Consider the following 197155-nt stretch of genomic DNA (forward strand, 5'->3'; position numbering starts at 1 on the left):
CTGCGCACCCAGTCGCCCGTGGCTCCGTAGCCTCAGCCCGCGGCGGAGAACCGCCGTACGTAACGCTTCTGCCAGGGAGTCTCGACCGCGCGGGGGTGGTAGCCGGCGCGGACGAACTCCACCGCCCGGTCGGCCGGGACGCCGTCGAGCACGGCGAGGCAGGCGAGCGCCGTGCCGGTCCTGCCGATGCCGCCTCCGCACGCCACTTCCACGCGCTCCCGGCCGGCCCGGGACAGGGCATCGGTGAGCGCCTCCCGGGCGTCCGCGGGATCGGCCGGAAGCCGGAAGTCCGGCCAGCGCAGCCACCGTGACGCCCAGTCGGTCTCCGGCGGGCGCCCGCCGAGCAGGTACACGCCGAAGTCGGGCGTGGGCCCGGGTGGCAGCGGGTGCCGCAGGCCACGGCCCCGCACCACGCGTCCGGAGGGAAGTCGCAGCACTCCGGGGGCGGTCGGACTCCACAGGTCGGTCATGTGTCCACCGTAGGCGGCTCCGCGCGAAGCCGTGCCCGAACTCATTGACACCCGTACGTCCCACCCCGACACTCGTGCCACCTGTCAGTGAAGCAATCTTCACCAGGCGAACGAGCCGCTCGCGATTCAGGGACACACATTGACCTCACCCTCCTCCCCGCCCCGCGCCCCCCACACCTTCCGCACCGTCTTCCCGGTGCTGGCGCTCTGCTGGCTGGCCGTGTTCTTCGACGGCATGGACGTGAACATCTACGGCGCCGTGATGCCGCACATGCTCGACGACGACGGTCTCGGGCTGACCCAGTCCACCGCCGGCACCATCGGCAGCTGGACCACCTTCGGGATGCTCGTCGGCGCGCTCGCCGCCGGCAACGTCACCGACTGGCTGGGGCGTCGGCCCATGCTCGTGGCCAGCGTCGTGCTCTTCTCCGTCGGCTCCGCCCTCTGCGCGCTGGCCGGCGACGTCTTCCTCTTCGGGGCCGGCCGCTTCGTCGCGGGCCTCGGGCTCGGCGGACTGATGCCGCTCTGTCTCGCGATGGTCCTCGAATTCGCCCCGCCCCGCCGGGCCGCCCTCATGACCGGACTCCTGATGACCTCGTACCACGCCGGCGGCATGGCGGCGACGGGCCTCGGGCTCACCCTCGCCCCCGCCGCGGGCTGGCGCTGGGTCTTCTGGGCGGGCGTCCTGCCGGCCGTCATCGCCGTCCCGCTGCTCCTGAGGCTGCTGCCCGAGTCGCCCGGAGTCCTGCTGGCCCGCGGCCGACAGGAGCGCGCCGACGCGGTGGCCGACCGCTACGGACTCGCCCGCCCGGTCGCCGTCGAGGCCCCGGCCGCCGGCGCGAGGGGCCGGATCGAGGCGATACGGGCGCTGTTCCGCCCCGAGTCGCGCTGGGCCACGCCCCTGCTCTGGCTGGCGTCGTTCTGCGGGCTGCTCCTCGTCTACGGCGTCTCGACCTGGCTGCCGCAGATGATGCGGGCGTCCGGCTACGGACTGACGTCCTCGGTCAGCTTCCTGATGGTCATCAACGCGGGCGGCATCGTGGGGATGCTGATCGCCGGGCGCACCGCCGACCGGTTCGGCGCGGTCCGCGTCTCCGCGATCTGGTTCGTCCTCACCGCGGCGGGCGCCCTGCTGCTCAAGGCCCAGTTGCCGCTCGCCGTCACCTACGCCGTCGTCGCCGTCACCGGCGTCTGGCTCTTCAGTGCCCAGGTCATGGTCTACGCGGCCACCAGCACCGTCTACCGCGACAGCGAGCGTGCCGCGGGCCTCGGGATGGTCACCGGGGTGGGCCGCACGGGCGCCGTCGTGGGCCCCTGGCTGGTCGGGGTGCTCGCCTCGAACGGCAATCAGGGCTGGGGCTTCACCGCCTTCGCGCTGGCCGGGCTGGTGGGGGCGACCGCCATCGCCCTCGTCCCGATCGCCCGCCGGATCGGGCGCGGTGGCGCCGCGAAGGCCCCGCTGCCCTCCGTCGGCCTGGCTGCCCGGGACTGACTCCGGAACGCGAGGGCCGGCCCGCCGGGGGAGTCCGACGGGCCGGCCCTCGCGGGCGTTCGTCCGGTCAGAGGGGCAGGCCGGCGTAGTTCTGCGCCAGTTCGGCCGCGGCATGCGGCGAGGTCGCGATCCGGTCCAGCTGCGAGAGCTGGAGCCGGGTGTCGAAGGGCGACTGACCCGGATCGGTGTGCAGCGTCGTGGTCATGAAGTACGAGAAGTGCTCGGCCCGCCACACCCGGCGCAGACAGGTGTCGGAGTACGCGTCGAGCAGCCGGGTGGAGCCCGTCGCGTACCGGTCCGCCAGAGCGCGGGCCAGGACGATCACGTCGGCCGCGGCGAGGTTGAGTCCCTTGGCGCCGGTCGGCGGCACGATGTGCGCGGCGTCCCCGGCGAGCAGCAGCCGCCCGTACCGCATCGGCTCGGTCACCGAACTGCGCATCGGCAGCACCGACTTCTGTATGACCGGACCGCGCTCCAGGCGCCATCCCGGCTCCTCGCCGAGCGCGAACCTGGCGTCCAGCTCGTCCCAGACGCGCCGGTCGGACCAGTCGGCCGGATCGGTGCCGTTCGGCACCTGGAGGTAGAGCCGGCTGACGGCGGGCGACCTCATGCTGGCCAGCGCGAAGCCACGCTCGGAGTGGGCGTAGATCAGCTCGTCGTACACGGGCGGGGCTTCGGCGAGGATGCCGAGCCAGGAGTACGGGTAGGTCCGCTCGTAGGTCGTGCGCTCCGACTCGGGCACCGCCGTGCGCGCGACCCCGTGGAAGCCGTCGCAGCCGACGACGTAGTCGCACGTCAGGGTCTGTTCGCTGCCCTCGTGGGTGTAGCGGATCGACGGGCGGTCCGTATCGACGCCCTCCACGGCCCGCACCTCGGCGCCGAACAGCAGCGGTCCGCCCTCGGAGAGCTGAAGGGCGATCAGGTCCTTGACGACCTCCGTCTGCGCGTAGACCCAGACCCTGCGCCCGTCGGTGAGCGAGGGGAAGTCGACCCGGTGGGCGCGTCCGTCGAAACGCAGCTCGATGCCCTCGTGGGCCAGGCCCTCGGCGTCGAGCCGCGCTCCGGCGCCGGCGGCGCGCAGGGCGTCGACCGTGGCCTGTTCGAGGATTCCGGCGCGCTGGCGCCGTTCGACATAGGCGCGGTCGCGGGATTCCAGGACCACGCAGTCGACACCGGCGTTGTGCAGCAGACGGGCGAGCAGCAGCCCGGAGGGGCCGCCGCCGATGATCCCGACGGTGGTGTGCATCAGCTCTCCGTGTTCGTATAGTGAAATAAACTTCACTCAAGTGGGCCGAGTCTGCGCCCGTCGCGGTCGACTGTCAACGCCCGGCGTGGACACGCCGGCCCCTCTCCGTCGTCATTCACTACGGTGTCCCCGAGATCCGTCAGGGAGAGTCCATGCCATCGACCGAAACCGCTCCGGAGCCGGACGCGTCGCACGAGCCGGAAGTGCCGCGGGAGGCCGTCGCCCCGCTCATGCGCGGCCTGGCCGTGCTGCGCCGCCTCACCGACGCCGACGGGGCGCTCAGCCTCAGCGAGCTGGAGCGCACCACCGGTCTGGCCCGCTCCACCGTGGACCGGGTGACCGGCACGCTCGCGCGCATGGGATACGTGCGCCTCGACGGCCGTGACGTCTTTCTCGCCCCCCGCCTCATGGACCTGGGCAACGCCTATCTGGCCGCGCTCGGCCTGCCCGGTCTGCTCGGCCGCCACGCCGACGCGCTCGCCGACGAGCTCGACGAATCGGTCTCCCTCGCGGTCGCCGACGGCGACGGCATCCGCTTCGTCCATCAGGCCACCCGTCGGCGCGCCATGTCCCTCAGCTTCCGCATCGGCGACCTCTTGCCCGCCGAACGTACCGCCCCGGGGGCGCTGTTCGCGGCCGACTGGGACGGGGAGGCGTGGGAGCGCTGGCGCATGCGGCGGGCCGCCGACCCGAGGTGCACCGGCTTCCCCGCCGTACCGCCCGGAAGCGGCCCGGACGAGGCGGAGTTCGCGGCCTGCGCGACGCGGGCGGCGCGGTGCGGCTGGTCCGTGGACGACCAGCTCATCGAGCCCGGCCTGATCGCCCTCGCCCTGCCCGTAAGGGACGCGGAGGGCGCCGTCGTCTGCGTGGCGAGCGTCGTCAGCCACACCAGCCGGCACACCGCCGACTCGCTGCGCGAGGCGATGCTGCCCCGGCTGCGGGACGCGGTCGCGGCGTGGGAGGCGCTGCTGCGCGAGGACGGACCCGCCCGGCGGGCGCCCGACGGCGCGGCGGCGCGGGGCCCCGCGGCCCCGGGCCCCGGCGCGGATCGGGATCCCGCCACGAGCGCGCCCTCCCGGCCCGGTCTCGCCGACTGGACCCATGCCTCGAAGCAGGAGCTCGGCCGTGGGTTCATCGAGTCCCTCGCCCGCGGCCTCACCGTGCTCACCGCCTTCGGCGAAGGCCGTTCCGCACTGCCCCTGACCGCCGTGGCCGAGGCCACCGGGCTCGCCAGGGCCACCGCCCGGCGCGCCCTCATCACCCTGGAGCACCTGGGGTACGTGCGTTCCGAGGGGCGGCTGTTCCGGCTCACGCCCCGGGTGCTGGGGCTCGGCTTTCCGTACCTCTCGCGGATGCCGCTTCCGCAGATCGCGGCGCCGCATCTGGCCGAACTGTCCCGGCGCGTCCGCGACTCGGCCTCGCTCGCGGTGCTGGCGGGCGCCGACGTCCGCTACACGGCGCGGGTCGCCACCCGCCGCGTGATGAGCGTGCACATCACGGTGGGCACCCGCTTCCCCGCGCACACCACCTCGCTCGGCCGGGTGATCCTCGCCGACCTGCCGGCCGAACGGCGCGCCGCGTGGCTGGAGTCCGTCGAGCCGCAGGCCCTGACCCCGTACACGGTCACCTCCCGCGCGGAGCTCTCCGCGGTCCTGGAACGGGTGCGGGAGCAGGGGTACGCCCTCGTCGACGAGGAGCTCGAACAGGGGCTCCGGTCCATCGCCGTGCCGGTGCGCGACCGCGCGGGCGTGGTCGTGGCGGCGGTCAACGTGGCCATGCACAGCAGCCGGCGCGGTGTGGCGGAGTGCGTCGAGGAGGTCCTGCCCGAGCTGCGCGCCGCGGTCGCCCGTCTGGAGGAGGACCTGAGGACGGCGGGGCGCTTCGCCCACGTGTCGGAGACCTGAGCGCGCGGCGGGGGACCGCCCGCGATCAGGAGGGCGTCATCAGGGTCCTCGCACGCGAGGCGAGCAGGGGCATCAAGCTCTCCCGCCATGTGTCGAGCGAGACCATGCCGCTGGACATGCCGCCGTGTGCGAACGGCTTCCGGTACACCGAGGACGCCGGGTCGCCGACGAGGTCGACCCCCACGAGGTCGTCGAACGTCACCCGCAGGATGTCGACCGTCTCGTCGAGCGACGCCGGCATCTCCGTACCGGACAGCCGGTCGCGAAGGGCCCACCAGACGTGGGGGTCCCCGCGCAGGCCCCACCTCTCCGGATCCGGATCGAAGAGAGAGCCCATCGTCACCGCTGTCGCGTCATCGTGTGCCATGCCGGAAGTCTCCCAGAGCCCTGCCCGCGACCGGGCGGGGGTCACCGCACGGGGCCGCCCCGTTCAGGGCGCGACCGGCTCGGCCGGGTCGCGCAGGCGCTCCGCGGCGTCCGACACCCGCAGGAGCAGGCTCATGAACTGTGTCTGCTCCTCGGTGGACAGCGGGGCGAGGAAGACCTGGTTCATCCGTGCCGTCCGCACCGTCAGCCTGCGGTGCGTCCGCTGCCCCTCCTCGGTCAGCCGGAGGAGGAAGCGGCGGCCGTCCTCCGGGTCGCGCACCTTGTCGAGCAGGCCGCGCCGGGTGAGCCGGCTGACGACCTCGGCGATGGTGGAGCGGTCGAGCCCCACGCGCTCGCCCACGGTCCGCTGATCGAGGCCGGGCTCGGCGGTCAGGGCGTTGAGCACGCCGAACTGCGGGGAGGTGATCTCCTCCGAGACCATCGTGTTCCAGAGCAGATGGTGTGCCTGCTGGAGCCGGCGGGCCAGGTGCCCGGGATGGGTGGTCAGATCCACCGCGGCCATCGTCTGCCTCCGGTTGATTCGTCGGTGCACTGAACGATACGCGCCTTCGTCTGTTCACTCTCCCCGCTGTTGACGGTCGTCGGGTCCGGTGCCAGCATGGCGGCATTGCATCAGATGCTCAGTGCACTGACTAATTCTTGAGGGAGTCGGAGGCTTCTCGAATGGACAAGGTGATGGCCACCGCCGCCGAGGCGGTGGCCGACATCGGGGACGGAGCGTCCCTCGCCGTGGGCGGCTTCGGTCTCGGCGGAGTGCCGAACGTGCTGATCGGCGCGGTGCACGGGCGTGGTGTCGGCGGCCTGCGCGTCGTGTCGAACAACTGCGGCGCGATGGACTCCGGTCTCGCCGTGCTGCTCTCCGCGGGACGGATCGCCCGGGTGACGGGCTCGTACATCGGCTCGAACAAGGAGTTCGCGCGCCAGTACCTCGCCGGAGAGCTGGAGGTCGAACTGATCCCGCAGGGCACGCTCGCGGAGCGGCTGCGGGCCGGCGGCTGCGGCATCCCCGCCTTCTACACCCCCGCCGGTGTCGGCACCCAGGTCGCCGAGGGCGGCCTGCCGTGGCGCTACGACGGCTCCGGCGGGGTCGCGCTGGCCTCGCCGCCCAAGGAGGTGCGCGCGTTCGACGGCGTCGAGCACGTGCTGGAGCACGGCATCCGCACGGACTTCGCGCTCGTCCGCGCGGCCCGCGGCGACCGGCACGGAAACCTGGTCTTCAACAAGTCGGCCCGGAACTTCAACCCGCTCGCCGCGATGGCCGGGAAGGTGACGATCGCCGAGGTCGAGGAGCTGGTCGAACCCGGCGCGATCGACCCCGACCACGTCCATCTCCCCGGGGTCTTCGTCCAGCGGGTGGTGGCCCTCACCCCCGAACAGGCCCGGGACAAGGGCATAGAGAAGAGGACCACACGATGAGCTGGACCCGAGAGCAGATGGCCGCCCGCGCGGCCCGCGAACTCAAGGACGGCCAGTACGTCAACCTGGGCATCGGCCTGCCGACCCTCATCCCCAACCACCTCCCCGAGGGCGTGGAGGTGGTCCTCGAATCGGAGAACGGCATCCTCGGCACCGGGCCCTTCCCGGCCGAGGACGAGGTCGACCCCGATCTCATCAACGCCGGAAAGGAGACCGTCACCGTCCTGCCCGGGGCCTCCTACTTCGACTCCGCGCTCTCCTTCGGCATGATCCGGGGCGGCCACATCGACGTCGCCGTCCTCGGCGCCATGCAGGTCTCGGCCCGCGGCGACCTCGCCAACTGGGCCGTTCCCGGCAAGCTCGTCACCGGCATCGGCGGGGCGATGGACCTCGTGCACGGCGCGCGGACCGTCATCGCCGTGATGACCCACACCGCCAAGGACGGAACGCCGAAGATCGTCGAGGAGTGCAGCCTCCCGCTGACCGGCCGGGGATGCGTCGACCGGATCGTCACGGACCTCGGAGTCCTCGACGTCACCGACGACGGCCTCCTCCTCGTCGAGACCGCACCCGGCGTCGACCCCGCCGACGTCCTCGCCAGGACGGCCGCGAAGGTCCGCAGCGCCGTCGACACCCCCGCCCGCCGACCCTGACCCCGGGAACCCCCATGGCCCTCACCCAGTCGGACATCGACACCGAGATCGACGAGCTCCAGAACGCCTACGACAAGGAGCTGGCCGCCGGCGCCGCGCCCCGCAGCCACCCGGCCCGCGACTACGCCCCGTACCGCAGCTCCCTCCTCCGCCACCCCCACCAGCCGCTCGTCGCCGTCGGCGGCGGCGACCCCGAGACGGTGGAGCTGTCCGGCCCCGTCTTCGGGCCGACCGACGTCACCGAGACCGACAACGACCTCACCCGCGGGCACGCGGGCGAGCCCCTCGGCGAACGCATCACCGTCTCCGGACGGCTCCTCGACCGGGCCGGACGTCCCGTGCGCGGTCAGCTCATCGAGCTGTGGCAGGCCAACGCCTCCGGACGCTACGCCCATCTGCGCGACCAGCACCCGGCCCCGCTCGACCCCCACTTCACCGGCGTCGGCCGCACCCTCACCGACGACGACGGCCGCTACACCTTCACCACCGTCAGACCCGGCGCGTACCCCTGGCGCAACCACACCAACGCCTGGCGCCCCGCCCACATCCACTTCTCGGTGTTCGGCACGGCGTTCACCCAGCGGCTCGTCACGCAGATGTATTTCCCCGGCGACCCGCTCTTCGCCCACGACCCGATCCTGCGCTCGGTCACCGACCGCGCCGCCCGCGAGCGGCTCGTCGCCACCTACGACCACGCGCTGTCGCGGCCCGAGTTCTCCCTCGGCTACGCCTGGGACATCGTGCTCGACGGTCCCTCCGCCACCTGGATCGAAGAAGGGCGCTGACCGGCCATGACCCTCCCCCCGACCCCGTCCCACACCGTCGGCCCCTTCTACGGCTACGCCCTTCCCTTTCCCGACGGGGAGCGGATAGCACCGCACGGCCATCCCGACCGGATCGTCCTGCACGGACACGTGTACGACGGCGAGGGCGCTCCCGTCCCCGACGCGCTCCTGGAGTTCTGGCAGGCGGCCCCCGACGGCTCCCTGACCGGCGCCCCCGGTTCCCTGCGCCGCGATCCCGTGACCGGCGGGCACCTCGGCCGCAACGGGACCGACTTCACCGGCTTCGGCCGCGTCGCCACGGACGCCGACGGGCACTACGCCCTGCACACCCTGCCGCCCGGCAACGCCGGACTGCCGTACATCGGCGTCTGCGTCTTCGCCCGCGGACTGCTGCACCACCTCTTCACCCGCGCGTACCTGCGGGACGGCGCCGATCCGCTGCTCGACTCGCTGCCCGCGGCCCGCCGGGCGACGCTGGTGGCCGGGCCCGACGAGAACGGCGCGCCCCGCACCCACCTCTTCGACATCCGGCTGCAGGGCGAGGGCGAGACGGTCTTCCTGGAGTTCACGTGACACCCGATCCCCACGGCACGGAACCACTCGACACCGGCCTGCTGGCCCCGGGGCGGGCCGGCTCGCCGGCCGAGGCCGCGACCGGCGACACGGCCTTCCTCCGGGCGATGCTCGACGCGGAGGCGGCCCTCACCCGCGCCCAGGCCGCCGTCGGGCAGGCGCCGGCCGAGGCCGCCGACGCGGTCACGGCCGCCGCCGACGCCTCCCGCTTCGACGCCCGCGACCTCGCCCTGCGCGCCCGCACGGGCGGCAACCCCGTCATCCCCCTGGTCGCCGACCTCACCGCCGCCGTTCCCGAGGAATGGCGGGCGTACGTCCACCGGGGCGCGACCAGCCAGGACATCATGGACACGGCGACGATGCTGGTCGCGCGCCGGACCCTGGACCCGATCCTCGACGACCTCGGCCGCGCGCAACGGGCTCTGGGCGCCCTCGCCGCGGCCCACCGGGACACGGTCATGCCCGGCCGGACCCTCACCCAGCACGCCGTGCCCACCACCTTCGGACTCAAGGCGGCCGGCTGGCGCTCGCTGATCCTCGACGCCCGGGACCGCCTCCATGCCGTACGGGACTCCCTGCCCGCCCAACTCGGCGGCGCCGCAGGCACCTTGGCGGCCTTCACGGGCTACGCCCGCGGGGCGGACGCGGACGCCGAACGGCTGGTCACCGCCTACGCCCATGAGACCGGCCTCGCCGTGCCCCTCCTGCCCTGGCACACCCTGCGGACCCCGGTCGCCGACCTCGCGGGCGCCCTCGCCTTCACCGCGGGGGCGCTCGGCAGGACCGCGGCCGATGTCCTCACCCTCTCCCGAACCGAGATCGCGGAGCTGTCGGAGGCGGCGGGCGGCGGCTCCTCCGCCATGCCGCACAAGGCCAACCCGGTACGGGCCACGCTCATCGCCTCGGCCGCGCGCCGCGCCCCGCACCTCGCCGCCGTCCTCCACGCCTCGATGGCCGCCGAGGACGAGCGGCCGGCAGGCGCCTGGCACGCCGAGTGGGAGCCGCTGCGCGACCTGCTCCGGCTCGTCGGCGGGGCGGCCCGGGACACCGCGGAACTGGCCGAGGGCCTGCGCGTCCGCGCGGACGTCATGCGGGAGCACCTGGGCCTCACCGGAGGTCTGCTCCTCTCCGAGCGGCTGTCCGTCGCCCTCGCCGAGGCCCTCGGCCGGGCCCGGGCGAAGGAGCTCGTCGCCGAACTCGCCGCGCGGAGCCGGTCGGAGGGCCGCGCGCTCGCCGACCTCCTCGGCGAGGTGCCGGAGCTGAAGGACCTCGCCCTCGACGACCTCACCGATCCCGCCCGGTCGACCGGTTCCGCCGGAGCCCTGACCGACCGCGCCCTGGAGCGACCGTGACCACCGACACCCCCCAGCCGCCCCACCACCGCATCGAGGGGCCGTCCACCGCCCCGGTCCTGATCCTCGGCCCCTCCCTGGGCACCTCCACCGCCCTGTGGGACGCCGTCGCCCCCGAACTGTCGGTGACCCATCGCGTCGTCCGCTGGGACCTCCCCGGCCACGGCGGATCCCCGGCCTCGCTCATCGGCCCGGGAGTGACCGTCGCCGACCTGGCCGGGCTGGTCCTCGCCCTCGCCGACACGCTGGGCGCCGAACGGTTCTCGTACGCGGGCGTCTCGCTCGGCGGAGCCGTCGGCCTGCACCTCGCCGTGCACCACCCCGAGCGGGTGGAGCGGCTCGCCGTGCTGTGCTCCTCGGCCCACTTCGGCGGCTCCACGATGTGGGAGGAGCGTGCCGCGGCCGTCCGTCGCGAGGGTCTGGCCGCGCTCGCCGACAGCGCCGACGCGCGCTGGTTCACGCCCGGATTCACCGTGCCCGCCCTGGTCGACGCCCATCGCGAGGCCGACCCGGACGCGTACGCCGCCTGCTGCGACGCGCTCGCCGCCTTCGACCTCAGGGACCGGCTGCCGTCGATCCTCGCCCCCACGCTCCTCGTCGCCGGCCGCGAGGACCCGGCGACACCGCCGGCGCATCTGCGCGAGATCGCCGACGCCGTGCCCGGCGCCACCCTCACCGAGATCCCCGGCGCCTCCCACCTGGCCCCCGCCGAACAGCCCGAGGCCGTCCTCGCCGCGCTGCGCGGCCACCTCACGGCCGGCTCGGGGCGGCGGGGCATGGAGGTCCGCCGCGAGGTGCTGGGCGACGCGCACGTGGACCGTGCCCAGGCGCGGCAGACGGAGTTCACGGCCCGTTTCCAGGACTTCATCTCCCGCTACGCCTGGGGCGAGATCTGGACCGACCCCACCCTGTCGCGGCGCGAGCGGAGCCTCGTCACCCTCACGGCGCTGGTCGCCCACGGCCATACGGAGGAACTGGCCATGCATGTCCGCGCGGCCCGGCGCAACGGTCTGCGGCCCGACGAGATCGGGGCCGTACTCCTCCAGACCGCGGTCTACTGCGGGGTCCCGGCCGCCAACGCGGCCTTCGCCGTGGCACAGCGCGTCCTCGCGGAGGAGGACGCGCCGGGGGAGTGAGCCGCCCGGCCTTCATGAAAACCATTCTCATCGACCCTCCCTCGCCGGGCCTCCGGCGTGCAGTACACCGGCCGAGGGCGGAGCATGAACGTGAGGAGGGTGGGGAGCGGCGGACCAGGAGGCTGCCATGCCCGACGATCTCGTCGTACTGAGGAACGTCGACAAGCACTTCGGCGCGCTCCACGTGCTGCAGGCCATCGACCTGACCGTCGGCCGCGGCGAGGTCGTCGTGGTCATCGGACCCTCCGGCGGCGGGAAGTCGACCCTCTGCCGGGCCATCAACCGGCTGGAGACCATCGACTCCGGCGAGATCCTCATCGACGGCAAACCGCTGCCCGCCGAGGGGCGGGAGCTGGCCGCGCTCCGGGCCGACGTCGGCATGGTCTTCCAGTCCTTCAACCTCTTCGCGCACAAGACCGTGCTGGAGAACGTCACCCTCGGCCAGATCAAGGTCCGCAAGAAGGAGAAGAAGGCCGCCGAGCAGCGGGCCCGCGAGCTCCTCGACCGCGTCGGGGTCGCGAACCAGGCCGACAAGTACCCCGCCCAGCTCTCCGGCGGCCAGCAACAGCGCGTCGCGATCGCCAGGGCCCTGGCCATGGAACCGAAGGTGATGCTCTTCGACGAGCCGACGTCCGCGCTCGACCCCGAGATGATCAACGAAGTCCTCGAGGTCATGCAGCAACTCGCCCGTGACGGGATGACCATGGTCGTCGTCACCCACGAGATGGGCTTCGCGCGCTCCGCCGCCAACCGCGTGGTGTTCATGGCGGACGGCCGGATCGTCGAGGAGACCACACCCGACCAGTTCTTCAGCAACCCGCGCAGCGACCGTGCCAAGGACTTCCTGTCGAAGATCCTGCACCACTGAACGACGGCACCGCCACGCGCACAGCATCCCCCAGGGGTGATCACATGAACGCTCGCAAGCTCACCAAGGCCGGGGTGGCCGCGGCCGCCGCGCTCGCCCTCGCCTTCTCCGTGGCCGCATGCGGCGACGACGACAGCGGCGGCGCGGCCTCCGACAACGAGAAGATCACCGTCGGCATCAAGTACGACCAGCCCGGCGTCGGGCTCAAGACCCCCGACGGCACGTACACCGGCTTCGACGTCGACGTGGCCACGTACATCGCCCAGCAGCTCGGCCGCGATCCCGGTGACATCGAGTGGAAGGAGGCCAAGAGCGCCGACCGGGAGACGATGCTGCAGCGCGGCGACGTCGACTTCATCGCGGCCTCGTACTCGATCAACGACCAGCGCGAGGAGAAGGTCGACTTCGCCGGTCCGTACCTCCTGGCCCACCAGGACGTGCTGATCCGCGCGGACGACAACTCCATCACCAAGCCCGAGGACCTGAACAACAAGAAGCTCTGCTCGGTCACCGGATCCACGTCCGCGCAGAACGTCAAGGAGAAGATCGCCCCCGACGCGCAGCTGCAGGAGTACGGCGGCTACTCGGAGTGCCTCACCGGTCTGGAGAACGGTGTGATCGACGCGCTGACCACCGACGACGCCATTCTCGCCGGGTACGCCTCGCAACCCGAGTTCGAGGGCAAGTTCAAGCTCGGCGGCTTCAAGCTGAGCAACGAGAACTACGGAATCGGTGTCCAGGAGGGCAGCGAACTCAAGGAGCAGATCAACGACGCCCTGGAGAAGATGGTCGCGGACGGCTCCTGGGACGCGGCCGTGAAGAAGAACTTCGGACCCGCCGAGTACCAGAACGAGCCCGCGCCGGAGATCGGCGTCGTCGTCAAGTAAGTGGGCCGCCGTGTTCGACTTCCTCGAAGGCTACGACCTGCTGGGAGCGTTCTGGGTGACGGTGCAGCTCACCGTCTACTCCGCGATCGGCTCCCTGATCTGGGGGACGCTGCTGGCCGCCATGCGCGTCAGCCCCGTCCCCCTGATGCGGGGCTTCGGCACCGCCTACGTCAACATCGTCCGGAACATCCCCCTCACCGTGATCATCGTCTTCACCTCGCTCGGCCTGTTCCAGACCCTCGGCGTCAACATGGGCGCCGAGGACTTCACCACCATCAACTTCCGGCTCGCCGTCCTCGGACTGATCGCCTACACCTCCGCGTTCGTCTGTGAGGCGCTGCGCTCCGGCATCAACACCGTTCCCCTCGGCCAGGTCGAGGCCGCGCGCGCCATCGGACTCAACTTCCCCCAGGTGCTGCGCCTGATCGTGCTGCCGCAGGCGTTCCGCTCCGTGGTCGGTCCGCTGGCCAACGTCCTGATCGCCCTCACCAAGAACACCACCGTGGCCGCCGCCATCGGCGTCGCCGAAGCCGCCCTGCTGATGCGCGAGATGATCGAGAACGAGGCCCAGCTGATCCTCATCTCGCTGATCTTCGCGGTCGGCTTCATCTGCCTCACGCTCCCCATGGGGCTCTTCCTCGGCTGGGTGAGCAAGAAGGTGGCGGTGAAGCGATGAAGGACAAGCCCACCGTCCTCTACGACGTCCCCGGCCCCCGCGCGAAGCGCCGCAACATCCTCTACACCCTGCTGTTCCTGCTCGCCGTCGCCGGCCTCATCTGGTGGGTCCTGGCGACCCTCGCCGATCAGGGCCAGCTCGAATGGGCCAAGTGGTCGCCGTTCTTCACGGACGCCCGCACCTGGACGACGTTCCTCCTGCCCGCCCTGAAGAACACCCTCATCGCCGCCGCCCTCGCCGTGGTCATCGCCCTGCCGGTGGGCGCCCTCCTCGGCATCGGGCGGCTCTCCGACCACGCCTGGATCCGCGGCGCCGCCGGCACGATCGTGGAGTTCTTCCGCGCCATCCCCGTGCTGATCCTGATGCTCTTCGCCAACGCCGCCTACTCCGAGTTCACCGACATCAGCCCGGAGAACCGCCCCCTCTACGCGGTCGTGACCGGCCTGGTCCTCTACAACGCCTCGGTCCTCGCCGAGGTCGTCCGGGCCGGCATCCTCTCCCTGCCGCGCGGCCAGACCGACGCCGCCAAGGCGATCGGGATGCGCAAGGGACAGACCATGACCAACGTCCTGCTGCCCCAGTCGGTGACCGCGATGCTGCCGGCACTCGTCAGCCAGCTGGTCGTCATCGTCAAGGACACCGCGCTCGGCGGCGCGATGCTCGGCTTCTCCGAACTCCTCGCCTCCGTGCGCCCGATGAGCGCCAACTACGGAGCGAACACCATCGCCAGCTTCACGGTCGTCGCCGTCATCTTCGTCATCCTGAACTTCGCCCTCACCACCTTCGCCGGCCGGCTCGAACGCAGGCTGCGGCGAGCCAAGAAGTCCACCGGCGCGGTCGTCGGCGCCGGCGCCGTCGAAGAGCTCGCGACCCCGGGCGAACACATGGGCCCGGCCGACGGGACCAAGTGAACGACGGACCGGCCGGTGGGGCGGCCGGTTCCGTCGTAGGCGCTGCCGGGGCCGGACACCGCGCCCGAGCGGTCGGCCGTCCGGGTGAAACACCCCCAGTCCGCGGCGGATCGGTGCCGATTGAAAGGCATGACCCTCTCAGCGCCCCCACGCGAGCCCACCCGCACCGACCGCCTGCTCGGCGCGCTCGGCGGACTCGTCGCCGGGTACGTCTCCCTCGCCGTCGCCGAAGTCGTCGCCTCCTGGGTCCGCCCCGAGGCGGGCCCCGTCACCGCCGTCGGCGGAGCGGTCATCGACCTCACCCCGGCCGCGGTGAAGGAATGGGCGATCCGGACCTTCGGCGCGAGCGACAAGGCCGTCCTCCTGGCCGGCATTCTCACGCTCCTCGCGCTCCTGGCCGCCGCCATCGGCCTGCTGGCGCTGCGGAGCAGGCCGGCGGGGGTCGTGGGCGTGCTCGCCCTCGGAGTCGTCGGCGCCCTCGCCGCGGCGGGCCGACCGGACTCCGACTCCGCGGCCGATGTCCTCCCCTCGCTGCTCGGGGCGGCGGCCGGCGCGGCCCTGCTGTACGTGCTGACCGGCCGGCTGCTCGCCCGGCCGGTCACGGCCGCGCCGGAGCGGGCCGCCCGGGCGAGCCGCCGGAGCTTCCTCGTGACCGCGGCCGTCACGGTCCTCGCGGCGACGGGCGCGGCCGCGCTCGCCCGAGCACTCGGCGGTGCCCGCCACGAGGACGCCGTGGCCTCCCGTACCGCGTTCCGGCTGCCCCGGCCGGCGTCCGCCGCACCGGCCGTCCCGCCCGGGGCGCAGCTCGACGTCCCCGGCATCGGCCCCTTCATCACCCCGAACGAGGACTTCTACCGGGTCGACACCGCGCTCGTCGTCCCCAAGGTGGACGCCGACGACTGGCGGCTGCGGATCACCGGCCTCGGCGTCGTGGAGGAGCGCTCCCTCACCCTGCGGGACCTGCTCCGGCGCACCGTGGTCGAGCGCGACATCACGCTCGCCTGCGTCTCCAACGAGGTCGGCGGATCTCTCGTCGGAAACGCCCGCTGGACGGGCGTGCGGCTCGCCGACCTGCTCCGTGAGGCGGGGGTGCGGCCGCCGTCCGAGGGCGGCCCGGCCGACCAGATCGTCGCCCGCTCCTCCGACGGCATGACGATCGGCACCCCGGTCGAGGACGTGATGGACGGCCGCGACGCGCTCCTCGCCTTCGGGATGAACGGCGAGCCCCTGCCCTTCGAGCACGGCTTCCCGGTCCGGATGCTCGTACCCGGCCTGTACGGATATGTCTCCGCCTGCAAGTGGATCGTGGAGATCGAGCTCACCACCTTCGCCGCCTATGACGCCTACTGGGTGCGCGGAGGCTGGGCGGCCGAGGCACCGGTCAAGACCCAGTCGAGGATCGACACCCCGCGCTCCCTCGCCCGCCTGCGCGAGGGCACGGTGATGATCGCCGGGGTGGCCTGGGCCCAGCACCGCGGCATCGAGCGCGTCCAGGTGCGCGTCGACGAGGGCCCCTGGCGGGACGCGCGCCTCGCCACCGAGGACAGCCGGGACACCTGGCGCCAGTGGGTGTTCCCGTGGCAGGCCACCCCTGGCCGTCACGACCTCGCCGTCCGGGCGACGGACGGCGCCGGCGTCACCCAGACCGAGCGCCGCACCGAACCGATGCCCGACGGCGCGAGCGGGTGGCACACCATCGCCGTCACGGTCGAGTCGGTCGAATGACCCCGCCGTGTCCCCCGGAAGTGGATCACTGCTGCCCGGTGGGGTGACCGGGCGGCGTGCCGCGTACGCCCGAGTGGGCCGCAGGGCCGTTGATGGGGTACGTGAGTACCGCGAGCACCGCACCGATACTGACCGAGACGCCCCGGCCCCCTGCGCGTGAGCAGGGAGCGGACACCGCGCCGGGCGGCATAGTCGTCCACTCCTGCGCCCATGTCGGCCCCGCGACCCTGCTGGTCCGGCTGACCGGGGAGATCGACCACTACAGCGCCGCGCCGCTACGGGCGATACTCGCCTCCGCCGCCGCGGACGGCTGCACCGAGCTGATCCTGGACGCCTCGCGGGTCACCTTCTGCGACTCCGGCCTCCTCGCGGTCCTGGACCAGTGGTCCCGGCTCGGCCGCCGCTACCGCATCGACGCGCCCCCGGCCGTCGTCCTCAGGCTGCTGCGGGTCTCGGCGGGCACCCTGGTCTCCCCCCGGCCCGGCACGGGGCCCGCCGAGCCGCGATGACGGAGCGGGCCGCGGCGCCGGTGCGCCGCGGCCCTTCCGCACCTCGGTCCCGCCCGGGCTACTTCAGATACGGCCCCGGGGTGCCTATCCGACCGGGGCCGTCAAGGACGTACACCCGCAGGTTGCCCTTGCCCGGCGCCGCGACGGTCAGGGTGCCGTCGGCGACGACCCGCTGGTCGCCGGTGACGGCGTCCGTGTAGGTGCCGTTCGGGATGCCCGTGAAGGTGGCCCCGCCGGTGACCGTGACCAGCGCGAAGCTGTCGGTGGTGCCGCTGGTGTACCGGCGCTTGTACGCCATCGAGCCGCTGATGCCCTCGGTGGAGTACTGGCCCTTCTGCAGGGCCGGGACGGAGCGGCGGATCTGGTTGAGTCGCTGGACGTGCCGGGCCAGCGGCTGGGTCAGGGTCTGGGCGACCGCGCCGCTCGCCGACTCGACGGTGGAGAAGCCGGAGGCCCGCACGTCCCCGGCGAGATGGTCGCCGAAGTAGGCGCGGCCGGTGGTCGCCAGCGGGCAGGTGGGCCCGCAGTCGATCTTCCTGCCCTTCTGGAACTCGATCTCCGAGCCGTAGGAGAGCGTCGGGATGCCGCGGAAGGTCCACATCAGCGACATGTTCTCCGCCCAGGCGTCGGTGCCTCCGGTGTAGCGCTCGCCGCTCTTGTTGGGGCCGTAGTCGTGGCTGTCGACGTAGACGACGTTGTAGGTGGCGTCGTTGTAGCTGTCGTCGGAGTCCTTGCCGTTGCCGAAGGCGTTCTGCGCGTCACCGAAGTTCATGTGCATCCGCATGTCGATGACGTTCATCCCGGAGAACCGGCTGTGGTCCGGCGCGTGGTAGCTGTTGCCGTTCAGGAAGGCGTTGTCGGAGGTGGGTTGGTTCGCCGGGCCCTGCTGCTGCTCGTAGTCGTACATCTCCAGGGCGGCGGCCGCGTCGTCGAGTGCGTACTCCTTGCGCTCCTTCCAGGTGTAGAACTGGGCGGAGTGGTTGACCGAGCCGCGGTTCCACTTGTCGTTGACGAAGGCGGCGACCTCGCCGAAGACGAAGAAGTTCTTGGCGGCCTCCGCGCCGAACCTCTGGGTGACGCGCTCCTGGATGGCGGGCAGGAAGCGGCGGTTCCAGGTGGTGCGCGGGATGTGCACGGCGGTGTCGACGCGGAAGCCGTCGACCCCCATGTCGATGTACTTGTCGTACGCGCCGATCAGGTAGTTCTGCACGGCCGCGGATTCGGTGTTCAGGTCGGCGAGGTCGTCGTGCAGCCAGCAGGAACGGGAGTCCTCGCCCTCCCAGTTGCCGATCCAGCAGTCGTGGTAGAGCGACGTCGGGAACATGCCCGATGTGGGGTTCGGCCACTGGCAGTTGTAGATCCGGTAGCCCTCGGGGGAGGTGTACGGGGTCGGCTTGCCCCAGTCGACGCAGGTGTTTCCGGTGGGCTCGGCGGTCGACCACAGATCGCCGGTGTAGTACGACTTCCCGGACTTCGGCTCGACGGTCAGTCCGTCGTACTCGAAGGAGGAGTCGGGGTCGTCGTAGTACCAGCTCCACTGGCTGTCGCGGACGCCGTACACCTTCGGGGTGAACAGGCCCTTGGCACCCCAGCGCGACGAGTGGTTGTACACGACGTCCTGGTAGATCTTCATGCCCTTGGCGTGGGCGGCGTCGATGAGGTCCTGGTACGAGGCGCCGGCCGATTCGAGCCGGGCGTCCACCCGGTAGAAGTCGTAGCCGTGGTAGCCGTGGTAGTCGTAGTCGGACCGGTTGAGCACCACGGGGGTGATCCACACGGCGGAGAAGCCGAGCCCCTTGATGTAGTCGAGCTTGTCCACCAGGCCCTTGAAGTCCCCCCGGAACATGGGGTCGTCGTTGGCCGCGTTCCCGGACTTCGTGTGCTGGCTGCCGCCGCGGTTGTTGGAGGGGTCGCCGTCGTTGAAGCGTGCGGTGAGGACGAAGTAGACCGGGTCCTCGCGCGGGTCGGTGCCGCGCGGACGGCCCGGGGCGGGGGCCGGGGGCGCCGTGCCGGTGGTCGCCCGTGCGGGCGTCGACGAGGCGGAGGTGTTGCCCGCCGCGTCGCGGGCCCGCACCGTGTAGGTGTAGGCGGTGTTCGCCTCCAGGTCCGTGTCGGTGAGGACGGTGGAGACCACGTCGGTGACCACCGTGCCGCGGGTGCCGCCGGTACGGGTCACCTGATAGCCCGTCACCCCCCTGTCGTCGGTGGCGTGCTCCCAGGTGAGGACGACGGAGGTGCCGTCGGCGCGCGCCTCGATCCCGGTGGGCGCACCGGGTGCCTGGGTGTCGGGGACCTCGGTGGCGCAGGGGTCGGCGGCGTCGCCCGTGACGACCCGGTCCCTGACGGTCGTCGCGCCGGCGGACAGCGTGTAGTTCGCGCCGTTGTTGTTGTCCCAGACGCCGTTGCCGTTGTTGAAGACGGCGCTGAGGGCGGTGGCGGTGCCGAGGTCGACGGTCCGTTTCCACCAGCCGGTGCAGGCGGCCTCCATGCCGATGCCGGGGACGGTCGTCCAAGCTCCGCCGGCCGGGGCGTAGTGCAGGTTGACGGTGGTCCAGCCGAGGGCGGCGGTGGAGTAGTAGACGGTGGCCTGGTTGCCGGGCCCGGGCTCGCCCGGGTCGTCGGCGCAGGGGTCGGAGTGGGCGACCACGCCGTCCCTGACGGTGATCGTGCCGGTGCCGAGGTCGTAGTCGCGGCCGTTGTTGTTGTCCCAGGTGCCGGTGCCGTTGTTGAAGGTGGCCCGCAGTCCCTCCGCCGAGCCGAGGGGGACGGTCGTCTTCACCCAGTCCGTGCAGGCGGCCTCCATCGTCACGCCGGGGACGGTCGTCCAGGAGCCGCCGTCGGGCGCGTAGTGGAGGAGGTGCGCCGACCAGTTCTTGGTCTTCGTGTAGTAGAAGACCGTGGCGGTGTTCTCCGCGGCCGCGGCGGGCACCGGGACCGCGGCGGCCGGGTCGGCCGCGGGAGCGGCGGAGAGCAGTCCGAGCAGGCAGGCGGCGGCCACGGCCGTCACCGGGGCAGGTCCGAACCGCCGGAAGGGAGTGCGTCGCATACGTCACTACTCCGGAGCAGGGCCGCGACGGGGAGGTCGCGGCGGTCGATGGGGCCCGCTCACTCCGAAGCGCCTCGGACCGGAACGGGAGAGCCGACCCCTGACTGAAAGAGCCGTCGGCAACTTGCAGCAAGCACTTGCGAAAGCGGAAATTACCCGTGCATGACAGGGGCGTAAAGGGTCCGCGGCGAGATCTGTGGCGAACGGCGTCGCGGTCGCGCCCGAGGCGGGTGGTCGCCCGGAGCTTGAACGTGTTCAATAATGCGGTCATGAACGTCCCGCGCCCTCGCACCTGGGCCCTGTCCGCCGCCGCGCTCTACCTGGGCACGGTGGCCGTCGCCGGTGTTCTCCACGACGGAGCGACCGCGCCTGCCTTCCCCGGATCCGTCGTCCTCGTCGTGCTGCTGTACGCGACCGCGTCGGCCCTCCACACTGGGGAACCACCGCCCGCGGACCCGGCGCCCGAGCTCGGCCGGCTGGTGCCCCTCGTGGGCGGAGCGCTGCTCAATGTGCTGCTGGTGTGGGCCGCGGTGAGCTTCGCGCGCGTGTTCGTCCGCGACTGCCGGGCGGCCCGCGGGGCGCGTCGTACCCGAGGCGACGAGCGCCGGGCCGACGGGGCGGCGGCCCGGCGGGGCGGGCCCGGGCACCGGGTGCCCGCCGGGCCGCATAGAGTCGACCCCGGCTCGTGAACCGTCGCCCGACCGGCGTGCCGGATCCGCTGCCGGCCCCCGTACCGTCACACCACCCCGAGGAGCACTCCGTGACCGACGCGGCGTCCACCGCCACCCAGCAGCAGATCGCCCGGGAACTCGAGGTCTCCCCGAGCTTCGACCCGCTCGCCGAGATCGAGCGCCGGGTGGCCTTCCTCGCCGAGCGCCTCACCTCCACAGGGCTGCGCGCCCTGGTGCTCGGCATCAGCGGCGGCGTCGACTCGACGACCGCGGGCCGGCTCTGCCAGCTGGCCGTCGAGCGGGCTCGCGCCGCCGGACACGACGCCACCTTCTACGCCATGCGCCTGCCGTACGGCGTCCAGGCCGACGAGAAGGACGCCCAGCTCGCGCTGGGATTCATCGCCGCCGACCGGGTCCTGACCGTGGACGTCAAGCCGTCGAGCGACGCCGCCCTCGATGCCGCCCTGGCCGGGGGTGTCGTCTTCCGGGACGCCCACCACCAGGACTTCGTCCAGGGCAACATCAAGGCCCGCCAGCGGATGATCGCCCAGTACGCCGTCGCGGGCGCCCACGACGGTCTCGTCGTCGGCACCGACCACGCCGCCGAGGCCGTCTCCGGCTTCTTCACCAAGTACGGCGACGGCGCGGCCGACGTCGTCCCGCTGACCGGTCTGACCAAGCGCCGGGTGCGCGCCGTCGCCGAGGCGCTCGGGGCCCCTTCCGAGCTGGTGTGGAAGACGCCCACGGCCGACCTGGAGACCCTCGACCCGGGCAAGCCCGACGAGGACGCGCTCGGGGTCACGTACGACGACATCGACGACTTCCTCGAGGGCAAGCCGGTGGCGGAGCCCGCCTTCGCCTCGATCGTCCGCCGCTACGAGCTCACCGACCACAAGCGCCGGCTCCCGATCGCTCCCTGAGAGTGATGTGCGGCCACCATCCGGACGCGAGCCCGCGTGGCGGGCGTCCGGTAGGTGGTCGCCTTGGTGTGCCCTCGGAATCCCAGGGTCCACACGAAGGAGACAACGGCATGTTCGGACAGACGAAGGCGTTCAGCGGCTTCTCGGTCGACGATCTCGGCAAGGCCCGTCAGTTCTACGGCGAGACCCTCGGCCTCCCGGTCGAGGAGAGCGGGCAGGGCGACATGCGGATGCTGACCATCAAGCTGGGAGGCGGCGCGAACGTCTTCGTCTACCCGAAGGACAACCACACGCCCGCGTCCTTCACGATCCTGAACTTCCCCGTCGACGACATCGACGTCGCCGTCGACGAGCTGACGAGGCGGGGCGTGAGCCTGGAGCGGTACACGGAGTTCGAGCACGACGCCAAGGGCGTCGTCCGGGGCCCCGGCTCCGAGGGACCGGCCGCGATCGCCTGGTTCACGGACCCGGCGGGCAACGTCCTCTCCGTCCTCCAGGAGTAGACCTCCCCGCGCAGACGGCCCGGCCACGAACGAGGGGGCCGGGCCGTCGTTCGGGACAGCACGGATGCCGGCGTTAGTCGCCGACCACTGTGATCGGGCAGCTCTGCCACTGCCTCCAGCACGGCTGCACCTGCGACGAGGCCGTTGCCCTCCCGTCACCACATGCCCTGGTGGTGGCTGCCCAGCCGCCCTATGGGCGCCGGCGGCCGCACCCACGACGCGAACCGCCGGCCAGGAGCCGCGTCGTCGCGCCGGTACCGCAGAACGGATTCCTGCACGACCGCGACCCGTTCCGCTGCGATGAGGCAGGTGACGGGCTCCAGCCCACCCGCGTCCGCCTGCCGGGATCCGTTCCCAGGTGCCGTCCACTGCCCACCTGATCAGCCGTTTGTGATCCCCCTCCTCGAAGCCGCTCGCGGCGTCAGACGTTCGGGAGGGGGAAGCGGACGCCGGTCAGTCGCTCCGACACGTCCCACAGGCGCCGGCCGGTCTCGACGTCGGCGGCTGAGGGGGCGAGCCGTACCGTCTCGGGAGCGCCGCGGAGTTCGCCCATGCCGCCAGGGCCGATGAACCGGCCGCTGTGGGCGTCGGCGTCGGTCGCGGCGAACAGCTGGGGGAGCGCGCCCTGGTCCGGGGCTTGGGCGAGCGGGGTCAGGACGCGGCCGAAGAGCAGCTTCACCATCCCGACCGGCGAACTCGTCTGCAGGTTGGTGGCCGTGTAGCCGGGGTGGGCGAGCAGGCTGCGGACGGGGCTCTCGGTGGCCGCCAGGCGCCGGTGGAGTTCCTGGCCGAAGACGGCGTTGGCGAACTTCGACTGGTTGTAGAAGCCCATCGGTGAATACCGGCGCTCGCCGGAGAGGTCGTCGAAGAAGATGCGCCCCCGCCGATGGTTGATCGAGCTCACCGTGACCACGCGGGGGTCCTTCCCCGCTGCCACCAGGTCGAGCAGCAGTCCGGTGAGCGCGAAGTGGCCGAGGTGGTTGGCGGCGAACTGGATCTCGTGCCCCTGCGCGCTGAGCGTCCGCGGTGGCGCCATCACCCCCGCGTTGTTGATGAGGACATCCGGGCGGACGCCTTCGGAGCGCAGTCGGTCGGCGAAGGCGTGGACCGAGTCGAGATCGGCCAGGTCGAGGCGGCGCACCTCCAGGTCGGCGTGCGGCTGATCGGCGGTGATCTCCGTGGCCGCCCGTCGGCCCCTGGCCTCGTCGCGTACGGCGAGGATCACCCGTCCGCCCTTGCGGGCGACCGCACGGGTGGTGGCCAGTCCGAGTCCGCTGTTCGCCCCGGTGACCACGAACACCCGGCCCGTCTGGTCCGGAATGCGTTCGGCTGTCCAAGCATGCTGCTGCGTCATGTGTCACACGTTGCCCTGCGTGTCACCGAGTGTCAATCCTGTCTTTTCATGCCGCAGACGGCGTGGCGTGTAATATGACGGGGTGAGCAACCGTCCTGAAGCGAGCCTGGCCCAGCGCAAGCGTCAGCTCGTCTCCGACGAGCTGAGCGAGGCCGCACTCATCCTGATGGCGCGGAAGGGCTTCGACGGCGTCACGGTCGACGAGATCGCGGCCGCCGCGGGCGTGTCGAAGCGGACGTTCTTCCGCTACTTCGCGTCCAAGGAAGACGTGGTCGTCCAGTTCCTGACGGAGATGGGCGCGGGCATGCGCGCCGAACTCGCGGGGCGACCGGCCGCGGAGCGCCCCTCCGTCGCGTTGCGGCACACCATCTGGGCCTCCATCGACGCCTGCGCCGGTCACGCCGACCGGGCGCTGCTGGTGGTCCAGCTGATCCTGCGCACGCCGGCGCTGCTCGCCCGCTTCCTGGAGCGCCAGGCGCACTGGCGTGACGACCTGGCCGCGGAGCTGGCCGACCGGGTGGGTCTGGATTCGGCGACCGCCCTGTATCCCCGACTCGCCGCCGCAACGGCCCTGAACGCCTTCGAGGTCGTCCTCCACCTGTGGAGCGAAAGCGACGGTGCGGAGGATCCGGCCGCGCTGACCGACCACGCCTTCGCCCTCGTCGCCCCTTCGCTGGACGCCACCCCACGGTAGGGATCGCCCGGACGCCCCGCGGAGACCCTCGGCGAGCGGACGGACCATCCGGCCGGCCGCGTCGATCGGCCGTGACGCTCCGGCCGCACCCCGCGGCACGCCCCGCGCGGCCCGGACGGGACGAAACAGGGCCCGCGTCTCCGTTGAACCTCCGCTTATCGGGTGTTGATGTCCGCGTCCTACGCTCTCCCCGCCGGCCACGCCGAACGGGGGACGTCATGCTCCGCATTCATTTCAGCGATACGGACCTGGCGAGAACGAGGATCGCCGCCGCGCCCGATCCCCTCTGGGAAGTCGCCGCCAGTCTGCACCGATTGCAGTCGCGCCGAGGGCGGTGGGCCTACGCCGGCTGGTACCGCATGGCACGGCAGCGGACGCGGGACAGGGGGCTGGAGCGTGTCCTGCGGAGCGTCCTCCTCCCCCTGTATCCCAGGGCCGCCTACTTTCCCGACTTCCTGACGCCCGCGGACGCGGTAGGGGATCTGGACGCCGGACTGGAATCGCTGCTGGCCACGCCTCCGCGACGGGTCCTGCGGGAAGTGACCATCCTCGACCGCACCGTCGGAGCCCCCGCGTGGGCCGGGCAGCTGGCCCGGCGGGACGTGCGCGCGGAGTTCGCGGGGATGCTGCGGGCGTACCACGACGCGGTGATCACCCCGTACCAGGAAGAGGCACAGGCCCGGATCGAGGCGGAGCGCGCGGCCCGTGCCCGTGGGCTGCTCGACGGCGGAGTCGAGGGCATGCTCGCGGGGCTCGGTCCGATGCTGCGCTGGCGCCCTCCCGTCCTGGAGGCCGTCTATCCCCGACAGGTCGAGGACCGGGACCTGTATCTGAACGGACGTGGGCTCACGCTCGTCCCCTCGTACTTCAACTGGGGCGAGCCGGTCGCCTTCGCGGACCCGGACATGCCACCCGTGCTCTGGTACTCGCTCCTTCACGAGCCGAGCCCACGGGAACTCCCGTACGGCGCCGACGTTCCCGAGAGGTCCCTGGTCGCCCTGCTCGGGCGGGCACGCGCGGTCGCCCTGCGCGCGGCGTCCACCGGTGCCACGACCGGCGAGATCGCCCGGGCCGCGGGAGTCTCGGCGTCCTCCGCCAGCAGACACGCCACCGTGCTGCGGGACGCGGGCCTCGTCACCACCGTCCGCAACGGCCCGACCGTGCTGCACACCCTCACCCCGGCGGGCGCGTCCCTGCTGCGGGCCGCGGGCCGCCCGCAGTGACCGGCACGCCCGTGTCGCCGTCGGCACCAGCCGGGGGCGGGCCCGCCGGTCGTCCACCGGCGGACCCGCCCCGTGCGTACCCTCGCGGTCAGGCGGCGTACGTGCCCGACGCGGAGCCGGTGGTCTGGAAGAAGAACACGAACTCCTGAGAGTCGCGGACGTTGGTGGCGATCACCTTCCACGAGCCCGCGGCGGCCCACTTGTAGTCGCTCTGGCAGTCGAAGGAGCCGCTGCTGAGCTTGAAGCACACCTTCACGTACCGGCCGCTGGAGCCCATCTTGAGGTTGATGTCGTTGCACCTGGCCGACGTCCTGAAGACGCTGGTCGTGGACCGGCCGGACGCCTTCGAGAAGGACGAGGCTCCGTCGTAGCAGCTGACCAGGGCGCTCACGTCGCCCTGCGGAGCGGCGACGGCCACCGTCGATCCGCCGAGTGCCAGAGCGAGGCCACCGGCGGCCGCGGCGAGCGTCTTGAGGTTGTTCCGCATGTCTTCCCCCTAGGACAGGTGTGCATGGCGAGGTCCACTCTGCCGAGCGGTGCGGGGGCCGGCCACGCTGTTGCGGCGGGCCGCAAAAGCCGAGCTCACCGGGGGAGCACGAGATGCCGGGCGTCCGCTTCACCGACGGTGCGCGGCCCTTCCGCCACGCCGGTCCCGTCCGCGCGGAGCGGTCCGCAGCACCAGGCTGCGGAGCGCTCCGCAGCACCAGGCCCGCCCGGGGCCGTTCCGGCCGCGGCGGCGATGGCCCGAACGGCCCGGTCCGCGTGCACCGGGCCACGCCGCCCCCTGGAATGGGGGGATGACCGCGCCCCCGGACGACTGCCTCGCACGCAACGAGTGGATCTGTGGCGCCTACCTGTCCTCCCGGAGCGAGATCCTCGGCGACGCGGTGGTCCAGCATGTGGAGATCACCGCGATCTCCGTCTCCCTCGCGCTGCTGCTCGCCGTACCCCTGGCCGTCCTGGCCAGGCGCTGGCGCTGGGCGGCCGGACCGGTCCTCGGCGTCACCACGATCCTGTACACGATCCCGTCCCTCGCGATGTTCTCGCTGCTCCTGCCGGTCTACGGCCTCAGCGCCTCGCTCGTCGTCGCGGGACTCGTGCTCTACTCCCTCACCCTGCTCGTACGGAACATCCTGGCCGGTCTCCGTGCCGTCCCCGAGGAGACGCGGCAGGCCGCACGCGGCATGGGGTACGGGCCCGTGCGCCTGCTGCTCGCCGTGGAGCTGCCGCTCGCGCTCCCCGCCGCGATGGCGGGGCTGCGCATCGCCACGGTCTCCGCCGTCTCCCTCGTCACCATCGGCGCGATCGTCGGACACGGCGGCCTCGGCAACCTCATCTACTCCGGTATGAACACCTACTTCAAGGCGCAGGTCCTCACGGCCTCCGCCCTCTGCGTGCTCATCGCCGTCGTGGCCGACCTGCTGCTGCTCGGTGCGCAACGGCTGCTCACGCCGTGGACGGCGCGGTCCCGCGGGCAGGCCGCGTGAACACCCTCTCCGCCACCTGGGAGTGGCTCACCAGCGGTGCCAACTGGTCCGGCGACAACGGCGTCCGGAACCGGCTCGTCGAGCACCTCGTCCTCACCGTCGTCTGTCTCGCGCTCAGCTGCGTGATCGCCCTCCCGGTCGCGCTGGTCCTCGGCCACCTCGGCAAGGGCGGAGCCCTCGCCGTGAACCTGTCCAACGTCGGCCGTGCCGTACCCACCTTCGCCGTCCTCGTCCTGCTGCTGCTCAGCCCGGTCGGTGCGTACGGGGACTGGCCGACGATCATCGCGCTCGTCCTGTTCGCCGTACCGCCCCTGCTCACCAACGCGTACGTGGGGATGCGGGGTGTCGACGCCGATGTCGTACGGGCCGCGCGGGGGATGGGGATGACCGGCCCGCAGACGATGTTCCGGGTCGAGGTGCCGCTCGCGCTGCCGTTGATCCTCACCGGCGTCCGCATCGCCGCCGTGCAGCTCGTGGCCACCGCGACCGTCGCCGCACTCGCCGGCGGGGGCGGCCTCGGCCGGATCATCACCGCGGGATTCAACCTCGCCTCCACCCCGCAGGTCGTCGCGGGCGCCGTCCTCGTCGCCCTGTTCGCGCTCGTGGTCGAACTCGTCTTCGTGGGGGCGCAGCGGCTCGCCCCGGCCTGGGCCCGCGGGAGCGGGACATGAGGGGGCGGAGCGCCGCGGCGGCGGCGGCGCTGTGCGCGGCGCTCGCCGGCTGCGCCGCCGGACCGTCGCTGGAGAACCAGGGAGAGGTCACCGGCTCGCCCGGCGACAGCCGTCATCTGACCATCGGCAGCGCCGGATTCACCGAGAGCGACGTGCTCGCCCAGATGTACGCGCTCCTGCTGGAACAGGCCGGATACCGTACGAGGATCATCGCCGTCACGAACCGGGAGATCTACGAACCGGCCCTGGAGAGCGGCCAGATCGACGTCGTCCCGGAGTACGCGGCGACGTTCGCCGACTGGCTGAACGCCAAGGTCAACGGCCCCGAGGCGCCGACCGTCGGTTCGCCCGACCTCGCCACGACGATGACCGCGCTGCGCGGCCTGGCCGGCCCGCGCGGGCTGACCGTCCTCGACGCCGGGGAGGCCGTCGACCAGAACGCCTTCGCCGTCACCGCCGCGTACGCCGCCGAGCACCGGCTCAGGACGCTCAGCGACCTGGGCGCCGCGAAGCTGCCCGTGCGGCTCGCGGCGGGCGACGAATGCGTCCAGCGGCCGTACTGCGCGCCCGGCCTGAAGGAGACGTACGGCATCGACATCACCGCCGTCGACCCGAAGGGGGTCGGCACCACGCAGGCCAAGCAGGCCGTGCAGAGCGGCCAGGACCAGATGGTCCTGACGACGACCACCGACGCCACGCTCGACGCATTCGGTCTGGTCCTCCTCGCCGATGACAAGAACCTGCAGAACGCGGATCACATCGTCCCTGTCGTCAACCGCTCCCGGGCGGGCGGTGAGCGGGTGACGAGCGCCCTGGACCGTCTCAACACCGTCCTGACCACGGCCGATCTCGCGAACATGAACGAACAGGTGGACAACTGGCGCCGCCTGCCGGAGGACGTCGCGCGGACGTACCTCCAGGACAGGAGGCTCGTTCCGGCGCGCTAGACGGGGCTCCTCGGTCGTCGGACGGGGCTCCTCGGTGTCGGTTGCGGGGTCGGACGCGCGCGTCGATAGTGGGAAGGCGGCCGTTCTTCTCCCCTTCATCTCCCACCTTGCGATCGAGCCTTTCGCACCACGCAAGAGGAGCACTCCATGAGGAAGAACACCCAGGCGCGTCGTCTGCTGTCGGTCGCGACCGTTTCCGTGCTCGGGGGCATCCTGCTGATGCCGGTCCCCGCGGGCGCGCAGCCGACCGCGCGGACCAGTGCGGAGGCCCGGATCTCGGGAACGCTCTCGTTCCACCTCGTCAACGGGCAGACGGGCAAGTGCGCGACGGTCGCCGGTGGGCGCTCGACCGAGAACAACGTCCAACTGGTCCAGTTCGACTGCGACAGCGACCCCTCGCGCCGATGGCGGATCGCCAACTGGAACGGCTCGTCCCACCAGATCGTCAACGTGCAGACGGGCAAGTGCGCGACCGTCGCGGGCGGGCGCTCGACCGAGAACAACGTCGAGCTGGTCCAGTTCAGTTGTGACAACGACCCCTCGCGACGCTGGAGGGTGACCAACTGGAGCGGCAGGACCTACCAGATCGTCAATGTCCAGACGGGCAAGTGCATGACGGTCGCCGGTGGGCGCTCGACCGACAACAACGTCCCGCTCGTCCAGTTCACCTGCGACTCGGACTCCTCACGCCGCTGGACCGCGCGGCTGGCGGGCTGACCGCCGCGCGGGACGGCATCCGCCTCAGGCGTCCGCCACCGAGTCGAACGCGACCTCCCCCCGCCCGACTCCCCGGGCCTCGGCGTCCACCGAACGTCGCAGCGCCTCGTGGAGCTTGGCGGGGGTGAGGACGCCGAGGAAGCGCGGGCCGTCGAGGACGGCCACCCAGCCCGCGTCGTGCTGGAGCATCTCGCTGAACGCCTGCTTCAGCGGGGCGCCCACCGACACCCAGGCGTCCATGCGGACGGCCAGGTCGCCCACCGTGCCCTGCCGGCCCGCGAGGTCGAGGGTCTCGGCGGCCACCCAGCCGTGCAGATCGCCGTCGCCGCCGAGGACCACCGCCCAGCGGGCCCCGTCGGCGCGCAGCCGGGCCGCCGCGTCCGCGGCCGGCTCGTCCAGGCGGGCGACGGGAGGCTGGTCCAGGTCGTCCGCCTCGATCGCGGTGACGGAGAGCCGTTTCAGGCCCCGGTCCGCCCCGACGAACCGGGCGACGTACGGCGTGGCGGGGGTGCCGAGCACCGCCGCCGGTGTGTCGAACTGCTCGACGCGTCCCTGTCCGTAGACGGCGATCCGGTCGCCCATCCGGACCGCCTCCTCGATGTCGTGGGTGACCAGGAGGACGGTCTTGCGCACGGTGGCCTGGAGCTTCAGGAACTCGTTCTGGAGGTGCTCGCGGACGACGGGGTCGACCGCGCCGAAGGGCTCGTCCATCAGGAGCACCGGGGGATCGGCGGCCAGCGCGCGGGCGACGCCGACGCGCTGACGCTGTCCGCCGGAGAGCTGGGCCGGGTAGCGGCCGCCGTAGACCTTCGGGTCGAGGCCGACCAGGTCGAGGAGTTCGGCGGCGCGGGCGCGGGCGCGCGCCTTCTTCCAGCCGATCAGGGAGGGCACGGTCGCGGTGTTGTCGAGGATGGTCCGGTGCGGGAAGAGCCCGACCTGCTGGATCACGTAGCCGATGTTCCTGCGCAGCTTCACGGGATCGACCTTCGCGATGTCCGCGCCGTCGACCAGGATCCGGCCGGAGGTCGGCTCGATGAGCCGGTTGACCATCATCATCGTCGTCGTCTTGCCGCAACCGGACGGGCCGACCAGGGTGACCAGTTCGCCTTCGGCGACATCGAGGGACAGGCCGTCGACGGCGGTGGTGCCGTCCGCGTACACCTTGCTGACCTGCTCGAACCGGATCATGGATCCACGCTAGGAGCGGCGGGGGCGCCGCGCACGGGGGCCGGGCCCGTCCGGGGACCGACAGTCCGCTGAACTCCGTCTCTTGTCATGACCCTTGCGAGTCCCTCCGCCGGACTGCTATCCATTCGTTAGGAAACTTTCCTTCCAATCCATCGTTCCGGGAGACCCCCATGACATCGGCACGATCGGCACGTCTCCATCTGCGCTCCCTGGGTGCCGCCGGCACCGCGGTGGCCGCGCTGCTCCTGGGCCTCGCCGCCGCACCGTCCACGGCGGTGGCGGCCCCCGTCACCCACGAGGCGGAGACCGCCACGGTCTCCCGCGGCGCGGTCGAGTCCAACCACGGCGGCTTCACGGGCTCGGGTTTCGTCAACTACGACAACGCCAGTGGCGGTTACGTCCAGTGGAACGTCAACGCCGCCCAGGCCGGCACGGCGACCCTCACCCTGCGCTACGCCAACGGCAGCACCACCAACCGCCCCATGGACATCTCGGTCAACGGCGCGGTCGCCGCCGCCGGCAAGGCGTTCGGCGGCACCGGCGCCTGGACCAGCTGGACCACCGCCACGATCACCGCGAACCTCAAGGCCGGCGCCAACACCATCCGCGCCACCGCCACCACCACGAACGGCGGCCCCAACGTCGACCACCTCACGGTCGACACCGCCGCGCCCGTCGTCGACACCCCGGCCGCCGTCAACGGCCGGCTACGGGTCTGCGGCACCAAGCTCTGCAACCAGTACGGCAAGCCCGTCCAGCTGCGCGGCATGTCCAGCCACGGCACACAGTGGTACAGCCAGTGTCTGACCGGCGGCTCGCTCGACGCGCTCGCCAAGGACTGGAAGGCCGACGTCCTGCGCGTCTCCACCTACGTCCAGGAGGACGGGTGGGAGACCGACCCGGTGAGGTTCACCAACCTCGCCCACAGTCTGATCGACCAGGCCTCCGCACGCGGCATGTACGTGATCGTCGACTGGCACATGCTCACACCGGGCGACCCGCACGCCAACCTGGCCAACGCCAGGAAGTTCTTCACGGACATCGCGACCCGGCACAAGGACAGGAACAACATCCTCTACGAGGTCGCCAACGAGCCCAACGGCGACAGCGTGACCTGGTCCAGGATCAAGAGCTACCACGAGCAGATCATCCCGGTCATCCGGAACATCGACGGCGACGCCCCGATCCTGCTCGGTACCCGCGCCTGGTCCTCCCTCGGCGTCTCGAACGGCGGCGACGAGACCGAGGTGGTGAACAACCCGGTCAACGCCACCAACGTCATGTACACGTTCCACTTCTACGCGAAGTCGCACCGCGACGCGTACCTGGCCACCCTCTCCCGGGCGGCCGACCGGATCCCCGTCTTCGTCACCGAGTTCGGCACCCAGGACTACGCGGGTGAAGGCGCCGACGACTTCGCCATGTCCCAGAGGTACATCGACCTGATGGCCGCCAAGAAGATCAGCTGGGTCAACTGGAACTTCTCCGACGACCACCGCTCGGGCGCCGTCTTCAAGACCGGAACCTGCGACGGAAACGGCCCCTGGACGGGCACCGCGCCCCTGAAGGAGGCCGGGGTCTGGATCCGCGACCGGATCAGGACCGCCGACGACTTCCCCACCTCCTGACCCCTCCCGGCGCACCACCTGACCCACCTCGACGCGCCCCCGTCCCCTGCCCTGTGATCCACTGGACGGGCGGGGGCGTATCGAACAGGAGCAGCATTGACCAGCTACCGCCAGCCCGGCCTCGTCCTCACCGACCGCCGTTTCACCGTGCCGCTCGACCACGCGGACCCCGAGGGCGAACAGATCGAGGTCTTCGGCCGCGAGGCCGTCGCGAGCGACAGGTCCGGGGACGACCTGCCGTGGCTGGTCTACCTGGAGGGCGGGCCGGGTTTCGGGGCCCGCCGCTTCGTCGGCCGACAGGCATGGCTGGGCCGGGCCGTCCAGGAGTTCCGCGTCCTCCTCCTCGACCAGCGCGGCACCGGCAACTCCACCCCCGCCAACCGCCAGACCCTGCCGCTGCGCGGCGCCCCCGATCGGCAGGCCGACTACCTCGCGCACTTCCGGGCCGACGCGATCGTCCGGGACTGCGAACTCATCCGGAAGCGGCTCACCGGCGGGGCCCGCTGGACCGTCCTCGGCCAGAGTTTCGGCGGCTTCTGCGCCACCCACTACCTGTCCACCGCCCCCGAGGGACTGCGGACCGTGCTGATCACCGGCGGACTGCCCTCCCTGCATGCCACCGCCGACGAGGTCTACCGGGCCGCCTACCCGCGCATCCGCCGCAAGGTCGAGGCCCACTACGCCCGCTACCCCCAGGACGTCGAACGCGCCCGCCGCATCGCCGCCCACCTGCGGGAGCACGAGGTGGCCCTGCCGTCCGGCGGACGGCTCACGCCGGCCGCCCTCCAGTCCCTCGGCATCCTCCTCGGCAGCGGCGAGGGCACCCACCAACTGCATTTCCTCCTGGAGGACGCCTTCGTCGGGACACCCGAGGGAACCGCGCTCTCGGACGCCTTCCTGGAGAACGTCCAGGCCGTCCTCTCGTACGCGGGCCACCCGCTCTACGCCCTGCTCCACGAGGCGATCTACGCCCAGGGGAAGGGGCCCACCGCCTGGGCCGCCGAACGCGTCCGCGCCGAGTTCCCGGAGTTCGACGCGGAGAAGACCCTGGCCGGCGACGCACCGCTCCTCTTCACCGGCGAGACCGTCCACCCCTGGCACTTCGACACCGACCCGGCGCTGAGCCCGCTGCGCGAGACCGCCCGGCTGCTCGCCGAACGCGAGGACTGGGCGCCCCTCTACGACCCCGCCCGCCTCGCCGCCAACGAGGTGCCCGTCGCCGCCGCCGTCTACCACGACGACCTGTACGTGGACACCGCCCACTCCCTGGAGACCGCCCGCGCGATCAGGGGCCTGCGGACCTGGGTCACGGACGAGTTCGAACACGACGGCGTGCGGGCCGGCGGCCCCCGCGTCCTGGACCGGCTCCTCGCACTCGCCAGGGGTGAGATCTGACTCCGGCGACAGGACCCACCGCGCGGCGGCACGCGCAAAAGTCCAAGAAGTGATCCCTGATTGCTCATTGTCCGCTCGTGACGCGCCGGATAGAAGTCGGTCCGGACCACCCATGAGGAGAGGACCGGACATGACCACCCACGTCAGTGCCGAGATCACCAGCCAGCCCGACTGCTGGCGGCGCGCCGCGGACACGGCCGCGGACCACGCCGATCTGCTGCCGCGGCGCGGTGAGCGGATCGCGGTCGTGGGCTGCGGCACCTCGTACTTCATCGCCCGGGCCTACGCGGCCCTGCGGGAGTCCCTGGGGGAGGGCGAGACCGACGCCTTTCCGGCGTCCGACGAGACCCCGCTCGGGCGGGGCTACGACCGGATCGTGGCCCTCACCCGTTCCGGCTCGACGACCGAGGTCGCGACGCTCCTCGCCCGGGCCTCCGGCCGCATCCCGACCCTGGTCCTGACCGGCGTCCCGGACAGCCGCGCCGCGCACCACGCGGACCGGGTGATCGGCCTCGACTACGCCGACGAACGCTCCGTGGCCCAGACCCGGTTCGCCACCACGGCCTTCCAACTCCTGCGTGCCGGACTCGGCGTGGACCTGACCCCGTCGATCGGCGACGCCGAACTGGCCCTGTACGAACCGCTGCCCACGGCCTGGGAGCAGCGACGCCAGTTCACCTTCCTCGGCACCGGCTGGACGGTCGGACTCGCCGACGAGGCCGCGCACAAGCTCCGCGGACTGGCCCGCGCCTGGACGGAGTCGTACGCGGCGATGGAGTACCGCCACGGTCCGATCGTCATCAGCGACCGGTCCAGCCTCGTCTGCTGCCTCGGCCCGGCTCCGGCCGGGCTGCGCGACGAAGTGGAGTCCACCGGGGCGCTGTTCGCCGCCGACGCGATCGATCCGGTGGCCGCCCTGGTGCGCGCCCAGCGGCTGGCCGTCTCGCTCGCGGTGCGGCGGGGACTCAACCCGGACCGCCCCCGCCACGCGTCCCGCTCGGTGATCCTCTCGGGAGCGATCCGGGCCTGAGCCCGTATCCTGCGCGCATGATCGACACGAGCACCACCCCACTCGACGACATGCCGGGCGACTGGCAGCGGGCGCTCGCCGTGGTCGCCCACCCGGACGACCTCGAGTACGGCTGCGCCGCGGCCGTCGCGGGCTGGACGGACCAGGGCAAGGAGGTCGTCTACGTCCTCGCCACTCGTGGCGAGGCGGGCATCGACTCGCTCGATCCGGCCGCCTGCGGCCCGCTGCGCGAGCAGGAGCAGCGGGCGAGCGCCGCGGTCGTCGGGGTGCCGACGGTGGAGTTCATGGACCACAGGGACGGCGTGATCGAGTACGGACTCGGCCTGCGCCGCGACATCGCGGCGGCGATCCGCAGGCACCGGCCCGAACTGGTCGTCACCCTGAACCACCGCGACACCTGGGGCAGCGGGGTCGGCGGCTTCTGGAACACCCCCGACCACGTGGCGGTCGGGCGCGCGACGCTGGACGCGGCCGGCGACGCGGGCAACCGCTGGATCTTCCCCGAACTGACCGAGCAGGGCCTGGAGCCGTGGAACGGCGTCCGCTGGGTGGCGGTCGCCGGCTCCCACACCCCGACCCACGCGGTCGACGCCACCCCCGGCGAGGAGCGCGCCGTCCAGTCCCTGCTCGCCCACCGCGGCTACATCGAGGCCCTGACGGACGACGACCCGGAGACCTACGTCCGCACCTTCCTCCACGGCAACAACCAGCGCTTCGCCTCCCGTTACGGCGGCCGGCCGACCGTCGCCTTCGAGCTCTTCTCCCGCTGAGGTCTTCCGCCGGGGCGGACGGCCTTCCAACGGCCGTGTCGAACACCTAACCTGACGAGCCGTCAGTAATTGGGGGTGCGCGGTGATCGACACGCTCGACAGGGAGATCCCGGAGGGCGAGGAGCGGATGACGCTGGTCGTCGAGGACGGCGTCGGCGTCCTCACGCTGTGCCGGCCGGAGAAGCTCAACGGCTGGAGCTGGGAGGCGAGTCGGCAGCTCGGGCTGATGGCCGACCGGATTCGCTTCGACGCCGGCGTGCGGGTCGTGCTGCTGCGGGCCGAGGGGCGGGCCTTCTGCGCCGGGATCGACGTCACCGCGCCCGGTGGAGGGATCACCGGGCGCACGGTCGCCGAGCGGATCCAGCGGTACGACGAGGGCATCCGCTGGGTCCACGAGCGCTTCGCCGTCTTCGCCCGGCTGCCCCAGCCGGTCGTGGCCGCGGTCCAGGGGTACTGTCTCGGCTTCGGGTTCGAGCTCGCGCTCATGGCGGACGTCCGCGTCGCCGCCGACGACGCCGTCTTCGCCCTGCCCGAGGCGGGCCTCGGCGTCGCCGTCGACGCGGGCGGTGACCTGAGGATCGCCCGCGAGGCGGGTGCCGGCTGGGCCAAGTACCTCGCGCTCACCGGCCGCCGCATCGACGCGGCCACCGCCGAGCGGCTCGGGCTGGTCCAGCTCGTCACCGCGTGCGACGAGCTGGACCGCACCGCACGGGAGACCGCGGCCGCCATCGCGGCGAACGCGCCGCTCGCCGTCCGCGCCGTCAAGCGGAACATCGACGCCTACGCCGACCACGCCATGGCCGCGGCCCTCGACCGCACCGCCCTCGCAGCGGCCCTCACCCTCTCGTCGGAGGACGCCCGAGAGGGCTACGCGGCGAAGGCCGCCCGCAGACCACCGCGGTTCGAGGGCGGATGAATCCTCGTTGAGGTGCCGGCTTCAGACGGCCGAGTCGCCCCGAGGCGTCCGGTCGAGGGCGGCCGAGTCACCCGGAGGCGTCGGGTCGAGGGCGGCCGAGTCACCCTGGGGTGCCGGGCTCAGGACGGCCGAGTCACCCCTGCGGGGCCGGCTTGAGGACGGCGAAGGGGGCTCCGAAGGGGTCGGCGAGCCAGGCGATCCGTCCCACGTCGGGGATGTCCGCCGCCGGCATCAGGACCGAGCCGCCGTTCCCCTGCGTCCGCACCGCGAGGTCGTCCACGTCCGCCACCGCGAAGTACGGGATCCAGCGGGCGTGGTCCGCGCCCTCCTGGAGCTCGGCGATCCCGCCGAAGGAGGCGTCCTGCTGGTCGCCCTCGGCCGTGGAGAGCACCCGGTACGTCATCCCCGGCGCGTCCATGTCCTGCGAGCGCCAGCCGAACAGCCTGCCGTAGAACTCCAGGGCGACCCGCGGGTCGCGCACGTGCAGCTCCGCCCAGCACAGCGTGTTGTTCTCGGACGTCATCTCCAGGCCCTTCACGGAACCCGGCTGCCACACCGCGAAGTCGGCCCCGCCCGGGTCGGTCAGCTGTGCCATCCGACCGGCGTCCATCACGTCGAAGGGCTGCGCCCGCACCCTTCCTCCGGCGCTCTCCGCGGTCTTCGCGGTGGCGTCGGCGTCCGGCGTCTGGAAGTACACCGTCCAGGCGGACCGCGCGCCCTCCTCGGTCAGCGGCCCGAGCGCGGCGACCGTGCGCCCCTCCTGCTGGAAGAAGCCGTAGCCGCCGGCGTCCGGACCTGCCGAGGCGAACTCCCAGCCGAAGACGGCGGTGTAGAAGCCGGCGGCGACCGCCGTGTCGGGACTGCCCAGGTCGATCCAGCTGGGGGAGCCCTTGGTGAAGTCCGTACCGAGCATGTCGTGCCCTGCCTTTCCACGTCTGGAGGTCGTCCGGCCACCCTCGCCGATCCTCCACGCTCGGCCCCGCCCGCGCAGCCGCAGGCGCCCGTGTTCATCCGCGTGGACCAGTGCGACCCGGGGGAGCGGGTTCACTCCCCGAAGCGTCCCCGCCCCAGCTGCTCGCGCACCGGCACCACGGGATCGTTGACCAGGGCACGGCGCTGCCAGTTGGCGCCGTCGACGACCAGCGTGTGCCCGGAGACGAACCGGGCGTACGGGGAGGCCAGGAAGGTCGCCGCCCAGCCCAGCTCGCGCGGGTACCCCACGCGGAGCGCGGGCTGTCGGGCGTCCTGCCGGGACGCCCGGTCGAGGGCGCCCCGGATGTCGGTCGTCATGTCCTCGTGCGGCATCAGCCCCGGCACCAGACCGTTGACCTGGATCCCGTACGGTCCCCACTCCACGGCCAGCGTCTCCACCAGGTTCTTGACGCCGGCCTTCGCCGCCGCCGAGTGGGCGAAGCCGGGGCCTCCGGTCCAGGCGTACGAGGCCCCCACGTTGACGACCGACCCGGGAGTCCCGGCCGCGAGATGGCGGCGGGCGAACTCCCGGGTCGTGAACCAGGTGCCCGTGAGCGTGATGTCGACGACCGCGCGCCAGCCGTTCGGCGACAACTCCTCGGCCGGTACGGGGAAGTTGGCCGCCGCGTTGTTGACCAGGACGTCCGGACGCGCCCCGAGCCTCTCCTCGCAGGAGGAGAAGGCCCGGGCGACGGCCTCGGCGTCCCGGATGTCGCAGACGGCGGTCGCCACCCGGGTCCCGCCGATCCCGGCCAGCTCGTCCCGCGCCGCCTCGAGCCGGGCGGCCGTGCGCCCGACGATCAGCAGCTCCGCCCCGAGCCGGGCGAACTCCGCCGCGATCGCCTTCCCCAGCCCCGAACCACCTCCGGTGACCAGGACCAGGCGCCCCTCGTACGTCCCCGGTGGCAGCGCGCGGGCGCCGAGCGGGGGAGGGGCGGGGAGTCCCGGCAGGTCCGGCGTCTCGTCGGTCATGCCGCATCGATAGCGCGCGCAGCCTGAGAACTGAAGACCCGTCAACGTCCGGAGGTCGCGGCCGCCCTCGCGCGGTCCAGATCCTCCATGATCAGCTCCATGTTGATCGCCACGCCGGCCCGGTAGCCTCCGCTCGCCGCGTTGATCACCTGCTCCTGCGCGCCGATCGCGTTGCCCGCGGCCCATACGCCGGGGACGCTGGTCCGGCCGGTCTCGTCGACCGCCACGAAGTCCCCGAGCGGGGTCTCCCGGGTCTCGGCCCCCAGTGCGGTGAGCAGCCCGTCCCGGGGCGTCATGCGCGGCCCGACGAAGAGCACGTCGCGCGCGACCACGCGCCCGTCCGTCATGCGGACTCCGGTGACGCGGTCGTCCTCGACGACCAGGCCGGCCACCTCGCCCGTCACGACCTCGACCCCGGCCGCCGCCACCCGGGCCCGGTCCTCAGCGGAGGGCTCGTCGGCGGTGTGCAGGAAGAGCGTGACGTCGTCGGACCAGTGCTGGACCACCAGGGCCTGATGGACGCCCATCGCCGGATGCGCGATCACCCCGAAGGCACGGTCGCGGACCTCCCAGCCGTGGCAGTACGGGCAGTGCAGCACGTCGCGGCCCCACCGCTCGGCGACGCCGTCGATCTTCGGGAGCTCGTCCACCAGACCGGTGGTGACGACGAGCCGACGCGCCTCGACCCGGCGGCCGTCGTCCGCGCTCACCACGAAGCCGCCGGCGCCGTCGGGCACCGCGGACGTGACGCGTCCTTCCGACCACTCCACCCCGTAGGCGGCGATCTCCCGGCGTCCGACCGCAAGGAAGTCCGCCGGGCTCATCCCGTCCCGGGAGAGGAAGCCCTGCATGTGCGCGGCGGGGGCGTTGCGCGGCTCGCCTGCGTCGATCACCAGGGTCCTGCGCCGCGACCGGCCGAGGATCAGGGCGGCGCTGAGCCCCGCCGCGCCGCCGCCCACCACCACCACGTCGTACCGCTCGTTCGTCTCCATGCCCCGACCTTCGCTCGGGCTCGCTCGCTTGACAAACGCTGTTGCCGTTTCCGCAAATGGAATCCATGACCGAAGACGAGCGCATCGACGACGTACTGAACGAGGTGGGCCCGCGGTTGCGCCGCATCCGGCGCGAACGCGGCGCCACGCTGGGGGACCTGTCCGCCTCCACCGGGATCTCGGTGAGTACGCTCTCCCGGCTGGAGTCCGGGCAGCGCAAGCCGAGCCTGGAGCTGCTGCTGCCGATCGCGCGGGCCCATCAGGTGCCGCTCGACGAGCTGGTCGGCGCCCCGCCGGTCGGTGATCCCCGGGTGCGCGCGAAGCCGATCGTGCGCCACGGCCGGACCATGTACCCGCTGACCCGCCAGCCGGGCGGCCTCCAGGCGTACAAGATCGTGCAGGAGAAGGCCGAGACCGTGGTGGAGCAGCGGGTCCACGAGGGGTACGAATGGCTCTACGTGCTGTCCGGGAAGCTGCGCCTCGTGCTCGGCGAGCACGACGTGGTCATCGGCGCGGGGGAGGCGGCCGAGTTCGACACGCGGGTGCCCCACTGGTTCGGGCCGACGGACGACGGCCCGGTGGAGTTCCTGAGCCTGTTCGGGCCGCAGGGCGAGCGGATGCACGTCCGGGCGCGGCCCAGGGCGTCCGGGGCCTGAAGTGCTGCAGGCCGGCCCGGCCGCGGGTCCGCACGACCTGACGGACGGCCGCGGACGGTCGGGCCCGGGCCGCGGTGCCTTCCACGGACGGTGCCGGCGGCGTGGCGGCGCCGGGGCCGGGGCGCGACGTTGGCCGACGGGGGAGCTGGTTGTCGGGGGGCGTCGGGGAGAGCGACGGTCAGGGCAGGAGGACGGCCTTGCCCCGGACGCGGTGGGCCTCCAGGTCGGCATGCGCCCGGGCGGCTTCGGCCAGGGGGTAGGTGCGCGGGACCGGGACGGTGAGCCGGCCGTCGGCGGCCCGCCGTACGAGCTCCGCCAGGGCCTTGCCGCCCCGGTCGGCGGTGCCGGGGCTGAACCGCACGCCGTACTGCCGGGCGGACAGGTCGGCGATCGTGATGACCCTGGCCGCGTCGCCGGCCAGGGCGACGGAGTCGGCGAGCACTCCGGCGCCGGAGGCGTCGAAGACGAGATCCACGCCCTCCGGGGCTGCCGCCCTCACCCGCTCCGCCCAGCCGTCGCCGTAGCGGACGGCGGTGGCTCCGCGTGCGGTGACGCGCTCGATGTCTCGCTCGCCGACGGTACCGATGACGGTGGCGCCACGGGCGACGGCCAGCTGCACGGCGATGAAGCCGACGCTTCCGGCCGCGCCGTGGACGAGCAGGGTGTGGCCCGCCTCGACGCCCAGCTGGTCGAGGACGCGGTGTGCGGCTCGGCCGACGGTGACCAGGGAGGCGGCGACCTCCCACGACAGGGCCGCGGGCTTGGCCACCGGCTGCTCCAGCAGGGCGTACTCGCTGTAGCCGCCGCCGACGGTGGCGCCGAGGACCTCGTCCCCCACGGCGGCGTCGGCTCCCTGGCCGACCGCGTCGACGACACCGGCGGCGTCGAGGCCCGGGATCATCGGAAAGTCGACGGGGGCGGCCTTCGCCATCAGGCCGGATCGGATCTTCAGGTCGAGCGGGTTCACGGACGCGGCCTCGACCTTGATCCTGACCTGGCCCGGGCCCGGCTGGGGCCGCGGGACCTCGGTCGGTCGCAGCACCTCGGGCGCGCCGTACTCGGAGAAGGTGAGCGCGGTGGACATGAGAACTCCCGGGTGGGGGTGGGTGGAGGGGGCGGACCACATGCCCGGTGACGTCCTGCGCGGTCGGGCAGGCGGTCCGCGTCGGGTGGGCTCGCCGCTCAGGCGGTGAGGGTCGGGTAGTCGGTGTAGCCGCGGTGGTCGCCGCCGTAGAAGGTGGACGGGTCCGGCGTGTTGAACGGGCCGCCGGCGGCGAGGCGGGCGGGCAGGTCGGGGTTGGCCAGGAACAGCGCCCCGTAGGCGACCATGTCCGCGGCCCCGTCCTCGACCAGCTTCAACGCGTCGGGTCCGGTGACCTCGGGGTGGGTGAACGGGTTGAGGACGAACGTGCCGGACCAGACCTTGCGCAGCTGTGGCGTCAGGTCACGGTCCGGGCCCTCCATCAGGTGCAGATAGGCCAGGTCCAGGCCGGCGAGCTCGGCCAGCAGGGCCTCGTACACCTCGCCCGGCTGGTCCTCGACGATGTCGTTGTACCGGTTTCCGGGCGAGATCCGCAGGCCCACGCGGTGACCCCCGATCGCTTCGGCCACGGCGGTGACGACCTCGACGGCGAAGCGGATGCGGCCCTCGACCGTGCCGCCCCAGGCGTCGCTGCGCAGGTTGGTCTCAGGGGCGAGGAACTGGTGGACGAGGTAGCCGTTCGCGCCGTGGATCTCCACGCCGTCGAACCCGGCCTCGACGGCGCCGCGGGCCGCGTCGGCGAAGTCGGCGATCGTCCGGCGGATCTCCGCCTCGCTCAGCTCCCTCGGCGTCACGAAGTCCTTCGGCCCCTCGTGCGTGTAGACCCGGCCCTTGGCGGCCACCGCCGACGGGGCGACCGGCACCAGGCCCTCGGGCAGCAGGCTGGGGTGGCCGATCCGGCCGGTGTGCATCAGCTGCGCGAAGATCACCCCGCCCTCCCGGTGGACCGCGTCGGTCACCGTCCGCCACGCCGCCACCTGCCCGGCCGTGTGCAGGCCCGGCGTGTCGGGATAGCCCTGGCCGACCGGCGAGGGCTGGATGCCCTCGGTGACGATCAGCCCGGCGCCGGCGCGCTGCGCGTAGTACTCCGCCATCAGCTCCGTGGGCTCCGCACCCGGTCCGTACGCGCGGCTGCGGGTCATCGGAGCCATGGCGATACGGCTGGTCAGCGGCTTGCCGCCCAGAACGATCGGATCGAAAGCAGTGGTCATGATCTCTTCCTTCGGTAGGGGACGGGGGGTGGCCCCGACCCATCCAACGTAACAGATACCTGTTCGGACAAGTAAATACCTGAGAGGCGTCTCTCGGTCGACGTGCGCGGCACTTACCGCCGTTTCATCAGGGAATATCCCTGAATTCAGGCAGATGGAGGCGCTGGCGCTCACGTCGCGCGATAGCATTAGGTGACCGAGCAGGGAAGTGAGGAAGAGATGACCGAATCCACTCCGCGGGCCGGGAGCGACCTCGTCGGATCGGGGGCGGAGGTCAGCGTCCCGGTACCGGGCGCGGCCGGAGGCGGTCCCCTCAGCCACGCGATCTTCCGCCTCGCCCGCCTGCACCGCATGTTCGCCGGGCAACTGCTGCGCCGCATCGGCCTGCACCCGGGTCAGGAGCTGGTCATGATGCACCTGTGGGAACTCGGCCCCCAGCGCCAGGCCGACCTGGTGCGCCTCCTGGACTCCGACGCGGCCACGATGACCCGCACCATCCAGCGCCTGGAGCAGGCCGGCTTCGTCCGCCGCCGCCCCTCGCCCACGGACAAGCGGGCATCCCTCATCGAACCCACCACGGCCAGCCATGCCCTGCGACGCGAGGTCGAGCAGAGCTGGAGTCAGCTGGAAGACCTCGTGGCCGCGGGCCTGACCTCCGGCGAACGCGCCGCGGCCCTGAGCACCTTGGAACGACTGGAGCAGAACCTCGTCCGGGCCGCCGCCGAACCCACGGGCGCGGACGTCGAGCGGTAGTGGTTTTCGTGGGCCGCCTCCGTGACGGTCGGGCGGCCCGGGGCGGCCTGGGCCGCGCTCGCGCGGATGGACGTGGGCGCCGAACCCGAGCCACGGTCCGTCCGTTGTCGCCATCGACCGTCCCGATGCTCCTCGCAGGCGAAGAAGTACGCGGCGAGCGGTTCCACGGGTGCAAGCGACCGCTTAGTATGCGACCGACCGCGCAGTACGGACGACGGCTGGTGGAGGACCGCGATGCAGGCATGGCGAGTGCACGAGAACGGCGAGCCGGGCGAGGTGATGCAGCTCGACGAGGTGGACACGCCGACACCCGGTGAGGGGCAGCTGCTCCTCAAGGTGCGCGCGGCCAACATCAACTTCCCCGACGCCCTGCTCTGCCGGGGCCAGTACCAGGTGCGACCCCCGCTGCCCTTCACCCCGGGCGTCGAGATCTGCGGCGAGACCGAGGACGGCCGCCGGGTCATCGCCACCCCCGCCCTCCCGCACGGCGGACTCGCCGACTACGCGGTGGCGGACGCGGCGGCCCTGCTCCCCGCGCCCGAGGCCCTCGACGACGCCGAGGCCGCCGCCCTCCACATCGGCTACCAGACCGGCTGGTTCGGTCTGCACCGGCGCGCCGCGCTGCGGGAGGGCGAGACCCTCCTCGTGCACGCCGCCGCGGGCGGGGTCGGCAGCGCCGCCGTCCAGCTCGGCAAGGCGGCCGGCGCCACCGTCATCGGCGTCGTCGGCGGAGCGGAGAAGGCCGAGGTCGCCCGGGCGACGGGCTGTGACGTCGTCGTCGGCCGCCACTCCGAGGACGTCATCGCCGCCGTCAAGGAGGCCACCGGCGGCCGGGGCGCCGACGTCGTCTACGACCCGGTCGGCGGCGCGGCCTACGCGCAGTCCGCCAAGGTGGTCGCCTTCGAGGGCCGGATCGTGATCGTCGGCTTCGCGAGCGGCTCGATCCCCTCGCCCGCCCTCAACCACGCCCTCGTCAAGAACTACTCGATCGTCGGCCTCCACTGGGGCCTCTACAACCTGAAGGACCCGGCCGCGATCCTGCGCTGCCACGAGACCCTCACCGAGTACGCCGCCAAGGGCCTCATCAAGCCGCTGGTCAGCGAGCGGGTGCCGTTCGCCGCCGCGGCCGACGCCGTGCAGCGGGTCTCCGAGGGCGTCACCACCGGCCGTCTGGTCGTCCTCCCGGAAGGGGCCGCCCGATGACCGCCCCGATCGACGCCGAGGAGCTCCGCGCCAGGACCGGGCGGCTGCTCGCCGAACACCCGCCCGCGACCACCGACCGCACGGACTTCCTCCGGGCCCGCTTCGACGCGGGACTCGCCTGGGTGCACTACCCCGTGGGGCTCGGCGGCCTCGACGCCCCGCGCTCCCTGCAGGCCGTCGTCGACGCCGAACTGGCCGCCGCCGGCGCCCCCGACAACGACCCCCGCCGGATCGGCATCGGCCTCGGCATGGCCGCGCCGACCGTTCTCGCCTACGGCTCCGAGGAGGTCAAGCGACGCTTCCTCAAGCCGCTCTGGGTCGGCGAGGAGGTGTGGTGCCAGCTCTTCAGCGAACCCGGCGCGGGATCCGACCTCGCCGCGCTCGGAACGCGCGCGGTCCGGGACGGCGACACCTGGGTGGTCAACGGCCAGAAGGTCTGGACGTCCAGCGCACACGTCGCCCGCTGGGCCATCCTCATCGCCCGTACCGACCCGGATCTGCCCAAGCACCGGGGCATCACCTACTTCATCTGCGACATGACCGACCCGGGCGTCGAGGTCCGGCCGCTGCGCCAGATCACCGGCGAGGCCGAGTTCAACGAGGTCTTCCTGACCGACGTCCGCATCCCCGACGCCCACCGGCTCGGCGAGACCGGCGACGGCTGGCGCGTCGCGCAGACCACGCTCATGAACGAGCGGGTCTCCATCGGCGGCGCCCGCATCCCGCGTGAGGGCGGGATGATCGGGCCGGTCTCCACGACCTGGCGCGAGCGCCCCGACCTGCGCACCCACGACCTGCACCGGCGGCTGCTCGACCTCTGGGTCGACTCCGAGGTGGCCCGCCTCACCGGCGAGCGGCTGCGTCAGCAGCTCGTCGCGGGACAGCCCGGCCCCGAGGGCAGCGCCATGAAGCTGGGCTTCGCCCGGCTCAACCAGGCCATCAGCGGGCTGGAGGTCGAACTCCTCGGCGAAGAAGGACTGTTGTACGGGGACTGGACCATGCGCCGCCCCGAACTGGTCGACTTCACCGGCCGGGACGCCGGCTACCGGTACCTGCGGTCCAAGGGCAACTCGATCGAGGGCGGTACGACCGAGGTCCTGCTCAACATCGTCGCCGAACGCGTCCTCGGCCTGCCCGCCGAGCCCCGCAACGACAAGGACGTCGCCTGGAAGGACCTCGCGCGATGACTGATCTGCTCTACTCCGAGACCGAGGACGACCTGCGGGCCGCGGTCCGCTCCCTGCTCGGCGACCGGGCGGATCCGAGCGTGGTGCTCGGCCGGATCGAAAGCGGTGATCCGTACGTTCCCGGTCTCTGGAAGTCCCTCGCGGGCGAGATGGGCGCGGCCGGACTCCTCGTACCCGAGAAGCTCGGCGGACAGGGTGCGAGCCACCGCGAGGCGGCCGTGGTCCTGGAGGAGCTCGGACGCGCGGTGACACCGGCGCCCTACCTCACCGGTGCCGTGGTGGCGACGGAGACCCTGCTCGCGCTGGACACGGAGAGCGCCCCGGTCGCGGAGCTGCTCTCCGGTCTCGCGGGCGGCCGTACGGTGGCGGTGCTCGTCGTGCCGTTCTCGGCGGACCCCGACGCGGTGCCGCCGGCCACCGGCCGGGTGACGGGCGTCGCGGACGCGGCCGCGGCGGACGTCCTGCTCGTGCTCCGCGCCGACGGCCTGTACGCGGTCCCGGCGGCGGAGGCCACCGTCGAACCGCAGACCCCGCTCGACCTGACCCGGCCGCTCGCGGCGGTCGGCACGGACGGGACGAACGGCACCCGGCTCGCCGACCCGGACACCGCGCGGGCGGCGATCCGTCGCGGTCTGCTCGCGGGCGCCGGCCTCCTCGCCTCCGAGCAGCTCGGGCTCGCCGAGTGGTGCCTGGAGGAGACGGTCCGCCACACCCGTGAGCGCTACCAGTTCAACCGGCCCGTCGGCTCCTTCCAGGCGCTCAAGCACCGGATGGCGCAGCTCTGGCTGGAGGTCGTGAACGCCAGGGCGGTGGCCCGCGCCGCCGCCGACGCGCTGGCCACCGGAAGCCCCGATGCCCCGCTGACGGTGGCGGTGGCCCAGGCGTACTGCTCGAAGGTCGCCGTCCACGCGGCCGAGGAGTGTGTCCAACTGCACGGAGGCATCGGCATGACCTGGGAGCACCCCGCCCACCTGGCGCTGAAGCGGGCCAAGTCCGACCAGATCGCGCTCGGTTCGGCCGGGCGGCACCAGGACACCGTCGCCGCGCTGGTCGGCCTCCCGGCTCCCGTCTAGGCGGGAGTAAGGGGCCCTCGTGCCCACACCCCTTTACATACTGTTTAATTGCGTGTTGTTCGCAACAACAGTTGATCTTCAAGAGGGGTGTGGGCACGATGACCGCCCGATCCATACGCGGCGCGGCCGCCGCGACGATGGCCGGAGCCCTGGCCGTCACCGCGGCAGCCTGTTCGAACCCTGGCGGAACCGCTGCGGGAGCCGGCGGACCGAAGGATTCCGCGGTCGTCGGCATCGCCTACGAGCCCGAGACCCTCAGCCCCCTCCTCGGCTACGGCAAGGACGGCAACTCCAAGATCTTCGACGGGCTCCTGGCCTTCGACGGGGAGATGAGGCTGAAGCCGGCGCTGGCCCTCGCCCTGCCGCGCATCAGCGACGGCGGCCTCACCTACACGTACACCCTCCGCGAGGGCGTGACCTTCAGCGACGGCGTCCCCTTCACCGCCAAGGACGTCGTCTTCACGTACCGGACGATCCTCGACCCGAAGACGAACAACCCCTCCCGCACCGAACTCGACGCCCTCAAGAGCGTCGAGGCGGTCGGCGACGACACCGTCGTCTTCCGGCTCAAGTACCCCTACGCGCCCTTCGCCGAGCGCACCGTCCACGCCATCGCCCCCGAGCACGTCGCCGCGAAGCAGGACGTCAACACCGGCGCCTTCACCACCAAGCCGATCGGCACCGGACCGTACGTCCTCAGCGACTGGTCCAAGGGCGAGAAGCTCAGCTTCAAGGCCAACCCCACCTACTGGAACGGCGCGCCCCGGGTGAAGAAGTTCACCATGGCGATCATCAAGGACGACGACGTCCGGGCCACAAGGCTCCGCGCAGGCGACCTGGACGCCGCCATCCTGCCGCCCAACCTCGCCGCGGGCTTCGAGAAGGACAAGGCGAAGAAGACCTACGCGGCGAAGACCTACGACTACCGGACGGTCACGCTCCCGACCCACCACACGGTCACCGGGGACACCGCCGTCCGCCGCGCCCTCGACATCGCCGTCGACCGGCAGACCATGGTCGACAAGATCCTCGAAGGCGCGGGCAAGCCCGCCTACGGACCCGTCCCCACCGACAGCGAGTGGTTCGCCAAGGGCACCGAGCGCCGCCACGACCTCGCGGGCGCCCGGAAGATCCTCGACGAGGCCGGCTGGAAGCCCGGCCCCGACGGCATCCGCGTGAAGAACGGTGTCCGGGCCACCTTCCCCCTCTGGTACCTCTCCGGGGACAAGCTCCGCCAGGACCACGCCCTCGCCTACGCCTCGGACGCCAAGAAGGCCGGCATCGAGATCAAGACCCAGGGCGGCACCTGGGAGGTCATCGAGCCCCGGATGAAGACGGACGCCGTCCTCGCCGGCGGCGGCTCGCCCGGCGACCCCGACTTCGACCAGTACCTGCTCCTGAACTCCGCCCTCGCCGGCGACGGCTTCAACAACATGGCCTGGTACGACAACAAGGCCGTCGACAAGGCCCTGGAGGACGGCCGCCGTACGAACGACGCCGTCAAGCGGCACGCCGCCTACTCCACCGTCCAGCGCGAGCTGGTGAAGAACCCCGGCTACACCTTCCTCACCCACATCGACCACCTCTACGTGGTGAACGACAACTGGGACGGACTCTCCACCCAGATCGAGCCCCACGACCACGGCCTGGCCTCCGGCCCCTGGTGGAACGTCGAGGCGTGGAGCCCCAAGGGCGCGACGAAGTGAGCCGACGCCTCCCCTGGGGGGCCATGGCACGGATGACGGGACGGCGGGCCCTGTTCGCCGTCCCCGTCCTCCTCACCGTCACCTTCGCGGTCTTCGCCGTCGCCGACGCCTCCCCCTTCGACCCGGTCAAGGCCTACGCCGGCACCGCCGGACTCACGGCCTCGCAGGAGAACCTCGACCAACTGCGCGCCAATCTCGGCGTCGACCGGCCCCTCGTCACCCGCTGGTGGGAGTGGCTGACCGCCGCCCTGCGCGGAGACCTCGGCGACTCCAGCGTCATGCGCCAGCCCGTCGCCGACGTCATCGCCGAGCGCATCGGCTGGTCCGTGCTCCTCGCCGCCACGGCCTTCCTCGTCGCCATCCTCCTCGGCACCGCCCTGGGCGTCCTCGCCGGCCGCCGCCGCGGCGGCCCGCTCGACCGGACCGTCAGCTCCGCCGCGTACACCCTGGAAGCCGCCCCCGCCTTCTGGCTCGGGCTGCTCGCCATCTGGTTCTTCGCGCTGAGGCTCGGCGCCCTGCCGGCCGGTGGTCTCACCGACACCGCCAGCGACACCGTCACCGCCGATCAGGTGATCAGCCACCTCGTGCTGCCCGCCCTCGTCCTCGGCGTCTCCCAGCTGCCGTGGTTCTACCTGTACGTCAGACAGGGCGTCGGCGACGCCCTGGAGGAGGACCCCGTACGCGGCGCACGCGCGCGCGGCCTGCGCGAGCGGACCGTCCTGCTCGGCCACGCCCTGCGCTCCGGCATGCTGCCCATGCTCACGCTGGTCGGCTCCCGTGTACCCGAACTCATCACCGGAGCACTCCTCGTGGAGACCGTCTTCAGCTGGCCCGGCATCGCCGCGGCGACCGTCCAGGCCGCCACCTCGGTGGACTTCCCGCTGCTCGCCGCGCTCACCGTGCTCGCCACGGCCGCCGTCCTCCTCGGCAACCTCCTCTCCGACCTGCTGTACGGGCTCGCCGACCCGCGGGTGGGCTTCGATGGCTGACCAGCCGGCCCGCCGCGTACGGCTGTGGAGCTCGGCGCTGATCGTCGGCGCCGTCCTGCTCGCCGTCCTCCTCGTCCCGCCGCTCGTCCCACTCGACGAGCAGGCCGTCGACCTCTCGCTCAAGCTGCTGCCGCCGTCCTGGCAGCACCCCTTCGGCACCGACGACGTCGGCCGAGACCTGCTGCTGCGCTGCGTCTACGGACTGCGGATCTCACTCCTCGTCGGCCTGGTCGCCGCGCTCGTCGCCACCGTCATCGGCACCGCCGTCGGCGCGGCCGCCGCCTCGCTCGGCGGCTGGACCGACCGGGTCGTGATGCGGATCGTCGACGCCTTCTCCTCCGTGCCGCACCTGCTGCTCGGCATCTTCATCGTGGCCATGTTCCGCCCCGGCGTGTGGCCGGTCATCGTCTCCGTCGCCCTCACGCACTGGCTCTCGACCGCCCGGATCGTCCGCTCCGAGGTGCTCTCGCTCCGCTCGCGCCCCTACATCGACGCGGCGATCTCCGGCGGCGCGTCCCGATGGCGCGTGACCGCCCGCCATCTGCTGCCGGCCGTCCTGCCGCAGGCCGGACTCGCCGCCGTCCTGATGGTGCCGCACGCCATGTGGCACGAGTCCGCGCTCTCCTTCCTCGGCCTCGGTCTCCCCAGCCACCAGGCGAGCCTCGGCAATCTCGTGCAGTCCGCGCGCTCCTCGCTGCTCGCCGGGGACTGGTGGCCGACGCTCTTCCCCGGCCTGCTCCTGATCGTGCCGACACTCGCCATCGCCGGACTCGCCGGAGTGTGGCGCGACCGGCTCAACCCGCGCCGCCGATCGGAGCTGATGCTGTGAACGAGCGCCTGGTACGCGCCCTGGAGGCCGTCACCGCCGAGCGGGCCGACGAGGCCGTCCTCAGCGTGCGGGGTCTCTCCGTCCGCTTCCGGATGCGCGGCGGACGGCACGTCGCCGCCGTCACCGACGCGGACTTCGACCTGGCGGCGGGGGAGTGCCTCGCCCTCGTCGGGGAGAGCGGCTGCGGCAAGTCCGTCCTCGCCTCCGCGCTCCTCGGACTCCTCCCCGGCAACGCCGAGACCTCCGGCACGGCGCGGCTCGACGGCGTCGACCTGCTGGCCGCCGACGAGCGGACGCTGGCCCGTACGGTACGAGGACGGCGCGTCGGACTCGTACCGCAGAGCCCGGCCGCCCACCTCACCCCCGTGCGGACCGTGCGCGCCCAGCTGGAGGAGACCGTCCGCGAACTGGCCGCGACCCCGCGCCGGGAGAGGCGTGCCGCGGCCGAGGCGGCGGCCGAGCGGGCCGCGTTCCCCGCCGACCACCTCGACCGCTACCCGCACGAACTCTCCGGCGGCCTCGCCCAGCGCGCCGCGACCGCCCTCGCGCTCATCGCGGACGCTCCGCTTCTGCTCGCGGACGAGCCGACCACCGGCCTCGACCGCGACCTCGTCGAGCGGACCGTCGACGAACTGCGCCGTCACGCCGACGAGGGCCGGGCGCTGCTGCTGATCACCCACGACCTGGCCGCCGCCGAACGCATCGCCGACCGGGTCGCGGTGATGTACGCGGGCCGGATCGTCGAGACGACGGCCGCGCACCGCTTCTTCGGCGAACCGGGCCCGCGCCACCCGTACGCGCGAGGTCTGCTGAACGCGCTGCCCGAACGCGCGTTCACCCCCATTCCGGGCATGCCGCCCGAGCTGACCGCTCTGCCGCCCGGCTGCGCGTTCGCCCCGCGCTGTCCGTCGGCGACGGAGGTCTGCGCCACGCAGCCGGCACCGCTCGCCGGGGTGGCCTGCCACCACGCCGTGGGACAGGACCCCGATGCCTAGGGCGTGTTGCGAACGTCCCGCCCGCCCCGCGACGCCTGGCACGCGCGCGCGGGGTGGCGCGGAGGGCGCTCACACCGTGCCGGTCGCCTCCGGCCGCGCGGCGTGCGTCGACGCGGGGCCGCGGTCCCCCTTCGTCCGCCCGCCCGTGGTCGCCGACGGCCACCCGCCCGTGGTCGCCGACGGCCACCCGATCGCTCCCGTCGCACCAGGAGTGCCCCGTGCTTGAACTCGATGCCATCACCGCCGGCTACGACCGCCGCGCACCGGTCTTCCGCGGCGCCTCGCTGACGCTCGAACCCGGCGAGTCGGTCGGCCTGCTCGGGCCCAGCGGGTGCGGCAAGTCCACGCTCGCCCGGGTCGCCGCCCTGCTCCACCGGCCGGACGCCGGACGCGTCACGATCGACGGGCAGGAGGCACGGGGCTGGCGCCACCGCGCCCCGCGCGCCCTGCGGACCTCCGTCGGCGTGGTGTTCCAGCAGCCCCGGATGTCCGCCGACCCCCGGCTGCGGCTGCGGGACCTCATCGCCGAACCCCTGCGGGCCGGCGGCCTGCGCGCGGAGATCCCCGAACGGCTCGCCGCGCTCGCCCTCTCGGTCGGCCTCACCGACGATCTGCTGGCGCGACGCCCGCACGAGGTCAGCGACGGACAGCTGCAACGCGCCTGCCTGGCACGGGCGTTGGTGCTGCGCCCGCGCTGGCTGGTCTGCGACGAGATGACGGCCATGCTCGACGCCTCGACGACGGCCGCGCTCGTCGCCGCGGTGGAGTCGTACCGCGCGGAATCGGGCGCCGGGCTGCTCGCCGTCGGACACGACCGGGTCCTGCTCGACCGCTGGTGCGACCGCACGGTCGAGTGGGCCGACTGTCTGGCGGCCTGACCTCGAATTCTGTTGCAAGTGGATCGTGCTGACGGCAACTACCGTGCCATGATGGTGAGTTATGACGCCAGGGGAGGGTGTGACCAAGCACGAGATCCGCATCAGGCCGGTCCAGGAGACATCGCGCAGCGATGTCGACGCCCTGCTGACCTGGCTCACGCGCGAGCGGCTCGTGAAGGAGAGGCTGGAGAAGGGGGAGTTACGGGTCGAGCAGCGGGCCACACCGGACGAGCACGGAACCCCGATGGGCCTGGGGACCGAGATCGTCCTCGTCGTCCTCCAAGGGGTGACCGGCGTCGTCCTCGCCGAGCTCCTGGACCAGGCGAAGTCCGCCGTGCGGGAGTGGCAGGAGAACCGTCGGTCGGTCGGTGAGGACGATCCCCCCGACTTCGATGTCACCTCGGACGGCGATCCGAGGTAGCCCGGTGGCGCGATTCGACCCGCGCGGAAGGGTGAACCACGCTCTGCTCGTCACGGTGCCCGAGTACACCTCCGACCTGCCGCCGGATCCATCCGGCGTGCTGGGCGACATCGCCGCCGTCCGGCACAACGGCACGGAGCTGGCGAGGGCGCTGCGCGGGGGCGGGGTGTTCCGTGAGGAGGACGTCACCACCAGCAGCCCGGCCGGTTCCGACCTGTTCTTCCGGGACCTCATGCGCGCCCGGGAGCGCGCGGACGGCCTGCTCCTGCTGTACTTCGCCGGCCACGGCCTGGTGTCCAGCTACAACGAGCCGGACGAACTGTGGCTCGCCATGCCCCGCACCACGATCGTGCCGGGCGATCCGCCGGCGTTCCTGCAGGCCGTCCGGTGGAGCGAGGTGCTCCCCGCCCTGTGCCAGGCCCGGGCCGAGCAGGTGGTGGTCGTCCTCGACTGCTGCCACGCCGGCAACGCCTCCGCGGCCTGGAACCGGCTGCCCGCGGACCAGCGCGAGCGGATCTCGCTGCTCGCCTGCGTCCAGGCGAACGACCGGATCGACGCGGGCGACGGCGACACGCCCACCCCCTTCACCGGACAGCTGGTACGCCTGCTCGAACAGGGCGTCGACGGCGCCGGCGGCGAGATGGGCTTCGGCGCGCTCTGCGACGCGCTCAGGACCCACATGTCCACGCACCACACCACGCTGCGCAAGAAGCCGACCCCGTGGGTGCCGCAGAGCTGCCCGGCCGACGGCGCCGACGTGCTCCTCGCCGCCCTCGGCGTCGAGCCGCCGGCTCCTCCTGCGCCCCCGTCGCCCGACCCGCCGAGGGAGGGCGGGCGAAGGCGCCGCGTCCCCGTCCTGGCCTGGGCTGCCCTGGCCCTGTCGCTGGCCGTCGCGGCGGGGTTCGCCGTCTACCGCGCGCTGCCCGCGAGCCCCTGCGCGTCCCCCAGGGAACTGAGGCTGCTCACCGACCCGGACTCCGCACCGACCGTGCGCAAGGCGGTCAACGTCTATCTGGAATCCTCCGCCAACCGGGAGGGCGACTGCCGGCGCAGCGGCATCACCGTCTACGCCGCCAAGGCCGCCGACACCGTCGCCGCGTTCCGGGACTCCTCCCGCTTCTGGCAGGACCCCGACACCGACACCAACCCGCAGCGGGACATCGGCCCCCAGCCGGACATCTGGATCCCCGGCTCGGCGGCCGCCGTCGAGCGGGCCCGCTCCTACAGCGGCGGCGGATCGTCGGTGGAGCTGACGGCACACGAGCCGTTCGTCCACTCCCCGATGGTGCTCGCCGTCCCCGCGCAGCTGGCCGAGGGATCGGAGAAGGACCGGTTCGGCCGCCCCCTCGTCCAGTTCGTCGAGGCGATGACCCTCCGCGCCGAGGGCGCCGTCGTGGCGCGCAGCGACCCGGAGCACACCGACGCCGGACTGCTGGCTACCGTGGGCCTGTACGGGAACCGTCCCGGCGCCGCGGCCGGGGTGGAGCGGGGCCTGGCCCCCGGACGGCCACTGCCCGACGGCCGCGCGCTGCTGTGCGAGCTGCCCAAGGTGCCCGCCGTCGACACGAGGACCGCGGCCCTCGTGCCGGAGCACCTGCTGAGGACGGGGGTCAGCTGCGGACGCCAGACCCGGACCCCCCGCGTCGCCGAGTACCCGGCCGACGTGCCCCGGCTCACGCTGCCCTTCGTGCACGTCCGCTGGGACGGCGGCGACCGTGACAAGGAGGCCAGGGAGGATGCCGTCGAGCGCTTCCGTGCCTGGCTGACCGACCCGGACGGTGCCGGAATCGCGGCGTTCACGGCCGACGGCTACCGCGCCGGTGCGGGCGAGACGCACACCCCGGTCTCCCCGCCCGCCTCGCCCCCGGCCGCCGGCGCGCTCGCCGATCCCGGGCGGCTTCCGGACGCGGGAGACGCCGCGACGATGAACGCCGCTCTGGAGGGCTACCGCAAGGCCAACGGACCCGGCCGGGTGCTCTTCCTGCTCGACAACTCCGGTTCGATGAGGGGCTCCTGGGACGGTCCCGGCGGCGGCCCGGGAATCATCCAGCAGTCCCTCGGCGGGCTGGGAGGCCAGGACGAGTACGGCCTGTGGACGGTCTCCTCGAAGCCCGGAGCCGCCGACCCGTACACGCCCGTACTGGCCCTCGGCACCCACAGGAACCACGACGAGGCGAAGCGGATCGTCGGCGGGGCCCGGATCGAGGACAACGAGGCCGATCCGTACCGGGCGTTGAGCCAGGCGGTGACGGCGATGAAGGCGGAAGACGACGACAGCCGGCCCCGACTGATCGTCTTCGTCACGGACGACGAGGACAACACCCGCCTCACCGCCGGTGACCGTCTCGAGAGCCTGGTCACCACCCTCGGCCAGGCGGGGGTCCCGGTCGTCATGGTCTCCCTGGACGTCGGCGGCTGCGCCAAGGGCCGGCCCGACGAGCGGATCGCGGTCGCGAGCGGTGGACGGTGCCTGGACGCCTCGGGCGACCTCATCGCCGGACTGCGGGACGAGGTCGCCAGAACCGGTACGGGGGAGGGGACATGACGGCACGTACCTCGGGCCGCACCACCGCCTTCCTCCTCGCGGCCCTGCTCGCGCTCGGCGCATGCACGGGCGGGGGAGGCGCCCCGGCCGAGAACGCCACGGACTCCGGTGCCCCGCTCGTGATCGCCAGTGGGCGGGACGTCACCGGCAAGGGCGGCATCCGCGAGAAGCTGATCAAGGAGTGGAACGCCAGGCCGGGCAACACCCACCAGGCACGCCTGGTGGAACTGCCGGGCTCCGCCGACCAGCAGCGCGGTCAACTGCTCGGCGCGCTGCAGTCCGGCAGCGCCCGGTACGACGTGGTCAACCTGGACGTCACCTGGGTGCCCGAGTTCGCGGAGGCGGGGCTCGTCCAGGAGCTGGACGCGAGCCTCGTCGACGACGACGTCATCGACTCCGTCGCCCGGACCGCCCGTTGGGACGACAAGACCTACTCCGTCCCCTTCAACACCGACGTCGGACTGCTCTACTACCGCCGCGACCACCTGGAGCGGGCCGGCGTGCAGAGCAAGAACACCCGCCTCGACGAGAACACCACCTGGAGCGAGGTGCGTGACCTCATCAGGACCGTCGAACAGGCCGACCTGCCGGGCGTCGAGGCGGGCTGGACCACCCAACTCGCCCCGTACGAGGGGCTGACGGTCAACGGCGTCGAGGCGTTCTCCTCCGTCCTCGCGCAGGGGCTCACCGACGACCACGGGCGCTACACGGCCACCGTGAGCGGTCTGGAGGACGGCATCGAGGAGCTGCGCGACCGTACCGAGAGCTCCTACCTCCTTCCCGACGCCACCGGCTCCGACGAAGCGGCGTCGCTCACGGCCTTCATCAACGGCAGGACCACCTTCCTGCGCCACTGGCCCTATGCCTACGGCACGTTGCACCAGTCGCTCACCCCCGACCGGCTCGGGGTGGCCCCGCTCCCCGGCAAGGCGGTGCTCGGCGGTCAGAACCTCGCCGTCACGACGTCCGCCACCGGCGCGCGCGCCGAGGCCGCCCGGGATCTGATCAGCTTCCTCACCGACCCGCAGAGCGAACGCTGCCTGCTCGACGCGGGCTTCGCCGCCACGCGCGAGTCCGCGTACACCGACGACAAGGTCTCCTGCCGGCTCCCCGCCGCCTCGGGGCCCTCGCCGTCGGCGGAGAGCGCGGACCGCATGCCGCGGCAGGACGGGCGACCGCAGTACGCGCGCACCACCCTGCTCACCGCCCTGCGGGACGAGGCGGTCGCCCGCCCCCGCACCCCGCACTACGGAGCGTTCACCCAGACCTTCACCACGCATCTGAGCCGGCTCTTCGGCGACACTCCCCCCACCCCCAAGGAGCTCGCGAGGCAGCTGGACGAGGCGCTCCGGCACGCCCTGCCCGACCCCTCCCCCTGAGTGCCGCCGGGGCGGCCGAACCGCCGGGACGGCAATGTCACCCGTTCGGCAGACACGCCGTACGGCCGTACGGCGCTCCCGCTGCGCCACACTGGCCGCCGAACGCCGCGATTCCGGCGCGGCGCAAGGAGGGTGTGCGCGATGGCCGTGTCCGTCTCTGTCGTACTGCTGCTGCTCGTCCTGGCGGTGATCTTCCTCCGCAACGGCGGCCTCAAGTTCTCGCACGCGCTGGTCTGCGCCCTGCTCGGCTTCTTCCTGGCCGGCACGAGCATGGCGCCGACCATCCAGAACGGGGTCGCCGCCACCGCCAACGTGGTCAGCAGCCTGAAGCCCTGACGTTGTTCGGCGGAACGTTTCACGATCATGAACTGCCCATGAAAACAAGGGCAGTTGCATGTACATCTCACCGACTCGGGCCTAACGTCGGCCGCCGGCGCGACCGACGTACGCACCCGAGGAGCCGCATTGACCACCCTCCGCAGACGAGCCCGTGTGCTCGCCCTGATCGCCGCGGTGAGCGCGACCGCCCTCGCGTTCACCGCCCCCGCCGCCTTCGCCGACGAGATACCCCTGGCCCCCGGCCACCGGCTGGTCGACCACTACGACGGCGCACCCGCCACCGCACTGCCCGTACCGGGCGAGCCGCCCGCCCAGCATCCCCACCTCGCTCCCAACGGGCGCAGCGGGATGCACGCGGACGGAGCGGGCAGCGGCACCCACCCCTTCCCCGGGCCCCTCGGGCGGGACCCGAAGGTCTCCAGCGAGAAGATCGCCGCGCTCGGCGGTGAGTGCGCCACCGTCACCTTCGACGCCGGCGGCCGCATCCTCACCGTGTGCGGCACCTTCTCGGGATTCCTGCTCAAGCTGCTCGACCCCCGCACGCTGGACACCCTGGCCGAGTACAAGCTGCCGCAGCGCTCCTCGACCGTCGAGGCCATCACCCGCCTCGACTTCGAGAAGATCTTCAAGGACACCTCGGGCGGCGCCTACTTCTACCTCGACAACCGGGACCGGGTCGTCCTCGCCGACTCACGGCAGCACATCCTCCGCATCGCGCATGGCCAGAAGCCCGACGGGAGCTGGCGGTTCACGGTCGAGGACGACTGGGACCTCACCTCGCTCGTCCCGCACGACTGCGTCAGCTGGACCAACCTGTTCCCGAGCGGGGTGTGCGACCCCGTCACCTCGGTGATGCCCGACTGGGACGGCCGCGTCTGGTGGGTGACCCGGCTCGGCCGGGTCGGCACGGTCGATCCCGCCACCGGGGCGCTCCGCTCGGTCCGGCTGGCGGGCGAGGAGATCCAGAACTCGTTCTCCGTCGCCGAGGACGGCGTCTCCATCGTCTCCGACCACGCCCTCTACAGCTTCCGCGCCGACGCCGACGGCACCCCGCGGATCCAGTGGCGCCAGACGTACGACCGGGGGACCGGCACCAAGCCCGGTTCGGTGAACCAGGGGTCGGGCACCACACCCGACCTCTTCGGCGCCGGTGACGCCTACGTCGCGATCACCGACAACGCCGACGACCGGATGAACGTGCTCGTCTACCGCCGGGGTACGGACGTGCCCGAAGCGGATCGGCTGGTGTGCGAGGTCCCGGTCTTCGGCTCCGGCGCGTCGACCACGGACAACTCCCTGATCAGCTGGGGCAACAGCCTCGTCGTCGAGAACAACTACGGCTACGAGAACCCGACGACGCTGACCTTCGGCCGCAGCGTCGTCGGAGGGGCGACGCGGATCGACGTCCGCCCCGACGGCAGCGGCTGCGACACCGTCTGGGAGAGCGACGTCCGCTCGCCCTCCACCGTGCCCAAGCTGTCCACCGCCAACGGGCTGCTGTACTTCTACGAGAAGCAGCCGAACGCCTTCGGCATCGACGCCTGGTATCTGACGGCGGTCGACTTCCGGACCGGGAAGCGCGTCTGGAAGCGGTTCACCGGCACGGGGTCGGCCTACGACAACAACTGGGCTCCGATCACCATCGGCCCCGACGGGACGGCGTATGTCGGCGTCTTCAACGGGATCGTCGCCGTGCGCGACGGCGCCTGAGACACGACGGTGCCCGGGACCGCACGGTCCCGGGCACCTGCCGCGCTCAGACCATGTCGGGCATCTCGCCCACGGTGGTCTTGACGTCGATCACCGCGAAGGGCGCGCCCTGCGGGTCCACGATCGCCGCGAACCGGCCGAAGGGGCTGTCCATCGGCCCGAAGACCTTCTGGCCGCCGAGCTTCACCGCCCTGTCGACCGCCTGGTCGCAGTTGTCGACGGCGAAGTAGACCTGGATGTACGAGGGGACCTCGGCCGGGAAGTCCTCGGCCGTCATCGTCATCCGGCCCAGGACCGGCATGTCGCCGCCCAGGTCGAAGACCTTGTAGTCCATGGTCTCGTCGACCATCTTCTTGGCGTTGTAGCCGAATACCGAGGTGAGGAAGTCGTCCGACTTCGCGGGCTCCCGGGTGAAGACCTCGGCCCACACGTAGGAGCCCGGCTCGCCCTCCAGTTCGAAGCCCGTGTGGGAGCCGGGCTGCCAGACGCCGAACATGACGCCGGCCGGGTCCTGGGCGAGGCACATGGACCCGAAGTCACCGACGGCCATCGGCTCCATGACGACCGTGCCGCCGCTGCTCCTGATCTTCTCGGCCGTGGCGGCGACGTCGGGCGAGGCGTAGTAGAGACACCAGGCCGACTGCGGCGAGCCGTCCTGGCCCGGCATGGGCGGCACGACCGCCGCGACCGCCTTGCCGTTCTTGAACGCCTGGGTGTAGTTGCCGTACTCCGAGGATGCTTCGCCGAAGGTCCAGCCCAGCACTTCGCCGTAGAAGGTCTTGGCGCCCTCGACGTCGTTGAACATCGCGTCGGTCCAGCAGGGTGTGCCTTCAGGTCGTGCGGCCATGACGGTGACTCTCTTCCGATCGATGAGGTTCTCGATGGGTTGCCGTGACCCACGCTAGCCAGGAGGCCCGCGCCTCGCTCGGTGACGGAGCGTGTCCATCGGCGGTCATTCGTTCGACTCCGGGCGTGGCCCCGGCCGACCGGGCGCGTTCTTCGGGGCGCGTACAACCATCCCTCGTGATCAAGAGTCTGACCTGCGCAACGTATGGTGCCCCCGGTCTTTCTGAGGAGAACTCGCCTTGTCCTACGCCCGTTCACGGCTGGCCGCAGCTGTCGTCACCGTGCTCGCCGTCACCGTCGGAACGACCGCGCTGACCGCGCCGGCGATCGCCGTTCCGGTCTCCGAGGGTGAGAGGGGAGCCGCGGCCGTCGCGGCGACGGTCGCGTCGTTCCCGAAGAACAGCACCGTTCTCGGCGCGGGCGCCACGGGATATCTGGCGCTTACCAGGACCGCGCCCACGGGTGAGGAGCCCTCCTCCGAGAAGCGGTACTGGGTTCCGGCGGACGGCTCCGCCGCGACGGAGATCGACGGGGTGGCCGAGGTCGAGAGCACGGGCTCCGGGGACCTCGTCGCCGCCCGCCGGGCTACGGGCGCCGACCTCGTCGACATGGCGACCGGGCAGAAGCTGCACTCGGTCACCCTGGACAGCGCGACCACGTTCGCGGGAGCGGCGGGCAGGGCCCTGTTCACCACGTCCGTCGACGTGAACGGGGACAGGCTCCTCCACATGCACACCGCGACCGGCGGTCCCGGCAGGATGACCGCCGGCGTTCCGGGAGACGCCACGAGCATCGGCGTCAAGGCGGGCACGGCCGATCACGCCTTGGTGACCTACACCCTCGGCACGGGGACGGCGGCCGAGACGTACGCGGCCCTGCTCGACCTCGCCACGAACGCGGTGACCGAGACGTACGAACTCCCGGCCGACGCGGCGCAGGGCGACCTCGCCGTCTCGGCGACGCACCTCGCCTGGAGCGAGTACGACGAGGAGTGGGGCGTCGTCACCGTGGTGGCCGTGGACCGCGTCACGAAGGAGACCCAGCGGTTCGAGTACGCGGGCGACCCCTGGACGCGCGACATCGAGGTCGGCCTCGTCGGTGACTGGGTCACGTACGGCACGCGCAGCGGCCTCACCGACCAGTCCCCCGATCCCCTGCATGCTCTGACCGCGCGCAGCCTGAAGGGTGAGGCCACCCACAAGCTCCTCGACCACACGCTCTCGGCCGCCGTCGCGCCCGACGGCGCCCTGGTCGTGCGTGGCGGCACGGTCGAGCAGGGCGAGGGTCTCTACCGCGTCGCCCCCGGCATCGACGGGACCCCGACCGCCACGCTCGTCGCGAGCACCGGGGAGTCGACCAAGGTCGCCCTGCTGGGTGTCCAGGTCCCCGCTGTGATCGACCTGGACAAGGGCACTGCGCCGCTCGCATGGACGCTGTCCCGGTCCAACGTCCAAGCCGAGGTGACTCTCCGCCACATACGGACCGGCAAGATCGCCACGTTCCGGCCCGAGCCGCGCGACGGTGTCGTGTCGCTGGACTGGAGGGGCCTGCTGAGCGACGGATCCGGAACGGCCGAGAGTGCCTACAACGGCGACTACACGTGGGAGATCAGCGCCCGGCCCACCAACGACATCGGCCCCACGCTGACCTCCTCCGGCACGTTCAGGGTCGCCCGCGAACCCGCCCCGCACGACTACAACGACAACGGCTCCCCGGACATCCTCCTCCGCGACGGCTCGGGCCGGCTCTGGCGCGCCGACTCGCTGTACGGCACCGGGGAGAACCAGCTCTCCTCCGGAGAGCAGAAGCTCCTCGGCGCCGGTTGGGGCGGCTACAACCAGATCGAGGCCGCCGGGAACATCGGCGGAGCCCCCCACGCGGACATCCTCGTCCGCGACACCGCCGGCGTCCTGTGGCACTACCTCGGCAACGGAGACGGCACCTTCGCCACCCGGTACAAGATCGGCTCGGGCCTCGGCGGCTACACGAAGCTCGCCGCCGGCAGCGACCTCACCGACGACGGCAGGCCCGACCTCGTCGCCACCGACGCCGCGGGGGCCATGTGGCTCTACAAGGGCACCGGTGACTGGCGCGCGCCCTACACGACCCGCGTGAAGATCGGCACGGGCTGGCACGGTTACAACCAGATCACCGCCACCGGCAACCTCGGCGGTGCGCCGACCGGCGACCTCGTCGCCCGCGACCCGTCCGGCGTCCTGTGGCTCTACCTCGGCAAGGGCGACGGCACCTTCGCCCCGCGCGTGAGGATCGGCGAAGGCTGGGGCGGGTACAGCCACATCATCGGTGTCGGGGACGCCGACCTCGACGGCCGTCCCGACCTGTTCGCGACGAACGCCGGCGACACCGGCACGTACCTGTACAAGGGCACGGGCAGCTGGAGTTACCCCTTCGTCATGCGAGAGGACACCGGGCTGCCCAACAACGGGCCCACCTCCGTCGCCTGATCCCCTGCCCCACACGCGCCGGCCCGAAGCGTGAGCCGAGGCCGGCGCCGTGTGGGCCCTAGGAGCCGAGCACGCGGGAGCGGATGAGGAAGCGGACGCCCTCCGGTGCCTCCAGGGAGAACCCGCTGCCCCGTCCGGGTACGACGTCCACGATCAGCCGGGTGTGGCTCCACAGTTCGTACTGCGCCTTCGACATCCAGAACGGGACCGGCTCCGTGACGCCGGGGACCTCCAGCGAGGCGAGCAGGACGTCGGAGGCGCCGGTGCGGAACTCCCCGTCCGGGTAGCACATCGGCGCACTGCCGTCGCAGCAGCCGCCCGACTGGTGGAACATCAGCGGCCCGTGCGAGTCCCGCAGCCGTCGCACCAGGTCCGCCGCCGCGAGTGTCAGCTCCACACGTGCTCCGGGTCCGTCCATCGCCCGCCCCTTCCCGGTGGGTCCGTCGGACCTCCAGGGAACACCGGCCGGGGTTGCGAGAGGGTTGCGTCGGTCGAAATCGTCCACACCCCTAGGAACTGACGATCCGTCAGGTTACTCTTCCCCGCATGATTCCGACCGTTGTCTGGGGCGCCGGAAACGTCGGCCGCGCGGCCCTGCGGGCCGTCGACGCCCACCCGGCGCTCGCACTCGCCGCCGTCCTCGTCCACGACCCGGCCAAGGTCGGCCGCGACGCGGGCGACCTCGCCGGTCTCGACCGCGCCCTGGGGGTCGCGGCGACCGACGACATCGACGCCGTGCTCGCGGCCCGCCCGCGAGCCGTGGTGTACGCGGCCTCGGGCGACATCCGGCCCGACGAGGCCCTCGCCGACGTCGTCAGGGCCGTTCGCGCGGGAGCCGTGGTGGTGACCCCCGCGCTCTACCCGCTCTACGACCCCCGCAGCGCCCCGCCGGAGTTCCGGGACCCGGTGCTCGCCGCCGTCGAGCAGGGCGGCGGCTCGCTCTTCGTCTCCGGTGTCGACCCCGGCTGGGGCAACGACGTGCTCCCCCTGCTGATCAGCGGCCTCGGCACCACGGTGGACGCGATCCGCTGCCAGGAGATCTTCGACTACTCCACGTACGAGCAGGAGGACTCGGTCCGCCACCTCATCGGCATGGGGCACCCGATGGAGTACGAGCCCCTGATGCTCGCCCCCTCCATACCGACGATGGTGTGGGGCGGTCAGCTCCGGCTCATGGCCCGCGCCCTCGGTGTGGAGCTCGACGAGATCCGCGAGACCCTGGAGCGACGCGCCCTCGACACCACGGTCACCACCCGGACGATGGGGGTCTTCGAGGCCGGCACGCAGGGAGCCGTGCGCTTCGAGGTGCAGGGCATCGTCGACGGCGCGCCCCGCATCGTCGTCGAGCACATCACCCGCATCCACCCCTCGTGCGCCCCCGACTGGCCGTCGCCGCCCGACGGCACGGGCGCGCACCGGGTGGTCGTCGAGGGACGCCCGCGCATCGAGGTCACGGTGGAGGCGAGCGACGAGGGTGAGAACCGGTCCGCGGGCGGGAACGCCACCGCCGTCGGCCGGCTGGTCAACGCCGTCGACTGGCTCGTGGACGCGAAGCCCGGCCTCTACGACGCGCTCGACGTCCCGCTGCGGCCCGCAGTGGGCCGACTGGGAAGGAAACGGCCATGAGAATCGACGTACCCGACGGCAGGCACCCGATCGAATACGTGTGGGGCGAGATCGTCCCCGAGATCGGGACGGCCGCCGCCAACTTCTCCCTCTCCGTCTACGCCCACACGACGCTGGGGCTGCGCGAGTTCGAGGCGGCGCGGCTGCGGGTCGCGCAGATCAACGGCTGTCTGTTCTGCCTCGACTGGCGGACCGACCGCGACGGCGAGAAGGTCGAGGAGTCGTTCGCGGACGCGGTGACCCAGTGGCGCACCACCGATGCCTTCGACGACCGCACGCGGCTGGCCGCGGAGTACGCCGAGCGGTACGCCCTGGATCATCACGGTCTCGACGAGGACTTCTGGTCCCGCATGACCGCTCACTACAGTCAGCCCGAGATCGTGGAACTGACGATGAGCATCGGCTCCTGGCTGTCGTTCGGGCGGCTCAACCGGGTGCTGGGCCTCGACGCGGTGTGCGTGCTGCCCACCCAGTGATCTCAGAGATCGGTGGCGATGATCTTCTCGATGTTGCGCTCGGCGAGCGCCGTGATGGTGACGAACGGGTTGACGCTGGCGTTGCCGGGGATCAGCGCGCCGTCGATCACATAGAGGCCGGGATGTCCGTGGAGGCGACCGTAGTTGTCGGTGGCGCGGCCCAGCACCGCGCCGCCGAGCGGGTGGTACGTCAGGTGGTCGCCCCAGATCTTGTACGCGCCGAAGAGGTCGGTGCGGTAGATCGTGCCCTCCTTGGCGTTGATCTTGTCGAAGATGGTCTTCGCGGCGTCGATGGACGGCTGCTTCCAGGCGGTCTGCCAGTTCAGGTCGACGCGTCCGGCGGCGGGGTTCCAGGAGAAGGCGGCGCGGTGCGGGTTCTTGGTGATCGACAGATAGAACGAGGCGTACGTCTCGATGCCTGTCGGTAGCGGCGCCACCTCGGCGAAGGCCCCGCCGGCGGCCCAGTTGTCGATGCCCGCGGTGGGCATGGACGACTGGAGCTTCCCGGTCGGGTCCCACATGTGGTTCGCGCGGCCGCACATGACGTTGCCGTTGTCGCCCCAGCCCTGGCCGATCTCGCCGTTGAGGAGCGGCAGCTCGCCGGTGGCCCTCAGCTTGGTGAGCAGCTTGCTGGTGCCGACGCTGCCGGCCGCGAAGAACACCCGGTCGGCGACGACCGAGGTGGTGGCCGTGACGGTCCCCGCGCTGTCGAGCACGTCCATCACGACCGTGTAGCCGCCGCCCGAGGCCGGGATCACCGACGTCACCCGGTGCAGGGGCGTGATGGTGACCCGACCGGTCGCCCGGGCCTGGGCGAGATAGGTCTTCTGCAGGGTCTTCTTGCCGTGGTTGTTGCCGTAGAGCACCTCCCCGGCCAGGGCCGACTTCGGCACGGCGCCGGCCTGCTCCTGCTTCATGTACTCCCAGTCGTAGACGTTGGGCACGAAGACGAACGGGAAGCCGGAGCGCTGCGCGTGTTTGCGGCCGACCCGGGCGTACTGGTAGCAGGCGGCGCTCTCCCACCACGCGGGGTCGACCTGGTTCACGCCGAGCCCGGCGTTGGCGCGGGGGTAGTAGACGCCGTACATCTCGTCGGCGTTCACGGAGGGCAGGATCGCCCCGAAGTTCTCCCGGCGCGGCGTCACCGCCATGCCGCCGTTCACGAGTGAACCCCCGCCGACGCCCCGGCCCTGGTAGACGGTGATGCCGCCGAACTCCTCGGCGTCCAGGATGCCGGTGTGCCGGGGGACGTCCTTGTCGAGCGGGAAGCCGAGGAACTGGCTCAGCGGTTGCTTGGTCCGGGTGCGGAGCCAGAACGATCGGTAGTCGGGTGTGGTCGTGTTGGCGAAGATCTTGCCGTCGGGGCCGGGGGTGTCCCAGGCCATGCCCATCTCGACCATGCGTACGTCGACGCCCGCCTGGGCGAGGCGCAACGCGGCCACGGAGCCGCCGTACCCGGTGCCGATCACCAGGGCGGGGACGCGGGACTGTGTGGTCGATCCGTAGGCGGTGGAGGGGAGCGCCAACGCTCCGAGAATAGAACCTGTTCCCGTGATGAATCCACGGCGCGATACAGCCATGTCGTTCCTCACTGTCGGGTGGAATGGGAACGAGTTCTACTGCCGCCCGGATGGGAAGTCACGGCATACCGATTGGTAACTTTTGGGTGGATCGCTCAAGAATGATCCGGGCAAAGCCGACATTCTGATGAGTTGGAGAACCACAGCCTTCGGAGCGCCCATGTCCCTGCCGACCCTCGCACCCGAGACCGTCGACCGCGCCGCCGCGCGGCTCCACGACACCGCCGCCTGGCAGGAGATCGTCCGGCACTGGGGCAGCGCCCCCACCGAGGCGCCGCCCGCCCCCATGGAGGAGCCACTCGTCCCCTCGGAAGCCCCGGCGGAGGAGTGGCGCCGGCTGCTGAGCGTCCCGGTCGACCAGCTGGTCGCCGCCGCCCTCGCCGGTGTCGCCGCACCCCCGCCCGCGGAACGGCGCCTCCCGGGACGCCTCGGCGCGGTCCTGCCCGACCGGCTGCACACCTGGCGCCGCGTCGGGCAGAGCGACCTGCCCCCGTCCGTCCACCTCGCCCACGCCCGCCACGTCCTCGTCGAGTGGGGCTGGCAGAACCGCCCGTACCGGCTCCGTGACGCCCGGGGCGCCCGCTGCGTCTGCGGCGCGCTGCTCGCCGCCCACCGCCTCGGCTACGGCAGCGCCGACACCATGAACCGTGCCGCGGCCTGGATCGTCACCGAACTGCGCGCCCAGGGCTGGACCGGCCTGATCGGACCCTGGAACCGCGCCCCGGGACGGACCGCGGACCAGGCCCTGGCCCTCCTCGACGCGACGATCCGCCGGGCCGCGCTCGCGGGCGAGTGACGCCCCGCGTGCGCGGCCCGATGGTCACTCCACGCTGTCGGAGACCGTGAACAGCCCGCCGTCCGGATCACGCAGCGTGATGCGCCGGCCGTTCCCCGAGGGGAGGACGGCCGAAGCGGTCGTGCCACCCGCCTTGAGGGCCGCCTCCGCCGCGGCGTCGACGTCGGGCACCCGGAAGTGCACGTGCCAGCGTGGCCTGACCTGCGGATCGGGGGCCGCCTCCACCGCACCGCCGAACAGCCGCGCGACGGTGACGCCCGCGTGGCTCAGCACGACCTGGTCGTCCTCGTAGGCGACCTGACAGCAGCCGGGCCGCTCGCCGGCCCAGTCCAGCACCTCGGCGTAGAAGATGGCCGCGTCGAAGGCGTTCCTCGTCCGCAGCTCCAGCCAGGCCGGGGCGCCGCCCTTGCCGACGCTCCAGTCCGGGATCACCTCGCCCTCCCAGATGCCGAAGACGGCGCCCTCGCGGTCGGAGGCGAGCGCCGCCCGCCCCGTGCCGAACCGCAGGGGCCCGACGGCCACGGTGGCGCTGCGCTCCCGGATGCGGGCCGCGGTCACATCGGCGTCGTCCACGGCGAAGTACGGCGTCCAGGCGACCGCCACGGCCAGGCGGGGCGCCAGGGCGCCGATCCCGGCGACGGGCGCCCCCTCGCTCATGGCGACGGAGAACTCCTCACCCAACCGGGTGGGCCGGAAGTGCCAGCCGAAGACGGCACCGTAGAAGGACTCGGCGGCTCGGAGGTCCCGGGCCATGAGACTGACCCAACAAGGGGCGCCGGACACCGCATGGCTCGAGGTCGACACAACCTTCATCCATCCGTCGTGGACGCGTGATCGTTCTCCATCCCACCGTACCCCCGGCGAGATCGCCATTCCGGCGGGCCGTCCCGGTACGGAGTGCGAAGCGGGCCGGGGTGCGAAAGCCTGAAAGGGTGACGGACGTGCGCGCCGCGCTACGACAACCGGTGGCCGACCTGCTTGCGCGGCGCAGGGACCCGGTCGTCGTCCAGACCCTGCGGTCGACCGCCGCGGCCACGATCTCCTATGTGGTCGCCCTCCAGCTGAGCAGCGAGGCGGCCCCGCTGACCGCGCCGCTCACCGCCCTGCTCGTCGTCCAGGTGACGCTCTACTCCACGCTCAAGACCGGCATCCGCCGCGTCAACGCCGTGGTCGTGGGCGTGATCATCGCGATCGCGTTCAGCTCCCTGGTCGGGCTGACCTGGTGGAGTCTCGGGCTGATCATCCTGGCCTCGCTGGTGGTCGGACGGTTCGTACGCGTCGACGAGTTCGTCCCCGAGGTCGCCATCAGCGCCATGCTCGTCCTCGGCGTCACCCAGGTCACCACCACCGCGTGGGACCGGGTCCTCGAAACCCTCATCGGGGCCGTGGTGGGCCTGCTGTTCAACACGCTGCTCGTGCCACCCGTCTGGGTCGGATCGGCGGGGGAGTCCATCGAGGACCTGGCACGGAGGATGCGGCAGCTGCTGCTGCGCATGGGGGAGGGGGTCGCGGCGCAGGCGCCGGTCGCCCATGCCGCCGCCCGGCGACACGAGGCGCGGCTGCACGAGGCGCGCAGGCTCGACAACGACGTGGCCGACGTCGACGCGGCGCTGCGCCAGGCGGAGGACAGCCTCCGCTTCAATCCGCGGGTCAAGGAGGGACTCCTGCACCGGGTCGTCCTGCGCACCGGGCTCGACACCCTCGAGATCTGCGCCGTCGTCCTGCGCGTCCTGGCCCGGACGCTCTCCGACCTCGCCAAGGAACGCAGGGAGGAGGAGCTCCTCCCGCGAGACGTGGCGATCGCCCTGGAAGACCTCCTGGCGCGCATCGCGGACGCCCTCGTGAGCTACGCCGTCCTCGTCACCGCGCGGGTCACCACGAACGCCGACGCCGCGGAGGAACGGCTCGCCGGGGAGCTCGTCGCGACCCGCGCGGTCCGTGACCACGTGGCCGACCTGCTGTTCCGGAGTGTCCTGCGCGACCCCCGGCAGTGGCAGCTCCACGGCGCGCTGCTCGCGGAGATCGACCGGATCCTCGACGAGCTGGATCCCGGCCATCGCGGGCGCCGCCTCATGGAGGAGCTCGACCGCCACTCGCGCGAACGCGCCGCGAAGCGCACACCGCTGTCGGCCCTGCGGGACCGGCTGGAGGTCTAGGACCTCCTCCGGATCGGACCGGGCGGGTCCGCCCCGGGGGTCGGGGCCGGGCGCGGGTCCGCCGCCGGCCCCGCTCTCTCAGCTCCGGTCGTTCATCAGCTCCTGGAACGAGCTCATGCAGGGGGTGCAGTGGCGGTCGGTCCTCTCACGCTCCTCCAGGGGCTCCTCGTGGAGGGACTGCCCGCACAGGGCCGTCGCGGTGCCGGTGGCGGCCACGTGCCAGACGAAGATCCCGTCGCGGGGCGCTATGCCGACGTGCATTTCGTACATGGTCGTCTCCATGCTCGGCGGACGTGTTGCCTCTCCAGTGCACCGGACGGAGGGGTGGTTGCACGCCTGGAAGACGGCTGTTCGGGTGATGCCGCCCGGACCGCCTGCCAGGCTGCCCCGGTGCCGGATGGCTACCCTGGTTCTGGGGGCGTGGACGGCGACCGGTCGGAGGCGACCCCATGAGACGACGCCACCATTTCCACATCGACCACGCGGGGCACTCGGTCAGCGTCACGATCCAGACCGGTCACACCGCCGTCGTGGAGGTCCTCGTGGACGGCAAGGAGACGGGGCACGCCACGAGCGGTCACGGTCACCCGGTGACGGTGCACATCGAGCTGCCCACCGAACCGCCGACCCCGGCGACGGTCCGGGCGGCGCCCGGACCCGGCATCCCCCGCTGCGTCCTCGAAGTGCCCGGCGTCGAACCCCAGGTCATGTCCCCGCGCCTGTACTGACGGCCGGGACCGGCGGGACGCCGCCCCTCACCCGCGACGCCGGTCGACCCGCCCGTCGACCCGCCCGTGGACCTCGCCGGTCGACTTCGCGGGTCGAGTTCGGGGTCGACCCTGCCCATAGCCCCTGCCCATCGACCTCGGCGGTCGACCCTGCCCGTCGCCACGATGCGCCCCGCCCGCGCGCGCCGTGGCGGTCTCGCCGATGACGCCGTGCGCCCGGCCCGGGGACCAGGTACGTACCAGCCGGAACGAAGCGCCGCATCGAGGGGGAAAACCACCCCGACCGGCGCCGCGTCAGGTCAACACTGTGTAACGCCACCAGGCTTGTCGAGCTGAATCCTTCCTTCCGCACGCCGACGTCTGGGATCTTGCGTCCACCCCACACCACACACGGCCAGGTCGGCGCCACCAGCGCCCCCCGGCCATCGGAGGACGCATTGTTTTCCCACATATCGAGCCGGCTGAGACTCTCCGTCGCGGCCGCCGCCGCTCTCGGCGCGGCCGTCGCTCTCGCCGCACCCGCCCAGGCACGGGAATCGACCACCCCCGAGCCTTCCGGCGCATCGGTCTCCAGGACGGCGAACGCGGCGGCACCGGCCGCCGCCTGGGCCGCCGGCACCCGCGCCTACCTCGTGATCACCGCTCCCGGTGACACCACGGCCGTGCGCAACGCCGTGGCGAGCAACGGCGGTTCGGTCTTCGCCTCGTACGACGCCATCGGCGTCGTGGTCGCCCACTCGACGTCCACGGGCTTCGCCTCGGCGATGCGTACGGTCTCCGGCGTCCAGCAGGTCGGCGCCACCCGTACCTCCGACGTCCCCGCCGACGCCTACAACCCGGCGCTCCCCGCGAACCCGTCGCAGTCGGCGACGACGCTCACCGAGTCCAACCGCTGGGACATGACGCAGATCAAGGCCGACCAGGCCTGGGCCGTCACCACCGGCTCCGCCTCCGTGAAGGTCGGCATCCTCGACACCGGCGTCGACGACCAGCACCAGGACATCGCGCCCAACTTCAACGCGGCCGACTCGGTCTCCTGCGCCTACGGCAAGGCGGACACCCGCGCCGGCGCCTGGCGGGACGTCGGCACCCACGGCACGCACGTCGCCGGCACCGTCGCCGCCGCCAAGAACGGCAAGGGCGTCATCGGCGTCGCGCCGGGCGTGAAGATCTCCTCGGTCCGCATCGCCGAGCCGACCAGCAGCCTGTTCTTCGCCGAGAACACCATCTGTGGCTTCATGTGGGCCGGCGACCACGGCTTCAAGGTCACCAACAACAGCTACTACACCGACCCGTGGCAGTTCAACTGCCCCGACAACGTGGACCAGGCCGCCATCATCGAGGGCGTCAAGCGCGCCCAGGCGTACGCCGAGGGCAAGGGCTCCCTCCAGGTCGCCGCGGCCGGCAACTCCAACTACGACCTGGCCAACAAGACGACCGACAGCGAGAGCCCCAACGACTCCACGCCGGTCACCCGCACCATCACCAACGCCTGCATCGACATCCCGACCGAGCTCCCGGGCGTCGTGACGGTCGCGGCGCAGGGCAACGGCGGCGCGAAGGCCTCGTACTCGAACTTCGGCAACGGCGTGATCGACATCGCCGCCCCCGGCGGCGACGGCGCCTCCGGTGTCTACTCGACGCTCCCGGGCGGCAAGTACGGCAACATGAACGGCACCTCGATGGCCTCCCCGCACGTCGCTGGCGTCGCGGCGCTGATCGCGAGCGTGAACCCGGCGTTCACCCCGGCGCAGATCCGGGACCAGCTGGGCGCGCAGGCCACGGACCGGGCGTGCCCCTCGGACACCCGCTGCAAGGGCACCGCGACCAAGAACGGCTTCTTCGGCGAGGGCGCGGTCGACGCGCTGAAGGCCGTCGGCGGCTCCACCCCGCCGCCCGGCGCGTACTTCGAGAACCTCGGCGACGTCACGATCGCCGACAACGCGACCGTGGAGAGCCCGATCACGGTCAGCGGCGTCACCGGCAACGCCCCGGCGACCCTCAAGGTCGGCGTGGACGTCAAGCACACCTACATCGGTGACCTGAAGGTCGACCTGGTCGCCCCCGACGGCACGGTGTACACCCTGCACAACCGGACCGGCAGCGGCACGGACAACATCGTCCAGACCTTCACCGTCAACGCCTCCTCGGAGGTCGCGAACGGCGTCTGGAAGCTCCGTGTGAACGACAACGCGGCCCAGGACACCGGCAAGATCGACGCCTGGAACCTCACCTTCTAGGCGGCGCGCGCCCGACCCGGCACCGCCGGGTCGGGCGTTCCGCCGTGCGCCCCTACGCGTCCTCGCGGAGCAGATCGGCGCACTTCTCACCGATCATCATGGTCGTGATGCACGGGTTCACGGTGACGAGATCCGGCATCACCGAACCGTCGGCGACGCGCAGTCCCTCCACTCCCTTGACCCGCAGCCGGGCGTCGAGCGGCGCCATCGGGTCGTCGTCCGCGCCCATCTTCACCGTGCACGCCGGGTGGTAGACGGTGTTGTGCGTCTTGTGGATGTAGTCGAGCAGCTCGTCGTCGGTGACCACGTCGGGGCCGGGCGCGAGTTCGGCCCCCGCCCAGCCGGAGAGCGCCGGCTGACCCGCGATGCGACGGGCGAGCTTGAGGCCGTACGTCATCACCCGTGCGTCGTGCTCGTGCGTGAAGTACCGAGGATCGACCTTCGGCTTGTCGCGGTAGTCACGGGTCCGCAGCCGCACCGTGCCCCGGGACTTGGCGCGGGTGACGTTCGGGGTCAGACAGAAGGCGTTCTCGGACGTCGGGTAGCCGTGCCGGCTGGTGTTCATGTCGAACGGCACGGAGCCGTAGTGGAACATCAGGTCCGGCCGGTCCAGTCCCGGCTCGGTGTCGTAGAAGATGCCCGCCTCCCACCACTGGCTCGACGTGGTGGTCATCGGCTGCGCCGCCTCCCACATGATGACGCCCTCGGGGTGGTCCTGGAGGTTCTCGCCGACTCCCGCGGAGTCCACGACCACCTCGACGCCCGTCTCCCGCAGATGCTCCGCGGGACCGATGCCGGACAGCATCAGCAGCTTCGGCGTGTCGATGGAACCGCACGAGACGATCACCTCGCGGCGGGCGCGGACCGTCCGGGTGTGGATCAGGTCCGGGTCCAGGTACTCGGCGCCGACACAGCGCCGCCCGTCCAGGACCAGCTTCTTCGCCCGTACGCCCGTGCGCACCTCCAGGTTGGGGCGCTTGCCCAGGATCGGATGGAGGTAGGCGACCGACGAGGACTGCCGGATGTTGTTCTCGTCCGAGTTGATCTGGAACCAGTTCGCGCCCCGCACGACCGTCGAGCCGCTGTTGAAGGGGGTCGTGGGGATGCCGGCCTGCGCGCAGGCCCTGAGGAGCGCCTCGCCGCAAGGGTCCCCGCCCTTGAGGGTACGGAGCTTGACGGGTCCGGTCCTGCCGTGGTGGTCACCGGGGGCGTCGTTGTTCTCCAGACGGCGGTACAGCGGGAAGAGGTCCGCCGCGCTCCAGCCCGTACACCCGGCGCGCGCCCAGTCGTCCAGGTCCTCGGCCGGTGCCCAGAAGGCGATGCAGGAGTTGTGCGAGGAACAGCCGCCGAGCACCTTGGCGCGGGCGTGCCGCATGAAGCTGTTGCCGCTCCGCTGGGGTTCGACCGGGTAGTCCCAGTCGTAGCCGGACTCCAGGAGCCCCATCCACCGCTCCAGCTTGAGCACGTCGTCGTCGCCGACGTCGCTCGGCCCCGCCTCCAGCACGCAGACCGTCACGGACGGGTCCTCGCTGAGCCGCGCCGCGACGACGTTTCCCGCGGTTCCCCCGCCGACGACGACGTAGTCGAACTCTGCGCTGTCGGACGTCTCGGTCATGAGGAGGTGACCTCTTTCTTCTGCGCGGTGGTCTCGGGGGACGTGGCGGCGGCGTGCTCCGCCAGGACGCCCGTACGGTGCCGCTGGACGAACCAGTAGTAGGCGAAGCCGCCGAGCGCGATCGCGCCGACGAACAGGACGGCGCCCCACCGCAGGTACCAGTGGTAGGGGGCGGCGGCGTTGTACACGGCCGCCCGCGGCCAGATGAGGTTGAGCGTCATCGCCCCGCCCCACAGCACGGCGAGGATGTTGACGGGCAGCCCCCAGCGGCCGAGCGAGAACTTCCCCTCGGCGGGCTGCCAGCGGCCGCGGAGCCTGGCGATCAGCATCGGACCGGTCACCAGCAGATAGGCCACGTAGATCATCACGATGCCGATGCTGGTCACCACGGTGAAGATCTGCGGCTGGCGGATGTTCACCAGCAGGATCGCCAGCGCCAGGACACCGATGATCACGGTCGGCAGGATCGGGGTGCCGAACCGGGAACTGACCTTCGCGAGCCGGCCGGACGCGGGGAGGTTGTTGTCCCGGGCCATGGCGAAGGCGAGCCGCACCGCCGCGGTGTGCACCGCGAGGGCGCAGACGGTGACGGCGATCAGCACGCACCAGAGCATCGCCTTGCCGGCCGTCGGGCCGAGGACGTCCAGGACGACGTACTGCAGCCCGTCCGTGGACAGATTCTCGCCCCGCAGGCTGGAGACGCTCATCAGCGCCAGGATGAGGATCAGTCCGCCGAGGACGAAGGAGGCGACGATCGCCCGGATGATCGCGCGCGGCGCGTTGCGGGACGGGTCCAGGGACTCCTCGCCCAGTGAGGCCGCCGTGTCGAAGCCGTACATCACGTAGGCCGAGGCGAGCGAGGCGATCAGGAAGGCCCCGAGGTAGCCGAAGCTCTGCCCGTCGCCGGTGCCGGCGGTCTCCGTGACGACCTGCGGGCCCCGGACCACGTTGATCGCGAGGAGCACGATCAGCACGACGGTGGCGATGAGTTCGAGGAAGACACCGGCGGTGTTGATCCGCGCCATCAGCTTCACGCCGAAGGCGTTGACGGCCGTGGTGAAGAGGATCAGGACGGCGGCCAGCAGCACCGCGTTCGTCGCCACGTCGTACGTCCCCGAGCCGTCCCCGACGAACTGGAAGAAGGACGAGATCTGGGGAAGCGTCAGCTGGTAGGCGAGGGCGACGGCCGCGATCGACACGACCGAGGCGATGAGCATCATCCACCCGGCCAGCCAGCCGACGTGCGGATTCCCCACCTTCTTGGACCAGTTGTAGATGGAGCCCGCGACCGGGTAGCGGGCCGCCAGCTCCGCGAAGCAGAGGGCGACCATGAACTGCCCGGCGAAGACCATCGGCCACGACCACCAGTAGGCGGGGCCGCCGCTGGCGTAGCCGAAGTAGAAGAGCTGGAAGGTGCCGGTGAGGATCGATATGTACGAGATGCCGGCGGCGAACGTGTGGAAGTTGCCGAGCGTCCGCTTCAGTTCGGGGCGGTACCCGAACTCGGCGAGCTCGGCGTCGTCGGCCGCCTGGGACGGTGGAGCGATTGCCATGGTGTGACTCCTGGACGGTAGAGGTCGCGTCAGGCGAACCAGCCCTGCGGCTCCGGTGAGGTGTTGCGCCAGATGTGCTTCGTCTCGCGGTACTCGGCGAGCCCGCTCGGTCCGAGCTCGCGGCCCGTACCGGACTGCTTGAACCCTCCCCACTCGGCCTGCGGCAGATAGGGGTGGTAGTCGTTGATCCACACCGTGCCGAGGCGCAGCCGTGCCGCCATCCGGCGGGCCCGGGCCTCGTCGCTCGTCCAGACCGCGCCCGCGAGCCCGTAGATCGTGTCGTTGGCGAGCCGTACCGCCTCGTCCTCGTCGCCGTCGCGGAAGCGCTCCACGGTCAGGACGGGCCCGAAGGACTCCTCCCGTACCACCGACATCCCGGCGTGGCAGTCGTCCAGGACGGTCGGCAGGTAGTAGAACCCCTGGTCGTACGCGGGTCCTTCGGGACGGGCGCCGCCGCAGCGCAGCACCGCGCCCTCGGCGAGACCCCGCTCCACGTACGCCTCGACCTTGGCGCGATGGGCTGCCGAGATCAGCGGACCGGTCCGGGCCCGCTCGTCGAAGGGCCCGCCGAGCCGGATCTCCCGTGCCCGGCGCACGACCTCGTCGACGAACCGGTCGTGCAGCGAGTCCTCGACGAGGAGCCGCGCGCCGGCCGAGCAGACCTGCCCCGAGTGCAGGAACACGGCCGTCAGGGCCATGTCCACGGCGGCCTCGAAATCGGCGTCCGCGAAGACGATGTTCGGGTTCTTGCCGCCGAGTTCGAGCGCGACCTTCTTCACCGTCCCGGCGGCCGCGGCCATCAGCCGGCGGCCGGTCTGCACCCCGCCGGTGAACGACAGCAGGTCGACGTCGGGATGGTCGGCCAGCGGCGCGCCTGCCTCCGGTCCCGCGCCGAGCACCAGGTTGGCCACGCCGTCCGGCAGCCCGGCCTCCGTCAGCAGCCGCATCAGGTGGATCGCGGTGTGCGGGGTCAGCTCGCTCGGCTTCAGCACGAAGGTGTTGCCCGCGGCGAGCGCCGGGGCGACCTTCCAGGCCGTCTGGAGCAGCGGATAGTTCCAGGGCGTGATCAGCCCGCAGACCCCCACCGGCTCGTACACGACCCGGCTGTCGGCGCCCGCGTCGCCGGTGTCGATCACCCGGCCCGTCTCGGCCGCCGCGAGCCGCCCGAAGTAGCGGAAGCAGTTCGCGATGTCGTCCATGTCGTACGCGCTCTCCACCAGCCGCTTGCCGGTGTCGAGGGACTCCGCGCGGGCCAGCGCGTCCTTGTCGCGGACCAGCAGGTCGGCGACGCGCAGCAGCAGGTCGCCCCGGTCCGCGGCCGGGGTCGACGGCCAGGGGCCCTCGTCGAAGGCACGGCGTGCGGCGGCGATCGCCTCGACGGTGTCCTTGCCGCCGGCCTCGTCGACCACCGCGACCAGGCTGCCGTCGGCCGGGCAGCGGATCTCACGGGTCCGCTCGTCGAGCGCGGTCCGCCACGCACCGCCGATGAAGAGTTCGGGCATGTCTCTCGTTCCTCCTGGTCAGCGCCGATGCGACGGCGCCCTGGCAGCTTGGTGTCTCACCGGACGGCGCAGATGTATGCGAAATGTGACCGTGATCACGCCAGGTCGGAGGGGTGCGGCCGCAGCATGTCGAGCAGCCACGCGTGGAAGATCTCGATGTGGTGCTCGGTGGGAACGAGCACCCCGCCGGCCCGGTAGGCGCGGGAGGCCATCGCCGGCTGCGTCCGCTCGCAGGCGTCGAAGTCCTGGACGTTCACCCGGTGGAACAGCTCCACCGACATGGAGACGTCGGCACCCGACTCCACGACCTCGGGCGCGTACAGCCAGTCGCACTCCACGACCGTGCGGTCCTCCGCGAGCGGGAACATCCGGTGCAGGATCACATGGTCGGGGACGAGATTGATGAACACGGTCGGCTTGACCGTGATCGCGTAGTAGCGCCGGTCCTGCGCCTCGGCCACATCCGGCAGCCGGGCGAAACCCTCGCTGCCGTCCACGGTGAACCCCTTGGCCTCGTCGGCGAAGGCGGCGCCGTGCCCCACGTAGGACTGCGCCGCGTACCCCTCCGCGAACTCCGGCAGCACGTCGGTGAGTTCGGGGTGGATGGTGGCGCAGTGGTAACACTCCATGAAGTTCTCGACGATCAGCTTCCAGTTGGCCTTCACGTCGTAGGTGACGCGCTTGCCGAGGGCCAGCCGATCGGCGCCGTACCGCTCGATGGAGGCGGCGTCGCCGAGCCGTTCCACGGCAGCGCCGATCACGGTCTCCTCGAACGACGGCGGTTCGTCCGCCAGGCACACCCAGGCGTAGCCCAGCCACTCGCGCAGGTGCACCGTCACCAGGCCGTAGGCGGTGCGGTCGACGTCGGCCATCCGCACCAGGTTCGGCGCCGCGATCAGCCGGCCGTCGAGGTCGTACGTCCAGGCGTGGTACGGGCATTGGAGCGTGCGCCGCACCTCGCCGGACTCCTCGGTGCACAGCCGAGCGCCGCGATGCCGGCAGACGTTGAGGAAGGCGCGCAGCTCGCCACCCCTGTTGCGGGTGACGATCACGCTCTCGCGGCCGATCCGCACCGTGCGGAACGCGCCGGGTCCGGCGAGGTCGGAGCCGCGCACGGCGCAGAACCACATCGACTCGAAGAGCCGCTCCTGCTCCTGCCGGAAGATCTCCGGGTCGGTGTAGAAGCGGCCGGGGAGCGTGGCGATCAGGCTCGGGGGCAGCGGCGTCGTCGTCATGGCGGGCTCCTCAGGCGGGCGCGGCGGACAGCCGCCGCGGATCGAACAGCTCGATGGGGTGCGCGGTGGTGCCCGTCAGCGCCAGGTCGGCGAGGATCTCACCGACGACGGGCACGAACTTGAAGCCGTGGCCGGAGAACCCGCAGGCGACGGTGACCGAGCCGGGGTGCTCCGGGTGGCGTGCGATGACGAAGTGCTCGTCGGGGGTGTTGGAGTACATGCAGGTGGCGGCCTTGAGGAAGCGGCCGGGCAGTGAGGGGATGTGGCGGGACAGCCGGTCGGCCATGGCGGCGACCTCGTCGTCGCGCACGGTCCGGTCGATGGTCTCCGGGGTGCAGACGGTGCCCCTGCGGAAGAAGGCCACCTTGGCGCCGAGGCCGGGGCCGTCGATCGCGGGGAAGCCGTAGATCTGGACGTCGTCCGCGTCCTCCCAGATGTAGATCGGGTGGTTCTCCGGGAGGAAGGGACGGACGCCTCCCTCGGGCTGGAACCAGTGCATGACCTGCCGCTCGATCGTGAACGGCACGCCGAGGTCGTCGAGGAGCCGGGGCGCCCAGGCGCCCGGGCACATCACCAGCTGCCCGGCGGTGTAGGTGTCCTCGGCGGTGTGGACGCGAACCCCGTCGCGGTACGGCTCCCAGCGCACCATCGGCTCCTCGAAATGCAGGTCCGCGCCGGCCCGCGTGGCGAGCTGGAGGTGGGCCGCCACCGTGTTCTCCGGGCGCAGCAGCCCCGCCCGTGCCTCGTACAGCGCCACCTCGTCCTCGGTGGGTGTGAGGGTGGGGAAGCGGCGCCGGATCTCCTTCGCGTCGAGCATCTCGTGCGGCAGGTCCCACTGCCGCGCGGAGCGCAGCGAACCGGCCACCGCGCGGGACTCGGGCCGGCCGACCATCACGCCGCCGCACAGCGTCGCGATGTCCCGGCCGGTGTCGCGCTCCAGCGCCTCGTACAGCTCGTAGGCGCGCAGCAGCAGCGGCACATAGGCGGGGTCCTCGAAGTAGGACTGCCGGGTGATCCGCGAACCGCCGTGGCTGGAGCCGCGGTTGTGCACCGGACCGAACTTCTCCAGGCCCAGCACACGGGCGCCGCGCGCGGACAGATGGTGGGCGGCGGCGCCGCCCATCCCGCCCAGGCCGACGACGATCACGTCAAAGGTGGGTGACATCCCAGAACCTTCCTAGCGGCGGATGCGGCTCATGTCGGGGTCGAACAGCGGCTCTTCGGCCACGGTGGCGGGGACCTTCTCGCCGATGTACTCGATGTGCACCGCGCTGCCGGGGGTGAGCGGAGGCAGCCAGGCGTACGCGACGCAGCGGCCCAGCGTGTATCCGTAGGCGGCGCTGGTGACGTACCCCGCGGGCCGGCCGTCCAGGTACACCGGCTCCTTGCCGAGGACCACGGCGGCGGGGTCGTCGAGGAGCAGCGGGGTCAGCCTGCGCCGTGGCTCGCCGGCCCGTTCCAGCGCGGACCTTCCGACGAAGTCGCCCTTGTCCATCCGGACGGCGAAGCCGACGCCCGCCTCGTCCGGGGTGTGCTCGGCGGTCATGTCGTGGCCCCAGGAGCGGTACCCCTTCTCCAGGCGGAGGCTGTTGAAGGCGGACCGTCCGGCGGCGATCACCCCGTGCTCCCGCCCCGCCTCCCACAGCGTGTCCCAGAGCCGCAGCCCCAGGTCCGCGCTCGTGTACAGCTCCCAGCCGAGCTCACCGACATAGCTGAGCCGCATCGCCGTCACCGGCACATGACCGAGGTGGGTCTCCTTGACGCGGAAGTAGCCGAAGCCCCGGTGCGAGAAGTCGTCCCGGGTCAGCGGCTGCACGAGGTCGCGGGCGAGTGGCCCCCACACCCCTATGCAGCAGGTGCCCGAGGTGATGTCCCGGATGTGGATGTCGGCCGGGGCATGCCGGAGCAGCCAGTCCTCGTCCGCCCGGCTGTTGGCGCCGATCTGGAAGCGGTCGGCGGCCAGCCGCGCGATCGTCAGGTCCGAGCGGATGCCGCCGCTCCCGTCCAGCAGCAGGGTGTAGGTCACGGCTCCCGGCCTCTTGGCCAGGTTGTTCGTCGTCATCCGCTGGAGGAAGGCGAGCGCGCCGGGTCCGGTGACCTCCAGCCGGCGCAGCGGTGTCATGTCGTACAGGGCGACCTTCTCGCGGGTCGCCCGGGCCTCCGCGGCGGCGATCGGCGACCAGTACCGGGCCGACCACGCGTCCCGCTCCGGCACGGCGACCGACGCGGCGAGCGGGGCGTTCGCCTCGTACCAGTGCGGACGTTCCCAGCCGCCGCCCTCCAGGAAGGACGCGCCGAGCTCCCGCTGGCGGGAGTGGAAGGGGCTCACCCGCAGCGGACGGGGATCCTCCATGGGCTGCAGGGGGTGCAGCACGTCGTAGACCTCGACGAACTGGCGGGCGCCACGATCGTGGACGTACGCGGGGGAGCGCTGGGCGTCCTCGAAGCGGGTGTGGTCGCACTCGTGGAGGTCGAGCGACGGGCGGCCGTCGACCATCCATTCGGCGACGGCCCTGGCCACGCCCGCCGAGTGCGTGACCCAGGCGGCCTCGGCGAGCCAGAAGCCGCGCGGGGAGCGGGCCTCGCCGAGCAGCGGCATCCCGTCCGGGGTGAAGGAGAAGACGCCGTTGAAGCCCTCCTCGATCTCGGTGCCGGCGAGCGCGGGCATGAGCTCCCGGCAGTCCTCCCAGCTCGGGGCGAAGTCCTCCGGGGTGAAGGGGAACGAGGAGGGCATGACCGGGGCCTCGTCGTAGGCCGGGACGGCGAACGGGTCGACGGGCAGCGGGCGGTGGGCGTAACTGCCGATGCCGAGCCGGTCGTGGTGCTCGCGGAAGTACAGGTCGCGGTCCTGGAAGCGCAGGATCGGACGGGACGCCTCGGTGCCGGGGGCGGCGGCGCCGGCGAGCTCCGGCAGGGGAGCGGTCTTCGCGTACTGGTGGGCGAGCGGCAGCAGCGGGACGTCGACGCCCGCCATCCGTCCCACCACCGGGCCCCAGAATCCGGCCGCCGACACGACGTGGTCGGCGGGGAAGGAGCCCCGGTCGGTGACCACGCCGGTGACGCGGCCGGCCTCCCGCTCGACGGCGGTGACGGTGTGCCGCTCCAGGAAGCGCGCGCCGCGCGCCTCGGCGCGTTCCCGCTGGGCCCGGCAGGCGAGCACGGCGCGGGCGAGGCCGTCGTCCGGGGTGTGGAATCCGCCGATGACCCTGCTCTCGTCGAGCAGCGGCCACAGCTCCTTGCAGCGCCGGGCCGAGACCAGTTCGCCGCGGATGCCCCAGGAGGCGGCGTAGCCCGCCCTCCGGTGCAGTTCGGCCCAGCGCTCCTCGGTGGTGGCCAGTTCGAGCCCGCCGACCGGGTGGAAGCAGGGCACCCCGTCGACCTCCAGCGAGCGGAACTTCTCCACGGTGTAGGAGGCGAAGGCGCTGAGCGTCCTGGACGGGCTGGTCCGGAAGACGAGGCCCGGGGCGTGGGAGGTGGAGCCGCCGGGGGCGGGCAGGGGGCCCTGGTCGAGCACCGTGACGTCGGTCCAGCCGCGGGCCGTCAGCTCGTCGGCGAGCGAGCAGCCCACGATGCCGGCGCCGATGACCACGACACGGGGAGGCGTGTGCGCGGTGCCGGTCACAGGACCACCACCGAGCGCAGGACCTCGCCCCGGCGCATCGTGGCGAAGGCGTCCTCGACGTCGTCGAGCCTGATCGTCCGGGTGACGAAGGAGTTGAGGTCCAGGAGGCCGTAGAGGTACTGGTCGATGAGGATCGGGAAGTCGCGGCTCGGCAGGCAGTCGCCGTACCAGGACGACTTCAGGGAGCCGCCGCGCGAGAAGAGGTCGATCAGCGGAAGGTCGATCCGCATCTCCGGGTCGGGGACACCGACCTGCACGAGCACACCGGCGTGGTCCCGCATGGAGAAGGCCTGCCGGTACGTCTCGGGCCGGCCGACGGCGTCGATGGCGATGTCCACCCCGAAGCCGTCGGTCAGTGCGCGGACGGCCTCGACCGGGTCCGTACCACGGGAGTTGACCGTGTGGGTGGCGCCGAACCTCTCCGCCCGGTCGAGCTTCCTGTCGTCGATGTCGACGGCGATGACCTTGCGGGCCCCGTTCAGACAGGCACCCGCGATGGCCGCGTTGCCCACGCCGCCGCAGCCGATCACGGCCACCGTGTCGCCGTTGCCGACCCGGCCGGTGTTCACGGCGGCGCCGTACCCCGCCATCACGCCGCAGCCGATGAGCCCGGCGGCCTCCGGCCGGGCGGCGGGGTCGACCTTCACCGCCTGTCCGGCCGCCACCAGGGTCTTCTCGGCGAAGGCGCCGATGCCTAGCGCGGGGGAGAGGGGTGTGCCGTCCGGCAGCGTCATGGGCCGGGCCGCGTTGCGGGAGTCGAAGCAGTACCAGGGGCGGCCGCGGCGACAGGACCGGCAGGCACCGCACGGGGCGCGCCAGGCGAGGACGACGTAGTCGCCGGGCGCCAGGTCCGTGACGCCCTCGCCCACGGACTCGACCGTGCCGGCCGCCTCGTGGCCGAGCAGGAACGGGAAGCCGTCGTCGATCGCCCCTTCCCGGTAGTGCAGATCGGTGTGACAGACCCCGCAGGCCTGTACGGCGACGAGAACCTCGCCGGGACCGGGGTCGGGGACGAGGATCGTCCGCACCTCGACGGGTGCGCCCTTCTCGACGGCAACGACGGCACGAACCTCATGCGACACGATGGCTCCTCGGCTGTTGCGTATTGCACGATGAGTTGCGCGGTGGGGAACATACTGAGAACGGCGGCAACGAGCCGTCAAGAGGCCGGAGTTAACGTCGGGCAAAACCCGTCGGCGGACCGAAACGCTCCCGGAACACGACGACGCGGGGCCGGGGAGACCCGGCCCCGCGTCGTGAGGGGCAGTGCTGGAGGGCTCCGGTCAGAGGCCGTGTCCCATGCGCCGTGACAGGTCGTCGGCCGCGACGACGGTCCGCGCCGCGAGCTCGGGGAGCCGGTCGCGCTCCAGCCGGTAGGCCGGACCCGAGACGCTGATCGCGCCGATCACCCGGCCGTCGTGCGCCCGCACCGGCGCGGCGACCGCGTGGAGTCCCAGCTCCAACTCCTCGGCCGCGATGGCGAATCCCTGCGCGTAGGCCGCGTCCAGCTCGGCCCGCAGCATCCCGGCGCTCGTCACCGTGTGCTCCGTGAAGCGCGGCAGCGCCCGGGCGAGGAGGCCCTCGCGCAGGGTCACGGGCAGATGGGCGAGGAGCACCTTGCCGCTGGACGTGGCATGCAGCGGAGTGCGCCGGCCCAGCCAGTTCTGCGCGGTCACGGAGGCGGGTCCGCGGGCCTGCATGATGTTCACCGCGGCGTCGTCGTCGAGGACCGCGATGTTGACCGTCTCGCCCAGTTCGTCGGCGAGTTCACGGCAGACCGGCGCCGCCTCCTGCGAGATGTCCAGCCGTACGGCCGCGGCTCCGGCCAGACGCAGGATGCCGGCGCCGAGGAAGTACTTGCCCCGGTCCTGTGCCTGGGAGACCAGGCCCCGGTTCTCCAGCACCCCGAGCAGCCGGAACGCGGTGGACTTGTGCACGTCCAGCTCGTCGGCTATCTCGGTGACCCCGACCTCGCCGTGCCGCGCCAGGATCTCCAGGACGCTGACGGCGCGGTCCACCGACTGGATCGCGCCCGCCCCTCCTCTGGGGGTCCGCTCGGGGGTCTCCTCGGCCGTCGCCGGCTCCTCGGTCGGTCGGGCTGCTGCGCGGTCGCGGGTCATAGCTCAACTCTCGCCATCTTGCGGCCCCTTGGGCACGCATCTTCGGGAAGCCCTTGACGCGACGGGCACCCCGACCGGATTCTGTTGCGCATAGCGCTCCCTCATGCGCCATACGCAACCTGATGTTACCGAAGCGTCCTGCAGTTCACTCCTGGACCGAGGGGGGCCCGTGATTCCCGTCTGCCGCCTTGAAGACCTCCCCGTGGGCGAGTCCGTCCGGATCGCCACCACTCCGCCGATCGCGGTGTTCAACGCCGACGGCGTGCTGTACGCCATCGACGACACATGCAGTCATCAGGACGCCTCTCTCTCCGAGGGATGGCTCGAGGGCTGCCTGGTCGAATGCCCGCTCCACGCCGCCTCATTCGACCTTCGCACCGGTCAGCCGACCTGCCTCCCGGCGCGGCGGCCCGTCCGCACCCACGAGGTCGTCGTCGAGAGCGGTGTCGTCCATGTCCGGCCGGCCGTCGAGGAAGGCACCGCGGCATGAGGACCGTCACCGTCGTCGGCGCCTCGCTCGCCGGCCTGTACGCCGCCCGCGAGCTGCGCGCCCAGGGGTTCGACGGGCGGCTCGTGATCGTCGGGGAGGAGCCCCACCGGCCCTACGACCGTCCGCCGCTGTCGAAGGACTTCCTCTCCGGGCGGGCCGACGAGGGCCGACTGGCCCTCTCCGAGCCGGAGGAGGAGGCCGCACTCGACGCCGAGTGGCTGCTGGGAACACCCGTCCGGGAACTCGACGCGTCCGGCCGCGCGGTCCTCCTGGAGGACGGCCGCACCCTCGTCACCGACGGACTCGTGATCGCCACCGGCGCCTCCGCCCGGAGGCTTCCGGGCACCGAGGGGCTCTCCGGCGTCCACACCCTGCGCACCCTCGACGATGCCCGCGCCCTGCGGGCCGCCCTCGAAGGCGGAGGCCGGCGGGTCGTCGTGATCGGCGGCGGGTTCATCGGCGCCGAGACGGCCTCGACCTGCGCCTCACTCGGCCACGAGGTCACCGTGGTGGAGGCCGCCCCGCTCCCGCTGCTGCCCCAACTCGGCCCCGAGATGGCCGCGGTCTGCGCCGGACTGCACCGGCGCGGCGGCACCGAACTGATCACCGGCAGCGGTGTGTCCCGGCTGCGCGGACGCGGCTCCGTCACCGCGGTGGAGCTGGCCGACGGCCGCGTGCTCCCCGCCGACCTGGTCGTCGTCGGCATCGGAGCGGTACCCAACACCGGGTGGCTGACCGGCTCCCCCCTGGCGCTCGGCGACGGCGTCCGCTGCGACACCGGCTGCGTCACCGCGCTCCCGCGGATCGTGGCCGTGGGCGATGTCGCCCGCGTCGGCGGGGCGCGCGCCGAGCACTGGACCAGCGCGACCGAGCAACCCGCCGTCGCCGTACGCAATCTGCTGGCAGGACGGACCGTGGACAGCGTCCGCACGCTGCCGTACTTCTGGTCGGACCAGTACGGCTCGCGCATCCAGTTCGCGGGGCGCCACCGCGCGGGGGACGAGGTGACGGTCGTCGAAGGCTCCACCACCGAGGGCGGCTTCCTCTGCCGCTACGAGCGCGAGGGCCAGACCACGGCCGTCCTGGCCGTCGACCGCCCCCGCCCCTTCACCCGAGCCCGCAGGGAGCTGAGCGCCGCTCAGCCGGCCGGACGGCCCCTGCCCTTCCGCCCGGGGCGGGCGGCGCTGCCGTCCCCGGTCCCGGAGCCGGGATAGAGGTGATCGACCTCGGGCCGGAGGTCCAGTATGTCGAGGAACTCCGCGAGCTCGGCCCCGTCCGTCGTCCGGCTCGCGATGACCCGACGGGCGGCACGGCGGCGTTCTCGGGGATCCCGCCCCGGCGAACCGTCGTTCTCCTCAGTGAGGTCCATGACGCCGATCCGACCACACCACGGCCCGCCCCGCATCACCCACCCCGGTCCGCCGCCCCGTTCAGTGGATCCCGAGGAAGACGGCGCCCGGCGTGTCGAGGTCGTCGTTGTTCAGGTGGAACGCGCGCAGCGACCTGTCGATCTCCCGCTGCGAGACATATGCGTCGCGGTCCAGGTCGAGCCGCTCGAAGACGGCCGGCCCCTCGTCGGCCGACACCCCCCAGACGGCGAGATAGGCGGCGAACTCCTCCTTGCTGACCCGCTTGTCACCGGTCGTGTCCATGATGCGGAAGATCGCCTCCGCCAGGTCCCGGAGCAGCTCGGGGCGGTCCGTGTCGTAGCCCACCGCGCGATGGGCGGCCACGAACTCCTCCTGGTCCAGCCGGTCCTGCCCGGGCACCGCCTGGGTGAGCAGACCGAGCCACTGCGCCCAGTAGGCCCGAGCCAGCGCCCGGATCCTGGGATCGTCCGGAGCCAGCCCGTACGTGGTGGCGTACGCCTCCACGACCCGCTGGTGGTCGGACCAGGTGACGAACCCGCTCCCGTCGGTGTCCAGGACCGCGAAGAGCCGCCGAAGCCTACGGGTGACCGGATCGAACGTCGCCATTCTTCCGCTTCCTTCCGGTGGTGGGGTGCTGGTCGCGTCCCAGTGTCGTCGCCCGAACGCGCCGGGGCCGGGCGCCACACCCGTCCACGGGGCGCGCGAGGCCGTGGCGTGCGTCACCATCGGGTCATGGAGCCCGGCCACGAGGTGCGCGACGGCCCCCTCCCCGATGTGGCCCAGCTCGTCGGGGAACTGACCCGGCGGGCCGACCCGCGACGCCTGCGGCGTGACGTGGAATTCCTCGCCGACCGCCCGCGCGGCCGGATCCACGCGCCCGAGGCCATGGTCCGGGCCGAGACCCATGTGGCGCGGGAACTCGCCGCGGCCGGCTGGCGGACCGAACGGCACCCCTTCGACGTCCGGTGGCGCCCCGGCTGCACCGACCGTCCCGGCGGAAGGCCGTCACCGGCGCGGTTCCGGCTGCACCGGCGGCTCACCGGCGCGAACCTGCTGGCCACGCCGGAAGGGCCGGCCGCCGGGGAAGACCGTCCCCACGTCCTCGTCGGAGCGCACCTCGACACCGTCCGGGGGAGCCCCGGTGCCGACGACAACGCCTCGGGGGTCGCCGCGCTCCTGGAGATCGCCCGGCTGCTCGGCGGGCTGCCGCGGCCGCCGGCGGTCACCCTCGCCTGCTTCGACATGGAGGAGCTGGGGTGCGTCGGCTCCCGGGTCGAGGCGCGGGAACTGCGCCGCGCCCGCCGGGTCGGCGGCATGATCTGTCTGGAGTCGGTCGGCTGCTTCGCCACGGGCCCGGGAACCCAGGCGCTGCCGCCGGGGTTCGGCGCGGTCTTCCCGCGCGTCGCCGCCTCCGTGCGGGAGAGCGGACTGCGGGGTGACTTCACCCTCGTGGTCCATCGCCGCTCGTCGGACGGGGCCGCCGACCTCTGGCGCCGGGCCGCCGGGGCGACCACGCCCGCGCTGCCCGTCGTCACCCTGCGCGACCCGCGCCCGGACGGCCCGCTGGGAGCCCTCGCGGGTCTCGTGCTGCCCCCGGTGAACCACCTGGGCCGCAGCGATCACGCCGCCTTCTGGAACGCGCGGATTCCGGCCGTGATGCTCACCGGCACGGCGAACTTCCGGAACCCCCACTACCACCGGCCGACGGACACCCCCGACTCCGTCGACCCCCTCCGTCTGACGGCCGTCGCCGTCGCCACCGCCGTCACCGCCGTGTGCTGGCGGCCCGGGACCCGCCTCGGAGGCGGAAACGGCACCGCCGACCTACCGTGGTGAGGAGCGCGTTTCAAGCCGATCCCCGTTCACGAGGAGGCTGCGATGGAGCGGCACTTTGTCTGGGTGACCACGCGCCGCATCAAGCCGGGCACCCTGGAGGAGTTCGAGCGGGCCTGGCGCCCCGGCTTCTCCCCCGACGGGCTGCGCCGAGCCCTGGCCTACTGGTCCGAGGACGGGCAGGAGATCACCGGGGTCTCCTTCTGGGACTCCCAGGAGGCCTGCGACGCCTGGCGCTCCTCCGACGCCGAACGGGAGCGGCGCGAGGTCATGGCGCCCTACGTCGTCGAGGAGAGCGAGGGCTTCTACCGGGGCGGCGAACTCACCCTGCCCTCACGGTGACGGCCCAGGAGCCGCCACGTCGCGACTACGGATAGGTCCGTACGTCGTCGGTGTACTCCCGGGCCCGCTCCCGTACCAGCGCGGGCAGCGTGCCCGAGGCCAGGTCCGCCAGGGTCGTGCCCTCCAGGACCTGGCGCAGACTCGTGCGCACGGCCCGCCACACGTCCGGCATGGGCGCGGCGGCGCCCTGGTACTCCAGGCCGGTCAGCTTCAGATCGCGCACGCTCACGAGCGGCCCGTCCATCGCCCGGACGACATCGGCGAGAGTGATCTCCCCGGGGGGTCTGGTGAGGGTGTACCCGCCGTCGGGGCCGCGCACGCTCTGCACCAGCCGCGCCTGGCGCAGTTCGCTGAGCACGACGAAGAGGAAGCGGACGGGGATGTCCTGACGGCCCGCGATGTCCTCCGCCTTCAGGGGCCGCTCGGGGGAGCAGGCCAGCTCCGCCATCGCCCGGACCGCGTAGTCCGTTCTCGCTGAGATCCTCACCGCCTCAATGTCTCACGGTTGGCGCGAAAGCGATCCGGGGCGGGTCGCGGGGACGTGGCGGCCTTGTCAGTGCACATTGTTCATCGACATAGTGCACTTCACTGCCGCACCCGCCTGGCTCGGAGGTTCCCGTCGTGACCGTGGTGTCCCAGAGCTCCGCCCGTCCGCGCTCCACCGTGGCCGTCGTCGGCGCGGGCGCGGCCGGAGCGCTCGTCGCCGTCCAGCTGTGCGAGGCCGCGGCGCGCCGGCGCACGCCCCTCGACCTGGTCCTGATCGACCCGGCGGCGGAGGCGGGACGCGGCACGGCGTACGCCACCGAGGTCGCCGAGCACCGGCTCAACGTCCCGGTCGGCGGGATGAGCTGCTACCCGGACGACCCCGGCCACTTCCTGCGCTGGCTCTGCCGGCACGGCGAATCCGCCGTCTCCGCCACCGACTTCGCCTCCCGCTACCGGTTCGGCTCGTACCTCGCCGACACCCTCGGCCGCGCCATCATCACCGCCCACGGCACGGTCTCCGTACGCCGTCTGCGCGCCAGGGCGACGGGCTGCGCCGACACCGCCGACGGGCGCATGGAGCTCCGGCTCGCCGACGGCGGCACCGTGACGGCCGACACCGTCGTCCTGGCCACCGGGCCCGCCGCCGGGACCGCGGGCTGGGCCACGGACGCACTGCGCGCCTCCGACCGGTTCGTCGACCGCCCCTGGGCGCCCGGCGCACTCGACGCCGTCGGCGCCGACGACGACGTGCTGCTCGTCGGCAGCGGGCTGACCGCCGTCGACCTCGCGCTCGTCCTCGACCGGCCCGGCCGCACGGTCCACGCGCTCTCCCGCAGCGGCCTGCTGCCCCAGCCCCATGCCGTCGCCCCGCTCCCGCCCGTGCCGCCCCCGACGGGACTCGCCGCCCTGCCGCTGCACCGTCTCCGTCTCGAACTGCGGCGCCATCTGACCGCGTCGATGCGCGACCACGGGGACTGGCGGCCCGCACTCGACGGGCTGCGGCCCGGCATCGCGGCGCTCTGGCAGGGGCTCACCGACGAGGAGCGGGCCGAGTTCCTCGACCGCGACGCCACCCGGTGGAACGTCCACCGGCACCGGATGGCCCCGACCACCGCCGAGAGCATCGCCCGCGCCCGCGCCGCACGTCGGCTGCGGATCCATGCCGGCCGGATCGTCTCGGCCGTGCCCCAGGAGGACGGCCGGCTCGCCGTCGCGCTCGCCGACGGACGCGAACTGACGGTCGCCTGGGTGGTCGACTGCACCGGACCCGGGCTCCGGATGGACGCCTCGGGCGACCCGCTCTGGGGCGGGCTGCTCGCCGACGGCCTCGCGACGCCCGGACCGCTCGGCATCGGCGTCGCCACCGACGCCGGCCGGCTGAGGGACACCCACGGCCGCGCCGAGCGGCCCCTGTTCACCCTCGGCAGCCCACGGCGCGGTGAGCTGTGGGAGACCACCGCCATTCCCGAGATCAGGACCCAGGCCAGGGACATCGCCGAGGCCGTGCTCGCCCCGCTCACCCGCACCCCGCGCACCGCCCGGCGCCGCCCCACCGACCAGTTCGGTCTGCCGCTGTCGACCCACGCCGCCGCCGCGGCCTCCTTCCGCAGCGGGCTGGGGCGGGTCGTCACGGTACGCGCGAAGGCGGCCGAGGCGTTCTCCCGGGCCACCGAACTCGACCCCGGCTTCGCCCTCGGGCACGCGGCGCTCGCGCTGCTCGGTCACGAGTGCGGCGCGGACGTCGACGTGCACCGGGAACTCGCCGACGCCCAGCGCAGCGCGGCCGAACGCGGCGACGAGCGCGAACGGTCCTTCGTCGACGTCGTCACCCGGCGGGTCCGGGCCTGCCCCGGGGACGGCGGCGAGGACGGCGACCGGGCCCTCATCGACCACCTCGACCGCTACCCCGGCGACGCCTTCGCCCTCTCCATCGCGGTCCCCACCATCGCCTTCTCCGGGGTCGGCGACCTCGACGGCACCCTCGCCCAACGGCTGGTGGAGCGTACGGCGCCCGCCTACGACGGCCACTGGTTCCACACCTCGCTCCTCGCCTTCCTCCGTCAGGAGCAGGGGCGCATCGACGAGGCGGGCGCACTCGCCCGGGTGGCCCTGGCGGCCGAACCGGCCTCCGGACACGCCGTGCACGCCCTGGCGCACGTCCACTACGAGTCCGGGGACCACCGGGCGGGCCGCGACTGGCTCGACGGCTGGATCGGCGGGCATGGCCGGGGCGCCGTGCACCGGGCCCACTTCTCCTGGCACGTGGCGCTGCACGAACTCGCCCTGGACGACGCCGAGGCGGTACGCCGCCGCTGGTTCGCCCAGCTCGCACCCCGCCAGGTGATCGGCGTCCGGGCACTCGTCGACTCCGGCTCCCTGCTGTGGCGCGCCCGGATGTCCCGGAACTGGACGGGTCCCGTCCCCGTCGGCGGGGTCCTCGACGCGGTCGCCCGCGACCTGGTGGAACGGCCCGCGACCGCGTTCACCGCCCTGCACAGCGCCGTCGCCCTGACCGCCGCGGGCGACCTGCCCGCGCTCCGACGGCTGCGCACCCACGCCGCCGGTGCGGACGCCGTGCAGCGGGAGGTCATCGCCCCCCTGTGCCGCGCCCTCGAAGCCGTCCTCGAAGAGCAGTGGACCACGGCCGTGGAGGGGCTGCGCGAGCTGCTGCCCGCCCTCCGCCGGGTGGGCGGCAGCGCCGCGCAGCGCGAGGTCGTCGAGGAGACGCTGCTGTACGCGCTGATGGAGGCGGGCCACAGCGACGCGGCCCGCCACCTCCTGGAACAGCGCCTCGACCGGCGCGCCTCCCCGCTCGACCGCCGACGCCTGGCCGACCTGCCCGGCTGAGGGGACTCAACACCCCACGATCAGACGGTGCAGCAGATCCGCGGCGGCGCGGCCGAACGACGGGTCGTTGAGATGCGTGTCGACCTCCACCACCTCGACCGCGCTGCCGCGCAGCCCGTCCCGGACGGCGCGGAACAGCGCCTCGTCCACCGACGGGTCGTGGTACGGCCCGCCCGGCGCCCCGAGGGTGGAGAGGCCGCGCAGCGGCAGACAGACGGTCGTGGGCCCCGTCGCGGACCGCAGCTTCGCCGCGACGCGCGCGCCGAGTTCCGCGCACTCCTCGGCCGTCGTCCGGACGACCGAGATCGACGGGTTGTGCACCCGCACGTCGCGGTCGAGGACGCGTTCGGGGACGGTGTCGAGGGGCCCGAACTTGACCAGGTCCAGCGCTCCCGGGCTCACCACCTGCGGGAGGCCCGCGCGTCCCGCGGCGAGCAGCCGGTCGGGGCCCGCGGTCAGGATGCCCCCGAGGAGGTCGTCCGCGAGTTCGCAGAGCGTCAGATCGAGGACGCCCGCGAACAGCCGCTGCTCCGCGAGTGATTCGAGCGTCCGGCCGCCCGCCCCGCTGGCGTGGAAGACCAGCACCTCGTAGCCCAGTTCGGTCAGCCGCTCACGGGCCGCGTCGACCCCCGGCGTCGTCACCCCCGCCATGCTCGCCGCGATGAGCGGCCGGTCGTCGTCGACCGCCGGCGGCCGGACCGCCGCGAACCCCCGCGCCATCCCGGCGACGGCGTCGACGGCGTTCGACAGCACCGGAGCCGACACCCTGTTGACCCCGGCGATGTCGACCACGCTGTACATCATCGTGATGTCCGACGAACCGACATAGGGCGCGACATCGCCCGAGGCCATCGAGGAGACCATCACCTTCGGCACCCCGAGCGGCAGTTCCCGCATCGCCCGCGTCGCGATCGACGTCCCCCCGCTGCCGCCCAGGGCGAGGACCCCGTGGAGCCGGCCCCGCGCGTACAGATCCCGCACGACCTCCGCCGCTCCCCGGGCCATCGCCGTGACGGCCGCGCCACGGTCACCCTCGCTCCGTAACCGCTCCAGATCCGTGCCCGCCGCCCGGGCCACCTCGGCGCGCGTCACGTCCGCGGTCGTCCGCGGCGCGCCGATCACCCCCGTGTCGACCACGATGACCTCGACCCCGCGACCCAGCAGCCGTTCGCGCAGCCATCCGTACTCGAGACCCTTGGTGTCCAACGTGCCCACCAGTACAACGATCGCCATCCCCGTACTGTCCGGCGAAGTCGACAAGACGACAAGAGTGTGTCCGGCCGACGCCAGCAGGCATACTGACCCCCCTTGATCACCACGACCCATCCGGAGGAGTCATGACCGCCAGTTTCAGGACCGTCATCGAGGTGGAACCCGGCCACCTCGACCAGGCCCGGGCCATCGACCGGAGATTCCAGGAGGCGATCGCCCCGGCCACCGTCAACTTCGACTTCGACAACATCCGCCAGGCCGCCGACGCCATCCCCGACAGCTCCGTCGTCAAGACGGTCCGCGGCTGGGGGCTTCAGGAGCAGGCTCCCGTCATGGTCATGGTGCTCTCCCTGAAGGAGGCCGTGCGTCAGGCGCTGCCCGGCGAGTTCGCCGAAGCCTCGTTCTGGGACACCGTCGAGAGGGAACTCGCCGACGCCTTCACCGGCCTCGCCGCACAGGAGGGACAGCCGGGACTCTCCTACTACGACGAAGGCCCCGACCGGACCAGCTACTACCGGGACCTGTTCTTCGCCCTCCAGGACGAGGAGACCGGTGACCACATGTACGCGATCGCCTTCTGCATCGACGTGACCGTCGGGCTGGAGAAGGAGAAGGCCGCCGCCCTGGAGATCATGGACATCGCGCCCTACACGATCCGGCTCAACGCGATCGTCCTGCGCCAGGAGCTGCGCCTGGCGGCCTGACGCCGCCCGCACGTCCGGTGAACCGTACCGGCCCGCCGTCCCGGGCCGACCCCGCGGGGAACCTACACTGCCCGCATGGCGAAGTACTTCGACGTACACCCCGAGAACCCCCAGCGGCGCACCATCAGCAGCGTGGCGGACAGCATCCGCGCAGGCGCGCTCGTCGCGTACCCCACGGATTCCTGCTACGCGCTGGGATGCCGGATCGGCAGCCGCGACGGCATCGCCCGGATCCGCGCGATCCGAGAGCTCGACGACCGCCACCACTTCACGCTGGTGTGCCAGAACTTCGCGCAGCTCGGCCAGTTCGTGCACGTCGACAACGACGTGTTCCGCGCCGTCAAGGCGGCGACACCCGGCAGCTACACCTTCATCCTGCCGGCGACGAAGGAAGTCCCGCGCCAGCTGCTGCACCCCAAGAAGAAGACCGTCGGCGTCCGCATCCCCGACCACGTCGTCACCCAGGCGCTCCTGGAGGAGCTGGGCGAACCGCTGCTCTCCAGCACCCTGCTGCTGCCGGGCGAGGACGAGCCGATGACCCAGGGCTGGGAGATCAAGGAGCGTCTCGACCACACGGTGGACGCCGTCCTCGACTCCGGTGACTGCGGTACGGAACCGACGACCGTCATCGACTTCTCCGGCGGTGAGCCCGAGATCGTGCGCCGAGGCGCGGGAGACACCACGCGGTTCGAGTAGTCCGGGGGCGGCATGTGATGATCGCGGCATGACCGTCATACCTGTGCGGCACGGGCTGACCTTGGCGGCGGCGGCCGTCCTCGCCACCGGCTGCGGCCTGGGGGCCGAACTCGACCGCGAGGCGGATCCCGAACGGACCGCGGCCGGTGTGTCCGCGGCGCCGTCGGTGACCGGCGTGCCCGTCGCCCCGACGGCCGAACCGCCCCTTCCCGCACCCGCGGAAGGCTGCCCGGCCACCGGCGTCAAGGTGGGGACCGGCATGGTCAACGCCGCCATGGGGCTGCGCGCCATGCCGGTGACGCTCACCAACTGCGGAGCGGGCGAGCAGCGGTTGAACGGCTACCCGGACGTGCGGGTACGGGACGTGAACCGCGCACGCATGGACGTCACGGTCCTCAAGGGCACGGGCCCGATCACCACGCTCGACGACCCGGGCGCGCATCCGGTGACGCTGAAGCCCGGGGAGTCCGCGCGCAGCGTCTTCGTGTGGCGCTACTCGGCCGTCGACGCCGCGACGCTGCGGGGGAGCGGTGTGTACGTGGAGATCGGCCCCGCCCCCGGCGCGCCCCGGCAGACGGTGGAGCCGGAGGGCGGCCTGGACATCGGCGACACCGGCATGCTCGGCACGACGGCGTGGCAGAAGGTCGTGGAGTGAGCGGACGCGCCGTCACCCGCCGAGCCGTGGGCGGCCTCCCCTGGCCGCGGCCATCAGCTCGGGCACGGTGCCGAGTTTGACCCGTGGCCGGCCGGCCGCGCGGCCCCGTGCCAGCTCGGCGCGCTCGATGGCGGCCTGCCCCCGCGCGTCGACGATCCGGCCGGCCCGGCGGCGCGCCAGCCGCTCGAACGCCCTGTCCGTGCCCGACGGGGCGGGCAGCGCTCCCGCGACCGCGTCGGCCAGGAGCGTGCCGATCGTCTCGGCGGCGCAGGTGCGATTGGCCCCGATGCCGCCCGAGGGTCCGCGCTTGATCCAGCCGACCACGTACGTGCCGGGCATCCCGGTCACCCGGCCGCCCTCGTGCGGCACGGTGCCGGTCTCCTCGTCGAAGGGCAGCCCCGGCACGGCCACTCCCCGGTAGCCGATCGCCCGCAGCACAAGACCGGCCGGGATCTCCCGCTCCTCCGGCCCCTCCGTCACCCGCGCGCCCCGCACCGCGTCGTCGCCGACCACCGCCACCGGCGAGGAGTGGAACCGGAGCACGATGCTCCGACCGGCCCCCGGCGGACGCGACCAGTCCACGGCCTCCCGGGCCACACCGCGCAGCAGCGCCGCCTTGTCGCCCGCGCCGGGCTCCGCGCCGTCGATCGACGCACCGGTCCGCGGGTCGTGGTCGTCGACGACCAGCCGCACCCCGGGCAGGTGGGTGAGGGCGAGCAGTTCGGACGCGGTGTACGCGGCGTCCTCGGGACCGCGCCGCCCGAGCAGGACCACCTCGCGCACCTTCGAGGCGCGCAGGGCCGCGAGCGCGTGGTCGGCGATGTCGGTGCCGGCCAGTGTCTCGGGATCCATGACGAGGATGCGGGCGACATCGAGGGCGACGTTCCCGTTGCCGACGACGACGACCCGCTCGGCCGACAGGTCGACGGCGTCGGGCGCGGCGTCGGGATGGGCGTTGTACCAGGACACGAACGCGGTCGCCGAGACACTGCCCGTGAGGCCCTCGCCGGGGATGCCGAGCCGGCGGTCGGCGCCGGCTCCCACGGCGTAGACGACCGCGTCGTGGTGTGCGGCGAGTTCCGCGACGGTGACGTCCTTGCCGATCTCGACGCCCAGGCGCATCCGTACCCGGGGATGGCGGTGGAAGCGGGCGAAGGTCTCGCCCACCTTCTTCGTCGAGGGATGGTCCGGTGCCACGCCGTACCGGACGAGGCCGCCGGCCACCGGGAGCCGGTCGACCAGGGTCACCTCCGCGTTGGTGTGCAGGAGCAGATCCTCGGCCGCGTACATGCCTGCCGGGCCGGTCCCGACGACGGCGACCCGGATCGGCGCGAAGTCGGAGGGGATGCCCCGCTCGAAGGCCGGAGCGCCCCAGGCGTGGAAGTTCGGCCCGGCGACGGCCGGTTCGGGCTCCCGGTCGGCGAAGTAGGCGGCGTTGAGGGCCTCGTACTCCCGCTGCGTCGGGGAGAGGCTGTCCACGGGGAAGATGGCGTCGACGGGGCAGGCGTCGGCGCAGGCGCCGCAGTCGATGCATGCCCGCGGGTCGATGTGGAGCATCTCCGTACTGCCGAACGCCCTTTCCTCGGGCGTCGGATGGATGCAGTTGACGGGGCAGACCGCGACGCACGTGGCGTCGCTGCAGCAGGTCTGGGTGATGGCGTAGGTCATGTCGTCGGCTCAGCTCGGGTCGGCGGGGTCGGCGGGCTGTGGTCGGTGGGCCGGGGTGTCAGATCAGGTGGGCGCGCTTGTAGAAGAAGAGCGCCGGTCCGGTCAGCAGACGGGCCGAGGCGAGGAACTCCATGAGGCCCGAGCAGCTGGACCGCATCAGCGAGCGGTGGTGCTCGTTCGTCCGCGCCTCGGTGAGGGCCCGGCGGGTGTCGAGGCCGGCGTGTCCGTACACGTCGCGGTTCACCATGCTCGTGACGATGACGTACGAGGCGATCGCGATCACGAGCGCGTTGAGCTGCCGGCGCAGCGGGCCCGCGTGCCGCAGCCGCCTGCGGGTCTCGTCGCGGGCGAACTTCATGTGCCGCGACTCCTCCACCACATGGATGTTGTTGATGGTCCGCACGAAGGGCACGACCCGCTCGTCCCGCATCCAGTCGCGCTGCATGACGTCGAGGACCTCCTCGGCTACCAGGATCGCCGCGTAGGCCGCCTCGCCGAAGGCCACCGTCTTGAAGATCCTGCCCAGTTCGACCGCGGCCCGGCGCGGGCGGTAGGCCGGCGCGCCCAGCTTCGCGGCGCCACGGGCGAACATGATCGAGTGCCGGCACTCGTCGGCGATCTCGGTGAGCGCCCACTGGAACCGCGGGGAGGTCGGGTCCTTGGCGTAGATGTCCCGCAGCACCATCTGCTGGAGGATCATCTCGAACCAGATGCCGGTACTGGCCACCGACGCGGCCTCCTGCCGGGTCAGCTCCTTGCGCTGCGCGTCGGTCAGTTCCTGCCAGTACGCCGTCCCGTAGAGCGTGCTCCACTCGGGGCTGGCGCCGTGGAAGTCCTTGTCCAGTGGGGTGTCCCAGTCCACCTCGACGAGCGGGTCGTACGACAGCTTCGCGGCCGAGTCGAGCAGCCTCCGGGTGACGTCCTGTTCCGCGCGCCGGTCCCGGCTCTCCGGCCGTACGGTGCTGCTTGCCATGGTGCGGCTCCTTGAATCGAGAGGTTTCGACCCGACGCCGGCCGGCTTCGACCCCGCCCGTCCCCGTGTGACGGGACCGAAGCGCCGAGCGCCACCACGCTTGTTAGACGCGACGTCTAGCAAGCTGTTAGACGGAACGTATAACAAGAGTCCCGTGCGGGCCTACCCCCGTGCGGGAAAATCCCCGTGATCTCCCCACACCCGCCGCCCGGCCGACTCCATGGGGCAACCCCCGGTGAGGAGTTGCCGTCCTCCAGGGACGAGAGCGGCGCCCGGGCCCCAGGGACCGACGAGCCCGAGAATGAGGAAGCCCGCCACACGCCGTACAGCGAGGACCGCCCATGACCGACGCACCGCACCCCTTCCGGCTCCTCCCCGGAGCACCCGACTCCCCGGTACTCCTCCATGTGCCGCACTCCTCGCGCGAACTGCCCCCGGACGTACGCGACGACATCGTGCTCGACGACCGGGAACTCGCTCGCGAGCTCGACCACATCACCGACGCCCACACCGAGCGGATCGCCGAGCTGGCCGCCGGGGCGGCGGCCGCGGCCCCCTGGCGGTTCGTGAACCGGCTCTCACGGCTGGTCGTCGACCCCGAGCGCTTCCCCGACGAGCGGGAGGAGATGACCGCCGTCGGCATGGGCGCCGTGTACACGCGGACGACGCACCGCGCCGAACTCCGGCCGGACGGCTTCGACGCGCGCCCGCTCCTGGACCGGTACTTCCACCCCTACGCACGGGCCATGACCGCCGCCGTCACCGATCGCCTGGCGGCCGTGGGCCGTGCCGTGATCATCGACGTGCACTCGTACCCCAGCGAACCCCTGCCGTACGAACTGCACGGCGAGGGCCCCCGGCCGCCCGTCTGCCTGGGCACGGACCCCCACCACACGCCGCCCGCGCTCCTCACGGCGGCGCGGGCGGCGTTCGAGGGAATCGGCGGCGTGGGGACGGACAGCCCCTTCGCGGGCACGTACGTGCCGCTGGAGCACTACGGCCGGGACACCCGGGTGAGCGCGCTGATGGTCGAGATCCGCCGCGACGTCTACATGAAGGAACCGGGCGGCCCCGCCGGGCCGGGCCTCGACGCACTCGCCACGGCCCTGGCGGAGCTGGTCGACGCGGCGGGGAACGCCGGCTGAGCCCTCAGCCCGACGTCCGGACCGCGTTGCGCCACACGGTCAGATCCAGCGTCAGGTACTTGCTCGGGGACTCCTCGGCCGAGAAGCCCCGGACGGTGACGAGGCCCATGTGCCCGGTGCCGGTCGTGACGCAGACCTGACGTCCGGGCGACAGCATCGTCAGATCGACGTTCTCGGTGAAGCGGGTGTCCGCGAGGCAGGCGGCGAGCGAGCCCTCCTGACCGGCGTCGAGCAGGACGAGGCTTCCGCCGGTGCTCTCCGCGTCCAGGTAGCCACCGGTGTCGTAGGAGAGTTCGTACCCGCCGTCCTCACCGTCCTGCGGCCGGACGTTCTCGTCCCCGAGCGTCAGGTGGTAGCCGGCGGTGAGGTTGATGCCCTTGAAATCGGCCGGCTTCGGCTCCGGCCTGGTGCTGGGCTCGGAGCTCGGCTTGGCCCCGGCGTCCGTGGTCGCGCCGCCCTGCCCGCCCTGCGAGGAGCCGCCGCCCTGGGTCGAACCGCTGCTCTCCGTCGTCCGGTCCTTCTCCTTGAGCAGCACGTACGCCGTGCCGCCCGCGGCGATGCCGAAGACGAGCGCGGCGGCGAGGGCGATGATCGGCCCCCGCTTGCGCGCGGTCGCCGGCGGCCGCGGCCCGGGCGGCACGGGTGCGCCGGGGAACGGCGTCGCATGCGGTCCGGTGTGCGTCGGGGGGTAGGCGTACCCGGGAGCCGGGGTCGGCGCCGGGACGCCGGGGGCCGGAGTGGGAGGGACCGCCGGGCCGAAGGCCGCGGGCGGCGGACCGGCATGCGCGGTGGGGGAGTAGGAGGGGGCCGGACCGGCGTGCGCGGTCGGGGTGTAGCCCGTGCTCGGCGGCGTGGCCGGTGCCGTGGGGGTGTAACCCGGAGGCGGCGGCGTGCGGTCGGCGGCGGGGGCCGGCGCCGCCGTGCGGACGGTGATGTCGGCGGCCACCGCCTTCGGCAGCCAGTCCTCGGGGCGGCGCAGCACCGTCTCGGCGTTCGCGGCCTGGCACAGGCTGATGATCTCGGCGATCGACGGCCGCTCGGCGGGGTCCTTGGCGAGCGTCCGGCCGACCAGCTCCCTCAACCGCTCGGGCACCGCGTCGAGATCGGGCTCCTGATGGACGATCCGGTAGAGGACGCCGTGCGAGGTCCCCTCGCCGAAGGCCGGTACCCCGGTCGCCGCGAACGCCGCGACCTGGCCGAGCGCGAAGATGTCGGTGGCCGGGGTGATCCGGCCGCCCTCCGCCTGCTCGGGAGCCATGAACGTCGGGGTGCCGATGGTGACACCGCTGCCGGTGAGCGAGGTCGCGTCGGCGGCGTAGGCGATGCCGAAGTCGATGACGCGGGGGCCGTCGGCGGCGAGCAGGACGTTCGACGGCTTGAGGTCCCGGTGCACGATGCCCGCGCCATGGATGACGTGCAGGGCCTCCGCCATGCCGGCGACGAGCAGCAGGACCGTCTCCACGGGCAGCGCGCCGTGGGTGACGACGGCGTCGGCGAGCGAGGGCCCGGGCACGTACGCGGTCGCGAGCCAGGGCCGCTGCCCCTCGGTGTCGGCGTCGATGACGGGCGCGGTGAACAGACCCTGCACCCGCTGCGCCGACTTCACCTCCTGCGCGAACCGGCGCCGGAACTCGGGATCGTCACCGAACTCGGAACGGATCACCTTGATGGCGACCGCCCGTCCGCCGGGCGTGTACGAGAGGTACACCTTGCCCATGCCGCCGGCACCGAGCCTGGCGGCCAGGCGGTAGCCCGCGACCGTGGTCGGGTCGTCCCCGGCCAGCGGCTGGAAAATCCGCGATGCGACGTCATGGCCGGGCTGCTGACCGCTCATCAACTCATGTCTCCCACACAGAACCCCGTTGTCGTCCGGCACCCTATCCAAACCGGTGCCGTCCGTGCCCGTCCCGTCCGGATCGGCGGTGGGCCCGGGTTCGGTCGCCGCGCGGCGGCCTCACTCCTTCCCGGTCCCGGCTCTCCCCCCGCCTTCGGTCGGGGGACCGGTACGGGCACCGGAACCGGGCTTCTCCGCTCCGTGCGCGTCACGGAGCGCCGTGCGGACCGACCAGATCACCGACACCAGCGGCACCGCGACGACCGCGCCCACGATGCCCGCCGCGATCGTCCCCGCGATCACCGAGATCGCCACCACCAGGGGGTGCAGTCGCACCGCCCAGCTCATGACGAGCGGGTGCAGCAGATGCCCCTCGATCTGACCGATGATCACGATCAGGCCGACCACGATCGCCGCCACCACCGGGCCCTTCGCCGCGAGCGCGACGACCGCCGCGACCGCGAGCGCGACCGGCGAGCCGATCAGGGGGACGAAGGCCGCCATGAACTCCAGCAGCGCGAGCGGGACCGCCAGAGGAACCCCGAGAAGCCAGAGCGCGAGACCGACGAGGATCGCGTTCACCGCCGCCACCAGCACGATTCCGTGGGTGTAGCCGGTGAAGGTGCGCCAGGCGGCGCGGCCGCCGATCGCGACCCGGCCCCGCACCGACCGCGGCAACTGCGTCTGGAGCCAGCTCCACTGACGGTCTCCCGAGTGGATGAAGAACACCGAGCAGAACAGCGCCAGGGCGAGTGTGGTGAACACGGCCACCAGATGATGCGCCCCGCTCAGCGCCCTGCTGATCAGGGTCGAGCGGTGGCTCGACAGATACTGCTCGATCCTGGTCTGCACGTTCGACAGGGCGTCCGGGTTCAGCCGGAACGGCGGCCGCTCCAGCCAGGACTCGATCCTCTCGACACCGTCCCGGAACTCACGCACCAGCGTCGTCCGCTCGCCCTCCACCGCCTCGCCGACCAGCGCGAGGACGCCGAGGACGAGCGCGATGCTGCCGAGGAGGGTGAGGGCGACCGCCAGCGGACGGGGCAGCCCCCGGGCGACCAGATCCGCGACCGGGCGCAACAAGGCGGTGATCACCAGCCCGAGGAACACCGCCACCCCGATCTCGTGGAAGCGCCCGAGCAGCGCGAAGAGGCTGTACACCGCCCCTCCGACGACGAGCAGCCGCCAGGCGTAGGCGGCGGCGGTGCGGAGGAACGGGGCCACCGTCGGTGGGGTGCCTTGCTGCATGGCAGACGACGTACCACCGGGAAGGCGGCGGACCACGCCGGAGCCCCGACATTCGCCCGACTTCGGGGCCTCAGGGGTCCGGACGGGCGAATACGGGGAGAACCCCCGGCCCCGGACGGTGTCGTCACGACGCCCGTCGGCCCGTGCCGGAGAGTATCGGTGGATGGGCATCGTCCTGCCGGTCGTGTTCGCGGCGTTCGCCGCGTTCAGCAATGCGCTCGCCACGGTGCTCCAACGTCGTGCCGCGCTCACCGTCCCCCAGTCCGACTCCTTCCGGCCCGGGCTGATCCTCGATCTGCTGCGACGCCCGCTGTGGCTGGCCGGCATCCTCGCGGTGATCGCGGCAGGGGTCGGGCAGGCGGCGGCGCTGGCGACCGGCCCGCTGTCGCTCGTACAGCCGCTGTTCGTGCTCGAACTGCCGCTCGCGCTGCTGATCGCCTCGCTCATGACACGGGAACGGCTGCCCAGGGCCCTCTGGCCGGCCGTGGCGGGGGTGGTGGTGGGGCTCGCGGTCGCGCTCGTGGCCGCCTCGCCCAGCGGGAACCGTACGCATGTGGAGCTGGAACGCTGGATCCCGGCGCTCGCGGTGAGCTGCGCCGCCGTGCTGGCGCTCGCGGCGACCGGCCTGCGCAAGCCGCCCGGCCGCGCCCGCGCCGCCTGCCTGGGCGCCGCCACCGCGATCTGCTACGCGCTGACCGCGGCCCTGATGAAGGCGGCCATGCACATCCTCGACGACGGCGGCGTCGGAGCGTTCCTCACGACCTGGCAGACGTACGCCTTCTGCCTGACCGGGATCGCCGCCCTGCTGCTGCTCGAACACGCCATGCAGGGCGGGCCGCTGGTCGCCTCGCAACCGGCGCTGACCCTGGGGGACGCCACGGTGAGTCTCATGCTGGGAGTGCTGCTCTACGAGGAGCACGTGCGGGGCGGGTGGTGGCTCCTGCCGGAGATGATCGGCATCGGCCTGATCGTCTTCGGAGTCTTCGCGCTGGCGCGGGGCGGGGTGAGCACGTCGTGACGACGACCGCCTCGCGCCGCGGGATCCGCCCCGGCTACAAGTCGGCGGCGGCGGTCTTCGCCATCGGCATGGCCGGCACGACGCTGCCCACGCCGCTGTACGGGCTCTACCGCGAGGAGATCGGCTTCTCCGAGCTGATGGTGACGGTGATCTTCGCCAGCTACGCGGTGGGCGTGATCGCCACCCTGCTGCTGGTCGGCAACTACTCGGACGAGGCGGGGCGCCGCCCCGTCCTGTTCTGCGCGCTGGGCCTGGCGGCGGCCAGCGCGGCGTGCTTCCTCCTGGAGGGCGGCCTGCCGTTCCTCTTCGCCGGCCGACTGCTCTCGGGCTTCTCCGCCGGGCTGCTGAGCGGGGCGGGCACGGTCACCGTGCTGGAGCTGGCGAGTCCGGAACGGAGATCGCGCGCGGGCTTCGCCGCGACCGCCGCGAACATGGGCGGCCTCGGCTGCGGCCCGCTGCTGTCGGGACTGCTGGCCGAGTACGCGCCGATGCCGCTGACGCTGCCGTTCCTGACCCACCTCGGGCTGGTGTGCGTGGCCTGCGTCATCGTCCTGCTGCTGCCGGAGACGGTCCCCCGACCCCGGCTGTGGACCCGGCCCCGGCCGCCGGGCCTGTACGTGCCGCCCCAGGTACGCGGCGTATTCGCCCCCTCGGCGCTCGCGGCCTTCGCCGGCTTCGCGCTCCTCGGCCTGTTCACCGCGGTGGCACCGAGCTTCGTCGCCCAGACCCTCGACATCACCAACCTCGCCGTCTCCGGACTCGTGGTCTTCTCGGTCTTCCTCGCCTCGACGGTGGGCCAGTCGCTGACCGGAAGGCTGCCGGAGCGTGCCGCGCTGCCGCTGGGCTGCCTCGTCCTGGTCGTCGGCCTCCTGCTCGTCGGCGCCTCCCTCTGGGCCCAGGCCCTGCCGCTCCTGGTGGCCGGCGCCTTCTGCGGCGGGTTGGGCCAGGGCCTCTCCTTCCGGGCCGCCCTCACCGCCGTGAGCGACGCCGCACCCCCCGCGCACCGGGCGGCGACCGTCTCGTCGTTCTTCGTCGTCGCCTACACCGGCATCTCCCTGCCGGTGGTGGGCGTGGGGGCGTTGACGATGTGGCTGGGGCTGGACGCCGCCGGGCTGATCTTCACGGGCTGCGTCACGGTGCTCGCCGCGACGACCGGCGTCCACCTGGCGCGACGGAAGGCGTGATGCCGCGGTCAGGGCAGGTCGACATGGACGTTCGTCGACTTCACCCGCGCCGTGACGGTGACCCCGACGTCGAGGGCGAGCTCCTCGACGGACTCGCGCGTCACGAGCGAGACCAGCCGGTGAGGACCGGACTGGATCTCCACGAGGGCGGCCACGTCGTCGACCCGGACCGAGGTCACGATCCCCACGAACGAGTTGCGCACGGACGTGGAGACCTCGTCGTCCGCCACCGCGTACATCCCGGAGCCCCGCTCCTCGGCGAAGGCCGCCAGGCCAACCCCGTCGATCACGCGGTTGCCCGCGCCGTCCCGGTCCACACGCAGCCGTCCACCGTCGGCCCATCGGCGAACGGTCTCCGAACTGACTCCGAGCAGCTGCGCTGCCTGCCCAATGCTGTACGACGGCACGGAGGGAACTCTAGGCCACCGCCTCGCGGCCGACAGCCGCACCTCTCCGTCGACGAGCCACGCCGGGAGCGGGTCCCTTCACGGACCCTCGGTGTCCAGGCGCTCCGCCGACTCGAGCAGGTACGCGGGCAGCTTCGCGCGGGCGTCCAGGACCTCGATGCCGATGAGGCGCCCCGCCTCGTCGAAGTCGAGGTTGATCATGCCGTCGACCTTCACCGGATCGCAGGGGTACATGGACGTCACCCGGGGGTGCGACCCGGGGGTGGTGAGGTACAGATAGGCGGCGTTCGCCACCGCGTCGTAGGTGACTTCGAGGTCGGCCACGAGCCGGCGCGCTCCTTCGGTGGGTGGCAGCGGGTCCGGCCGACGTCGTGACGACGCGGGTGACGCGCGGGTGCCGCGCCAGCCTAGGGGTGTCTCGTCGGTCGGGCCGACGCGGTCCCTCGATCGCACCAACCGGGACGTCACCGGAGTGCCCGAACCACCCTGTTCGTGAAGGATGTGGGCAATGACGAACGCGGACACGAGCACGGATTCGCCCGCGGGCGGAAACCCACCCGTCGCCAAACTGACCCTCCTGACCCTGACCGCGATGGTCGTCGGGTCCATGGTCGGCGCCGGGGTGTTCTCGCTGCCGAGGCGGTTCGCACAGGAGACCGGGGTCGCGGGGGCGCTGATCGCCTGGGCGATCGCCGGTGTCGGCATGCTGATGCTCGCCTTCGTCTTCCAGACGCTCGCGGTGCGCCGGCCCGACCTGGACGCGGGCGTCTACGCGTACGCGAAGGCGGGCTTCGGCGAGTACCTGGGCTTCTTCTCGGCCTTCGGGTACTGGGCCAGCGCGTGCGTCGGGAACGTGACCTACTGGGTCCTCATCATGTCGACGATCGGCGCGATCGCCCCCGCGCTGGGCGACGGTGACACCGCACTCGCGATCGTCCTCTCCTCCGCCGGTCTGTGGGCCTTCTTCCTCCTCATCCGACGGGGAGTGAAGGAGGCGACCGCGATCAACCGGATCGTGACCGTCGCCAAGCTCGTGCCCATCATCGTCTTCGTCATCCTGGCGCTGGTCTACTTCGAACCGTCCGTGTTCGCGGACAACTTCGCCGGCGCCGACTACGCGGGCTCCCTGTTCAACCAGGTCCGGGGGACGATGCTGGCCACCGTCTTCGTCTTCCTCGGCGTCGAGGGCGCCAGCGTCTACTCCCGGCACGCCAAGCGCCGGGAGGACGTCGGGCGGGCGACCGTCCTCGGCTTCCTCAGCGTCTTCGCGATCTTCGCCTCGGTCACCATCGTGTCGTACGGAATCCTTCCGATGAGCGAGATCGCGGAGCTGCGCCAGCCGTCGATGGCGGGCGTCCTGGAGGCCGCCGTCGGCACCTGGGGCAAGGTCTTCGTCAGCGTCGGCCTCATCGTCTCCGTGCTCGGCGCCTATCTCGCCTGGACCCTGATGGCCGCCGAGGTGCTCTTCGTCGCGGCCAAGGACAAGGACATGCCCCGATTCCTCGGGCGCTCCGTGGGCGACGACGTACCCGCGCCCGCGCTGCTGATGACGACCTCGCTCAGCCAGGTCGTGCTCGTCGTCACCGCCTTCTCCGACGACGCCTTCAACTTCGCCCTCGATCTGACCAGCGCGCTCAGCCTCATCCCGTTCCTGCTGGCGGCCGCGTTCGCCGTGAAGATCGCCCTGCCGTCACAGCGGGAGAAGGGCGCGGGGCGCGGCACCACGAGGGAACTCGTCGTGGCCTGCGTGGCCACGGCCTACACGGCCTTCCTCCTCTTCGCGGCCGGCCTCAAGTTCGTCCTCGTCTCCCTCATCATCTACGCGCCGGCCACGTTCCTGTTCGTCAAGGCCCGTCGCGAACAGAACCGGCGCCCGTTCTCCCCGCCAGAGGCCCTCCTCTGCGCGGTCTCCGTCGTCGGCGCCGGCATCGGCATCGCCGCGCTCGCCGCCGGCTGGATCGAGCTCTGACCGGTCGAGCCACCCCCGTACCCGCACCCGCAGCTCCCTCCGGAAAGGCGCACGACCATGACGGGCAACGACAGCACCCCCTCCCCGCGCAGCCTCGGCGTCCACTCCGAGGTGGGAAGGCTCCGCAAGGTCCTGGTCTGCTCGCCCGGGCTCGCCCACCGCCGGCTCACCCCCACCAACGCCGACGATCTGCTCTTCGACGACGTGATGTGGGTCGAGAACGCCCAGCGCGACCACGCCGACTTCGTCAACAAGCTGACCCAGCGCGGCGTCGAGGTCGTGGAGCTGCACCAGCTGCTCACCGAGACCATGGCGATCCCCGAAGCCCGGGCCTGGCTGCTGGACCGGAAGATCATCGCCAACGAGGTCGGTCTCGGCCTGCTCGACGACACCCGCGCCTTCCTCGACTCCGTCGCCCCGCGCACGCTCGCCGAGTACCTCGTGGGGGGTCTGTCGACCACCGACCTGCCCGACGAGTTCCGCTCCGGGTACGTCGCCCTCGCCCGCGAGGCGACCGGGGTACGCGAGTACCTGATGCCGCCGCTGCCCAACACCCTCTACACCCGTGACACCACCTGCTGGCTGTACGGCGGTGTCACGCTGAACCCGCTGTACTGGCCGGCGCGCCACGGCGAGACCCTTCTGATGAAGGCCGTCTACACCTTCCACCCCGACTTCAAGGACGCCACCGTCTGGTGGGGAGACCCCGAACAGGACTGGGGCCAGGCCACCTTCGAGGGCGGCGACATCATGCCCGTCGGCAACGGCGTCGTGCTCATGGGCATGAGCGAACGCACCTCACGCCAGGCCATCACCCAGGTCGCCGCCGCCCTCTTCGCCCAGGGCGCCGCCACCCAGGTCGTCGTCGCCGGGATGCCGAAGCTGCGCTCGGCGATGCACCTCGACACCGTGTTCACCTTCGCCGACCGGGACATCGTCACCCTCCACCCGAAGATCATGGACGCGGTCCACACCTTCTCCCTGCGGCCCGGCGACAGCGCCCCGGGAGTCGAGGTCACCGACGAGGGCACCACCCCGTTCGTCGAGGTCGTCGCCGAGGCCCTCGGCCTGCCCGGGCTCCGGGTGATCGAGACGGGCGGCGACGTGTACGCCTCCGAACGGCAGCAGTGGGACAGCGGCAACAACGCCGTCGCCCTCGAACCCGGCGTCGTGTTCACCTACGACCGCAACACCCAGACCAACACACTGTTGCGCAAGGCGGGCGTCGAGGTCATCACGATCGTCGGCGCGGAACTCGGCCGGGGACGCGGCGGCGGCCACTGCATGACCTGCCCCCTGATCCGCGACGCCGTCGACTTCTGACCCGCCGGGCCCCCGCGCGGACGAGCCGACCGTACGGGTCAGCGCAGCTGACGGCGGACGAGTTCGTGGAAGAGGCCGTCCGTGTCGGCGAGCAGTTCGGCGGGTGTGCCCTGCTGGACGATCCGGCCGTCCGCCATGGCGATCACGCGGTCGGCGTCCATGATCGTGGACAGCCGGTGGGCGATGACGACGCGCGTCGCGTTCAGCGCGCGCGTGGACTCGATCACCACGCGCTGGGCCTCGTTGTCCAGCGCGCTGGTCGCCTCGTCGAAGAAGAGGAGGCGGGGCCTGCGGATGAGGGCCTGGGCGATCATGAGCCGCTGGCGCTGACCGCCCGAGATGGTGCCCCCGCCGTCGGACAGCATGGTGTGCATCCCCATCGGCATGGCCTTGATGTCCTCGGCCAGACCCGCCATCGTGGCCGCCGCCCACACGTCCTCGAGCGGGAACGGCTCCGTGCCGCAGATGCAGTCGAGGATCGAGCCCGAGAAGGGCTGGGCGTTCTGCAGGACGACTCCGCACTGGCGGCGCACGGCGGCCTGGTCGAGCGCCGCCAGGTCCTGGCCGTCGTAGCGCACACTGCCGGACATCGGCTTGTCGAAGCCGATGAGGAGCCGCAGGAGCGTCGACTTGCCGCAGCCGCTGGCACCGACGACGGCCACGAACTCGCCGGGCCGGATCCGGAAACCGACGTCGTCGAGGACGAGCGGTCCGTCGTCGGAGTACCGGTACGAGAGGTTCTGGGCCTCGATGGCGCCGCTGAGCTCGCCCGGCGGGGTGCTGGAGCCACGCACCTCGGGCGTCTCCCGGAAGACCGGCTTCACCTGCTCGAACATCGGCTGCACGGCGGCGGCCGACAGGAGCGCGCCGGTCAGCTGGGTGACCGAGGACAGCATCATCGTCACGGCCGTGCTGAAGGTGAGGAATTCGCTCGCGGACATGGAGCCCCGGGCCGGTCCCGCCAGCAGCATGAACATCACGAGGGTGCACAGCGGCAGACAGACCGCGTTCAGGACGGCGACCACGTTCTTGAGCCGGCCGACCTTCTGCTGAAGCTCACGCGTACGGGCGAACTCGTCGGCCCACGCCGCGTAGGCGAAGCTCTCGGCCGCGGCGACGCGCAGCTTCGGCAGCCCCCGCAGGGTCTGGAACGCCTGGTTGTTGAGCTTGTTGCCGATCCTGATCAGCTGCCGCTGATAGCGCAGCTGCCACAGCCCGAGGCCCAGGAAGACGGCCGCGATGACGAGCAGCATGGCGAGCGCGGCCAGCGCGAGCGGCACGCTGTAGACGAGCAGCAGCACCAGGTTCATCGTGCCGACGGTGCCCGCCTGGACGACGACGGGGCCGATTCCGGACAGCACCCGGCGGATGGTGCTGATGCCCATGGCCGCACTGGCCAGTTCACCGGTGGAACGGCCCGCGAAGAACCTCGTCGGCAGCCGCAGCAGCCGGTCCCAGACCGCGGGCTGCAAGGTGGCCTCGATCCGGCCCTCCACCCGCAGGATGGAGACGTTCTGCATCAGCATGAACGCGGCCGACACCACGCTCGTCGCGAGGATCGCCAGGGCGGTCTGCACGATGAGGCCGGTCTCGGCGTTGGGCACGTACTCGCCGAGCACCTTGCCCGTGGCGACGGGGACGAGCGCACCCAGACCGACCGCGACCAGCCCGCCCAGCAGAAGACCCCGGAGTTCCGCGCGCGTGCCCCGGACGCTGAAGCGCAACAGGGACGGCAGGCCCAGCGGCCGGTCGGGCAGGGGCCGGTAGAGCATGACCGCGCGCGCCTCGAAGTACTCCTCGTTGTCCCTGCCGATGCGCTCGCGCTCGCCGGTGGCCGGGTCCACGGCCTCGTACCGGCCCCGCCGCCAGAGCAGGGCGACCGGGGTCGCGTCCTCCTCGCGGTAGCCGACGAGCGGTCCGCCGTACTCCCGCCACCACGTGCCGCCGAGCTTGATGACACGGGTGCGGATCCGTGACGCGAGCGCGATGCGCTCGACCGGGTCGAGACGGGCGGAGGCGGCGCCCGCCTCGGTCGGTTCGGAGAGGGTGATGCGCGCCTCGTCGGCGACCAGCCGGCACACGGCGTAGGTCGCGTCGTCGCCTGCGCGGCCGCGCGCCCCCTTGCCGGAGGCGCCGGAGCGGCCGATGGAGTCGAGGAGAGCCCGGTCCGCCTGCGTACGGGCCGCCTCGCCGGCCTCGATGCCGGCCGCCGTGCGGTCCTCGTGGGCGCGTTCGAGCTGCTCGATCCAGGTGTCCAGGGCGTACAGCAGCCGGTACTGCTGGTCGACCATGCCGTGCCACATCGCCTGGTCGACCAGCAGGGTGCCGGCGGAGTCGTCGCCGTATCCTCCGCCCCCGCCGTAGCCCTCGTACGCGGCGCCGTACTGCACGCTGCCGGGGACGATCTGCATCCACAGGATGTCGTCGTCCGCACCGCCCGGGCCGGTCGTCGTGGCGGGGCCGCCCAGCGGCGCCTGGTACAGCACGCGCAGACCACGGCCGATACCGAGCGCGAACCCATGCTCCAGCGGGCTCAACCGGGGTTCGACGGCGCCGTACGGCGTCTGCTCGCCGGACCACGGATGCGTCGCCCACTGGCCGGCGGGGAACGACAGCTCCCGCAGCTCGACACGGCGCAGCAGGCAGCCTTGCAGCGGGCGGCCGATCAGGGTGTGCTCGGGCCCCTCGACCGGGCCGAGCAGCAGCGTCCCCGCCCCGAGCCGGCCCAGGAAGTGCCAGGGGCCGAGCTGGGCGCTGTCGACGGCGAACAGGTCCATGGCGCCGTCGACGACCAGCCACAGCACGTGCGGGCCTTCGAGCGGGACGCTGCGCGCCCCGGTGCAGTCGACGGCGGAACCGAGCCCGCCGAGCGCCGCGACGACGGGGTCGTGGACGCCTTGGGGGTGCGGGACGCCTCCGGCCGCCGGGTGTCCGGCGATGGCCGCCGAGTCGTGGCCGGCGACCGTCGCGCCGTGGCCCTGGACCGCGTGCGGGTCGGGGACCGTGGGCTGGTGAGGGAACGTCACCTCAGTGCTCCTTGACCAGGTCGGCGTACGGGCCCCCCGCCGCGACCAGATGCTCGTGCCGGCCGCGCTCGACCACCGTGCCCCGGTCGAGCACGACGATCTCGTCGCTGTCGCGCACCGTGCTCAGCCGGTGGGCGATGACCACACAGGCGCAGCCGCGCCGCCGCAGGTTGTCGATGATGAGCTGCTCCGTCGCGGCGTCGAGGGCGCTGGTCACCTCGTCGAGGACCATGACGCTGGGCCGGCGCACGAGGGCCCTGGCGATCTCCAGTCGCTGGCGCTGGCCTCCGGAGAAGTTCCTGCCGTCCTGCTCCACGCGGCTGTGGATGCCGCCGGGACGCCGGGCGACCACGTCGTACACGGCGGCGTCCTCCAGGGCCGCGGCCACGGCCTCGTCCGGGACCGAGGGGTCCCACAGGGCGACGTTGTCGCGGACGGTGCCCTCGAAGAGGAAGACGTCCTGGTCGACGAAGGAGACGGAGGCGGCCAGCGCGCTGCGCGGGATGTCCTCCAGACGCATCCCGTCGATGCGGATGGCGCCCTCCCAGGGGGCGTAGAGGCCGGAGATCAGCCGGGAGACCGTGGACTTGCCGCTGCCGGAGCCGCCGACCAGCGCGACCTGCTGACCGGGACCGACCGAGAGCGAGAATCCCTTCAGCAGCGGGGCGTCCAGCGGGCTGTAGCCGAAGGTGATGTCGTCCAGCTCCACATGCCCCTTGAGCCGGCGGGTGCGGGCGGCCGGTTCGCGCCGCGTGTAGAGCGGGTCGACGGGGAAGTTCTCCACGTCCTTGAGGCGGGCGACGTCGGCGGCGAAGTCCTGGATCCGGCCCGCCACGCCGTTGAGCCGCGTGATCGGCGCGGTGAAGCTGGTCACCAGCGCCTGGAAGGCCACGAGCAGCCCCACGGAGAGATGGCCCTCCACCGCGCGCAGGCCGCCGATCATCAGGATCAGGGCGCTGTTGAGCGCGGCGAGGGTCGGTGCGACGACCGCCAGCCACGCGCTGGGCATCCCGAGCCGCTGCTGGACGTCGAGCGTGATCGCGTGCTGTCCGGCCCAGCGGCGGAAGAAGCCGTTCTCCCCACCGGTGGCCTTCATCGTCTCGATGAGCTGAAGACCGCTGTACGAGGTGTTGGTCAGCCGGGCGCTCTCGGCGCGCAGCTTCTGGGTGTCGGTGGCCCGCAGATGGAGGACGATCCGCATGGCGACCACATTGAGCAGGGCGATCAGCACGCCGACGACCGTGAGCTGCGGGTCGTACGTCCACAGCAGCACCGCGTAGAGCAGCACGACGACGGCGTCGACGCCCGCCGCGGCCAGGTCGCGGGCGAGGGTCTCGGCCACCGCGTCGTTGGACTGCAGGCGCTGGACCAGGTCGGCGGGGTTGCGCTGCGAGTAGAAGCTGATGGGCAGCCTGAGCAGGTGCCGGAGGAAGCGGGCACTGCCCAGGGTGGAGGAGATGATCCTGCCGCGCAGCAGATTGGCCTGCTGCACGGCGGTGAGCGTCGCGGTGAGGACGAGAGTGGTCGCCATCGCCGCGAAGAGGACACCCAGCAGGGAGGTCTGGCTCCCGATGAGGAACATGTCGATGTACGTACGGCTCAGCGCGGGCACCCACGCGCCGACGAACACCAGCAGCAGACTGGAGACGACGGCGGCGGTCATCGTGCCCGCGGTGCCGCGCAGGCGGGCGGGCATGGCGCTCATGACCCCCGGCTTGCGCCCGCCGCGGCGGAAGCCGGCGCCGGGCTCGAAGGTGAGCACGATGCCGGTGAAACTGGTGTCGAACTCGTCCATGGGGACGAACCGGCGGCCCTTGCCGGGGTCGTTGACGTACACGCCCCTGCGGCCGAAGCGCCGGCCCATGCCGTCGTAGACGACGTAGTGGTTGAACTCCCAGAAGAGGATGGCCGGGGCGGCGACCTCGGCCAGCGCGGCCAGGTCCATCTGCATCCCCTTGGCCTGGAGACCGTAACCACGGGCCGCCTTCAGGAGGTTGCTCGCCCGGGAGCCGTCGCGGGAGACACCGCAGGCGATGCGCAGCTCCTCCAGCGGCACGAAGCGGCCGAAGTGCCCGAGCACCATGGCGAGGGCGGCGGCGCCGCACTCCACGGCCTCCATCTGGAGCACCGTGGGGGTGCGGACGGTGCGGGGCCTCCTGCCCTTGGGGGCGGGGCGGCGACGGCGCTCGGCCGGCGGAAGGCGACGGGCCGAGCGCGAACGCGAGTGTGCCCGGGTACCGGGGGACTCCTGGGACTTCCCGCGGGCGCTCACGGCAGCAGCCAGTCGACGGGGCGCTGCTCGGAGAGATGGACGGCGCCGGTGACCGGCGTACCGGAGTCGACGGGGTTCGGCGGGCCGTCCGCGGAGGACCAGGCGTAGCCGGACCTGGTGGCGGTGGAGCGCTCCAGCGTCACCAGCACCGCGATCGGGTTGCCCTGCCGGGAGAACTGGGCGGCGAGCCCGCTGTCGCCGAGGAAGTTGCCGATCTGCGCCTGCGTCTGGGGCGCGCGGCCCACCGCCTTCACACGGCCGCGCAGCACGCCGAACCGGCTTCGGGGGGCGGACTGGACGCTCAGGTCGACCTGGGCGCCGACCCGGACCGTCGACGCGCTGTCGCCGGTCATGTAGAGCATCGCGACCAGCGGGTCGTCGGCACGCGTCACCCGCTCCACGGTCGCCACGTCCGCGCCGGTCGTCACGACCGAACCCATCCTGGCGAAGAGCGTGGTCACCCGGCCGTCGGCCACGGCGCGCACGGGACGGTCCCCCTGCTCCGTACGGACGGTGAGGAGCGCCGTCCCGGTGGACACGGACGTGCCCTCCTCGACGAGGACGTCGGTCACCTGCCCGGCCACCGGGCTCTGCAGCAGGTAACTGCCCTCCGCGCGGGTGAGGATGCCCGGCGCGCTCTGCTTCGACGACACCGTGCCGGTGAGCGCCCAGAAGCTCGCGATCGCCATGACGACGACCGTGACGACCAGCACGAGGCGGCCCGGCGGGCGCGCGAAGCGTACGGGGACGTCGAGTTCTTCGGGCGATTGCAGCTTGGAAAGTGCCTTTTGGCGGAACTCCACGGACTATTCCTTCAACTGCATGTGTTTCGGTTCGGCACGGGAGAGGCCATGAACCCCGGAACCTGGCAGGTTCCGGGGTTCATGGCGATATTCCGCTCAGAGACCGGCGAGACCGGTGACGGCGGAGGTGTTCACCGAAAGGCCGGTGACGTTGGCGGCCAGGCCGGGGACGCCGCCGACGAGGCCCTCGACACCCTGGACCGTCTGGAGGGAGGTGACGGCGCCGAGGACGTTGGTGACGTCGCTGGTCGCAGCGCCGGCGACACCGCCGGAGATGCTGACGAGACCGCCGGAGACGGCGTCCAGCTCGGTGTCGGCGATCTCGCGGGTCTCAAGGTCGTTACGCATGATGCGCACCCTTCGTTTGTTGGGGGGAATCCATTCCTGCGGCCATTCAGCAGGCCGAAACTCGGCCGCACTTCCGACTGACGCAGCGCGGTGATCCAAGCACGCGAACGGGCTACCCGGCCAATTCTGTTGACGTCCTCACGTACGTGGTTGTGTACCTCGGACAGCAGCCGTGCAGCTAATTTCACGGAACGGTGACACCTTCTTCGCAGGAACGAGTAACAGATATCGGCACCCCTTCGTACGCGGGGTAGGAAAGGGACAGAGCCGTACCACCCGGGCGGGATTCGCCCGTCGGGTCGGGGAGCAATCAAGGGGGCGCGTCCAGGTCACGCGCACGATGTGCAGGTTTCCGGCAGGTGCGATGACCCGATGGAGAGGCCGCGCCCCCGAGCCACCCGACCGGCGCTTCCGCCCTACCCGATGTCGACGACGCGGGCCCAGTCGGGCGGTGAGTCGGGGACGTACTCCGGATCGTCCTCGTCCCACGAGCGGTTCGCGGACCCCCTCGCGAAGAGCCCCACCACCGTCCGGCACGCCGGCCGGGTCTCCGGCCACGGCGTCTGACCGTCGGTCAGGACCACGACCACATCGGGCGCGGGCCGGGCCTTGAGCGCCCTGGCGAAGCCCGTGCGCAGGTCCGTGCCCCCACCCCCCGTCAGGGGGATCCCCTCGGCGCGGCACAGCGGGTGCACGAACGGGGCGGACGCGTCGCACGGCAGCACGCCGACCAGGTCCCGACGCCCGCCCACGGCACGGGAGATGGCGGCGACCTCGAGGAGCGCGCTGCCGAGCTCGGCGTCGCTGACGGAGGCGGACGTGTCGATGACCACGGACACCCGGGGCGGCATCCGCCGCAGACTCGGCAGCACCACGCCCGGCAGCCCCGCCGACCGCCGGGCCGGACGGCCGTACGTGTAGTCCTCGCCGGCGCCGGACGCGGACGCCGCCGAGCGGATCGCCGCTCCCAGCAGGTCCCGCCACGGCTGCGGAGGATGGAACGCCTCCTCCGCCCACCGCCGCCACGACTTCGAGGCGCTTCCGGGGCGGCCGTTGATGCCCTGGGCCACCCGGAACCGCACCGCGTCCCGCTCCTGCGCACTGAGCCCGTGCGCACCGTCGGGTCCGAGGTCCCATTCCCTGTCGAGCCCGTCGGCGCCGCTGCCGCAGTCCAGCCAGACATGCGTCAGGGTGCCCGCTCCGAGGGAGAACCGCCCCAGATAGTCCTCCATGAGCTGCCCGGCATCGAGTCCCAACATCTGCGGTGTGACGGCGCCTTCGGGCCGCAGCAGACCGTCGCCGAACGCGTCGTCGTTGATCTCGCAGTCCGCGGCGATGTTCATCCGCAACCGCTCCCCGGGCCCCGTCAGTCCCTGTTCCCGCGCGACCCGGTCACCGCGTCCGTGGTGGTCGCGCAGCAGGTGCGAGACCTCGTGCACCCACACCCCGGCCAGTTCCTCCAGCGGGGTCCGGTCGACGAACGACGGTGAGACGTAGCACCGCCAGTGCCGGTCGACGGCCATCGTCGGCACCCGGGTCGACTCCACGGTGTGCAGGGCGAACAGCGCCGTCGCCAGGTACGGCCGCACCCGCGCGGCGTGGAGCCGGGCGGCGAAGAGCTTCTCGCGGTCCAGGACCGGCTCCGTCCCCGACGCGGTCGCGCTCAACGGGCCGCCCCCCTGGCCGGAGTGGCGCGGGCCCCCGCCCGGTCGGCGCGGCGGGACAGGGACACCGCTCCCGCCAGTCGTTCGATCGACTCCGGTACGTCCCACTCCTCCTGGCGCAGCGAGGCGAGCGTGGTCGCGGGAACGACCACGAGATCAGGGGCCCCGGTCTCCATCGCCCGCACCAGGAGGGCCCACGCCGCGTCCCAGCGGGACTTCTCCGGCCGTCCGCGGACGGCCGCGACGACGCCGTCGAGCACCGCCTGGCGCAGATCACCGCGCTCGGGCAGGACGGCGCTCCCGGGGTCGGCGAGCAGGGTCTCGGGATCAGGGAGGTCCAGCCGGTCCAGGCTCGCGAGCAGTTCGAGGCCGGGGCCGTCGCCGACGGCTCCCCTGACCAGCAGGGAGAGCACGTCCCGGGAGGACCCGGCCGTGGTCGCGAAGGCGATCAGGCGCAGGGTCGCTTCCCAGCTGCGCGGCGAAGGCCAGGGGCCTCCCCTGCGGGCCTCGCCGCTGGGGAGCTGGTGGACGAGCTTGGGGCGGGCGGCGAGCAGCGCGCACACCGCGCGGCGGGCGAAGTCCACGGCCTCCGGCATCCTCGCCGCGTCGAGCCGGGGCAGGGTCGCCCGGGGCCAGGTGCCCCCGAGACCGCGGACGACGACCTCGTGGTCGTAGACCCACTGGAGGTGGACGAAGCGGTTGGCCAGCGGCGGACTCAGCTCCCAGCCGTCGGCCGCCGAGGACCGCGGGTTGGCGGCGGCCACGATCCGTACGCCGGACGGCAGTCGCAGGGAGCCGATCCGCCGTTCGAGGACGAGGCGGAGCAGGGCGGCCTGCACGGCCGGCGGGGCGGTGGACAGCTCGTCGAGGAACAACAGCCCGCGGCCGGCCCGTACGAGCCGTACGGCCCAGTCCGGCGGGGCCATCGGGACACCCTGCTCGGCCGGATCGTCGCCGACGACCGGCAGGCCGGCGAAGTCCGACGGCTCGTGCACGCTGGCGATGACGGTGGTCAGCGGCAGGTCCAAGGTGTCGGCGAGCTGGGTCAGTGCCGCGGTCTTGCCGATCCCCGGCTCGCCCCACAGGAGCACCGGCAGGTCGGCGGCGACGGCCAGGGTCAGGGCCTCCAGCTGGGGGTCGGGGCGGGGTTCGGTGGTGGTGTCGCGCAGAAGGGCCGACAGTTCGTCGGCGACATCGAGTGGGGACGGGGCGTACAAGGACATGGGTGATCACCTCGGGGCTCGTCGTGAGGAAAGGGGGTGTGACCCGGGAGCGGAGCCGCCGGGTCAGGGGCGGGTGGCGTGCCGCGGGCGCGCGCGGTGGCCGGGGTGGCGGCTGGGACCCGGTCGCATGCGACCCGGCCCCGGGCCGATCAGGCCGGCCCGGAACAGGCCGTAGGTCAGGCGACGTCGGGCCGCCGCCTCCAGCTCGTCCCGCAGCGCGCCGTCGCGCAGCAGGGCGTCGGGGCCCAGCAGGCCCTCGACCACGGCCAGCGCGCCGGCGATGTCGCCGTGGTGCAGGCGGTCGCGGACACCGTCGAGACAGTCCGGACGACGGTGCGCCCGGTCGATGGCCTGGAGGCAGGGGAGCGGGGTGCCGGACAGCGCGGCCAGCAACTCCTCCCGGCGGATCTCGGCCGGGTCGTGGTCGAGCGGGGACAGCACCCCGTCGACCAGGCCGATCCGGTGGCGCGCACCCCGGCACTCGACGAGGTGCGGCTGCGTCCGGTCCGGCGGCCGCCGCGAAGCGGCCGGGGGGAGACCCGGTACGAGGACCGGGGCGACCAGCGGGTGCAGCCGGCCGGCCTCGATCAGCCCGCCGCGGAGCAGTTCCAGATCGGGCAGTGCCCAGGTCGCGGCGTCGGGCAGGAGCGGCAGCGCGGAGACGTCCCGGTCCGCGGGCGCCTCGGCGATCCGCGTCGTGGGCGGTCCGGTTCCGTCCCGATCGGCCGGCAGCTCAAGGAGCAGCCGTTGTCCGGCCCCGGCACGCACCCTGACCGTGCCGGCCGACCGCCCCTCGGAGCGGAGCAGGATCCGCGCCTCCTCCGCCCAGCGGTCGACGGCGGGTCGAAGCTCCCGCCCCACCGTCCCCGGTGCGTCCGGGACCGTCGGGGGAGGGCCGTCGTCGGGCGACCGCGTCGCCCCGGACCGGAGCCCGAGCTCCCGCGTCCTGCGCGCGTCCCACAGGTGGCGATGCAGGTCGAGACGGAACCGGCGACTCGGACGAGGGTGCGGATGGCGGCGGGCGCTCGGCTCGGCGAGCGAGCCGTCCCACAGCGCGAGGCTCACGCGCTGACCGCCGTCCGCCCAGGCCGGCGGCGTCCGGACCACCAGGTGGACCGGGTCCGCGCCGTCCGGCCCGGTGTCGTACCGGGCCAGGGCGATGGTCAGACCGGGGCGCAGCAGCCCGTCGGGAGCGATTCTCGGCAGATGCCAGCGCAGGAGGTCGGGTGCCAGATGGCGGAGGTCCGCCCGCACCAGGGCGGCCAGTTCCCGGCCACGGGCGCGCGACACGGATTTCAGGTCGAGATCGACGTCCACGCCGGCGGCGGCGCAGGCCCCCGCCCAGTCCCCGGCGGAGCGCCGGACGGTCGCGGTCTCGATCATGGAGGGCGGCACGGCGAACTCTCGTACGCGCGGCCAGAAGGAAAGCGGGGAATCCTCGTACGCGATGTCGGTGAGCATCAGCACTCACCTTGCGCGGACGGGTCCCCCAATCTGTGGAGAGAGTGAGTAGTCATCGCGGTGATCATAGAGCCGGACCGCCGTGATCTGCCAGGTGTTGGGCCCGAGGGACGGGCGGGGCCGTAGGCTGGGGCCATGGGAGACACACACCCGTCCGGCGAACGGGCCCCGGGCCGCGCGCCGGAGCGCAGCAGGACCCGCGTGCCCGGTGGGCCGTCGACGGTTCCGGTGACGATCGCCCTGTCCGCGCCGTGGCCCTGGTGACCGGCCCCGTGGCGGCGCCGCGCGGTGACGACGACCCGTATCTGTGGCTGGAGGACGTCGAAGGCGAGGCCGCCCTGGAGTGGGTGGCCGAGCGGAACGCCGAGACGGCGGCGGAGCTCGCCGCCGACCCGGACTTCCCCGCGCTGAAGGAGCGTCTGCGCGAGGTGCTGGACGCCTCGGACCGCATTCCCTACACCGCCCGTCGCGGAGCGTTCCTCTACAACTTCTGGCGGGACGGCACGCACGTACGCGGCGTCTGGCGGCGCACGACGCTGGAGCGGTACCGCAAGGACGCCCCCGAGTGGGAGACGGTCCTCGACCTCGACGCGCTCGCCGCGGCGGAGGACGAGAAGTGGGTGTGGGCGGGGGCGCGGGTGCGCCACCCCGAGCACGACCGGGCTCTGGTGTGCCTGTCGCGGGACGGCGGGGACGCCGTGGTGGTCCGCGAGTTCGACCTCGCCACGCGGGCGTTCGTCGACGACGGGTTCCAGGTCGGGGAGGCCAAGACGCGGATCGGGTGGATCGACGCCGACACCGTCTTCGTCGGCACGGACGTCGGACCGGGCTCGCTGACGGACTCCGGCTATCCGCGCACCGTGCGCCGATGGCGGCGCGGTACGCCCCTCGAGGCGGCCGAGCCGGTCTTCGAGGCGGACACGTCCGATGTGGCGGCGTCCGGCTGGCGCGACACCACACCCGGATTCGAGCGGGACTTCGTCGCCCGTTCCCTCGACTTCCACCGGAGCGAGACGTACGTCCTCGGAGCCGACGACACGCTCGTGAGGATCGCGGTCCCCGACGACGCCGACGCCTACGTGCACCGCCGGCATCTGATCGTCACCCTGAAGTCCGACTGGCTCGGCCGACGGGCCGGTTCCCTGCTGGCGTTCGACTTCGACGCCTTCCTGGCCGGCGACCGCACGGCTGCGGTCCTCTTCGCACCGGACGAGCGGACCGCTCTGGCGGGACACGCGTGGACCCGCCACCATCTGATCCTGGAGACGATGAGGGACGTCAGCACCCGCATCGAGGTCCTCACCCCGAACCCCGGGGGCACCTGGGCGCGTTCGCCGCTCACGGACGTCCCGGAGCTGTCGGCGGTCAGCGTCGTGGACACGGACCCCGACCACTCCGACGAGTACTTCCTGGACGTGTCGGGCTTCCTGCAGCCCTCCACGCTGTACCGGGGGGTGATCGGCGGCGACACGGAGATCCTCAAGCAGGCTCCGGCCCGTTTCGACGCGACCGGCCTGACGGTCGCGCAGTTCTTCGCGACCTCACCGGACGGCACGAGAGTGCCGTACTTCGTCATCGGCCCCGACCGCACCGCCACCGGCCCCGGACCGGCCCTGCTCTACGGCTACGGCGGATTCGAGGTCTCCCTCACCCCCTACTACGGTGGAGTGAAGGGCCGGGCGTGGCTGGAGCGCGGGGGCACCTATGTGATCGCCAACATCCGGGGCGGCGGCGAGTACGGACCCGACTGGCACCAGGCGGCGCTCGGCGCCCACCGGCCCCGGGCCTTCGAGGACTTCGCGGCCGTCGCCTCGGACCTCGTCGCGCGGGGCATCACGACCCCCGCCATGCTCGGCGCGTCCGGGGGAAGCAACGGCGGCCTGCTGATGGGGGCGATGCTCACCCGCCACCCGGAGCTGTTCGGCGCGATCGTCGCCCAGGTGCCGCTGCTCGACATGCTCCGCTTCCACAGACTCCTCGCCGGGGCGTCCTGGATCGCCGAGTACGGCAATCCGGACGACGAGGCCGACCGACCCCACCTCCGCGCCATCTCGCCCTACCACCAACTCGCCGAGGACCGCGCCTACCCGCCGGTCCTGCTGATGACCTCCACCCGCGACGACCGCGTCCATCCCGGTCATGCCCGCAAGACGGCCGCGCGGCTGCGTGAACTCGGGCACGAGGTCCTGCTCCACGAGAACACCGGCGGCGGCCACGCGGGCGCCGGGGACAACGAACAGGCCGCCCACAACGACGCGCTGGTCCACACCTTCCTGCGACAGCGCCTCATGCGGGGAAATCGTGAAGAGCCCGGGCGTGCGATGTGAGGGCTTGGCGACGCCCCGCATCTTTTCCGTCAGCGAATTCCTACGAGTCGTACGGCGAACGGCTTGTCGAATCGCTCGAACTCGTCGGTAACTCGTGAAAACGTTCGAGTTCCTGGCCTTGCGCCGTGTTGACCAGCCGGAACTCGAAGCCCTCGTGATGGCCGAAGTTCCCGTTCATGGATTCGCGTCAGCGGGGTATGGTCGAGCCCGTTCGAACTCCTGGGCGCTCTTCGCATATCAAGTGCGGTGCATACCAGCAGATTTGAAGCGATGGGGCGAACGCCGGGAATTCCGATAGGGAGAGGGAAAACGGGGCACACTCGGACCCCACGTACGAAGACCGACCGAAAGATGTTCGAGGCGAGGCACACCGATGGATGCTCCGACCCCCACGTCGGCCGAAGGCGACAGGTCCGGCGTCAGTCCCGGAGCCGGTTCCGGAGGCGGGAGTCGGGACGCGGGCTGGTTCGGTCGAAGCCCGGCGCATCACCAGGACGGGCGCGGCCCCCGGGAGACGGAGGACCGCGTACCCAGCCGCCCCGTCACCCCGATACGCCCGGTGGGCAACGGCGCCGACAGAGGCCGCGGGGCGCCCGACCGGCCGACCCCGGCCACGAACCCGGCCCGGACTCCGGCGCCCGCGCAAGGACAGGCCGCGGCGACACCGGGTCCGGCGCCCGTCGGCGCTCCCCGCCCGGTGCCGGAACCGAGACCCGCCCCGGCGCCCGAGCCGCCGGCCCCCGCTCCCGCGCCCGAGGACACGTCCGACACCGGTCTCCTGCGCCGCACCATGGCCGAGATCGAGCCGATCGCCGACACGGTCACCTCGCACTTCTACGCGCTGCTCTTCCTCCGCCACCCCGACCTGCGGGACCTCTTCCCCGCGGCCATGGACACCCAGCGCGACCGCCTCTTCAAGGCGCTGCTCACGGCGGCGACCCACGCCGACGACGCCGCCACCCTGTCCACGTACCTGTCCCACCTCGGCCGCGGGCACCGGAAGTACGGCACGCTCCCCGAGCACTATCCGGCCGTCGGCGAGTGTCTGATCGGCGCCCTCTCCCGCTACGCCCCGCGGAGCTGGGGGCCGCGGACGGAGGCCGCCTGGGTGAGCGCCTACACCGCGATCTCCCAGATCATGATCGACGCGGCCGCGGAGGACGAACTGCGCGCCCCCGCCTCGTGGCAGGCGGAGGTGGTCGCCCATGAGATGCGTACGCCGGACATCGCGGTCGTGACGGTCCGGCCCGACCAGCCGTACCCCTTCCTCGCCGGGCAGTACACCTCCCTGGAGACCCCCTGGTGGCCGCGCGTCTGGCGGCACTACTCCTTCGCCTCCGCGCCCCGCTCCGACGGCCTGCTCTCCTTCCACGTCAAGGCCGTGCCGGCGGGCTGGGTCTCCAACGCGCTCGTGCACCGAGCCCGCCCGGGGCACGTGATCCGGCTCGGTGCCCCCTCCGGATCCATGACCGTGGACCACAGCACCGACAACGGGCTGCTCTGCCTCGGCGGCGGCACCGGCATCGCGCCCATCAAGGCCCTGGTCGAGGACGTGGCCCAGCACGGGCGTCGGCGCACCGTGGACGTCTTCTACGGCGCCCGCCGGAACGACGACCTCTACGACATCGACACCATGCTGAGGCTCCAGCAGTCCCACCCGTGGCTCTCCGTCCGGCCCGTCGTGGACGACGGCCCCGTCGGGCTGCTGTCCGGCGGCATTCCGGAGGCGGTACGGGAGTTCGGGCCCTGGCACACGTACGACGCGTACCTGTCCGGACCGCCCGGCATGATCCGGCGCAGCGTCGACACCCTGCTGGGCATCGGCATCCCCACCCATCGCATACGGCACGACTCCATCGAGGAACTGGTCGGGGCAACGACGTGAGCACTTTCGAACAGGCCGGGCAGCGGCAGGCGACGCCCCTGCGCACCACCCGCCCGGGCAGTGACGGCGAACACCGGGTCCAGCAGCGCATGGGGACCGCGGAGCGTGCCGACAGGTTCTACGCCGAGCAGGTGCTGGACCGCCTCAACACCCGGATGCGGGAGTTCGCCGCGCGGCAGGAGATGTTCTTCCTCGCGACGGCCGACCGGCACGGGGAGTGCGACAACACCTTCCGGGCCGGGCCGCCCGGTTTCCTGCACATCCTGGACGACCGGACCCTCGCCTACCCGGAGTACCGGGGCAACGGCGTCCAGGCGAGCCTCGGCAACATCGAGGAGAACCCGCACGTCGGCATCCTGATGATGGACTTCCTGCAGGACCGCATCGGCCTCCATGTCAACGGCACGGCGCGGGTCGTGACCGACGAGGAGATGCGCCGCGCCCACACCGGGCTCGCCTCCGACCCCGTTCCCGGGCGTCGCGCCCAGGTCTGGGTGGAGGTCACCGTGGAGGAGGCGTACATCCACTGCGCCAAGCACATCCCGCATCTGCAGAAGGTGCCGCTGCAGGGCGCCGGCCGCGCGTGGGGGACGGACGACTTCCGGCGCAAGGGCGGCGACTTCTTCGGCGCGGCCGCCGAGGCGTCCGAGCGTGGCCCCTTCGTACCCCCGCCCCGCGCGGACGCGGCGACCTGGCGGGCCGAGGCCGAGAAGGTCCTGGAGCGCGCCGAGCGGCGCGCGGCCGATGAAGAGGTGTTCACCGGCTGGTTCAGCAGGAAGGTCCCGGTCTGATCCACCGTCACCCGCCACCGGAAATCGCCTTGTCCGCCCGATGATCACGGGTTAGGGTCCCCGGGCACACATCGGGGACAGGGGCGGGTGGGGGAACATGGCGCACGAGACGACGGTGCTGTCCAGACGGGCGGCGGTACGCCAGGCGGTCGCGGGCCTGCTCCTGGTGCCGGCCCTGTGCGCCGGGCTGTGGCTGCTCAGCCGGGTGCTGGAGCCCACGAGCGGCGCCGGCGTCGCGGGGCCGGCCTCCTGCTCGGACGGAGCGTCCGAGGAGACGCCCGGGGACCCGGGGAGACAGCCCCCGCGTGTCACCGGGACGCAGCTGTGCGAGGCGCTGAACCGTCCCGACCTCGCCCACCTGCTGGGCACGCCCGCGGAGAGCGTGAAGTCCGCCTTCGGCAACGACAGTTCCGTCGTGCCGGCCGGCGGCAAGGAGATCGCCACCCCGTCGGCCGAGGTCGAGATCGGGACGTACACCGTGACGCTGTCGGCCACCTACGACGGGCGTCCCGTGGGCGGCGAGCCCTCGATCCTGTGGAACGACGCGGAGCCGCGGACCCTTCTGGGCCGCCCGGCGGTCCTCCACTCCGACCAGACCATCAGCATCAGCTTCCGCCTCGACGGGAGCGACGCCCGGACCGGTCCCGGCGTCCCGGCCCGCACCGTCGTGGTGGCCCGGGACGCCAAGGACAGCGGAGGCTCCTTCGAGGTGACCCTGTGGCGCCAGGACGGTCAGGTGCCGGACGACGCGGTGCTGCTCCGCATCGCGGAGAAGGTCATGCCGACGATCCCGGGCTGGTCCACGACCGTCTGACACCGTCGGTCCGTCACTGGCCCACCCGGCCGTCGACGCACTCGCGCAGCAGGTCGGCATGGCCGCAGTGCCGGGCGTACTCCTCGATCCGGTGCACCATCAGCTCCCGTACCTGCGGTCCCGTCCTTCGGCAGGCGCTCGCCCAGATCGGGGTGCTCGGCCAGCGCGGTGTCCGTCGCCGCCTGCTCACGCTCCAGATCGGCGAACGCGGCGTCGACCACGGCCTGATCGGCGACGGCACCGAGGAAGTCCGCGTCCTTGACGCCGTACAGCTTCGGCACCGGATCGCCGCTGATCCAGCTGCGCCAGTCCCGTTCCACCTCGACGAGGTGGCGCACGAGACCGAGCAGCGACATCGTCGACGGCGGCACCGAGCGACGCGCCAGCTGCTCCGGGTCCAGGCCCTCGCACTTCATCCGCAGGGTCATGCGGTACCCCGAGAGGAAGTCCAGGAGGGTCGCGAGCTCGCCCTCCGGTGCCTCTCCACTGTCACGGGGGTCGTCGTCCGGGTCCGTCCACATGTCGGCGTAGACGGTGGCCTGGGTCCATCGCGCGGGTGCATCGTTCATGCGGGCATGATCGTCCGTGCGGACCCGGCCTCGCCAGTGCTTTTCCCCCGGTCGCAGGACCGGGTCCGGAGCCCGGGCGGGGTCCTCCCGGCGCGGATCCGGGCGGACCGGCCGGGATCGCGGGGCGCGCGGGGCGCGCCTAGGCTGGGAAAAACGGCCGTCTCCCGGGCCCCACGCCCACACCGCGGAAGGTGAGGACCTTGAGCGCCTCTCCCGAAGAGCAGGAACGAGTGGAACCACGCGTGGGCCCCGAGCCCGCAGCGGACCCGGAGTTCCAGCCCTACCACCATCCGGCCGCCGGGTGGGGCGCCGCCAAGAGCGTGACGCGCTTCATGGCACGTGAGGGCGCGCTGGTGGACGGGCCACGGGCCATCATGAAGATGAACCACGAGAACACCGGTTTCGACTGTCCCGGGTGCGCCTGGCCGGACGACACCAAGGGCCTGCACCTGGACATCTGCGAGAACGGGATCAAGCACGTCACCTGGGAGATGACGCGCAAGCGGGTCGACCGGGAGTTCTTCGCCGCCCACTCGGTGACCGAACTGTCCGGCTGGAGCGACTTCGACCTGGAGAACCAGGGACGGCTCACCGAGCCGATGGCCTACGACCCGGACACCGACCACTACGTCCCCGTCAGCTGGAAGGACGCCTTCGAACTCGTCGGGCGTACGCTCCGCTCACTCGACTCGCCGCACCAGGCGTCCTTCTACACCTCCGGCCGTCTCGGCAACGAGGCCACCTTCCTCTACCAGCTCATGGCGAGGGAGCTCGGCACGAACAACCTGCCCGACTGCTCCAACATGTGCCACGAGGCCAGCGGCCGCGCGCTCCAGGCGGCGCTCGGCACCGGAAAGGGCACCGTCGACCTCAAGGACTGGGAGACCACCGACGCCCTGTTCATCATGGGCGTCAACGTGGCCTCCAACGCGCCCCGGATGCTCACCGCGCTCTCGGAGGCGCACGACCGCGGCGCCGCCATCGTGCACATCAACCCCCTGGTCGAGGCGGGCGCCACCCGCGCGATCATCCCGCACGACTTCACGGACATGGCCACCTTCCACTCGACCCGGACGAGCACCCTCAACCTCCAGCCGCGCATCGGCGGCGACATGGCGCTCCTGCGAGGCATGGCCAAGGCGATCCTGGAGCAGTCCGACGCCGATCCGAAGGCGCTGGACCGGGAGTTCATCGAACGCCACACCACCGGCTTCGACGAGTACCGTGCCCGCTGCGAGGCCACCGCCTGGGACGAGATCGAGAGCCAGTCCGGGGTCGGCCGGGCCGACATCCTCAAGGCCGCCCGCGTCTACCGCGAGGCCGACCGCAGCATCATCAGCTGGTGCCTGGGACTGACCCAGCACGAACACGGCGTCGACACCGTGCGGGAGATCGTCAACCTCCTACTGCTGCGCGGCAACCTCGGCAGGGAGGGAGCCGGGCCCTCGCCCGTGCGCGGCCACAGCAACGTCCAGGGCAACCGCACCTGCGGCATCGACCACCGCCCCACCGAGGAGTTCCTGGACCGTCTCGCGAGCACCTGCGGGATCGAACCGCCCCGTGAGCACGGCCTGGACACCATCGGCACCATCAAGGCGATGCACCGCGGCGATGTGCGCGTGTTCGTCGGCATGGGCGGCAACTTCGCGCTCGCCGCCCCCGACACCCCGTACACGTACGAGGCGCTGAGCCGCTGCGACCTCACCGTCCAGGTGAGCACCAAGCTGAACCGCAGCCACGTCGTCCACGGGCGCCGGGCGCTCATCCTGCCCTGCCTCGGCCGCACCGAGAAGGACGACCAGCGCAACGGCGTCCAGAGCACCTCCGTCGAGGACTCGATGAGCATGGTGCACCTCTCCGTCGGCATGAAGCGCCCGGCCTCCTCGCATCTGCTCTCCGAGCCCGCGATCGTCGCCGGCATGGCCCGTGCCGCCCTGCCCGAGAGCGCGACGCCGTGGGAGTGGTACATCGAGGACTACGACCGCATCCGCGACACGATGGCCCGGGCCCTCGACGGATTCGAGGACTTCAACCGCCGGGTGCGGCTCCCGCTCGGATTCCGCATCAAACAGCCCGCGCGCGAACTCGTCTTCCTCACCCCGTCCGGGCGTGCGGAGTTCTCCACCGCCGAACTCCCCGACGTCCTGCCCGACCCCGGGATGCTGGCGCTGGGCACCATGCGCTCCCACGACCAGTGGAACACCACCATCTACTCCGACAACGACCGCTACCGCGGCATCAAGAACCTGCGCACGCTCGTCTTCATGAACCAGGACGACATGCGCGAACGCGGTATCGCGAAGTTCGACCCCGTCGACATCACCAGCATCGCCAAGGACGGCAGCCGACGCCGTCTCGACGGCTATCTGGCGATCCCGTACGACATCCCGCGCGGCTGCGCGGCGGGCTACATGCCCGAGATGAACGTCCTCTGCGCGCTGGCCGACTACAGCACCCAGAGCGACCAGCCGATCATGAAGCACGTGAGGGTCGCCATCACGCCCTCCGAAGGGCGATCCGTACCGGTGGAAAAGGAATAGCGATACGCGGGGATCGCGATAGGCGGGATTTATCAAGCGATCCGAAATGCCTTTTTGACACGCTTCGCGGAAATTTCGAAGATGGTCCGTGAAAGGAATGCGTGCCGAAAGAAGAGGCGAGCCCGTGTCACCCCACTCCACGATGACCCGCCCGCTCCTGGACCGGTTGGGCAGGGTCCACACGGACCTGCGGCTCTCGCTCACCGACCGCCGCAACCTCTGCTGCGCAACTGCCTCTTCGCCACGCAGGAGTCCGACCTGCGCGCGCTGCTGCGCGCGGGCGCCGACGACGCCGCGATCGAGGCGGCCCGGCGGGCCTCGGTGACGGGCAAGGGACCCGGGCACGCCATCGACAGCGCCGGCTTCCGTCGGCCGGCCCGCCCGATGTCCGCCATCGGCGGATGACCCGAAGAGACCGGGACACCCGCGCACCCAGCCGAGAGGAGTACGCCGTGAGGGCCAGGACCGAGGCCGTAGACGCCGAAATCGGCGGCGACCCGGACACCGATGCCGAGGAGCCGCTCGGCGACGCCGGGGCGGACGCGCGCCGAACCACCCGCCCGGCCGCGACGATCGGATGCGGCACGGGCGGCGTGACGCGCCCCGACCGCAGCAGGGCCGCGCGGAGCGCCGCGCCCGCACCGGCCATGCCGTGGGATCAGGCACGCGCGGCGGCCGTACGGGCCGCCGGGCATCCGCTCCCGCCCGTCGCCCTGGCACTCCCCGAAGCCCTCGGGGCCTCCCTCGCCGAACCGCTGACCGCCCTGACCGACCTGCCCTCGTTCGACACCGCGGCGATGGACGGTTGGGCCGTGGCGGGACCGGGACCCTGGCAGCCGTACGACGGCGGGGTGCTGGCCGGTGAGCGTCCCCGGCCGCTCGACCACGGCGCCGCCGTCCCCATCGCCACCGGCGCCGAGCTGCCACGTGGCGCGACCGCCGTACTGCGCCGCGAGCACGGAGCGCGGACCACACCCGACGGCCTCCTGCGCCACCGCCTCCCGGACCCGCCGGCTCCAGGGCGCGACGTCCGGCCGCGCGGTCAGGAATGCCGGGCCGGTGAGCCACTTCTTCCGGCCGGTACGACCGTCACGCCGGCCGTGCTCGGCCTGGCGGCGGCGGCCGGCTACGACAGGCTGGCCGTGCACCGTCGCCCGACGATCGAACTCCTGCTCCTCGGGGACGAGTTGCTCGACTCCGGCCTGCCCGGGGACGGGCGGGTCCGCGACGCGCTCGGCCCGCTGCTGCCGCCATGGCTGCACCGCCTCGGCGCCGAGGTGACCGCCGTACGGCGACTAGCCGACGCCCTCGGTCCACTGGACGAGGCCATGGGACGGTCCACCGCCGACGTGCTCGTCACCACGGGCAGCACCGCCGCCGGTCCGGTGGACTTCCTGCGCCCGGCGATCGCCGGGGCGGGGGGCCGGTTGCTCGTCGACTCCGTCGCCGTCCGTCCGGGCCACCCCATGCTGCTCGCCGAACTCCCGCCCGTGGCGGGTGACCGGTCCCGGCTCCTCGTCGGCCTGCCCGGCAACCCGCTGGCCGCCGTGACCGGCGCCGTCACGCTCGCGGCACCCTTGCTGCGCCGGCTGGGCGGCCACGTCGACGGGGGTCCCCGCGGCGCCGTGGCCGGAGCACCGCTGCCGGGGCACGCGCGGGACACCCGGGTGGTGCCGGTGCGGCTCTCCGCCGGAACGGCCGTACCGCTCCCCTTCGACGGTCCGGCGATGCTGCGCGGCCTGGCCCTCGCCGACGCCCTCGCGGTGGTCCCGCCGGGCGGACTCGCCGCGGGCGCCGTCGTCGAGGTCCTGGACGTCCCCGGCCCATGAGCGCCCACCACCCCGAGAGGACCGGCCAGGAGCCGCAGGGGCCTTCGGCCGGGCCACGGCACCGGGCGCGGCCGCAGGCCCACCCCCCGGTCCGCGCGTTGGCCGCCGTGCACCGGACCGGGCGCCTCGCGATCGGCGAGGTCGCGGTGATCGCGGCCGTCTCCTGCGCGCACCGCGCCGAGGCGTTCGCCGCGTGCGAGCGGCTGGTCGAGGACATCGAGCACCAGGTGCCGATCTGGAAGCACCAGACCTTCGCGGACGGCACGGTGGAGTGGGTCGGCGCCTGCTGACGGCGCGGCCCGGACTGCGTCGCGCCCCCGGCCCCGATACGCTGAGCTCGTCACCTATGCGCCACATCGTCATGGAATGTCTCCCGGGAGCCACGTGGTCACCACGCAGCCCGTCGTCGTACCGCCGCCGAGAGCCGCCGTCTTCCTCGTCGCCACGCTGAACCCCGGCGGGGACTCCGCCGTGCGGGACGCGCTGGCCGACCTCGCCGGGCTGACGCGATCCGTGGCCTTCCGTTCGCCGGACGCCGCCCTCACCTGCGTCGCGGGTATCGGCTCCACGGCATGGGACCGCCTCGTCGGCGGACCGCGTCCGCGCGAACTCCACCCCTTCACCCCGCTCACCGGCCCCCGGCACCGGGCGCCGTCCACCCCCGGCGACCTGCTCTTCCACGTACGCGGTCGCCGCATGGACCTCTGCTTCGAACTGGCCCGGCTCATCGTCGACTCCCTGGGCGCCGCCGTGACCGTCGTCGACGAGGTGCACGGCTTCAAGTACTTCGACGAGCGCGACCTCCTCGGCTTCGTCGACGGCAGCGAGAACCCGGAGGGCGGGCAGGCGGACGAGGCCGTGTTCGTCGACGACGACGAGCCGCCCTTCCTCGGCGGCAGCTACGTCATCGTGCAGAAGTACGTCCACGACATGGCGGCCTGGCAGGCCCTCACCGTCGAGGAGCAGGAACACGTCATCGGCCGCGCGAAGTCCACGAACGTCGAACTCCCCGACGACCTCAAACCGGCCGACTCGCACGTCGCGCTCAACACGATCGTCGACGACGACGGCACCGAACGGAAGATCGTGCGCGAGAACATGGCGTTCGGCGAAGTCGGCCGCGGCGAGTTCGGCACGTACTTCATCGGCTACGCGCGGACCCCCGCCGTGACCGAACGGATGCTGCGCAACATGTTCCTCGGCGACCCGCCGGGCCTCACCGACCGCATCCTCGACTTCTCCACGGCCGTCACCGGCGGCCTCTTCTTCGTCCCCAGCGCCGACCTCCTCGGCGACCTCCCCGCCCCGGACTCCGGGACCGCCCATCGCGGCGATTCCCTGCGCATCGGCAGCCTCAAAGGAGCCTGAGCGTCATGACGAACCCCGCCGCCACCGACAACCTGCACCGCGAACTCGCCCCGATCACCCCCGCCGCCTGGGCCGAGATCGAGGAGGAGGCCCGCCGCACGTTCCGTCGCCATGTCGCGGGTCGCCGAGTCGTCGACGTTCCCGGCGCAGCGGGGCCCGGGTTCGCCGCCGCCGGGACCGGTCACCTCTCGGAGATCCCGTCGCCCGCTCCGGGCGTCACCGCACGGCTGCGCGAGGCGCGGCCGCTGGTCGAACTCCGCGTTCCGTTCACCGTGAGCCGGGCCGCCGTCGACGACGTCGAACGCGGATCGCACGACTCCGACTGGCAGCCCGTGAAGGACGCGGCACGCGCCATGGCCTTCGCGGAGGACCGCGCGGTCTTCGAGGGATACGCGGCGGCGGGCATCGAAGGGCTGCGGTCACGCACGTCCAACCCGGAGTTGGCCCTGCCCGCCGAGGCGCGCGACTACCCCGACGCGATCAGCGGGGCCCTGACAGCGCTGCGCCTGGCCGGTGTCGACGGACCGTACGCGCTCCTGCTCGGAGCCGACGCGTACACGGCCGTCAGCGAGACCTCCGACCACGGCTACCCCATCGCGGCGCACCTCGGCCGGATCCTGGGCGGTGACCCCATCTGGGCGCCGGCGCTGCGCGGCGCGTTCGTCGTGTCCACCCGCGGTGGCGACTTCGAGCTTCTCCTCGGCCAGGACCTGTCGATCGGCTACACCGCGCACGACGCGAAGGGCATCGAGCTGTACTTCCAGGAGACGCTGACCTTCCTCACGTACACCGACGAGGCGGTCGTCGTGCTCACGTCCTGAGGCGTCCCACCGGCTACGAGGTGGCGGACCCGTCGCCGAGGGAGAGGACGACCGCGGTCGTGCGGCCCTCGGGCGTCTGGTACTCGACCGTGTCGCCCGCGCGCCGACCGAGCAGTGCGTGGCCGAGCGGGCTGTCGGCCGTCACCAGGGTCAGATCCAGCTCCTCGGCCACCTCGCCCACCTGCAGGGTCGACTCCGTCCCGTCAGCGAACCGTACGGTGACGGTGCTGCCCACCCCGACCACGTCCGTCGCCGGCGGCCCGGCGACGGACGCCTCCCGGATCCGGCCCTCGATCTCGGCGATGTGCCTGTCCAGCCGCGCGACCTCCGAGGCGCGCTGGAGTTCGTCCGCCTCGTCCGCCCTGTCGCCCACGGGATCCTCGCCCCGCAGGGTCGCGGCCGCGGCGTCCCGCTCCGCGCGCAGATCGGCGAGTTCCTGCTGGAGCGCCCGCAGTGCGACGGCGCTGATGGGCTCGGGTCCACCGGTCATTCCTGCTCCCGTGATAAGCGGGCGATTTCGGTCGTCCAGGCAATTCAATTACCGCATCGCGTGCAGAGTCCGGCAAATCGCGGCCCGGCGGACCCGGCAGTCCGCGGAGCCGCCGCTAATGTGTCGGCCCATGAGAGGTTGGCTGCCGCGGACCGCGGTCTCCCGGCTGGTCTGTTCCGTGGCCGTCGGCGTGGTGACGGGCCTGGTCGTCGGCGTCCTGACCGACGCACCGCTGGGAGTCCTCGCCGGAATCGCCATGACGGAGACGGTGTTCGTCGTCGCGGGCTGGATCCGGATGTGGCCGCTGGACGCGGCCATGACCAGGGGCGACGCCCGGCGCGAGGACTTCAGGCCCGTGACGGACGAGGTCGTCATCGTCGCGGTCGCCCTGTGCGGACTCGGCAGCATCGTCGTCCTGCTGCTGCGCGGCGGACCCGACACCGGTCACGCCGCCGCCGCGACCGCGCTCAGCGGCGTCTTCATGGCCTGGGCGGCGCTCCACCTGATGTACGCCACCCGTTACGCGTTCCTCTATTACGGGAATTCAGAGGGAGGCATCGATTTCAATTCCGATCGACCGCCCGCGTACCGGGACTTCTTCTACTTCAGCTACAACCTCGGCATGACCTATCAGGTCTCCGACACCGACGTGTCGAGTGCGAGCATCCGCGCGGTGGTGCTGCGGCATTCGCTCCTCTCCTATCTCTTCGGCACCAGCATCCTCGCCACCGCCATCAACCTCGTCGTCGGACTCGTCACCGGCTGAACCCACCCGGGGCCCTGTTTGGAGGGCCGGACCCTCCGGCGGCAGACTCGGACGCATGCGATCCACGACGCCGTCCCCGTCCCTCCCGCTGCCGGACACCGCCTCATGACCTCCGCTGTCGTCGTGGGCGGCGGACCCAACGGACTCACCGCCGCGGCCCTGCTCGCGAAGGCCGGGCTCGACGTCACCGTCCTCGAAGCCGCCGACGAGGTCGGCGGCGGCACGCGCAGCCACGAGGCGATCCTGCCCGGACTGCTGCACGACCACTGCTCGGCCGTCCACCCCATGGCCGTCACCTCGCCCGCCCTCCGCGCCCTCGACCTCGAACGCCACGGGCTGCGCTGGCTGCTCGCGGACGTCGACTGCGCGCATCCGCTGGACGACGGCACGGCCGGGGTGCTGATGCGCTCCGTCGACGAGACCGCCGCCGGGCTCGGCGCCGACGGCGGCCGCTACCGCGCCCTGCTGGAGCCCTCGGTGCGGCACTGGGAGGCGCTCGCCGACGACGTCATGGGCCCCCTGCTGCGGATACCGTCGCACCCCCTCCTGCTCGCCCGGTTCGGTCTTCCCACCGCGCTCCCCGCCGAGGCGCTCGCCCGCCTGTTCCGGACCGAGCGGGCACAGGCGCTGTGGGCCGGCGTCGCCGCCCACGCCTTCCGTCCGCTGTCCCGTCCGCTCAGCTCCGCGATCGGACTCGGCATCCTCACCGCCGGGCACGCCGCCGGATGGGCGGTGGCCGAGGGCGGCTCACAGTCCATCACCCGCGCCATGACGGCCGCGCTCCTGTCGCACGGGGGCACCGTCCACACCGGAGTACGCGTCACGGACGCCGCCATGATCCCGCCCGCCGACGTCACCCTCCTCGACCTCGACCCCGGCCAGATCGCCTCCGTGTACGGCGACCGGCTGCCGCCCCGCGTGCGGACCGCGTACCGCCGCTTCCGCCGAGGGCCCGCCGCCTTCAAGGTCGACCTGGCCGTCGAGGGCGGCGTCCCCTGGACCAACGAGGACGCCCGGCGCGCGGGCACCGTGCACCTCGGAGGGCCCCTCGCCGAGGTGGCGCGGGGGGAGCGGGACGTGTCGGCCGGCCGGATGCCGGAGCGCCCCTTCGTCCTGGTCGGCCAGCAGTATCTGGCGGACCCCTCGCGGTCGGTGGGGGACGTCCACCCCGTCTGGACGTACGCCCACGTCCCGTACGGCTACGAGGGAGACGCCACCGAGGCGATCCTGCGCCAGCTGGAACGCTTCGCCCCCGGTGTCCGCGAACGCGTCGTCGGTCTGCGGGTCACCCGCCCCGCCGACTTCGCCGCCGGCAACGCCAACTTCGCGGGCGGCGACATCCTCACGGGCGCCAAGACCGTCCCCCGGCTCCTGCTCGGAGCCCGCACCGCCCTCGACCCCTACGACACCGGACTGCCCGGGGTGTTCCTGTGCTCGGCCGCCTCCCCGCCCGGCCCCGGAGCCCACGGCATGTGCGGGGCCGGGGCGGCGCGGTCCGCGCTGCGGCACCTCGGCCGGCGGTCCGTCTGACGCGACGGCACGAGCGCCGACCGGCGCCTACGGGGGCGAGGAATCGCCGGGAAGGTGGTCCAGGGCGGCGGTGACGTCCGTCTGCCGGGCGACGGCCGTCAGACCCCGGGCCAGCACCGAGCCGGGCTCCCGGGCGGTGACCACGAGACCGACCGGGACCGTGCGCGCCGGCTCGACCAGCGGGACCGCACGCATGCCGTGCGGAACGCCGAACACGTGCAGCCAGGTGTGCGGCACGACGCTCGCCCACCGGCCCGTTCTGACATGGGCGAACAGCGCGGCCACCGAATCGGTCTCGACCCGGGGCGACGGCTCCACCCCGGCCTCGGCGAACACCTCGTCCAGCACCTGACGGCCCTGCAGGGCGCCCGTCAGCAGGCACAGGGGCAGCCGGGACGCCTCCGCCCAGGTCGCCGTCGCCCGGTGGACCGGCATGTCGGCGGCGCTGGTCAGCAGCACGTACCGCTCCTCGTACAGCGGGACCGACCGGAAGTCCTCCGGGACGGCCTTGTGCAGATAGGTGATGCCCGCGTCGATCTCGAAGTCCCGCAGCCGCCGGAGTACGTCTGCCGACCGGAGGTCCGCCCTCACCTCCACCCTCACCAGCGGATGGGCGGCGCAGAACGGGGCGGTCAGCAGGGAGACCGCGCCGACCGCGGTCGGGACCGAGCCGATCCGCAGCGTGCCGCTCAGCCCCGTACGCAGGGCGCCGACCTCGTCCTTGAGCGCGTCGCGGTCGGCCAGGATCCGCTGCGCCCACACGACGATCCGCTCGCCCTCGGGCGTGAGGCCCTCGTACCTGCGTCCGCGCCGGACCAGGGGGACGTCCAGTTCCTCCTCCAGCTTCCGGATCGCCTCGGAGAGCGCGGGCTGGGAGACGTAGCAGGACTGGGCGGCCCTGGCGAAATGGCGCTCCCTGGAGAGGGCGACCAGGTACTCGAGTTGACGGAACAGCACGCTACGGGTCTACCCGACCCCTCGCCCCACCGCCAGCCAGGGCCGCACGCCGCGGAGACGCGGCGGGACCACGAGGGCCGACGACCCTCATGCCACCGGGAGCGGGCACAGGCGCTCGGCCCCGGTGTAGACGTTCATCGAGGCGCCGCGCAGGAACCCGACCAGGGTCAGCCCGCTCTCCTCGGCCAGGTCCACGGCGAGCGAGGACGGCGCGGAGACCGCCGCCAGCATCGGGATTCCGGCCGTCACCGCCTTCTGCACCAGTTCGAAGGAGGCCCGGCCACTCACCATCAGCACCGAGCCGCGCAGCGGCAGCAGACCCGATCGCAGGGCGTGGCCCACGACCTTGTCGACGGCGTTGTGGCGCCCGACGTCCTCCCGCAGACACAGCGGCTCGCCTTCGGCGGAGAACAGCCCGGCCGCGTGCAGTCCGCCCGTGGTGTCGAACACCCGCTGCGCCGCCCGCAGCCGGTCGGGCAGGGCCGTCACCACCTCCGGGGCGACGCGCAGCGCGTCCTCGGCGACGGACCACGCCGCCGTGGTGCGCACCGCGTCCAGACTGGCCTTGCCGCACAGACCGCACGAGGACGTGGTGAAGAAGTTCCGCTCCAGTGACGCGTCGGGGGCGGCGACGCCCGGAGCGAGGGCGACGTCCACCACGTTGTACGTGTTGCCGCCGTCGGCCGTGGCCCCCGCGCAGTAGCGGATCCCCGCCACGTCGTCGGCGGCATGGACCACGCCCTCGCTCACCAGGAAGCCGGCGGCCAGGTCGAAATCGTCGCCAGGGGTGCGCATGGTGATGGCGAGCGGTCGCCCGCCGACCCTGATCTCCATCGGCTCCTCGGCGGCCAGCGTGTCCGGTCGGTGCGAGGGCACCCCGTCCCGGACGCGCAGGACCCGCCGTCGTACGGTCACTCGTCCCATGGTCTGCTCCTCTCACCGGAGCCCTGCTCCGGGGGTGTCGTGCGGTCGGACGCGTTCGACGACCCGACGTGTTCCCTCGCCATCAGGGAAGGCTCCGGCGGCTGTGCCGCGCCGTGATCACCAGACACACCAGCCCCACCGCCGCCAGAGCCGCCAGCAGAGCGGGGTACGGGGCGGCACCGGCGGACAGGGCCAGCAGCAGCGGCGTCAGGAAGCCGCTGTAGGCGGCGCCTTGGTGGACGAACGCCGTGCAGGGCACGGCCTTGGGCGGCGCCAGGCGGGCGATCTCCAGGAGACCCGATGCCAGGGTGAGCCCGTACCCGGCCCCCAGCAGGACCGCGGCCACCAGCACCAGGCCCGCGGAATCCCCGTACGCGGCGACGGCGCCCAGCAGCAGTCCGCCGATCACGGTGACCATCGCGACCAGGGTCGCCCGTGCGCTGCGCGCGTGGTGCAGCCGGACCGCCAGGGGTTGGACGGCCATGCCCACGGTGAGCGTCAGCGCGGTCACCAGGCCGCTGAAGACGGGCGCGTGCCCCGGAACGCGGTCGGCGACCAACGACGGCAGGACGACGTAGGCGACCGTGGCGGCGCAGAAGACGGCCGGACTCGCCGGAAGCACCACCCGGAGGAAGCGGGGGTGGGTGACGCCCGCCCCGCGCAGCCGGGCGATCCGGGGCGTCCAGCGGACCTCGGCGGACGGCCGTCCGGTCTCCGGGACGGCGGTGGTCGCGCCGAGCACCAGCAGCGCGAGGAGGGAGTGCGCGAGGCAGGGCAGGACCGTCGGCCGGGGCAGCCATTCGGCGAGGACGCCCGCCGTCAGCGCCCCGGCCGCGAAGCCGCAGCCCGTGGCGTACGTCGCCCGGCGGGCGCCCGCACCCGGGTGGCGCGCGCCGGAGGACAGCTCTTCCAGCCAGGTGGTGCCGGCGGACAGGACGACGCCTGCCGCGACTCCGGTGGCGAGCCGACTGAGGTACACGGCGCCGCGGGACATGTCCGCCGCCGCCAGGAGGGCGCTCGCGGCGGCGGACAGTACCAGCGCGTGCCGCACCACACGTCGCCTGCCGAGCCGGTCCGCGAACGGGCCGCCGCACAGCAGACCGGGGAGGAGGCCCAGCAGGTACACGGTGAACATGGCGGCGACCGGGACGCTGGGCCAGTGCTCCTGGGTCCGGTACACCACCGAGAGCGGTGTGAACTGGTTCGCGCCCCACCCGGCGGCGAACACGGCGGCCGCCGCCGGAAGCCAGCCGCGCGCGGCGCGATCTGCGGGCATGGGGGAGGGGTCCTTTCGGTGCTCGCGCGGGCTCAGCCGGCGTCGCGGGCCGGTTCCAGGCGGACCACCACGCCCTTGGACGTGGGGCAGTTGCTGATGTCGGCGACGCTGTCGAGGGGGACCAGGACATTGGTCTCGGGGTAGTACGAGGCGGCGGAGCCGGGGCTGGTGGGGTACGCCACGACCCGGAATCCGGGGGCTCGGCGCTCGACCCCGTCGTCCCAGACGCCGACGAGGTCGACCAGGTCGCGGTCGGCGAGGCCGAGTCCGGCCAGGTCGGCTGGGTTGACCAGGACGACGCGGCGGGCGCCGTGGATGCCCCGGTAGCGGTCGTTCATCGCGTACGGGACGGTGTTCCACTGGTCGTGGGAGCGGAGCGTCTGCAGGATCAGGTGTCCCTCGGGCGCGCGCAGCATGGTGAACTCGTTGCGCGTGAAGACGGCCTTCCCGCTCGGGGTGGGATAGACGCCCTGGTTGACGGGGTTGGGCAGGGTGAAGCCGCCGGGCCTGTCGACGCGGGCGTTGAAGTCCTCGAAGCCGGGGATCACCCGCGCGATGCGGTCGCGGATGGTGCCGTAGTCCCGCTCGAAGAGCTCCCAGGGGATGTCGACCGTGTCGCCGAGCGTGAGCCTGGCCAGCCGGCAGACGATCGCCACCTCGCTGAGCAGGTGCGGGGAGGCGGGGGTGAGGCGCCCCCGGGAGGCGTGGACCTCGCTCATGGAGTCCTCGACGGTGCAGAACTGCTCGCCGCTCTCCTGGATGTCGCGGTCGCTGCGGCCCAGGGTCGGCAGGATCAGCGCCGTCTCGCCGCACACGGTGTGGGAGCGGTTGAGCTTGGTGGAGATCTGAGCGGTCAGTCCGCAGGTGCGCAGTGCCTGTTCGGTGACTTCGCTGTCGGGGGTGGCGCGCACGAAGTTCCCGGCGACGCCGAGGAAGACACGGGCCTTCCCGTCCCGCATGGCGCGGATCGAGTCGACCACGTCGAGGCCGTGGTGGGAGGGCGGGGTGAAACCGAACTCGCGGCCGAGCGCGTCGAGGAAGGTCTGGGGCATCTGCTCCCATACGCCCATGGTGCGGTCGCCCTGGACGTTGGAGTGGCCGCGGACGGGACACACACCGGCGCCCCGCCGGCCGATGTTGCCGCGCAGCAGCAGGAAGTTCACGATCTCCCGGATGCTGGGGACACCGTGCTTCTGCTGCGTCAGACCCATCGCCCAGCACACGATGACGCTCTTGGCGTCGAGCACGCGCCGGTGGACCTCCTCGATCTCCGCCCGGGTCAGGCCGGTGGCGGCGATGACGTCGTCCCAGCGGGTCGTGCGGGCGTGCTCCGCGAACTCCTCGAAGCCGGTGGTGTCGGAGTCGATGAAGGCCCGGTCGAGGACCGTGCCCGGAGCGGCGTCCTCCGCCTCCAGGAGCAGCAGGTTCAGCGCCTGGAAGAGGGCGAGGTCGCCACCGGCGCGGATGTGGAGGAACTGGTCGGCGATCGGGGTGCCCCTGCCGATCACGCCCCGCGCCCGCTGGGGGTGCTTGAACCGCATCAGCCCCGCCTCGGGCAGCGTGTTGACCGCCACCACCTGGCCGCCGTTGCGCTTGGTCTCCTCGAGCGCGGACAGCATCCGCGGGTGGTTGGTCCCCGGGTTCTGCCCGACGACGAAGATCAGGTCCGCCTGGTGGATGTCGTCGAGCGACACACTGCCCTTGCCGATGCCCAGGGTCTCCCCGAGCCCGAATCCGCTGGACTCGTGGCACATGTTGGAGCAGTCGGGCAGGTTGTTGGTGCCGTACGCGCGGACGAACAGCTGGAGCAGGAAGGCGGCTTCGTTGTTGAGCCGGCCCGAGACGTAGAAAAGGGCCTCGTCGGGGGAGTCGAGGCGGCGCAGCTCCTCGGCGAGCAGGCCGAGGGCCTCGTCCCAGTCGATCGGCTCGTAGTGCGAGGCGCCTGGCCTCTTGACCATGGGCTCGGTGAGCCGGCCCTGCTGGTTGAGCCAGTAGTCGGACCTGCGGCCCAGCTCGTCGATCGAGTGTTCACGGAAGAATTCCGCGGTGACACGTCGCGAGGTGGCCTCGTCGGCGATGTGCTTCGCGCCGTTCTCGCAGTACTCGTTCCTGTGCCGCTCACCGGGCGCGGGCTCCGGCCAGGCGCATCCCGGGCAGTCGAATCCCTTGGCCTGATTGATGTTCAGCAGGGTCAGCGCGGTACGCCGCACGGACGTCTGCCCCCACGCGTACTCCAGCGCGTGTGTCACGGCGGGAACACCGGTCGCCCAGGTCTTCGGCGGCGTGACCGAGAGGTCGTCGTCGGGGTCGTCGATGCTGCTCATGGTGGGGGTTCGCCTCTCTCCGCCGCGGCTCCGACGGACCGGGACCGTCTCGGGCCGAAATAGGCGGTGGCTCTTTTCGTATTCGAGCCGGGAATGTTCGCGAATATTCGCATCCGCCTGCCGGAGAAGCTTCCGCCGTTTTCCTGACGGGTGTCAAAGAGGGCTTTTCGATGGGGCGATAGGTGACGCTTATCGCTCGGTAATTCTGTTTCGCTTTGTCCGGTGAACGGTGCCGGTGGGGATCGCGTCGCCCCGGCGGGCGTCGTTCCCGGGAGGCGCCTCGCCCACGCCTTACCGTGGGCCGATGCGATCCGTTCCCTGGTGGACCCTGCTCTCGTCGGGGTGCGCCCCTGTCCTGCTGGCCGGAGGCTGGGTCGTCGCGGCGGACATGGAAGGGTCCGCCTACGATCCCGCCACCCAGACGATCAGCGTCCTGGCGGCCTACGGGGCCGAGGGCTTCTGGGTGATGACGGGTGCGCTGCTCGCGCTGGGCGCCTGTCATCTGCTGACCGCGTGGGGGCTGCGGCCCGCCGCGCTCGCCGGACGGGTGGCGCTGGCCGCCGGCGGGGTGACGGCGTTCGTGGTGGCCCTGCTTCCGGCGCCGAGCAGCGGGGGTTCCCTCACCCATGGTTCGGTCGCCGTGGTGGGCTTCGTCCTGCTGGCCGCGTGGCCGGTTCTGGCCGCCGTCCGCGACGGGGGCGCGCCGTGGGGGCTGCGACCCGCGCCCGCCCTCGCGGCGACGGCGATGATGGGCATCGGCGCGGTCTGGTTCCTGGTCGAGATCAACCGCCAAGGCCCGGCCGGGGTCGCCGAACGCCTCGTGACGTGCATGCAGTCCGTGTGGCCCTTCGTGGTGGTCGCCTCCTGTCTCGCCCGCCGCGAGAACGGCACGCCCGCGAGGTGACGGGGGAGCCGCCTTCCCGATGCCGTGGCCGGCTGCCCGCCGGGAGCGTCGGCCACGCAAGCGCGACCGCCCGTAATCGCTCATACGTTCGGTTGTTCGGTTAGGCTGGATCCATGACCGCAGCACGACCGCGCATGCCCGGCCTGCAGGGCTCCCTCTTCGACCAGGGCGCCGACATCGGTCCCGGTCCGCTGGGCGGCGGCCGGCGGGTCGCGCTCGACGCGGGGGCCTGGGTCGACCACCTCCCCGGCTGGTTCCACGGCGCCGACGCGCTGTTCGAGGAGCTGGCCTCGGGCGTCCCGTGGCAGGCCGAGGAGCGCACGATGTACGACAACGTGGTCGCCGTTCCCCGCCTTCTCGCCTATTACCGGGAGGGCGCTCCGCTTCCGCACCCCGCTCTTCTCGAAGCCCGCGAGGCCCTGAGCGCCCATTACGCCGCCGAGCTCGGTGAACCCTTCGTCACCGCCGGCCTCTGTCTCTACCGGGACGGCCGCGACAGCGTCGCGTGGCACGGCGACCGCATGGGACGCTCCGCCACGCACGACACCATGATCGCCATCCTCTCCCTCGGAGACCCCCGGGACCTCGCCCTCCGGCCCCGCGGGGGAGGCCCCGTCGCGCTCCGTCTCCCCTTGGGCCACGGCGACCTCGTGGTGATGGGCGGCTCCTGTCAACGCACCTGGGAACACGCCGTACCGAAGACGACCCGCGCGGTCGGACCGCGTATCAGCGTCCAGTTCCGCCCCCGTGGCGTCGGCTGACACCGGGACGGTCACCGCCGAGGGGCCTGCGGTGCGACCGCGCCCCGCGTCTCCGGGGCCATGTCCCCGGCCCTGGGGAAGGCGTGTCACCGGCACCGCATACCATGACCGCTCATGAGCGCGAGCGAGGACCGAAGACCCCTGGTCGACGGGCGTTTCCAACTGATCTCCCGGCTGGGCAGCGGCGGCATGGGCACCGTCTGGAGGGCGCGTGACGTCGCCCTCCAGCGCGATGTCGCCCTCAAGGAGGTCCGCCCGCCCGACCCCGCCATCGAGGAGGCGAACCCCGGCCTCGCGGCCCAACTGCGCGAACGGGCCGTCCGCGAGGCGCGGGCCCTCGCGCGGCTCTCCAACCCGCACGTCGTGACGATCCATCACATCGTCGAACCGCAGGACGGCTCGCACCCCTGGATCGTCATGGAGCTCGTCGAGGGCCGTTCGGTCCACGAGCGGCTCGCCGAGGGCCCGATGTCCGTCCCCGAGGTCCTCGCCCTGGGGCGGGAGGTGCTGTCCGCGCTGCGCGCCGCGCATGCCGCCGGCATCCACCACCGCGACGTGAAGCCCGCCAACGTCCTGCTCCGCCCCCAGGGAAGCGCCGTCCTCACGGACTTCGGCATCGCCGTGCTCAGCGAGGCGACGTCCCGGCTGACCGCCACGGGCGACCTGATCGGCTCGGCCGAGTTCATCGCCCCCGAGCGCGTACGGGGAGAGGAGGGCAACCCGGCCTCCGACCTGTGGTCGCTCGGCATGCTCCTGTACGTGGCGGCGGAGGGCCACCACCCGCTGCGCCGGGCCACCAGCCTGGCGACCGTGGTCGCCGTGCTCGACGACCCGATCCCCGCGCCGGTGAGGTCCGGCGCGCTGGCGCCGGTACTCACCCGGCTCCTCGTCCGTGACCCCGCTGCGCGGCCCGACGGGGCGCAGCTGGAACAGCTGCTCGCCGACGCCGAGTCCCGGCAGTCCGGCACCTGGACCCCTGCCGGTGCGACTCCCGGTGCGACCCCTGCCGGCGCGACCCCCGCCGGTGCGGCCCCTGCCGGATCGACTCCCGCCGGTGCGGCCCCCGGCGCGTTCGGCCCGCCGCACCACCCTCACCCCGCGTACGCGGGACCGCCCGCCGCCCCGGCGTGGCAGGCCCCGACCGTTCCGTCCCACGCCTCCCCGGCCGGCGGCGGGTTCGGGCCGGCGGCGCCGCCGGCCCCGCGCCGGGTGAACCGCCGACCCGCCCTGATCGCCGCCTCCGTCGCCCTGGCGCTCACGGTGGCCGTCGTCGGTGTCGTGAACCTGATCCCCGACGGCGACTCGGACCCCGACGCCAAGGGCGGCGCGACCCCGACGACCTCGGCGAGTGGCCCGGTCCGCGCCGCCGACGACCCGTCCAACGCCGCGTCGACGCAGCCGAGTACGCCCTCCGCGCCCCGCGGGACCCTCCTCACGACGGCCGACGCGCGCGCCGTCATCGCGTCGTTCCGCGAGGTCAGCGGCTCGACGACGATGAAGGAACTGACGATCTACGAGGACTACGCCCTGGCCGAGATCCCGACCAAGCCCGGCGCGAAGACCTACGACGAGTACGAGTACCGCGACGGGGTCGCCCGCAGGACCGGACCCGGAGGAACCATCGACGGGGCCGACGAGCAGCCCTTCGACGTCTCCGCGATGCCCTGGGACACCCTCCCCGCGCTGATGAAGCGCGGCGACGGCGAACTGAAGGTGGAGCGCCCGACCATGCGCTACGTCGTCGTCAAGGGCTGGACCTTCAACGACGACCGCCCGACGCTGTTCTTCTACCTCATCAACGAGTACAGCGCGGTCGGCTACCTCGCGGCCGACAGCAAGGGAAAGGTCGTGTCGAGCCACCCCGCGTCCTGACGGCCCTGGCGACGCCGGGAGAGAGCGGCGACGAAATCCGCACCTGAAGTAGCTTACGACCACTGATTCGTAAGTTACTTCAGGGTTTTGCTTAAAAAAGCATGGCCCACTGTCTTGCATGCCGACGTGCCCGTCCGCGAGGATCTGTGTCCGGCCCGGGCCTCCACGGCCCCGGTCCCGTACGCCTCCATGTCTGGATGCCTGGCCGCGCACCGGAAACCCCGTGCCGCCAGCCGGTGAACCGCCCGATCAGCGCGGCCGCCCGGATGCCCCGTTCGAGGCTCTCCCCGCGCGACCCGGCGTCGCGCCTCTCATTCACCTACCCTCAGGCAAGGCAGAGATGGCACCACTGGCCCCGCGGAGGCGACCCCGCACCACCACGCATCCGGTGGACGAGGTCCTCCCCCTTCCCACCCTCACGCTCTACGGCTTCCAGCACGTCCTGGCGTTCTACGCCGGTGCGGTGCTCGTGCCGGTGATCCTGGGGAACAGCCTCGGGCTCTCCCGGCAGGAGCTCGTCTACCTCATCAACGCCGACCTGGTCACCGCCGGGATCGCCACCATCATCCAGGCGTGGGGCTTCTGGCGGATCGGCGCCCGGCTGCCGCTCGTCCAGGGCGCTACCTTCACCGCCGTCTCGCCCATGATCGCCATCGGCCAGGGCGCGGGCGGTGGCACCGCCGGGCTCCTGGTGGTCTACGGCGCGGTCATCACCGCCGGTGTCGCGGCCTTCCTCCTCGCCCCGTTCACGGGCAGGCTGACCGCGTACTTCCCCCCGATCGTCACCGGCACCCTCCTGACGGTCATCGGCATCGTCCTCATACCGGTGGCGCTCCAGGACGTCGGCGGCGGCGCGGCGCTCGTCGACGGGCCCCGCTTCGGGGACCACGCCAGCCTTGCCTACGCGGGAGGAACACTCCTCTTCATCCTGCTCGTGGTGCGGTTCGGCGGTCCCTTCCTGCGGAGTGTCGCCGTCCTGCTCGGACTGGTCGGCGGCACCACCGTCGCCTGGCTGCTCGGTGACGCCGACCTCGGAGCGGTCGAGCAGGCCGACTGGCTCGGCGTCAGCACCCCCTTCCACTACGGCCTGCCGCACTTCTCGCTCTTCCCGATGCTCGCCATGGTCGTCGTCATGCTCATCACCATGGTGGAGACGACCGGAGACGTGTACGCCATGGGTGAGATCACCGACCGGCACGTCGACGGCGAGACGGTCAGCCGCGCGCTGCGGGCCGACGGAGTCGCCACGGTACTGGGCGGAGTGTTCAACTCCTTCCCCTACGTGGCGTTCGCGGAGAACATCGGACTGGTCCGGATCTCCCGCGTCACCAGCCGGTTCGTCGTGGTCGCGGCAGGCGTCCTCATGATCCTTCTCGGCCTCGTGCCGAAGGCCGGCGCGGTGGTGGCCTCCGTTCCCCACCCCGTGCTCGGCGCCGCCGCCGTCGTGATGTTCGGCATGGTCGCCTCCGTCGGCATCCAGATCCTCGCCAAGGTCGACCTCAAGCAGGAACGCAACGCGCTCATCCTGGCCGTCAGCCTCGGGGCGGCGATGCTCCCCACCGCTGTGGCGCCGTTCTTCGAGCGCATGCCGACCGAGGTGCGAGCCGTCCTGGGCAGCGGGATCACCCTCGGTACCCTCTCGGCCGTCCTGCTCAACCTCTTCTTCCACGTGTTCGAGAACCGTCGCAAGCGGGAGGACATCGACTGGGACGGACTGGCCGCGTACGAGGAGGGGACGGGTCCGCAGACCGGCACGGCCCGCTGACAACACCCCGCGACCGGCGGAGCGGCGGCCCGGCGGAGCCCCGGCTCCCGGGCCCGCCGCTCCGCCGCAGCCCGCCCCCGCCGAGCCGCCACCCGAGGTGATCCCTCCATGTCCCACCCGCCCTTCTCCCCGGACCACGCACGGGCCGCCCGGCTGCGCATCGGTCTCACTCCCGAACAGGTCGTCGCCGCCATGGGGCAGCTGGGCGTACACCGCCCGGTGGCCGCCGTCCTCTCCTGGGAGGCCGGAGTGGTGGCCCCCTCGGAGGCCGAACTCTTCGCCCTGGCCGACGCGCTGTGGTGCGCCGTCCCGGAGATCATGGCGCTGAGGCCGCGTTCCCTGCGCGAACACCGGCTGGCGAGGAAGTTCACCGCGCGGCGGCTGGCGGAGCGCATCGGCATGGACGCGGACGCCTACGCGCGTGCCGAGAGAGACCATCGCTGGGGCGGAACCGACCGGCAGACCCTGGGCCTCGCGGACGCCCTGGGGCTCGAACCCGACGAACTGCTGCGCGTCATCCGCCGGGCGGGCGACCTCGACGGTCTGCTCCGCCAGGCCGTCGAAGGACGCTGGAAGCAGCACACCACCGCGCTGGCCCGGCTCTCCGGCGCCCCCGAGCGCGCGGTAGCGCGGGCGCTGCGGACCCTGCACCAGGAGTACGCCGGCTTCAACGAGCGCTACATGGGCCATCTCGTCGCCCGCAACGACAACGCGCGCCTGCGGGAGATCGCGACGGAACGCGCCGCCTGGCTGCTCGCCCTGACGGACCGCTTCCTCCTCCTCGCCGGGGCCGACTCCGACGGCCCGGCGCCTCGCTGACCCTCTCGCTCCACCACCACCGGACACGTCGTCGACCCGCCGGAACCGGCCGAACGGCCGCCGGACGCGCCCCCGACGCGTGTCCGGCGCAATCGGTTCCGTGATCACGATCACTCTGTTGATCGAGGACCCGTGTCAACCGGACGCCTGGTGCCGGGCGTATGCGTGGTGAAGCGAAAGATCCGGGAGTGAGTGGTGACCGTTGAGGAGTTCGAGGCGTTCTACGAGCAGGCGGCCGCGCGACTCACAGGGCAGCTGTACGTGATGCTGGGCGATCTGTACGAGGCTCAGGACGTCGTGCAGGAGGCGTTCGTCAAGGGGTGGAGCCGGCGTCGGCAGCTCGACCGCGAGGGGCAGCCGGAGGCGTGGATCCGTACGGTCGCCTGGCGCCTCGCCGTGAGCCGCTGGCGCTTCCGCCGGCGCGCGTCGGAGGCATGGGACCGCGCGGGCGCCCCGCCACCGGTCGAGGGCCCCGGCCCCGAGCATGTGGTGCTCATCGAGGCGTTGCGTGACCTGCCCGCGCAACAGCGCCGCACGGTGACGCTGCACTACCTGTGCGACCTGAGCGTCGAGCAGATCGCGGGTGAGACCGGTCAGTCCGCCAGCACCGTCAAGACGCATCTGGTCCGCGGCCGACTCGCCCTCGCCGACCGTCTGCAGCCCCGGAACGCCGAGGAGGACCCCGGTGCGTGAACCCCAGGAACCACAGGACCCCCTGCGCGAGCTGTTCCGGCAGGCGGCCGCGTCCGGGCAGTCCCGCGCCCGCGCCGTGCCCGTGGCGCGGATCGCCGAACGCGGCCGACGCGCACACCGGCGACGAGTCGCCCTCGCCGCGGGAGCCGCGTGCCTGCTCTTCGCCGGTGGGGGAGCGACCCTGGCCGCGCTCCTGCCGGACGCGCCGGCGCCCGTCCTGCCGGCCACCAGCCCCTCGCCCGACGCGCCGTCCCCTTCGGAGACCCGGCCGCCGCTGAGCACCACGACATCGCCGCCGCCGTCCGGCAGGGGTACCTCCGGCGATCCGTCGGCCACCGCGACACACCCGTCGGGCCGGGCGACCACCACCGCCCCCTGACCTCCGACGCCCCGCACCGCGACGATCCGCCGTCGCGCGATCCGCCCTGCCCTCCCCTTCCCACGAGAGTCCTCCATGTCTGTGATATCCCTCCGGTCGCCCAGGGCCGGGGAAGAGACGGCGGCCCCTTCCGTACCCCCGTCCCGCCACGCCTTCCGCCCCCGGCTGAGCGCCGAGGACCGGGACGTGCTGTGGCTGTACCTGCTCACCCGTGCGGCCCTGTGGACCACGGCGTACGGCGTGCGCTGGCTCTTCCCCTCCGACGCCGCCACCCATGACCCGGGCTCCGTCCTCGCCCCGTTCGAGCGGTGGGACTGGGGGCACTTCCTGAACGTGGCGCGGGACGGCTACTTCCCCGCGGGAAGGGGCCCGTGGGACACCGACTGGGACAACCGCGAAGCCTTCTTCCCCGGCTTCCCCCTCGCCCTGCGCGCCGTACACACCGTCGTCCCGAACTGGACCGCGGCCGGACTGCTGATCTCCCTCGTCGCCGGCGCCGTCGCCGTCCTGGCGCTCGCGCGGGTCGCGCGCCTCCATCTGCCCGACGACGGCGCCGGCCGACGGACGGTGCGGCTCCTGCTGCTCTCGCCGTGCGCGATCTTCCTCGCCGCCGGCTACAGCGAGGCGCTCTTCCTCGCCCTCGCCCTGCCGGCCTGGCTCGCCGCGCACCGCCGCCACTGGCCCCTCGCCGCCACCCTGGCCGCCCTGGCGACGACCGTCCGCGTCAGCGGTCTCTTCCTGGCGGCCGCGCTCGCCCTGCACTTCGCCCTGACCGCCCGTACCCGCGCCGCGTGGCGACCGGCGCCCTGGCTCGCCCTGCCGGCCGTGCCCGCCTTCCTCTACGCCTGGTACCTGCACTCCCGCACCGGCGACTGGATGGCGTGGAATCACGCCCAGGAACGCGGGTGGTACCGCCGGTTCCACACGCCCTGGGAAGCCTGGGGCAACACCTGGGAGTCGGCCTTCGGCCACGTCCAGACCACCGGATACGCCGCCATGTTCCAGGCCGAGCTCCTCGCCATGGTCGTCGGACTGGCGCTGACGGGCCTGCTGGTCCGGCGCCGACGCTGGCCCGAGGCCGCCTACATCGGCCTCAGCCTGTGGGCGCTCGGCACCTCGTACTGGTACACCTCGATCCCCCGGGCGACCCTCCTGTGGTGGCCGCTCTGGATCATCCTCGCCGCCTGGAGCCTGCGCTCACCGCGCTTCGCCACCGCGTACCTCTGTCTCGCCGCCCCGCTGTCGACGCTGTTCGCCCTCACCTTTCTGACCGGGCGCTGGGCCGGCTGACCCGTCGACGATCTTGATGCGTGCCGGAGGCAACCTCCGTCCACGGGCCCGCGTCCTACCGGGCGTGACCGAGCTCGACGACTCCGCTTCCGCAGACCCGTCCATCGATGAAGGGGACGTGCGCCCGGGCCCGTTGTGGCGCCACGCCCTGTGGGTGGCCGGCATCGCCGCCGCCGCGGTGGCGGTGGGCTGGGCCACCTCCCTCTTCCGGATCGGACCCGAGCGGTACGGCCTCCCGCCCGCCGCCCCCGGTGCGCTGTGGCCGTACCTGGTCGCCTGGGCCGTGATCGGCGTCCTCATCGCGGCGGTGCTGCGGACCGCCGCCGCCAAGGTTCCCGTCTACGCGCCGGGGCGGATCGCGGCCGTACTCACCTACGGCGGCACCCGGCTCTCGCTGGGCTGGCGCCCGGAGGCGCCCGTCCTCTGCGGCATGGCCGCGGCCGCGCTGATCGCGGCGTCCGTCTGGTGCGCCATCGCGCTGCGCTCGCCGACGCGGACCCCTGGCGAGACCACCACCGCGGACGGGTAGCTCCGCCCCGCCCGCACCCGGTTTCGAGCGCTCATTGAGAAAACCCCGCAGAATTCTTCGTACTTTCCGTTATCGTCCCCACGCCTCGCGGTCTCCCAGGTGTTGGGCATCGACGACCGGCAGGACGAACAGGGTGGTTCAGGGCATGGGCGCACAGCACGGTACGGAGCTGGTCAGGTCGGCGCAGAGCGGGGACCTGTGGGCACAGGACCGGCTCATCGCCACCTACCTCCCGCTCGTCTACAACATCGTGGGGCGCGCGATGAACGGCCACCACGATGTCGACGACGTCGTGCAGGAGACCATGCTGCGCGCGCTCGACGGACTCGGCGGGCTGCGCTCGCCGGACAGCTTCCGGTCCTGGCTCGTGGCCATCGCCATGAACGCCATACGCAACCACTGGCGCGCGCAGCAGTCCGGCCCGCGCCCCGACGTCCTCGACGACGTACGCGACCTCGCCCACCCCGGGGCGGACTTCGTGGACCTGACCGTCGTCCGGCTGAACCTGTCCGGCCAGCGGCGCGAGACCGCCGAGGCGACCCGCTGGATGGAGCCGGACGACAGCGCCCTGCTGTCCCTGTGGTGGCTGGAGTGCGCCGGTGAGCTGACCCGGCACGAGGTGGCGACGGCCCTCGAACTGACCTTGGAGCACACCGCGGTCCGGGTGCAGCGGATGAAGGCACAGCTGGAGGCCGCCCGCGTCGTCGTACGGGCCCTGTCGGCGCAGCCGCTCTGTCCCACGCTGCGGTCCGAGCTCGGCGGGTGGGACGGCCGCCCCTCCGCGCTCTGGCGCAAGCGCATCGCCAGGCACGCCCGCGGCTGCGCGCACTGCGCCGGCCTGTGGACCGGACTCGTACCGGCCGAGGGGCTGCTCGCCGGGCTGCTGCTGGTGCCGCCGGCGGGGCTGCTGCTCGCGAGCGTCCGGGAGAGCGCCGGCTTCGGGCTCGCCGCGACGGCCACGGAGTACGGGGGCGGGAGCACCGTCGGGCCGGAGGGTTCCTCCGACCCGGCGGCCGACACCGCGCACATGCCGGCCGTGACGGAGGGTGCGCCCCGGCCCGCCACGACCGGCGGGCGGCACAAGGCCGGGGGGTCGCATGCGGCACAGGGCACCCGCGGCGACCGCCGCAGGCGGGAGCAGCAGCGGAAGCGCGGCCGCCGCCGCGCCGTCGTCGCCGCGGGCATCGCCGTGGTCGCCGTCGCCGGCGGGTCCTTCCACCTGATCACCGGCCCCCAGGACGATGTCGAGGCCCTGGACGCGGTGGACTCGAAGCAGGCGGGGACGCAGGGGAACCTCCTCTCCTCCTCGCCGTCGCCGACCACCGCCTCCGCGTCGGCCACCGCGTCGGCCTCCACCTCGCCCACCCCGAGCAGGAGCGCCTCCCCCTCGGCGAGCCGTACCGCCGCACCCCGCACCGCGAAACCGGCGCCCACCCGCACCACCGCACCCGCGCCCAAGCCGAAGTCCACGAAGACGACGGGGGGTTCGGGCGGGGACTCCACCACCGCCGGCGAAGTGATCAGCATCGTCAACTCCGAGCGGGCGAAGGCGGGTTGCGGTCCCCTCACCGAGAACTCCCTGCTGACCCAGGCCGCGCAGGGCCACTCCGTCGACATGGCCGCGCGGAACTTCTTCGACCACACCAACCCGGACGGCGACGGCCCGGGCGAACGCGTCACGGCCACCGGATACCGCTGGTCGACCTACGGCGAGAACATCGCCATGGGGCAGCGGACCCCGGCCGACGTGATGGAGTCCTGGATGAACAGCCCCGGCCACCGGGCGAACATCCTGAACTGCTCCTTCAAGGAGATCGGCATCGGCATCCACTCCGAGGGCGGCCCCTACTGGACGCAGGTCTTCGGAGCGCGCTGAGTCCCGGGGCGGCCGCCGGACCGGGGTACTCGTCGGCGGTGCCGACCGGCGCCTCCCGGCCACCGTTCGTGGCCGTTCACAGCCATCCGCAGCGCTGCGCCTGCAGGGCCATCTGGAATCGGTTCGCGGCGCCCAGCCGGGCCATCAGGATCTGCAGGCGGCGAAAGAGCGTGCGGCGGCTGACGCCCAGCTCGCGGGCGATGGCCTCGTCGCTCGCGCCGCCCGCCAGGAGCCAGAGCAGCCGGCGGTCCGCCGGCGGCAGGCCGCCCGGACGGCTCGTGCCGCCGTGGAACGGCAGGGCGTTCGACCAGGACTGCTCGAAGAGCGCGACGAGGGCGGAGAGCAGCCCGCACGGCTGCACGACCAGCATGGTGTTGTGGACGTCCGCCTCCTTGATCGACAGCGACACCAGCGCGTACGCCTCGTCGATGATCACCAGCTTGACCGGCAGCGACGGCAGCACCCGGGCCTCCTCGCCGGCCGCGATGCACGGCTCGATGGCCTCCTTGAGATGGCCCGGATGCTCCAGCGACTCCCGTGCGTACACGACACGCTGCCGCACCCCGCGGGCGAGCGTGGCCAGCGCGTCCTCCGTGGCGCCGGGGAGCGGGAAGTACGGCGGTGACTCGAACTGACGGATCTCCTCGCGGGCGCTGGCCCACGCGTGGCGCATCCGCGGGCCGACCGCGTCCCCGGTGACGACCTCGACGAGATGGTCGTTGTACGCGGCCAGGCGGTGACGCCGGAAGGACTCGAAGGCGCCGCCGACGGCGATCCGCGACTCCTCCAGCTCGGCCGCCCGGTGCCGGGCGAGGATCTCCAGGCCGGCGGCGGGCGGAACGGGCGCCGCCACGTCCCCGTCCTCCTCCGCCGCACAGGCCAGGCCGGCGTCCACCAGCACGTCGTAGGCGGCGGTGAGCTCCGCGCCACCCAGGCGGGCGGCGGCCCCGATCACGCTCAGGGGAGCGGGCGCCTCGGTGAGCAGCGCCAGATAGACGCGGCACGCGGCCTCGTCGATGCCCAGAAGCCGCAGGGCCTCGCCGAGTCTCGCGTTCGTCATGCCTCGCATTATCGGCCGCTTCCCGGGCCGCGTGTGGCCGATCAGTGCCAGTGGCACCACTCGGCCCCGGACGGGCGACGCGCGGGCTACCGTCCAGGCGCCGCCGAGGACCGGCGGCCGCGAGACACCCACCGGGAAGAAGGGGCACACCGTGGCAAAGGGCCGAAAGAACGGTCTGTACGCAGGGATCTCGGACGAACTCTCCGCGCTGATGCGAACGGGCTGGGCGGACACCGAGCGACACGATCTGCGGCTCGACGAGCAGGCCCCGTACGCGGCCGCGCGCCGGGCCGCGCTCTCCGCGCGCTTCCCGGGCGAGCGGCTCGTGATCCCCTCGGGGAACCTCAAGGTCCGCTCGAACGACGATCCCTACCCCTTCCGCCCGTACTCCGGCTATGTGCACATGACCGGGGACCAGGCGCGGGACGGCGCGCTCGTCCTCGAACCCCGGGCCGACGGCGGCCACGACGCCTTCTGCTACCAGCTGCCGCGGGACGGCAGGGGCGACGACGAGTTCTGGACCGGTCCGACGGCGGAGCTCTGGATGGGACGCCGCCGCTCCCTCGCCGAGTCGGAGCGGGTGCTCGGCCTGTCCTGCCGCGACGTCCGCGGCGCCGCCGGCGACCTGGCCGCCGGCGCCGGGGCGCCCACCAGGATCGTGCGCGGTGTCGACCCCGCGCTCGAAGCCGCCGTCACCACCGACGCGGAGCGTGACGAGGAGCTGGCGGAGGCCCTGAGCGATCTCCGGCTCGTCAAGGACGCGTGGGAGCTCGCCGAGATGCGCAAGGCCGTCGACTCCACCGTGCGCGGATTCACCGACGCGATCGGGGAGCTGTCACGGGCGGTCGCCTCGTCCGAGCGGTGGATCGAGGGCACCTTCTTCCGCCGCGCGCGCCTCGAAGGCAACTCCGTCGGCTACGGCTCGATCTGCGCTGCGGGCGAGCACGCCACGATCATGCACTGGACGGACAACGACGGTCCGGTGCGCCCGGGGGAGCTGCTCCTCCTCGACGCCGGGGTGGAGACCCGCACGCTCTACACCGCCGACGTCACCCGCACCCTGCCGATCAGCGGCACCTTCACCCCCGTGCAGCGCGAGGTCTACGACGCGGTGTACGAGGCGCAGGAGGCGGGCATCGCGGCGGTGAAGCCGGGCGCCCACTACCGGGACTTCCACGAGGCGTCCCAGCGCCATCTGGCGGAGCGGCTCGTCGACTGGGGCTTCATCCAGGGGCCCGCCGACCGCGCGTACGAGCTGGGGCTCCAGCGCCGCTTCACCATGGCCGGCACCGGCCACATGCTGGGCCTGGACGTCCACGACTGCGCGCAGGCGCGGAACGAGGGGTACGTGGACGGGGTCCTCGAACCCGGCATGGTGCTCACCGTCGAACCCGGCCTCTACTTCCAGCCGGACGATCTCACGGTGCCCGAGGAGTGGCGGGGCATCGGCGTCAGGATCGAGGACGACCTGGTCGTCACCGACGAGGGCCACGAGAACCTGTCGGCGGGCCTGCCGCGGTCCGCGGACGAGGTCGAGGCGTGGATGGCCCGCGTCGCGGGCTGATCGGGACGTGGGAAGGCCCGGTGCCGGACACGGGGGATACCCGGCACCGGGCCACGGTTGAAGATTCTACAAGCTGCCCGGGTGTCCCCGCGCCCGGGTGTCCCCGCGCCCGGGTGTCCCCGCGCCCGGGTGTCCCCGCGCCCGGGTGTCCCCGCGCCCGGGTGTCCCCGCGCCCGGGCGCGTCGTCCACAGGTTCACCCGGCGGGTCCGGGAGTGTCGGTGGACGCGGCTAGGCTTCAGGAATGGCCCTCTCCGATGCTTCCGCCGAGATCTCCGACGCCACCCGGGTGCTCCACCGAGTGTTCGGATACAGCTCCTTCCGGGGCGAACAGGAGGCGATCGTCGAGCAGGTCGTCGGTGGCGGCGACGCCCTCGTCCTGATGCCGACCGGCGGCGGCAAGTCGCTCTGCTATCAGATCCCGGCGCTCGTCAGAGAAGGCACCGGAGTCGTGATCTCGCCGCTGATCGCCCTGATGCAGGACCAGGTCGACGCGCTGACGGCCCTCGGCGTGCGCGCCGGATTCCTGAACTCGACACAGGATCCGTACGAGCGGCAGGCCGTCGAGCAGGCGTTCCTCGCGGACGAGCTCGACCTGCTCTACCTGGCACCCGAGCGCCTGCGCACGGAAGGCACCCAGCGGCTCCTCGACCGCGGCACGGTCTCGCTCTTCGCCATCGACGAGGCGCACTGCGTCTCCCAGTGGGGCCACGACTTCCGGCCCGACTACCTCGCGCTGTCCATGCTGCACGAACGCTGGCCGAAGGTGCCCAGGATCGCCCTGACCGCGACCGCCACCGAGGCCACCCACGCCGAGATCGCGGCCCGCCTGGGGCTGGAGGACGCCCGGCACTTCGTCGCCAGCTTCGACCGCCCGAACATCCAGTACCGCATCGTCCCCAAGAACAACCCCACCAAGCAGCTCCTCGACCTGATCCGCACCGAGCACGCGGGCGACGCCGGAGTGGTCTACTGCCTCTCCCGCGCTTCGGTGGAGAAGACCGCCGCGTTCCTGGTCGAGCACGGCGTCGACGCCGTGCCGTACCACGCGGGCATGGACGCCCGCGCCCGCGCGGCGAACCAGGCCAGGTTCCTGCGCGGGGACGGGGTCGTGGTGGTGGCCACCATCGCCTTCGGCATGGGCATCGACAAGCCGGACGTCCGCTTCGTGGCCCACCTCGACCTGCCGAAGTCGGTCGAGGGGTACTACCAGGAGACCGGCCGGGCCGGCCGCGACGGCGAGCCGGCCACCGCGTGGCTGGCGTACGGGCTGCAGGACGTCGTCCAGCAGCGCAAGCTCATCGACGGCTCCGAGGGCGACGAGGCGCACCGCCGCGGCCTGGCCATGCACCTGGACGCCATGCTCGCGCTCTGCGAGACGGTCGAGTGCCGCCGGGTGCGGCTGCTGGCCTACTTCGGCCAGCGCGGCGAACCGTGCGGCAACTGCGACACCTGTCTGACCCCGGGAGAGTCCTGGGACGGCACCGTCGCCGCGCAGAAGCTGCTGTCCACGGTGTGGCGGCTGGCGAAGGAGCGGCGCCAGAAGTTCGGCGCGGGCCAGATCATCGACATCCTGCAGGGCAAGAAGACGGCCAAGGTCATCCAGTTCGACCACGACGCCCTCTCGGTCTTCGGCGTCGGCGCCGACCTGGGCACCGCGGAGTGGCGCGGGGTCGTGCGCCAGCTCCTGGCGCTGCGGCTGCTGGCGGTGGAGGGCGAGTACGGCACGCTGGTGCTGACGGACGAGAGCGGCGAGGTGCTGGGCGGCCGCCGTACCGTCCAGATGCGCAAGGAGAAGGCGGTCCCCGCCCAGGCCCGGAAGGAAGCGCGCTCGGGCAAGGGCGCGCGGGTGCCGGTCGACCTGCCCGCCGAGGCCGTCCCGGTCTTCGAGGCCCTCCGCGCCTGGCGTGCCGCGACGGCGAAGGAACAGGGCGTTCCGGCCTACGTCGTCTTCCACGACGCGACGCTGCGGGAGATCGCGACCCGACAGCCCACCACGATCGCCGAGCTGGGCACCGTCGGAGGCGTCGGCGAGGCCAAGCTCACCAAGTACGGCGACGGAGTCCTGGAGACCCTGGGCCGGGGCGGGGCCCCCGACGCGCCGGCGACGCGCGTGCCGGCGTCCTCGGAGCCGTTCTCCGACGACGAGCTGCCCCCCGACCCGGACGAGGGGCTGGAGGAGCCGCCCTGGGAGGACTGGCAGTAGGCCGGCCCGTCGTCAGGGGCCCGCTCCCACGTCGATGGACGGAGGAGCGGGCCACTCCTCGGACAGCCCGAGCCCGACGACGCTCTCCAACGGCTCCCCGTACGTCCGCCCGGGGTCCTCGCTCGTGAGGAACCAGCACTCGAAGTGGTCGTCGAGCACGCCCTGGGCCGAGGCCAGATAGAGCGTGAACAGCGGGTCCTCGGCGATGCCCAGCTCGCGCAGGCCCGCGACCCGCGGCGCGTCGCCCACGACGAGCCGCGCACGGGCCCGCCTGCCGAACGCGATGTCGGCCTCCCCGTCGAGGTAGACGGAGGACTTCATCAGCATCCCGCGGAAGGCGCAGTAGTTCACCGCGCCCAGCCTCAGCGGCAGCGCCGTCGCCGGTGGGCGCGCGATCTCGATGTACATCCCGAGCCGCCCGTCGACCTCGTACTGGCTCGACACCGCGGAGTCGCCGACCTTGAAGTCCAGCCGCGCCCGGTGTTTCGGCATCCCCCAGACGCCCTTGCCGCCCTTGACCGAGATCTCGCTGCTCACGGGCAGGTCGAGCACGTACTGCCCGGTGCCGAACGTGCCGCGCAGCAGCCCCGGCAGCAGCGGCGGAGCCGGCCGCGCGCCGTGCGTGCAGGCGATCGCGATCGAGTACTCGATGTACCGGCCGATGTCCGTCCGCAGATAGTTGACGACGGTGACGAGGAGGAGGCCCTTGCCGCCGGGCAGCGCGACGGGGTGCAGCTCGTCGCCCGGCAGCATCCGGGCGGCCGCGGCACGGTCGATGGTGAACCCGGCCATCAGGGCGGGGGTGTCGACCGAGTCGACGGGCAGCTCGAAGGGGATGCCGTCGACCAGGGCGTGGCGTCCGGCGAGCCGGCGCTGCCGGCGCGGCACCGGGGACGGCACGGCCGACAGCCCCAGCCGGGCCAGGCGCAGCATCCTGTTCATCGAGCGAGCTCCTCAAGGATCAGCGGGAACGTGTCGGTCGCCGCGCGGTGGCCGAGGAACACGTCGAGGTGGCCGTATCCGGGCAGCGTGTGCAGGCTGTCGCGGCCGGGCCGGTGCCTGTTCAGGAAGTCGTACGTGCGCTGCTGGCTCTCGGCCAGGAAGCAGCGGTTGTCCTCGCCGGCGAGGAGCACGATCCGCGCGTCGGTCCTCGGCGCCCGGTCGGCGAAGGACGCGGGGAGTCCCTCGATGCCCTCCGTCGACACCAGCTGCCCGGCCCGGACGCACCGGTTCATCTGGGCGAAGAACGTCATCGGGACGTCGGCGAACTCGCCGCGGATCCAGTCGTGCGTCGTCGCGTCGAGATTCGCGTGGGACCAGAGCGCCGGCCAACCGCTGCCGTACGTGAAACTCACCATGCGGCACACCGAGTTCCGGCACTCGGGGTGCGTCGCCCGGACGAACCACACCATCACGCGGGAGAGCGGACCGGCCGGCCGGTCCCCCCACGCGGGCGAGACGGAGGGCATCAGGCGGCCGATGACCGGCGCGAGGCGGGCCAGCTTGAACGTCGAGAGGCGTGGGACGACCGGATGGAGCGACACGGCGTTGCTGACCACCGTCTCCACCTCGGGGAGCAGCCCCGCCGACAGGGCCATCATGAAGGACGTCGAACCCTGGCAGTGCACCACGGCCTTGAGCCGGTCCCTGCCCGTCGCCTCCAGCACGTGCGCCACCGCCGCGGGATGGTCGTACGCCGCCGCCTGGTCCAGCGTCCACGGCACCGGGTCGAGATCGATCGACGCGCGCCAGTTCAGCAGCCACACGTCCCAGCCGTCGTCGAGCAGGGCGTCGACGAAGGTGCGCCGCAGGGGCGGCCGGAACAACTCGGCCCGCACCCCGGCACCGTGCACGACGAGGACCGGACCACGCGTGGGCGGGCGGACGCCCCGTACGCGCACCAGCGTCAGCGGACGCCCGTCGAGCGCGGTCAGCGGCCGCACCTCGGTGACGTGGTCACGGCGGGTCGTCGGCCTGGACGGCGTGCTCGGCTCGGGAGTGCCGGTCATGGGCGTTCACGCTCCCCGGGAGATCACGACGGGATCCTCGATCAGCCGCACGGCCGGCATCCCGGTGGGCACCGGCCGCTTCCCGCCGGACGGCCCGTCACGAAGCTCCCACTCGCGGCAGATCCTCTCCAGCACCAGCGGATAGAGGGTGAGGTCGCCGCCCGGCGCGATGCGCAGCCGGAGGAACCCCTTGTGGTCCTCGATGGACTGGCCGGACATCTGCCACTCCGCGACCTGGCCGCCCTTCGCGCAGAGCACCCACAGCGCGAAGACGCCGGAGCCCACGACGGCGCCCAGCACGGCGGCGACGGCCAGGCACAGGAGGAGCACCAGCCAGCCGTCCCAGGAGGCCGGGAAGGGAACGGCCACGGTGACGGCCAGCGCGCCGAGCGCGACCAGCGCCTGCGAGAGCGTCGCGACCGCCGGGCCCGACGGCGGGGCCGCCCTGCGCCGCCGGAGCAGACGGCCGAGGAACCCGAGCACGAGCAGGGCCCCGGCCACCCCCAGGCACACCGCGCAGAAGCCCCAGAAGTCGGCGAGACCCGCCCGGCGCACCGCGTCCACGGGCCGCAGTACCCCCTCCGCCAAGGCGAACAGGAAGCACAGCAGCAGGAAGAGGAAGGCGTGCAGGACGGCGGCCAGCTTGGCGAAGCCGAGGTTGCGCCACGGCAGCCAGCGCCCCGACCACGGCACGGCGATGCCCCGGGCGAGCCGGCGGGACTCCTCGGCGTCCGGGTACGTCCTGCCCGTCCGCGCGAACTCCGCCGGCGGCTCGTCCTTGTCGCGCAGCCGCGCGCCGCCCGGCGGCAACGGCAGCACGGCGGGCAGCCGGTGCGTCGCCGCCAGATACGCGCCGCCCAGCCCGCACGTCACCATCTGGCGCCGCCGCGGGTCCGGAGCCGGGGCTCCGGTGCCGGGCGGGTCACCGGGAAGGCGTTCGGCGTACCGGGCGTAGTGATGGTGGTCGCCGGTCAGCCACAGCCGCACCGAGGCGTGTGTCGGTACGCGCCTGTCGGAGCCGGGAACGCCCCGGGTGCGGATGAGGTTGCGGTCGAACCAGTGCAGGGCGTTGAAGGCGTCGGCGTCCTTCTCCACGCTCTCCAGCCAGGTCGGCTCGGCGGAACAGACGATCACACCGTCGCCCGGTTGCAGGTTCGCCGAGAGGTGCTTCTCGAAGTAGCGCAGCTGGGGGTCGTCGAAGTACGCGCCCAACTGGCTGTCCAGCCCCACGAGCCACCAGCGTTCCGGCAGCCGCACACAGAAGTAGCTGCGGGTCTGCCGGGTCTGCCAGCCCCCGATCGACCGCTGCTGCGTGAACATCCGCAGGAAGGCGGTCAGGCCGTCGTACCAGTCGTGGTTCCCCGGCAGCGCGACCATCAGCGGCCGGTCGGCCGCCTCGGGCAGCGCGGCCCGGTACGGACCCTTCATCCGGTCCTCGTACGCCGTCGCCGAGGCCGCCGGATACACCTCGTCGCCGCCGAGGACGAGCAGGGAGCCACGGCTCAGCCGCAGTCCTTCGGGAGTGGTGCGGGAGTCGGCGGACTCCCCGCCGGCCGGCGCGACGACGAGTTCCTCCTCGGCCAGCGTCCACGCCACCGAGCTCGTCGCGTCGAATCCGTCGCCGATGTCGGCCACGTAGTCGATCCAGATCTCGCGCGCGTCGGGGTCGCCGAGCGGGGCTTCCAGGAGACCCGCGTCGAGCACCTCCTGGACCTCCCGCTTGTCCGAGTAGCCGGCGAACACGGCCGCCAGCACGGCTTTCACCGCCGTACGCGCCAGTTGCCTGGGCGCCAGCCACCGGACCTGTTCCTGGGGGGTGAAGTCGAGTTCCCTGGCGTGTTCCCGCAGTTCGCGTACCTTCACGCGCGCTCTCCCGCCCGTGTGAAATGCGAGCCGTAGACATCCCACAGCTCGCCGAGGAAGAGGCGGCCGAAGCACTGCAGCGCCCGTGCGGGATGCGGCCCCGAGGCGCGGAACGTCGTCAGCTGCTGGGCGAAGTCACCGGCGAGGATGACGATGACGCCCGAGCCGAGCAGCGGGGCGTCCGCGTCGCCGTCGGCCGTGACGTGTCCGGCGAGCATGCGGACGTACAGGGTCGAGGTGTCGCTCCAGATGTCGAATCCGGGGTCGTCGTGCACCTCCTTGTGCCCGACGAGCGTGAGCGGGTTCCCGCCCGGGTCGCGCAGGTGCAGGCGGTAGAGCATCCGGCGCCGGCTCGGGTCGTCGTCGCGGGTGAACAGGTTGAACCAGCCCGACTCGACGGGCAGGCGGCCGCCGAGCACATCGCACACGACGTGCCCGCTCGCCACGGCCTGGTGCCGGGGGTCCGAGACGAACCGGTCGACGTCGTCGGCGGTGATGGTGAGGCGGAACATCAGGCGCTGGTTCCGTGCCCGGCCCAGCGCCTGACCCTCGTGCGGGTCGTCGACGTCGAGCGCGATGTGCCCCTTCATCTCCTCGGTGAAGGAGAGGCTGGTGGGCCGCTCGCCGTCCTTCGCCGAGGCACCCGCCGCCGATGAGGCCCGCGGCGCGAGGGGCTGTTCGAGGATGTGCCGGCAGGCACGGTCGGCGAAGGCGGCGATCGTGAGCGACGGATTCGCGCCGACCGGTCCGGGCAGCGCGGCACCGTCCAGCACGTACAGCCCCGGATGCCCGAACACCTCGCCGTACGCGTCGCAGACCCCTTCCGCCGGGTGACGGCCCATCGGCGCGCCGCCGAGCGGGTGCACCGTGATCACCCGGCGGGTCCACCACAGCGGGTTGTCGAGGAAGTCGCCGCCGAGCGCCTCGGCGATGTCGGCCATCGTCCGTCGTACGCGTGCGAAGTAGCGGCGCGAGGTGAGCGTGGTCCAGTCGATGTCGAGATAGCCCCGGCGCAGGCTCATCCTGCCGTCCGGGAGGTCGCGCCCCATGCCGAGAAGCGGCAGCGACGAGTCGGAGAAGACCGCGGGCCCGAGGAGGCCCGCGAGCAGGCCGCTGATGTTGCTCCGCGGGGTGAGACCGAGCCGCGACCGCAGCCGGTGGAGGCCGAACCCCGCTGCGCGGCGGACACTTCCGGGTACCTGCGACACCTCGGCGAGCCAGTCCACGAAGGCCGGGTAGCCGGCGTCCTCGACGTAGAAGCCGCGCCCCGTCGAGCCGTCCCCGTCGACCTCGTCGCCGACACGGATCGCGCTGGTGATGACCGGTCCTGTGCTGCTCGCCAGCCTCCGCGGTCCGTCCCCGGCGGAGCCGCGGGTCGCGCCGAGGACGAGACCGAGCAGGTCGCCGTTGCCGCAGAACCGGTTCCCGAGGGTCGGGCTGATGCCGCGCAGCGCCGAGCGGTTGCGCAGGAGCAGGTACGTCGTTCCGAACGCGCCCGCGGCCAGGACCAGTCGCCCGCAGCGGATCCTGCGCAGCGGCAGCCGTCCGGTGGGGGTGCGGTGTCCCTCGCGGGCCGGGTCGTGGACGACGTAGCGGACCTCGTATCCGCCGCCGGGCAGGGGGGTGACACCGCGTACCTCGCAGCGCGTGCGGATGTCGGCGCCGCGGTGGCGCGCGGCCGACAGATACGTGTGGTCGAGGGTGTTCTTGGCCCCCAGGTTGCAGCCGAGGTCGCACTCGCCGGTCAACCGGCAGGTCTCCCGGGGCAGACCGTGGATGTTGCCGTACTCGGGCTCGGGGAGGGGCGCGCCGGGGACGGGCGAAGCGCCGGGTCCCGTGGCGAACGAGACGGCGAGCGGCGGCCGGGAGACCCGCAGGTCCAGTCGCTCGGCGGCCTCCCGCATCGCGACCGTCTTCGGCGTGTCCCGGTAGGGGTACGGGGTCGCTCCGAGCATCGACTCGACCTCGTCGTAGTGCGGTTCGAGGTCGCCGCGGCTGATCGGCCAGTTCTCGTACCCCCCGCCGGGCAGCGGCGATTCATGGACGAACCACTTCTCGTCCTTGCGCAGCAGAACGTTGGCATAGATCAGCGACCCGCCGCCGAGCCCGCTGGAGACGACCCCCTCCAGTCCCCGGAACGACCAGATGTCGAACAGCCCGTGCAGTCCCTCGCTGGGATCCCAGAAGTTGCGGGCCATACCGGCGGGTGTGCGGGGGAAGCTGCCGGGCGGGTACGGTTTGCCGCGCTCCAGCACCACCACGGACAGGCCACCGTCGGCGAGCCGGTACGCGGCGACCGAGCCGCCGAAGCCCGAGCCGACGACGACGACGTCGACCTCGCCTTCGACTCCGGCGTCCTGACCCGGTCCGGACGAGGTGGGGGCTTCGTTCGTCATCGGCGATCCCCTCACGGGTGGCGGTGATCATCCCGCCCCGTGAGAAGACGCTAACGCCCGCAGCTCCGGCGCACGAGGCGGGCGGGGCGTCCGGGGGAAACCGCGCGGTCCGGCGCGCCGCCCTGCGCCGGATTGCCCGCCGTGGCGACGGCGGGCAGTCTGGAAGGGTGAAGACCGACGCACCGGCCACGGTCGGCCGCGGTGCCATTGCCGGACTCCTCGAGAACCCGGTCGTCGGCATGGCGCCGTGGATCATCTTCTCGCTGCTGGTCGGACCCGGCAGGTTCGAGATCGCGGTCGGCCTCGCCCTGGCGACGACGATCGTGCTCGTCGTGGCCGGGCGATGGGTCAACCGGGGCAGCTCCTGGAAACTCCTGGAACTCGCCGACATGGTCTTCTTCGCCGGGCTGGCGGTCGTCGGCGCCTTCGCGAGCGACGGCACCCTCAACTGGCTGGAGACGTACGCCGGGGAGGTCTCCAACATCGCCCTCGTCGTGATCGCCTTCGGGTCGATGGCGTTCCGCATGCCGTTCACGCTCCAGTACGCGCGGGAACAGGTCGATCCGGCGTACTGGCACACCCCCGACTTCCTGCGGACCAACTACGTCATCACCGGCGTCTGGGGCCTGGCCTTCCTCGTCGCCGCCCTCGCGGGCGGGTACGGGGACCTCGTGCTGCGGGACTCGAACAACATCTGGACGGGATGGATCATCCAGATCCTCGCCATCGTGGTGGCCCTGCGCTTCACCAGCTGGTACCCGGAGGTCGTCAGGGCCCGCGCCGGGCGCGAGGCGGGCCGGCCGGGTCCCGACCCCCCGGGCCTGTCCGCGCTGTTCCTCCCGCTCGCCGGGCTGCTCGTCCCCCTCGGGATCGCCGCCCTGATCTTCGACGACATGTGGTGGCCGGGCACCGTCCTGATCGTGGGCGGCATCCTGCTCACGAAGGCACTGCGGCAGTCCGACTGACACCACGGCCGGCACACGTCCGGGGCGCCCCGCGAACAGGGCGCCCCGGACGTGCCGTCAGGCGGGAGAGGGGATCGCGGTCACTCCCTGCCCAGAACCGCCGCGAGGACCTTCCGCAACTCCTCCTCCGGAGCCTCCACCGCGCCCTCCGACCGCCAGGCGACGAAGCCGTCGGGGCGGACGAGGACCGCGCCGTCCGCCGTCACGCCGTGCAGCTCCGCCCAGTCCGCCCCCTCCGCAGGGGACAGCTCCGCGTCCGGCCCGGCACCCACGCGGTACGCGTCGAGCGGCACCGAGAGCAGCTCCGCGACGCGCTGCGCCGCGGCATGCCACCCGCCGGCGCCGCCCGCGCCGCTCAGGAGCACCGGCGACCTCTCGTACAGGTCGAGCGTGGAGACCCGGTCGCCGGAGCGGTCCAGCCACATGTGCGGTGCCCGGCTGCCGGGCTCGCCCGTCAGCCGCAGTCCCTCGGGGACGACCGGAACCTCCCGGTCGGCACCCTGGACGGCGCCCTGGGGATAGCGGTAGCCCAGCGCCACGTTGAGGATGCCGCCCTTCCGCCCACCGCCGCCGCCGGCCCCGGGGGAGGGGGCGTACCCGGGGTGGCTGTGCTCGACGGAACGCGACGAGGCGCGGGCGCTCGTCGCCTCGGCGACCGGCCTGCGCTCCGCGTCGTAGGAGTCCAGCAGGGCGGGGCCGGCCCAACCGCCGAGGACCGCGGCCAGCTTCCAGGCCAGGTTGTGCGCGTCCTGGATACCGGTGTTGGAGCCGAACGCCCCGGTGGGCGACATCTCGTGGGCCGAGTCACCGGCCAGGAACACCCTGCCGTCCGCGTACCGCGCGGCGACCCTCTCCGCCGCGTGCCAGGGCGCCCTGCCCGTGATCTCCACGTCGAGGTCCGGCACTCCGACGGCCCGTCGGATGTGTTCCCTGCAGCGTTCGTCGGTGAACTCCTCCTCCGTCTCGCCGTTCTCCGGGTGCCAGGGAGCGTGGAACACCCACCGCTCCCGGTTGTCGACCGGCAGCAGCGCCCCGTCGGCCTCCGGGTTCGTCAGATAGCAGACGACGAAGCGCCGGTCGCCGACGACGTCCGCGAGGCCCCGGGAGACGAAGGTGATGCTGATGTTGTGGAACAGGTCGCCCGGGCCGTTGTGCCCGATGCCGAGCCGTTCCCGGACGGGGCTGCGCGGGCCGTCCGCGGCGACGAGGTAGTCCGCGCGGATCGTCAGGTGCTCGCCCGTGTCACGGCTCTTGACCCGGGCCGTCACGCCCTCCGAGTCCTGTTCGAACGACATCAGCTCGGTGGAGTACCGCAGATCCCCGCCGAGTTCACGCGCGCTCTCCAGGAGCACCGGCTCCAGGTCGTTCTGGCTGCACAGACACCATCCGGCCGGGCTGAAACGGGCGAGCCCGCCACCGGGGTCGATCTCCTTGAACAGCCACTCACCGGCATCGCCCACCAGGGTCGGCGTCTGCAGGATGCCGTTGTTCCGCCCGAGGACGGACGCGGCGTCCTGGATGCGCCGCTCGACCCCGGCGCCCCGGAACAGCTCCATCGTGCGCACGTTGTTGCCCCGCCCGCGGGGGTGGAACGAGGTGCCCCGATGCCGTTCGACGAGCGTGTGCGGAACGCCGAGACGGCCCAGGAAGAGCGAGGTGGAAAGGCCTACCAGCGAGCCGCCGACGATGAGGACGGGCGTGCGGTGACCGACTTCGCCGGCTTCTTCGATTCGGTTCATTGATCGCCTCCAGCGTCGCCTGCGACGCATGACAGGGGTGGAATGCAGATTCATGCCCGGTGCGGACCGGTTCGCGCGTACGGGGCACCCGAATGAACGCGCAGTTCACTCATCCGCCCCGTGGGGCTCGCGCGGATCGCGGCGTCCGCCAACGATCGGCACATGACGACTCCGGCCCATCGGGCACGGCGGTCCTTCCCGAACCCCTCGCGGAAGAGAAAGAGGTGCGCTGGATGTCCATCTCGGGACGCATTTCGCAGTCGGCCTTCGACGGCTCGCGGCTGCGGGTGATCCTGCTGCTCGATCTGTACGAAGGAGCCCAGCAACAGTTCCTGGACGCCTACGAGCTCATGTGCAAGCAGGTCGCCTCCGTGCCAGGTCACATCAGTGACCAGCTCTGCCAGTCCATCGAGAACCCCTCGCAATGGCTCATCACCAGCGAGTGGGAGAGCGCTCCGCCGTTCCTCGCCTGGGTCAACAGCGAGGAGCACGTCGAAACCGTCAAGCCGATGCACAGCTGTGTCCGGGACACCCGGTCGATGCGCTACAGCATCCTCAGGGAGACCGGCCCCCGTCAGCCGCTCACGTCCGAGCGGCCGACGTCGCGCGAGCAGGTGGCCGCCCGCGTCGGTGACGGTGTGGCACGCCACGCCCTCACCTTCACCGTCAAGCCGGGCTCCGAGTCCAAGGTCGCGGAGCTGCTGGCCGGGTACGAGTCGCCCAAGGCCCAGGTCGACGAGAACACGCGGCTGCGCCGCACCTCGCTCTTCATGCACGGCAACCGTGTCGTACGGGCCGTGGAAGTCGAGGGCGACCTCCTCGCGGCCCTGCGCCACGTCGCCCGTCAGCCCGAGGTGCGAGCGGTCGAGGAGGCCATCAACCCGTACCTGGAGCAGGACCGGGACCTGACCGACCCCGAGTCGGCGCGCGTCTTCTTCACCCGGGCCGCGCTCCCCGCCGTGCACCACGTCGTGTCCGGCCGGCCGGCGGCGGGGGAGGTACGGCGTCACGCGCTGTACTACCCGGCCAAGGAAGGCCGCGGGATGGATCTCGCGCGGCTGCTCGCCCATCAGGACGCGGCCGCGGCGGACGACCCGAAGAGCCCGGTGTACGGCAGCACCGTCTTCCAGCGCGACGACATCGTCGTCCGGCTGGTCGACCTCACGGGCGAACTCGACGCCGACCCCCTCGCCTCACTCGGCCTCAAGGGCGCAGGGAAAGCCGCTGAGCTGGAACGACTCCTCGACGGCGCCGCCATCGGCGTCGAGGGTTCCCTGGAGACGGAGCGCAACATCAACCGGCTCCTGTCGCACGCCGACATGCTGCCCATCACCGACCGCAGCTCGGCGGACTCCTGACGGACGGCCGTGGCCCCGGCCGCGGCCGTGCACCCGCACGCCACTTCCCTACCCGGAGGTATCAACCATGCTCAAGCAGCGTCCTCGCATCGTGTCCCTGAGCGAGACGGAACCCAACCGCAGGCGCGGAGGTGACCTGCGGGCCATGCTCACGCCGGCCACCGTGGGTTCCACCAGCGGCTTCATGGGCCTGGCCATCGTCCAGCCCGGCGAGCGCATCGGTGAGCACTACCACCCGTACTCCGAGGAGTTCGTGTACGTGGTCTCGGGCGCGCTCGAAGTGGACCTGGACGGCGAGACGTTCGGGCTCCAGCCCGACCAGGGCCTCCTGATCCCCATCGACATGCGGCACCGCTTCCGCAACGTCGGTGACGTGGAGGCCCGCATGGTGTTCCACCTGGGCCCGCTCGCCCCGCGGCCGAGCCTCGGCCACGTCGACACCGAGGTCACCGAGAACGGCGAACTCGCCGCGACGGGGCCGCACCTGACCGTGCACGAGCCGGTCCAGGTGTCCGAGCGAAGCGGGGCCATCGAGTGACCCGGCGAGTGGCCGTCACCGGAATCGGTGTGGTCGCTCCGGGCGGCACCGGAGCGAAGGCGTTCTGGGACCTCCTCGCCGCCGGCCGTACCGCGACCCGCGGCATCACCCTGTTCGACCCGGCCGGACTGCGCTCACGCATAGCCGCCGAGTGCGACTTCGACCCGACGGCCCACGGCCTGGACCCGGAACTGAGCCGACACGCCGACCGGTACATCCAGTTCGCGGTGGTCGCCGCCGGAGAGGCCGTACGCGACTCCGGACTCGACACCGACACGGAAGACCCCTGGCGGGTCGCCGTCTCCCTGGGCAGCGCCGTCGGCGGCACCACCCGGCTCGAACACGACTACGTCCTGGTCAGCGCGGGAGGGCAGCGGTGGGACGTGGACCACCGCGAGGCCGCCCCCAAGCTGCACATGGCGTTCTCGCCGAGCACGCTCGCCTCCGTCGTCGCCGAACGGTTCGGCGCCCGCGGACCGGTGCAGACCGTCTCCACCGGCTGCACCTCCGGCCTCGACGCCGTCGGCTACGCCTTCCACACCATCGAGGAGGGCCGGGCGGACGTCTGCATCGCCGGCGCGTCGGACTCCCCGATATCACCGATCACCATGGCCTGCTTCGACGCCATCAAGGCGACGTCGCCCGACAACGACGACCCCGAGCACGCCTCCCGGCCCTTCGACGACCACCGCAACGGCTTCGTCATGGGCGAAGGCGCGGCGGTCCTCGTCCTGGAGGAGTACGAGCACGCCCGGGCCCGCGGTGCGCACATCTACTGCGAGATCGGCGGCTACGCCACCTTCGGCAACGCCTACCACATGACCGGTCTGACCGGTGAGGGGCTGGAGATGGCCCGGGCGATCGACACCACGCTCGACCAGGCCCGGCTCGACCCGACGATGATCGACTACGTCAACGCGCACGGCTCGGGCACCCGGCAGAACGACCGCCACGAGACCGCGGCCGTGAAGCGCTCTCTCGGCGCCCACGCCTACGACACCCCCATGAGCTCCATCAAGTCCATGGTCGGGCACTCGCTCGGCGCGATCGGAGCGATAGAGGTCGTCGCCTGCGTGCTCGCGCTGCAGCACCAGGTCGTACCCCCGACGGCGAACTACGAGACCCCCGACCCCGAGTGCGACCTGGACTACGTGCCGCGCACCGCCCGCCCGCGCAAGCTGAGGAACGTGCTCTCGGTGGGCAGCGGATTCGGCGGATTCCAGTCCGCGGTCCTCCTGACCGGGCCGGGAGGGAGGCCACGATGAGCAGTCACCGCCCACGGCGCGCGGTCGTCACCGGCATCGGTGTGATCGCCCCCAACGGACTGAACTCCGAGGCGTACTGGAAGTCCGTCCGGGAAGGGCTCAGCGTCCTGGACCGGATCACCCGCGAAGGGTGCGAGCACCTGCCTCTGAAGGTGGCGGGCGAGGTCCGGGGCTTCGACGCCTCCTCCCTCATCGAGGAGCGCTTCGTCGTCCAGACCGACCGTTTCAGCCACTACGCCATGGCCGCGGCCGCGATGGCCCTCGACGACGCCGGCCTCGCCCGGGAGGATCCCGAGGAGCCCTTCGACATCGGGGTGGTCACCGCCGCCGGGTCCGGAGGCGGCGAGTTCGGACAGCGCGAGCTGCAGAAGCTGTGGGGCCAGGGGTCCAAGTTCGTCGGCCCGTACCAGTCCATCGCCTGGTTCTACGCCGCGAGCACCGGCCAGATCTCCATCCGGAGCGGCTTCAAGGGGCCGTGCGGCGTCGTCGCCAGCGACGAGGCGGGCGGCCTGGACTCCCTCGCCCACGCGGCCCGGGCCGTACGGCGCGGCACCGGCGCGGTGATCGTCGGCGCCGCGGAGGCACCCCTCGCCCCGTACTCGATGGTCTGCCAGCTCGGCTACCCCGAGCTCAGCACCGTCGAGGAACCGGACCGGGCCTACCGCCCCTTCACCACCGCGGCCTGCGGCTTCGTCCCGGCGGAGGGCGGCGCCATGCTCGTCGTCGAGGACGAGACCCGCGCCCGCGACCGAGGAGCGGCCGTCCGGGCCGTCGTGGCCGGCCACGCCGCCACCTTCACCGGCGCCTCCCGCTGGGAGGAGTCCCGTGAGGGCCTCGCCCGGGCCGTCCGCGTCGCGCTCGACGAGGCCGGGTGCGCCCCCGAGGAGATCGACGTCGTCTTCGCCGACGCCATGGGCGTGCCCGAGGCCGACCGCGCGGAAGCGCTGGCGATCGCCGACGCCCTCGGGACCCACGCCACCCGCGTACCCGTCACGGCGCCCAAGACCGCGATCGGCCGGGCCTACTGCGGGGCGCCCGTCCTCGACACGGCGGCCGCCGTGTACGCCATGGAACAGGGTGTGGTGCCCCCCACCCCCAACGTGTTCGACATCGACCACGACCTCGACCTGGTGATGTCCCGCGCTCGCCCCGCCGAGCTGCGCACGGCCCTGGTCCTCAGCAGGGGACTCATGGGATCCAACGCGGCGCTGGTCGTGCGCCGCGGTGACGACTCCGCCCGGTAGGACCGGGCGGGAAGGAGAAGCACACACATGATCACCACCGCACTGACCTTCGACGAACTCGCCTCGCTGATGAAGCAGGCCGCCGGAGTCACCGTCGCCCCCAAGGACCTGGAGAAGGCGCCCGACGCGCCCTTCAGCACCCTGGGCCTCGACTCGCTCGGCCTGCTCGGCATCGTCGGCGAGCTGGAGAACCGGTACGGCGTGTCGCTGCCCACCGACGCGGAGCGCTGCAAGACGCCCGCCGAGTTCGTCGGCCTCGTCAACAGCACGCTCAAGACGGGAGTCTGACGTGTCCGGACACACCGACAACAGCATCACCATCGACGCTCCGCTCGACCTCGTCTGGGACATCACCAACGACATCGAGAACTGGCCGAACCTCTTCAGCGAGTACGCCTCCCTGGAGGTGCTCTCGCGCGAGGGCGACTCGACCACCTTCCGCCTGACCATGCACCCGGACGAGGCCGGCAAGGTCTGGAGCTGGGTGTCGGAGCGCACCGTCGACCGCCCGGGGCGGACCGTCCGCGCCCGCCGTGTCGAGACCGGGCCCTTCGAGCACATGGACATCCGGTGGGAGTACGAGGAGACACCGGCCGGCGTCCACATGCGCTGGGTGCAGGACTTCGCGATGAAGCCCGAGGCTCCGGTCGACGACGACTGGATGACGGACAACATCAACCGCAACTCCCGCACGCAGATGGCCCTCATCCGGGACCGCATCGAGCAGGTCGCCCGCGACCGCCGGAGCGCCTCGGTCCTGCCCGGCTGACCGGGACCCGCACCGACACCCGTAGGACCGCACCACCCAGGAAGGACGCTCGATGCACCACGCCCTGATCGTCGCCCGCATGGCGCCGGATTCGGCGCCGGCGATCGCCGACGTGTTCGCCGCATCCGACCGCGGCGAACTCCCGCATCTGGTAGGCGTCACCCGACGCAGCCTCTTCCAGTTCGGGGACGTCTATCTGCACCTGATCGAGTCGGAGCGGGACCCGGCGCCCGCCATCGCGAAGCTGACGGGGCACCCGGAGTTCCGGGACGCCAGCGAGAAGCTGTCGGCGTACGTCAGCGCGTACGACCCGAAGACATGGCGCAGCCCCAAGGACGCCATGGCGCACTGCTTCTACCGCTGGGAGAAGGACGCGGGTTCCTGAGCGAACGAGCAGCAACGAGGCCGCCCGCCCCGCGAATGTCGCGGAGCGGGCGGCCTCGTGTCCAGCTCTTCCCGTCAGCCGGGGACGGTGCACTCGAAGGCGTGGAGATACGCGTTGACCGGCCGGATCTCGCCGATGACGAGACCCGCGTCCGTGAGCCGGTCGACCATGCTCTGCCGGGTGTGCTTCGCACCACCGACGTTCAGGAGCAGCAGCAGGTCCATGGCGGTGGTGAACCTCATCGACGGGGTGTCGTCCACGAGGTTCTCGATCACGACCACGCGGGCGCCCGGCTGCGCCGCCTTACGGACGTTGGCCAGCGCCCTGCGGGTGCTGTCGTCGTCCCACTCCAGGATGTTCTTGATGATGTAGACGTCCGCCCGGACCGGGATGTCCACACGGCAGTCCCCGGGCACGACGCGGACCCGGGAGGACAGCGGACCGTCCGCCCGCAGGCGCGGATCGGCGTTCTCCACCACCCTCGGCAGGTCGAGGAGCGTGCCGTGCAGGTCGGGGTACTTCTCCAGCAGGGACGCCAGGACGTGTCCCTGACCGCCGCCGATGTCCACCACCGACGACACGCCGTGCAGGTCGAGCACCTCGGCGACGTCCTGGGCCGACTGCCGGCTCGACGTCGTCATGGCCCGGTTGAACACGTACGCGGACTCGGGCGCGTCCTCGTTGAGGTAGGTGAAGAACTCCCTCTCGTACACGTCCTCGAAGACGTTGCGGCCGGAGCGCACCGCCTCGTCGAGCTTCGGCCAGACGTCCCACGTCCATGGCTCGGTGCACCACAGCGCGATGTACCGCAGGCTCTGCGGATCGTCCTCGCGCAGCAGCCGGGACATCTCCGTGTGGGCGAAGGTGCCGTCGGCGTGCTCGGTGAACACTCCCTGGCAGGACAGGGCGCGCAGCAGCCTGCGCAGTGTCCGCGGCTGGGTCTTCACCGCCGCCGCCAGGTCCTCCGCGGTCATGGGCGTGTCTCCCAGGGCGTCCGCCACACCCAGGCGGGCGGCCGCGCGTACGGCGGCGGCGCACGCCGCCCCGAAAACGAGCTCCCGCAGCCGCATGGGCGGCGGGGGAGCCGGATCAACAGTCGTCATCTGTCGCCTTGTCTGTGCAGTGGTGCCGTGGGTGGGGGAGGGGAGCGGCTCGCTCAGCACATGCCCGCGGGCTCCGAGACCTCGCAGGTGTTGCCGCTGAACGTGTTGCCCTTGCCGGTGTCACGGTTGGCCAGGTCGGCCGAGCCGTTGCGCAGGACGACGTTGTCGCGGATCTCGTTGCGTTCGTTGAGGGCGCCCACGAAGCTCTTGAAGAGCACGATGCCGCCGGACAGCGGCGAGCTGCCCACGTTGTCCTCGATCCGGTTCTTCGCCACCAGCGTCTCCTCGGCGCCGGTGAGGACGATCCCCGAGCCCTGCAGGAAGGGCAGCCGGGGGGTCTTGGGACAGTGCTTGTTGTTGGAGTGGATGTAGTTCTGGCGCAGGCTCATCGCCCCGGCGCGCGGCTTGGACTCGTCGCCGACCACGAAGACCGCGGCGCAGTTCCCGGTCGCCTCGTTGCGGTCGACGGTCAGGTTCCGCAGACGCCGTACGGTGATGCCGATGCGGTTGCCGGAGAGACGGTTGTGACTGATCTTCGTCCCCTCGGCGTCGACGGCCCCGGACTCCGTGTCGGTGGTGTTGGACACGAACAGTCCGGCGTCCGCGTTGTCCCGGGCGACGTTGTGCGTCAGCACGCTGCGGACGGAACGCTCCAGGGCGATGCCCCAGTTGCCGTTCTTCTCGGCCGTCACCCGATGGATCTTCAGACGGTCGGTGCGCGAGGCCCACAGGCCGTTCTTGGCGAAGCCCCGGAGTGTCAGGGAGCGCACGGTGACGCGCTTGACGGGACTGCCGTCCTTGCCGGTCACGCAGATGCCGTGGCCGGCCTTGGCGCAGGTGTCGTCGGCGGCCTTGCCGGGCGCGATGACGGTGGGGAAGACGGTCGAGCCCCGCAGGGTCAGGTTCGAGGTGGTGATGCGGACGGACTCACGGTAGGTGCCGGGGGAGAGGACGACCGTGTCTCCCGGCTTCGCGGCGTCCACGGCCTTCTGGATCGATTCGCCGGGCTTCACCCGGTGCACCTTCGGACTGCCGGCCGCCGCGGGGGCGGCGGCACCCAGCCCGGAGCCCACGAGAGCCACGGTGCAGGCGAGGTAGGCGATCTGTCGTTTGGTCATATGCCGAAGTTATGAGGGGGTGTTCCGGTCTGCCACCGCTGATCCCCCGGCCGTGCCGCATGTCCCCCGGAAGGTCCCAGGCGCCTCGTCCACCGGGTGGACGCTAGTCCGTTCGCCGACCGGCGGCCGTCGTTCTCCGGGCGCCGGATGATCCACCGTGACCTGCGGCGACGAGCGTGGACGTCGGGAAAGTCGACCCGATCGGACGACACCCGGTCGCGCTTCTCGCGTTGCGGTGATCCAAGGCGGGGGTTTGCCTCGTGCACGGAGCACAGCACAGGCGCCGCGCAGACAGGCCGGCCGAGAAAGCTCCGTAGAAGGAGAGAAGCATGCGTCTCGCACGTCGCGGTCTGCCGGTCGCCCTGATCGTCATCGCCCTCACCCTGCCCGCCCCGAGCGCCCTGGCCGTGGAAGGGGACCCGGGTGCCGGGGATCCGGCCGCCGGAGCGGCCGCCGCCGGGGAAGCCGCCGGCACCGTCCGGATCAACCCCCGCAAGGCGTTCCCCGGAAGCACCGTCACCGTCTCCACGACCGCCTGCGGCAAGGAGACGTACGGGAAGGGGGAGTCGGAGGTGGGCGGGAAGTTCCACCTGCTGCCGGGCGACCGGAGCGGCGTTCTGGTCGGTGAGTTCAAGGTGCCCGCGGACGCTGCCTCGGGCACGGACACCGTGACCCTCAAGTGCCCGCCGCGGATCAAGCAGACCATCACCTACCACATCTCCGGCCGCCCGAACGGTGCCGTCGACGCCGGCTTCGGCTGGGCCGCCGGAGGCGAGGGGAACGAGGGCAACGGCACCCAGCTCGCACTGGGCGCACTGCTGCTCGGCGGGGCCGCCGCGGGGGCCGTGGCCCATATGCGCCGGCGCTCCGCGGGCGCCCGGACCGGGGCCTGACGACACGTCCGCCGCGGCTCGCAGCCTCCGGCCCCCGGCCTCTTGAGGAGGCCGGGGGCCGCCCGGCTCATGGAACCGAGCAAAGGCAGCACCTCCATGGGGACATGCTCCAGGCCGACGGACGCCGGCCGGCCACCGCGGCGCCCTCCTTCGGTCAGGACGCTCGCGTGGATCGCGCTCTTCGGGGTCCTGCTGCTGACCGGGGCGCTGCGCGACAGCGACCCCCCGCGGCCGACGGCGGCGCAGGCGGGCTCGCCGCCCGGTGCGCGGGCCGTGCCCGGAACCGCCCCGAACGGCACCGCACTCCAGCCGCTGCCGGCGTCGGATCCGGTCCGGATCCGGATCCCGGCCATCGAGGTCGACGCCTTCCTGACGCGTCTGGAGCTGGACGCCGGGGGCGCCCTGCGGCCGCCACCCGTGACGGCCCCCGCCCTGGCGGGCTGGTACGCCGACGGGACCGCCCCCGGTGCACGGGGGACGGCCGTCGTCGCGGGGCACGTGGACACCCCTTCCGGCCCCGCCGTCTTCCACCGGCTCGGTGCCCTCGGGAAGGGGGCCGAGATCGCGGTCGACCGCCAGGACGGCCGTACGGCCCTGTTCACGGTGGACGCGGTGGAGGTCCACGCGAAGGACGACTTCCCCGACGAGAAGGTCTACGCCGGCTCCGAGCGCGCCGAACTGCGTCTGATCACCTGTGGCGGCGACTGGTCGAGGAAGACCGGCTACCAGGCCAACACCGTCGTCTACGCGACGATGAACGCGGTGAGGTAGATCGACGCGGCAACCCCCGCCACCACCCGACCAGTTGGTCCCGCACACTCGGAAGCCGCGAACCGTGATCCGGCGGGGGGCAGCTGCGTCGCCCCTACGACTCGCCGTCCCGGCCGCTGTCGCCGGGCCAGATCGCGATGGCGATCAGGACCGCCGCCCAGATGCCGAGGGGCGTGACCGGCCAGTAGAAGGTGAGCTCCCCCTTCTGCAGGCAGCGCACACCCCAGATGCCCGACATGATCACCAGGCCGCCGAGCCAGTAGCGCCACTCCGCGAGCCATTCGGCGAGTTCCCCGCGTTCCCGCTCCGCGCGGGTGGGTCGCGTCGCGGGCAGATCGGCCGTCAGCTCGGCGAGTTGTGCGGCGGTCCGCGCCTCGACGGCGGCTCCCGCGCGGGCCGTGTGCTCCGGCGGGTCGAGGCGCCCCTCGACGAGCGCGGTCGCGAGGACGGCGAGAGTGCGGTCGCGGTCCTGGTCCGAGATCCGTATGCCGGATGCGGCGGGACGGCTCCGGTCGTCCATCGTTCTCCCCCTTCGTTTAGGATACGACTGTATCTCAAAGAAGGAGCATGCCCCATGCCCAAGATCGTCGACCGCCAGGAGCAGCGCCGGCAGATCGGCGCGGCCCTGCTCCGGCTCGCCGCCGAACAGGGCCTGGACCAGGTCAGCGTGCGCACCGTGGCCGCCGCCGGTGGGCGGTCCGCCGGTGCCGTGCAGAAGTACTTCCGCACCAAGGAGGACCTGCTCGTCCTCGCCGCCGAACTGGCCGGTGAGCGGGTCGAGGAGCGCATGGCCCGGGTGGACTCGGGTCTGCCCCTGCGGCAGGCGCTGCGCGAGCTGATCCTCACCACGCTCCCGCTCGACGAGGAGCGCCGCGCCGAGGCCGTGGTGCAGCTCGCCTTCGGCGTCCACGCGGCGCACCACCCCCGCCTGGCCGGCATCCGCAGGCAGGTCGACCAGGACATCCGGCAGGCGCTCGCGGCATGGCTGGAGACCGCCGCCTGCCCCGAGCCCGTGCCGACCGCCGACGCGGTCATCGCACTCTCCGACGGCCTCGCCCTGCGGATGCTGTACGCCCCCGAGGAGCGTGAGTCGCTGCTCGCCGCGCTCGATCGCGCGCTCGACGCGCTGACGCCCGCCGAGCATGAGGGGGGTGCGTGAGGGGCCGGAAGCGGCGCGCCGCCGCCGAAGTCGCCCCGCGCCGCCCATAATGGGAACACGTGTCCACGCCCGCGGCCCTGACCAGGCCATCGCGGGCGCCGTGACGGGGATGCCGTGGGGGTAGGCCATCTTTGCTGTGATCGTCGCTTGTGACGTCCTGTTCTGGGTGCTGTTGGTGGGCGGACTGGCGACGCGCTACATCGCCGGCCGACGGAGATTGGGCGGGGCGCTTCTCGTGTGCGTGCCGCTGGTGGACGTCGTGCTGCTCGCGGCCACAGTCGTCAGTGTGCGCGACGGCGCCGAGCCGAGCGTCTGGCACGGCCTGTCGGCCGCGTACCTGGGGATCACGGTCGTATACGGCCACAGCACGCTGCGTTGGGCGGACCGGAAGTTCGCGCGCCGCTACGGAGGCGTGCCCGAACCCGCGGCGCCGACGCCGTACGGGCGGCGGGCGATCGTCGCGGCCTGGCTCTCCTGGCTGCGCTTCCTCCTGGCGTACGCGATCGGCGTCGTCCTGACGGCCGGCCTGATCGCGCTGGTCGGGGGCGTGAGCGAGGGGGCGCCGATGCTCGTCTGGCTGAACCCGCTGACCAAGATCCTCGTCTACTCGGCGATCTGGCCGATCGTCACGACGTTCCGGCCGGGCGCGGCGCCGGAGCCGCGCCCGGGCGGCGAACGCGCCTGACGTCGAGGGTGCGCAATTCTCTGACATTCCGTCAAGAGTGGTGAGTCGGGCGTTAACCGCGTGTGAACGAGGAATTTCCTACCGACCGGTAGACATGGCGTCGCGCAGGCCCGAACCTAGTCGCGAACATGCCAAACCGTCGTGTTCGTCCAGGCGCGTCCCACCAGGCGTGCCTTCGTCCACAGGAGATCCCCCACATGCATCGCCATACTCTCCGCGTCAGAACGGCCCTGTCGGCCGCCGCGGCCATCGGCATCCTGGCGGCGTCCCCGGCCACCGCCACCGCCGCACCCGCGCAGGCCCCGGCCGTCGCGAACGCCGCATCCACCGTCGGAGTGGCCGACCTCGCCGGCGTCGACTACGGCACGTGGCGCCGCGACGTCAAGGCGGTCGTCGACACGGCCCGGCCGTACATCGAGCAGCGCACCGCCAACGCCGGCGACGAGAAGCAGGCGATCGTCCTCGACATCGACAACACCTCGCTGGAGACGGATTTCCACTTCTTCCTGCACCTGCCCACCCCGGCCGTGCAGGACGTCCGCGACCTCGCCCGCTACGCCCACTCGCGGGGCGTGGCCGTCTTCTTCGTCACCGCGCGCCCCGGCATCATCCACGCCCTCACCCAGTACAACCTGAAGGCCGAGGGCTACCCCGTCTCCGGGCTGTACGTGCGCAGCCTGCCCGACCTCTTCGAGGAGGTCAGCACCTACAAGACGGCCAAGCGCGCCGAGATCGAGGCCCGCGGCTACACGATCATCGCGAACATCGGCAACCGGCCCACCGACTTCGTCGGCGGCCACGCCGAGCGGACGTTCAAGCTGCCGGACTACGACGGCAAGCTCTCCTGACCCACCGGCACGCCCCGGACCGCCCCTCACCCGGGCACCAGGTCCGGGGCGCGCCCGCATGCCGGGATCACCGTCCGCCCCAGCAGCCCGGCCCGCTCGGCGGCTGGGCGACAGATCGGGCAGTGAGTGCGCGCGCTGCTCAGAGGGTGGTGAACAGATCCTCCGGCACGTCGTCGAGGACGAAGCCGTTGTCGAGGCGCACCCGGACCGTCACCCGGTCCTTCTCCCGCTCGTACGCATGCCACGCCGGGACCAGTGAGGCGATCTGCTCCTCCAGTTGCGCCTTGCTTCCCGGAGGCATCTGGTGACCGTAGTCCTCAAGGAGCGACGACAGCCTCAGGTATTCGCGGACCTCATGGCCCTGCTGCCTCACATGGGACACGACCCGCTCGACGGTGCCCTCGGTGCCCGCCCCGAGGGAAAGGGAACCGGCGGCGGTGTCGTCGCCCTCCGGGGGGTCGTCGGCTCGCCTCACCGTGCCGGTCAGCCGCAGTTCCGTCGCCAGCCGTACCCGGCGGCCCTCGTTCAGCGTCATCGATCCTTCATCGCTCCAGGTCGGTCGGGCCGCGACCGTACGCCCCGCTGCGGCCCGCTCCCGCCATTAGGCCACGACGGCGCGGCGAGCCGCCCACCACCCGGGGTGCCCGGGCGTTTTGTCCGATACTCACCGTCATGACCGCTCAGCCTGCCGACGAGTCCGCCCCGCCCCCGGACACCTCCGGAGAGTCCGAACGGCACGCCTCCTGGCTGGAGCTGTTCTTCGACCTGATCGCCGTCGCCGGCGTCGCCCAGCTGGCGCACCTGCTGCACGGCGCCCCGGGCCACACCGACCTCGCCCTGTACAGCGTGCTCTACCTGGCCTTCTGGACCGCGTGGATGTGCTTCACGACGTACGGGAACGTCGCGGCCGACAAGGTCCACACCCGCTCCGTGCTCATCGGCATGTTCGGGCTGGCGGTGATGGCCGCCGCCGTACCGGAAGTCCGCTCGGACCACGCGGACGCCTTCGCCCTGGCCTACGTCCTCGTCCGGTTCCTCGCGTCACAGGTGTGGCAGGGACGCGGCGAGGTCCCCGCGGACTGGCCGATGGCTCAGCTCTCGGCCGGTGTCGTGCCGTGGATCGTCTCGGTCTGGGCCGACGAGCCACTCCGCTACTGGCTGTGGGCGGCCGGGCTCGCCCTCGACCTCTGCCTCACGTTCGCCCGGTCGAGGAACCAGGTGATGGCGCGGCTGCGGGGAGAGTGGGAGGAACGGGACCGGCGCCACGGGCAGGCAGGCGCCGCCCCCAGGGCCGCCCGCTTCGATCCACGCCATCTCGACGAGCGCCTCGGCCTGTTCACTCTGATCGTGCTCGGCGAGGGCATCGCGCAGGGGGTGGACGCGGCCTCGGAGGCCGAGTGGAACACGGAGCTGTGCAGCCTGGCCGTCGCCTCCTTCGTCCTGCTCCTCGCGCTGTGGGCGCTCGCCGTGCGCCGGTCGAGCGGGGTGCCGCTCCTGGGCTTCGGCGTCCTGGCCCCCCGGTTCTCGCTGCCGCTGCACTGCGTGGCGACGGGAGCCCTGGCGTCGCTGGCCGCCGCGCTCGGCGCCGCGGTGGAGCACGCGGAGGGCCGCCTGCCGCACGGGATGCGCTGGCTGATGTGCGGCGCCATCGCCGTCTTCCTGGCCGTCGGCACACTGGCCGGCGCGCTGTCGGGGAAGGGCACCCGCTGGATCGTCGCGGTCGGGCTGCCCATGGTCGCCGCGCCGCTGCTCCTCGCCGTCGTCGCCGGACACTGGGCGCCCGCGACCCTGGTGTGGGCGCTCGTCCTGGTGGCGCGCTGGAACTGGCTCTACGAGAAGCGCTTCGCGTGACGCGTGCCCGCCGCGCGGCGCCACCGATGGCGAAGGTCTCGCGTGAGCCCCGCCCGAAGCGAGGCGCCCCGACCGCCCCGCGTGACATCCGCCGACCCACGGCGGCTCCCTGCCCGCGAGACGCGGGTGGGGCACCGGCGCGGGCCGGTGCCCCGCCGAGACGTTCGGCAGTGGCCTCCCCCTCGGACAGTCGTCCGGTCAGCGGACCCGTCGGGAGTCCGTACGCCGAGCGGGGAAGCCGTCGAGGCCGCCCTCCTCGGCGGCGACCGCGTGACCGAGGAGGTGCAGCGGCCCCGCTTCGACGCCGGCCTCCTCCATGCCGCGCCAGTACGCCAGCGCGAGCCGGGAGTCCACTAGGCCGTGGACCAGAGGGAGTTCCGGTCGCGCCGCATGGAGCAGGGACTCCAGACGGCACGATGCGACCGTGTTCGGAAGCCAGGCCCGCGCCGCGTATCCCGCCGCCGCGGCCGGCGGCAGCCACGGGGCCGTCCGGCGCTCCACGGACCCCACGGACAGCAGACCCCCGCCGACGACCAGGACGTCTCGCCGCTCCCGCATCCGGGCCAGGGCCGCCGCGGTGTCGAAACAATGCGGGAAGGAGTCGTCCACGACGATCGCACCGGCCCGCAGCCTCGACACGTCCAGCACCGCACCGCCCCCGCTCACCGCGGTGATCAGCAGATCGGCCTCGTACACGGCCGTCGGTAGCGTCGCACCGGACTCGTGGACCTCCACGTTCCGTGCGAGGCCCCGAGCGATCAGGTCGTCCGCCAGGCTCCGCAGTCGCGGCACGCTGCCCGCGACATCGCACAGGAGCAGCCGGGCGGGCGGCTCGGCCGCGAGGGCGAGGAGCAGGTCGAGGGACGAGCTGCCGATGGAGCCCAAACCGGCCACGGCGACGACGAGGTCGCCGAGTTCGCGGTCGGTCCGGGCCAGCGCGGCGTGAACGGTCTTGACCACGGACACCGCCGTCGCCGCGTGGCCCGTGGTGAGGGCCGTCCCGGTCGGTGTTCCGGTGTCCGGCTCGCGCAGCACGCCGAAGCCGTACGCGGTGAGGGACGGGATCATGCCCGCGAGCGAGACGCAGCGGGCGCCCAGCGACGCCGCGTGGGCGACGGCTCGGGCCGTACGGTGCGCCAGGTCGGACGTCGACGCCAACTCGTCGGCGAACAAAGGGAGGCAGACGAACCCGGACAGGCCCAGCGGCGTGTCGATCTCCTCCACGAGCCGCGGACGCCCTTCGGGGAAGAGCAGACGGCGGAGATCTTCACGCGACACCGTCCCGTTCGCGGCTCCCGCGAGGCCGGCGGCCGCCGCGAGCTGACCGGGCGGCGGCAGGTAGCCCACGAGCGCGGAGTCCAGGAGGCCGACGGCGGGCGAGGGCTCCGCCTCCGCTCGTCGTCCGGTCGCCGTGGCTCCGGAGCGCGTCGTCGGGGGCGAGGGCTCCGCCTCCGCTCGTCGTCCGGTCGCCGTGGCTCCGGAGCGCGTCGTCGGGGGCGAGGGCTCCGGAACCGCTCCACGCCCGGTTGTCCAGGCTCCGGAACGCGGCGCCGCGGCCGATACCTCGTCCGCCGCCACGGCCCGTGCCTCGTCCGGCCCCACGACCCACGCCTCGTCCACCGCCACGGCCGGTGTCTCGTCCGCCGCCGCGGTCAGCGCGCTCCGCAGCGCGCGGGTGAACCGGGCGAAGGCCGACTCGGTCGGGAACGCGGCGGTGGACGCGCGCAGCGTCACCCGCAGCCCTCCCTCGGCGATCGGACGCGCCGCCAGGAACGTGTCCGTCCCCACCGGAGGTGGCGCGAGGACGGCGTCGCCGTCGTCCCACCTCAGGCTCAGGGTTTCGCCGCTCAGCGGTCCGAGGGCCGAGAAGTCCAGGAAGGTGAAGAAGAACTGGGCGGCCGGCGGCAGCCCGCCGTCCCTCGGGGACGCGTGGACCCGCTGCGCACGCGCCGCCCCCGCCGCGTCCACCACGGCGCGCAGGTCCTCGGCGAAGGTGCGGCCCGGCCGCCCGCCGACGGTCGGCGCACACGGCCGCACCGGTACGGCGGCGGCGAACGGGCCGAACACCAGGTGGGCGTCGGGCCGGGCGCCGTCGTCGCGGCCCGACACCGCGAGCCCGAGGACCAGATCCTCCTGCCCGGTGGTGACGGCCAGCGTCCGGTAGTACGCGGTGAGGACCGGGGCGAAGAGCGTCGTACCCGCCGCGGTGGCCATCCGACGCAGGGCGCCGACCTGACCCTCGCTCAGGGTGAACCCGGTGGAACGGTACGGGGGTGCCGTGGGGTCCTTGTCGGTCGTGGGCCCGCCGAGGACCGGGCGCCGATAGGGCGCGCCGAGTCGGGCCCCGATGGTTCCACCGGAGGACGCCACGCGTTCCTGAAGGGCCACGTGGTCACGGAAGGTGGTGCGCAGCGGCGGGAGTTCGGCGGACTCGCCCCGTACGGCGCGGTCGTAGACGGAGAGCAGCTCGCGGCCGAGCAGCGCCACGCTGTAGCCGTCGCCGATCAGGTGATGGGCGTGGACGACGAGGGCATGTTCGTCGGGCCCGAGCGTGAGGAGCCGCAGCCGCAGCAGAGGCCATGCCCAGGGCTCGAAGCGGCGCTCCCGCTCCTCGGAGATCCGTGACGCGAGGAGTTCGGGCGCGGCGAGGGTCTCGAAGTCGACCGGCAGCCGCAGGGTGGGCGGAAGCTCCTGCTGCACGGGCGGGCGCGCGCCCGCCGGGAACACGGTGCGCAGCATCGGGTGGCGTGCGACGCAGGCGTCGACCGCCCGCTGGAACACCTCGGGCCGCAGGGGTCCGTCGACCCGCAGACAGGCGAGCCAGGCCGTGTGGGAGCCGGGGGCCATGGCCTCGGCGAGGAGGAAACCGCGCTGGGAGGGGGCGAGAGGGAACGGCGAGGGACCGTGGAGCTGGACCTCGTCGCCACCGGATCGGCCCCGCGCATCGGCCGAGGCGTCGGCGGGGCGGTCGGCGGCGGGGCGGTCGGCGGCAGGGCCGGCCTCGGCGGCGCCGTCGATCGCCGCCGCGAGGGCGGCCAGCGTGCGGTGGTCGTACACGACCGTGGGCCTCGGCAGCACCGGGATCTTCTCCCGCAGCCGCGCGAACACCTGGAGGACGAGCAGCGAGTCGCCGCCCAGGGCGAAGAAGTCGTCCTCGCGCCGGATCTCCTCGCCGTCGAGGAGCTCGGACCAGACACCTGCGAGGAGGACCTCGGTCGGCGTCGCCGGGGGAGTCCCCGGCGCCGGGGCGCCCGTCGGTTCCTGGGACGCCTCCGGGCCGGGCGCCGGTACGGGTGCGGTGAGCGCGGCGCGGTCGATCTTTCCGGTCCCGGTCAGGGGGAGTTCGTCGAGCAGGTGGATCCGGGCCGGGAGCATGTACTCGGGAAGCGTTCGTGCCAGATGTGTGCGCAGAGCCGTGGAGTCCGCGGCCACGACGCCCGGACGGCGCTCGACGAAGGCGCTCAGCCGCCCGTCACCGTGCACCACGGCGGCGCGCGCGACCGCCGGATGCGCCAGCAGCACCGACTCGATCTCGCCGGGCTCCACCCGGTGCCCTCGGATCTTCACCTGGTCGTCGAGCCGCCCGAGGAACTCCAGGACGCCTTCAGCGTCGCGCCGCACCCGGTCTCCGCTGCGATACCAGCGGCGCCCGTCCCGCTCGACGAACGCGGCGGCGGTCAGCTCGGGTGCGTGGAGATAGCCGGGTGTGAGCCCCACACCGGCGATGAGCAGCTCGCCCGGCTCGCCCGGTGCGCAGCGCCGCCCGTCCGCCGTCACCACGTCGACCTCCGTGCCGGTGAGGGGCGTGCCGATGGGCAGCGTCCGCACGTCGTCGCGGGGGCGGCTGTCGATGATGTGGAACGTGGCGTTGATGGTGGACTCGGTGGGACCGTAGAGGTTGGCGATCCGGTGCCCGGGTCCGAACAGGTCGTACCAGCGGCGCACATGGGCGGGCGGCAGCGCCTCCCCGCCGACGTGGATCCAGCGCAGCGCCGACAGGTCCGCCGCCCGCGCTCCGCCCCGTACGCGGGTCTCGGCCGCTTCGAGGAGCCGGGACCACAGGCTCGGGACCGAGCTCCACACCGATATCCGGGCCTGCTCGACCCGGTCGAGCAGCGCTTCGGGGTCCCGGAGCAGCCGGCGGGGGAGGGTGACGACGGTGGCCCCGACGAGCAGGGGTGCGAGGAGCTGACGTACCGACGCGTCGAAGCACAGGGACGCGGTCTGGGCGAGCCGGTCGCCCTCGCGGTAGCCGAACGTGGCCAGCGCCCAGTCGAGATAGTTGGTCATCGAACGACGGGTGATCGGCACCGCCTTGGGGCGCCCGGTGGAGCCCGAGGTGAAGATCACGTACGCGAGGGAGTCGGCGCCGGGGGCCGGGACCTCCGCGTCGGACCGCTCTCCGGCGGGCTCGGACGACGGCTCGTCGGCCGGGACGAGCGTGATGCCGGCGGCCTCGGCGAGACGGGTCGCCGAGGCGTGGGTGGCCGCATGGCACACGAGGACGCGGGTACGGGAACGCTCCAGCTGGTCGGCCAGACGGACGGGAGGATGGGACGCGTCCAGCGGCACCCAGCCCGCGCCGGCCCGCAGGATTCCGACCACACCCGCCACGGTGTCCCCGCCGGGTTCGGTCAGCAGCCCCACCAGGTCACCCGGGGCGACTCCGTGGGCACGCAGCCGGGAGGCGAGCGAAGCCGACGCCCGGTCCACATCGGCATAGGTGAGGACGCCGCCGTCGCCGGTGTCGACGGCCACCGCGTCCGGCGTCGCGCGGAACTGCGCGCGGAGCCGGGCGACGATGTCGGGGCGCGCGCCGGACGGCTCTTGGGAGCCGACAGGGATCCGCGCGGCGGCGACGGGTGCCACGGCCTCGGCCGCCTCGCCGAGCAGTGCGGACCGCGACGGCTTCGCGGCCTCGACGAGCTCGGCCAGGTGCTCGTCGGCGAGCCGGGCGATCGTGGCCCGGTCGAAGAGGCGGGCCGGGAAGTTCCACGAGAACGACAGCTCCCCGTCCGACTCCCAGCACAGCAGGCCCAGCCGGGTGGCGGCGGAGGCCGTTCCGGCGGAGGTCGGACGGACCGTCACCGGGCAGTCGGGGTCGAGGGAGACCGGGAACCGGGCGAAGCTGAACGACGCGGGCGCCGCCGTACGCGGTCCCGATCCGTCCGCCGGCAGGAGCCGCGCGAGATCCAGGCTCGTGAGGCGGCCGTGCCGCTCGGCCTCCGGCCACGCGTCGCGCAGCCGTACGGCGAGCGTGTGCGCCGCATCGTCCGGGCCGACGCGCACAGTGGCGGGGAGGACGTCGGCCAGGGGTCCCACGAGCCGGTCGATGCCGGGCAGCCTCGCCTCGCGGCGGGCCCGAGCGACGTTGACGGACACGTCCTCCCTGCCGCCGCTCCAACGCGACAGGCAGCGTGCGTACGCCGCGAGCAGCAGGTGGAACAAGGACACGTCGTGCGCGGCGGCCACCTCCCGCAGCGCGGCCGACAGGCCGGGGCCGGGCGCCACCTGGTGGGCGAGAAGCGGGGGTTCGGGGTGGGCGAGCGGGTCGCCGTCGTACGGCAGAGCGAGCGGTTCGCTCCCGCGGGTCAGGACGTCACGCCAGTACGCCCCGTCCTCGGCGAGGGCGGCCTCCGAACGCTCCGCCCGCTCGTACGCGGCGTACGCGGCGAAGTGGGTCTGAAGCGCGGGGAGTTCAGGGGAGCGCCCCTCGGAGAGGGCCGTGTAGAGGGACCAGAGTTCCTCGCCGAGGATGTTCAGGCTGAAGCCGTCGGCGACGGCGTGATGCACCACGATGACGAGACGGGCGGAGCCCGGCGCGCCGGTACGGGCGAGCACGGCGCGCACGGGAGCCTCGGCGGCGAGGTCGAACGGGCGGTTGCGCAAGGTCTCTTCGAGCCGCCCCAGCTCCTCCTCGACGGAGCGGACGCCGGGCAGGTCGCAGACCTCGAACCAGTCGGGTATCCGTGCCCCGCCGGGGGGAACGACCGCCTGCGTGGGCGTCGGCTGCCCGGGGTGGACCCGGACACGGAGCATCGGGTGACGGTCGGCGAGCAGGCCGAGCGCGGTGCCGAGGAGATCGGGGTCGAGGGGGCCGCGCACGTCCTGCGTCACGTACCCGTAGGCGGCGACGTCCGGGTACAGCCCGCCCTGGGTGTGGAAGGCGAGCTGGACCGGCGTCAGGGAGAAGGGGAGGGAGTCGTCGGCCACCGCGGCGGCCGGCGCCGCCCCGGAGACCTCGGGTTCCCGGGAGTGGAGCCGGCGGGCGAGTTCGCCCAGGGTGCGGTGCTCGAAGAAGAGCGTGATGGGAAGGGAGCGGTCGAGCTCCTTCTCCAACCGCTTGACGAGATCGACGGCCGTCAGCGAGTCCAGGCCCAGGCCGAGCAGCGGCACGTCGTCCCCGAGCTCGGCGGGGGACACCCGCAGAGCCTCGGAGACGAGCTGCCGCAGGACCTCCGACAGACCGATGTCGTCGTCCGACGGACCGGTCGTGTCGTCGACGCGTACCGGGCTCGCCTCGGACACCCGGGACGGGGGCCTGACGTTCGCGGACGCGGGCACGACCACATCGGCAGGGGGACGAGCCGCGGTGGCGGTCGGCTCCAGGTCGGCGACCATCACCTGCGCGGCGTCGAGGCCACAGGCGCGGCGCAGCGCCTCCAGCGCCACGCCGGTGGCCAGCGGCGCGGGCCCGCGTCCGGCGCCGCGAGCGGGCGCGCGCGACGTGTCGGCGGGGCGACCGGCCTCGGCGGGCCGGCGCATGGCGGCCGCCTGGCCGGCACCGACGCCGCGTCCCGTACCGGAGAAGTGGCCCGCACCGACGCCGCGTTCCGTACCCGTGCCACGGCCCGTACCGGCGCAGCCTCCCGCCCCGGCGCCGAGGCCGCCCGTGTCGGCGAGGAGTCCCGTATCGGCGAAGGCCGCGAAGTTGACCGCCAGCCACGGCCGGCCGGCCGCGCGCTCGGCCGCGGCGAAGGCGTCGAGGTAGGCGTTGGCGGCGGCGTAGTCGCCGATGGCCCCCGCCAGTCCCGGCAGCACCGACGCGACCGAGGAGAAGGCCACGCACAGGGCCGGGCGCAGGTCGTGCGTGCGCAGTCCGCGTGCGAGCAGCGCCGTGCCGCGCGTCTTGGCGGCCAGGACCTCGGCCACCTCCTCGGGCGTCTTCGCCCGCAGAGTGCCCGGGCGGACCACCCCGGCCGCATGCACGAGCACGTCGAGGCGGGGCAGACCGGCGAGCAGCGCGTCGACATCGGCCTCGCGGGAGACATCGGCGGCGCGGTACTCCACGGTGGCGCCGAGCGCCCGGAGTTCGCGGAGCAGCCCGTCCGGCGCAACGGTCGAGCGACCCGTGAGCACCAGGGTCGGCCGGCCCCGACCAGCGAGATCACGGGCCAGCGCGCCGCCGACCCCTCCGGCGCCCCCGGTGATCAGATACACGCCGTCGGCCGGCAGCGTCGCCTCGGCCGCGGTCGTGACCGGTTCGGAGGTCCGGCCGAGCCGTCGCCCGGCCCGCCAGGCGACGGCTGTCCGGACGAGGTCGTCGCCGCGCGGCGCGGGACGCGCGGTGAGTTCGAGGTCGAGCGCGCCGAGGCGCGTGTCGAGGTCGTCCAAGGAGGACAGGTCGACGCTGTGCGCCGCGACACCGGGGAATTCCTCGGACAGCGCCAGGGTCAGTCCGGTCAGCACCGCCTGCGCCGGGCGCGGACGTTCCGCGGCCGCGCCGGTGACATGGACGTCCTCGGTGACGACGAGCACGCGTGGGCGATGGTCCGCGAGCTGCGGAAGCATGCCCTGGAGCTCGGCCACCATGGCACGGTGGGCCGCGTCGAGCACGGTGGCGGAGTCCGGCTCCACCGCCTCACCCGCGAGCAGCACGGCCGCTGCCGGGGCCGCCGTTCCGGCGGGCGGCGGGTCCCCGGCCCGCAGGACGGTGACGCCCCTCGCCGCGAGCCGGTCCGCGAACGCGCGGGCGAACGTCGAGTCAGGGCCGGCCAGCAGGACGGCGGACGGTCCCGAGCCGACGGTCAGCGGGGCGTCGTCCCAGACGAACCGGTGCAGCATCGGACGCGGCCGCGAAGCGGTGACGGGCCAGTGGCGGCGCCGCTGGAAGGGATACGTGGGTACGGAGATCCGGGCCCGTCCGGCGTCCATGGCCGTACGGTCCAGCGGTACGCCCCGCTGCCAGAGCCGGCCCACGGTGTCGAGGAGCCCCCGCGCGCCGTCGCGGTCCCCGGCCGGGAGCGCGAGCGTCCCCGCTCCGCGCGGGTGCGCCGCAGCCAGGGCGTGGACGTTCCCGCACAGGGTTCCGGCGCCGAGCTCCAGGAAGGTGTCGTATCCGTCGTCGAGCAGCCGGTGCACGGCCGCGCCGAAGCGGACCGGCCGCCGGGCGTGGTTCCGCAGATACGCGGGGTCCAGGACCGGTTGCCACGCCGCGGTGACCGTACTGATCAGCGGGGTCACGGACGGGCGGAGGGCGAGGGCTCCGGCGGCCTCCGCGAGCGGGTCGAGAGCCGGGTCCATCAGGGGCGAGTGGAACGCCCGGGACACCCCGAGCCGGCGCGTCGCGATCCCTCGCGCGGACAGCTCGGCGACCGCCCGGTCGACGGCGGCCTCCGTGCCGGCCAGGACGACCTGGTCCGGACCGTTCACCGCGGCCACGCTCAGTGCGCCCCGGGCGTCGGCCACCAGGGCGGTGACCGTCTCCTCGTCGCAGCGCACCGCCGCCATGGCGCCGGGGGCGCAGACCTCCGCCATCAACCGGCCGCGTTCGACGGCGAACCGCACGGCGTCGCCGAGGGAGAGCGTTCCGGCGACGCACGCGGCGGCGATCTCGCCGACACTGTGCCCGGCGACCGCGTCCGGCGTGATCCCCCACGCCCGTATCTGGCGGGCGAGCGCGACCCCGTAGGCGACGAGGAGCGGCTGGGCGATGTCGGTTCCGGCCGGCGCGTCGTGCGACGCGCCGGGGTCCAGGCACCAGCCGGCGAGACTGCGCCCGCCGATCATGCCGGCGTGATCGGACGCCTCGTCGAGCGTTTCGCGGAACACGGGCGCGTCCGCGTAGAGGGCGCGGGCCTGACCGTGCGGGCGGGCGCCCTGCCCGGGCAGGAGGAGGACGAGACGCGCACGGGACCGAACGGCGGCGCCGAACGGCGCCATCGGGTCGCGTGCCGCGTCGTCGCGTACGGCGTCGAGCCGCGCCGCGAGATCGCCCTCCGCGACGAGGGCGAGACGGTCGGGTCCCTCGTCGCGGGCCGAGGCGACGGCGGCGCAGACGTCGCCCTCGTCGAGACCGGGGTTGTCCCGCAGATGGTCCGCGAGTCGGGCGGCGGCCGCCCGAAGTGCGGCGGTCCCGTGCGCCGACAGGGTCAGCAGCCGCGGACCGTCCGAGGGAGTCCGGGTCCTCTCGGACCGGGCGGGCGCCTCCTCCAGTACGGCGTGGGCGTTGGTGCCGCCGAAGCCGAACGCGTTGACCCCCGCGACCAGTGGGCCGGGAGCCTCCCAGTCCCGTACGTCGTCGACCAGCGCGAAACCGGAGGCGGCCAGGTCGATCGCGGGCGCCGTCCGGAGCGGGGACGGGGGCAACCGCCGCCGCCCGAGCGCGAGGACGACCTTCACGAGGCTCGGCATCCCGGCGGCGTTGAGCAGGTGGCCGACGTTGGTCTTGACCGAGCCGAGCAGGCGGAGCCCTCCGTCGGCACGCGGCGGAAAGGCGTGCGCGAGCGAGCGCAGCTCGACCGGGTCGCCGATCGGTGTACCGGTGCCGTGCGCCTCCACATATGACACGGTCTCGGGGTCGATGCCGGCGTCGCGGTACGTCCGCGTGATGACGTCGCGCTGTGTCAGGGGGTTGGGTGCCATCAGGCTCAGCGAGTGTCCGTCGTTGTTGACGGCGGTCGCGCGGAGGACCGCGAGCACCGGATCGCCGGCCCGCTCCGCCTCGTCGAGACGGGTCAGGACGAGCGCCGCGCCGCCCTCGCCCGGGACGAAGCCGTCGGCTGCCGACCCGAACGCGTGACAGCGGCCGGTCGGGGAGAGCGCCTGCGCCTTCTCCAGCAGGGCGTACCCGGTCGGCGTCAGATCGAGGTGCACGCCGCCGACGACCGCGATGTCGCACTCACCTGCCTGGAGGCTGCGGCGCGCGAGGTGCAGCGCGACCAGCGCGGAGGAGCACGCGGTGTCGACCGCGAGCGCGGGACCGGTCAGATCCAGGCAGTGCGCGACGCGGGCGGCGAGCATGTTGGGGAGGTTCCCCGTCAGCGCGGCGGCGGGCAGATCGCCTTCGTGGCAGGTCTGTTCGAGCACCTTCCGATAGCCGCTGTCACCGGCGGCGACGAACACGCCCACCCGGCGGCCGTGCCGGCGCGGGCCCGCGTACCCGGCCCGCTCCAGCGCCTCGTGCGCCAGTTCCAGCAGGATGCGCGCCTGGGGATCGGTCGCCAGGGCCTCGTCCTGGCCGATGCCGAAGAAGCCGGCGTCGAACCCGGCCGGCTCTTCGAGGAACGCGCCCCAGCGGGAGTGAGCGTCCGACGACTGCGCCCACCGTCCGTCCGGCACACCCGTGACGGCGTCGTAGCCCTCGACGAGCCGGTCCCAGAACGCCTCCGGGGTCTCGGCCCCGGGGAAGCGACAGGCGAGGCCGGACACGGCGATCACGGGCGCGGCGTCGGACACGGGCTCGGGCCGGGGAGTCCCGGAGGGGGTCTCGTCCGTCCGAGGGCGGCGCGCGTGCGAGCCCGTCTGGGTGTCCTGGCCGAGTATGAGCCCGGCGAGCGCGGAGACCGTGGCGTGGTCACGCATGTCGGACGGGCGCAGCGGTACGCCGAACGCGTCCTCCAGAGCGGCCAGTACCTCCATGGCCTTGAGCGACGAACCCCCGAGCGCGCGGAAGTCGTCGTGCGGCGCGATCTCCGCCACGGGCAGCCCGAGCGTCCGTGCCCAGACGCCGAGCACGACACGTTCGACGTCCCGTCGCGACCGGGGCTCGACCGAGGAAGGCGTGTCGTCCGGCCGCCCGTGGGAGGCACCGACGGTGGCCCCTGTCGCGTCGGCGCCATCGGCTTCCCCCACAGGGGAGGGTCGGTCCGCTCCCTCGGGGACGGTGGAACCGACGAAGTTCGCGGAGCTGGTGCCGGGACCGGTGCCGCTGCCGGAGTCGCTGCCGTTGCCGGAGCCGCTGTCGGAGCCGGGACCGGCCCCGGCCATGTCCCCTGCCCCTGGCAGCGATCCGCCCCCGAACACACCCACGGAGCCCCGCCCCGCGATCTGCGGGTACTCGCCGCCCTCGAAGCGCTCCCGAAGCAACCCCCGGCGGACCTTTCCGCTGGTCGTGCGCGGGAAGGCGCGCAGGGGCACCGCCAGCACCCGTACGTCGTCGTGCCCCAGAGCCTCGCGGACCCGCGCCGCGACCTCGCGCAGCGACGCGTCGGTCACGGCGGCGAGGGGTGGCGCGGGCGCGAGGAAGACGACCACCCGCTCGCCGCCGCCCGACGGATCGGTGGAGCCCACGACGGCGACCGGGCACCGCCCGAGACCGGACGCGTCCGCCGCCATCTCTTCGAGATCCGCCGCGTGGAAGGTCCGTCCGTCGACGAAGACGACGTCCTTGGACCGACCGGTCACGCAGAGCCGCTCCTCGCGCAGGAATCCCATGTCGCCGGTGCGCAGCCACCCGTCGACGAACGCGTCCGCCGTCGCCTCCGGGGCCCGGTGATAGCCGCGGGCCACCTGTGGGCCCCGCACCTCGACATGGCCGACCCGACGGTCCTCGACGGGCTCGCCCCCGTCGTCGGTGATCCGGACGGCGCAGCCGTGCACCGGGCTGCCGACGTCCATCAACTCGACCGCGTCCGGGTGTCCGGGCGTGGTGTCCACGGCCAGCCCACGGCTGAGCTCCGCCCGGTCCAGGGCGAGCGGTCGAGCCACCTCGCCGGGTGGCGGGAAGGTCACGGCGAGCGTGGCCTCGGCGAGTCCGTACACCGGCTGCGGCGCGCTCGCCGCGAGCCCCGTGGGTCGCATCCGCCGGACGAAGGCCCGCCACACGGTGGGGGAGATCGGCTCCGCGCCCACCAGGATCATCCGTACGCAGGTCAGGTCGAGACCGGCGAGGGTGTCGTCCGGCACGCGCCGTTCGACGAGGTTCAGGGCGAAGTTGGCGGCGGAGAGCAGCGTCGCCCGGTGCCGGGCCGCCGCCTCCAGCCATCGCGCGGGCCGCTTGGCGAACGTCAGGGGTTCGAGCCGGACCTGCTTGATCCCCGCCGACAGCGGGACGAGGTGGGTGCCGATGAGCCCCATGTCGTGGAAGTACGGCATCCAGGTGGCCAGGACGTCCTCGGAGCGGATTCCGGCGGCGGCGCGGATCTGCGCCAGATTGGCCAGCACGGCCGCATGCGTCAGTTCGACCCCCTTGGGCGCCCCCGTGCTGCCCGAGGAGAACTGCAGGAACGCCACGTCGTCAGGCGATCGACTCGGCAGCCGCCTCGGCGTGGGACGGTCCCGCAACGCGTCGAGCGTCAGGGGACGTACGGAGTCGGGCAGGGCGCCGAGCAGCGGCGCGGTGGACGGGCCGAGGGCCACCGGAGGCCGGCCGAGGAACTCCCAGACGGGCCGCACCCGCCGGACGTCCGGGGCGAGCGGCACGGGTACGAGTCCGGCGGCGACGGCACCCCAGAAGAGCGGCAGGAACTCCTCGCTCCGGTCCGCCGGCAGCACCACGTGGCTTCCCGGAGCGAGACCCGCGTCCAGGAACCCTCCGGCGACGCGCCGCGCGTCGCCGAGCAGCGCGCGATGGGTGACGACGCGTTCGCCGCCGTCGCCGCGTACGTGGACGATGCCCTGGTCCGGCGCGGCTTCTGCCGCGGCGGTCAGCACGTCCAGCAGCACCGTCTCGCTGTTCACCCGCATCGACGCCCCCGTGGTTCTGGTCGGCGGCGGGCCGTCCCACGGTACGTGCGAGAGCGACCGCCCCCGGTCCGGTCTGTTCTGCCGGTAATGATGACCGATGGTCGATGCGCGGCGCGGCGGGGGTGAGCGCTCCGGTCCGTTCGCCGCCGGTGGGAGGCGCCGGACCGGGGCCGAACGCGCCAGGACCGCGGGGCGGATGCGCCCCGCGGTCCTGGTCCCGGGCCCGTCCGCCGGGGAGGAGGCGGCCGGGGGAGCGGCCCCGTGAGGGGAGCGGAACCGCTCGGTGGTTCGGTCCATCACCCTCGCAATCGAAACCGGCACGGGCAACACATCCCCATGTTCTTTGCGCAAGATCTGAGGTTCCCCTTCGGTAACAAGGGACTCCGGGCGCCTGAGGTCAAAGGGCCGTGCCGGTGGATCGAGTCCGGTACCTGGCGGCCGGTCGGCGATCTGTCGATCGAGGCACAACATCGAACATCGGTGGCGCGGTTCATCGCGGGCAGGTCGGGGACAGACCGGAAGATTTCCTGAGCAACGGCGCGGCAGTCGCAGCCTGGTCCGGACCGATCCCCACACGATGCCTCGTCATTCCGCACGTTCGCACATACAGTGCTCGATCGACCGGATCGTCGAGACGCCTGGGGGTCCTGTGAGTCTTTCGCTGCGTCAGGAAGCGATCCTGTGGCAGGTTCGCCTGAAGGGTTCCGTCAACGTGACCCGGATCGCCGGAGAACTCGGTGTCTCCGTGATGACTGTTCGCAGGGACATCGCCGTCCTGGTCAGGCACGGTGTCGTCACCCGTGTCCACGGGGGAGCCATCCTGCCCCGCAGCGCGCCCGCCCGCCGCGACGGCGGACCGAGGGTCCCGGCACGCGGCCCCACTCCGTCGCTGGGCATGGTCGTGCCCAGACGATCGGCGTACTACCGGGACGTCATCGCGGGCGTCGAGAACGTCGCGCAGGCCGTCGGGGCCCGGCTCACGCTCGGCGTCTCCGCCTACGGCGACGAGCGCCCGCAGGTGACGGACATGCTGAACGCGGGGGTGGACGGGCTGCTCCTCACGCCGCGCCCCCATGTGCTGCTGTCCGCGGAGGAGTCCGCGTGGATCCGTGAACTGCCGGTACCCGTCGTGATCGTCGAGCGGCGACCGGAGCCGGCGGCCGGGCTCGACCATCTGGACCGCGTCGCCTCGGACCACGCGCGCGGCACCGTGCGGGCGGTGCGCCATCTGGTGGAGCTGGGGCACCGCAAGGTCGGGCTGCTGACCTCCGCCACCCCCACCGCCGTCTGGATCGGCCGGGGTCTCGACGTCTCCCGGGAGATGTTCGGGCTGCTGCCGGGGGCGCCCCGGACGGACGACCTCGGCGCCGGCGACCTGGCCGCTGTCGACGCCTTCATCGAGGACCTCGTCGCGACGGGCACGGCCGCCGTGGTCGCCCATCCCGACGAGCAGGCGGCCTTGCTGGCCCAGCGGATCCGGGCCCGAGGCATGTCCGTCCCGGGCGACATCGCGGTCGTCGCGTACGACGACGATCTGGCCTCCCTGGCCGAGATCCCTCTGACGGCGGTCGCCCCGGCCCGGCATGCCGTCGGCCGACTGGCCGCGACGCGGTTGCTCCGACGACTGCGTGACGGGCACCGGCACGTCGTGCAGGAGAGCCTGCTCCTTCCTCGTCTGGTGGTCCGCGCCTCGACGGCGCTGTGAGGCGATCCGGTGTGTTCGGTGTCGAGCGATCGGCCGGGCGGTCATTGACCGGCCGTCACCGGCCCCGCACGTTGAGGCGGAGACGAAGGTTCCGCTGACGTCAGGAGAAGCATGAAGCCCCACGACATCACGGCCGTGAATCCCCTCTCGGGCCGCCGCCACAGGATGCCCCTGGCCGCGGTGACGGCGCTGTGTCTGAGCGCCGCGCTCGGCGCCGGGCCCGCCCAGGCGGACGCGTCCCCCTCCTTGGTCGACCCGGCGACACCCGTCGCGGCACGGCCACTCGGCGCGACGGAGTCGGCGCGGGCGCTGGTGTTCAGCGACGAGTTTCTCGGACCCGCCCTGGACACGTCCAAGTGGACCGCCCGCGACCAGGAACGCACCGAGTCCACGCGCACGGACGGGATCCGCTGGTGGTACAAGCCCGGCAATGTCCGGGTCATCACCGACAACGGCGGAAACCTCGCCATCGACCTCACCAAGCTCGCCGACAACCAGTACGCCGGCGGGCGCGTGGACTCGCAGAACAGGTTCGACTACACCCACGGAACCCTCGAAGTCCGCTTCCACACCCCGCAGGCGACCCATGGGCACCTCGCCGCGGTATGGCTGCAGGCGTCCGGCGGGCACGGCTCGACTCCGGGTACCGCGGCCGACGGGGCCGAGTACGACATCGTGGAGACCGCTGACCAGGCCGACACCTACCCCGTCACCGTCCACTACGACGGCTACGCCGCCGAGCACAAGCAGTCCTCCACCACCGTGAGCGCCCCCGGCCTGCACAGCGTCTGGTATCACACCGTCGGCATGAGCTGGACGGCCACACAGATCCGGTTCACGTACGACGGCACGGTCGTGCGCACCATCACCGACCCGAAGCTCATCAGCCTGGTCAGGGAGTTCCCGATCCTCTCCCACGAGGTCCTGCAGTTCGCCGACGGCGCGGTCGAGAACGCACCGCTCGACTTCAACTCCACCGTGTACGTGGACTACATCCGGGTCTGGCAGTAGCCCGGCAGTCGCGACGCCTCTCGCTGTGGGCCCACGCCGCCGTCAATGCGTGGAGAAAGTGCCACCTGAAAGGGCGTCAGAACGTGGGGTGTTGACCGTTCGGCCATTGGTGCTCGATGCGGTCGATTCCAAGCGTTTGCGGGGCCTGCGGCGGCACTGATCGGTCAGTTCTGGTCGAGGTCGGTCAGTGCGGAGGTTCTCGTTCCAGCAAGGTCACATGGCGTACCCGAACTGACTATTCTCCCCTGCGTGTTGCGCTGCACTCACAGCGAGTCACCGAACGCTGTGTCGCGCAAGGACGGAGCCTGGGCGCAGGGAGGCGTCACCGATGCGATCTCGAACCGACACGTCGGCGGCGCCCATCAGAACACCTCTGCTGGACCACGTGAAGTCCCGACCGCTCCGGTCGGCGCGCCGCACCACCCCCAGTCCACTCCATCCAGACTGTTTAGGGACCCCTCGATGGTTCGTACAGGTTCGATGCCCGGAGCCCTGCCACGCGCAGGCGCCCCGGCTTGGCTAGTCCCCCCCGGTGTTCTGACCGGGGCCTGCGGCATAGCGCTGATCTTCGTCCCCGCGCAGATACGCATGCCGGTTGCCTGGTGCGGCCTCGTCGCCGCCGTTCTGACGGCCATCGTCTCGGCCGGTACGGCCCGCCGGGCGCGCCTGGCCGAGGAGGCCCGCCACGCGCGGGCCGGTGCCGAGGTGCAGCAGTACTACGCGCAACGCGAGGCCGCGCTCCTCGGGCGCCTCGCCGATCAGCGGGCCACCACGGTGTGGCTCGCCGAGTCGCTCCTCCCCGCGGCAGTCGCCCGGATGCAGAAGGGCGACCCCGCTTCGGAGATCCTGCAGTCCGTCTCGTTCGGGGAACACCTCGACAGCGAGTTCGCCGAGGCCCTCCGGGACGCCCTGCGGACGCTCCTCGAAGCCGTGGAGGCGGAGGAGCACACGCGGGACTCCTCCCAGCGGGCACTGGTGGCCATCGCGCGAAGGGTCCAGGCGATCGTGCATCAGCTCGCCAAGGACCTCCACGACATGCAGATCCTGCACGGCACGGATCTCGTGGTCTCCCACGGCCTGCAGGCCATCGACCACCGCAACGCCCTGATCGGCCGCCTCGCGGCGAGCGTCGCGGTACTGGGTGACGCCCGGCCCGGACGCCAGTGGTCGAAGGCGATCCCCCTCTACGACGTGGTGCGCGGGGCCATGTCGCGCATCGTGGACTATCCCCGCGTGAAACTGCAGTCGGTGACCGAGGTGGCCGTGATCGGGCAGGGCGCCGAGCCCCTGATCCACGTCCTGGCCGAACTCCTCGACAACGCCACGACCTTCTCGCCGCCGCACACCCCGGTCGAGGTGAGCGCGAGCGAGGTGCCCTCCGGCATCGCGATCGAGATCGAGGACCGCGGAGTCGGGCTCACCGAAGAGGTCAGGCAGCGCGTCGACCGCATCATGGACCGGGCGGCGTCCGGCCTCGATCTCGCCGACCTCGGCGAGGCGACGCAGCTCGGGCTGCCCGTCGTCAGCAGGCTGGCCCGCGAGAACGGCCTCGACGTCGATCTGCGTACCTCCGCCTACGGAGGAGTACGGGCCGTGGTGCTCGTTCCGCGGAGCATGATCACCACGGTCCGGCAGCCCGCCCAGAAGATCCAACCGTTCGCGCCGAAGCAGATGGGCGCACCGAGCGTGCCGAGGCCGACGATGACGCGCGACGCCTCAGCGGATTCCGTCGAGGTCAGGACGACCGCCAACGGCCTCCCGCAGCGGCGACGGGAGTCGCCCGTCCCGACACCGGTCGTCCGCACGAGCCCCCAGCCCTCCACCGCTCCCGCCGCATCCCGCACCAGGACGGCCGGCGCCGCCCGGCAACCCGGCCTGATGTGGGAGGCGTTCAGCGGAGACAAGCGGCCGGGTGCCGAACCTTCCCCCCGCACCAGCGAGCCATCAGATGAGGATGAGTAACCGTGACGCCACTGCCAAACATGGACTGGATGCTCAAGGAGCTCGCGGCCAGCGTCCCGTACGTGCGCCACGTCGTCGCGCTGTCGTCGGACGGTTTGTGCATCGGTCAAGCGAACACGGAGACCGACACGGCTGACGCCATCGCCGCCGCCTGCTCGGGCATGCAGAGCCTGGCGAAGGCCATCGCGCAGAAGTTCCCCCACGGAGACGGCTCCACGCGGATGGTCGGCATCGAGGTCGACGGCGGTTACTTCTCCCTGATGGCGGCCGGGCCCGGGGCCTATCTCGCGGTGCTGGCCGACGAGGAGGTGGACGCGGGGTTGCTGGGCGACCGCATGCGTACGCTCGTGGTCCGGATCGGCCAGCACATGACCAGTCCGCCTCGGGATGACGTCGGGCAGGCGATGTGACGTCAGAGCACCAGGACGCATGGGATGAAGGCAGTCCCGTACCGCTGTACGTCATCTCCGGTGGCCCCGGTTCCTCGGCGAAGGCCTTCAACCTGGTCACCCTCATCACATCGAGGTCCGCGCCCGAACCCGCGATGCAACCCGAGCAGGCGGCGATCCTCAGCATGTGCCAGTACCCGCTGTCGGTGGCGGAGATATCCGCGTATCTCAGTCTGCCGTTCAGCGTCCTCACGGCACTGCTCTCCCAGCTCGTCGAGGACGGGCGTGTCGAGGCCATCGCTCCCGTTCCGGTCGCCGCGGTACCCGAACTCGGCCTTCTGGAGGCGGTGATCCATGGACTACGTAATCTCTGAAGCACCCACCGGCCCTCGCGACACGGACGTGCTGCTGCCCCACGGTGCCCGGGGGGTCAAGGTCGTCATCGTCGGCGGCTTCGGGGTCGGCAAGACGACCATGGTCGGGGCGGTGAGCGAGATCTCGCCGCTGACCACCGAGGAGACCATGACGCAGGCCGGCGTCGGGATCGACCACAACCCCGGCGCGGAGGGCAAGAGCACCACCACCGTCGCCATGGACTTCGGCCGCATCAGCATCAACGAGGAGCTGATCCTCTACCTCTTCGGGACGCCGGGACAGGAGCGGTTCTGGTTCCTGTGGAACGGCATCTTCGAAGGCGCGCTCGGCGCCGTCGTCCTCGTCGACACCCGCAGGATCGAAGTCTGCTTCGAGATCATCACCCGTCTGGAGGACCGCCGCGTCCCCTTCGTCGTGGCCGTCAACACCTTTCCCGAGGCCCCGCAGCACCCGATGGCGGAACTACGGGCCGCTCTCGACCTCAACGAATCCGTGCCCATCGTCACCTGTGACGCGCGTGACCGGTCGTCCTGCCGCGACGCGCTCCTCTCGCTGATGGGCTACCTGTGCACCCTCGCCGCCGCCCAGGAGTCCGTATGACCTTCCCGCATGCCGACCACACCACCACGGAGCAGGGGCTCGTCCCGCCCCCGGGCTGCCCGGCCCACGCCGCCGGGGGAGCCGAGGGAGTGACCCGGCTCCACGGCGCCGCGGCCGAGACCGACCCGATGGGGCTGTACGAGAAGCTGCGTGCCGCCCACGGCCCCGTGGCGCCCGTCCTCCTGGAGGGGGACGTCCGCGCCTGGCTCGTGCTGGGCTACCTCGAGAACCGTGATGTGGCCACCCGTTCCACCCAGTTCTCGCGCGACCCCCGCACCTGGCACGGCTGGGAGAGCGGAGAGATCGACCCGGAGACCTCGCCGCTCGTTCCGATGATCGGCTGGCGTCCCGACTGCGTCTGCGCGGACGGCGTGGAGCACCAGCGCCTGCGCGGCGCCGTCACGGCCAGCCTCAACCAGTTCGACCAGCGGGGCATCCGCCGTCACATCACCCGCTTCGCCCACCAGCTCATCGACGAGTTCTGCGAGAGCGGCGAGACCGAGCTGGTCGGTCAGTTCACCGAGCCGCTGCCGATGCTCGTCCTGACCCACCTGCTCGGGATGCCGGACGAGGACGGGCCCCAGCTCGTCCATGCCGCCCGGGACCTCTTCAAGGCCACCGAGACGTCGCTGGCCAGCAACGCGTACGTGCTGGAGACCCTCAAGCAGCTCGTCGCCGCCAAGCGCGAAGCGCCCGGGCAGGACATCGCGTCCGTGCTGATGGCTCACCCGGCCGGCCTCAGCGACGAGGAGGTGCAGCACCACCTGCGCCTCATCCTGCTCGCGGGTTACGAGACGACCGCCAACCTCATGGCCAACGTGCTGCGGATGACGGTCACCGACCCCCGGTTCCGCGGGTCGCTGGCCGGTGGTCAGATGACCCTGCCCGAAGCGGTGGAGCAGGTGCTCTGGGACGAGCCGCCCTTGATGGTGTGTCCGGGCCGCTGGGCCACCGGTGACACCTCGCTCGGCGGGCAGGAGATCAAGGCCGGGGACATGCTGCTGCTGGGCCTCGCCGCCGGCAACGTCGACCAGGCCGTCCGCCAGGACCCCTCGACCCGCGTGCACCACAACCGCGCGCATCTGTCCTTCAGCGCGGGCGCCCATGAGTGCCCCGGTCAGGACATCGGTCGTGTCATCGCCGACACCGGCATCGACATCCTCCTCACCCGGCTCCCGGACATCGGCCTCGCGATCGCCGAGTCGGAGCTCACCTGGCGCTCCTCCACCTGGGCCCGGCACCTGACGGCCCTGCCGGTGAAGTTCGCCTCCCGCGTGCCGGAGTCCCGCGATCTCCTGGCGCCGTTGCCCGCGCCGCCCGCGCCGACCGTCGGTATGCCCGCGGCGGCGCCCCACATGCCGGTCCCCGAGCCCCGGGTCTCGTGGCAGGCACGGCTGAGGCGGTTGCTCCGGCTGCGATAGGTCCGGTCGCCGTCAGGGCACGGCCCACGGCCGAGGGGCTGCCGAACCGCACGGGGAGGGCGGCCCCCGGCCGGGGTAGGGGGGCCCCCCGCCGCCCCCCCGCCCACGCCGCCCCCGAACCCCCGGGGGGCCGGAGG

166 protein-coding genes and 2 pseudogenes (1 of these 168 running past the window's edge) are annotated in these 197155 nt (G+C 72.5%); 109 read left to right on the forward strand and 59 right to left on the reverse strand.

All coding sequences use genetic code 11. The features are described from left to right. Positions 1–30 carry the final stretch of a glucose-6-phosphate dehydrogenase assembly protein OpcA gene (gene opcA / locus AB0D99_RS09435; protein ID WP_362358428.1) on the forward strand. Its footprint begins 894 nt before the window's first position, so 30 of the gene's 924 nt are visible here — the last part of the coding sequence; its start codon lies beyond the left edge, outside the window; the stop codon is at positions 28–30. A gap of 2 nt (positions 31–32) precedes the next feature. Here opcA and AB0D99_RS09440 read toward each other — a convergent pair whose 3' ends face one another. Further along, the gene (locus AB0D99_RS09440; RefSeq protein WP_362358429.1) at positions 33–470 is read right to left on the reverse strand and encodes a protein-tyrosine phosphatase family protein; all 438 of its coding nucleotides are present in this window, start codon (positions 468–470) and stop codon (positions 33–35) included. Between the two features lie 139 nt (positions 471–609). Between AB0D99_RS09440 and AB0D99_RS09445 the strand changes: the two genes are divergently transcribed. Beyond that, the gene (locus tag AB0D99_RS09445) at positions 610–1962 is read left to right on the forward strand and encodes an aromatic acid/H+ symport family MFS transporter (RefSeq protein WP_362358430.1); all 1353 of its coding nucleotides are present in this window, start codon (positions 610–612) and stop codon (positions 1960–1962) included. Positions 1963–2029: 67 nt separating this feature from the next. Here the strand turns inward: AB0D99_RS09445 and AB0D99_RS09450 are convergent, their stop codons facing one another. After that, positions 2030–3208 (reverse strand): 4-hydroxybenzoate 3-monooxygenase, encoded by a 1179-nt coding sequence (locus AB0D99_RS09450; protein WP_362358431.1) that lies wholly within the window; start codon positions 3206–3208, stop codon positions 2030–2032. A 152-nt stretch (positions 3209–3360) separates the two neighbouring features. Here AB0D99_RS09450 and AB0D99_RS09455 point away from each other — a divergent pair, with 152 nt between their 5' ends. Continuing rightward, on the forward strand, positions 3361–5112 hold the full coding sequence (locus AB0D99_RS09455; protein WP_362358432.1) for an IclR family transcriptional regulator C-terminal domain-containing protein: 1752 nt from the start codon (positions 3361–3363) through the stop codon (positions 5110–5112). Between the two features lie 25 nt (positions 5113–5137). On the opposite strand, the gene AB0D99_RS09460 is transcribed toward AB0D99_RS09455, so the two are convergent. Together AB0D99_RS09460 and AB0D99_RS09465 are read right to left on the reverse strand one after the other, a co-directional pair. Further along, entirely contained in the window at positions 5138–5479 is a 342-nt protein-coding gene (locus AB0D99_RS09460; protein WP_362358433.1) for a hypothetical protein, read from the reverse strand. A 63-nt stretch (positions 5480–5542) separates the two neighbouring features. Beyond that, on the reverse strand, positions 5543–6001 hold the full coding sequence (locus AB0D99_RS09465; protein WP_362358434.1) for a MarR family transcriptional regulator: 459 nt from the start codon (positions 5999–6001) through the stop codon (positions 5543–5545). A 161-nt stretch (positions 6002–6162) separates the two neighbouring features. On the opposite strand from AB0D99_RS09465, the gene AB0D99_RS09470 reads away from it, so the two are divergent. From AB0D99_RS09470 to AB0D99_RS09525, 12 genes are all read left to right on the forward strand, one after another. After that, the gene (locus AB0D99_RS09470; protein WP_362358435.1) at positions 6163–6915 is read left to right on the forward strand and encodes a CoA transferase subunit A; all 753 of its coding nucleotides are present in this window, start codon (positions 6163–6165) and stop codon (positions 6913–6915) included. Further along, positions 6912–7568 carry a CoA transferase subunit B gene (locus AB0D99_RS09475; RefSeq protein ID WP_362358436.1) on the forward strand — a complete coding sequence of 219 codons (657 nt, stop codon included), beginning with the start codon at positions 6912–6914 and terminating at the stop codon, positions 7566–7568. Before AB0D99_RS09470 ends, AB0D99_RS09475 begins: the two co-directional genes overlap by 4 nt. A 14-nt stretch (positions 7569–7582) precedes the next feature. Then, positions 7583–8353, forward strand: coding sequence for a protocatechuate 3,4-dioxygenase subunit beta (gene pcaH, locus AB0D99_RS09480; RefSeq protein ID WP_362358437.1), 771 nt, complete (start codon positions 7583–7585; stop codon positions 8351–8353). Between the two features lie 6 nt (positions 8354–8359). Then, entirely contained in the window at positions 8360–8926 is a 567-nt protein-coding gene (pcaG, locus tag AB0D99_RS09485; protein WP_362358438.1) for a protocatechuate 3,4-dioxygenase subunit alpha, read from the forward strand. Further along, complete coding sequence (gene pcaB / locus AB0D99_RS09490; protein WP_362358439.1) at positions 8923–10278, forward strand: 3-carboxy-cis,cis-muconate cycloisomerase; 1356 nt, start codon at positions 8923–8925, stop codon at positions 10276–10278. The genes pcaG and pcaB overlap by 4 nt, the downstream gene beginning before the upstream one ends. After that, on the forward strand, positions 10275–11414 hold the full coding sequence (gene pcaD / locus AB0D99_RS09495) for a 3-oxoadipate enol-lactonase (protein ID WP_362358440.1): 1140 nt from the start codon (positions 10275–10277) through the stop codon (positions 11412–11414). The genes pcaB and pcaD overlap by 4 nt, the downstream gene beginning before the upstream one ends. Positions 11415–11541: 127 nt before the next feature. Continuing rightward, positions 11542–12282, forward strand: coding sequence for an amino acid ABC transporter ATP-binding protein (locus tag AB0D99_RS09500; protein ID WP_362358441.1), 741 nt, complete (start codon positions 11542–11544; stop codon positions 12280–12282). Between the two features lie 44 nt (positions 12283–12326). Continuing rightward, positions 12327–13169, forward strand: a complete 843-nt coding sequence (locus AB0D99_RS09505) for a glutamate ABC transporter substrate-binding protein (RefSeq protein WP_362358442.1) — start codon at positions 12327–12329, stop codon at positions 13167–13169. A 10-nt stretch (positions 13170–13179) separates the two neighbouring features. Continuing rightward, a complete protein-coding gene (locus AB0D99_RS09510; protein WP_362358443.1) occupies positions 13180–13845 on the forward strand; it encodes an amino acid ABC transporter permease in 666 nt (221 codons plus the stop codon). Further along, positions 13842–14756 carry an amino acid ABC transporter permease gene (locus AB0D99_RS09515; protein WP_362358444.1) on the forward strand — a complete coding sequence of 305 codons (915 nt, stop codon included), beginning with the start codon at positions 13842–13844 and terminating at the stop codon, positions 14754–14756. The genes AB0D99_RS09510 and AB0D99_RS09515 overlap by 4 nt, the downstream gene beginning before the upstream one ends. Before the next feature lie 129 nt (positions 14757–14885). Next, positions 14886–16481 carry a molybdopterin-dependent oxidoreductase gene (locus AB0D99_RS09520; RefSeq protein WP_362358445.1) on the forward strand — a complete coding sequence of 532 codons (1596 nt, stop codon included), beginning with the start codon at positions 14886–14888 and terminating at the stop codon, positions 16479–16481. Between the two features lie 101 nt (positions 16482–16582). Beyond that, positions 16583–16990: an STAS domain-containing protein gene (locus AB0D99_RS09525; protein ID WP_362358446.1), complete on the forward strand. Its 408-nt coding sequence runs from the start codon at positions 16583–16585 to the stop codon at positions 16988–16990. A 58-nt stretch (positions 16991–17048) separates the two neighbouring features. Here AB0D99_RS09525 and AB0D99_RS09530 read toward each other — a convergent pair whose 3' ends face one another. Further along, the gene (locus AB0D99_RS09530) at positions 17049–20036 is read right to left on the reverse strand and encodes a carbohydrate binding domain-containing protein (RefSeq protein WP_362358447.1); all 2988 of its coding nucleotides are present in this window, start codon (positions 20034–20036) and stop codon (positions 17049–17051) included. Positions 20037–20305: 269 nt separating this feature from the next. Between AB0D99_RS09530 and AB0D99_RS09535 the strand changes: the two genes are divergently transcribed. From AB0D99_RS09535 to AB0D99_RS09545, 3 genes are all read left to right on the forward strand, one after another. Beyond that, the gene (locus tag AB0D99_RS09535; protein WP_362358448.1) at positions 20306–20725 is read left to right on the forward strand and encodes a hypothetical protein; all 420 of its coding nucleotides are present in this window, start codon (positions 20306–20308) and stop codon (positions 20723–20725) included. A gap of 71 nt (positions 20726–20796) precedes the next feature. After that, a complete protein-coding gene (gene nadE, locus AB0D99_RS09540; protein ID WP_362358449.1) occupies positions 20797–21627 on the forward strand; it encodes an ammonia-dependent NAD(+) synthetase in 831 nt (276 codons plus the stop codon). 110 nt (positions 21628–21737) lie between these two features. Continuing rightward, positions 21738–22130 (forward strand): VOC family protein, encoded by a 393-nt coding sequence (locus AB0D99_RS09545; RefSeq protein WP_362358450.1) that lies wholly within the window; start codon positions 21738–21740, stop codon positions 22128–22130. 421 nt (positions 22131–22551) lie between these two features. On the opposite strand, the gene AB0D99_RS09550 is transcribed toward AB0D99_RS09545, so the two are convergent. Further along, positions 22552–23484, reverse strand: coding sequence for an oxidoreductase (locus AB0D99_RS09550; protein WP_362358451.1), 933 nt, complete (start codon positions 23482–23484; stop codon positions 22552–22554). Positions 23485–23566: 82 nt separating this feature from the next. On the opposite strand from AB0D99_RS09550, the gene AB0D99_RS09555 reads away from it, so the two are divergent. Further along, positions 23567–24178 carry a TetR family transcriptional regulator gene (locus tag AB0D99_RS09555; protein ID WP_362358452.1) on the forward strand — a complete coding sequence of 204 codons (612 nt, stop codon included), beginning with the start codon at positions 23567–23569 and terminating at the stop codon, positions 24176–24178. Between the two features lie 218 nt (positions 24179–24396). After that, entirely contained in the window at positions 24397–25401 is a 1005-nt protein-coding gene (locus tag AB0D99_RS09560) for a helix-turn-helix domain-containing protein (protein WP_362358453.1), read from the forward strand. 88 nt (positions 25402–25489) lie between these two features. Here the strand turns inward: AB0D99_RS09560 and AB0D99_RS09565 are convergent, their stop codons facing one another. Continuing rightward, positions 25490–25888 carry a hypothetical protein gene (locus tag AB0D99_RS09565; RefSeq protein WP_362358454.1) on the reverse strand — a complete coding sequence of 133 codons (399 nt, stop codon included), beginning with the start codon at positions 25886–25888 and terminating at the stop codon, positions 25490–25492. Positions 25889–26198: 310 nt separating this feature from the next. On the opposite strand from AB0D99_RS09565, the gene AB0D99_RS09570 reads away from it, so the two are divergent. The 4 genes from AB0D99_RS09570 (at position 26199) to AB0D99_RS09585 (ending at position 29223) form a co-directional block, all read left to right on the forward strand. Next, on the forward strand, positions 26199–26888 hold the full coding sequence (locus tag AB0D99_RS09570) for an ABC transporter permease (RefSeq protein ID WP_362358455.1): 690 nt from the start codon (positions 26199–26201) through the stop codon (positions 26886–26888). Beyond that, complete coding sequence (locus AB0D99_RS09575; protein WP_362358456.1) at positions 26885–27559, forward strand: ABC transporter permease subunit; 675 nt, start codon at positions 26885–26887, stop codon at positions 27557–27559. Before AB0D99_RS09570 ends, AB0D99_RS09575 begins: the two co-directional genes overlap by 4 nt. Next, complete coding sequence (locus AB0D99_RS09580; RefSeq protein ID WP_362358457.1) at positions 27556–28506, forward strand: ABC transporter substrate-binding protein; 951 nt, start codon at positions 27556–27558, stop codon at positions 28504–28506. Before AB0D99_RS09575 ends, AB0D99_RS09580 begins: the two co-directional genes overlap by 4 nt. Before the next feature lie 147 nt (positions 28507–28653). Continuing rightward, positions 28654–29223: an RICIN domain-containing protein gene (locus AB0D99_RS09585; protein ID WP_362358458.1), complete on the forward strand. Its 570-nt coding sequence runs from the start codon at positions 28654–28656 to the stop codon at positions 29221–29223. Positions 29224–29247: 24 nt separating this feature from the next. On the opposite strand, the gene AB0D99_RS09590 is transcribed toward AB0D99_RS09585, so the two are convergent. Then, positions 29248–30411 carry a betaine/proline/choline family ABC transporter ATP-binding protein gene (locus tag AB0D99_RS09590; protein ID WP_362358459.1) on the reverse strand — a complete coding sequence of 388 codons (1164 nt, stop codon included), beginning with the start codon at positions 30409–30411 and terminating at the stop codon, positions 29248–29250. A gap of 170 nt (positions 30412–30581) precedes the next feature. Here AB0D99_RS09590 and AB0D99_RS09595 point away from each other — a divergent pair, with 170 nt between their 5' ends. The 5 genes from AB0D99_RS09595 (at position 30582) to AB0D99_RS09615 (ending at position 36150) form a co-directional block, all read left to right on the forward strand. Beyond that, positions 30582–32039 carry a cellulase family glycosylhydrolase gene (locus tag AB0D99_RS09595; RefSeq protein ID WP_362358460.1) on the forward strand — a complete coding sequence of 486 codons (1458 nt, stop codon included), beginning with the start codon at positions 30582–30584 and terminating at the stop codon, positions 32037–32039. A 96-nt stretch (positions 32040–32135) separates the two neighbouring features. Further along, on the forward strand, positions 32136–33434 hold the full coding sequence (locus AB0D99_RS09600) for an alpha/beta fold hydrolase (RefSeq protein WP_362358461.1): 1299 nt from the start codon (positions 32136–32138) through the stop codon (positions 33432–33434). Positions 33435–33564: 130 nt separating this feature from the next. Continuing rightward, the gene (locus AB0D99_RS09605; RefSeq protein ID WP_362358462.1) at positions 33565–34464 is read left to right on the forward strand and encodes an SIS domain-containing protein; all 900 of its coding nucleotides are present in this window, start codon (positions 33565–33567) and stop codon (positions 34462–34464) included. 17 nt (positions 34465–34481) lie between these two features. Beyond that, positions 34482–35234, forward strand: a complete 753-nt coding sequence (locus AB0D99_RS09610; RefSeq protein ID WP_362358463.1) for a PIG-L deacetylase family protein — start codon at positions 34482–34484, stop codon at positions 35232–35234. An 82-nt stretch (positions 35235–35316) separates the two neighbouring features. Next, positions 35317–36150, forward strand: a complete 834-nt coding sequence (locus tag AB0D99_RS09615; RefSeq protein WP_362358464.1) for an enoyl-CoA hydratase/isomerase family protein — start codon at positions 35317–35319, stop codon at positions 36148–36150. 133 nt (positions 36151–36283) lie between these two features. Here AB0D99_RS09615 and AB0D99_RS09620 read toward each other — a convergent pair whose 3' ends face one another. The 3 genes from AB0D99_RS09620 to AB0D99_RS09630 form a co-directional block, all read right to left on the reverse strand. Then, on the reverse strand, positions 36284–37063 hold the full coding sequence (locus AB0D99_RS09620; RefSeq protein WP_362358465.1) for a VOC family protein: 780 nt from the start codon (positions 37061–37063) through the stop codon (positions 36284–36286). A 131-nt stretch (positions 37064–37194) separates the two neighbouring features. Continuing rightward, positions 37195–38094: an SDR family oxidoreductase gene (locus AB0D99_RS09625; RefSeq protein ID WP_362358466.1), complete on the reverse strand. Its 900-nt coding sequence runs from the start codon at positions 38092–38094 to the stop codon at positions 37195–37197. A gap of 41 nt (positions 38095–38135) precedes the next feature. After that, positions 38136–39086 (reverse strand): NAD(P)/FAD-dependent oxidoreductase, encoded by a 951-nt coding sequence (locus AB0D99_RS09630; RefSeq protein ID WP_362358467.1) that lies wholly within the window; start codon positions 39084–39086, stop codon positions 38136–38138. A gap of 65 nt (positions 39087–39151) precedes the next feature. Between AB0D99_RS09630 and AB0D99_RS09635 the strand changes: the two genes are divergently transcribed. Beyond that, the gene (locus AB0D99_RS09635) at positions 39152–39742 is read left to right on the forward strand and encodes an XRE family transcriptional regulator (protein WP_362358468.1); all 591 of its coding nucleotides are present in this window, start codon (positions 39152–39154) and stop codon (positions 39740–39742) included. 178 nt (positions 39743–39920) lie between these two features. Here AB0D99_RS09635 and AB0D99_RS09640 read toward each other — a convergent pair whose 3' ends face one another. Continuing rightward, positions 39921–40826: an NADP-dependent oxidoreductase gene (locus AB0D99_RS09640; RefSeq protein ID WP_362358469.1), complete on the reverse strand. Its 906-nt coding sequence runs from the start codon at positions 40824–40826 to the stop codon at positions 39921–39923. Between the two features lie 98 nt (positions 40827–40924). Beyond that, positions 40925–41995 (reverse strand): alkene reductase, encoded by a 1071-nt coding sequence (locus AB0D99_RS09645; RefSeq protein WP_362358470.1) that lies wholly within the window; start codon positions 41993–41995, stop codon positions 40925–40927. Between the two features lie 219 nt (positions 41996–42214). Between AB0D99_RS09645 and AB0D99_RS09650 the strand changes: the two genes are divergently transcribed. The 14 genes from AB0D99_RS09650 to AB0D99_RS09715 all read left to right on the forward strand — a co-directional run bounded on the left by AB0D99_RS09650 (position 42215) and on the right by AB0D99_RS09715 (position 58002). Then, complete coding sequence (locus AB0D99_RS09650) at positions 42215–42748, forward strand: MarR family winged helix-turn-helix transcriptional regulator (RefSeq protein ID WP_362358471.1); 534 nt, start codon at positions 42215–42217, stop codon at positions 42746–42748. 234 nt (positions 42749–42982) lie between these two features. Beyond that, positions 42983–43951, forward strand: coding sequence for an NADPH:quinone oxidoreductase family protein (locus tag AB0D99_RS09655; RefSeq protein ID WP_362358472.1), 969 nt, complete (start codon positions 42983–42985; stop codon positions 43949–43951). Next, on the forward strand, positions 43948–45138 hold the full coding sequence (locus tag AB0D99_RS09660) for an acyl-CoA dehydrogenase family protein (RefSeq protein ID WP_362358473.1): 1191 nt from the start codon (positions 43948–43950) through the stop codon (positions 45136–45138). Before AB0D99_RS09655 ends, AB0D99_RS09660 begins: the two co-directional genes overlap by 4 nt. Beyond that, complete coding sequence (locus tag AB0D99_RS09665) at positions 45135–46211, forward strand: acyl-CoA dehydrogenase family protein (protein ID WP_362358474.1); 1077 nt, start codon at positions 45135–45137, stop codon at positions 46209–46211. The genes AB0D99_RS09660 and AB0D99_RS09665 overlap by 4 nt, the downstream gene beginning before the upstream one ends. 98 nt (positions 46212–46309) lie before the next feature. Continuing rightward, positions 46310–47917: an ABC transporter substrate-binding protein gene (locus AB0D99_RS09670; protein ID WP_362358475.1), complete on the forward strand. Its 1608-nt coding sequence runs from the start codon at positions 46310–46312 to the stop codon at positions 47915–47917. Positions 47918–47940: 23 nt separating this feature from the next. Continuing rightward, positions 47941–48906 carry an ABC transporter permease gene (locus AB0D99_RS09675; protein WP_362358476.1) on the forward strand — a complete coding sequence of 322 codons (966 nt, stop codon included), beginning with the start codon at positions 47941–47943 and terminating at the stop codon, positions 48904–48906. Continuing rightward, positions 48899–49735, forward strand: a complete 837-nt coding sequence (locus AB0D99_RS09680) for an ABC transporter permease (RefSeq protein ID WP_362358477.1) — start codon at positions 48899–48901, stop codon at positions 49733–49735. Before AB0D99_RS09675 ends, AB0D99_RS09680 begins: the two co-directional genes overlap by 8 nt. A 92-nt stretch (positions 49736–49827) precedes the next feature. Continuing rightward, positions 49828–50730, forward strand: a complete 903-nt coding sequence (locus tag AB0D99_RS09685; protein ID WP_362358610.1) for an ABC transporter ATP-binding protein — start codon at positions 49828–49830, stop codon at positions 50728–50730. Between the two features lie 218 nt (positions 50731–50948). Beyond that, a complete protein-coding gene (locus AB0D99_RS09690) occupies positions 50949–51608 on the forward strand; it encodes an ATP-binding cassette domain-containing protein (RefSeq protein ID WP_362358478.1) in 660 nt (219 codons plus the stop codon). 79 nt (positions 51609–51687) lie between these two features. Next, the gene (locus tag AB0D99_RS09695; protein WP_362358479.1) at positions 51688–52029 is read left to right on the forward strand and encodes a hypothetical protein; all 342 of its coding nucleotides are present in this window, start codon (positions 51688–51690) and stop codon (positions 52027–52029) included. Positions 52030–52060: 31 nt separating this feature from the next. Beyond that, a complete protein-coding gene (locus tag AB0D99_RS09700) occupies positions 52061–54574 on the forward strand; it encodes a VWA domain-containing protein (protein ID WP_362358480.1) in 2514 nt (837 codons plus the stop codon). Then, complete coding sequence (locus AB0D99_RS09705; protein WP_362358481.1) at positions 54571–55953, forward strand: extracellular solute-binding protein; 1383 nt, start codon at positions 54571–54573, stop codon at positions 55951–55953. Before AB0D99_RS09700 ends, AB0D99_RS09705 begins: the two co-directional genes overlap by 4 nt. 141 nt (positions 55954–56094) lie before the next feature. Next, a complete protein-coding gene (locus AB0D99_RS09710; protein WP_352190023.1) occupies positions 56095–56289 on the forward strand; it encodes a hypothetical protein in 195 nt (64 codons plus the stop codon). A gap of 177 nt (positions 56290–56466) precedes the next feature. Then, positions 56467–58002, forward strand: coding sequence for a hypothetical protein (locus AB0D99_RS09715; protein ID WP_362358612.1), 1536 nt, complete (start codon positions 56467–56469; stop codon positions 58000–58002). A gap of 46 nt (positions 58003–58048) precedes the next feature. Here AB0D99_RS09715 and AB0D99_RS09720 read toward each other — a convergent pair whose 3' ends face one another. Then, on the reverse strand, positions 58049–58849 hold the full coding sequence (locus tag AB0D99_RS09720; protein ID WP_362358482.1) for a VOC family protein: 801 nt from the start codon (positions 58847–58849) through the stop codon (positions 58049–58051). Between the two features lie 238 nt (positions 58850–59087). On the opposite strand from AB0D99_RS09720, the gene AB0D99_RS09725 reads away from it, so the two are divergent. Further along, positions 59088–61313 (forward strand): VCBS repeat-containing protein, encoded by a 2226-nt coding sequence (locus AB0D99_RS09725; RefSeq protein WP_362358483.1) that lies wholly within the window; start codon positions 59088–59090, stop codon positions 61311–61313. Positions 61314–61371: 58 nt separating this feature from the next. Here AB0D99_RS09725 and AB0D99_RS09730 read toward each other — a convergent pair whose 3' ends face one another. Continuing rightward, entirely contained in the window at positions 61372–61731 is a 360-nt protein-coding gene (locus tag AB0D99_RS09730) for a DUF779 domain-containing protein (RefSeq protein WP_362358484.1), read from the reverse strand. A 128-nt stretch (positions 61732–61859) separates the two neighbouring features. On the opposite strand from AB0D99_RS09730, the gene AB0D99_RS09735 reads away from it, so the two are divergent. Together AB0D99_RS09735 and AB0D99_RS09740 are read left to right on the forward strand one after the other, a co-directional pair. Continuing rightward, a complete protein-coding gene (locus tag AB0D99_RS09735) occupies positions 61860–62939 on the forward strand; it encodes a dihydrodipicolinate reductase (RefSeq protein ID WP_362358485.1) in 1080 nt (359 codons plus the stop codon). Further along, entirely contained in the window at positions 62936–63415 is a 480-nt protein-coding gene (locus AB0D99_RS09740) for a carboxymuconolactone decarboxylase family protein (RefSeq protein ID WP_362358486.1), read from the forward strand. Before AB0D99_RS09735 ends, AB0D99_RS09740 begins: the two co-directional genes overlap by 4 nt. A 2-nt stretch (positions 63416–63417) precedes the next feature. On the opposite strand, the gene AB0D99_RS09745 is transcribed toward AB0D99_RS09740, so the two are convergent. Next, positions 63418–64995: a GMC oxidoreductase gene (locus AB0D99_RS09745; protein WP_362358487.1), complete on the reverse strand. Its 1578-nt coding sequence runs from the start codon at positions 64993–64995 to the stop codon at positions 63418–63420. A gap of 160 nt (positions 64996–65155) precedes the next feature. On the opposite strand from AB0D99_RS09745, the gene AB0D99_RS09750 reads away from it, so the two are divergent. After that, positions 65156–65791, forward strand: coding sequence for a hypothetical protein (locus AB0D99_RS09750; protein ID WP_362358488.1), 636 nt, complete (start codon positions 65156–65158; stop codon positions 65789–65791). A 24-nt stretch (positions 65792–65815) separates the two neighbouring features. Here the strand turns inward: AB0D99_RS09750 and AB0D99_RS09755 are convergent, their stop codons facing one another. After that, positions 65816–66544, reverse strand: coding sequence for a VOC family protein (locus AB0D99_RS09755; RefSeq protein ID WP_362358489.1), 729 nt, complete (start codon positions 66542–66544; stop codon positions 65816–65818). 179 nt (positions 66545–66723) lie between these two features. Between AB0D99_RS09755 and AB0D99_RS09760 the strand changes: the two genes are divergently transcribed. Beyond that, the gene (locus tag AB0D99_RS09760) at positions 66724–67947 is read left to right on the forward strand and encodes an aromatic acid exporter family protein (RefSeq protein WP_362358490.1); all 1224 of its coding nucleotides are present in this window, start codon (positions 66724–66726) and stop codon (positions 67945–67947) included. Positions 67948–68025: 78 nt separating this feature from the next. On the opposite strand, the gene AB0D99_RS09765 is transcribed toward AB0D99_RS09760, so the two are convergent. Then, positions 68026–68217 carry a hypothetical protein gene (locus AB0D99_RS09765; protein ID WP_362358491.1) on the reverse strand — a complete coding sequence of 64 codons (192 nt, stop codon included), beginning with the start codon at positions 68215–68217 and terminating at the stop codon, positions 68026–68028. A gap of 179 nt (positions 68218–68396) precedes the next feature. Between AB0D99_RS09765 and AB0D99_RS09770 the strand changes: the two genes are divergently transcribed. Beyond that, positions 68397–68675 (forward strand): hypothetical protein, encoded by a 279-nt coding sequence (locus AB0D99_RS09770; RefSeq protein WP_362358492.1) that lies wholly within the window; start codon positions 68397–68399, stop codon positions 68673–68675. A 437-nt stretch (positions 68676–69112) separates the two neighbouring features. Continuing rightward, positions 69113–70915: a S8 family serine peptidase gene (locus AB0D99_RS09775; protein WP_362358493.1), complete on the forward strand. Its 1803-nt coding sequence runs from the start codon at positions 69113–69115 to the stop codon at positions 70913–70915. A 52-nt stretch (positions 70916–70967) separates the two neighbouring features. Here AB0D99_RS09775 and AB0D99_RS09780 read toward each other — a convergent pair whose 3' ends face one another. The 8 genes from AB0D99_RS09780 to AB0D99_RS09815 all read right to left on the reverse strand — a co-directional run bounded on the left by AB0D99_RS09780 (position 70968) and on the right by AB0D99_RS09815 (position 82469). Continuing rightward, complete coding sequence (locus AB0D99_RS09780; protein ID WP_362358494.1) at positions 70968–72530, reverse strand: GMC family oxidoreductase N-terminal domain-containing protein; 1563 nt, start codon at positions 72528–72530, stop codon at positions 70968–70970. Beyond that, positions 72527–74083, reverse strand: a complete 1557-nt coding sequence (locus tag AB0D99_RS09785; RefSeq protein ID WP_362358495.1) for an amino acid permease — start codon at positions 74081–74083, stop codon at positions 72527–72529. Before AB0D99_RS09785 ends, AB0D99_RS09780 begins: the two co-directional genes overlap by 4 nt. Before the next feature lie 29 nt (positions 74084–74112). After that, positions 74113–75585 (reverse strand): aldehyde dehydrogenase family protein, encoded by a 1473-nt coding sequence (locus AB0D99_RS09790; protein WP_362358496.1) that lies wholly within the window; start codon positions 75583–75585, stop codon positions 74113–74115. Positions 75586–75680: 95 nt separating this feature from the next. Beyond that, positions 75681–76820: an aromatic ring-hydroxylating dioxygenase subunit alpha gene (locus AB0D99_RS09795; RefSeq protein ID WP_362358497.1), complete on the reverse strand. Its 1140-nt coding sequence runs from the start codon at positions 76818–76820 to the stop codon at positions 75681–75683. Between the two features lie 10 nt (positions 76821–76830). Further along, the gene (solA, locus tag AB0D99_RS09800; RefSeq protein WP_362358498.1) at positions 76831–77985 is read right to left on the reverse strand and encodes an N-methyl-L-tryptophan oxidase; all 1155 of its coding nucleotides are present in this window, start codon (positions 77983–77985) and stop codon (positions 76831–76833) included. 12 nt (positions 77986–77997) lie between these two features. After that, positions 77998–80442, reverse strand: coding sequence for an FAD-dependent oxidoreductase (locus AB0D99_RS09805; RefSeq protein ID WP_362358499.1), 2445 nt, complete (start codon positions 80440–80442; stop codon positions 77998–78000). Then, the gene (locus tag AB0D99_RS09810; RefSeq protein ID WP_362358500.1) at positions 80439–81524 is read right to left on the reverse strand and encodes an S-(hydroxymethyl)mycothiol dehydrogenase; all 1086 of its coding nucleotides are present in this window, start codon (positions 81522–81524) and stop codon (positions 80439–80441) included. Before AB0D99_RS09810 ends, AB0D99_RS09805 begins: the two co-directional genes overlap by 4 nt. A gap of 201 nt (positions 81525–81725) precedes the next feature. Then, complete coding sequence (locus AB0D99_RS09815; protein ID WP_362358614.1) at positions 81726–82469, reverse strand: IclR family transcriptional regulator; 744 nt, start codon at positions 82467–82469, stop codon at positions 81726–81728. Between the two features lie 262 nt (positions 82470–82731). Here AB0D99_RS09815 and AB0D99_RS09820 point away from each other — a divergent pair, with 262 nt between their 5' ends. Then, entirely contained in the window at positions 82732–83052 is a 321-nt protein-coding gene (locus tag AB0D99_RS09820) for a bifunctional 3-phenylpropionate/cinnamic acid dioxygenase ferredoxin subunit (protein WP_362358501.1), read from the forward strand. After that, positions 83049–84266 carry an FAD-dependent oxidoreductase gene (locus tag AB0D99_RS09825; protein WP_362358502.1) on the forward strand — a complete coding sequence of 406 codons (1218 nt, stop codon included), beginning with the start codon at positions 83049–83051 and terminating at the stop codon, positions 84264–84266. Before AB0D99_RS09820 ends, AB0D99_RS09825 begins: the two co-directional genes overlap by 4 nt. 216 nt (positions 84267–84482) lie before the next feature. Here AB0D99_RS09825 and AB0D99_RS09830 read toward each other — a convergent pair whose 3' ends face one another. Next, the gene (locus AB0D99_RS09830) at positions 84483–85028 is read right to left on the reverse strand and encodes an EF-hand domain-containing protein (protein ID WP_362358503.1); all 546 of its coding nucleotides are present in this window, start codon (positions 85026–85028) and stop codon (positions 84483–84485) included. 126 nt (positions 85029–85154) lie between these two features. Here AB0D99_RS09830 and AB0D99_RS09835 point away from each other — a divergent pair, with 126 nt between their 5' ends. Both AB0D99_RS09835 and AB0D99_RS09840 read left to right on the forward strand, forming a co-directional pair. Next, a complete protein-coding gene (locus AB0D99_RS09835; protein ID WP_362358504.1) occupies positions 85155–86258 on the forward strand; it encodes a M28 family peptidase in 1104 nt (367 codons plus the stop codon). 42 nt (positions 86259–86300) lie between these two features. After that, positions 86301–86597: an antibiotic biosynthesis monooxygenase gene (locus AB0D99_RS09840; protein ID WP_362358505.1), complete on the forward strand. Its 297-nt coding sequence runs from the start codon at positions 86301–86303 to the stop codon at positions 86595–86597. Positions 86598–86622: 25 nt separating this feature from the next. Here the strand turns inward: AB0D99_RS09840 and AB0D99_RS09845 are convergent, their stop codons facing one another. After that, complete coding sequence (locus AB0D99_RS09845) at positions 86623–87084, reverse strand: Rrf2 family transcriptional regulator (protein ID WP_362358506.1); 462 nt, start codon at positions 87082–87084, stop codon at positions 86623–86625. A gap of 176 nt (positions 87085–87260) precedes the next feature. On the opposite strand from AB0D99_RS09845, the gene AB0D99_RS09850 reads away from it, so the two are divergent. Continuing rightward, positions 87261–89930 (forward strand): FAD/NAD(P)-binding protein, encoded by a 2670-nt coding sequence (locus tag AB0D99_RS09850; RefSeq protein WP_362358616.1) that lies wholly within the window; start codon positions 87261–87263, stop codon positions 89928–89930. Between the two features lie 6 nt (positions 89931–89936). Here the strand turns inward: AB0D99_RS09850 and AB0D99_RS09855 are convergent, their stop codons facing one another. After that, positions 89937–91163: a Tm-1-like ATP-binding domain-containing protein gene (locus AB0D99_RS09855; RefSeq protein WP_362358507.1), complete on the reverse strand. Its 1227-nt coding sequence runs from the start codon at positions 91161–91163 to the stop codon at positions 89937–89939. A gap of 104 nt (positions 91164–91267) precedes the next feature. On the opposite strand from AB0D99_RS09855, the gene AB0D99_RS09860 reads away from it, so the two are divergent. The 3 genes from AB0D99_RS09860 to AB0D99_RS09870 all read left to right on the forward strand — a co-directional run bounded on the left by AB0D99_RS09860 (position 91268) and on the right by AB0D99_RS09870 (position 93197). After that, positions 91268–91846, forward strand: a complete 579-nt coding sequence (locus tag AB0D99_RS09860) for a Type-2Aa cytolytic delta-endotoxin (protein ID WP_362358508.1) — start codon at positions 91268–91270, stop codon at positions 91844–91846. A 75-nt stretch (positions 91847–91921) separates the two neighbouring features. Continuing rightward, positions 91922–92542, forward strand: a complete 621-nt coding sequence (locus AB0D99_RS09865; RefSeq protein ID WP_362358509.1) for an L-threonylcarbamoyladenylate synthase — start codon at positions 91922–91924, stop codon at positions 92540–92542. A 28-nt stretch (positions 92543–92570) separates the two neighbouring features. After that, on the forward strand, positions 92571–93197 hold the full coding sequence (locus AB0D99_RS09870) for a DUF4232 domain-containing protein (protein WP_362358510.1): 627 nt from the start codon (positions 92571–92573) through the stop codon (positions 93195–93197). 12 nt (positions 93198–93209) lie between these two features. Here AB0D99_RS09870 and AB0D99_RS09875 read toward each other — a convergent pair whose 3' ends face one another. Next, positions 93210–94865 carry an FAD-dependent oxidoreductase gene (locus tag AB0D99_RS09875; RefSeq protein WP_362358511.1) on the reverse strand — a complete coding sequence of 552 codons (1656 nt, stop codon included), beginning with the start codon at positions 94863–94865 and terminating at the stop codon, positions 93210–93212. Positions 94866–94923: 58 nt separating this feature from the next. Then, positions 94924–95838, reverse strand: coding sequence for a diiron oxygenase (locus tag AB0D99_RS09880; protein WP_362358512.1), 915 nt, complete (start codon positions 95836–95838; stop codon positions 94924–94926). Positions 95839–96179: 341 nt separating this feature from the next. Here AB0D99_RS09880 and AB0D99_RS09885 point away from each other — a divergent pair, with 341 nt between their 5' ends. Next, positions 96180–96983: an N-formylglutamate amidohydrolase gene (locus AB0D99_RS09885; RefSeq protein ID WP_362358513.1), complete on the forward strand. Its 804-nt coding sequence runs from the start codon at positions 96180–96182 to the stop codon at positions 96981–96983. 4 nt (positions 96984–96987) lie between these two features. Here the strand turns inward: AB0D99_RS09885 and AB0D99_RS09890 are convergent, their stop codons facing one another. Both AB0D99_RS09890 and AB0D99_RS09895 read right to left on the reverse strand, forming a co-directional pair. Further along, on the reverse strand, positions 96988–98817 hold the full coding sequence (locus tag AB0D99_RS09890; RefSeq protein WP_362358514.1) for a protein kinase: 1830 nt from the start codon (positions 98815–98817) through the stop codon (positions 96988–96990). A 120-nt stretch (positions 98818–98937) separates the two neighbouring features. Further along, positions 98938–100065, reverse strand: a complete 1128-nt coding sequence (locus AB0D99_RS09895; RefSeq protein WP_362358515.1) for an AI-2E family transporter — start codon at positions 100063–100065, stop codon at positions 98938–98940. A 163-nt stretch (positions 100066–100228) separates the two neighbouring features. Between AB0D99_RS09895 and AB0D99_RS09900 the strand changes: the two genes are divergently transcribed. Beyond that, positions 100229–101083: a DMT family transporter gene (locus AB0D99_RS09900; RefSeq protein WP_362358516.1), complete on the forward strand. Its 855-nt coding sequence runs from the start codon at positions 100229–100231 to the stop codon at positions 101081–101083. Further along, positions 101080–102267, forward strand: coding sequence for an MFS transporter (locus AB0D99_RS09905; RefSeq protein ID WP_362358517.1), 1188 nt, complete (start codon positions 101080–101082; stop codon positions 102265–102267). Before AB0D99_RS09900 ends, AB0D99_RS09905 begins: the two co-directional genes overlap by 4 nt. Before the next feature lie 8 nt (positions 102268–102275). On the opposite strand, the gene AB0D99_RS09910 is transcribed toward AB0D99_RS09905, so the two are convergent. Both AB0D99_RS09910 and AB0D99_RS09915 read right to left on the reverse strand, forming a co-directional pair. Continuing rightward, positions 102276–102674 carry a helix-turn-helix transcriptional regulator gene (locus AB0D99_RS09910; protein WP_362358518.1) on the reverse strand — a complete coding sequence of 133 codons (399 nt, stop codon included), beginning with the start codon at positions 102672–102674 and terminating at the stop codon, positions 102276–102278. Positions 102675–102752: 78 nt separating this feature from the next. After that, positions 102753–102998 (reverse strand): DUF2283 domain-containing protein, encoded by a 246-nt coding sequence (locus AB0D99_RS09915; protein ID WP_362358519.1) that lies wholly within the window; start codon positions 102996–102998, stop codon positions 102753–102755. Between the two features lie 184 nt (positions 102999–103182). Between AB0D99_RS09915 and AB0D99_RS09920 the strand changes: the two genes are divergently transcribed. Both AB0D99_RS09920 and AB0D99_RS09925 read left to right on the forward strand, forming a co-directional pair. Then, on the forward strand, positions 103183–104643 hold the full coding sequence (locus AB0D99_RS09920) for a basic amino acid/polyamine antiporter (protein ID WP_362358520.1): 1461 nt from the start codon (positions 103183–103185) through the stop codon (positions 104641–104643). Between the two features lie 57 nt (positions 104644–104700). Continuing rightward, entirely contained in the window at positions 104701–105966 is a 1266-nt protein-coding gene (locus tag AB0D99_RS09925) for an arginine deiminase (protein ID WP_362358521.1), read from the forward strand. Positions 105967–106004: 38 nt separating this feature from the next. Here AB0D99_RS09925 and AB0D99_RS09930 read toward each other — a convergent pair whose 3' ends face one another. The 7 genes from AB0D99_RS09930 to AB0D99_RS09960 all read right to left on the reverse strand — a co-directional run bounded on the left by AB0D99_RS09930 (position 106005) and on the right by AB0D99_RS09960 (position 116763). Continuing rightward, a complete protein-coding gene (locus AB0D99_RS09930; protein WP_362358618.1) occupies positions 106005–108905 on the reverse strand; it encodes an NHLP bacteriocin export ABC transporter permease/ATPase subunit in 2901 nt (966 codons plus the stop codon). Between the two features lie 88 nt (positions 108906–108993). Next, the gene (locus AB0D99_RS09935) at positions 108994–111120 is read right to left on the reverse strand and encodes an NHLP family bacteriocin export ABC transporter peptidase/permease/ATPase subunit (protein WP_362358620.1); all 2127 of its coding nucleotides are present in this window, start codon (positions 111118–111120) and stop codon (positions 108994–108996) included. Between the two features lie 140 nt (positions 111121–111260). Next, complete coding sequence (locus AB0D99_RS09940) at positions 111261–112067, reverse strand: HlyD family efflux transporter periplasmic adaptor subunit (protein ID WP_362358522.1); 807 nt, start codon at positions 112065–112067, stop codon at positions 111261–111263. Between the two features lie 96 nt (positions 112068–112163). After that, positions 112164–112415: a hypothetical protein gene (locus AB0D99_RS09945; RefSeq protein ID WP_362358523.1), complete on the reverse strand. Its 252-nt coding sequence runs from the start codon at positions 112413–112415 to the stop codon at positions 112164–112166. Between the two features lie 416 nt (positions 112416–112831). After that, positions 112832–114082, reverse strand: coding sequence for a VWA-like domain-containing protein (locus tag AB0D99_RS09950; RefSeq protein WP_362358524.1), 1251 nt, complete (start codon positions 114080–114082; stop codon positions 112832–112834). Continuing rightward, positions 114079–115302, reverse strand: a complete 1224-nt coding sequence (locus AB0D99_RS09955) for a MoxR family ATPase (RefSeq protein WP_362358525.1) — start codon at positions 115300–115302, stop codon at positions 114079–114081. The genes AB0D99_RS09950 and AB0D99_RS09955 overlap by 4 nt, the downstream gene beginning before the upstream one ends. Positions 115303–115365: 63 nt before the next feature. Then, positions 115366–116763, reverse strand: a complete 1398-nt coding sequence (locus AB0D99_RS09960) for a hypothetical protein (RefSeq protein WP_362358526.1) — start codon at positions 116761–116763, stop codon at positions 115366–115368. A 135-nt stretch (positions 116764–116898) separates the two neighbouring features. On the opposite strand from AB0D99_RS09960, the gene AB0D99_RS09965 reads away from it, so the two are divergent. The 5 genes from AB0D99_RS09965 to AB0D99_RS09985 all read left to right on the forward strand — a co-directional run bounded on the left by AB0D99_RS09965 (position 116899) and on the right by AB0D99_RS09985 (position 122580). Further along, positions 116899–117027, forward strand: coding sequence for a hypothetical protein (locus AB0D99_RS09965; protein ID WP_362358527.1), 129 nt, complete (start codon positions 116899–116901; stop codon positions 117025–117027). Continuing rightward, positions 117024–119090 (forward strand): prolyl oligopeptidase family serine peptidase, encoded by a 2067-nt coding sequence (locus AB0D99_RS09970; protein ID WP_362358528.1) that lies wholly within the window; start codon positions 117024–117026, stop codon positions 119088–119090. The genes AB0D99_RS09965 and AB0D99_RS09970 overlap by 4 nt, the downstream gene beginning before the upstream one ends. Before the next feature lie 373 nt (positions 119091–119463). Then, positions 119464–120975, forward strand: a complete 1512-nt coding sequence (locus AB0D99_RS09975) for a globin domain-containing protein (protein ID WP_362358529.1) — start codon at positions 119464–119466, stop codon at positions 120973–120975. After that, positions 120972–121766: a pyridoxamine 5'-phosphate oxidase family protein gene (locus AB0D99_RS09980; protein ID WP_362358530.1), complete on the forward strand. Its 795-nt coding sequence runs from the start codon at positions 120972–120974 to the stop codon at positions 121764–121766. Before AB0D99_RS09975 ends, AB0D99_RS09980 begins: the two co-directional genes overlap by 4 nt. 97 nt (positions 121767–121863) lie before the next feature. Then, complete coding sequence (locus AB0D99_RS09985) at positions 121864–122580, forward strand: DUF6215 domain-containing protein (protein ID WP_362358531.1); 717 nt, start codon at positions 121864–121866, stop codon at positions 122578–122580. A 13-nt stretch (positions 122581–122593) separates the two neighbouring features. On the opposite strand, the pseudogene AB0D99_RS09990 reads toward AB0D99_RS09985, so the two are convergent. Beyond that, a pseudogene (locus AB0D99_RS09990) lies at positions 122594–123008 on the reverse strand (DinB family protein). A gap of 371 nt (positions 123009–123379) precedes the next feature. On the opposite strand from AB0D99_RS09990, the gene AB0D99_RS09995 reads away from it, so the two are divergent. From AB0D99_RS09995 to AB0D99_RS10015, 5 genes and pseudogenes are all read left to right on the forward strand, one after another. Further along, positions 123380–125689: an FdhF/YdeP family oxidoreductase gene (locus AB0D99_RS09995; RefSeq protein ID WP_362358622.1), complete on the forward strand. Its 2310-nt coding sequence runs from the start codon at positions 123380–123382 to the stop codon at positions 125687–125689. 647 nt (positions 125690–126336) lie between these two features. Then, positions 126337–127518, forward strand: coding sequence for a molybdopterin molybdotransferase MoeA (locus AB0D99_RS10000; protein ID WP_362358624.1), 1182 nt, complete (start codon positions 126337–126339; stop codon positions 127516–127518). A gap of 86 nt (positions 127519–127604) precedes the next feature. Then, a pseudogene (locus AB0D99_RS10005) lies at positions 127605–127808 on the forward strand (molybdenum cofactor biosynthesis protein MoaE); the annotation flags it as partial. A 76-nt stretch (positions 127809–127884) separates the two neighbouring features. Next, positions 127885–128886 carry a Dyp-type peroxidase gene (locus tag AB0D99_RS10010; RefSeq protein WP_362358532.1) on the forward strand — a complete coding sequence of 334 codons (1002 nt, stop codon included), beginning with the start codon at positions 127885–127887 and terminating at the stop codon, positions 128884–128886. Between the two features lie 5 nt (positions 128887–128891). Next, positions 128892–129707 (forward strand): family 1 encapsulin nanocompartment shell protein, encoded by an 816-nt coding sequence (locus tag AB0D99_RS10015; RefSeq protein ID WP_362358533.1) that lies wholly within the window; start codon positions 128892–128894, stop codon positions 129705–129707. A gap of 13 nt (positions 129708–129720) precedes the next feature. On the opposite strand, the gene AB0D99_RS10020 is transcribed toward AB0D99_RS10015, so the two are convergent. Further along, entirely contained in the window at positions 129721–130197 is a 477-nt protein-coding gene (locus tag AB0D99_RS10020; protein WP_362358534.1) for a GreA/GreB family elongation factor, read from the reverse strand. A gap of 130 nt (positions 130198–130327) precedes the next feature. Between AB0D99_RS10020 and AB0D99_RS10025 the strand changes: the two genes are divergently transcribed. Together AB0D99_RS10025 and AB0D99_RS10030 are read left to right on the forward strand one after the other, a co-directional pair. Continuing rightward, positions 130328–130963, forward strand: coding sequence for a DUF1345 domain-containing protein (locus AB0D99_RS10025; RefSeq protein WP_362358535.1), 636 nt, complete (start codon positions 130328–130330; stop codon positions 130961–130963). A gap of 105 nt (positions 130964–131068) precedes the next feature. After that, a complete protein-coding gene (locus AB0D99_RS10030; protein ID WP_362358536.1) occupies positions 131069–132493 on the forward strand; it encodes an NAD(P)/FAD-dependent oxidoreductase in 1425 nt (474 codons plus the stop codon). A 27-nt stretch (positions 132494–132520) separates the two neighbouring features. On the opposite strand, the gene AB0D99_RS10035 is transcribed toward AB0D99_RS10030, so the two are convergent. From AB0D99_RS10035 to AB0D99_RS10050, 4 genes are all read right to left on the reverse strand, one after another. Then, positions 132521–133450 (reverse strand): LysR family transcriptional regulator, encoded by a 930-nt coding sequence (locus AB0D99_RS10035; RefSeq protein WP_362358537.1) that lies wholly within the window; start codon positions 133448–133450, stop codon positions 132521–132523. A gap of 87 nt (positions 133451–133537) precedes the next feature. After that, complete coding sequence (fdhD, locus tag AB0D99_RS10040) at positions 133538–134374, reverse strand: formate dehydrogenase accessory sulfurtransferase FdhD (RefSeq protein ID WP_362358538.1); 837 nt, start codon at positions 134372–134374, stop codon at positions 133538–133540. Between the two features lie 82 nt (positions 134375–134456). Then, on the reverse strand, positions 134457–135650 hold the full coding sequence (locus AB0D99_RS10045; protein ID WP_362358539.1) for an MFS transporter: 1194 nt from the start codon (positions 135648–135650) through the stop codon (positions 134457–134459). 32 nt (positions 135651–135682) lie between these two features. After that, positions 135683–137974 carry an FdhF/YdeP family oxidoreductase gene (locus tag AB0D99_RS10050; protein ID WP_362358540.1) on the reverse strand — a complete coding sequence of 764 codons (2292 nt, stop codon included), beginning with the start codon at positions 137972–137974 and terminating at the stop codon, positions 135683–135685. A 304-nt stretch (positions 137975–138278) separates the two neighbouring features. Here AB0D99_RS10050 and AB0D99_RS10055 point away from each other — a divergent pair, with 304 nt between their 5' ends. The 10 genes from AB0D99_RS10055 (at position 138279) to AB0D99_RS10100 (ending at position 148862) form a co-directional block, all read left to right on the forward strand. Beyond that, positions 138279–138878, forward strand: coding sequence for a DUF998 domain-containing protein (locus tag AB0D99_RS10055; RefSeq protein ID WP_362358541.1), 600 nt, complete (start codon positions 138279–138281; stop codon positions 138876–138878). A gap of 113 nt (positions 138879–138991) precedes the next feature. Continuing rightward, the gene (locus AB0D99_RS10060; protein ID WP_362358542.1) at positions 138992–139639 is read left to right on the forward strand and encodes an alpha-ketoglutarate-dependent dioxygenase AlkB; all 648 of its coding nucleotides are present in this window, start codon (positions 138992–138994) and stop codon (positions 139637–139639) included. A 114-nt stretch (positions 139640–139753) separates the two neighbouring features. Beyond that, entirely contained in the window at positions 139754–141511 is a 1758-nt protein-coding gene (locus tag AB0D99_RS10065; protein WP_362358543.1) for a serine/threonine-protein kinase, read from the forward strand. Between the two features lie 388 nt (positions 141512–141899). Further along, positions 141900–143276, forward strand: coding sequence for a nucleobase:cation symporter-2 family protein (locus AB0D99_RS10070; protein ID WP_362358544.1), 1377 nt, complete (start codon positions 141900–141902; stop codon positions 143274–143276). Positions 143277–143384: 108 nt separating this feature from the next. Next, positions 143385–144095: a helix-turn-helix transcriptional regulator gene (locus AB0D99_RS10075; RefSeq protein WP_362358545.1), complete on the forward strand. Its 711-nt coding sequence runs from the start codon at positions 143385–143387 to the stop codon at positions 144093–144095. A gap of 195 nt (positions 144096–144290) precedes the next feature. After that, positions 144291–144788 (forward strand): SigE family RNA polymerase sigma factor, encoded by a 498-nt coding sequence (locus AB0D99_RS10080; RefSeq protein WP_362358546.1) that lies wholly within the window; start codon positions 144291–144293, stop codon positions 144786–144788. Further along, positions 144781–145167, forward strand: a complete 387-nt coding sequence (locus tag AB0D99_RS10085) for a hypothetical protein (protein WP_362358547.1) — start codon at positions 144781–144783, stop codon at positions 145165–145167. Before AB0D99_RS10080 ends, AB0D99_RS10085 begins: the two co-directional genes overlap by 8 nt. Before the next feature lie 75 nt (positions 145168–145242). After that, entirely contained in the window at positions 145243–146457 is a 1215-nt protein-coding gene (locus AB0D99_RS10090) for a mannosyltransferase family protein (protein ID WP_362358548.1), read from the forward strand. Between the two features lie 64 nt (positions 146458–146521). Further along, entirely contained in the window at positions 146522–146986 is a 465-nt protein-coding gene (locus AB0D99_RS10095; RefSeq protein WP_362358549.1) for a hypothetical protein, read from the forward strand. Between the two features lie 145 nt (positions 146987–147131). Then, positions 147132–148862, forward strand: a complete 1731-nt coding sequence (locus AB0D99_RS10100) for a sigma-70 family RNA polymerase sigma factor (RefSeq protein ID WP_362358550.1) — start codon at positions 147132–147134, stop codon at positions 148860–148862. A gap of 76 nt (positions 148863–148938) precedes the next feature. Here the strand turns inward: AB0D99_RS10100 and AB0D99_RS10105 are convergent, their stop codons facing one another. Continuing rightward, complete coding sequence (locus AB0D99_RS10105; protein WP_362358551.1) at positions 148939–149922, reverse strand: LuxR family transcriptional regulator; 984 nt, start codon at positions 149920–149922, stop codon at positions 148939–148941. 151 nt (positions 149923–150073) lie between these two features. Here AB0D99_RS10105 and AB0D99_RS10110 point away from each other — a divergent pair, with 151 nt between their 5' ends. After that, entirely contained in the window at positions 150074–151486 is a 1413-nt protein-coding gene (locus tag AB0D99_RS10110) for an aminopeptidase P family protein (protein ID WP_362358552.1), read from the forward strand. Positions 151487–151728: 242 nt separating this feature from the next. Further along, the gene (gene recQ / locus AB0D99_RS10115) at positions 151729–153690 is read left to right on the forward strand and encodes a DNA helicase RecQ (protein ID WP_362358553.1); all 1962 of its coding nucleotides are present in this window, start codon (positions 151729–151731) and stop codon (positions 153688–153690) included. Positions 153691–153702: 12 nt separating this feature from the next. Here recQ and AB0D99_RS10120 read toward each other — a convergent pair whose 3' ends face one another. From AB0D99_RS10120 to AB0D99_RS10135, 4 genes are read right to left on the reverse strand one after another with little or no spacing between them, the layout of a single operon-like run. Beyond that, the gene (locus AB0D99_RS10120) at positions 153703–154632 is read right to left on the reverse strand and encodes an acetoacetate decarboxylase family protein (RefSeq protein WP_362358554.1); all 930 of its coding nucleotides are present in this window, start codon (positions 154630–154632) and stop codon (positions 153703–153705) included. Then, positions 154629–155699, reverse strand: a complete 1071-nt coding sequence (locus AB0D99_RS10125; protein ID WP_362358555.1) for an alpha/beta fold hydrolase — start codon at positions 155697–155699, stop codon at positions 154629–154631. Before AB0D99_RS10125 ends, AB0D99_RS10120 begins: the two co-directional genes overlap by 4 nt. Before the next feature lie 6 nt (positions 155700–155705). Then, positions 155706–157562, reverse strand: a complete 1857-nt coding sequence (locus tag AB0D99_RS10130) for a metallophosphoesterase (protein WP_362358556.1) — start codon at positions 157560–157562, stop codon at positions 155706–155708. After that, the gene (locus AB0D99_RS10135; RefSeq protein ID WP_362358557.1) at positions 157559–159958 is read right to left on the reverse strand and encodes a GMC oxidoreductase; all 2400 of its coding nucleotides are present in this window, start codon (positions 159956–159958) and stop codon (positions 157559–157561) included. Before AB0D99_RS10135 ends, AB0D99_RS10130 begins: the two co-directional genes overlap by 4 nt. A 167-nt stretch (positions 159959–160125) precedes the next feature. On the opposite strand from AB0D99_RS10135, the gene AB0D99_RS10140 reads away from it, so the two are divergent. Further along, entirely contained in the window at positions 160126–160923 is a 798-nt protein-coding gene (locus AB0D99_RS10140) for a hypothetical protein (RefSeq protein ID WP_362358558.1), read from the forward strand. Between the two features lie 80 nt (positions 160924–161003). On the opposite strand, the gene AB0D99_RS10145 is transcribed toward AB0D99_RS10140, so the two are convergent. Then, complete coding sequence (locus tag AB0D99_RS10145; protein ID WP_362358559.1) at positions 161004–162662, reverse strand: FAD-dependent monooxygenase; 1659 nt, start codon at positions 162660–162662, stop codon at positions 161004–161006. Positions 162663–162895: 233 nt separating this feature from the next. On the opposite strand from AB0D99_RS10145, the gene AB0D99_RS10150 reads away from it, so the two are divergent. The 7 genes from AB0D99_RS10150 to AB0D99_RS10180 all read left to right on the forward strand — a co-directional run bounded on the left by AB0D99_RS10150 (position 162896) and on the right by AB0D99_RS10180 (position 168221). Next, a complete protein-coding gene (locus AB0D99_RS10150; protein WP_362358560.1) occupies positions 162896–164020 on the forward strand; it encodes a SchA/CurD-like domain-containing protein in 1125 nt (374 codons plus the stop codon). Between the two features lie 67 nt (positions 164021–164087). Then, the gene (locus AB0D99_RS10155; protein WP_362358561.1) at positions 164088–164558 is read left to right on the forward strand and encodes a cupin domain-containing protein; all 471 of its coding nucleotides are present in this window, start codon (positions 164088–164090) and stop codon (positions 164556–164558) included. Then, positions 164555–165823 (forward strand): beta-ketoacyl-[acyl-carrier-protein] synthase family protein, encoded by a 1269-nt coding sequence (locus AB0D99_RS10160; protein ID WP_362358562.1) that lies wholly within the window; start codon positions 164555–164557, stop codon positions 165821–165823. Before AB0D99_RS10155 ends, AB0D99_RS10160 begins: the two co-directional genes overlap by 4 nt. Continuing rightward, positions 165820–167067, forward strand: a complete 1248-nt coding sequence (locus tag AB0D99_RS10165; protein WP_362358563.1) for a ketosynthase chain-length factor — start codon at positions 165820–165822, stop codon at positions 167065–167067. The genes AB0D99_RS10160 and AB0D99_RS10165 overlap by 4 nt, the downstream gene beginning before the upstream one ends. Before the next feature lie 27 nt (positions 167068–167094). Further along, complete coding sequence (locus AB0D99_RS10170) at positions 167095–167355, forward strand: phosphopantetheine-binding protein (RefSeq protein WP_362358564.1); 261 nt, start codon at positions 167095–167097, stop codon at positions 167353–167355. 1 nt (position 167356) lies between these two features. Beyond that, entirely contained in the window at positions 167357–167836 is a 480-nt protein-coding gene (locus AB0D99_RS10175; protein ID WP_362358565.1) for an SRPBCC family protein, read from the forward strand. Positions 167837–167888: 52 nt separating this feature from the next. Then, complete coding sequence (locus AB0D99_RS10180; protein ID WP_362358567.1) at positions 167889–168221, forward strand: TcmI family type II polyketide cyclase; 333 nt, start codon at positions 167889–167891, stop codon at positions 168219–168221. 74 nt (positions 168222–168295) lie between these two features. On the opposite strand, the gene AB0D99_RS10185 is transcribed toward AB0D99_RS10180, so the two are convergent. Next, entirely contained in the window at positions 168296–169324 is a 1029-nt protein-coding gene (locus AB0D99_RS10185; protein WP_362358569.1) for a methyltransferase, read from the reverse strand. 53 nt (positions 169325–169377) lie between these two features. Beyond that, a complete protein-coding gene (locus AB0D99_RS10190) occupies positions 169378–170442 on the reverse strand; it encodes a right-handed parallel beta-helix repeat-containing protein (RefSeq protein WP_362358571.1) in 1065 nt (354 codons plus the stop codon). A gap of 329 nt (positions 170443–170771) precedes the next feature. On the opposite strand from AB0D99_RS10190, the gene AB0D99_RS10195 reads away from it, so the two are divergent. Further along, the gene (locus tag AB0D99_RS10195; protein WP_362358573.1) at positions 170772–171335 is read left to right on the forward strand and encodes a sortase; all 564 of its coding nucleotides are present in this window, start codon (positions 170772–170774) and stop codon (positions 171333–171335) included. Positions 171336–171431: 96 nt separating this feature from the next. Beyond that, positions 171432–172106 (forward strand): class F sortase, encoded by a 675-nt coding sequence (locus tag AB0D99_RS10200; protein ID WP_362358575.1) that lies wholly within the window; start codon positions 171432–171434, stop codon positions 172104–172106. Between the two features lie 94 nt (positions 172107–172200). On the opposite strand, the gene AB0D99_RS10205 is transcribed toward AB0D99_RS10200, so the two are convergent. After that, on the reverse strand, positions 172201–172626 hold the full coding sequence (locus tag AB0D99_RS10205; RefSeq protein WP_362358577.1) for a DUF1707 domain-containing protein: 426 nt from the start codon (positions 172624–172626) through the stop codon (positions 172201–172203). Positions 172627–172680: 54 nt separating this feature from the next. Here AB0D99_RS10205 and AB0D99_RS10210 point away from each other — a divergent pair, with 54 nt between their 5' ends. The 3 genes from AB0D99_RS10210 (at position 172681) to AB0D99_RS10220 (ending at position 174798) form a co-directional block, all read left to right on the forward strand. After that, complete coding sequence (locus AB0D99_RS10210; protein ID WP_362358579.1) at positions 172681–173265, forward strand: TetR family transcriptional regulator C-terminal domain-containing protein; 585 nt, start codon at positions 172681–172683, stop codon at positions 173263–173265. A 136-nt stretch (positions 173266–173401) separates the two neighbouring features. Beyond that, positions 173402–173950, forward strand: coding sequence for a hypothetical protein (locus tag AB0D99_RS10215; protein WP_362358581.1), 549 nt, complete (start codon positions 173402–173404; stop codon positions 173948–173950). Between the two features lie 197 nt (positions 173951–174147). Beyond that, on the forward strand, positions 174148–174798 hold the full coding sequence (locus tag AB0D99_RS10220; RefSeq protein WP_362358583.1) for an HAD family acid phosphatase: 651 nt from the start codon (positions 174148–174150) through the stop codon (positions 174796–174798). A 139-nt stretch (positions 174799–174937) separates the two neighbouring features. Here the strand turns inward: AB0D99_RS10220 and AB0D99_RS10225 are convergent, their stop codons facing one another. Then, the gene (locus tag AB0D99_RS10225) at positions 174938–175333 is read right to left on the reverse strand and encodes a hypothetical protein (protein ID WP_362358585.1); all 396 of its coding nucleotides are present in this window, start codon (positions 175331–175333) and stop codon (positions 174938–174940) included. Between the two features lie 137 nt (positions 175334–175470). On the opposite strand from AB0D99_RS10225, the gene AB0D99_RS10230 reads away from it, so the two are divergent. Further along, complete coding sequence (locus AB0D99_RS10230; protein WP_362358587.1) at positions 175471–176649, forward strand: low temperature requirement protein A; 1179 nt, start codon at positions 175471–175473, stop codon at positions 176647–176649. Positions 176650–176847: 198 nt separating this feature from the next. Here AB0D99_RS10230 and AB0D99_RS10235 read toward each other — a convergent pair whose 3' ends face one another. Further along, positions 176848–189555, reverse strand: coding sequence for an amino acid adenylation domain-containing protein (locus AB0D99_RS10235; RefSeq protein ID WP_362358589.1), 12708 nt, complete (start codon positions 189553–189555; stop codon positions 176848–176850). A gap of 649 nt (positions 189556–190204) precedes the next feature. On the opposite strand from AB0D99_RS10235, the gene AB0D99_RS10240 reads away from it, so the two are divergent. The 7 genes from AB0D99_RS10240 to AB0D99_RS10270 all read left to right on the forward strand — a co-directional run bounded on the left by AB0D99_RS10240 (position 190205) and on the right by AB0D99_RS10270 (position 197018). Next, positions 190205–191260, forward strand: a complete 1056-nt coding sequence (locus tag AB0D99_RS10240; protein WP_362358591.1) for a substrate-binding domain-containing protein — start codon at positions 190205–190207, stop codon at positions 191258–191260. 111 nt (positions 191261–191371) lie between these two features. Next, positions 191372–192271, forward strand: coding sequence for a glycoside hydrolase family 16 protein (locus AB0D99_RS10245; protein WP_362358593.1), 900 nt, complete (start codon positions 191372–191374; stop codon positions 192269–192271). Between the two features lie 588 nt (positions 192272–192859). Beyond that, a complete protein-coding gene (locus AB0D99_RS10250; RefSeq protein ID WP_362358595.1) occupies positions 192860–194233 on the forward strand; it encodes an ATP-binding protein in 1374 nt (457 codons plus the stop codon). 20 nt (positions 194234–194253) lie between these two features. Next, the gene (locus AB0D99_RS10255; protein WP_329112770.1) at positions 194254–194643 is read left to right on the forward strand and encodes a roadblock/LC7 domain-containing protein; all 390 of its coding nucleotides are present in this window, start codon (positions 194254–194256) and stop codon (positions 194641–194643) included. After that, positions 194640–194996: a DUF742 domain-containing protein gene (locus tag AB0D99_RS10260; protein WP_362358598.1), complete on the forward strand. Its 357-nt coding sequence runs from the start codon at positions 194640–194642 to the stop codon at positions 194994–194996. Before AB0D99_RS10255 ends, AB0D99_RS10260 begins: the two co-directional genes overlap by 4 nt. Then, complete coding sequence (locus AB0D99_RS10265) at positions 194977–195597, forward strand: ATP/GTP-binding protein (protein WP_362358600.1); 621 nt, start codon at positions 194977–194979, stop codon at positions 195595–195597. Before AB0D99_RS10260 ends, AB0D99_RS10265 begins: the two co-directional genes overlap by 20 nt. Next, complete coding sequence (locus tag AB0D99_RS10270; RefSeq protein ID WP_362358602.1) at positions 195594–197018, forward strand: cytochrome P450; 1425 nt, start codon at positions 195594–195596, stop codon at positions 197016–197018. Before AB0D99_RS10265 ends, AB0D99_RS10270 begins: the two co-directional genes overlap by 4 nt. Positions 197019–197155 lie beyond the last annotated feature (137 nt).

This window comes from Streptomyces sp. NPDC047971 (genome assembly GCF_040653355.1).
In the GTDB taxonomy this organism is placed as follows: domain Bacteria; phylum Actinomycetota; class Actinomycetes; order Streptomycetales; family Streptomycetaceae; genus Streptomyces.

Coding starts and splice junctions, on each gene's coding strand:
- AB0D99_RS09440 (WP_362358429.1), bottom strand. CDS start 470: ATGACCGACCTGTGGAGTCCGACCGCCCCCGGAGTGCTGCGACTTCCC.
- AB0D99_RS09450 (WP_362358431.1), bottom strand. CDS start 3,208: ATGCACACCACCGTCGGGATCATCGGCGGCGGCCCCTCCGGGCTGCTG.
- AB0D99_RS09455 (WP_362358432.1), top strand. CDS start 3,361: ATGCCATCGACCGAAACCGCTCCGGAGCCGGACGCGTCGCACGAGCCG.
- AB0D99_RS09460 (WP_362358433.1), bottom strand. CDS start 5,479: ATGGCACACGATGACGCGACAGCGGTGACGATGGGCTCTCTCTTCGAT.
- AB0D99_RS09465 (WP_362358434.1), bottom strand. CDS start 6,001: ATGGCCGCGGTGGATCTGACCACCCATCCCGGGCACCTGGCCCGCCGG.
- AB0D99_RS09470 (WP_362358435.1), top strand. CDS start 6,163: ATGGACAAGGTGATGGCCACCGCCGCCGAGGCGGTGGCCGACATCGGG.
- AB0D99_RS09475 (WP_362358436.1), top strand. CDS start 6,912: ATGAGCTGGACCCGAGAGCAGATGGCCGCCCGCGCGGCCCGCGAACTC.
- pcaH (WP_362358437.1), top strand. CDS start 7,583: ATGGCCCTCACCCAGTCGGACATCGACACCGAGATCGACGAGCTCCAG.
- pcaG (WP_362358438.1), top strand. CDS start 8,360: ATGACCCTCCCCCCGACCCCGTCCCACACCGTCGGCCCCTTCTACGGC.
- AB0D99_RS09500 (WP_362358441.1), top strand. CDS start 11,542: ATGCCCGACGATCTCGTCGTACTGAGGAACGTCGACAAGCACTTCGGC.
- AB0D99_RS09505 (WP_362358442.1), top strand. CDS start 12,327: ATGAACGCTCGCAAGCTCACCAAGGCCGGGGTGGCCGCGGCCGCCGCG.
- AB0D99_RS09515 (WP_362358444.1), top strand. CDS start 13,842: ATGAAGGACAAGCCCACCGTCCTCTACGACGTCCCCGGCCCCCGCGCG.
- AB0D99_RS09520 (WP_362358445.1), top strand. CDS start 14,886: ATGACCCTCTCAGCGCCCCCACGCGAGCCCACCCGCACCGACCGCCTG.
- AB0D99_RS09530 (WP_362358447.1), bottom strand. CDS start 20,036: ATGCGACGCACTCCCTTCCGGCGGTTCGGACCTGCCCCGGTGACGGCC.
- AB0D99_RS09535 (WP_362358448.1), top strand. CDS start 20,306: ATGAACGTCCCGCGCCCTCGCACCTGGGCCCTGTCCGCCGCCGCGCTC.
- AB0D99_RS09545 (WP_362358450.1), top strand. CDS start 21,738: ATGTTCGGACAGACGAAGGCGTTCAGCGGCTTCTCGGTCGACGATCTC.
- AB0D99_RS09550 (WP_362358451.1), bottom strand. CDS start 23,484: ATGACGCAGCAGCATGCTTGGACAGCCGAACGCATTCCGGACCAGACG.
- AB0D99_RS09560 (WP_362358453.1), top strand. CDS start 24,397: ATGCTCCGCATTCATTTCAGCGATACGGACCTGGCGAGAACGAGGATC.
- AB0D99_RS09565 (WP_362358454.1), bottom strand. CDS start 25,888: ATGCGGAACAACCTCAAGACGCTCGCCGCGGCCGCCGGTGGCCTCGCT.
- AB0D99_RS09570 (WP_362358455.1), top strand. CDS start 26,199: ATGACCGCGCCCCCGGACGACTGCCTCGCACGCAACGAGTGGATCTGT.
- AB0D99_RS09580 (WP_362358457.1), top strand. CDS start 27,556: ATGAGGGGGCGGAGCGCCGCGGCGGCGGCGGCGCTGTGCGCGGCGCTC.
- AB0D99_RS09585 (WP_362358458.1), top strand. CDS start 28,654: ATGAGGAAGAACACCCAGGCGCGTCGTCTGCTGTCGGTCGCGACCGTT.
- AB0D99_RS09590 (WP_362358459.1), bottom strand. CDS start 30,411: ATGATCCGGTTCGAGCAGGTCAGCAAGGTGTACGCGGACGGCACCACC.
- AB0D99_RS09595 (WP_362358460.1), top strand. CDS start 30,582: ATGACATCGGCACGATCGGCACGTCTCCATCTGCGCTCCCTGGGTGCC.
- AB0D99_RS09605 (WP_362358462.1), top strand. CDS start 33,565: ATGACCACCCACGTCAGTGCCGAGATCACCAGCCAGCCCGACTGCTGG.
- AB0D99_RS09610 (WP_362358463.1), top strand. CDS start 34,482: ATGATCGACACGAGCACCACCCCACTCGACGACATGCCGGGCGACTGG.
- AB0D99_RS09620 (WP_362358465.1), bottom strand. CDS start 37,063: ATGCTCGGTACGGACTTCACCAAGGGCTCCCCCAGCTGGATCGACCTG.
- AB0D99_RS09625 (WP_362358466.1), bottom strand. CDS start 38,094: ATGACCGACGAGACGCCGGACCTGCCGGGACTCCCCGCCCCTCCCCCG.
- AB0D99_RS09630 (WP_362358467.1), bottom strand. CDS start 39,086: ATGGAGACGAACGAGCGGTACGACGTGGTGGTGGTGGGCGGCGGCGCG.
- AB0D99_RS09635 (WP_362358468.1), top strand. CDS start 39,152: ATGACCGAAGACGAGCGCATCGACGACGTACTGAACGAGGTGGGCCCG.
- AB0D99_RS09640 (WP_362358469.1), bottom strand. CDS start 40,826: ATGTCCACCGCGCTCACCTTCTCCGAGTACGGCGCGCCCGAGGTGCTG.
- AB0D99_RS09645 (WP_362358470.1), bottom strand. CDS start 41,995: ATGACCACTGCTTTCGATCCGATCGTTCTGGGCGGCAAGCCGCTGACC.
- AB0D99_RS09650 (WP_362358471.1), top strand. CDS start 42,215: ATGACCGAATCCACTCCGCGGGCCGGGAGCGACCTCGTCGGATCGGGG.
- AB0D99_RS09655 (WP_362358472.1), top strand. CDS start 42,983: ATGCAGGCATGGCGAGTGCACGAGAACGGCGAGCCGGGCGAGGTGATG.
- AB0D99_RS09660 (WP_362358473.1), top strand. CDS start 43,948: ATGACCGCCCCGATCGACGCCGAGGAGCTCCGCGCCAGGACCGGGCGG.
- AB0D99_RS09665 (WP_362358474.1), top strand. CDS start 45,135: ATGACTGATCTGCTCTACTCCGAGACCGAGGACGACCTGCGGGCCGCG.
- AB0D99_RS09670 (WP_362358475.1), top strand. CDS start 46,310: ATGACCGCCCGATCCATACGCGGCGCGGCCGCCGCGACGATGGCCGGA.
- AB0D99_RS09675 (WP_362358476.1), top strand. CDS start 47,941: ATGGCACGGATGACGGGACGGCGGGCCCTGTTCGCCGTCCCCGTCCTC.
- AB0D99_RS09680 (WP_362358477.1), top strand. CDS start 48,899: ATGGCTGACCAGCCGGCCCGCCGCGTACGGCTGTGGAGCTCGGCGCTG.
- AB0D99_RS09685 (WP_362358610.1), top strand. CDS start 49,828: ATGCGCGGCGGACGGCACGTCGCCGCCGTCACCGACGCGGACTTCGAC.
- AB0D99_RS09705 (WP_362358481.1), top strand. CDS start 54,571: ATGACGGCACGTACCTCGGGCCGCACCACCGCCTTCCTCCTCGCGGCC.
- AB0D99_RS09710 (WP_352190023.1), top strand. CDS start 56,095: ATGGCCGTGTCCGTCTCTGTCGTACTGCTGCTGCTCGTCCTGGCGGTG.
- AB0D99_RS09720 (WP_362358482.1), bottom strand. CDS start 58,849: ATGGCCGCACGACCTGAAGGCACACCCTGCTGGACCGACGCGATGTTC.
- AB0D99_RS09730 (WP_362358484.1), bottom strand. CDS start 61,731: ATGGACGGACCCGGAGCACGTGTGGAGCTGACACTCGCGGCGGCGGAC.
- AB0D99_RS09735 (WP_362358485.1), top strand. CDS start 61,860: ATGATTCCGACCGTTGTCTGGGGCGCCGGAAACGTCGGCCGCGCGGCC.
- AB0D99_RS09740 (WP_362358486.1), top strand. CDS start 62,936: ATGAGAATCGACGTACCCGACGGCAGGCACCCGATCGAATACGTGTGG.
- AB0D99_RS09745 (WP_362358487.1), bottom strand. CDS start 64,995: ATGGCTGTATCGCGCCGTGGATTCATCACGGGAACAGGTTCTATTCTC.
- AB0D99_RS09750 (WP_362358488.1), top strand. CDS start 65,156: ATGTCCCTGCCGACCCTCGCACCCGAGACCGTCGACCGCGCCGCCGCG.
- AB0D99_RS09755 (WP_362358489.1), bottom strand. CDS start 66,544: ATGGCCCGGGACCTCCGAGCCGCCGAGTCCTTCTACGGTGCCGTCTTC.
- AB0D99_RS09765 (WP_362358491.1), bottom strand. CDS start 68,217: ATGTACGAAATGCACGTCGGCATAGCGCCCCGCGACGGGATCTTCGTC.
- AB0D99_RS09770 (WP_362358492.1), top strand. CDS start 68,397: ATGAGACGACGCCACCATTTCCACATCGACCACGCGGGGCACTCGGTC.
- AB0D99_RS09780 (WP_362358494.1), bottom strand. CDS start 72,530: ATGACCGAGACGTCCGACAGCGCAGAGTTCGACTACGTCGTCGTCGGC.
- AB0D99_RS09785 (WP_362358495.1), bottom strand. CDS start 74,083: ATGGCAATCGCTCCACCGTCCCAGGCGGCCGACGACGCCGAGCTCGCC.
- AB0D99_RS09790 (WP_362358496.1), bottom strand. CDS start 75,585: ATGCCCGAACTCTTCATCGGCGGTGCGTGGCGGACCGCGCTCGACGAG.
- AB0D99_RS09795 (WP_362358497.1), bottom strand. CDS start 76,820: ATGACGACGACGCCGCTGCCCCCGAGCCTGATCGCCACGCTCCCCGGC.
- solA (WP_362358498.1), bottom strand. CDS start 77,985: ATGTCACCCACCTTTGACGTGATCGTCGTCGGCCTGGGCGGGATGGGC.
- AB0D99_RS09825 (WP_362358502.1), top strand. CDS start 83,049: ATGAGGACCGTCACCGTCGTCGGCGCCTCGCTCGCCGGCCTGTACGCC.
- AB0D99_RS09830 (WP_362358503.1), bottom strand. CDS start 85,028: ATGGCGACGTTCGATCCGGTCACCCGTAGGCTTCGGCGGCTCTTCGCG.
- AB0D99_RS09835 (WP_362358504.1), top strand. CDS start 85,155: ATGGAGCCCGGCCACGAGGTGCGCGACGGCCCCCTCCCCGATGTGGCC.
- AB0D99_RS09840 (WP_362358505.1), top strand. CDS start 86,301: ATGGAGCGGCACTTTGTCTGGGTGACCACGCGCCGCATCAAGCCGGGC.
- AB0D99_RS09855 (WP_362358507.1), bottom strand. CDS start 91,163: ATGGCGATCGTTGTACTGGTGGGCACGTTGGACACCAAGGGTCTCGAG.
- AB0D99_RS09860 (WP_362358508.1), top strand. CDS start 91,268: ATGACCGCCAGTTTCAGGACCGTCATCGAGGTGGAACCCGGCCACCTC.
- AB0D99_RS09865 (WP_362358509.1), top strand. CDS start 91,922: ATGGCGAAGTACTTCGACGTACACCCCGAGAACCCCCAGCGGCGCACC.
- AB0D99_RS09870 (WP_362358510.1), top strand. CDS start 92,571: ATGACCGTCATACCTGTGCGGCACGGGCTGACCTTGGCGGCGGCGGCC.
- AB0D99_RS09875 (WP_362358511.1), bottom strand. CDS start 94,865: ATGACCTACGCCATCACCCAGACCTGCTGCAGCGACGCCACGTGCGTC.
- AB0D99_RS09880 (WP_362358512.1), bottom strand. CDS start 95,838: ATGGCAAGCAGCACCGTACGGCCGGAGAGCCGGGACCGGCGCGCGGAA.
- AB0D99_RS09885 (WP_362358513.1), top strand. CDS start 96,180: ATGACCGACGCACCGCACCCCTTCCGGCTCCTCCCCGGAGCACCCGAC.
- AB0D99_RS09890 (WP_362358514.1), bottom strand. CDS start 98,817: ATGAGCGGTCAGCAGCCCGGCCATGACGTCGCATCGCGGATTTTCCAG.
- AB0D99_RS09895 (WP_362358515.1), bottom strand. CDS start 100,065: ATGCAGCAAGGCACCCCACCGACGGTGGCCCCGTTCCTCCGCACCGCC.
- AB0D99_RS09900 (WP_362358516.1), top strand. CDS start 100,229: ATGGGCATCGTCCTGCCGGTCGTGTTCGCGGCGTTCGCCGCGTTCAGC.
- AB0D99_RS09920 (WP_362358520.1), top strand. CDS start 103,183: ATGACGAACGCGGACACGAGCACGGATTCGCCCGCGGGCGGAAACCCA.
- AB0D99_RS09925 (WP_362358521.1), top strand. CDS start 104,701: ATGACGGGCAACGACAGCACCCCCTCCCCGCGCAGCCTCGGCGTCCAC.
- AB0D99_RS09945 (WP_362358523.1), bottom strand. CDS start 112,415: ATGCGTAACGACCTTGAGACCCGCGAGATCGCCGACACCGAGCTGGAC.
- AB0D99_RS09955 (WP_362358525.1), bottom strand. CDS start 115,302: ATGTCCTTGTACGCCCCGTCCCCACTCGATGTCGCCGACGAACTGTCG.
- AB0D99_RS09960 (WP_362358526.1), bottom strand. CDS start 116,763: ATGCTCACCGACATCGCGTACGAGGATTCCCCGCTTTCCTTCTGGCCG.
- AB0D99_RS09965 (WP_362358527.1), top strand. CDS start 116,899: ATGGGAGACACACACCCGTCCGGCGAACGGGCCCCGGGCCGCGCGCCG.
- AB0D99_RS09975 (WP_362358529.1), top strand. CDS start 119,464: ATGGATGCTCCGACCCCCACGTCGGCCGAAGGCGACAGGTCCGGCGTC.
- AB0D99_RS09985 (WP_362358531.1), top strand. CDS start 121,864: ATGGCGCACGAGACGACGGTGCTGTCCAGACGGGCGGCGGTACGCCAG.
- AB0D99_RS10000 (WP_362358624.1), top strand. CDS start 126,337: ATGCCGTGGGATCAGGCACGCGCGGCGGCCGTACGGGCCGCCGGGCAT.
- AB0D99_RS10010 (WP_362358532.1), top strand. CDS start 127,885: ATGTCTCCCGGGAGCCACGTGGTCACCACGCAGCCCGTCGTCGTACCG.
- AB0D99_RS10015 (WP_362358533.1), top strand. CDS start 128,892: ATGACGAACCCCGCCGCCACCGACAACCTGCACCGCGAACTCGCCCCG.
- AB0D99_RS10020 (WP_362358534.1), bottom strand. CDS start 130,197: ATGACCGGTGGACCCGAGCCCATCAGCGCCGTCGCACTGCGGGCGCTC.
- AB0D99_RS10025 (WP_362358535.1), top strand. CDS start 130,328: ATGAGAGGTTGGCTGCCGCGGACCGCGGTCTCCCGGCTGGTCTGTTCC.
- AB0D99_RS10030 (WP_362358536.1), top strand. CDS start 131,069: ATGACCTCCGCTGTCGTCGTGGGCGGCGGACCCAACGGACTCACCGCC.
- fdhD (WP_362358538.1), bottom strand. CDS start 134,374: ATGGGACGAGTGACCGTACGACGGCGGGTCCTGCGCGTCCGGGACGGG.
- AB0D99_RS10045 (WP_362358539.1), bottom strand. CDS start 135,650: ATGCCCGCAGATCGCGCCGCGCGCGGCTGGCTTCCGGCGGCGGCCGCC.
- AB0D99_RS10050 (WP_362358540.1), bottom strand. CDS start 137,974: ATGAGCAGCATCGACGACCCCGACGACGACCTCTCGGTCACGCCGCCG.
- AB0D99_RS10055 (WP_362358541.1), top strand. CDS start 138,279: ATGCGATCCGTTCCCTGGTGGACCCTGCTCTCGTCGGGGTGCGCCCCT.
- AB0D99_RS10060 (WP_362358542.1), top strand. CDS start 138,992: ATGACCGCAGCACGACCGCGCATGCCCGGCCTGCAGGGCTCCCTCTTC.
- AB0D99_RS10065 (WP_362358543.1), top strand. CDS start 139,754: ATGAGCGCGAGCGAGGACCGAAGACCCCTGGTCGACGGGCGTTTCCAA.
- AB0D99_RS10075 (WP_362358545.1), top strand. CDS start 143,385: ATGTCCCACCCGCCCTTCTCCCCGGACCACGCACGGGCCGCCCGGCTG.
- AB0D99_RS10090 (WP_362358548.1), top strand. CDS start 145,243: ATGTCTGTGATATCCCTCCGGTCGCCCAGGGCCGGGGAAGAGACGGCG.
- AB0D99_RS10100 (WP_362358550.1), top strand. CDS start 147,132: ATGGGCGCACAGCACGGTACGGAGCTGGTCAGGTCGGCGCAGAGCGGG.
- AB0D99_RS10105 (WP_362358551.1), bottom strand. CDS start 149,922: ATGACGAACGCGAGACTCGGCGAGGCCCTGCGGCTTCTGGGCATCGAC.
- recQ (WP_362358553.1), top strand. CDS start 151,729: ATGGCCCTCTCCGATGCTTCCGCCGAGATCTCCGACGCCACCCGGGTG.
- AB0D99_RS10120 (WP_362358554.1), bottom strand. CDS start 154,632: ATGAACAGGATGCTGCGCCTGGCCCGGCTGGGGCTGTCGGCCGTGCCG.
- AB0D99_RS10125 (WP_362358555.1), bottom strand. CDS start 155,699: ATGACCGGCACTCCCGAGCCGAGCACGCCGTCCAGGCCGACGACCCGC.
- AB0D99_RS10135 (WP_362358557.1), bottom strand. CDS start 159,958: ATGACGAACGAAGCCCCCACCTCGTCCGGACCGGGTCAGGACGCCGGA.
- AB0D99_RS10145 (WP_362358559.1), bottom strand. CDS start 162,662: ATGAACCGAATCGAAGAAGCCGGCGAAGTCGGTCACCGCACGCCCGTC.
- AB0D99_RS10150 (WP_362358560.1), top strand. CDS start 162,896: ATGTCCATCTCGGGACGCATTTCGCAGTCGGCCTTCGACGGCTCGCGG.
- AB0D99_RS10155 (WP_362358561.1), top strand. CDS start 164,088: ATGCTCAAGCAGCGTCCTCGCATCGTGTCCCTGAGCGAGACGGAACCC.
- AB0D99_RS10165 (WP_362358563.1), top strand. CDS start 165,820: ATGAGCAGTCACCGCCCACGGCGCGCGGTCGTCACCGGCATCGGTGTG.
- AB0D99_RS10170 (WP_362358564.1), top strand. CDS start 167,095: ATGATCACCACCGCACTGACCTTCGACGAACTCGCCTCGCTGATGAAG.
- AB0D99_RS10180 (WP_362358567.1), top strand. CDS start 167,889: ATGCACCACGCCCTGATCGTCGCCCGCATGGCGCCGGATTCGGCGCCG.
- AB0D99_RS10185 (WP_362358569.1), bottom strand. CDS start 169,324: ATGACGACTGTTGATCCGGCTCCCCCGCCGCCCATGCGGCTGCGGGAG.
- AB0D99_RS10190 (WP_362358571.1), bottom strand. CDS start 170,442: ATGACCAAACGACAGATCGCCTACCTCGCCTGCACCGTGGCTCTCGTG.
- AB0D99_RS10195 (WP_362358573.1), top strand. CDS start 170,772: ATGCGTCTCGCACGTCGCGGTCTGCCGGTCGCCCTGATCGTCATCGCC.
- AB0D99_RS10200 (WP_362358575.1), top strand. CDS start 171,432: ATGGGGACATGCTCCAGGCCGACGGACGCCGGCCGGCCACCGCGGCGC.
- AB0D99_RS10205 (WP_362358577.1), bottom strand. CDS start 172,626: ATGGACGACCGGAGCCGTCCCGCCGCATCCGGCATACGGATCTCGGAC.
- AB0D99_RS10210 (WP_362358579.1), top strand. CDS start 172,681: ATGCCCAAGATCGTCGACCGCCAGGAGCAGCGCCGGCAGATCGGCGCG.
- AB0D99_RS10220 (WP_362358583.1), top strand. CDS start 174,148: ATGCATCGCCATACTCTCCGCGTCAGAACGGCCCTGTCGGCCGCCGCG.
- AB0D99_RS10225 (WP_362358585.1), bottom strand. CDS start 175,333: ATGACGCTGAACGAGGGCCGCCGGGTACGGCTGGCGACGGAACTGCGG.
- AB0D99_RS10230 (WP_362358587.1), top strand. CDS start 175,471: ATGACCGCTCAGCCTGCCGACGAGTCCGCCCCGCCCCCGGACACCTCC.
- AB0D99_RS10235 (WP_362358589.1), bottom strand. CDS start 189,555: ATGCGGGTGAACAGCGAGACGGTGCTGCTGGACGTGCTGACCGCCGCG.
- AB0D99_RS10245 (WP_362358593.1), top strand. CDS start 191,372: ATGAAGCCCCACGACATCACGGCCGTGAATCCCCTCTCGGGCCGCCGC.
- AB0D99_RS10250 (WP_362358595.1), top strand. CDS start 192,860: ATGCCGGTTGCCTGGTGCGGCCTCGTCGCCGCCGTTCTGACGGCCATC.
- AB0D99_RS10255 (WP_329112770.1), top strand. CDS start 194,254: ATGGACTGGATGCTCAAGGAGCTCGCGGCCAGCGTCCCGTACGTGCGC.
- AB0D99_RS10265 (WP_362358600.1), top strand. CDS start 194,977: ATGGACTACGTAATCTCTGAAGCACCCACCGGCCCTCGCGACACGGAC.
- AB0D99_RS10270 (WP_362358602.1), top strand. CDS start 195,594: ATGACCTTCCCGCATGCCGACCACACCACCACGGAGCAGGGGCTCGTC.